Here is a 226,223-nt window from a genome sequence, read left to right as displayed (position 1 = left end):
CGCGGCGCGTTCTTGTACGTCATCACCAACGCGACGCCGGGCGCCGCCTCTGCGATGCTCGTGTCGATCGTCGCAATCCGGCCGCGTGCGATGCGGGAATGGACGATGGCGGCATGCAGCACCCCCTCCATTTCCACTTCCGCGGCAAAGCGCGCCTGCCCCTGAACCTTGAGGGTGCCGTCGAGCCGCGAGACCGGCGCACCGACATGGCCGTGCTGCGCGCGCAGCGGAGCGGGCGTGGTGCCGGGCAGCAGGGCATCCGGCACATAGCGCAGCGCGACCTTCATGATGTCCATCATCGTCATGCTGCGTCTCCCGCCAGGCCGGCCAGCACGGCCGCGATCGTTCGCTTCGCCAGATCGATCTTGAAAGCGTTGTGGGCGAGCGGCACCGCCTGCCCGAGCTCCGCATCCGCTGCCGCCTCGAACAGGGCGGGCGAGGCCTTCTCGCCGCGCAGACGCGCTTCCGCCGCAGTCGCGCGCCAGGGTTTGTGCGCGACGCCGCCCAGCGCCAGGCGCGCGTCGCGGATCCTGCCGTCGGCATCGAGATCGAGCGCGGCGGCAACCGAGACCAGCGCGAAGGCGTAGCTCGCGCGATCGCGCACCTTGCGATAGGCGGAACGCGTCGCGAAGGGCAGCGGCGGCACTTCGATCGCGGTGATCAGTTCGCCGGGCCGCAACACGGTTTCCTGATCCGGCGTGTTCCCGGGCAAGCGATGAAAATCACCGAAAGCCAGGCTGCGCACGCCGTCCGTCCCATCGAGATGCACCGTGGCATCGAGCGCGGCCAGCGCCACGCACATGTCCGAAGGATGCGTCGCCACGCAAGCCGACGATGCACCAAGGATTGCGTTCATTCGATTGAAGCCCTCGATCGCATCACACCCCGCGCCGGCCGCGCGTTTGTTGCAGGCCGCGGCCTCGTCATAGAAATAGAGGCAGCGGGTGCGCTGGAGAATGTTGCCGCCCACCGTCGCCATATTGCGTATCTGGGCCGAGGCGCCGGCGAGGATCGCGCGGGCGATCAAGGGATAGCGCGTGCGCACGCGACGATCGCCGACGACCGCGCTGTTCTTCGCTGCTGCGCCGATCAGCAGCCCGCCATCGGGCGTATCAGCGATATCAGCGGAGAGGCCGGAAACGTCGATGAGCCGGTCCGGTGTCTCGATACCCTCGCGCATCAGGTCGACGAGATTGGTGCCGCCGCCGAGATATTTGGAACCGGCAAGCGCACCCTTGCGGATCGCGGCGGCAGGATCGGCGGCACGGTCATAGACAAACGGGGTCATGCCACCGGCTCCGCATGCGGCCGGGCGTAGGTTTCGGCGATGGCGGCGACGATGCCGTTATAGGCGCCGCAACGGCAGAGATTGCCGCTCATCCGCTCGCGCAGCTCGTCATGGTCGAGCGGGATCGTCTCAGCGGAAAGATCCGGCGTGACATTGCTCGGCAGGCCACGCGCCACTTCCCCGGCCATCGCGACCGCAGAGCAGAGCTGGCCGGGGGTGCAATACCCGCACTGGAAACCGTCATGGCCGATGAAGGCACGCTGCAGCGGATGCAGTCCCTCGCGGTCGGCAAGACCCTCGACCGAGACGATGCTCCGCCCCTGATACTGGATCGCGAGCGCGAGGCAGCCATTGATGCGTTCGCCATCCACCAGCAATGTGCACGCCCCGCACGCTCCCTGATTGCATCCCTTCTTGGCCCCGGTCAGCCCGAGATGGTCGCGCAACAGGTCGAGCAGCGAGGTCCGGGGATCGACCTCGATGTCGACCGCCTCGCCATTGATGGTGAACTGCATGGAATCTGCCTCCGCCATGAGGGACGCCGGCTGATGGCGCCGGAGGGAGAAACACCGATCATGGGAATTGGCTCCGCAGATCCGGTTGAGTCGTCGACACGTTGTCGAGCAGATTTGCGCAAGCATCTGCGACCAAAGTCGCGTTCAGTGCGAATTCCTTGAACTCGCCGGACAGATTATCTAGCCTTTCGTTAGCGCTACCGCCGTCCGGGTGGTCAAGATCAAGCATGCAATGAGCGGCATCGACCAGCACGTATCCAACAGGAGAGGAAGACAGATGGATTTCGATCGACGCGACATCCTGTTGTCGGCCGCGGCGGCGCTGGTCGCCGGATCCGCCGGCGCGGCGCAGGCAGCGACCGGGCGGCCATTGGGCTATGCGATCGTCGGCCTCGGCCAATACGGCCTCAAGACGATCATCCCGCAATTCGTGAATTGCGCGCACAGCCGGCTGGCCGCGGTGGTCAGCGGCGATCCCGCGAAGGCGGCGCGGGTCGTGGCGGAACATGGCCTGCCCAAGACCGCGATCTATTCGTACGAGAATTTCGACAGCATCCGCAACAATCCGGACGTCGACATCGTCTATGTCTGCCTGCCCAATTCGATGCATGCGGAGTATACGATCCGCGCGGCGCGCGCCGGCAAGCATGTGATGTGCGAAAAGCCGATGGCGACTTCGGTCGCCGAGTGCGAAGCGATGATCGCGGCCTGCAAGGCGGCGAAGCGAAAGCTCATGATCGGCTATCGGTGCCATTTCGAGGCCACCAACCTGGAAGCGATCCGGCTCGCTTCGAGCGGTGCGCTCGGCAAGCTGCGCTACGTCCGCTCCGAACATGGCTTCGTGATGCGCGATCCGTCGGTCTGGCGGTTGAAGCGGGCGCTTTCCGGCGGCGGATCGCTGATGGATATCGGCATCTACGCGCTGCAGGCCTCGCGCTACATGACCGGCGAGGAGCCGATCGCAGTGTATGCGCGGGAATCGACGGATCGCAGCGATCCGCGCTTCACCGAGGTGGAGGACATGATCGAATTCACCTTGGAATTTCCGTCCGGTGTGATGGCCGGCTGCTATTCGATGTACAGCGCCAACCAGAACCGCATCCTGGTGATGGGTGACAAGGGCCGCGCCGAACTGGAGCCGGCGACGCGCTATGCCGGCAATCGGATGTGGACCGGGCGCGACGGACGTGAGCAGGAGGTGACGCCGCCCGCCACTCCGCACAAAACCCAGTTCGCCGGGCAGCTCGATCATCTCGTACAATGCGTGCGGACCGGCAACGAACCGATCGTGTCGGGAGAGGAAGGGCTGCGCGACATGCGGATCATCGAGGCGATCTATCGATCGGCGCGCGAAGGCCGGCGCATCCCGCTGGGCGCCAAGGCATGATCGCGCGCCTTGCCGCGGCGGCCGCGCTCACGCTCGCCTTTCCAGCCGCCGCCCAGGCGCCGATCGACTTCGCCGCCTCCGCGGAGGTGCGGGCAAAGGTGGCGAAGATGGCAAAGGCGATGAAGCCCGATCAGGGGTTCATGGCATCGCCGGTGGTCAGCGACGGCAAGGCCGTCGCTGCGCTCGAATATTGGCGCAAGCCGGGCCGCCCCGCGGTTCATCCCGACGAAGCGGAATATGCGATCGTCGTCGAGGGGGCGGGCACGCTAATCATGGGCGGCACGCTCGCCGATCCGGAAGTGCGCCGGCCGGGCCTTACCGAGGGCAGCCGGATCGAGGGCGGCACCACGCACAAGCTGGCCCCAGGTGACGTCATGCTGATCCCGGCGGGCGCGCCGCACTGGTTCGGGATCGACGGCACCCACCTCGTGCTGCTGGGCATCAAGCTGCCGAAGGCGCCCTGATGCCCGGCGCCGCATCACGGGTTCAGGGCATACGCCATGCGTAAAGCCCGTGATGCGCCAGCATGTAGAGTGTCTTGCGGTCGGCGCCGCCGAACAGGATCTGCAACGGCCGTTCGGGCACGTCGATGCGGCCGATCTCCTTGCCGTCCGCCGTGTAGACAAACACTTGACCGTTGGCGACATAGACGCGCCCCTGGCCATCGCTGGTCACGCCCTCGCCCCCGCGATCGGCGAAGGGCTTGAGCCCGGTCACCGCGCCGCCCGCACCGATCACGCCGCTATAGGTGCGGTTCTCCGAGCCGTTGGTGAGATAGACGCGCTCGCCCGGCTTTCCCTGGATGAAGCCGTAGGTGTCCAGCGAGTCGGAGAAGCGCAGGCCGCGATGGTCGGACGGCCCCTGCGCGAACACACGCCACGCGGGAAGCACCAGCGAACCGTCAGGCGAGACATATTCCTGCGCCTTGGGGACCGCCATATCGCGCGCGAACATCTCGGCGAGCGTGGTGAATTCATAGGTTCTTAGATCGAGCTGATCCTTGAACTCGCCATTGTTCCACCAGTTGACCGGCAGCACCGTCGCGGCGCCCATGCGCGGGGCCGCCGGGGTCGGCGCGATCACCGTCACCTGCGTATCCGGCGCATCGGGGGTGATGCTGTAGACGGTCCCGTTGCGCCCGAAGGAGGAGAGCACGAGCAGATTGCCCGCCTTGTCGATCGTCAGGTTAACCGGGTCGAGCGTAGCGTCACGCACGATCTCCAGCCTGCGATCCTCGGACCAGCGCCAGATGCGCTGGAAGTGGCGATCGATGAAGTAGAGCCGCCCCTGCGCATCCACCGCGCCGCCGCCGATCGAATGAAAGCCATCCGCCAGCCGCTCGACCTTGCCGCCGAGATAGGAGACGGGCGCGACCTGTTCGGGTTTTGCCGGCACGTCGAGCACCGCGAATTCGCGCTCGCGCACGTCGAGCCCGCTGGTCACGTCGCGGATCGCATTCTCGAACGGGAATTTCGTCAGCCGCAGGAAGGTGGCGCAGCCATTCTCGTCGCAGGTGCCGAGCCCGCTTTCGGCGTTCACATGAACATTGCGGAAGCGGATGTCCTGCGAGTTATAGAGCGTCACCGCCGCCGGCGCTGCCTTGCGGGTGCGGGTGACGCGATAGCCGTGGAGATTGGCAACGAGGATGTTGCGCGAATTGCGGATCTCCAGCGCCACCGCATCGCCGCTTTCGCCCGCCTCACCCTCGGTCTGCGGCGCCAGCAACTCCCAATTGGCGACGCGATTGAGGCCGATCTCGGTGCGGACATGATGCTCGACCGAGGCCTGGATGATCCGCCCCGGCGTCTCGGTATCCGAAATCAGGATGCCGGGATGGCCGAAGGTGCTGGGGCTCCAGACATTGGCAAAGGTGCCGCCGCCGCCATCGGTGACCCACAGGCTGGCATATTGCCCCTCCCAGCGCTTCGCCGCATCGGGATCAGCGGTGCCATTGTTGTTGTAGGGCATGGTCCGCGTGCCGTCGAACAGGTTGGTGCCATGCCCGCCCTGGAACTTGACGTCATTGACCATCGACGTGGCGCCGGCCTTCCACAGCAAGGCGGTCGCGCGCGGATTGATGCCATTGGTGTTGAGGCCGACACCGGCAATGATCGCATCGCCACCTTTCGCGCTCTCGATCAACGCCTTCGGTGCGCCAACGCCCTGGAAGCCGGGCGTACCATCGGGCAACGAGATCTGCGTCAGACTCGGATGAAGCCCCACCAGCACCGTGTCGGGGCGCAGCCGCAGCGTATCGCTGACCTTGTAGAAGCCCGCGGGCAGATAGACGACGGGATTGCCGTCGATCGCCTTCTGGATCGCGGCGGTATCGTCGGTCTTGTCGTCCCCCTTCGCGCCGAGGCTCCGCGCGCTCACCCAATCCGACACCGGCGGCAGCGCGCGGATTGCGGGGGCGAAAGGCGCGGGCAGCGCGGCAATGCGTTCCGCCCTCATCTCTGTCCGGTAGTCGCCGATGCGGCCAAGGCCGGGTAGGGTCAGGCCGTGCGTGAAGGACGCGACCTTGTAGGTCGGCCCCGCGCCCGCGACGGTCTTTCCGCTGTCGCGGAAGCGGGCGAACACTGGGGTGTTGGCAGCGACGACATTCTGGAAGCCGACCTGCGTATAGACATTCTTCTCGTTGGAGATGATCACGCCCGCCTTCGAGACATTCTCGAAGCGCACATCCTGCCCCCACAGCCAGTCGCCATAGCCGCGGTCGATCTCGATGCCGACCGGAGTATTGCGGATCCCGACATTGACGAGCGTCAGCCCCGCCTCATGCTCGCGGATTGCTGCATCGCGCTGCCCCTCGAACGTTGCGTCGACCAAGGCGAACGGCCAGGCGGGAGATGGCTTCTCGGCGAGGATGCCATAGCGGCCGCCGCGAAAATGGAGGTCCTCCGCCTCGTTGGCGACATGGTAGAGCCCGGCAAGTCCCGACCCGATGTCGAAATCGACATGGCTGACGAAGCTGTGCTGCGCGGAATGGAAACGGATCGCGGTGGCAGCGGCGTTGCCCTCCAAAATACGGAAGTCAATATTGCCCAGCGCAGAATAGAAGGTGCCGGGATTGGCGTCCGGAACATCCTTGTTGAACGGCACGCTGCCCGGGGGCGGAAAGGCCACTTCCCGCTTGTCCTTGGGGTCGCGCTCGCGCCGGCCGCCGGCGAAGATCAGCATATGCGCCACGCCGCGCTGGAAGCCGGGCGTGTTGCGGCCGAGCAGGATCACTGGCCGCTGTTCGCCGATGCCGAAGATGCGTACGCCGGGCCACAGAAAGAGGGTGCGGGTGATGCGGTAGGTGCCGGCCGGCAGGAAGACGATGCCGCCACCGCCCTTCTCCGCCGCCTTGTCGATCGCCGCCTGGATCGCGGCGCTGTCATCCGCGCGCCCGTCCCCTACGCCCGCCACCCTCACCGCCGCCGGTTCGTCGGGCGCGGTGCGGTAGACGGAGGGGGAGGCATGGGCCGTTCCCGCCGCCGCCAGGAACAGCAGCACCGAAGCACAGGCTCCACTCAATCCGCGATACATGCAGCTTCTCCGGCGGGACCAAAGAAATGTCCCGGCCTGTGAGGGCCGGGACAAGTTTGGGGAGGGGACTGGGAAAATCTAGAAGTTGAAGCGGAGCCCGGCGCGGTAGGTACGGCCCAGCGTGTCGTAGAGCGCTGGGTTGACGTCGAGGCCGGTGTTGGTCTGCGGGCTCGCCTCCGGGTCGCGATCGAACAGATTGTCGACCTTGAAGTAGAAGCGAACCTGCTCGTTGATGTTGTAGGAGCCGCCGATGTCGACGTAGAACGCGCCCTTCATGTGGTTATAGTCGATCGTCGGGTTGTTGGCGGTCGATGCCGGGCAGCTTCCGGCCTGGCATTCGATATACTGGTTGCCGAAATTGCCGCTGGAGAACCAGCGTTCCTGCACGGTGAAGCTGAACTGGTCGTTCTCGTAGGTCTGGATCGCCAGCCATTTCCAGTCGGGCGTGGCACCCGTATTGACGCCCGCGGTGTCGACCGGGATCGTGCCCGGAATGCCGGGATCGGTCACGAACTTGCGGATGTGGGTCGCCAACGCGCGCACCGTCAGCGAACCGTCCAGCCCCAGCGGCTTGCGCCACTGATAGCTCGCCTCGATGTCGAAACCGTCGGTCTTGATCGAGGCGAGGTTGAACGACTGGACGTTGACGAACTTGAACGCGCTGTCGAGATCGAACGAGCCGCAGGTCGAGGTGATGTTCTCGAGGAAGCAGAGGTTGACGATCTGCTGCGCCGAAAGGCTGGAGATCACCCCCTCAAGCTTGATCTTGTAATAGTCGAACGAGAGGCTGAACCCCGGCAGCCAGGGCGGATTGGAAAGCACCGCGCCTACTTCGGTGTTGCGCGCGATTTCGGGCCGCAGGTTGGGATTGCCAACCGTGTTCTGGATGATCAGCACCTGCTGGCCGCCATTGCGTGGGTCGGTAAAGTTGGGAACGGTGGTCGTCACCGGCGCCGCGAAGAGTTCGGAGAGGTTCGGCGCGCGCACGTCGCGCGAGGTCACCGCGCGCAGGCGGAACCCGTCGAGCGGCGTATCCCAGGTGCCGCCGACCTTCCATGACCAGACCGTGCCCGATGTGCTGTAATCGGTCACGCGTGCGGCGCCGTTGATATTGGCGCGGCCGGCGCCTTCGGAGTCGATCAGCGGCAGATCGACCTCGACGAAGCCCTCGACCACCTCATAGCGGCCGCGGCCATTCTTGTAGTTGCCGGCATACCAGTTGCTGCCATCCACCGCGTTGAGAATGGGGTCCGCCGGATATTCGGGACTGTTGGGGCTCACGTCCATCACGCCCGCACCATAGGGGTCGGCGTTAACCCGGTAATATTCGCGGCGATATTCGCCGCCGAACGCCACCGAAACCGGCCCCGCCCACAGTTCGAACGGCGAGCCCGAGATATTGAGGCTGGCGACGTCCTGCGTCTGCTTGGTGTGCTGGAACGGGCCGTTTTCAGGGGTGATGTAGGCGAGCGCCGCCGTCGACGGGATGTTGTTGCCGAAGATGTTGATCGGCACGCAGCCGCTGGCACGCGCCACTGGATCGCGGCAGACGATCTGACCGTTCAGCCGGATCGCGTCCGCCGCCTGGTTGTAACGGCGATTGAGCATGATGTTCTCGACATCGATGTCGGTGATGTTGATGCCATGCTCATAATAGGCATCGTAATTCCAGTTGCTTGCGATCTTGCCCTTGGCACCTGCCACGAAGCGATATTGCTTGCGGTTCGTGTAGACTTGGATGTTGGGCAGGATCGCGTTGCTGAGGCCATAGCGAAAGTTGGTGATGCCCGCGGTCGCGCAGGCCGTCGCGATCGATTCCGGCAGATAGGGATTGCTGCACTGGATGGTGAGATCGGTGCGTGCGGCACCGGGGTTGGGCTGGTTGTTGGTCTTCACCCGCGCGATGTTGACGGTGGCGTAGATCTCATTGTCCGGCGCGAACTCATAGGCGACGCGAGTGTAGCCGTTGATGCGTTCCAGCGCGGACTGCAGCGAGGTGCCCGAACCGACATGGCCGGACATGTCGCCGCCCACGCAGAAGCCGACGAAGCAGCCATTGACGGTGCCCCCGGCGTTGCGCGCCGGCGTGCCGTTGGAACCATATTGGAAATTATAGGGATTGCCCGCGGCATCGAACGCGATGCCCTGCAGCGGCCCGTTGTTGATCAGGCCATATTTGGCATATTGATAGGGCTGCCCGAAATCGCGGTAGAGGTATTGCGGGTTGTTGCTGTTGAGCACGCCGGTGTTGACCAATGTCGTCGCGCGATACCAGTTGCGATCGCCGGCGAGGTCGGTGCCGAAATTGCCCGGCCCCACACCTTCCTCATGATCATATTCGCCGCTGACGATCACGTGCAGTCGGCCGAAGGACTTGCCCCAGGCGCCCTGGATCAGAACCTGCTGATTGTCCTTGTAGTCGGTGATGCCGCCCTGGATGTTGCCCTTGAAACCTTCGAACTTGGTGTTGGTGATGAAGTTCACGACACCGCCCACCGCATCCGAACCGTAGGAGGCGGAGGCGCCGCCGGTCACCACGTCCACGCGCTGGACCAGCAGCTGCGGAAACAGGCTGATGTCGGGCACGCCCGTCACATTGGCGCCGACCACGCGTTGGCCATCGAGCAGGGTCAAAGTGCGGATCGTGCCGAGACCGCGCAGCGAGAAGGAGCTCAGCCCCTGCTGGCCGCTCGACGTGCTGAACGTGCCGGTGGCGGCACCGGTCGAGCCCTGCAGTGAAGGAAGCTGCGCGATCGTGTTGAAGATGTTGGGCTGCGCGTTGTTGGCGATCTGCTCCGCCCCGATCACCGTGGTCGGCGTCGGCGCGTTGAAGCCGCTGGTGGTGATGCGCGATCCGGTGACGATGATGTCGGCGTTCTGACGCTCCTGCGCCGCCGCTTCGGGCGCCTCGTCCGCCACGGTCACAGTATCCGCCAGCGCCGCCTCCTGCGGTTCCGGCGCGGGCGCTTCCTGCGCAAGCGCGGCACCACCGAATGTGACCGCTACCAGAGCCGCAAAACTGACGCCCGCAAGGTGCCGGCAGTGTCCGATCGTCGCCTTCATCATCCATCCCCTCATTTTTGTCTTAAGGCCGCATGTCGCCGCCGTGCCCCACATCGGGCGCTTCGTTTTCAAGATTATCCTGCCGGCAGGTGCGCCGCACGCAAGACAATGGTCGTAGTCGTGCGCGATCGTGTCGGTTGGGCTCAGGGCCGGGCCGAATAGAGCGCGTGGTGCGTCAAGATGAACAAGGTGCGGCCGTCGGCACCGCCGAACAGAATCTGCAGCGGCCGTTCGGGAACATCGATCCGGCCGACTTGCCTGCCGTTCGGATCATAGACGAACACCTGCCCGTTCGCGACATAGACCCGGCCGTCCGCCGCAACCGCGACGCTTTCGCCGCCGCGATTGGCGAACGGCTTGAGCTCGGTCAGAGTGCCGCCAGCGCCAACCTTGCCGCTGTAGGTGATATTCTCGGACCCGTTGGTCACGAACAGCCGCTCGCCAGGCTTCGCACCGACCAGGCCATTGGCGTTGAGCCCGTCCGACCAGCGCCAGCCGACATGATCGATCGGCCCTTGCTGCCACACCCGGAAAGCGGGCAGTGATAGGCTGCCGTCGGGAGAGACATATTCCTGGGCCTTGCGGCTGCCGACGTCGCGCGCGAACATCTCGGCCAGTGTCGTGAACTCATAGGTCTTGTGGTCGAGCTGGTCGCGGAATTCGCCATTGTTCCACCAATTGACCGGCAGCAGCGTCTTCGCCGCGCCGGCGGCACGAGCCGGTGTCGGCTGGATCAATGTGATCTTGTCCTGCGGCGCGGTCGGATCGAAGGAATAGACCCCACCCTTGGCACCGAGCGACGACAGCACCAGCAGATGGCCGGATGCGTCGACGGCGAGGTTGACCGGGTCCAGCGCATGATCGCGCACAGTCTCCAGCCCCTTGCTCTCGCTCCAGCGATGGATGCGCTGGAACCGGCGATCGATGAAATAGAGCGCGCCCTTGGCGTCGACTGCCGCGCCGGAGATCGACCAAAAGCCGTCCTCCAGCTTGCTCACCTTCGCGCTGCTGGCTGAAGGCTGTGCGATGCGGCGGTCGGCAGCGCCGATGTCGAGGCTGGCGAACTCGCGCTCGCGCACAAACAGCTTGCGGCTCACATCCTCAATCGCATTGTCGAACGGATATTTGCTCGCGCGCAGGAAGGTGCCGCAGCCTTCGTCGTCACAGGTCGCGTAGCCGCTCTCGGCGTTCACATGGACGTTGCGGAAGCGGATGTCGCTGGAATTCACCAGCTTCACCGCGCTTTCCGCGGGCGCATAGCTACGCGTCACGCGATAGGCGTGATAGTTGGCGAACAACAGGTTGCGCGAATTGCGGATTTCCAGCGAGATCGCATTGGGCCCATCGCCCACTTCCTGCTCGGTCTGCGGCGCCAGGAATTCCCAGTTCTGCACATTGTCGAGCACGAACTCGTTGCGCGCGTGATGCTCGACCGACATCTCATAGACATGGCCGGGCGTGCTGGTGTCGGTGACATAGAAGCCGGCCTGTGCGAAGGTGTTCGGGCTCCACACGTCGGCGAAGGTGCCGCCGCCGCCATCGGTCACCCAGATGCTGGGATATTGTGCGTCCCACCGCCCATCCGACACCGGGTCGCCGCTGCGCGCGGAGAGCGAGCCGAGCGATTTGCCGTCCGCGGTCGGCGTGCCGCCACCGCCCATGATCTTCACATCCTCGACGAGGCTGGTCTCGCCTGATCGCCACAGCAGCGCGGCAGCGCGCGGGTTGATGCGGCCGGTGAACAGGCCGAGACCCGACAGGATATTGTCGCCGCCGCGCGGGGTTTCGAGGATGGGCAGCACCGCGCCCAGCCCGGCATGGTTGGGGTTGCCATCGGGAATATAGAGCTGTGTCAGTGCCGGGTGCAGGCCGATCAGCACCGTATCCGGCCGCAAGGTCAGCCGGTCGGTCACCTTGTAGAAGCCGGCGGGAAAATAGAGGATGCGCTGACCGTCGATCGCCTTCTGGATTGCGGCGGTATCGTCGGTCTTCCCGTCGCCGGCCACGCCCAGCGACTTCACATTCACCCATTGCGCCATCGCCGGCAGATCGCGGATCGCGGGCGTACGCGGCGCGGGCATGGCGGGCAGCGCCTCGATCTTCGCCTCGGTGGCATAGCTGCCGGTGTGGCCAAGATCGGGGATGGCAAGGCCGTAGGAGAAGGACGAGACCTTGTAGGCACGGCCTTTGCCCGCCACCGTCTTGCCGCTGTCGCGGAAGCGCGCGAACACCGGGCTGTTGCTCGCCAGCGCGTTCTCGAAACCGACCTGGGTAAAGACATTGTTCTCGTTGGAGATGATGACGGCCGCCTTCGAGACATTCTCGAACCGGACATCCTTGCCCCACAGCGAGTCGCCATAGCCGCGGTCGATCTCGATCCCCACCGGCGTATCGCGGATGCTGACGTTGACCAATGTCAGGTCCACTTCATGCTCGCGAATCGCGGCGTCGCGCTGCCCGTCGAAGCTGGAATCGAGCAAGGTGAACTGCCAGGCGGGGGAGGTCTTCTCGGTGACGATGCCATAGCGGCCACCATGAAAATGGACATTCTCGATGACGTTGCCGGACTGGTATACACCGGCGAAAGCGGAGCCCAAGCGGAAGTCCATGTGGCTGAGAAACGCATGCTGCGCCATGCGGAAGCGCACGCCGGCGGCGGCGGGATTGCCCGCGCCGATCTCGATGTCGACATTGCTCATCGAGGAATAGAAGGTGCCTGAATTGGCGTCCCGCACCACCTTGTCGCGCGGCACCACTGTCGGCACGGGCACCGGCACCTGGCCGACATTATATTGATCGCCGCCAGCGAAGACGATCATCGTCGACACGCCCTGCTGGAAACCCGGCGTGTTGGGCGCGAGCAGGATTACCGGTCGCTTGGCGCCGACGCCATAGACGCGGACGCCGGCCGGCACGGTCAAGGTGCGGGTGATGCGATAGGTGCCGGCGGGCAGGAAGACGATGCCGTGGCCGGTTTCATCGCGCGCCTTGTCGAACGCCTGCTGCAGCGCCGCGCTGTCGTCGCTACGGCCGTCGCCCTTTGCCTTGACGGTCACGGCACGCGGTTCATCGGGCGCCACGGGAAACACCGATTGCCCCGCCGCCCACGCCGGACCGGCACCGCCGAGCGCGGTTGCCGCCAGCAGCGCCGCCATCATGCCGCGTGCCATCATCGCGTTCTCTCCCATGTTGTCGCACCGTTGACGCTGGCTAGATCGCCGCACCCAATTTGGCACGCGCGACGATGGTCGTAATTCACGGAACCGTGGGCATGCCTATGATGGCGAAACGAATTCATCGCGATGCTTGGCTCAGGACATCGCTCGTCTGCGAGGACGCACTCTTGTCATCACCCGCCGGTCAGATCGATGCACATCCATTTGCCGTCATCGTCATGGGCGTCAGCGGTTGCGGGAAATCGACGCTCGGCGCGTTGCTCGCCGAAGCGCTGAACTGCCCGTTCCTCGAAGGCGACAGCTTCCATTCCGACGACGCCGTCGAAAAGATGCGCGGCGGCCGCGCGCTGACCGACGAGGATCGCTGGCCCTGGCTCGACCGGCTGGGCACCGCCGCGGCCGATGCGGTGGCGACGCATGGCGTCGTCGTCACCGCCTGCTCCGCACTTCGCAAGGCGTATCGGGACAGGTTGCGCGAAGCGGTCGGCGATCCAGTGCGCTTCATCCTGCTCGACAACAGCCGCGACCAGATCCTCACCCGCCTCGCCAACCGGCCGGGGCATTATATGCCGCCCAGCCTGCTCGACAGCCAACTGGCCACGCTCGAGCGACCGCTGGCGGAGGAAAAGGTGCTGATCCTGGAAACGAGCGCGGAGCCGGATGCGCTGCGAGACGCGGCACTGGAATGGCTGCGGGGGTAGCCTACGGCATCAATCGCCGACGGCCTTCCCACAAATGCCAGCGCATCGCGAGCGCGGCACCTTCGGGGTCCTGCGCGCGAATGGCGTCGACGATCACCTCATGCTCCCCCAGCATCGTCGCGATCACCTCGGGCGGGCGGGAACGGGAGATATCGACGCCGGCGCGCATGATCTTCTCGATGTCCATTTGCAGCGCATCGAACACCAGCAGGAAGGCCGGGTTGCCGGTGGCCTTGGCGATGCGGCGGTGCAACTCCATGTCCTCGGCATGCGCTGGCGCGCTGGAGAGCAGGGCGGCGCGCAACAGCGCAAGCCCCTCCTCGACATCGGCCATTTCGGCGGGCGTGCGGCGGGTGGCGGCGAGGCGTGCCGCCTCCGCCTCCAGCACGAAGCGCACCTCATAGCTGCCCAGGCTGGCGGGTAGCTCGGCGAGCGACATGAAGGCCGCGAGCCTGTCTGACGGCCGGCTCTTCACGAAGGATCCGGCGCCGCGCCGCGCCTCGGTGATGCCGTCCGCGGCGAGGCGGACCAGCGCCTCGCGGACGATCGCACGCGAGACGCCGAACATCTCCGCCAACCCCGCTTCGGACGGCAGCCGCGCGCCAACCTCCAACGCCTCGGCCTTGATGATCTCGACGATGCCCGCATAGACTTGATCGGAAAGCCGCGCCTGGCTCATCGCGCTTCCTCTCCCATCGCCGGCCTCATCGCCTTCCCATGTTAGAAGATGCTGCTCGCCACAAGCACCAACAGCAGACCGACCACCGCGACGACGGTTTCCATGACCGACCAGGTCTTGAAGGTGCCGGGCATGTCGGTACCGAGATAGGATTTCACCAGCCAGAAGCCGGGATCGTTGACGTGGGAGAAGAACAAGGATCCAGCGCCGATCGCCAGCACCATCCATTCGGGCGCGACGCCGGAGGTGGCGACCAGCCCCTGCATCACGCCCGCAGTGGTGATCGTCGCCACCGTCGCGGATCCCGTCGCCAGCCGGATGCACACCGATACGCCCCAGGCAAGCAGCAAAGGTGAGATCGCACCGCCCGCCGCCACCCGAACCAACATGTCCGAAAGGCCGGCGGACACCAGCACCTGCTTGAGCGCGCCGCCAGCGCCGATCGCGAGCAATATGCCGCCCGCAGGCACCATCGCCTCCGTCCAGATCGCGTTCTGGATCTCGCGATCGGCGATCCGGCGGCCGAACAGCAGCGGCAGCGCCGCGAGCACCGCGATCAACAACGCGATGACGGGATCGCTGACCCAGCGCAGCCATTGGAAATAGAGGGCCACGTCAGCCGGTAGCATCGCCACGGCCTGACCAGCGGCGATCAGCACCACCGGCAGTAACACCGCGGTGAGCGCGCGGCCGACCGAGGGCGTCGCGACCTCCACCTTCGCCGGCTCCAGCAAGGGCGGGCTTAGCTTGACGCCTGGGGCAGTAAAGCGCGCGAGCAGCGGCCCGGCGATGATCGCGGTCGGGATGCCGACGATGAGGCCGTAGAACAAGGTCAGCCCCAGGCTCGCACCAAGCGCATCGACCGCAAGCAGCGGCCCCGGATGCGGCGGCACCAGCGCGTGGACCACCGAGAGGCCGGCGAGCGCCGGCAGCATCAGCCGCAGCTTGGCGGCATCGTCATTCTGGCCGCTGGGCAGCGCCGCCGCGGCGGACGCGACGATCGGCAGCAGCAGCACCAGCCCGGTTTCGAAGAACAGCGGCAGGCCGATCAGCAGGGCGGTGAACAGACTGGCCCAGGGCGCGCCGCGGACGCCGGAGAGGCGCAGCGCCGAGCGGGCGAGGCCGCCTGCGCCATCCGAAAGCTGCAGCATCGCGCCGAGGCCGAGGCCCAGCGCCACGACCAGCCCGGTGCCACCCAGAATCGCGCCCGCGCCTTTCTCCACCGCATCGGCGGTCTCCGTCATCGGGACGCCGGCGAGCACGCCGACGGTGAAGGCGCCGCACAGCAGCCCCACGAACGGATGGAGGCGCACCCGGATGATGAGGAAGATCGAAAGCGCGATACCCGCGATGGCCGCCAGGACCAGCCGATAGTCCTCCGCCGTCATTGCGCGATTGATCCGCCGGCGGATCCGCAGGGGATCGTGGCGTCATAATGTGCCGGACGGCGCAGCGCAGCCTTCATCCTCATCCTCTCCATGGGGGATGCCGCACCGGTTCGAGCGCGCTCCATCCCCCGATCTGTTGGACATGTTATCGCTGGCGCACCCGCATGCACGCTCAAAATGGTCTATCTTGCGCGACGGCCCATCAATCTGTCAGACTAATTCACCCTGAATCCAGCAGGCGCGATTCAGCCGCGGTAGCGCAGCGCATCCACCAGCAGTGCGAAGGCGGCGGAGGGCTGGCGCCGGCTGGGATAATAGAGGTGATAGCCGGCGAACGGCGGGCACCAGTCCTCAAGTACGCATTCCAGTCGCCCATCCGCCACCTGCGCTGCGACATGATCCTCCATGACGAAGCCAAGCCCCGCCCCCGCTTCCGCGGCGCGCGCGATCATGTCCACATCGTTGAACGCCAATTGCCCATCCACCCGGACGCGCAATTCGCGTCCTCCCTTCTCCAATTCCCACACATAAAAGCCGCCGGCAGTGTTGAGGCGCAGGTTGATGCAGTTGTGCCGGCCGAGATCCTGCGGAACCAGCGGCTTGGGATGCGTCGCGAAATAGGAAGGCGCCCCCACGATCACCATGCGGAGGTCCGGCCCCACTCGCACTGCGATCATGTCCTTGGCCAGCGCTTCGCCCAGCCGCACGCCGGCATCGAACCTGTCACTGACGATGTCGGCGAGGCTGGAATCGATGCTCAGTTCGATATGGATATCGGGATAGTCGGGCAGCAACCGCTCAATCACCGGCCACAGCACGGTGTTGGCGGCGTGTCGCGACGTCGTGATCCGGATCGTTCCGGACGGCTTGTCCCGGAAATCGCTGAGTGTGTTGAGCTGCGCATCGATGCTCTTGATCGCCGGCACCAGCGTGGTCAGCAGCCTCTCGCCCGCCTCGGTCGGCGCGACGCTGCGCGTCGTGCGGGTCAGCAGGCGGACACCCAGCCGCGCCGCCAACCGCCGCATCATATGGCTTAGCGTCGATTGCGACGTGCCGAGCTTCGCGGCCGCGCGTGTGAAGCTCCTTTCCTCGGCCACCGCCATGAAGGCAGCAAGATCGGTAAGGTCTTCGCGTCGCATTGATGAATCATAGGCATCACCGCATGAAGCAGCCAGCGGCTAATCGCGCGCTCCACCAACGGCTAAGGAAGCCCGCCCCTCGACAGGATCCGACCGACCATGAAGCCCTATGTCATTTGCCACATGCTCGGCTCGATCGACGGCCGCCTGCACCCCAGCCGCTTCACCGCCAGCTTCGATGGCGACAAGCGGAACTGGTCTGCCGCCTATGAAGCCTTGCATGACGCGCTGGCCGGCGACGCATGGATGGTCGGCCGCATCACCATGGCGGAAATGAGCAAGGCCGAAGCACATCCGCCCGCCGAAGTCGGCGCGGTTACCCGCCCGGTGCATGTCGCGCGGCAGGCGCGCAGCCATGCGGTCGCGCTCGATCCGTCAGGCAAGCTGCACTTCGCGGGCGACGCGGTCGGCGGCGACCATGTCATCGTCCTGCTGGGGCATGACGTGACCGACAGCCATCTCGCCGAACTGGCGGCCGACGGCGTTTCCTACATCGTCGCCGACAACGAGACGATGGATCTCGCCGCAATGCTCGCCACCCTGGGCGCGCGTTTCGGCATCCGCCGGCTGATGCTGGAGGGTGGCGGCACGATCAACGGCAGCCTGATTGCCGCAGGTCTGGTCGACGAACTGAGCGTGCTCATTGCCCCGGCTCTCGACGGCGACCGGCATGGCGACGGCATCGTGATGCACGATGGCAGCCTTACCGGCACTGTGCGGATCGGGCTGCTGGGCGCCAGCACATTGGCCGATGGCCTCGTCCATTTGCGCTACCGGGTAGAGCCGGCAACGCCGTCTGCGGTCAATTGATGAGTTTCATTCATGACGGCATGCAACCACGAACATGTATTCGCGTTGCCGTCCTGCGTTTAGGATAAAAGCGCCACAGCCTGGCCGGCGAGATCGCGAAACGCGGCCGCCGGCCCAAGCCAAAAGACAAAGGACTTTCCATGCCAGGTCCAGCCGGTTTCGAAATCTCGCGCCGCGGCGTTCTCGCCGCGGGCACAGCCTCGGTCGCACTCAGCGCGACGCCAGCCGAAAGCCAGGCGCCGGCCGCGCACGCCGCTGCCGCTGCACCGCCCAAGATGCAGGTCGCCATGACCGTGAACGGTCAGCGCCGCGAATTGACGCTCGACACGCGCACGACCCTGCTCGACGCGCTGCGCGAGCATCTCAAGCTCACCGGCACCAAGAAGGGCTGCGATCACGGCCAGTGCGGCGCCTGCACGGTGATCGTCAACGGCGCGCGGATCAATTCTTGCCTCAGCCTCGCGCTCCAGCACCAGGGAGACGAGGTGATGACGATCGAGGGTCTCGGCACGCCCGAGAAGCTCCATCCGATGCAGGCGGCCTTCATCAAGCATGACGGCTACCAGTGCGGCTATTGCACGCCTGGCCAGATCTGCTCTGCGGTCGCGGTGCTCGACGAGATCCGCGCGGGCGTGCCCAGCCATGTGCAGGACGATCTGATGACGAAGCCGGGCTTCACCAACATCGAGATGCGCGAGCGGATGAGCGGCAATATCTGCCGCTGCGGCGCCTATTCCAACATTGCCGAGGCGATGGCCGAGGTTGCGGGAGAGCCGGCATGAAATCCTTCACCTACGAACGGGCCACCTCACCCGCGCAGGCCGCGGCGGCGGTTGCCGGCAAGCCCGGCGCAAAATTCCTCGCCGGCGGCACCAACCTGCTCGACCTGATGAAGCTGGAGATCGAGACGCCGACGCATCTCGTCGATGTGCAGGATCTGAAGCTCGACCGGATCGAAAAGACCAAGGAAGGCGGGCTGCGCATCGGCGCGCTGGTCACCAACACTGCGCTTGCCAGCGACGATCGCGTGCGGCGCGACTATGGCGTGCTGACCCGCGCGATCGTGGCCGGCGCCTCCGGCCAGTTGCGCAACAAGGCGACGACCGCGGGCAACCTGCTCCAGCGCACCCGCTGCCCCTATTTCTACGACACCAATCAGGCCTGCAACAAGCGCAAACCCGGTTCGGGATGCGCCGCGATCGGCGGCTTTTCCCGCCAGCTGGGGGTGATCGGCACGTCCGACGCGTGCATCGCCACCTATCCCGGCGACATGGCGGTCGGACTGCGCGTGCTTGATGCGACTGTCGAGACCGTGAAGCCCGATGGCGAGACCCGCGCGATCCCCATCGCAGACTTCCATCGCCTGCCGGGCGAGGCGCCGCAGCGCGACACGGTGCTGGAAAATGGCGAGCTGATCACCGCGGTCACCCTGCCCAAGCCGATCGGCGGCACCCATTTCTACCACAAGGTGCGCGACCGCGCGTCCTATGCCTTCGCGCTCGTTTCGGTCGCGTCGGTGATTCAGAAGGACGGCAAGGGCCGCATCGCCGTCGGCGGCGTCGCGCCGCGCCCTTGGCGGGTCGAAGCCGCCGAGGCGGAACTGTCGAAGGGAGCCGCCGCCGTGAACGCGCGCCTGTTCGCGGGCGCCCGCCCCACCGAGGAAAACCGGTTCAAGATCAAACTGGCGGAGCGAACGCTCGCCTCGCTGATCGCCGAGGCGAGGAGCTGATCGCCATGGAATTCAACGCACCCGCAGGCACCAACCTGTTCGACCAGTCGAAGATCGTCGGCAAATCCACGCCGCGCATCGATGGCCCGCTCAAGACCACCGGCACCGCGCCTTATGCCTATGAGCGGTACGACGTGGTACCCAACCAGGCCTATGGCTATGTCGTCGGCGCGGCGATCGCCAAAGGCCGCATCGTCTCGATGGATACGTCGGCAGCGCGCGCGGCCCCCGGCGTGATTGCGATCGTCACGGCGCCGGAGACCAAACCGGTCGGCAAGGGCATGGGGAACAACGCGCCCTTGTTCGGCGGCAGCGAGGTCGCCCATTATCATCAGGCGGTCGCCTGCGTCGTCGCCGAGACGTTCGAGCAGGCCCGCACCGCCGCCGGCCTGATCCGCACGCAATATCAGCGTGCGGAGGGCAGCTTCGACCTTGCCGGTGCCGCGCCCAGCGCGCCGCTTGCCAAAGGTCAGAACGGCAAGCCGGATCAATCCAAGGTCGGTGATTTCGACAAGGCGTTCGAAGCGGCCCCGGTCAAGATCGACGCGCGCTACACCACGCCCGACGAGAGCCATGCGATGATGGAGCCGCACGCGACCATCGCCGCGTGGGAAGGCGAGAAGCTGACCCTTTGGACATCCAACCAGATGATCGCTTGGGGCAAGCAGAGCATGGGTAAGATCCTGGGGATCGACCCCGCCAATGTCCGGCTCGATTCACCCTATGTGGGCGGCGGCTTCGGCGGAAAACTGTTCATCCGCGCCGATGCGGTGCTGGCGGCGCTGGCCGCGAAGGCGGCCGGGCGGCCGGTCAAGATCGCGTTGCAGCGGCCGCTGATGGCCAACAACACCTCGCATCGCCACGCCACCATCCAGCGGGTTCGGATCGGTGCCGGGCGCGACGGCCGGATCACGGCGATCGCGCATGAGAACTGGTCGGGCAACCTCAATGGCGAGGATGGCGAGAACGGCACCGCGCAAACGCCGTCGCTTTATGCCGGCGCCAACCGGATGACCGCCAATTACATCGCCACGCTCGACCTGCCCGAGGGCAATGCAATGCGCGCGCCCGGCGAGGCCCCGGGGCATCTGGCGCTCGAGGTCGCGATCGACGAGCTCGCGGAAGCGGTCGGCATGGATCCGATCGAGCTGCGCATCCTCAACGAGCCCAAGCCCGAAACCGTTCCCGGCGCGCCGGACCAGCGCTTTTCGGACCGCAACCTCGTACGCTGCCTGCGCGAGGGCGCTGAGCGGTTCGGCTGGTCGAAGCGCAACGCCAAGCCCGGACAAATGCGCGAAGGGCGCTGGCTGATCGGCATGGGTGTCGCCGCCGGCTATCGCGGTGCCCCCACCGGCACGTCGGGCGCACGCATCAAACTGGAAGCCGATGGACGGATCATCGTCGAAACCGACATGACCGATATCGGCACCGGCACCTACACGATCGTCGCGCAGACCGCGGCGGAAACGATGGGCGTGCCGCTCGAGAAGGTCAGCGTCGTGCTGGGCGATTCGGACTTCCCCGTCTCCGCCGGCTCGGGCGGTCAATGGGGTGCCGCGAGTTCGACGGCGGGCACTTATGCCGCCTGCGTGGCACTGCGCCGCGCGATCGGCCAGAAGCTTGGGTTCGACGGCGACGCCGCGACCTTCGCCGACGGCCAGATCACCGCTGGCGGCCGCACCCGCCCGCTGACAGACGCCGGTGCGCTTTCCGCGGAAGACTCGATCAAGTTCGGCAACTTCAAGCGCGGCTATGATATCGGCACCTATGCCGGCCATTTCTGCGAGGTCGCAGTCGACGCCTATACCGGCGAGACCCGGATCCGCCGGATGCTGGCGGTGTGCGATGCCGGGCGGGTGCTCAATCCGTTGTCGGCACGCAGCCAGGTGGTGGGCGCGATGGTGATGTCCGCCGGCGCGGCGCTGATGGAGGAGTTGGCGGTCGACAAGCGTTTCGGCTTCTTCGTCAACCATGACCTCGCTGGCTACGAGGTGCCGGTACACGCCGATATTCCACATCAGGAGTGCGTGTTCCTCGACACGCTTGATCCGGTAATCTCGCCGATGAAGGCGAAGGGCGTGGGCGAACTGGGCATCTGCGGCCCGGGCGCCGCGGTCGCCAATGCGATCTACAACGCCACCGGCATCCGCGTGAGGGACTATCCGCTGACCCTCGACAAATATCTCGACAAGCTGCCCAAGATCGCCTGATCGGGAGAACCCGCATGGATCCCAAGACCACAGCGCTGGTGCTGATCGAATATCAGAATGATTTCGTGACGCCGGGCGGCGCCCAGCATGACGCCGTGAAGGATGTCATGCAGTCCAACGACATGCTCGCCAACAGCGTCGCTCTGCTGGAGGGCGCGCGCGAGGCAGGCATCACCGTCCTCCACGTGCCGATCGCCTTTGCCGAAGGCTATCCCGAGATCGCGCCGGAGCCCTATGGCATATTAGCCGGCGTCGTCGGAGCGAAGGCGTTCCGCAAGGGAAGCTGGGGCGCGGAGATCGCCGCGCCGATGGCTCCACTGAAGGACGAGATCATCGTAGAGGGCAAGCGCGGGCTCGATTGCTTCGCCAGCACCAACATCGACTTCATCCTGCGCCAGCATGGCATCGCCAATGTTGCGATCGCCGGCTTCCTCACCAATTGCTGCGTCGAATCGACGATGCGCTCGGCCTATGAGCGCGGCTTCCGGGTGGTGACGCTGACCGATTGCTGCGCGACGATCGGCGAGGAAGAACAGAAGGTAGCGATCACCAAGGACTTCCCGATGTTCTCGCTGCCGATGACGCAGGAGGAGTTTCTCGGGGGTGTGGCGGGGTAGGCCGGAGCCCCGAATAGAATATGGGGCGGACCGGCACCACACCTCCGATCGCTCGGCCTCCTGCGCAGCAGCCGCGCCGGGCACGATCGTCTCGACGATTTCCAGGCGCTCGGCCGCCGGCGCGGTCGAGGCGCAGAAGATTAGGGCGAGGGCCGAAAGGCTCGTTTGCAACAGGGTCATCAAGCTGGCTCCTGGCTTATTCGACTTCGATCAGGCTGACCGACTTGGACGGCACCTGCACCTCGACGCGCCCCTGCGAGAGCCGCGCCGGCAGCGCCGCCGGCACGAACGGATCGGTGCCGTCGAAGGTGATGCGCGTGTCGATGCGATCGGCGGTCAGCACCTTGGCCGTAGCGCGCTTCCACGTGCCGCCGTCGAGCTTGATGCCGACCTTGCTCGCCCGCGCCGGATCGAGGTTGACGATGGTCAAATGCAGCTTGCCGGCCTTGTCCTTCGAAGCGGAGACGCTGAGGCCGGGCAGGCGCACGGCGCCTTCCACATAATCCTCGCTGCGCACCGTCGCAGGCAGCAAGGTGGCGCCTTGATGGACCTTATACAGGTCGAAGACGTGGTAGGTCGGCGTCACCACCATCTTCTCACCCTTGGTCAGGATCAGCGATTGGATGACGTTCACCATCTGCGCGACATTGGCCATGCGCACGCGATCGGCGTGGCGATTGAAGATGTTGAGGCTGTGCCCGGCGATCACAGCGTCGCGTAGCGTGCTTTCGAGATAGAGCTGCGAGGGCGCATCCTTCTCGCTGGCGAACCACGCGCCCCATTCGTCGACGGCGAGCGCGATCTCCTTCTTCGGATCGTAGCGGTCCATGATCGCGGAATGGCGGGTGATGAGGTCGTCGGTCAGCGTCGCGCGCTGCAGCGCGCTGGCCCATTCGGCGCGACCGAAGCCGACGTTGCGGCCCTTATTATGCCAGTCATTGCCGGCGAAGGTGTAAAAGTGGAGCGAAAGGCCCCACATCAAGGGCCGATCGACGATCAGGCTGAGCGGCGTGGGGTTGGGCCGCCACTTCACCGCTCGCGCCATCATCGTCTCGGTCCAGGCATAATCGTCGGTATCGGCACCGACCGCGATCAGCTTCGCGCGCTCGCCGGAATAATTGCGCAGGAAGGCGGCATAATGCCGGAACGAGGCCGCATAGGTTTCCGCGGTCATGTTGCCGCCGCAGCCCCAGGTCTCGTTGCCGACGCCGACGAAGGGCACGTTCCAGGGTTCGGCATGGCCGTTCGCGGCGCGCTCCTTGCCCGGCGCGCTGTCTGCCGGCGCAGTCATGTAGCGCATCCAGTCATCCGCCTCGCGCACGCTGCCGCTGCCGACGTTGACCGAGACGAACGGGGTGCCGCCGACCTGCCCCATGAAGTCCATGAATTCGTGCGTGCCGAAGGCGTTGGTCTCCGGCGTCTTGTTCCATGCCGCGTTGATGCCTTGCGGGCGCTGGGCGGCAGGGCCGATGCCGTCACGCCAGTGATAGCCGTCGGCGAAGCAGCCGCCCGGCCAGCGGATCGCCGGCACCTGGATCTTGCGCAGCGCCTCGACCACGTCGGTGCGGATGCCGCGAACGTTGGGGATCGGCGAATTCGGCCCCACCCAGATGCCTTCATAGACGCCGCGGCCGAGATGCTCGACGAACTGGCCATAGATGTTGGGATCGATCGTCGCCCCGACCTTCTGGGTCTCGACCTCGATCTCGGCATTGGCGACGGTCTGCGCGACCGCGGTGAAGGGCAGTGCCGCAAGCATCAAGCCGGCAAGTGCCAGCACCTTGCGGCCCACACTTGTTCCAGAAGTCACAACCCCTCCTTGATATGTCAGACTATATCCTTGCCGCCGGCATCCAGCGTCCGTCAAAGCGGCAGACCAATGGCAATTAAATGCCATCGACAGACCGTAAACATACCGCTTCGATGACGATCTGAGCAAGGCGTGCCAAAACAATTAGTCTGACAATAAACTTGCCCCTATTGCCTCTCCGCGTCACGGCACTCCTACAGACCAAGACTGATCCGGAGAGCCTGATGCGCCTCAAAGCCGCCGCCCTGTTTCTCGCCTGCACCTTGCCGGCCGCGTCTAGCGCCGAGGCGCGTTGGGATACGCCGGGCGCGCTCAACCCGATCCTGCCGGGCTATTTCGCCGACCCCTCAATCGTGCACGACGGCAGGCGCTGGTACATCTTCGCGACGATCGATCCGTGGGGCGGCGAGAAGCTCAGCCTCTGGCAGTCCGAAGACGGGCGCAACTGGCGCTTCTCCACGCCGGACTGGCCGACGAAGACGGCCGCCGCCAGCCCGACCTCGTCCAAGGCGATGGTCTGGGCGCCGTCGGTGGTGAAGGCGCATGGCGCGTGGTGGATGTTCGTGTCGGTCGGCAGCGAGGTGTGGGTGGGCACCGCGCCCAGCCCAGGCGGTCCGTGGCGCGAGGCCAATGGCGGCAAGCCGTTGATCCCGGCGGCGATGTTTCCCGACTATCACATGATCGATGCCGAGGCGTTCGTAGACGATGATGGCCAAGCCTATCTCGCCTGGGGATCGGGCATCAACTGGAAGAACGGCCATTGCTTCGTGGTTAAGCTGAAGCCGGACATGGTGAGCTTCGACGGCGAACCGCGGGACGTGACCCCGACCAATTATTTCGAGGCGCCCTTCCTGTTCAAGGCGAACAGGCGCTATTTCCTGACCTATAGTGACGGCAACACCACCACCGACACCTACAAGGTGCGCTATGCGGTGGGCAGCAGCCCGATGGGGCCGTTCACCGAGGCGCCCAACAGCCCTATCCTGACCACCAATGCGGACCGCACCGTAATCAGCCCCGGCCATCATGCGATCTTCCGGTCGCAGGGCCGCCCCTACATCCTCTACCATCGCCAGGCCCTTCCCTTCCCGCGTCCGGGCAAGGATGTGCTACGCCAGACCGTCGTCGACCAACTGGTGGTGAAGGGGGACCGCATCGAGCGCGTCACGCCGACGCATGGCGGCCCTGTCGCCGGTTTCGCCCGGCAGCGGACGCAAGGATTGAAGCTGCGGATTGCGGGCGCGGGCGCTGCCGCAGCGGACGACAATTATGCCACCCTGTGGCGCCCCGCCGCGGGTGACTCCCCGACCCTCGTCGCCGATCTCGGCAAGGTCCGCCGCGTGACGCGCAGCCGCCTGCGCCCGGAATTTGCCGACCGCGACTACAGCTTTACGGTCGAAGCCTCCGACGACGGGCGGACATGGCGGCCGATCACGCAGCAGACCACGGCACACGGATCGCCGCTGATCGTCGATCACCCAGCGTCCGCGCGCTATGTGCGGCTCAGCTTCACCGGCCCCGCCGCGCTATGGGAATGGGCGATCGACTGACCGCTCAGGCGAAGACCTGCTTGGCGAGCAGCACATCCACCTTCTGGACATGCGCCGGGCGGACGAGCAGGTCGTTCATCCGCTCGACATCGCGAAAGATATCCCCGCCGCCGCCCGCGACATGCGCATCGCGACCGGCGATGTCCGGGAAAGCCTCGAAGATGGCGAACAGCGTCTCGGAGTGGCGGACGGCGTACCACGGGCCGGTGGCGGGCTCGCCCTCGACGCAGGCGCGGATATCGCCGAGCATCTGCGCGACCGCGTCGCCGCGGCCGGGGCGGGCTTCGATGAGGATATAGAAGGCTTTGGGGCCGTCGGCGCCATCCTCGCCGGTCATGATGACGCCGGGATGTGGGGTGGTCATGGGGTCTCTCCCTTTTTAGCCCCTCCCCTTCTGGGGAGGGGCGTTCTGGGTCACGCCAGTTTCGCCAGCACGACATCAGCCAGCGGAGCGCTGGAGGCCGGGTTCTGGCCGCTCAGCAGATTCCCGTCCTCGACCACATGGGCGTCCCAGTTCGGCCCCTTCTCATAGCGTGCGCCCGATGAGCGCAGCGTCTCCGCCAGCAGCCAGGGCGCGTTGTCGGCGGTGCCGAGGTCAACCTCCTCCTCATCGCTGAACGCAGTCATCCGGCGGCCGGCGAACAGCCACTGGCCATTCTCGTCCTTCGCTGCGAGCAGCGCGGCTTGGCCATGGCATACCGGCGCAATGATCTGGCCGGCGCGGTCAGCCGCGATCAGGATGCGGCCCATGTCGGCGTCCTTGTAGAGATCCTCCACCGGACCATGGCCGCCCGGGATCACGATCGCGTCATAGTCGGCGGGGTCGACCGCGGCGAGCACCAGCGGGTGCGCCAGACGATCGGCAATGGCATCAAGATAGGCGCTGAAGTGGGTGACCTCGGCCTGGCCGACGACCGCGGGGTTCATGCTGTGCGGGTCGATCTTCGGCTGGATGCCGCCCGGCGTCGCGATGTCGACCATGTGGCCGGCGGCAACGAACTTCTCGTCCATCACCACGAATTCCTCGGCCCACGCGCCGCTCTCATATTTGGAGCCGTCGGCGCGCGTCCAAAATTCAGCGGCCGAGAGGACGATCAGGATCTTGCTCATGTCACGTCTCTTTGCAGGTTGGGATCGGTAGCCGCCCTTCCCGGCGGCCCCACCGATATCGCCTGCGAGCGGCGCGCCGTGTTGCCCGAGGCTCGGCGATCATTGCCTGATCCTCCGGAAGCGGTTTACGTGCAGCACCGGCACGCCTTATCTTCCGAGACATGACAGACGCACTGCTCACCGCGATTCGTCGCTATACCGAGGCCAATGCCGATGCCGCCGGCATCGCGCGCGCGCCGATCCCAGGCATGACCCTGGTGCGCGCCGCCCGTGTGGGCGAGCTGCAATATGCGATCCAGCGGCCTTTGATCTGCCTTGTCGTGCAGGGCACCAAGCAGGTGACGATGGGCAGTTCCAGCCTGGCCTTCCATGGTGGCGATTCGATGCTGATCACCGCGGACGTGCCGACGATCAGCCAGATCAGCCGGGCCACGCCGATGGCACCCTATCTGTCGTTCGCGCTCTATCTCGATCCGGTGCTGATCGCCGACCTCTCCGCCGAGATGAAGGCGGTCCCGATCGAGGCGGGCGCGGCGTTGCGCCTGCAGCCGACCGACGCCGAGGTGGCCGATACCGCGCTCAGGTTGGTGCGCTTGCTCGATCGTCCCGCCTCGATCCCGATGCTTCAGGCGCAACTCGTGCGCGAGATGCATTATTGGTTGCTCGCCGGACGCCACGGCGCCGCGATCCGCCATCTCGGCTTTCCCGACAGCCATGCCCAGCGCATCGCGCGCGCCGTGGACGTGATCCGCAGCGACTATGCCTCGACTCTGCCGGTCGAGCGGCTCGCTGCGGTTGCGGGGATGAGCCCGTCGACCTTCCACCTCCACTTCCGCAACGTCACCTCGCTGTCGCCGCTGCAGTTCCAGAAGCAGTTGCGGCTGATCGAGGCGCGCCGACTGATGCTGGCGGAGGGCGCGACACCGGGGAATGCCGCCTACGCGGTCGGCTATGAAAGCGTGCCGCAGTTCACCCGCGAATATCGCCGGCTGTTCGGACTGCCGCCGGTGCGTGAGACGGAAGAGGCAAAGCGGCGCACCCTGGCGGCCGCCTGATCGTCACGCCATGCGTGCGTGGAAAAGCTGGCCGCGCTCGACGACCAGCACGACCGCCAGCGCGCCCAATCCGATCGCGAGATAGCCGAAAGCGAAGGGATAGGTCGTGCCGTCGAACGCCTGCCCGATCACCGACGCGACCAGCACCGCGACGAGGCTGGTGATGAAGCCCTGCACCGAGGATGCGGTACCGGCGATGTGCCCCACCGGTTCCATCGCCATCGCGCCGAAATTGGGGCCGCACAGGCCAACGCAGGTCATGCTCAGCGCCTGGATCGCGAGATAGGTCCACAACGTCTCCAGCCCCGCCAGGTTGATCGCGACATGGATCAGCGAGAGCAGGATCAGCAGCAGCAGGCCGGTCTGCGAAATCATCCGCGTGCCGAGTTTTTCCACCAGCCGGCTGTTGGCGAACGCCGCCCAGCCCATCGCGAAGGCGCAGACGCCGAACAGGATGGCGAAATGGCTGCCCTGCTGGAACACGTCCGTGAAGATCTGCTGCGAGGCGGAGACATAGGCGATGATCGCGCCGAAGGTCAGCCCGCCGGCCAGCGAATAGCCCAGCGAATAGCGGTTGGTGAGCGTCTGGCGATAGGCGTCGGTCAGCGAGGCCACCGAGATCGGCCGACGATGTTCAGCATGCAGCGTCTCGGGCAGGCGCGTCAGCACCCAGGCGAAGACGAGCGCGGCGAAGGTACCCAGCGCATAGAAGATGAACCGCCACGGCCCGAATTCCATCAGCACCTGGCCGATGCTGGGCGCGAGGATCGGTACGAGGAAGAAGATCATCTGCGCCAGCGACGAAGTGCGCGCCATCTTGCGGCCCGAATAGCTGTCCCGAATGATCGCGACCGACAGCACGCGCGACGAGGCCGACATCAGCCCCTGCAACAACCGCGCGGCGAGCATCGTGCCGAAGGTGGGTGCCGCCGCGGACAAGATGCAGGCGCCGACGAACCCGGCGAGCGTCACCAGCAGCACCGGCTTGCGCCCGAGCCGATCCGAGAGCGGTCCATAGACAAGCTGGCCCAGGCCGAAGCCCAGCACATAGATGGTGACGATCCACTGCCGGTGGTTCGCGCTGGCGATGCCGAGCTCATGCCCGATTTCCGGCAGCGCCGGCAGCATCAGATCCACGCCCAGCGCATTGACCGCCATGATCGCGGCGACGAGTGCCACGAATTCGCGGGCAGGCATGCCGGGATGAGGGGTGACGGGGGTACTCATGCGAGGTCGCCTATCGCCTATGCGCCATAACTGCCAGCATCTTGCCACCCAAAATGGCGGGAACATCGCTTCCGGCGGAACACGCCCCGCCTATCATCGCTGGCACGAAGCGGGGAGATGTGAATGGTTTTTCGCTCGCTGAGCACCGCACTCGCGCATGGGCGTGGCACTGATGGCGATGCGCATACCCGGATGGTCACCACATTTATTGCTAACGCCTCGCAATTCCTCTGCTGGCCGGTCACAGGCGGCGCGAGGGGATTGAGCATGCGCGGCGCGGCGGTTGCCGGCGATGATATCGGGCAGATCTATGCGGCGCACGCCCCTGGCTGCGGCGCTGGCCGCAGCGGCGCACCCACTTCGGCAGTCGCGCGGCGGATGCTGATCGCGGCGGCGGCCGAATGGTCGGTAACGCTCCACACCAACAAGGGACTCGCCGGCGGCACGCCCGAAGCCATCGCCGCAGCCCGCGCCACCGCGATAAACCCCGCCGCGGCGGACGCCATCGCGCTGCTGATCTGCGCCGCCGACACCAAGCCCGCCTGGCACGGCATCCCCGACCACGAGCCGGACGTCACGACCGGTCGCCGCGAAGCGGAACGCGTCACCCGGGCGATGGCGCCGATCCGGCGGCTGGTGCCCGACGCCGGATCCTATGTGTCCGAATCCGACTATTTCGAGCGTGACTGGCAGCGATCTCATTGGGGATCCAATTATGCGCGGCTGCTTGCGGAGAAGCGGCGTTACGATCCGAAAGACTATTTGGGGCGCATAATACGGTGGGCAGCGGCTGAGCGACCGCCTGCCCGTTCGGGAAACGGGATGAAACGTGGTGCCGCCATGGGCTGACAAGGCTTTGGTCTCTCTGGCATAAAGATAGCGCGGGGCGTCGTCCGGATCGGGCGCGGCTGGCGGGGGTAACAGGGGAGGCAGTTGAGCAATCCCGCGCGCTCCCTGTGGCAGCGCGCGAGTCGAGGCGGAGTGGCGGATGACCGATGTTGCGATCGCACTGAACCGGTTCGGACTGGGTGCACGCCCTTCCGATGCCCCGCCTGCCGATGCCCGCGCCTTCCTGCTCGACCAGTTCGATCGTTATCGCCCGCGCGCGCCGGCCATCGCCGCAGTGCCGCCGCGCTCCGAGGTGGCGGGCCGGCTGGCGGATTTCCTCGCCGAACGGCGCGAAATGAACGAGGCGGCGCGCAAGGCGCAGCGTGCCGCAGCGGGCGACGCCGCCAAAGCCGGGGTCGCGCTACCTGTGAAACGCGCGATGCCCCCCGCCGGCGCCAAGGCGGCGGTTCGCGATGCACGGCTCGACATGCGTGCCGATCATCTCGCGATGGTCGCGGCGCGCACCGACCAGGCGCTGGCTGCCGAAGCGCCATTCGTCGAGCGGCTCGTCCATTTCTGGGCGAACCATTTCGCGATCTCGGTCGACAAATTCGCGGTGATCGGCCTCGGCGGGCTGATGGAGTTCGAAGCGATCCGCCCGCACGTGCTGGGGCGCTTCGGCGACATGCTGACCGCGGTGGAGAGCCATCCGGCGATGCTGCTCTATCTCGATCAGGCGCAGTCGATCGGGCCGGACAGTGTGGTGGGGGCCCGTATCGGCGCGCGCGGCAAGCGCAACGCCGGCCTTAACGAGAATCTTGCACGCGAAATCCTGGAATTGCACACGCTGGGGGTGCGCACCGGCTATGATCAGGCCGACGTCACCGAATTCGCCCGCGCGCTGACCGGGCGCACGGTGCCCCGGCTTGCCCGCGTGCCGGGCACCGACCGGCTGGGGCTGGAGAGCCGCCCTGCCGGGGAAACCCTGTTCGTGCCGGAGATCCATGAACCCGGTCCACGGCGCATCATGGGCAAGGCCTATGCGCAGGACGGTGCCGCACAGGCCGATGCGGTGCTCGCCGACCTCGCCGTGCATCCCGCGACCGCGCGCCACATCGCCACCAAGCTCGCCCGCCATTTTGCCGGAGATGACCCGCCGCCGCCGCTGGTCGGTCGCCTCGAGCGCGCCTTCCTGACCAGCGGCGGCGACTTGCCCACCGTCTATCGCACGCTGGTCGAGGCGCCGGAGGCATGGGCGCCGGCCCCCGTCCGCTTCAAGACGCCGTGGGACTGGTATGTTTCCGCGTTGCGCGCGGCGGGCACGCGCGAGGCGGCGGGGCAGGCGACGGTGGGGCTGCTCACCCAGCTTGGCCAGCCGGTGTGGCGGCCGGGATCGCCGGCAGGCTATGACGACATCGACGCAAGCTGGCTCGGGCCCGACGCGCTGTCGCGCCGCGTCGCGGTGGCGGAACGGCTGGCGGGACGCACCCCGCCGGCGTTCGACGCACGGACATTGGCGCCGAAATTGATGCCCGGGCCGATCCGCGCCGCCACCCGCGACGCGATCGCCCGCGCAGAAGGGCCCGCACAGGCTTTCGCTCTGATGCTGGTCTCGCCCGAATTCCTGAGGAGATGAGATGAGCATGATCACCCGGCGCACGCTGATCGCCGCGGGAGCCACGGGCGGGCTCGGCTATGCGCTGCTGCCCGGCTTCAGCGTCGCCGCGGCGGCGACCGACCAACGCTTCCTCTTCATCATCATGCGCGGCGCGGCCGACGGCCTTTCGATCGTCGCTCCCACTGGCGATCCCGATTTCGCGGCGGCGCGCGGGGGCGGTAACACCGATCCGACGGGCGGCGCGCGCCTCGATTCGATGTTCACCTTGCACCCCTCGCTGGTCGAGACGGGCAAGCTCTACCAGGCGAACGAGGCGCTGTTCGTTCATGCCGTCGCCTCGCCCTATCGTGACCGTTCGCATTTTGACGGCCAGAACGTGCTCGAGACCGGCGGCGAATCCCCCTATTTGCTGAAGGATGGCTGGCTCAACCGCATGCTCGCGCTGCTGCCCGCCGACGATTCGCGCGCGTTGGCGATCGCACCGGCGGTGCCGATGGCGCTGCGTGGGGCGCGGCCGGTGGAAACCTATGCGGCGGGGCCGCAGCCGCGGGTGACAGATGATCTCCTGGCGCGGGTCGGCCGGATGTATCAGGGCGATGCCGAGCTGGACGAGGTGTGGGCGCGCGCGCAATCGACGCGCGCGCTCGCCGGTGACCTCGGCACCGATGCCGGGCGCAACGCGGTGGCGCTGGGCGCGCTCGCCGGCAAGCTGCTCGGCGCCGAAACAGGGCCGCGAATCGCAATGATCGAAACCGGCGGCTGGGACACGCATGTCTCGCAGCGCTCGCGACTCGAAGGGCAGCTCAAGGGTCTCGACGGCATGATCGCCGCGCTGCGCACCGGACTCGGCCCGGCGTGGCGGCGGACGACGGTTGTGGTGGCCACCGAGTTCGGCCGCACTGTCGCGATCAACGGCACCGGTGGCACCGATCATGGCACCGCATCGGTCGCGATGCTGCTGGGTGGCGCGGTGAAGGGCGGCCGGGTGATCGCCGACTGGCCGGGCCTCAAGCCCGCCGCGCTCCATGAGGGTCGCGACCTGAAGCCGACAGAATCGCTGCACGGCGTGATCGCCGGCGCGGTGGCGGGCCATTTTGGGCTGGAACCCAAGCGGGTCGTCGCCGGGCTGTTCCCGGGATCGCCCGCGCGCGCGACGGAGGGGCTGGCGCGGGCGTGATACGCGAACGGCCCGCCAGCCTGTGCCGAAGCACGTGCTGGCGGGCCGTACGATAGACCCCGCCGTCAGGCAGCGGCGTGCGCGCGGCTTAGCGCGAAGCGACTTCCTCGGTGGTCGCGTCGGCGACGCGGAAGGAAACCGGCATGCCGCCCGAAACACCCGAGACGCGGCCGTTGTTGACGGTCAGCGAGAAGCGCTTTCCGTCCGGATAGCGGCGGCCATTGATCATGGTGCGCTCGCCCTTGGTCGAGACGGTGTAGACATAGGTCATGCCGTCGCGCTCAAACGACTTGGACGGAGCGGCGGGCTCGGCCGAAGCAACGGTAGCGAGCAGAGCTGCGGCAGCGGCGGAAACGATGACGTACGACATTCTCATGGATCAAACTCCCTATGGAATGCCGATCAGGACTCTCGAATAATTTTCTGGTCTGTGTTGAGGCGCTTTTGCTGCGGCGCAGCTTCGCTCTCAAGCGCAAATTGCAACCGGTTGAGTGCATGAAATGCAATCGGTCGCCATCGATCGCTGCAACGCGCCGTTTCGGCTGACGCAAATGCAAAAAGCCCCCAGCGAAACGCCGAGGGCTTTTGATCGATCCGGCTTTCTGCCGGCGGCAAATCGCCGCCGAAGCCGTTCGGATCAGCTATTCTGTGCGGAAACCGGCTCGCTGCGCTTCGCAGGCGCGGCTTCGGGCTTGCTGGGAACGGTGGCGGCAAGAACGACGGCGGCCGCACCGGCAGCGACGACATAAGACATGCGCATGGACGTTTCCTCCAACCAGAGACCCACGTTCAGGCCCTCTCCGGCTTCTTATCGCGGTGAGGCATGCTGCGATGCAGCGGAGTTTGCAAGCGCAAAACGGCTAAGCCGGCATGCAGAATGTTAAATCGTTCGCGTTTCGCGATGGGCGGTGCAGCACGACACCCTCTCCGATCCGGAGGAAAATCCCCGCCGAAGCGGAACGAATCGCGCTTGCCGGTGGCCATCGTCGGGCGCATCCTCGCTGCATAATCCATATCGGGAAAGCCCCCATGCCCCTGTCGCGTCGCCTGTCCCTGCCGCGTCTGCTGCTCTCGCTCGCCCTGATGCTGCCCGCCCCCGCCGTGCTCGCGCAGGAGCCGCCGCCGCAGGAGGAGGAGCAGGATTTCGACGATATCGTCGTCACCAGCATGCGCGTGCGACAGGGCGGCGCGCAGGATGTCCGCCACTTCCGCAAGGTCGCGCTCGAAGCGGGCATTCCGCAGCCCGATTCGCTGACCGTCGAAGGGTTGATGGGCGAGCATGATTTGACGATCGCCACCGCCACGCCCTGCAAGCAGCTTTTCTGCCTGGCGACCGAGGCGATGCCCGCCGCACTGCCCGGGCGACCGGACGACCGGCTGTTTGTGGGGCTTGGCTTCGGATCCAATATCGACGCGGACAAGTGGCGGCGGGAACCGCTCAACCTTGTTGCCGTGGTGGACAAGTCCGGATCGATGGACGGCCAGCCGCTCGATCTCGTTCGCAAGAGCCTCCGCCAGATCGCCGGCCAGATGCGCGCAGGCGATCGCATCGCGATCGTTCTTTATGGCGATGAGAGCCATGTCTGGCTCAAGCCCACCGACGTCGGCCGGGACCGCGCGGCCGTATTCTCGGCGATCGACGGGATCAAGAGCGAAGGCTCCACCAACATGGAGGAAGGGCTGCAGGTCGGTTACGAGACGGCGTTCGCCGATGCCGCCCACTTCAAGGGCAATACGCGCGTGATGCTGTTCACCGATGAGCAGCCCAATGTCGGCAGCACCGATGCGGGCAGCTTCATGGGCATGGCGCTCGATGCCTCGCGGCGCGGCATCGGCCTGACGACGATCGGCGTCGGCCTGCAGTTCGATGCCGATCTGGCCACCACCATTTCAAGCGTGCGCGGCGGCAACCTGTTCTTCATCGGCAATGCTGACGAGGTGAAGGACGTGTTCGCCCGCCAGCTCGATACGATGGTGAGCGAACTGGCGCACGATGTGGTGCTGACGATGGTGCCGACCGCTGGCTACAGCATCACCGGCGTGTTCGGCGTGCCTGACGGCCTCATGCGGGAGGGCAAGGACGGCGCGATCGCGATCACCGTGCCGACCGCCTTCCTCAGCACCAATGGTGGCGGCATCTTCGTCTCGCTGGGCAAGGAAAGCGCACGCGCGCACCTTCCTGCCGCAGCGCTTGACGCCGGCGCGCCCCTGATGCGGGTGGACCTCAGCTACGTCGGTGCGGCGGACGGCAAGGCGGGGCGCGATTCGGTGACGGTCGCGGCGCCCGCCGGCACGCCGAGCGCTGCACTGCGATCCGCACAGATGCTCGTCGACGAATATCTGTCGATGCAGGGGGCGACCGAAGCCTATCATTCAAACAATGATCCCAAAACCGCCTATGCCCTTCTGGCGGGGCTCGACAAAAGGCTGGCCGCGAGCGGCCTGACCGGGCTGGAGGGCGAACGCACGCTGGTCGGCAAGCTGCTCGAACAGACCGCCTTCTATGCGGGCTATAGCAGCGAGCGCCCCAAATCCCTGAGTCACCTCGGCGTGATCGGCGATTGGCGGATCATCAGCGCCGAAGGCTTCGAGGATCTTCGCCGTGGCGACCAAGTCAGCTTCTCCGACGACGAGGAATTCACCGTCGTCCGCGCCAAGCCGCGGCGGGGCGAGGAGGAAGAGGATTATGAGAGCTATGAGATCAACGAGCGGCAAATCCATCTGCCGGAATCGAAGCTCGTTATGACCTATCGCACCGACCGCGACCGCCTCTACCTGAACGGCGACGATGCGCAGGGCCGGCTGCGGCTGGTGATGGCGCGGTTGGAAACGGAATGATCGGCAGCGTTGCCGTGGATCATGATCGTGATCGGGGGCACGCGACGTCCTGTGCTGCGGTGTACGGCGTGGCGGCGTCGGTAGCCGCCACCCTGTGTTGCCGCCGGTCGCGCGGTTAGCGCACGACGCTACGAAAGGTGACGCTGCCCGCCTCGCCCGCGGGCAGCGCGCGGCGCCAGCGCAGATGCGTCACATCCTCGGACCGGGCCGTGCGAAGGTGGCCTGAACGGTCGCGCAGCCTGAGTGTTGCGAGCGCGCCCCAGCTGCGGCCGCCATCGACCGAAACGATCGCCGCCGGATCGCTGCTGGCTTCGAAGCGCAGCGGGCGCGGCAGCGGGTTGGTGATCGTGAAGGTGGATCGCGCTCGGTCACCCGTGATGTGATAGTTGAACACGAACACCAACCGATCACCGCGCGACACCGTCTCCGGCGTTTCCAGCACGATCCGTGTCGCGCCATTGGCATCGGCGACGGTGCGCTCAACGAACATGGCGCTGCTCAACGCCACTGCGCCATCCGCCGCGGCGTGAGGCGCGGCACCGATCAGCGTCAGCGGCAACAGCGCCGCGATGACCTTCTTCATTGCCCCTCCGTCCTGCAACCACCCCGTCCGGCCCGCGCCCGATCGGGATCGGGTTTCACCGGGCGGCAACAAGCCGGAACGCGTCGCCACCGGTGTTAAGCGGCCGCCGGCTCCCCCCGAAGCCAGCGGCCGCTCCCCCAGAAGTTCGCGACCGACCCCATCCCCACACAGCGGGGCCGGTCGCCGCCCGTTCGATCTGCATCTGCCGCGCGCACACGAAATGGTGCATAGCGCCTGACAGGCATCGAACCGGCGGGATCATCGTGCACGGAAGAAGCGAACAGACAGTTAATGTCGCCACGCCATTTTATCGTTCCGATCGAAAGGGAAGCGCCGCGTGCTGAGCGACGAGGACCATCATGGCGAAGATAATCATGACGGCATGCTCGGCCCGCTGGAGCGGGCAGGGTTGCGCCGTGCGGCACTGCGCCGTGACCGGCTGCTCGCCGCGCTGACGCTGATTGCCGGCGTCGGCCTGATCGTCGGCCTGCCCTTCGCACTGAAGGCGGGCGCCGAATTCTTCCTGCCGGTCACCGCCGCGCTGGTCGTCGCGATCGCTTTCGTCCCCGCGCTCGAATGGTTCGAGCGCCGCCGCGTGCCCTCGGGCCTCGCCGCGATGCTGTGCGTGCTCGCCTTCCTGTTCATCGCCAACATCGCGCTGGCGGCGATCGTGGTGCCGGCGACCGAATGGTTCCAGCTCTTCCCCGACCGGATCGGCCGCATCCAGGCGAATGTCGCGCCGTTGATTGAGCTCTATTCGAACCTGCAGGAGTATCTCGACCGCGCGCTACGCTCGCTTGAAAACGGCCGCGTCGGCTCGGCGCGCACCACCGCGGTGGAACCACCCAGTTCAATCCTGGAACTCGCCGCCACCTCCGCACCGACCGCGATCATCCAGATGTTCTTCGGACTGCTGGTGATCTTCTTCTTCCTCTCGGGCTGGACGCGCCTGCGCGCACGCACGATCACCAGCCGCGGCAGCTTCGGCGGCGCGATGGCGACGGCGCGGGTGATCCAGAACGTCGTCGACGCGACCTCGGCCTATCTCGGCACGATCACGACGATCAATTTCAGCCTTGGCCTGCTCGTCGCCGCCGGGCTGTGGCTGATCGGCATGCCATCCCCGCTGATGTGGGGCGGTATCGTGATGATCCTCAACTATATCCCCTATCTGGGCCCGATCCTTGCCGCCTTCCTGCTTGCGGTGGGCGGATTGATGACCTTTTCGGATATCTGGTGGGCGCTGATGCCTGCGGTCATCTTCGTCGGCCTTCACATGGTGGAGGCAAATGCGATCACGCCGCTGATCGTCGGGCGCCGGCTGACGATCAATCCGCTGTCGATTCTCGTCTCGATCAGCTTCTGGGGCTGGGTGTGGGGCGCCCCGGGCGCGCTGCTCGCGGTGCCGCTGCTGATCATCATACAGACCGTCGCTTCGGCCGCCGGCAAACCGGACATCGCCGGATTCCTGTTCGAAAGCGGCACCTTGACCGGCCGGCGGGACGATGAGGCCGGTGCCGAAGACCTTGTTTGAAAAACTCTCTTCAAGACACGCTTGACAGCCCGGCGAGCCTCCCCTAGTGGCCACGCCTCCAACGCACCAAGCGGGTGTAGCTCAGTTGGTTAGAGCGCCGGCCTGTCACGCCGGAGGTCGCGGGTTCGAGCCCCGTCACTCGCGCCACTTCTCAACTTTTCGCAGTTGAGGGTGGCGCCTTCCGCTTCCTGATCGTGCCAACGAAACAGCCGAATTTAGTCCCGGCAGATGGCGCCCCCTTGCGGCTGACCTCGTACGCATGACGGGTTGCAGAGACACCCGGCCAACCAAATTCGCCGGCATCGCATTTCCGATTGAACCGCAGCGCACATGCTGCCAAGAGCGCGCGACGCGGCGGCGAATCCCGCCGCATGGCCCCAAGCGGGTGTAGCTCAGTTGGTTAGAGCGCCGGCCTGTCACGCCGGAGGTCGCGGGTTCGAGCCCCGTCACTCGCGCCACCTTTCAACGTCGCAATGTTGAAGGTGGCGCTTTCCCCGGATGTTCGGCGGCATTGAGCCACAGGCCTTGCCGCTGCCGCACCCGTCGCCTGGCCGGCTGTTCATAAGCCTGGCCGGCAGGCTGCATCATCGCAAAATCGAACATGGCCTTGGTATGGACGAAGAGTTCCATCCGTGTCGACAGGTGAACGCGCAAACATACTCATGACAAATGAAGTGCAGACCAGTCGCGTCAACGACCGGTCTGCACTTCTTACGATCGAATGATGGCCCGTTGCGAACCCGTCTACATCTTATACGTCGTCACTTACCGCAGCCGGAAGAAGCGTGAAGGATCCGAATCGCAGGGATATTGCACCGCCGTCTGGTTGGTGTTCGTGGCACCGCCCGCAATGGTGAGGCACAGCCCGCTGGCTAGGTTCACGAGGCGGAAGCGGCCACCGTCGGCAGGCGCATAGAGCCAGCGGCGCGACGGGTCGGTATCGCAGCTATATTGGACCGATGGCGTATTGCGCTCGCTGTTGCCGCCTGCAACCGTAAGGCACAGACCGCTGCCGATATTGCGGATCTTCACGATATTGCCCTCGACGGGCTGGATCACCCAGGCGCGCGACGGGTCGCGATCGCAATAATATTGCACCGTCTGCTGATTGGGATTGGTCGCGCCGCCGGCGGGGCTGAGGCAGAGGCCGCTATTGACGTTCATCAGTTGGACGCGGCCACGTGGCGGCGCTGCCGAAGCAGGGGTGAGAGCGACGGTCGCCAAAGCCAGCACGGCCGAAGCGCCGAAAATGTGACTGATACGCATGGTACATCTCCTGTCGCGAACATCTTGCTCGCAGGGATTTACTAGCGCACATGACGTCGATTCGATGTGACCATCGTCACCTGTTCGAAATTTTGAAGTAAAACATCCTCTTTCGAGCAGATAAACGCGCCACACCTAGGATTTCAGTTCGATAAACTGAAGATGACCAAGCAATTTATCGCTCGTTCATGCCACGAACAGTTCAGTGAGCCGCCAGCTCGCGGGCCTGCACCAAGTGCTGGTTAACTTCGGGAATGCGATCCCGCGCAAGTTCCTGCAGCCGGGCGATGTCACCCGAGACGGCATAGCTCTGCAGCGTCACCATCGAACTTTCATGCGCCGAAACCTGCGCGCGCAGATAAGCGCCCACAAACGCGTCATCGTCTGTGTCGCGCAGTGCATCGAGACGTGCGCGCATGTCGATCGGCAGCGCGCCGTCGGGGGTGAGCGGCGGTGCCAGCCGCCCGGTCGCCGCGCGCAGTCCGGCAAGCGCCCGCTGATGCTCGTCGATCATCGATCGCGCGAAGGCGCGCACCGGCGCCGCAACGGGGCGGCGCGCGGCGAGCTCCGACGTCGCGATGATGAAGGTATCGATCGCCGCGGCTCGATCGATGAATTCCTGCGCATCCACCACGGTGGGCGCGCGCTCGGGGGTCGGGGTCGGTTCGGGTTCGGCGGCCTGGTCCTCGGCCAGCAGGTTGCGCGTCGCCTCGCGGCGCTGCGGGTCGCCGCAGGACGCAAGCAGCGCAAGGGCCGCGCCCAGCCCTGCCATCGTTCCCACCGCGGCCAACCGCCGCGCGATCTGCAACCCCGCCATGCCGTTGCTCCCCATATGTTTCGTCCGGATGCGTTGTTCCCATGCGGCCACAATGGCGCGCTGCCAACCCCTGCCGGCATGTCGGGCTCCTTTCGTCAACGCGCCAGACGCGCGAATGGCACAGCCTGTTCGCACACTCCGTCAGCTGGGATGTTTCGCTTCGCCGCCATCCGCGTGCGGCACGGCGCACGCGGCGCATGTCAGCGCCAGCGACCGGTTTCCATCCACCGCAGCAACGGCTTGAGCGGCGCGATCCAGACGATCCCGGCGACCACATAGACCAACAGCTGCACGAGCACCGGCAACCGTCCGATTGAAGCCGAGAAGGATCCGACGATCACTGCCACCAGCAGGATTAGCGCGAGGATCAGGAACATGCCGAACGGCTTGCGCCAGCTCGGCATCATGCCTCCGCCCCTTCGGCACGGGGCCCGGCGAGCCATTCGCGCTCGGTCAGCACCGCATCCAGCGGCATGTCCCAGGGCTCGAGCGGCAGCGATTCCACCTCCTGCACGGACCAGGCGACGCCGATGCGCAGGGCCTGAGGATTGGCGGCGAAGGCGCGATCATAATGGCCCGCTCCCTGCCCCAGCCGGTTGCGCCGGCGATCAAAGCCGACCAGCGGCGTCAGGATCAGGTCGGGCGCGACCTCGCGCCCCGCGGCATCGGGCTGGCGCAGCCCCATGGGGCCGACGACCAGCAGCGATCCCGGCCGCCAGGCGATGAATCGCATCGGATCGGCACGCGAGACGATGTGGGGCAGCGCGGTCTCGCAGCCCATTGCCGCCGCCTGCGTGAGCAGCCGCAGCGGATCCGCCTCCGCGCCCAACGGCGCATAGGCGGCAACGCAGCGTGCACGCCGCATCAGCGCAGCGAGCGGGCCGGGTGCGATGCCGAAGGTGAGCGCGCGGATCGCCCCCGGCAGCGCCGCGACATGCGCCTCGCGCCGCTCACGCAGCGCCGCCCGCAGCCCGCGCTTGTCGACGAGGGTGTCGTCGTTCGCGGTCATTGCGCGATCGCCGGGTGTGATGTGGCGGGACCGCCATGGCCGTTTGCCGGGATATCCACTGACGCCGAGAACGTCAGGTGGGGACCATGTAAGTCAGACCAGGATCTGCTCAGGGACAGCCCCCATGGATGATGAATAGCCTCAGGGATTATCGAAGGCTCGCACCGGGCAGTACCCGCCGCCACCTATCTAGGGTGTCGGCGCGGCCCCCTCAAGCCCCGCGCGCAGAGTTTCGAGCCGGCCGGCGAGGCGTTCCAGCGTTTCCGCAAGCGCAGCGTCCGATCCGGCCCCTGATTCCGCGGCTGCCGCGGTATCGCGTAGATCGGCCAGTTCGTCCGCGAGCAGCAATGCGGCGAACAGCAATTGCCGGGTTTCGTTGACGGCGCCGAGGCCGCGGCCGGCCTCCCGCGCCTTGCCGTCGACGATCAAGGCCATCCGGCGCAGATGTGCTTCCTCACCGTCGCGGCACATCACCTTGTGGGTCCGGCCGGCGATCTCGATCGCCACCTCAGCCATGATCGTCGTCCACGGCCGGAGCGGCGGCGGGCGGGGAGAGCAGCGCCTCGATCGCGCCCAGCGCACTTTCAGCCTCGCTGCGCAGCGCCGCGTGCCGTCGTTCGAGTTCGGCATGCACCGCCGGATCGACGCCCGCCGGGGCGGCGGGGCGCGGCGCGGCCGACCAGCGCTCGATCCCCTCGACTGCCCTTTCGATCCTTGCGATCGCGACGCTGATCCGGTCGTCCGCCATTCCTGCCGCACCTAGCACAGCCACGCAGCGGAGCAAGCAGCCCCCACGGTTGACGCTTCGCCTTCGTCACGACAAAGGAGCGCTGCCGAAAGACACGACTCGCGGCGGTCCGGGCCCTCCGGCCCGCGCTGCACAAGGGAGCATCATGACCGCGACGACCGACTGCGTAACGCGCCTACAAATGGCGAATGCGATCCGTGCGCTGGCCATGGACGGTGTCGAGGCCGCCAATAGCGGCCACCCCGGCATGCCGATGGGCATGGCCGACGTCGCGACCACCTTGTTCTGCGATTATCTGAAATTCGATCCCGCCGATCCGCGCTGGGCCGATCGCGACCGCTTCGTGCTGTCCGCCGGCCACGGTTCAATGCTGATCTATGCGCTGCTGCACCTGACCGGTTATGCGCGCCCGACGATCGAGGACATCAGCCGCTTCCGCAAGCTGCACAGCCCCTGCGCCGGCCACCCGGAGAATTTCGAGCTCGCCGGCATCGAGGCGACCACCGGGCCGCTGGGCTCCGGACTCGCCACCGCGGTCGGCATGGCGATCGCCGAGCGCCACCTCAACGCCGATTATGGCGACGACCTCGTCGATCACCGCACCTGGGTGATCGCGGGCGACGGCTGCCTGATGGAAGGCGTCAACCATGAGGCGGTCGGCCTTGCCGGGCATCTGAAGCTCGGCCGGCTGATCGTGCTGTGGGACGATAACCGCATCACCATCGATGGCGCTGTCGACCTGTCGTCGAGCGAGGATGTCGTTGCCCGCTACGACGCGTCGGGCTGGCACACCGTGCGCTGCGACGGCCATGACGAGGCCAGCATCAAGGCCGCGCTCGACGAAGCGATCGCCGACGACCGGCCCTCGCTGGTCGCCTGCCGCACGATCATCGGCAAGGGTGCGCCCAACAAGCAGGGCACCTCGGCCACGCACGGCGCCGCGCTGGGCGCCGCCGAAGTCGCCGCCGCCCGCGAGACGCTGGGCTGGACGTCCGAGCCGTTCGTGATCCCCGCCGACATCGCTGCCGCGTGGGATCAGGCCGGCCGTCGGGGCGCCGGGACCAATGCCGACTGGCAAGCGCGCGCGGGTGCGGCCGCCAAGGGCGCCGAGTTCGTCGCGCGCATGGCCGGCGAATTCGACGCGACCGGCTGGCTCAAGCCCTATGTCGACGCGCTGATCGCCGAGCCCAAGACGGTGGCGACGCGCAAGGCATCCGAAATGGCGCTGGAGGCGATCACCGCCGCGATCCCGGCGACCCTGGGCGGTTCGGCCGACCTTACCGGATCGAACAACACCCGCACCAAGTCGACCCCGCCGCTGACCGCCGCCAATTATGGCGGCCGCTACCTGCACTACGGCATTCGCGAGTTCGGCATGGGCCTCGCCATGAACGGCATGGCGCTGCACGGCGGCGTCATCCCCTATGGCGGCACCTTCCTGGTCTTCGCCGACTATTGCCGCGCCGCGATCCGCCTGTCGGCGCTGCAGAATGCGCAGGTCGTCTATGTGCTGACCCACGATTCGATCGGCCTCGGCGAGGATGGCCCGACGCACCAGCCGATCGAGCATATGATGAGCCTTCGGGTCATCCCCAATCTCGACGTCTATCGGCCCGCCGACGTGATCGAGACCGCGGAATGCTGGGCGCTCGCGCTGGAACGGCGCGACGGCCCCGCGGTGATCGCGCTGACCCGCCAGAACCTGCGCCAGCTCCGCCTCGAAGCGTCGGAAAATCTGTCAGCCAAGGGCGCCTATCGTCTCAAGGCAGCCGAGGGTGAGCGCAAGGTGGTGCTGGTCGCCACCGGCTCCGAGGTCGAAATCGCGGCCGACGTCGCAAAGGCGCTTGAAGAAGCCGGTGTCGGCGCCGATGTGGTTTCTATGCCGAACTGGCGCCATTTCGATGCTCAATCGGCCGACTACAAGCGTGATCTCCTTCCCGCTGATGCGCTCAAGGTCTCGATCGAGGCTGGCACGACGATGGGCTGGGAACGCTATGTCGGCCTCGATGGCCTGCGTTTCGGTATCGACCGGTTCGGCGCCTCCGCGCCGGCGAAGGATCTGTACGAATATTTCGGTCTCACGGCCGCAACAATCGCGCCGCAAATCCTCTCGGCGCTGGGCAAGTAGGAGCTACGCAACATGGCAGTGAAAGTCGCGATCAACGGTTTCGGACGCATCGGCCGCCTCGTCGCCCGCGCGATCCTCGCGCGCCCGGAAAGCGGCCTCGAACTGGTCGCGATCAACGACCTGGCGGATGCCAAGGCGAACGCGCTGCTGTTCAAGCGTGACAGCGTTCACGGCACCTATCCCGGCACCGTCGAGGTCGACGGCAACGACCTGATCATCGACGGCAAGCGCGTGAAGGTTTCGGCCGAGCGCGATCCGGCCAACCTGCCGCACGCCGAGAACGGCGTCGACATCGCGCTGGAATGCACCGGCTTCTTCACCGACCGCGCGTCGGCCGAGAAGCACATCGCCGCGGGCGCCAAGAAGGTTTTGATCTCGGCGCCGGGCAAGAATGTCGACCTGACCGTCGTCTTCGGCGTCAACAACGACAAGCTGACCGCCGAGCACAACATCGTCTCCAACGCGAGCTGCACCACCAACTGCCTCGCGCCCGTCGCCAAGGTGCTGAACGATGCGCTCGGCATCGAGCGTGGCCTGATGACGACGATCCACGCCTACACCAACGACCAGAAGATCCTCGACCAGATCCACAGCGATCCGCGCCGCGCCCGCGCCGCCGCCATGTCGATCATCCCGACCACGACGGGCGCCGCCCGCGCGGTGGGTGAGGTTCTGCCCGAGCTGAAGGGCAAGCTGGACGGTTCCGCGGTGCGCGTGCCGACCCCGAACGTGAGCCTGGTCGACCTGACCTTCACCCCGAAGCGCGACACCACCAAGGATGAGGTCAATTCGATCCTCAAGGCGGCGTCGGAATCGGGTCCGCTGGTCGGCATCCTCGCCTACACCGATGAGCCGCTCGTCTCGATCGACTTCAACCACCAGCCGGTCTCCTCGACGATCGACAGCCTCGAGACCACCGTGCTCGAAGGCAAGCTCGTCCGCGTCGTTTCCTGGTACGACAATGAGTGGGGCTTCTCGAACCGCATGGTCGACACCGCCGGCGCGATGGCCGCGCTGTTGTAATCTTCCCTCCTCCCGCTTGCGGGAGGGGTCGGGGAGGGCCTGCAGGAGGGCTCCGTCCAATCGGACACGCCCTCCCTTAACCCCTTCCGCGAGCGGAAGGGGAACTATATGACGTCCGCGCGCCTCATCGGCATCGCCCGGCATGATCGGCCCCACGGGCCGATGCAGACCATCGACCATGTCGGCGTGACCTGCGCCGAGGGCGTGCATGGCGATTTTCGCGGCGCGCTCAAGCCCGGCCGCAACAAGCGCCAGGTGACGGTGATGCGCGCCGAGGATTGGCTGGCCGCAGTCGAACAGGTCGGCCTGCCGGTCGAATGGCAGGAACGACGCGTCAATCTGCTCGTTCGAGGGCTGATCGAATGGCCGCCTCGGCCGGGCGAGATCATGCGCATCGGCGCCACGCTCGAACTCCGCATCAACGGCGAATGCGACCCGTGCGCCCGCATGGACGCGCTTGTCGACGGCCTGCAACTTGCGCTGCGTCCCGACTGGCGCGGCGGGATCATCACGACGGTGATCGCTGATGGCGACATCGCACTGGGAGATGACGTGAGCGTTCACGTCGAAGCAATGACAGGGAGCAAGGCGTGAAGGCGTTCCGCACACTCGACGACATGGGCGACATCCGCGGCAAGCGTGTGCTGGTCCGTGAAGATCTCAACGTGCCGATGAAGGACGGCGTCGTGACCGACGACACTCGCTTGCGCGCGACCGTCGCGACTGTGGGCGAACTCGCCGACAAGGGCGCGATCGTACTGGTGCTCGCGCATTTCGGCCGCCCCAAGGGCGCGCCCAACCCGGAAATGTCGCTGGCGCCGCTGACCGCACCCTATAGCGCGGTGCTTGGTCGCGAGGTGATGTTTGTCGGCGATTGCGTCGGGGAGACCGCCGCGGCCGCAGTTGCCGCTCTCAATCCGGGCGACATCGCGGTGCTGGAAAACACCCGCTTTCATACCGGCGAGGAGAAGAATGATCCCGCGCTGGTCGAAGAGATGGCGAAGCTCGGCGATCTCTACGTCAACGACGCCTTCTCCGCGGCGCATCGCGCCCACGCCTCCACCGAAGGCCTCGCGGGCAAGCTGCCCGCCTTCGCCGGCCGCGCGATGGAAGCCGAACTCGACGCGCTAGAAAAGGCTCTGGGCAAGCCCGAGCATCCGGTGGCCGCGGTCGTCGGCGGCGCCAAGGTCTCGACCAAGCTCGACGTGCTCAAGCATCTCGTCACCAAGGTCGATCATCTGATCATTGGCGGCGGCATGGCCAACACCTTCCTCGCGGCACGCGGCGTCAATGTCGGCAAGTCGCTGTGCGAGCATGACCTGACCGGCACCGCCGACGAGATCATGGATGCCGCCGACGCGGCCGGCTGCACTGTCCACCTGCCCTATGACGTGATCGTCGCAACGGAGTTCAAGCCCAACCCGTCGACGCGCACGGTGAACGTCCATGAGGTTCGCGAGGACGAGATGATTCTCGACGTCGGCCCGGCCGCGGTCGAGGCGTTGGGCGACGTCCTCAAGAACTGCCGGACCTTGGTGTGGAACGGCCCGCTCGGCGCGTTCGAGACGCCGCCGTTCGACGCCGCCACCGTCAACCTCGCGCGCACCGCAGCAGCACTCACCACCGAGGGTTCGCTGGTTTCGGTCGCCGGCGGCGGTGACACGGTGGCCGCGCTCAACCAGGCAGACGTCGCCGACAAGTTCAGCTTCGTCTCGACCGCCGGCGGCGCCTTCCTGGAATGGATGGAAGGCAAGGAACTGCCCGGCGTGAAGGCGCTGACGCGCGCCTGATCGTTGCCATCGTCCCCCGCCGCGCTGCCCGCCATCGTTGGCGGCAGCGCGGCTGCGGGATCAGTCTGCGTCTCTCCAGGCCCAATAAAGCTGGGCAGGCGGAATGTTCACCGGCTCGAACGCATGGTCGATGCGCGAGAAGAAGGGCGCGATGAAATCGCGGACCTTCGGCGAGAATTGATAGACAAGGAAGGCGCCGCCGACCCGCAGCGCGGCCTGCGTGGCGCGCGCGATGTCCGGCCCTACTCCCGGCGGCAAGGTGGAGAAGGGCAGGCCTGACAGCACATAATCGGCATGATCAAAGCCGAGATCGCTCAGGATCCGCTGCACGTCGGCCGCGGACCCATGGACCGCCTTGAAGCGCGAATCGGGAATCTCGGCGCGCAGATAGGAAATGAACTCCGGGTTGGTATCGATCGCCACCAGCACCGCATCGGGCGCCAGACGTTCGAGGATGGGGCGGCAGAAAGTGCCGACGCCCGGGCCATATTCGACGAACACCCGGGTGTTCGCCCAATCGACCTTCGACAGCATGTGCCTGATCAACCGCCTGGACGACGGGATGACCGAGCCGACCATGACCGGGTGCTTCACGAAACCCTTGAAGAACATGGTCAGCGGCCCGGGCCGTCCCCCCGCGCGTCGCGCCAACCTGATGCGCTTTCGCGCCGTCTTCGCCGATGAGCTCATGAGCGTCCTTGATTGTCACAGTAACGAAGGGTTCACGTCGCAAAAACGTCATAACAATTCAAGCGAGCCGATGTTGCCTTGCGACGGGGGGAGTGGCGCGGTCGCCCAGGCAAGCTTAAAGGCGGCGTCATGCACCTGACGCCGCCCGCCGGCACGATCGCCGTCATTTTCACCTCGCGCCGCACCACCGCGGACGATGCAGGCTATGCCGCCGCCGCCGACGCGATGGATGCGCTTGCCCGGGCACAGCCCGGCTATGCCGGCATCGTCTCCGCACGTGGCGCGGACGGCCTCGGCATCACAATCAGCTATTGGGACAGCGAGGTTGCAGCGATCGCGTGGCGGGACAACCCGGAGCATGAAGCGATCCGGGAACGTGGCCGTGCCCTCTGGTACGAGGACTATGGCGTGGTCGTAGCAGGCGTCAGCCGCGCCTATGCCTGGACAAGGGACTGAAAGCGTTCAGCCCCTCCCCCGAGCGGGAGAGGGGCTGAACGCGCAATCACTCCTTCCCGCCGCTACGCGGCGTGAGCATGCCCGGCGAGACGAAGCCGATCGGCTGAAGGGACAGCGCGTCCTGCTTCAGCTTCGCCTGGATCTGCTCATACTCGCGCTCCATCTCGGCGGTCACCGAGGCGCGGGTGTCTTCCAGCGCCTTTTCGAAGTGCCGGGCGGTGACCCTTTCCACCGAAAGCGATTCGCGCAGAGCGAATAGGCCGGCGCGGCGGACGAGATCCTCGAGATCGGCGCCGGTGAAGCGCTCGGTGCGCTCCGCCAGATCGTCGAGATCGACATCATCCGCCAACGGCATCTTGCCGGTGTGAATCGAGAGGATGCGGCGGCGGCCGCCCGAATCGGGCACGCTGACATAGACCAGCTCGTCGAACCGCCCCGGTCGCAGCAGCGCCGGATCGATCAGGTTGGGCCGGTTGGTCGCACCGATCACGATGACAGACTGCAGTTCCTCCAGCCCGTCCATCTCGGCCAGAATGGTGTTGACCACGCGCTCGGTAACCTGCGGCTCGCCCAGGCCGCCCCCACGCGCCGGCACCAGCGAGTCGAGCTCGTCGATGAAGATGACGCAAGGGGAAACCTGGCGGGCGCGGGCAAACAGCCGGGCGATCTGCTGCTCGCTCTCACCATACCATTTGGAGAGCAGGTCGCTCGACTTGGTGGCGATGAAGTTCGCCTCCGCCTCACGCGCGACCGCCTTGGCGAGCAGGGTCTTGCCGGTGCCCGGCGGGCCATAGAGCAGGAAGCCCTTGGCCGGCCGGATGCCGAGACGGCGGAACGCGTCCGGATCCTTGAGCGGCAGTTCCACGCCTTCGCGCAGCCGCTCGCGGGCATCGTCGAGGCCGCCGATATCGTCCCAGCCGACATTCGGTGCCTGCACCATTACCTCGCGCATCGCCGAAGGCTGCACGCGCTTGATCGCCGCCTGGAAATCCTCGCGCGTCACCGCCAGAGAATCGAGCACCTCGGTGGGGATCGAGCGATCCTCGAGGTTGAGCTTCGGCATGATCCGCCGCACCGCCTCGATCGCAGCCTCGCGAGTCAGCGCCGCGAGATCGGCTCCGACGAAACCGTAGGTCTGGCGTGACAGTTCGGCGAGATCGACCTTGTCGCCCAGCGGCATGCCGCGGGTGTGGATGCCCAGGATCTCGCGGCGGCCGCGCTCGTCGGGCACACCGACCACGATCTCGCGGTCGAACCGGCCGGGGCGGCGAAGCGCCTCGTCGATCGCTTCGGGGCGATTGGTGGCAGCGATCACCACCAGATTGGCGCGTGCCTCAAGCCCATCCATCAGGGTCAGGAGCTGTGCAACGAGGCGCTTCTCAGCCTCGCCCTGCACCTGGCCGCGCTTGGGCGCGATCGAATCGATCTCGTCGATGAACACGATCGAGGGCGCGGCCTTGGTCGCCTGCTCGAACACGTCGCGAAGCCGCTTCTCCGACTCGCCATAGGCGGAGCCCATGATCTCGGGGCCATTGATCAGGAAGAAATCGGCGTCGCTCTCGTTCGCCACCGCGCGCGCGAGACGCGTCTTGCCAGTGCCGGGCGGGCCATGAAGCAGCACCCCCTTGGGCGGATCGACACCCAGACGCTGGAACAGTTCGGGATAGCGCAACGGCAGCTCGACCATTTCGCGGAGCTGGTCGATCGTGTCGCCCATGCCGCCGATATCGTCATAGGTGACGTCGGCGCGCTGACGATCGTGCGGCTCCTCATATTCGGCGCGCAGTTCGATCTCGGTCTCGGCGTCGATATGGACGATGCCCTTGGGGGTCACCGAGATCACCGACAGCCGGATTTCCTGCAGCGCATAGGCCGGTGCGGCGAGCATCTGCCGCAGGTTGGGCGGCATGTCGCCGCGGTCAACCTGCTGCTGGCCCGCGGTTGCGACGACATCGCCCGCCGCCAGCGGCCGGCCGGCGAAGCTGCGTTTCAGCGCGTTGGTCGAGCCCTGCAGGCGCAGATTCTGCTGCGCGGGGGCGAACACCACCCGCTGCGCCGGCTTCGATTCCGCCTTGCGCACCGTGACATATTCGCCTGAGCCGGCGCCCGCGTTGATACGAAGCAGGCCGTCGACACGGATGATCTCGAGCCCCTCATCCTCGGGATAGGGCACCACCGCGCGCGCGGGCGTTGCGCGCTTGCCGGCGATCTCGATCACATCGCCTTCGGTGATGCCGAGTGTTGCCATGAGGGCACGCGGGATGCGGGCAAGGCCACGGCCGCTATCTTCGGGCCGGGCATTCGCAACCTGCAGCTTGGGTAAGATCTTCTCCCCGTCCGCCATCTGATCGTTCCTGTTGTTGCCGAAGCGGGAACATAGGGATGGGCGCGCGGCGATACGAGCCCCCGCACCCGTAAAGGTTCAAGGAACCGAGCAACCTCGGCACACACGGATGCGGAGCACAAAAAAAAAAGGCCGATCGAGAACGACCGGCCTATGAAAGTTTTAGGAGAGGATGCCTGAAAGGCAGTTTTTATATGCAACGCAGCATGGTTTTTCGCAATTGCGAACTCCTCGTAAACGAATGCACTTCTTGCACACACTGAGTGATAATCCGCTACGCCGATCGCCCCCGCGATGCGGTGCCGCAAAGCACGAAAAAATGGCCGGCGCGAAACCGCACCGGCCTGAAAAGTTTTAGGAGAGGATGCCTGAAAGGCTCAGCATATGTGCGACGCAGCGTCCTCCTTCGCAAGTGCGAACGAAATGGCGACGACTGCAAGGGTTGCAATCGTGTAACTGACATGTTTTCCTGTGTTCCGCCGTACGTTAGGTAGGGTGCGTAGTTGGTGCGCCGCACCATTCAGGGGTTCGCCATGCGTCGTTTACCGCCGCTCACCGCGATTGAGGCATTCGTGCAGGTTGCCCGGCTGGGGTCGGTCAAGGCCGCAGCCGAGGAACTCGCGCTATCGTCGCCCGCGCTGACGCGACGGGTGCAGACGCTGGAGCGCTTCCTGGGCCGCGCGCTGTTCGAGCGCCGCCATCAGTCCATCAAACTGAACGCAGAGGGGGAACGCCTGCTGCAGCAGATCGCCCCGTCGATCGATGCGTTGTCCGATGCCATCGAATCGATGACGAGCGGGCCTGATATCCTGCGCTTGCGGCTGGGCGTGCTGCCGCTGTTCGCCTCGCAGCGACTGTTCCCGCATCTCGCCGAACTGCGCACCCGCTTTCCCAACCTGCACATCGACGTCGATACCGCCGCGCACAGCATCTCGCGGCTGGGCGACGGGCTGGACGCGGCGATCACGTTGGCGCGCGAACTCGATCCGGCGCTCTACGCCAAGCGGCTCGACCGCAACATGGTCTATGCGATCACCTCGCACCGGCTGACCACCGGCCCCAAGGCGATCACCCGCCCCGAGCAGCTCGAAGAGCATACGGTGATGCTCCACCGCGACATGCCCGACACGTTCGATAGCTGGCGCGCGGCGATCGGCATGCGCCGGCTGGAGCCGGCCGCGGTCGATTATTATGATTCGGGGCAGCTCATGCTCGAAGCCGCGGCGCAGGGCCTCGGCGTCGCCTTCATGCATGAGAGCCATTACAACGACGCACATGACGAGCGGCTGGTGCGGCTGTTCGATTTCTCGGTCGAGAGCCCTTACAGCTATTGGTTCGCATGCCGCCCGCGCGCGCTGGCGACGCGGCCGGTTCAGATCTTCCACGACTGGCTGGTGGATCTGTTCGCCTGAGGCGGCTGCCTCTTCCTCCCCGAGCTTGCTCGGGGAGGAAAATCACCATTTCAATCCCCTAACCACGCCCTGAACAGCGTATGCGCGATCGCATAGCCCGGCGGCGGCAGGAACGGCGCATCGGCCTCCCCCGCCATCGACGCCGCCACGCCCGCGCGCGGCACCCACATCGCGTCTTCCAGTTCGGTGTAGTCGATGGTCAGCGCATCATCCTCGGCGGTGGCGACGCAGGCGATCATCAGCGATGACGGAAAGGGCCAGGGCTGGCTTGCGATGTACCGCACGTCGCGCACCCGGATGCCCGCTTCCTCCCACAATTCGCGGGCGACCGCTTCCTCCAGCGCCTCGCCGGGTTCCACGAAGCCAGCCAGCGCCGAATAGCGGCGCGGCGGGAAGCGCGGCTGGCGGCCGACGAGCACGCGGTCCTCATGCTCGGCGAGCATGATCACCACCGGGTCGACGCGCGGGAAATGCTCGGCCGTGCAGGCCGGGCAGCGCCGCCCCCAGCCGGCGCGTTGCATCAGCGTCGGCTGACCGCAGCGGGCGCAGAAGCCGTGTCGGTCGTGCCAATCGATCAGGCTGCGCGCGCCGCCATAGAGCGCGGCGTCGCCCGGCGCCATCAGCTCGATCGCCTTGAAGATCCAGGCGGAGCGCGTGGCGGCATCGAGCGCGCCGGGCACATGCTGCACGAAATGCGCGCGGCCATCCGCCAGACCGAGCAGGATCAGGTCCGCGCCCTCGGCCACCTCGTCCATACCGCCCCACACGAGCCGGCCGGTTTCGTCGAGCACCGGATCGATGCCGTCCAGCCGCAGCAGCCGCGCCGCGGGATCGGCGGCCAACGCCGCGATCGCCGCCGGATCGGCACGCAGATTGTCACCGCGATCGAGCGTCGCGCCGGTGAAGCCGGGTGCAGGTCTCATGCGGCGGCGTAGACGCTGCGTGCGAATTCGGTGGTGAACGCCAGGGTCGTATCCGGCATGAACTGCGCATAGCCGCCGGCGCGCAGCCCGGCGCCGGGATCGATGAAGGCGATCGTCGCCGCCGCGCCGCCCCAGCCGAAGCTGCCGGCACCCCGGCCATTTTCCGCGCGCAATGTCACGCGCCCGCCTGCACCGAAGCCATTGCCGTCGATCATCGAACCGGCGGTGCTCGCGCCCGGCGGCAGCAGGTTGGATATGGCGAGCTTCACCGTTTCCGGCTTCATCAGCCGCGCATTGCCGAGCGTGCCCTGCCCCAGCAGCATCGCCAGGAACCGATCATAGTCGCGCGCAGAACTGACCAGTCCGGCACCGCCGAAGGGAAAAGCCGGCTTGTCCGCGAAGATCGTGGTCGCGCCCGGATCGACCGGGATCGGCATGCGCTGAAGATAGAAGTAATTGGTCGTCATCCGCCCCAGTTCGGATGGTGGCACGGTGAACCAGGTGCTCTTCATGTCGAGCGGATCGAAGATGCGTTCCTGCATGAACTGGTCGAAGGGCATGCCTCCGGCCACCTCGATCACGCGCCCGAGGAGGTCGAGCCCGACTGAATAGCTCCACTTCGTGCCCGGATCGGCGATCAGCGGCAAGGTCGCAAGCCGGTCGGCGAACACCTCCAGGCTCGGCGCCGTCGGCACGTCGGGCACGCCGGGCAGCTTGAACCGGCCGAGCGCCGCCGGGGTCAGCCCCAACCGCAGATATTCCTGCAGCAGCGGCCCCTGGGTGATGATCGTATAACCAAGGCCTGCAGTGTGGGTCAGTAGGTTACGGACGGTGATCGGCCCCTTCGCCGGCCGGCTCGTTAGATCCCTCGTCGGATCGACCAGCACGCGCGGATTGGCGAAGCCCGGGATGAAATCGGCGATGTTCTGGTCAAGCCCAAGCTTGCCATCCTCGATCAGCATCATCGCCGCCATGCCGGTGACCGGCTTGGTCATTGAATAGATCCGCCACAGCGTATCGCCACCCACCGGGGTCCGGCTGTCCCGCGCGATCGTGCCGGCCCCATGCAGCGACGGCGCCTCGCCGCCGCGGCCGATCGCAAAGGCGACCCCCGGCAGCTTGCCGTCACGCACGAAGCCATCGAGCAGGGCGCGCGACGCCGCCCAGTCGGTCCCGGTGGTCCGCGCCAGCGCGGGCAGCGCGGCGAAGGCGCCCGCCGCGGCGATGGCGCCCAGGAAACCACGCCGGTCGAGCCTAAGGTCGGTTGGGGTCATAATCCTCTCGCGCGGCGCGCGCCGCCTTCATGAACACAGTGGGCAGGCCGGCCTCTTCCAGCCGGTCTCGCGGCCACCATTCTCCGTCCGCGGGAATCGCGCAATCCCTTTCCAGCGCCGCCGCGGCGATGCTGAGATCGAGCGCGAAATGGGTGAAGACATGACTGACCCGCGGCACCAGCAGCCGCCAGTCCAGCGCCGCCGGCGCCCCGTCGAGCCCCGGCGCGCGATCCGCCCAAGGCCCCGTCGGCAGCGCACGCATGCCGCCGAGCAGCCCCTTGTCCGGCCGCCGCACCAGCAGCACGTCGCCCGCACGCTCGATCCAGAAGATGGTGCCATGGCGCTGCGGCTTGGCCTTCTTCGCCACCTTGACCGGGAACCGCGCCGGATCGCCGGTGGCGCGTGCGGCGCATCCCGCGGAGATCGGGCAAACGAGGCAGGAAGGGCTGCGCGGCGTGCAGATCGTCGCGCCCAGATCCATCATGGCCTGCGCGAAGTCGCCGGCTCGCCGCGCCGGCGTGAGCGTTGCCGCCAGCCGGCGCAGCTCGGGCTTGGCGGCAGGCATCGGCTCGTCGACGGCGAACAGCCGTGCCACGACGCGCTCCACATTGCCGTCGACAACCGTTGCCGGCCGGTCAAACGCGATCGCGGCCACCGCGGCGGCGGTGTAGGCGCCGACGCCGGGCAATTCGAGCAACCCCGCCTCATCCTGGGGGAAGCCGCCCCGCGCCGCCACCGCCCGCGCGCAGGCGAGCAGGTTGCGGGCGCGGGCATAATAGCCGAGCCCCGCCCAGGCGCCCATCAGCTCGGCATCCTCGGCAGCGGCGAGCGCGTCCACGGTCGGCCAGCGCGCGGTGAAGCGCTCGAAATAGGGAATCACTGCGGCAACCGTGGTCTGCTGGAGCATGATCTCCGACAGCCAGACACGATAGGGTTCGGGAGCCGGCGTGCCGGGCGGGCTGCGCCATGGCAGCCGGCGGGCATTGGCATCATACCAGGCGAGCAGCAGCGGGGCGACCGCATCCTTCATATCGACGGACATGGGTCGGCTATGGCATGACCGCGCCGATGACGGAACGACGCAGCAAGACCGGTAGCAAGACGACACCCCCCGCGTTCGAGCGGGAGCGCGGCGGACGCGCGCGCTCGGTGTCCGAAATGCTGCCCGATGTCGGCCGCGCGGCGTTCCGCCAGTTCGGCTTCATTCAGTCGTCGATCGTCAGCCGCTGGGCCGAGATCGTCGGCCCGCGTTATGCTGAGGCCTCCGCGCCAGAGGCGATTCGCTTTCCGCCGGGCCGACGCTCCGAGGGCGTGCTCCACCTCGTCGTCACCAGTGCGCACGCTCCGATGATGCAGCATGTCGCGCCCGCTATCATCGAGCGGGTCAACCGCTTCTTCGGCTATCCGGCAGTGGCGCGGCTCGCGATCCGGCAGGGCCTGATCGAAAGGCGCGCGGCGCGCCCCGCGCCGGCCGCCGAAACCGCGCCGATCCCCCGCGACCTGGGCGAGAGCCTGCGCGAGATCGGCGACCCCGAATTGAAGGCGGTGCTCGAAGCGCTGGCCCGCGGTGTCGCGGCCAGCAACGGCCCGCCCCGCATCCAAGGAGATTCCAAGTGAAGCGCGGTGTTCCGATCGCGGCGGCCATGTCCGCGCTGATTCTTGCGGCCGGGCTGGCCGATGCTGCCCCCGCCCCTCGCCGCACGGCGGCAAGCGTGCCCGCCGCGACCGACTGGACGCGCCGCACCAGCATGACCGAAAGGGGTGCCTATGTGCTGGGTAATCCCGCCGCCAAGGTTCGGCTGGTTGAGTATCTCAGCTACACATGCAGTCATTGCGCGCATTTCGTCAAAGAGGCCGAAACCGCGCTGAAGCGCGACTATGTCAGCCGCGGCACCGCCGCTGTTGAGTTGCGACATGCGGTGCGCGATCCGTTCGACTATGCCGCCGCGTTGCTCGCGCGCTGCGGCGGTGCCGAGCGTTTCTTCGGCAATACCGAGGCGATCCTCGCCGCGCAGCCGCAGTGGCTGGCCAAGGCGGAAGCCTATAACGGGCCACGCGCTGCCACGGTCGACGACGGGCTGCGCGCCGTCGCCAAGGCGAGCGGGCTTGATCGGCTGATGATCGGGCGCGGACTGACCGCCCAGCAGATCGACGCCTGCCTGACCGACGATGCACAACAAGCAGCGCTCGGCACGATGACAGAAGCCTCGTTCAAGCGCATCCAGGGCACGCCGAGCTTCGAGATCAATGGCACGGTGCTGGCCGACGTCCATAGCTGGGACACGCTCGAGCCCCAGATCAAGGCGGCGCTCGCGCGCTGAATTCGTTTCCACGGAGAAGACCGACCCCATGCGTATCACCACCGTTCTCGCCCTGTCGCTTTCGATCGCGCTTGCTGCCTGCGGCGGCAGCGACGGCGGCAATAGCAGCACCGGTGCCGCCGGCCCCAAGATCGCGGCAACGCCGGCGCCGGCCGGGCAGGATTGGACGACCACCGTCGTCAAGACGCCCGAGGGCGGCTTCCGCATGGGCAACCCCAACGCGCCGATCAAGCTGGTCGAATTCGGATCAATGACCTGTTCGCACTGCGCCGATTTCGCCACGAAGGGCTTCCCGGCCTTGAAGCGCGATTACATTTCGACCGGCAAGGTCAGCCTGGAATATCGCAACTTCGTGCGCGATGGCTTCGATCTCACCGCTTCGCTGATCGCGCGTTGCGGCGGCGAGGGCCCCTTCTTCGCGCTGACCGAGCAGATGTTCGCGACGCAGGCCGAATGGTTTGCCCGCATCAATTCTCCGGAAGCGCAGCAGATGCTGAAAGGCGCAAGCGGCCCCTCATCCTTTCCGCTGATGGCCAGGGCGAGCGGGCTTGACCAGTTCGCGCGGCAGCGCGGTGTGAGCGCCGACAAGATCGCGGCCTGCCTCAAGGATGAGGGCGAAGCCGAGCGGCTCGCCAAGGGTGTCGAGGCGGCCAGCGAGAAGTACAACATCACCGGCACGCCGAGCTTCCTGATCAACGACCAGCTCGTGCCCAACGCCGCTGCCTGGGAACAGCTCGAGCCGGCGTTGAAGGCCGCGGGCGCCTGATCGGCTGAGATGCGCAGGCGGGGGGCCTTCAGGGACATGCCGGGTTGAGGATCAAGCGGCTCAAGCTCGCTGGGTTCAAGAGCTTCGTCGATCCCGCCGAACTGCGCATCGAACCAGGGCTGACGGGGATCGTCGGCCCCAATGGCTGCGGCAAATCCAACCTGCTGGAAGCGATCCGGTGGGTGATGGGCGAATCGAGCGCACGCTCGATGCGCGGCGCCGGCATGGAAGATGTGATCTTCGCCGGCACTGCGACACGGCCGGCGCGCGACTTCGCCGAGGTGACAATCCTGACCGAGCGCGGCGCCACCGAAGGCGCCGGGCCGATCGCGGCGGCGGGTGACGGCGACGTCGAGATCGTCCGCCGGATCGAGCGCGGCGCCGGATCCGCCTATCGCGTCAACGGACGCGACGTGCGCGCCAAGGATGTGGCGCTGATCTTCGCCGACGCCGCGACCGGCGCGCACAGCCCTGCGCTCGTCAGCCAGAACCGGATCGGCGCGATCATCTCGGCAAGGCCTACCGAGCGGCGCGCGATGCTGGAAGAAGCGGCGGGCATCGCCGGGCTGCATGTGCGCCGGAAGGATGCCGAGCAGAAGCTGCGCGCCGCCGAGGCCAACCTCACCCGCGTCGACGAACTGCTGGTCGACATGGACAATCGCGCGGCGGCGCTGCGCCGGCAGGCGCGGCAGGCGGAGAAATATCGTCAGCTCACCGACCAGATCCGCACCGCCGAGGCGCGGCTGATCTATGCGCGGTGGCGCGATGCCGCCGCCGCTGCCGGCGCTGCGCGCGCCGAAGCACAGCGCGCCGAGACATTGGTCGCCACCACCTCCGACGCGCAACGCGCGGCCGCCGCCGCGCAACTCGATGCGGCGCAAACATTGGCGACAGCACGCGCCGGCGCGCAGCGCACCCGCGATGCCGCCACCGAGGCGGGGCATATCCTCACCGCGTCGCGCACCGAGCGTGGCGCGCTCGACCGGCGCATCGCCGAGCTGGCCGCTGCCGCCGAACGGCTGGACGCCGATCGCGCGCGCGAGGGCGATCTCGCGCGCGACGCGGCGGAGGCGCTGCAGCGGCTGGGCGACGAGACGAAGGCGATCGACGCGCGCGTCGCCGCCGCCGAGAAGGATCGGCCCGGATTGGCCGAGCGCCTCGCCGCGGCCGAGGTGGCGACGCGCGATGCTGAGGTCGCGCTGGCGCAGGCGCTGGCTGCGCAGGCGAGCGAACAAGCCGAGCGCCGCGTCGCCGACGCCGCCATCGCCGCCGCCGCCGCGCGCGTTTCCCGAGCCGCGCGCGACCGCGACATGGTGGTGCGCGATCGCGCCGGGCTTGGCGACGAGGCACCGCTGATCGCCGAGCGGGACCGTGCACGAGCCACCCACGAGCAGGCGGAGCGCGCCGCCGAAGCCGCCGCCGCCGCGATCGAACAGGCCGAGACCGATCGGCGCGAGGCCGCCGCGGCACGCGATACGGCGGAGGCCGAGCGTTCGTCGGCACGCGCGCAGCTTGCCGCGCTCGAAAGCGAGGCGCGCGCGCTCGCCAAGACGATCGACCGCGGTACCGCCGGCGCCGGTCGCGCGATCGATCGGGTCCGCGCGCGCCCCGGATACGAACGCGCATTGGCAGCGGCACTCGGCGATGAGCTGGATGCGGCCGTGGGCGCCACCGGCAAAAGGCGCTGGCAGGGCGCCACCGTGGCGGAAGGCGATCCGGCGCTCGCGGGCGGTGATCGACTGGCGGACCATGTCGAGGCGCCTGCGGAACTGGCGCGGCGGCTGGCACAGATCCTCGTCGTCGAGAGCGATGGCGGGGAACCGCTCGCGGTCGGCCAGCGGCTGGTGACGCGCGATGGTCGGCTGCGGCGCTGGGACGGCTATGTCGCCGAGGATGTCGGCGCCGCGGCGGCCGAACGGTTGATCCGGGTCAACCGGCTGGCCGAGATCGAGGCGCAATTGCCCGCCGCGCAGGCGCTGGTCGAGCGGGCCGGCGCGGCGCAGGCAGAGGCAGCAACGCGTGCCGAGGCGGCACGGCGCGGCATCGATCAGGCGCGCGCCGCGCTGGCCCAAGCCGAGGCCAGCGTGCGCGGCGCGACGCGCAGCGAGGACCAGGCGGTCATCGCGATCGAGCGGTTGGAAACGCGCCGGGCCGAACTCGACCAGCGCATAGCCCGCGCCGAGGCAGAAACCGCCGAGGCGGAGGGAGACCACCAGCGTGCGCAGGCCACCCGCGCGGCGCTGCCCAATGGCGTCGAGACCGCCAAGCAGGTCCAGTTGCTCCAGCGTGCCAGCGAGGCAGCCCGTGCCGGTGCCGCGCAACTGCGCGCCGAGGCGACGACCCTGGAGCGCGGCATCGCCGCCGACCGCCAGCGCCGCGAGGCTGCGACCGGCGAGGCGAAGGGCTGGCGGTCCCGCGCGGGCGAGGCAGCGAAGCGCATCGAGGAAATGGCGAAGCGCGAGAAGACGATCGTCGCCGAGCAGGCCACGTTGGCGGATGCTCCGGCGAAACTTGCCATACGGATCGCAGCCGAGGAGGACGCCGCCACCCGCCTCGCCGCCGAAGCCGCCGCCGCCGCGACTGCCGAGCGCGAGGCCGAAGCGCGCGTGCGCGAGACCGAGGCGGTGCAGGCCCGCACCGCCGAGGCGCTGGCTGCCGCGCGCGAGGCACGGGCCGGGGCGGTAGCGCGCGCGGACAGCCAGGAACAACGCCGCACCGAAATGAGCCGACTCGCCGGCGAGCGCTTCGATTGCCCGGCGGTGGTGCTGCCCGAAAAGCTCGACTTCCCCAGCGCCGAGGTCGGCAACGCCGACACCGAGGCGGGGCGCCATGACAAGCTGGTCGCCGAGCGCGAGCGGATCGGCCCGGTCAACCTCATCGCCGAACAGGAATTGCGCGAGGTCGAGGAAGAACGCGCCCGGTCGGCCGCGGAGCGCGAGGAACTGGGCCAGGCGATCAACCGCCTGCGCGGCTCGATCGGCAGCCTCAACCGCGAGGGTCGCGCGCGGCTGCTCGCCGCGTTTGAGGCGGTTGACGGCCATTTCCGCCGATTGTTCACGACCTTGTTCGCCGGCGGCGAGGCGCATCTCGCGCTGGTCGATTCGGATGATCCGCTGGAGGCGGGGCTGGAGATCATGGCGCAGCCGCCGGGCAAGAAACTCGCGGCGCTGACCTTGCTGTCGGGCGGTGAACAGGCACTGACCGCGGTCGCGCTGATCTTCGGCCTGTTCCTCACCAACCCCGCGCCGATCTGCGTGCTCGACGAGGTCGATGCGCCGCTCGACGACGCCAATATCGAGCGCTTCTGTGACCTGCTGGAAGTGATGACGCGGGAAACCGATACCCGCTACCTCATCGTCACCCACAATGCGGTGACGATGAGCCGCATGCACCGGCTGTTTGGCGTGACGATGATCGAGAAGGGCGTCAGCCGACTGGTATCGGTGGATCTCGGCGCGGCGGAACGGCTGCTGGCTGCGGAATAGCCGGTGGACGGAACGGGACGGCAAGCCAAACCCCCTCCCGCTGGCGCGGAAGGGGGCCCGGGGGAGCGGCTCTTTTGCTTACGCCGCGAACTGGTTCATGGTGTTGTGCACGCCGCCCGCCTTCAGCGCAGCCTCACCGGCGAAATACTCCTTGTGATCGTCGCCGATGTCGCTGCCCGACATGTTCTGGTGCTTCACGCAGGCGATGCCTTGGCGGATCTCCTGACGCTGGACATTGAGGACATAGCCCAGCATCCCCGCCTCGCCGAAATACTCCTTTGCGAGATTGTCGGTGGAAAGCGCCGCGGTGTGGTAGGTCGGCAGCGTGATCAGGTGGTGGAAGATGCCGGCCCGCGCAGCCGCATCCTTCTGGAAGGTACGGATGCGTTCGTCGGCCTCGGCCGCCAGGTCGGTGCCGTCATAGTCCACGCTCATCAGCTTCGCGCGATCATAGGCCGAGACATCCTTCCCGTCCGCAGCCCAGGCGTCGAACACCTGCTGGCGGAAGTTCAAGGTCCAGTTGAAGGACGGTGAGTTGTTGTAGACCAGCTTGGCATTGGGGACGACCTCACGGATGCGGTCGACCATAGAGGCGATCTGCTCGATGTGCGGCTTCTCGGTCTCGATCCACAGCAGGTCGGCGCCGTTCTGCAGCGAGGCGATGCAATCCAGCACGCAGCGATCCGCCCCGGTCCCCTCGCGGAACTGGAACAGGTTCGAGGGCAGGCGCTTGGGGCGCATCAGCTTGCCGCCGCGGTTGATGATGACGTCGCCGTTGACCGTCGAAAGATCGGTGACCTCCTCGCAATCGAGGAAGGCGTTATACTGGTCACCGAGGTCGCCCGGCTCCTTGCTGAACGCGATCTGCTTGGTGAGGCCGGCGCCCAGCGAATCGGTGCGCGTGACGATGATGCCATCCTCGACGCCGAGTTCGAGGAAGGCGTAGCGGCAGGCGCGGACCTTCGCGAGGAAGTCCTCATGCGGCACGGTGACTTTGCCGTCCTGGTGGCCGCACTGCTTCTCGTCGGAGACCTGATTCTCGATCTGCAGCGCGCAGGCGCCCGCCTCGATCATCTTCTTCGCCAGCAGATAGGTCGCCTCGGCATTGCCGAAGCCCGCATCGATATCGGCGATGATCGGCACGACGTGCGTTTCATAATTGTCGATCGCCTGCAGCAGGCGCTGCTCTTCGATCTGGTTGCCGGCGGTGCGCGCGGCATCCAATTCGCGGAACATCATCCCCAGTTCGCGGGCATCGGCCTGGCGGAGGAAGGTGTAGAGTTCCTCGATCAGCGCGGGGACCGAGGTCTTCTCGTGCATCGACTGGTCGGGCAGCGGCCCGAAGTCGGAGCGGAGGGCGGCGATCATCCAGCCGGAAAGATAGAGATAACGGCGCTTGGTGGTGCCGAAATGCTTCTTGATCGAGATCATCTTCTGCTGGCCGATGAAGCCGTGCCAGCAACCCAGCGACTGGGTGTAGGCGGCCGGATCGGCATCATAGGCGGCCATATCGCGCCGCATGATCGCAGCGGTGTAGCGCGCGATGTCCAACCCGGTCTGGAACCGGTTCTGCAGCCGCATCCGCGCCACCGCCTCGGCGCTGATCCCGTCCCACGTGCCCTGATGGCTCTGGATAAGCTGGCCGGTCTCGGCGATATGCGTCTGGTAGGTCATACGTCACCTTGTGTGGAAAACTTGCAAAGCGAATTACGACGCCAACGGCTATTTTCCTCGAAGATTCGCGAGATCATCGCGTCGCGCTGTCATTGCTCGATGTGCAGTGACGGTGAGTTTGTAAATTATTTACAGGATCAGGTGATGCGACAGACGGCGATTGAACTCGAGGTGCGCACGGAACGGCAGGGCCTGGTCGAGGTGACGCGGCCGATCACCCGTTGGGTTGCCGAGCAGGCCATGGCCACGGGGCTGCTTACGGTCTTCTGCCGCCACACCTCCGCCTCGCTGCTGATCCAGGAAAATGCCGCGCCGGAGGTTCGCGACGATATCGAAGCCTATTTCGCGCGAGTCGCGCCCGAAGATCCCTATGCCTATGCGCATGACGACGAGGGCCCGGACGACATGCCCGCACACCTGCGCACCGCGCTGACCCACACGAGCCTCTCCGTGCCCTTGATCGGCGGCCGCCTGGCGCTGGGAACTTGGCAGGGCATCTACCTGTTCGAACATCGCCGCCGGCCGCATCGCCGGTCACTGGCTTTGCATCTGGCAGGCGACTAAGGCTGCTGGAAGAAGGAGCAGTCTCGATGTGGACCGACGCCTGGAAGATGGGCATGACGATGTGGCAGACCGGCGTGGCGCTGCAGGAAACGATGATGGCGGCCCCCGTCGTCATCGCGCGGCGCAGCGACAAGATCGATGCCGCCATGCGCAACCCGCTCGATGGCGACTATGTCGAACTCGCGCAGATGGTCCCCGAGAAGGTCGAGGCATTCGGCCGCGCCGGCGCTTCGCTGATGGAAGACTGGATCGGCGTGCAGACTGCGATGATGGGCCAGTGGCGAGACATCGCCAGTTTGGGCACGATCGCGATGACGCGCGGCACGGTCGGGCGGATCCAGGCGCGCAACCGCCGCATTGGCAAGTTGCTGGGCGGCGCCGGCGGCAAGGCGCTGAAGCCGGTCCACAGCCGAGTGACGGCGAATCGCAAGCGGCTCGAAAAGGCGGCCCAGCGCCCCGGCTAAGTCCGGCCGGTGAGCGATGCGACCAACATCGGCGGCCTGCGTTAATCCCTCTGGGCCAACGACAGGGGAAAGCCGATGGCGACCTTGGGAACGATCGAAGACGGCCGCGGCCGCCACGCGGAAACGCCACTCAAGATGCCGCGTCGAGCCTGGCGTGACATATTGTGGCGGGTATGGGCGGAAAGCGGCAATGACAATATCGGGCTGATCGCCGCGGGCGTCGCCTTCTACGCCTTTCTCGCCTTCGTGCCGCTGCTCGCATCGGTGGTGCTGACCTATGGCTTGCTGGCGGATCCGCAGACGGTTGCCGACCACCTCAAGGTTCTGTTCGACCTCCTGCCGACCGACGCCGCAAGCCTGATCGGCGACCAATTGGTCGCCGTCACCGCCACCGCCGCTAAAAAGACCGGCTTCGGCCTCGTCGTCGCGCTAGGGCTGGCCGTCTATGGTGCGATGAACGGCGCCAACTCGATCATTACCGCGCTCAACATCGCCTATGATGAGAACGAGACGCGCAATTTCTTCAAGGTCACCTTCATTGCGCTGGCGATCACCGTAGGCCTGCTGTTGGTTGCGGTGTTCACCATATTGGCGATCGGCGCGCTGGCGCTGCTCGAGGGACTGATCCCCTGGGCGCCGAAGTTCGTGATCACATTGATCCGCATCGCCTTCTGGCTCGCCGCCGCGGTCGCCGCGAGCACGGTGATCGCCACCATCTATCGCTATGCGCCGAATCGCCGCAAGGCGCGGTGGCGCTGGCTGACCGCCGGCTCCGCCTTCGCGACGGTCGGCTGGCTGGGGATGACATTGGGATTCGGTTTCTACGTCGCGAATTTCGCGAACTACAACGCCACCTATGGCGCGCTGAGCGCGGTGGTGGTGATGCTGATGTGGCTGTTCCTTTCCGCCTACATCCTGATCCTCGGCGCCGAGCTCAATTCGGAGATCGAGCATCAGACTGCGCTGGACACCACGGTGGGCCGTGCGCGGCCGATGGGCCAGCGTCGTGCCTATGTAGCGGATACGCTGGGCGAGGTGCCTTAGGATCGCACAGGCTCCCCGGCCTCGTGCCGGGGAGCCTGTGGACTCACGCGAAGATTTCCTTGTCCTCGCCCTGAAGCGCGGGCGGTACGGACAGATGCAGGTCGGCAGGCCCCGTCGATCGCTCGATCTCACGGGTCGTGCCGCAACAGGCATCCCACCAGGCAGTGAGCATCGCCTGATGCATTTCGAAGGGCAGCGCCCAGAGCGTGAACAGGGGATTGTGAAGCCCGCGCGCGGGCTCCATTGGGATATAGCTCATGACCTAGACTCCGATGTGGGCAAATCGCCGTTGCACCGCCCGCTCAACGTCCGGACAGGCGAGGGTTTCCGGCCACTCGTCGTGCAAAGGCCGCATGCTGCGGCGCGGAACCATCCGCCTTTCCACGGGTTTGCGAGAGATGCACCGGAGAATCCCGGGCATCACGAAGCTGTCGCCGGGGCGGTGCATCAGGGGGAACAATGAAGCAATCGACACTCCTGCCCCTGCCCCACCGGGCCGGCTGATGACCATGCTGCGGGGGACAAAGCACATCGTTCATTCTCGGAACCAGGCCGCACTGATCGGACTATGCGTCGCGATGCTTGCAAGTCCTGTGGCGGCCCGTCCGCAGGAAGCCGCCACCCAGCCCCAAGGCCGGCAAAGTGATGATGCGATCCTGACCGATCCGGATTTCGACGCGAGTCTGCCGCCGCTCGAAGAAACCACCGCGCCCGACGCTCCTGCGTCCGCAACACCGCCTGCGTCCGCAACGCCGGATGTCACCAGCGCGACGCCCCCCGAACCGATTGTGCCCGAGACCGAGTTGGTGGCCCCGCTCGAACCGCTCTCCACGTTCGATGCCGATCCGCCGGCCGAGACCAAGATGGCTGCGGACGAGAAGCCGCCCGAGATTCCCTATACCGTCGTGGTGAAGGGGCTGAAGGAGGTTGGCCTCGAAAGCCTGTTCCGCGATCTTTCCGCGCTGCTCGATGGAAAGCGGGAGGCTGCCAATGCCGCACAGGTGGGCGCGCGCGCCGACGAGGATGTGAAGCTGATGGAGCGGCTGATGCGCTCCGAAGGCTATTATGACGGCGTCGCGACGATGACCGTGAACACATTGCCCAACCCCGACAACCGGTTGACGGTGACGCTGAACGCCACTCCCGGCGCCCGCTACATGCTTGGCGACATCGTGGTCACCGGCCCGCCCCCGGAACCGAAGGCGATGGCGCTGGAGGCGCTCGACCTAACGACCGGCGCACCGATCGTCGCCGCGGTCATTGAGACCGCCGAGGCCAATGTCGCGTTGCGCCTGCCCGAGCAGGGCTATCCCTTCGTCAAGGTCGGCGACCGCGACGTGCTGCTCGACGAGCGCGACCACACCGGCGATTATACGCTGCCGCTCGATGCCGGCCCCAAGTCCCGCTATGGCGGCATCAGGGTCGAAGGCGATCCGGTGTTCGACGTCGAGCATGTCACCTTGCTCACCCGTTTTGATCCGGGCGATGTCTATGACAGCCGAAAGACCGACGATCTCCGCCAGGCGCTGATCGGCACCAGCCTGCTCTCGACCGTATCGGTGGAGCCGGTCCGCACCGGCCAGGTGGGCGAGGACGGCACGGAAACCGTCGACCTGCTCGTCCGTCAGACCGAGGGGCCAGCGCGGCAACTCGCCGGCAGCGTCGGCTATGGTACCGGGGAAGGCATCAAGCTGACCGGCAGCTGGACGCATCGCAACATGTTCCCGCCCGAAGGCGCGCTATCGGTGGCGGCGGTCGCGGGTACGCAGGAACAGAGCCTGTCGACCGGCTTCCGCCGCTCCAATGCCGGCCAGCGCGACCGCACCTTCGCGCTCGGCGCCTCGGTCGCCCGCCAGGATTTCGCCGCGTTCAACGCGCAGACGATCACGTTGAACGGCAGCCTTGCGCGCGCCAGCACGCCGATCTGGCAGAAGCGATGGACGTGGAGTGTCGGCGGCGAGTTGATCGCCACCCGCGAAACCCGCTTTCAGACCGAGTTGCTCGATCGCACCCGCAGCACCTATCTGATCGCCGCGATCCCGCTGCAACTCGGTTACGATCGTTCGAACAGTCTGCTTGATCCAACCCGCGGCTTCCGCCTCAACGCACGCGTCAGCCCGGAAGCGCAGAAGCGCACCGGCAGCGGCGGGTTCGACGGCTATGGCCGCCTGCTGTTCGAAGGCAGCGCCTATTATCCGGTCAGCGATGCGTTGGTGATCGCCGGCCGCGCGCGTGTCGGCTCCATCCTCGGTGCCGCACGCGACGATATCGCGCCGTCACGACGGCTCTATTCGGGCGGCGGCGGTTCGGTGCGCGGTTTCGGCTTCCAGGAACTCGGCCCCAAGGACGTGAACAATGACCCGATCGGCGGCCGCTCGGTGACCGAATTCGCGATCGAGGCGCGCTATCGCTTCGGCAATTTCGGCGTGGTGCCGTTCATCGACGCGGGTCGAGTCGGCGAAAGCTCCTCCCCCTCGCTGTCGGGGATGCGCTACGGCGCAGGTATCGGCGGGCGTTACTACACCAATTTCGGGCCGATGCGCGTCGACGTCGCCACACCGCTCGGCCGCAAGCCGGGCGAATCGCGCATCGCGCTCTACATCTCGATCGGGCAGGCCTTCTGATGGCGAGCGAAGCCCCCACCACCGTCATCGTCAAGCGCCGCTCTACCGGCTGGCGCATCGCGACGTGGCTGTTCGGCATCCTCGCGGTGCTGCTCCTGCTGATTGTCGCGCTCGTGTTCAGCATCAACACAGGGCCCGGCCGCGCCTTCCTCGTGCGCCAATTCTCCGGCTTCGAGACGGCGTCCGGCATGGGCGTTCAGCTCGAACGGATAGATGGCTCGCTTTACGGCAAGCTCCAGCTTGTCGGGCTCAAGATCACCGATCCCAAGGGCGTGTTCCTCGAATCGCCGCGCATCGACCTGGACTGGCGGCCGTTCGCCTATCTCCACAACAAGGTCGACGTGCGCTCGCTGGCTTCGCCACAGATCCGCCTGTTGCGCACGCCCGAGTTCAAGCCGGTCCCTTCCGATCCCAACGCGCCGCTGCTGCCCGATCTCGACATCAATGTCGGCCGCCTCGCAATCGACCGGTTCGAGGTCGAGGCGCCGGTCACCGGCCAGCGTCATATCGTCCGTCTCGTCGGCACCGCCGACATTGCCGATGGCCGCGCCCGTGTGGATGCCGATGCGCGCGCGCTGCGCGCTGCCGGCGTCGCCGGCGGCGACGTGGCGATCGTCAAGATCGATGCCGTGCCCGAGGCCAACAAGCTGCAGATCGACGCGCGGGTGACCGCGCCGGCAGGCGGGCTTGTCGACAGCTATGCAGGCACCGGCCGGCCGATGCTGCTGACGATCGGCGGCAATGGCGACTGGAAGGCGTGGAATGGCCGCGTTCAGGGTACGCTCGGCGGCCAACCGCTCGCCAATCTGGCGCTGACCGCGCGCAATGGCACCTTCGCGCTCAAGGGCGATGCGATGCCCGCAGTCTATGTCCAGGCAGCCGACGCGACACTGGAAGAAGCGCGGCAGACCCCCCTCGCCAGGTTGACCGCGCCGGCGCTGGCGATCGACGCCACCGCCGCGCTCGCCGACCGCAGCGCAAATGTGAATTTCTCTGCCAAGTCCGACGCGATGGTGGTCACCGGGAAAGGGCTTGTCGATCTCGGCCAGAGCCGTTTCGGCAACTTCATCATCGCCGGTGCGCTGCTCAAGCCCGGCTCGATCGCAGACAGCCTCAGCGGGCGCGACGTGAAGCTGGCCGCTGTCCTGGATGGCCCGTTCGCAACGCCGACCGTCGCCTATCGCCTCAACGCCGCGCAGATCGCGTTCGGCACGATGGGTGTCAGCGGGCTTGCCGCTGAAGGCAGCGCGAAGGTGGATGCCGATCGCATCCTCGTGCCGGTCAACGCCACGGCGCAGCGTGTGACGGGGCTCAACGCCGCCGCCGGCGGCCTGCTCGAAAAGCTCTCGATCAACGGCGATCTCGCCTACACCGACGGGCGGCTGCTGTCGGACAATCTCAAGCTTAAATCCTCGCAGATCGATGCGACCGCGATCGTCCTCGCCGACATTGCCAACGGGAAATATACCGGCGCGATCAAGGGCCGGGTGAACGATTACCGCATCGCCGGGCTCGGCCGGCTCAGCCTCGTCACCGATGCCGAACTGGTGCAGGGCGCGACCGGCGGCTTCGGCATTCGCGGCAGCTTCCGCGCGACCACGCGGCGCCTTGAAAATGAAGCGCTGGCCAACGTGCTGGGCGGCGATGCCGTCACCATCGCGCGCTTCGGCTTCGACGAGAATGGCACCGCCTCGCTGGTCGGCCTGCGGATGACCGCACCTGGATTCCGCATCACCGATGCCAAGGGCAGTTACAATCTCGACAGCGGCCGGATCGCGTTCGATGCGCGCGCGGTCTCACGCGAATATGGCCCGCTTTCGGTCAACGCCTCCGGCACGCTCGAACGCCCGCTGGTCAATCTGCGCGCCGCGCGGCCGGGGCTCGGCGTCGGCCTGCGCGATATCCAGGCGACGTTGCGCGGCGTGCCCGCCGGTTATGCCGTCGTCGGCCGCGGCAATTCCGATTATGGCCCGTTCAACGCCGATGTGACGATCCGCACCGGCACACTGCTTGCGGTCGACATCAAGCGCGCAACCTTTGCCGGCGTCGACTTCAACGGCACCATCCAGCAGACCCGCGCGGGGCCGTTCGCCGGCCGGCTGACGCTGGCGGGCTCCGGCCTCAACGGCGGCATCGTGCTCGCCGCCGCGGGCGCGAACCAGCGTGCCGATATCGATGTGACCGCGAACGCCGCGAGCATCCCCGGCGTCGCGCCGATCACGATCGGCAGCGGCCGCGTCCGCGCGACCGCGATCGTACTGCCCAACGGTCCCTCGGTGAATGGCGCGTTCCAGCTCGCCGACGTGCGTCAGGGCGAGATGATCGTCGAACGTGCGCAAGGCCGGATCGATTATCGCGATGGCAACGGCAAGCTGGCGCTGGTCGCCAACGGCAATGCCGGGGTACCCTTCAACGTGGCCGGCCAGGCGGCGATGACGCCGAGCCGGATCGTCGCCAACCTGAAGGGCAGCGCCAACACCATCGCGTTCAGCCTGACGAAGCCGGCGATCATCACGAAGGAGGGCGCTGACTGGGTGCTGGCGCCGACGACCCTGGTGATCCCGCAGGGCAAGGTCGACCTCAACGGCCGCTTCGGCGCGCGTACGGAGGCGCATGCCCGCCTCGCCAACATGGACGTCGCGATCGCGCAGGCATTCGTGCCCGGGCTCGGCCTCGGTGGGCGCGCGAGCGGCACGCTCGACTATGTCGCGGCGGGCGCGGTGCCGACGGTCAAGGCGCGGCTCGATATCGCCCGCTTCACGCGGACGGCGGCCTATGTCGTTTCCGATCCGGTCGATATCGCCTTCCTCGGCACGCTCGACGACAATGGCGGTGACCTGCGCGCGCTGATCCGGCGCGGCGGCAACAATGTCGGCCGAATGCAGGCGCGGCTCGCCCCCCTCGGCGAGGGCGCGGGTCTTTCGGACCGGCTGTTCGGCGCGCCGCTCTCCGGCGGGATCCGCTATTCGGGTCCGGCGGACGTGCTGTGGACCTTGACCGGCATTTCCGGCCAGACGCTCTCCGGCCCGATCGCCATCGCCGCCGACTTCGGAGGCCGGCTGTCGCAGCCGACGATCACCGGCCTGATGCGCGCCAAGACGTTGCGCTATGAGAATGAGACGTTCGGCACGGTGATCTCCAACATCGCGCTCGATGGTCGCTTCACCCAATCGCGGCTGGAACTGGTCTCGCTCACCGGCCGCGCCGGCACGGGCAGCGTTAGCGCAAGCGGCAATGTCGGCCTTGATGCCGCAAGCAGCTTCCCCATCGACCTGACCGCAACGCTCGACCGCGCCCAGCTTGCCCGGAGCGATGCACTTGGGGCGACTGCCAGCGGAAAAATCCGGGTGCTCAACGGCCCTGATGGCGGCTCAATCAGCGGTCAGATCAACATCCCCAATGCGCGCTACCAGATCGTGTTGCAGGGCGCCGCCGAGGTCGCCGAGCTGGAGGGCGTGCGCCGCCGCACCGACAAGCCCGGTCCGGCCAAGGTGCAGCAGGACAGCGCGTTCTCGACCAACTTCAAGCTCGACCTGCGCATGCGAGCCGACAACGAGATCTTTGTCAGCGGCATGGGGCTCGAAGCCGAATGGGCCGCCGACATGCGGGTGACCGGCACCGCCAATGCGCCGCGCATCGTCGGCAAGCTCGAGGTGGTGCGTGGCACCTACAGCTTCGCGGGTCGCCGCTTCGACCTCGACGAAAACGGCGAGGTGCGGTTCAATGGCCCGCTGACCGACCCCGAGCTCGATCTCGCGGCGAGCACGACGGTGGAGGGCGTCTCGGCGATCATCAACATCGGTGGTCGCGCGCAGAGCCCGCAGATCACCTTCACCTCGACGCCGACCTTGCCGCAGGATGAGGTCCTCTCCCGTCTGCTGTTCGGCAGCTCAGTCACCTCGCTTTCGCCGACGCAGGCGATCCAGCTGGCGGCAGCGCTCAACTCGCTGCGCGGCGGCGGCGGTGGCGGGCTCAACCCGCTTGGCAAGCTGCGCTCGGCGACGGGCATCGACCGGTTGCGCGTGCTGGGGGCGGACAAGACCGCGGGCCGCGGCACCGCGCTTGCGGCGGGCCAGTATATCTCCAATGACATTTATGTGGAGATCATCACCGACGCCCGCGGCTTTACCGCCACGCAGCTCGAAATTTCGCTGTCGAAGACCTTGAGCCTGCTCAGCCAGGCCGCCTCGTTCGGCGGCTCCAACGTCAACCTGCGCTACTCGAAGGACTATTGAGGACGGCGGCCGGTCGTCCGGCCGCCGCCTTCATATACCCAGTCCCACGCCATCAAATCTGCGCCTTCCAGACTACGGCGTTTGCCGCTCAATAGTGGAGCTGCGCGATTAACTCCTTGCGCAGGTAGAAAGACAAGGCGGGGCGACGCCGCGAGCCAAGCGAGCATTTTGCGGCATCGACACATCCGCTGGTACTCTGATCGAAGACCAACAAGATGCCCTGCTTCGCCCTGCGCCTCATCAGCGCAGGCGGCCCATCTGCCCTCCGGCAATCAGTTCCGAGAAAGCCGCTCCGCCAGTACCGGCCGCAGCCGCGCCGCGACAACGTCGCTGCCCAGCCGGGAGAGATGGACATCGTCCATATAGAGGAGCTGGCCATTGAGGCGCGCCCGGCAGGTCGTGCCCGAACAGAGCGCGTCGCGCATGTCGAGGATGCTGGTATTGCCGCCGACCTTGGCGACGCGGTCGAGGATGGTCTGCGAGATGCGATCCTGCACGTCGTGCGAATGCCGTGCCTCGAACGTGTCGCAGCGCGCGGGGTCAAGGCCGTTATACACCGCGGCGCGCACGCAGACGAAGGGGTTCACCTCCGGCAGCGGGATCTGGTCGACGACGATCACGCGGATACCGCGGGCGTTGAGCAGCCGTGCGGTGGTCTCCAGGCTCTCCGATGCGAGACGCTGCGATTGCTCTACGGTTTCGGCGCCGCCGAGGCTGGTCGCACGGATATGGCCGGCTGCCAGCATGTCCCACCGGCCTGCCATCACCACGACACGAATCGCCGGATCGGTGAGGATCCGTTCGAGCGCGGCGCGGCCGAACGCCGGGCAGTCGCGCCGCAGCTCGCTGTAGGGCGTGTAGGATGCGGCCTGGATCGGCGCGCAGCCCGCCTTGGTAACCTGCTGCACGGTAAAGCCGCGCTGGCGCGCGAGTGCATCGAGCGAAGGCGCGAGCTGCGCGGCATGCGAATCGCCCCACAGCACCACGCTGGGCGTGCCAGGCGCGCCGAGCAGGCATTCGCCGGGCGCGGGTACACGGCCATCGGTGCGCAGGCAGGGCGCGGCGTGGAAGCGGGCAAGATCGTCGGCGACGCTGCGGGTGAAGCGTGCCGCTTCCGGATTGCGGAATTCCATGCCTTGCGTCAGCACCACCGCCCCGCCCAGCAGCACCAGCATGCTCGATCCCGCCGCCGCCGCCAGGAACACCTGCCGCCGGGTGAAGCGGTTCTTGCGACGGAACGGCGCCTCGACGAAGTGCAGCGAGATCGCCGCCATCACGAACGACCCGGCGATCACCCCGAAGGTCGCGATCGGGCCAAGATGCTGCAGCTCATAGAAGCGCGTGAAGACGATGATCGGCCAGTGCCAAAGGTAGAGCGAGTAGGAGATGCGGCCGATGTAGACGATCGGCTTGAGGCTCAGCATCCGCCCGACGACGGTATCCTGCGCGCTGTGGATCAGCAGCGTCGCCCCCAGCGTCGGCGCCAACGCCGAGAGGCCTGGGAAGGGCGTGTCCGACGAATAGAGCCATACCGGCACGACGATGAGGACGAGGCCGAGCAGCGCCAGCGCGTTGCGCGCGGCGGCGCTGCGCAACTCTGGCACCGCGCCGATGGCCAGCGCCGATCCCAGCAGCAATTCCCAGGCGCGCGTGATCGGCAGGTAGAAGTTGAAGGTGGGCGCGTTGCTCGTCGCCCAGACGCTGATCGCCAGCGAGACCGCGCCGATCACCGCGATCGCGGCGCCCCGCCACCGGTTCATGAACCGGGTTATGAAGGCGAGGATCAGGGGGAAGAAGATGTAGAACTGCTCCTCAACCGCCAGCGACCAGGTGTGGAGCAGCGGCTTGAGCTCGGCCGAGCCGTCAAAATAGTTGGCTTCGGTGAAGAACAGGATGTTCGACGCGAAGAACACCGTCGCGACGAGGCTTTTGGCGTAGAGATAGAAGTCGATCGGTGGGAACAGCAGCCACGCCGCCGCAAAGGTCGAAAACAGCGTGAAGAACAGCGCCGGGTAGAGCCGCAGGATCCGCCGCTCATAAAAGGCCGGGATCGAAAGCCCGCCATGCCCGATATCTTCGAGCAGGCTGCGTGTGATCAGATAGCCCGAGATGACGAAGAAGATGTCGACGCCGACGAAGCCGCCGGAAAAGCCGCTGAGCCCCGCGTGGAACAGCACCACCGGCACGACCGCGAACGTACGCAGGCCATCGATATCTGCGCGATACTTCAATCGGGCCTCCGCTCGGCGTTATGAGAATCTTTGGGGTCGGCCGGTCTCGCCGCGAATGCCTGCCCACCAGCCGGCGACCGCGATTTGCCAATTCCGCCAGGCGCGGGCCTTTAGATACTGCGCCGTGAGCATCAAGGTGGTTGCCGCGACGACCGGGTAGAGCGAGGGCCGGAAGCGCCGCGTGAACAGCAGCTTGTTGCGCTCGTCGAGATAGACGGCGAGCGGCGAGCGGTGCTTGCGCGACACGCTGGAGCCGATCGTTGAGCCATGCGCATGCAGCACGATCGACTCATGCGCATAGCCCAGCGCGTGGCTGCCGCGCCGGAAGCACCAGTCGGTTTCCTCGTAATAGAGGAAATAGCGCTCATCAAAGGGGCCGACCTCTTCCACATAGGCCCGCGGCGCATACATGCTGGCGCCCGCCACATAGTCCAGGTCACGCTCGATCGCCGCCACGTCGGGCTGATGATCCGCCGCCTGGCCCAGGCCGATATTGAAGCCGCGCGCGATCAGTGCGCGCCAGCGTGCGCCGTAAAGCTGGATGGTGCCGGCGGGCGTGCGCACCAGGCGGCTGCCAACGATGCCATAGCCCCCGGCTTGCTGGTGACGGCGCAGCGCGTCCATAGCGTCGGTATGCGGCTCGGTATCCGGGTTGAGGATCCACACCGCATCATAGCGTCCCTCGGCGGCGACCGCCGCAAAGCACACATTGATACCGCCCGCATAGCCGAGGTTCGCGCCGGCATCGTACAGTTCCACCGGCTGGCCACCGGGCAGGCGTCCGCTGCGATGGTCGACCATCCGTTCGCCGTTGGGCGTCCGCGCAAGTTCGCCCGTTACCTCCGCGACCGCCTCGACCAGCGGCGGGAAGGCCGCCGAACCGCCGTTCTCGCAGACATGTACCGAAAAATCGGTGTGGGTGGACTGGCCGAGCTGGGCGATACAATCGCGCACCTCGCCGGCGTTCCGATATCCGACGATCACCACCGCGACATGCGTCATGCCGGCTTGCGCCTCTTCATCAGCCGGCGCAGCGTGCCGAGATAGCTCTTCGCGTTCTGCGCAGCGCCCAGCGTACGAGCATTTCTGGGCAAGGAGAGCCCACGGAAGCGTGGCGGCCGGTGGCCGACCGAGCCCAGCGCCGCGAGCCGCGAGAGGACCAGCCCCTTACGCTTCGCCTGGAACGGCTGCATGTGGTGGATCGAGCGCACCGGCACCGGCTCGCTGGCGACACGGCCGGCGGCTTCGGCCTCGTCGAACAGCGCGGCGCCGCGGCGAGTGCGCGTGATCACCAGACTACGGCCGTCGGTCTCCTCGAACAACGGATAGCCCTTCTCGTCGCAATGCCAGCCATCGGCGAAGGTGATGTCGGCAAACTCGCCGGTGCCATCCGGGCACACCTTGCAGCGGAACTGGAGGAAGCGGTTGAGGATGGTGCCCCAGCTGGTGTTGTAATCCATCTGGTAGCGGCTGCCGTCCGCCAGCACCGCGGTGGCATAGCCCGGCCAGCCATCGCCGCGGAAGCGGAAGGATGTGACCTCGGCCCCCTGCGGCACGCCCATCGCCTTCAGCACCGCATCGGTGCCCTTGTAGCTCGGCACGCCGGCGCACATGAACGCCAGCATATAGGGCACCTTCTCGTTCACGCGCGGATCGACGCGCGCGAGGTTGCGGAGGCCGGCGACGTCGCACGGCTTTCCGACGAAGGCGAACCGCCCAGGCGCGTCGAGGCGCGCGGCGATGTCGGCCAGCGGCGAGGACGGCGCATAGCGCGATCCCGCGCTCTGGAAGATGTCGTCGCGGCCGGTGCTGATCTTCAGCGCGTTGCGGACCGGCGACTCCTCCGACATCGCGGTCTGCACCACATAATCGATCTGCCCGGTCTCGATCAGGTGCACCAGCACGCCCGAAAGGCCGCCCCCCGACGAGGCATTGCGGCGCAATTCATTGTCGGTCGACCAGCCGAGCTTGGTCTCGATGATCGGGCCCCAGACCGGATGATAATCCGCGTCGCGCACGGCATTGCCGCGGTCGATGTTGAGGCCGGGGCAGACGGTGTCGACAAGTTCAGCTACCGCCGCCGGCAGCGGCGCGACGGCGCGCGGCCGCTGATAGCCGTCCGCCGTCTCGCCCATCTCGATCAGCCCGCCGCTTACGCCCGCGCACAGGCCGCAGCCCGAACACAGCCCGGCGTCGCGGATCTGGTCGACGCGCCGTGCCATCATGCGAAGACCTTCGCGAACAGTTCGTCCAGATAGTTGCGGTAGGAATCAAGGATCGTCTGGGCGCGGGCATTCGCCGCGGTCGCCGCGGCGGTGGCGCCGGGAACATCGGCGAGCACGGCCTCAAGCTTCGCCATCACCACATCCTCGCCCTCGCTGGTCATGTCGCCCAGGTGCGGATAGCCGAGCGTGCCGAACAGGCCGGTAAACTTGCGGCTATAGCCCAACGGGAAGGTGGCGGTGTCGGATGAGATCGCCGCGATCGTCGCGTGCATGCGCGCGCCGATCAGCAGGTCGAGATTTGCGATATAGCTCTTCGCCACGCATGGCCCGGTAAAACGCGGCGCGAGCTTGAGGTGCGGATATTTCTCCCGCACCGCGATCGAGACCGCGTGGTCGTCCTCGTTCGGCAGTTCGGGCGAGAGCACGTGCGGCACCAGATAGACGTCGAACCGCGGATCCTCGGCCAGCCGGGTGATGATGCGGTCGGTAAGATTCTGATAATCGAGCTTGAGCGCGATCTTGTCGCCCACCTGCAGGTCGCGGCGATAGAGCAGCGCCGAAACGTTGAGGCCGACCTTGATCGGCCCCTGCGTCAGATCACGGCTCTTCTTGTCGGCCGCCTTCTGGAAGGGCAGCGCGAAGGCGACGTCGGTGGTGAGTCGCGAACGATCCTCGAACCCCAGCCCCTTCAGCACCTCGAAAGAGGGCACGTCGCGCGCGAACACGGTCTCGGCACGGCGCAGCGAGGCCCGCGCCGCCATCCGGCCCTTCTTGGTTAGGAACGGCCCGATCGTCTGGGGACTGAAGATCAAGGGCTTGCCCGTGCGCGCGGCGGCGAACTTAGATCCGATGATCAGCGCGAAACGCTTCAATCGATAGATGTCGGAGAAACTGTCGCCGCCGCCGATGTCGAAGAAGATGTCGCACTTCTGGATCGTGCGGTGAAGGTCCGAGCCCGGGGTCAGCAGCGATTTGTAGCCGACGTTGGTGAAATCGGATTCGAACGGGCTTTCATCGGCATAATCGATGCGGCCGAGGCCGCCGATGATGTGCAGCACCGGCTTGCGTCCATGCTTCGCCAGCGCGTTCGCGATGAGGTTGGTGTTGCCGATGGTGAGCGCGCCCATACCGAGATTCTCGGAATCGAGCGAATGCCACAACAAGCCGAGGTGATACGGCTTGAGTTCGGTCGTCATGCACTTCTCCCGATCTTGATCGCGCAACGTTGCAACACCTCGGCGCCCTTCCATCCGATCCGGGAGGACGTGGCACGCCTCCTCGAATCAAACGACGCTGTGGGTACAGGATTAGGTTTTATTTCGCACTTGCGAAACAAACTTTTTGAAAGATCGTTTGCCCTCGATTTCGCGCCAGGGATCGGCTGCTTAAGCCGCCGCAGGCGTCGGCGCCCGCCCACGCGGCGGGTGTCGACGACGGGCCGGCTGCTGTCCCTGCAGCTCTTTCTTCCGCTCTGCAGCAAAGCGCTGATACATCGGCACGGCCGCAGCGCCCATGCCAACCAGGAAATAATAGAAGGGCTGAAACTTGCCGTAGAAGGTGCCGCAGAACCCGCACAGCGCGAACGACAGCATGATGAAGGTCCAGGCGAGGCGGAAATTCTGATGGCGTGTGCTGAGCAACTGCTTGGGGACGGCAAGGAACAGCCACATCGTCACGATCAGCGTGAGCGCGGTCAGCGCCCAGCCGACATAGCCCGACAGCAGCCCGTTATAAATCCAGAAATTGTCGATCGACACCTTCATCCACGGTGCGCGCACCCAATATTCCGGCACCATGCCGAAGATCGGATGCGCCGAGATGTTGATGAGGCCATAGTCCCAGATCAGGATGCGGTTGTAACTCGATGCGCGATTGAACGCGAGATAGTTGATCACCAGGCCGATGATGCCGGATTTGGTGAAGGTGTTCACCGCCAGTGCGAAGATCGACAGGATCACCACGGTATTGATGAGGCGCTTTTTGATGCGCCGCGTCGCCGTTTCGATTCCGATCATCACGAACTGGGTCATCATCGAGATGATCGGCGTCGTCGACATCGACAGCAGCACCGCGCCGATCACCACCAGCAGCTTGCCGATACGCGCCGCCGGTCGCTTCTCCATATACCACAGAAGCGAAACCAGCGTCGCCGAGAACAGGCCGAAAAGGATCGTATTCTCGAAGAAGGCCTGCGCACGGCGCAGACCCATGCGGATGTCGGTGCCGTCCGAATAGAAGCCGGGGGCGATGCCCGTGAGCTGGCTGGTATATTCGATCAACGGCTTCTCATGGCTGATCGCCTCAGGAATCGCGATGACGAAAGCGATGAATACGATCAGGAACAGCGGGTTCAGGATCGAATAGATGTCGTCGAGTGACTTGAAGCAGGCCCGTCCCAGGAAATAGGCGCAGGTCACCTCGAGCAGAAGCTGCCCGGCGCGCTCGATAGCGCCTCCGAAAGGATAGTTCAGGAAGATGCACAGGCACGCCCAGCCTGAAAAGCCGAGCAGCAGCCAATCCGACTTGTGGAACTTCATGTCCGGCGCGATCACCTTGGTGATCAGAACCGGCAGGATGAGGATCATGAACAGGCGGTAGGAGGTGATCAGCACCGGCCCCGCATAGAATGCGAAGGTGTGGGGGATGATCATCAGGAAAAGGAAGCCGGCGACCAGGGCCGGAACCCGCGCGCGCGTTCTCAACGGCACCCGCCGACGGTTATCGACCGTTGCGCTCTGCATCACTCTGTCACTGGCCTCCCGCATGCCGGCCGGCGCCGCTGCACCGGCCTGCGCCCGCATCCGTCGAAACACTCAACGCAGGATGCGGGGCGATGTCAATCTCGGGTTAGGCCTTCTTGCCAAACGCGCGACGAAGCGCGGGCGGCGTCCAGTCCGCCATGAAGTGGCGCATCGCGACCTTCATGTCGCGCTTCTCCGTCGTGCCCGGCCGCTTGCGGAATACCGTCGTGCGGTTGGGCAGGTTGGCGATGCCCTCCTCGGTCGCGGTGTAATAATAGGTCGCGATCGAGCGCCGCGACCGCTCCGGCGGGCAAGTCAGCGGATCGGGATGGCCATGGAAGCTGTCAAGATCGGTGTTGAACACCACCGCGCGCGCCATCAGCGGCGACACCTTGACCTCGCACTTGGTCATCGCGCGATCCCACAGCTCCAGCTCGCCGCCATATTCGGGCGACCAGTCGTCATTGAGGTAGATCAGCAGGTTGAGCCGGCGGACCAGCTTCATGCGATTGTGGATGTTGAAGTCAGCATGAACGCCGAGATGGCCACCACGCTTGGTTTCGTGCAGCCCGCCGCCCAGATAATAAGGATCGGGGATCAACCCGCCGATGCCCGTCATCTCCTCGAGGAAGGTGAGGAAGGCTTCGCTGTTGAGCTCAGCGAGGAGGTTCTTGACCAGCGCGCCCTGGACCGAACCGGGATGATACTGGAACTTCAGCCGCTCTTGCTCGCGATCGAAATAATCGCGGCCGTCGCTGCCCGGGAATTCGGCAAGCAAGCGACGCAGGACGGCAGCGTCCACGAAATCGTCGATTGCGATGTGCGGGAACGGCGATGCTTCACGGTAGCGCGTCGCCAGCGACTGGCCCGCTTCCTTGCACTGATCTTCGTCGAAGGAAACGTAGCCGCCAGATTCTTGCAACGTCAGGACGCTCATGCTCGTCGACCTACCCCTTCATTTGCGTGATCTTCGTCAGGATCTTACGGCCGCGCCGCGCGCCGAATCATTGACGATGATCAAGGCATCTATATGCGCCATGAAAAATTTTTGCACGTGCGAAATGATCTAGCAGGCCGCCTGCCTACGCTCAACATCCTCTCGGCGCGGCGAATTTCAGCGCGATCGAAAGCGGCCCAAGCCGCGGATAACCGCGGTTGCGCTACGCCGCACCCAGCGACTCCCCCGCACAATTGCTGCGCCGGTCTGCAACATAGGCGGCCAGCCCGCCTGCCGCTGACGCCTCAGCTGGCCGCCACATTTTGCGGCGCGGCAACGCGCGAACGTCGCAGCAAATTGCGCGCTGCGGCCATCAGCGGCTTTTCCACCCAGCGATGGATCACCACGCCGCCGATCAGCGCGGCGACACAGAAGATCAGGAACGCCACCGACCCGGGAATGACGCTCGCCAGCTTCAGCTTGATCGCAATCTTGGTCATCGCCGTCAGCGTGAGCATGTGGGTAAGGTAGATTGAATAGGATGCTTGGCCGATCATTACCGCCATGCGCCCGGCACGGATTCCCTTGGATCGCTCCATCTCGACGAAGCCCAGCAGCGCCACCGCGCTGGCCACACCATAGGCGGGGATCTGCACCATACGCGGAACGACATGCCAGAAGGAATCATCCAGTCCGATCAGCAGGAAGCCCAGCGAACCGACGACGGCCATCGCGACCGAGGCAGGCACGCGATGTCGCTGAAGGACCAGCGCGCAACCGATACCGAAGATGAAGAGGACGTTCATCGGCGAGACGACATAGCCATAGCGCCCGACGAAGCTGAGCAGATAGCTGCCGAGCGACCAGGCGACGATCGCCACCACGCCAACCCTCCGGTTCCAGATGAACAGGCAGAAGACGGCGTAGAACAGCACTTCATGGAAAAGCGTCCACGCGACAAACACCACCGATCGGAAGGGATCGATACCGACGAGGAAGATCGAGCCCACCACGGCATCCATCGAGATGCGGGAGAGCACGCCGGGCACCACCAGCATCGAAACGATGACGATCGCCAGGCACACCCAGTAGAAGGGATAGATCCTCACGAAGCGCTTCTCGAGGAAGGGCAGAATCTTGCTCGGCTGGCTGCCGTCACCGGCGTGGATCAGCGCGATGATGAAGCCCGAGAGAACGAAGAAGAACTCCACGCCGGCATGGCCGAACGAGAACAGCCCCTCGAACAGCTTCTCCGCCCACAGCCGCGGCGTGTCGTAATAATATTTGTCGACATGGTAGAGGACTACCAGCGTCGCGGCGACACCGCGCAACGCCTCCACATTCAGCAGTTTCTGCTTCGCCATCGTCGCACCTTACCAACGGCGGCAATGAACGCGCCACCAACGCCAACCCGCTGCTCCCCGCACGCAGATCGGAGCTTTCCTCGCCCCATCAAAGCGCCTAGTTTGCCGCAATGCAGCAACTTTGACCTATGAGGCGTTGTGGATCAACTCTTGTCGGTGATCATCCCGCACTACAACGACGTCGACAACCTCGTTCGCTGCATCGCCATGCTGCAGCGGCAGAGCATCGGAACAGACAGCTTCGAGATTGTCGTCGCGGACAATAATTCACCGATCGGCATCGAGGCGGTCCGCGCCGCCGTGGGCGACACCGCGCGCGTGATCGAGGCGCCCGAACAGGGCGCGGGACCCGCGCGCAACGCGGCGGTAGCGGCATCGAGAGGCGAGATCCTCGCCTTCATCGATTCCGATTGTCGGCCGCAGCCCGACTGGCTTGAGCGCGGCGTCGCGGCGCTCGCCAATGCCGATGTCGTCGGCGGCCGCGTCGATATTGTCGCCGTTGACCCCGCGCGTCCCAATCCTATCGAGGCGTTCGAGAAGGCAACCGCCTTCCCGATCCGCGACTATGTGGAGCGCAAATCCTTCGCGGTAACTGCCAACCTGTTCGTCACCCGCGCGGTGTTCGACAAGGTCGGCACCTTCCGCTCGACCGTGGCCGAGGACATGGACTGGTGCCGCCGTGCGGTCGCGCTCGGCTATCGGCTGGTCTATGCGGACGATGTCGCGATGGCGCATCCGGCGCGCGCGACCTGGGCCGAACTTTCGCGCAAATGGCGGCGGACAACCTCGGAAACCTTCGCGCTGACGATGGAGCGGCCCGGAGGTCGCGGCCGCTGGATCGCCCAATGCGTGATGGTGCTCGCCTCGGTCCCGCCGCACGGCGCGAAGATGCTGGTCACACCCAAGCTCAAGGGGGCCGGTGCCCGCGCCGGCGCGGTCGCAACCTTGGCCCGCATACGCTGGTTCCGCTTCACCCAGGGCCTGGCGCTGCTCGCCCGCCGGCACTGAACCGGAACATCCCCGGCGAAGGCCGGGGAACAACGGCCTCAGCCGCGACAGCCCTTCAGCACGCCGCTCTCCACGATCCGCTTCACCGTCGCGCGCGCCAGCAGATCGGCGCCAAGCGGGGTCAGGTGGCGTGCGCCATTCTTGAAGAAGAGTTGCGCCGCCGGATCGCGCGCCGCCGCGCGGAACTGCGGGATCGCGTTCACCGCCGGCAGGTCTCGCTTCACGTCGGCGGGCATGAGATCGTAGGAAGAACTGAACACGCGATCGGGCGTGCGGTTGGGAATATCGACGACGATCGTCGCCGCACCATCCTTCGCCGCCTCCGCACGCGCTTCGCGCAGCAATGCTGCGGCGAGATCGACCTGCGCCTGGTTGATCACATAGGTGTTCTGCTCAACCTCATTCTCGGCCGGCCCGGCCTCGCGCTTGGCGAAGAAGGCGGTGAGCTGCTTCACCCGCCAGCCGATCTGCTCGCGCGCGAAATTGTAGAGATGGCTGTGATCCGCGAGCATGCGGTAAAGCGCGAACTTCATCAGCTTGTCCTGCGCGGCGACCGCGGGGAGGTAGGTGTCCGCCCCCTTCACCAGCCTGTCGCCCTCCAGCTTGAAGAGCCCGGCGCGGCTGTTGTCGTCGTAGTCGGTGACCTGCCACTGCATCAGCACCAGATCGGGATCGAAGCCACGCACCTTGGCCTGATAGGTGCGCAGATGCTCCGCGGTGCCGAAGCCGGACACCGCGAAGTTGAGAACCTCGGTACGATAGCCCGCCGCCTTCAGCCCGGCCTCGATCCGCGCCTGCAAGGTCTGCGGCAGATCGAGTTCGTAGCCGACGAAATAGGAATCGCCCATCATCGCGACGCGGCAGGTGCCGGCCGGCTTGCCGGTGGGAAAATTGCGGTCGTCGCGCATCCCCTCCGCATTGATGCGATATTCGACATACACGTCCGGCGTCGAATGCGCATAGACCGCACCCGGCACATTGCCGCGCACGCCATAAGGCGTGCCGGTGATGTACCGAGGCATGATCGCCTGCGGCGCAAAAATCCTGAGGAAGATCTCGCCGACGATCAGCGTCCACACGCCAAGCCCCGCAACCGTCGCGGCAAAACGGAAGAGCGTGGCGGGCTTCATGCGGGGCGCGGCCATCCGGTTCCTAGAAGTCGAAATAGATGAACTCCTGGCCCGCCGGCGCGGTCAGGACGATCACGGAGAAGACCAGCGCGACGACGCCGGTGTAGCGGACGATGAATGGCGACCGCGCATAGGCCTCACGCGGGGTCGCGAAGCGCAGCCCGCATTCGATCAGCATCAGCGGCACCGCATAGAAGGCCCAGCGCGACCACGCGCCGTCGGAGAGATTGTCGAAGCGGAAGATGCCGGCGACAATCGCATTGCCTTCAGCCATCGATTCGGCTCGAAAATAGATCCAGGTGATCACCATCATCGGAATCCATGCCGCCCACGCCACCAGGTTGGTGACAAGCGCACGCACGCCCCCCGCCTCGTTCGCCGCCTTGACGATGTCGTCAAGCCGCAGCGCGCGATACACCACCTGCACCGCGCCATGGAGGAAACCCCAGAACACGAAGGTCCAGGCCGCCCCGTGCCACAAGCCGCCGAGCAGCATCGTGACCATCATGTTGCGATAGGTCTTGAGGTTGCCGGCACGATTGCCGCCCAGGCTGATGTAGAGATAGTCGCGCAGCCACTGCGAAAGGCTGATGTGCCAGCGCGTCCAGAACTCGCTGGGCGTCCGTGAGAAATAGGGCAGGTTGAAGTTCAGCCACAGCTCGAACCCCATCAGCCGCGCAATGCCGCGCGCCATGTCGGTATAGCCCGAAAAATCGCCGTAGATCTGGAAGGTGAAGGCCAGCGCCGCTACCACCAGCGCGCCGGAACTATGCGCCGAGGGATCATCGAAGATCGGGTTGGCGATGATCGCCATATTGTCCGCGATGACGATCTTCTTGAACAGGCCCCACAGGAACAGCATCGCTCCCGATCGCAGCATGTCACCCGAGATCGGCAGCACGCTGCGGAACTGCGGCAGCATGTGGTTCGCACGCTCGATCGGGCCGGCGAGGATCTGCGGGAAATAGGAGAGGAAGGCAGCGAACTCGATCAGGCTCGTCGAAGGCTCCAGCTTGCCGCGCCAGGTGTCGACGGTGCGGCCGATCGACTGGAAAGTGTGGAACGAGATGCCCAGCGGCAGGATGATGTTGAGCGCGACGAAACCAAGCTCGATGCCGAGCGGCGCCAGCGCCTCCTGCAGGCTTTCCCCGAAGAAGTTCACATATTTGAAGAAGGCGAGGACAGCGAGGTTGACGATTACCGACAGCAGCAGCCAGGCCCAGCGCCGCTTCGCCTCGTCCGCCACGCGGTTGAGCAATGCCACCGATGCGGCGAACAGCAGAAGCGCCGTGAGCGGCGGCAACAGGAGCAATGCTGCATCTGCGAAGGCAGTCGCCGCAAACCCCTTGCCGCCGGCGGCACCGATGATGCAGTGCGCAACGAAACCTGCCAGCGACACGCCCGCGAGGAAGCCCGAACTTTTGACCAGCTGCGCGCGGGTCACGCGGTGTCCGGCAGCCCCCAGCGCGGTCAGATAATCGAGCGAGGTGGTGAAGGCGAGCAGCGCCAGGAAGCGCACGTCCCACCAGCCGTAAAAGATATAAGCAGCGAGGATGAGCAGCAGATTGCGCGCAACCACGTGGCGGCGCACCGTCAGGAACGCGGGATAGAAGATCGCGAAAAACGCGGCGAAGGTCCATGTGAAGAACAGCATGTCAGCGGGCGACCGCCTTCCTGCCGGAGCGGGCCACCGCCCGATCGTCGCGCTTGGCCGCAGCCATCTTCAACCCCGCCCGTCGTTTGCTGCAGCACCTCTTGCCCATCCCAATCCATCTTGCAATGCAAAATAATGATTGGGTATCCCGCCGCAGACCGGTTTAGCGTCGGGCCGATCGCCTGCCCCCTCATGGGGCTTTTGAGGGGGTGAAAATTGACCAAGGCTTGCGTACGCAAATGGCTCGGCTGGCTGGCGCTGCTTTCGGGCATCGCCGCACTCGTTGCATGGATCCTCGTTTTCAAGATCATCACCTTGCCGTGGGGCACGCCGGTGACGATCGGCTTCGAGCCCGGGGAGAAAAGCGCCAAGGGTGAATTGCAGCTGGTGTTCGGCGATGCCGACTATGCGCTGCAGGGTTGCTGCGTGGGATCGACCTTCGTCGTCAAGGATCCGCGCCGCGGCGGCCAGGTGCGCGGCTTCCGCACCCGCCCCACCGACGCGCATGTTAAAGGCAATTTTCGCTCGGAACTGCGACTGCGCCCCAACGCCGTCGGCGAAACCGTGTGGTACAAGTCGCACCTGCTCGTACCAGCGGACTGGAAGGCCAGCAAGGTACCGGTGATCGCGATGCAGTGGCATGGCTCGAAGGATTTCTTCCTGCTCGAGCCCGGCAAATATCCGCCGCTCGACATCAGCATCCGCGAGAATCACTGGCAGGTCAGCAAGAGCTGGGATCACCGCATCGTGACGATGAAGGACAAGGCGCTGCCCGGCAATGTCGAGGGCATCGTCGAGATCGGTACGGCGCCGCTCGTCCGCAACACCTGGATGACATGGATAATCCGCGTCCACTGGTCCTCCACCAGCGCCGGCCGCATCGAGATCTGGCTGGACGGCCAGAAGATCACCGACGATCGCGGACCCAATGCGCATCGCGACCTGATCGGGCCCTATATGAAGGCGGGTACCTATGTGCCTAACTGGGGCTACACCGGCGTCGAGAAGGACATCAAGGAACGGACCTTGCTGTTCGACGATCTCGCGGTTGGCTATGGCGACGATCCGTTCAAGATCGGCTATCGGCCGGAACGCTGAGCGAACGCCCCCCCCCCGGCAAGGCCGCCCAGCCGCGATCTGTCGCGGTCGCTCTGACGGCTACCGCGGCCTGCGCGGTCGCCGGTCGATGCCGATAGGAGACCTGCGCTACGCGTCCCGCCCCATCGCTGGCAAAATCGATATTCGGCCGAAAGCCGTCGCGCACAACCGCAGCAACTGCCACCGATTGCCGGCAGAAGGACCGGCACGAGCCGGTATGATCATGCGATTTTCGAGAAATTGGTCGGGGCGACAGGATTCGAACCTGCGACCCCCACACCCCCAGTGTGATGCGCTACCAGGCTGCGCTACGCCCCGACCGGAGCCGCGCGCTTTAAGGCGGTGTGCGGGCCATGGCAAGCATCTAAGCGCGCCAGCAACTCAACCGCGGGCTCGATCAAGCGAAATATTCGATCAGACTGGGCGAAGCTATGCGTTTCTCCTGTGCAAGGCCGTGTGGCAGAACTGCGGATGTCGCGAACCGAAGAGGAGGGACCAGCCATGGCAGACGATAAACCGCAGATGACGACGACCGCCGGCAATCCGATCGCCGACAATCAGAACTCGCTCTCCGCCGGGCCACGTGGCCCGCTGCTGCTGGAAGACTATCAGCTCATCGAAAAGCTGGCTCACCAGAACCGTGAACGGATTCCCGAGCGTGCCGTCCATGCCAAGGGCTGGGGCGCCTATGGTACGCTCAGGATCACCGGCGATATCAGCGCCTACACCAAGGCCAAGGCGCTGCAGCTTGGCGCCGAAACGCCGATGATCGCGCGCTTCTCCACTGTCGCGGGCGAACTCGGCGCCGCCGATGCCGAACGCGACGTCCGCGGATTCGCGCTGAAATTCTACACGCCCGAGGGCAATTGGGATCTGGTGGGCAACAACACCCCGGTCTTCTTCGTGCGCGATCCGCTGAAATTCCCGGATTTCATTCACACGCAGAAGCGCCATCCGCGCACCAACCTGCGCTCACCGACAGCGATGTGGGATTTCTGGTCGCTCAGCCCCGAGTCGCTGCACCAGGTGACCATCTTGATGTCAGACCGTGGGCTGCCCACCAGCGTGCGCCACATCAACGGTTATGGCAGCCACACCTTCAGCCTGATCAACGAGGCCGGCGAGCGGTTCTGGGTGAAGTTCCACTTCAAGACCCAGCAGGGCCATGAGCATTGGACCAATGACGAGGCCGCCGAGGTCGTCGGACGTACCCGCGAATCGACGCAGGAGGATCTGTTCGAAGCGATCGAGACCGGCAATTTCCCGCGCTGGACGATGCAGGTGCAGATCATGCCCGAGCTCGACGCCGAGAAGACGCCCTACAACCCGTTCGACCTCACCAAGGTCTGGCCGCATGCGGATTATCCGCCGATCGACATCGGCGTGCTGGAGCTCAACCGCAATCCGGACAATTATTTCGCCGAGATCGAGCAGCTCGCGTTCAGCCCGTCCAACATCGTGCCGGGCATCGGCTTCTCGCCGGACAAGATGCTGCAAGCGCGCATCTTCAGCTATGCCGATGCCCATCGTCACCGCATCGGCACGCATTATGAAGCGCTGCCGGTCAACGCACCGAAATGCCCCGTCCATCATTACCACAAGGACGGTGCGATGCGCTTCTTCCCCAACAATCCGCAGCCCGATGCCTATTATGAGCCCAACAGCTTCAACGGCCCGGTGGAGGACAAGCGCTTCCTCGAGCCGCCGCTGAGGATCTCAGGCGACGCCGCGCGCTACAACCATCGCGACGGCAATGACGATTATGGCCAACCGCGTGCGCTGTTCGAGCTGTTCGACGAAGGCCAGCGTCACCGGCTGTTCCACAACATCGCCGCCGCCTTCGGCGACACACCCGACTTCATCGTCGAGCGCCAGCTTGGCCACTTCACCAGGGTCCATCCCGATTACGGCGCAGGGGTGCGTGCCGCTTGGGAGAAGGCGAAGCGCACCCATCCCAACCCGTCGATCAGTGCTCCCGAGGATGAGCGGACGCCCGCAGTGGCGAAATAGCCCCCACCGCTCATCCCACCGGATGCCGCCGGCCGACAGCCCCCTCCCCCTGGCCGGCGGCATCCAACTGGGAAGAGTTAGGGGCTCAGCCTAGCCCGTAATGCCGGAGGCGGTCGCCAATCCCAGAAATGCCAGGAAGCCCATCGAATCGGTCGTCATCGTCACGAACACGGAGGATGAGACGGCCGGATCGATATCCCTGCGATCGAGCGCCAGCGGCACCAGCACGCCGGCGAGACCGGCGATGATGATGTTGGTCATCATCGCGGCCGCGATCACCATCCCCAGCGCCGGATTGCTGAACACCGCCGCCACGCCGACGCCGATCACCACCGCCACCGTCGATCCGTTGAGCAGCGCGATGCGGATTTCGCGTAATATGGTGCGCCATGTGTTGGACTGGGTAAGCTGGTTGGTGGCGAGCGCGCGCACTGTGACCGCCATCGTCTGGGTACCAGCGTTGCCGCCCACGCCCGCCACGATCGGCATCAAGGTGGCCAGCGCGACCATCTGCGCGATCGTGCCTTCGAAGATCGCGATGATCGAGGAGGCGACCAGCGCGGTGCCGAGATTGGCGATCAGCCAGCGCACGCGCGCCTTGTAGCTTTCGAGCACCGGCTCGTTGATGTCGCCATCGCCCGCGCCGGAGAGCTTGAGGATATCCTCGCCTGCCTCTTCCTGGATGATGTGGACAACGTCATCGACAGTGATCATGCCGACGAGCCGCCCCTGCGGGTCGGTCACCGCCGCGGAGATCAGCGCATATTTCTGGAAGCGCAGCGCCACCTCTTCCTGATCCATGTCGACCGGGATCAGGGTCTGCTCGCGCGCCATCGCGTCGGCGACCGCGATCTCCGCGGGCGTGCGCAGGATCCAGCTAAGCTTGCACGTGCCGATCGGCTTGTGCTGCGCGTCGACGACGAAGATCTCCCAGAAGTCGGTGGTCAGATCCTCGTTTGAACGCAGATAATCGAGGACGTTGCCGATCGTCCAATGCTCCGGCACCGCGATCAGGTCGCGCTGCATCAGGCGGCCGGCGGATTCCTCGGGGAAGGAGAGCGCTTCCTCGATCGCCGCGCGATCGTCGGGATCGAGCGCGCGCAGCACCGCGCGCTGATCCTCTTCCTCCATATCCTCGATGATCGCGACCGCGTCATCGGTATCGAGTTCAGCCGCGATCTCGGCGACCTGAGCAGGTTCCAGCGCGTCGATCAGCCCTTCGCGGACATGCTCGTTCATTTCCGCGAACACGTCGGCGTCGAGCAGGTCCGAGATTGCGGCCGCCAGCGCGCGGCGCCGCTCGACCGGCGTCAGCTCGAACAGGTCGGCGATGTCGGCGGGGTGAAGCGGCTCGACGAGCGCGCGCGCCGACTCCGTATCGCCGTCGTCGACATGGCCCAGCACCGCGCTGACGAATTCCGGCTTCATCCGGTCGTCCTCGTCAAGGCTGGGTTCGGGAAGCTCGGCGGACGAAAGACGGGTCTCGCTCATCCTGATCCTCCCTGGCTGGCCGAAGGGCCTCTTTGGCGTGCTGCGAGTGCGAAGGCAATGCCACGTACGGGGCCCCGCCGCGAACGAGGCTTCCCACCAACGCGCAAGCGCCTATATCGGCCGCTTCCAAGCACGCAGGAGAGCCAAGTGGCCGAGACTCTGACCTTCACCCTCGATAATGGCAACGAGAAGGATAATGGCGATGTCGTGATCCGCCTCCGTCCGGATCTCGCCCCGGGCCATGTCGCCCGCATCGTCGAGCTGGCCAATGAAGGCTTTTACGACGGCGTGATCTTCCATCGCGTCATCGCCGGCTTCATGGCGCAGGGCGGCGACCCGACCGGCACCGGCATGGGCGGCTCCGAGAAGCCCGACCTCAAGGCCGAATTCAACGCCGAGCCCCACGTCCGCGGTGTCTGCTCGATGGCCCGCTCGTCCAACCCGAACAGCGCCAACAGCCAGTTCTTCATCTGCCTGGCCGACGCGACCTTCCTCGATCGCCAGTACACGGTGTGGGGCGTGGTCGAGAGCGGCATGGAGTTCGTCGACGGCATCCCCAAGGGCGAACCGCCGCGCGCGCCGGGCAAGATCGTCAAGGCGACTGTCGCCTGAACCTCTCCTCCCCTCCTCCTCTCGAGGAGGGGATCAAGCGGTGGAGCACCATATGGGCGGGCTCGATGGCCGCTCATGCGCTTCATCCCAACCCTCAGCACGCCCGCCCCCAGCCATGCCCGCATGGCCGGGGCGGGCCCGCGTCGACCGGCGCCCTCACGCCCCACGGATGCGCGCCATTCGCGTCCGCCACCGTCACCGCCCGGCGCTGACCGAGATAGATCGCCACTCCGCCCGTCCGCGCTAGCAGGTTGCGATCGAGCTTCAGCCATCGCGGCGTGCACCGGCGCGGCAGCCAGCGTTCGCTGACAACGATATCCGCCGCCGCACAGGCCGCCACCATCTCCTCTACCGGCACCGCATAGGTGCTGCGCGTCGCCAGAAGCCGCCACGCGCCGCCGCCTCGCACGATGTCCACCGTACAGAGATCGGCGTTGCAGCGCGCGCCGGGCAATTCCTCCAGCGCGGTCGGTTCGCCATCATAGCCCGCGGTTTCCGACAAGGTCTGGCGCACATAATCCCCTGCCCGCGCGCGCAGCAGCGCAGGGCGGCCGTCCAAATCGATCAGCGCGAGATGGCGACCATCGCCCGTCACGAGCAGATCGGGTGTGGGAGCGAACGCCATCCAGAGCATGCCGACAGCGGCGGGCACCGCCCCCCACCATCTCCACCGACTTTTCCACAGCCCCATCCACAGCCCGCCGACAACCGCCAGCGCCAGCGCGGCCCTGGGCGCCACCGGCAGCGCGGTCACCGAACCGGGCGCATTGGCCACGGCATGCGCCAGCCACAGCAGCAGGCTTAGCGACTGTCCGGTCAGCCACCAGGCGGGCGTGCCCATCCCCTCAATTCCGATAAGCGCGCCGATGCCGTCGAGAATCAGCGCCGCCGCCTCCAGCGGCATCGTGACGAAGGTCGTCCACGGGATTGCGACGATGTTGGCGAGCGCGCCATAGAGACCCGAGCGGTGGAAATGGAACAGCGCGATCGGCGACAGCGCGATCTCCACCACCAGTCCGGTCAGCAGCAGCGATGCCAGCCCGCGCAGCAGGCGCATGCCTCGGCCCTCCTCGCGTCGCTCGAACCAGCTGCGCACGCGCGGATGCTCGTGCAGCGCCACGATCGCGGTGATCGCAGCAAAGCTGAGCTGGAAGCTGGGGCCGGCGATCGCCTCCGGCCAGAGCAGCAGCACGATCAGCGCCCCGGCAGCGACCAGCCGCAAGGTCACCGCCTCGCGTCCCAGCGCGATCGCGAGTGCGATCAGCAGCGCCGCGACCAGCGAGCGGATCGTCGGGATCTCGGCGCCCGACAGCCAAGTATAGCCGCACGCGGCCAACGCGCCTGCCGCGGTCGCGACCAGCAGCAGCGGCGCGCGAAGCGCTAACCACGGGCTCAGCGCGAGCAGCCGCAGCACGAGCAGCGAGACGCCCGCGAACATCGCGGTGATGTGCAGACCGCTGATCGACAGCAGATGCGCAAGGCCGGATCGGCGCATCGCCTCCGCATCCTCGTCCGGAATCGCACCCTGGTCGCCGGTGGCGAGCGCCGCGGCGATGCCACCCTCTGCTGCAGGCAGTTGCGCGCGGATATGCGCTGAGAGCCGATCGCGCGTGGGCAGTGTGCCGGCGCCCGGCGGCGACAATCGTGTGATATCGCCCAACACGCTACCGGTGCCCCCGATGCCGTCGAACCAGGCGACGCGCGCATAGTCATAGGCGCCCGGCACCGCGGCGGAGGGCGGCGGCACCAACCGGGCCCGTGCTGTCACCCGCTCTCCGACGCGGAACATCGGCACCGCCTGATCCTCGGGGACTGAGATGCGCACGCGTGGCGGCAAACCATCGGTTCCGCCGGTAGCCAGCGTCAGCCGCACCGCATCACGCGCGGGCAGCGGCTGCGCGCGCTCGATCGTGCCGGTGACGGTGGTGACGGTCGGCCGGCCCAGCACAGGCGCGGTGCGCCATTCGGCCCGTGCCCACACCAGCGCGCAGCCGATCGCCGCGAGCAGCCCGGCGACGAGCATCGCCCGGCCGATCCGGCCGCCGGCTCCGGCCGCGAACCCGGCGGCACCGAGTCCCCCCGCCGCCGCGATCCACGCAACCCAGGCGGGGGCACCGGGCAGCGCGAACCAGGCGGCAATGCCGCCGCCCAAGGCCACGGGCAGCCACAAAGCGAGCTGGTCCCGCTCCAGAAAAAGCTTTTGTTCCAGGGAATTGATTACGCCCCTGAACGCCGCCGCAAGGTTCACCGGAGCACGGTTTGTCGCGGCGCATATGCCATGCTAGGGGCGTCGCCGAACGATCATGTCCATATCGCCAGTTTCTGGGAGCAAGCGCGGTTGAGCGCAAGTCACGAAGCCACCGGTAGCGCCGTCATCACGCGGTTCGCGCCTTCCCCCACGGGGTTCCTGCACATCGGCGGCGCGCGCACCGCGCTGTTCAACTGGCTGTTCGCCCGCCATCACGGCGGCAAGTTCCTGCTAAGGATCGAGGACACCGATCGTGTCCGCTCCACGCAGGATGCGATCGACAAAATCCTCGATTCGATGCGCTGGCTGGAGCTGGACTGGGACGGTGAGACCGTGTTCCAGTTCGCCCGCGCCGATCGCCATGCGGAAGTTGCAAACCAGCTTCTCGCTGAAGGCAAGGCTTATAAATGCTTCGCCACCGCCGAGGAACTGGAGGCGATGCGCGCCGAGCAACGCGCTAACAAGCAGCCGATGCGCTATGATGGCCGCTGGCGTGACCGCGATCCGTCCGAAGCGCCCGAGGGCGCGCCCTATGTCGTGCGCATCAAGGCGACGGTCGAGGGCGAGACGGTGATCGAGGACCGCGTGCAGGGCAGGGTGACCGTGCGCAACGCAGAGCTCGACGATTTCGTTCTGCTCCGGTCGGATGGCACGCCCACCTACATGCTCGCGGTGGTGGTCGACGATCATGACATGGGTGTCACCCACGTCATCCGCGGCGACGACCATCTCAACAACGCCTTCCGCCAGCTCGCGGTGATCCGCGCGATGGGTTGGCCCGAGCCGGTCTACGCCCATGTGCCGCTGATCCACGGGCATGACGGCGCCAAGATGTCCAAGCGCCACGGCGCCACCGGCGTTGAATCCTACCGCGACGAGCTGGGCGTGCTGCCCGAGGCGCTGTCCAACTATCTGCTGCGGCTCGGCTGGGGCCATGGAGATGCCGAGATCATCAGCCGCGCGCAGGCGACCGAATGGTTCGACCTTGCGGGCGTCGGCCGCTCGCCCTCGCGCTTCGACCTCAAGAAGCTGGAAAACCTCAACGGCCATTACATCCGGGAGGCTGACGATGCGCGCCTGGTGCAGGCGACATTGCCGCATGTCGAGGCGCAGATCGGCCGCACGCCCGACGCTGCCGAACAGGCGCTTCTCGCCGCCGCGATGCCCGGGCTCAAACCGCGTGCCAAATCCCTGGTCGAGCTTGCGCAAGGTGCCGCTTTCCTGTTCGACAAGCGCCCGCTTTCGCTCGACGAGAAGGCATCGGCGCTGTTAATGGGTGACGCGCTAACGCTCCTGGGCAAGACCCGCGAGGCGATCGGTGCGGTTCCTGAATGGACCGTGCCGGCTCTCGAAGAGGCGGTGCGCGGGGTCGCAGAGGATGCCGGTATCGGTCTCGGCAAGGTGGCGCAGCCGCTTCGAGCGGCGCTCACCGGGCGTTCGACCTCGCCGGGGATTTTTGACGTGCTGGTGCTGCTCGGGCGCGATGAGTCGCTCGGTCGGTTGGACGACAGCCTGACCGCTGCCGACCAGCGCGCCTGACGCAACCACATAGATGGAGCAGAATATGGGTGACCAGAAAGCGCAACTGACGATTGGCGGGGCGAACAAGGACTATCCGGTCCTGTCCGGCAGCGTTGGTCCGGATGTCATCGACATCCGCAAGCTGTACGCGGAGACGGGCGCTTTCACCTACGATCCGGGCTTCACCTCGACGGCGTCGTGCGAATCGGCGCTGACCTACATCGATGGCGATGCGGGCATCCTGCTCCACCGCGGCTATCCGATTGACCAGCTCGCCGAGAAGTCGAGCTTCATGGAAGTCGCCTATCTGCTGATCAACGGTGAACTGCCGACCGGCGATGAGCTCGACAAGTTCAGCAACACCATCACCCGCCACACCATGCTGCACGAGCAGCTCGCCACCTTCTACCGTGGCTTCCGTCGCGATGCGCACCCGATGGCGATCATGTGCGGCGTGGTCGGCGCGCTTTCGGCCTTCTATCACGACTCGACCGACATCGCCGATCCGCAGCAGCGGATGATCGCGATCCACCGGCTGATCGCGAAGATGCCGACGATCGCAGCGATGGCTTACAAATATTCCGTCGGCCAGCCGTTCGTCTATCCGAACAACGATCTCAGCTACACCGCCAACTTCCTGCGGATGACCTTCAGCGTCCCCGCCGAGGAATATGTCGTCGATCCGATCATCGTCGATGCGATGGACAAGATCTTCATCCTCCACGCCGACCATGAGCAGAACGCGTCGACCTCGACCGTTCGTCTCGCCGGCTCGTCGGGCGCCAATCCGTTCGCGTGCATCGCGGCCGGCATCGCCTGCCTGTGGGGCCCGGCGCATGGCGGCGCCAACGAAGCGGCGCTCAACATGCTTCGCGAGATCGGCACCGTGGAAAAGATCCCGGAATATATCGCCCGCGCCAAGAACAAGGACGATCCGTTCCGCCTGATGGGCTTCGGCCACCGCGTGTACAAGAATTTCGACCCGCGCGCGAAGGTGATGCAGAAGACCGCGACCGACGTGCTCAACAAGCTGGGCGTGACCGATCCGATCTTCGACGTGGCCCGCGAGCTTGAACAGATCGCGCTCAAGGATGACTATTTCATCGAGAAGAAGCTCTACCCGAATGTCGATTTCTACTCGGGCGTGATCCTGTCGGCGATCGGCTTCCCGACCTCGATGTTTACCGTGCTCTTCGCGCTCGCCCGCACCGTCGGCTGGGTCGCGCAGTGGAACGAGATGATCTCGGATCCGGCGCAGAAGATCGGCCGTCCGCGCCAGCTCTATGTCGGCCCGACGCAGCGCGACTATCTGTCGGTCGGCGATCGTTGATCGCGCCTGGGCCGCGCTCCGGCGCGGCTCGACAGGCTGGGCGCGGATGCGCCACACTGGCACGGCCCGGTCGGCAAGACCGGGCCGTTGCCGCATGAAAAAGGATGATGCCGATGCGCGCGATACGGACCCTGACGTTGATTGCGGGCATCGTCGCGCTCGTCGTCGGGCTGCTGTGGGTCGGTCAGGGAACCGGGCTGGTGCGCTGGCCGGCGAGCAGCTTCATGATCGATCAGTCGCGCTGGACCTACAATGGCGCGGTGCTTCTCGTCGTCGGGCTGGTCGCGATCCTCTTTTCGCGAAGGCGCTGATCGTTCGCCGCACCGGCGCCCCCAGGCTTGATCCTTGTCAAGCTTATGATTCGGGGTGGCGGTTGCGCCGACCACGCGCTATCCTTTAAAAAATTCGAAAAACCGGGTCGTTGCAGCCGCAGACTTCATTGGCGTTCCCTCGTAGCTGTGACGAGTGGCACTGAATGGGTCGGGCGTTCATGGGAAGGGCGTCCGCGCCTGTCCCTTCGACCGGGGGTTTTCGATGCGCATGACTTCGCTGATAAATGGCCTGATGGGCGGCGTTATCGTCGCCTGCACCGCGGCCATATTGTTCGTCGAGCGGCCGGTAGTCGCCGCGGACCATAATGAACCAGGTTCGCGTGTCGGTCGCCCGACGAGCGTGCCGATCCTCGATCGCGGCGCCGATATCGCCGACATCTACGTCTGGCAGACCGACACCAAGTTCGTGATGTGCTTCACCTTCGGCGGCCCCTATGTGCCCGAAGCGCCCGGCCTGTTCGACCGCGATGTGGTCTACCAGATTCGCATCTCGAACGATGCCAACATCTCCACCATCGAGAAAATCATCGAGTTCCGCTTCGCGCCCAACGCGGCGGGCCAGTGGGGCGTGCAGGCCAAGGGCCTGCCCGGGCTCGAGAGCGAGACGGTGGTGGTGCCGCTGCAGAAGGAATTCAGCAAGAACGGCACGCGCTTCATGGCCGGCCTGTTCGAGGACCCCTTCTTCTTCGATGTGCTCGGGCTCGACAACACCCGCACCAACGGCGACCTGCGCTTCGTCAACACGCGCGATTTCTTCGCGAACGGAAATGTCTCCGGCTTCGCGATCGAGACGGACAAGCCCAATGTGCTGAACGGCAGCAATGTCCTCGGCGTCTCCGTCGCTACCAACCGCATCCGGCCGGGGCTGTGATCATGAAGAAATCCATCCTTCTCGTCTGTGCCGCGGCGTGCGCCTTCGCGGTGAGCGCCTGCAGTTCCGCCGACAGCGGCGGCGGTGGCGGTGGCGGTGGTGGCGGCACGCCGACTCCCACGCCCACGCCGACCCCCACGCCCACTCCGGGCACGCCGACGCCGACCGCGCTCAACATCGAGCCCTGCTTCCAGCAACTCATCGCGCCGGATCTGTTGCCCGGCAAGACGGTAGAGCAGTTCATCAAGGAAGACGTCGTCCACTTCGACCCGTCGAAGCCCAACGGTTATCCCAATGGCCGCCGCTTCCAGGATCCCACGCCCGACCTCGCGCTCGGCTATTTCTTCATCGATCTGACGCGCCATCCGCGCGACGTCGTCGCCAAGCTCGCGCTCAATCCGCCGGCGAACGACAAGCCGTTCCGGCCGGACTTCCCCTATCTCGGCACCGCATTCGGCCCGGTCCGGCCCGAGGGATCCGGCAGCGGCTTCAACTTCCGGACCAATCCGCTCAGCGACTATGCTTCGGTCGATTCGATGGGCAATCCGGTGACGTCGACAGTGCTGATGTCGGGCAATCGTCAGCCACTCTATAACGACAGCAAGCCGGTGGACTATGCGACTGGGATGTTCATCCCTGAGATGAAGGTCAACCTGACCGGCCTCGCCACCCTGCTCGACGACGACTTCCGCCGCGCTGGCCTGGTTCCCTGCGCCAGGCCCGCCTGATCGGGTCATGGCCAATGCTCAACCGGCAGTCAGCCCGGCTCGTCCGTCGCTGCTGCTGATGGCGGGTGCGGCGGCCTCGGTCGCCACACTCTTCGTCGTGCGCCCTTGGGAGCCGGCGGCACCGCCGGCGCAAACCATGATCAACGGCCATCGCTTCGGCGAGGCGCCTCCGTGGAAGCGCCCCGTCCAAATCGGCGTGCCCGAGACCTACGCCGCCGCACTGGCGGAGATCGACGGCAAGCGCCGCGCCCTTGGTGACGAGGGCCGGTTACCGGCCAAGACCGATCATCTCGACCGTATCCTTCGCCTGAGGATCGAGCGCGCAATGATGACCGGCCGGCTCGACGATCTCGTCGCTGCCGAACAGGCGCTTACAGCCGCGTTCGCGCGTGCCGAGAATGAGCGGCTGGGCCCGCACTGGGAACGGATTGCGTTCAACTTTCATGTCCACCGCTTGTCGGCGGTCGAGCCCGATCTGAAATCCGTCGACTCGATCGCGGTCGGCCCCAACAAGCTGGAGCGCGCCGCCATCGATGCCGACCGTGCCGACCTGGATTTCTACCGCGGCCGTTACGATGCGGCCCTTGTCACCTATCGGCGGATCGAGCGTGAGCAGGGCGGCTATGACAATCTGCTGCGTCTATCGACCTGGTTCTGGCGCACCGGCGATCATGACAAGGCGATCGCCTATCTGAACGAGGCGGAGTGGCTGGTCACCGGCCCCGCCTTCGAACAGCGCGGCTGGTTCGAGCTCCAGCGCGGGTTGATCGATTTCGATCGCGGCCGGTGGGACGATGCGGCGAAGCATTTTGCCGAAGCGAATCGGCGTTTTCCGGGCGACTGGCGGATCGAATCCCGCATCGCCAAGATGCAGGCGCTGAAGGGCGACCTGCCCGGTGCGCTCAAGCGCTTCACCGCGCTCGCCCAGCGCAGCGACCATCCAGACATGATGGACGCCGTCGCCGGCGTCTATCGCGCGATGGGGGATCGTGCCGACAGCGAGGCATGGGCAGCGCGCGCAGGCGCCGAATGGGAACGACGCCTGGCAGCGTTGCCGCAGGCGGCGTGGGGCCACGCGATCGACCATTATCTGTCGTTCGGCGATCCGGCGCGGGCACTGGAGTTGGCGAAGCTTAACGCCGCCGAGCGGCCGTTCGGCGAAGCGCTGACGCAGCTGGCCGCAGCGCAACTCGCCAATGCCCAGCCTGACGCGGCGCTGGCGACTCTGAAACCGGTGCTCGAATCAAAATGGCGCTCGTCGCTGACCTGGCTGGTCGCGGCCGACGCGCAGACGATGCTGGGCCGCAAGGAAGAAGCGGAAGCCGCGCGTCAGGAAGCGGTGAAGCTCAATCCGCGGGCCTTGGAGCGCAATGCCGCGCTGGCGCTGATCCACTGATCGTTCGGGAATGAGGGAGCATCCGGCGGGCAACACCCGCCGGATCTCTAATGCCTGCAATCCGTCAGGCCGCGGCAGCTTCCTCGACCGGCGTCAGCCGGATCATGTAATCGAATGCCGAAAGTGCTGCCTTCGAACCTTCGCCCATCGCGATCACGATCTGCTTGTAGGGCACCGTGGTCGCGTCACCGGCCGCGAAGACGCCCGGCTTGGAGGTCTCGCCGCGATGATCGATCTCGATCTCGCCGCGCGGCGAGAGCGCAATCGAGTCCCGCAGCCATTCCGTGTTCGGCACCAGACCGATCTGGACGAAGATGCCCTCCAGCTCGATCTGGTGGACGCTGTCATGGTTGCGATCCTTGTAGGTCAGGCCCACCACCTTCTCGCCATCGCCAAGCACCTCCGTCGTCAGCGCCGAGGTGATGATCTTGACGTTGGGCAGGCTGGCCAGCTTGCGCTGGAGCACCGCGTCGGCGCGCAGATCACTGTCGAACTCGATCAGCGTGACGTGTGCGACGATGCCGGCGAGGTCGATCGCCGCCTCGACGCCGCTATTGCCACCGCCGATCACCGCCACGCGCTTGCCCTTGAACAGCGGGCCGTCGCAGTGCGGGCAATAGGCCACGCCCTTGTTGCGATACTGGTCCTCGCCCGGCACGCCCATCTGGCGCCAGCGGGCACCGGTCGAGAGGATCACGGTGCGAGCCTTCAGCGATGCGCCATTCTCCAGCCGCACCTCGTGCAGGCCGCCCGGCGTGCGCGCGGTGATCAGCTTTTCGGCACGCTGCAGGTTCATGATGTCGACATCATATTCCTTCACATGCTGTTCGAGCTGCGCGGCGAGCTTGGGCCCTTCGGTGTGCTGCACCGAGATGAAGTTCTCGATGCCCATCGTATCCAGCACCTGCCCGCCGAACCGCTCGGCGGCAACGCCCGTGCGTATACCCTTGCGCGCGGCATAGATCGCCGCCGCGGCACCGGCAGGGCCGCCGCCGATTACGAGCACGTCGAACGGATCCTTCGCCTTGATCTTCTCGGCCGCGCGCGCGCTGGCGCCGCTGTCGATCTTGGCGACGATCTGCTCGAGTTCCATCCGCCCCTGGGCGAAGGGTTCGCCGTTGAGGAAGACGGTGGGCACCGCCATCACCTTGCGCTCGGTGACCTCGTCCTGGAACAGCGCGCCGTCGATCGCGACATGGCTGATCCGGGGGTTCAGCACCGCCATTAGGTTCAGCGCCTGCACGACATCCGGACAGTTCTGGCAGGACAGCGAGAAATAGGTTTCGAAGGCATAATCGCCATCGAGATCCTTCACCTGCTGGATCAGCTCCTGCGCGGCCTTGGACGGATGGCCGCCGACCTGCAGCAGGGCGAGCACGAGCGAGGTGAATTCGTGGCCCATCGGCAGACCGGCGAAACGCACGCCGATATCCGTGCCGACACGCCGGATCATGAAGCTGGGGGTGCGCTTGTCATCGTCCTGGCGGACGACCGCGACCTTTTCGGACAGGCCGGCGATGTCCTCCAGCAGGGCGAGCATTTCGCGTGATTTGTCGCCATCGTCCAGCGACGCCACCAGCTCGATCGGCTGGGTGATGTTGCCGAGATAGGCTTTCAACTGCTGCTTGAGATTCGCGTCGAGCATGTCCTGTTCCGTTTCTTGAGTTGATGCCCCTCAATTTACGCCCGGGGCCGGACGGTGATCCGGCCCCGGTGCGCGGTGCGACCCGATGAGGGCTATTGGTTTGACTTAGATCTTGCCGACAAGGTCGAGCGACGGCGCCAGGGTCTCGTTGCCTTCCTGCCACTTGGCGGGGCAGACCTCACCCGGGTGCGAAGCGACGTACTGCGCGGCCTTCACCTTGCGCAGCAGCTCCGTCGCGTCGCGGCCGATGCCGCCTGCGGTGATCTCGACGATCTGGATGTTACCTTCCGGATCGACGACGAAGGTGCCGCGGTCGGCCAGGCCGGCTTCCTCAATCATCACGTCGAAGTTGCGCGTGATCGTGCCGGTCGGATCGCCGAGCATCGTGTACTTGATCTTGCCGATCGCCGGCGAGGTGTCGTGCCACGCCTTGTGCGAGAAGTGCGTGTCGGTCGAGACGCTGTAAATTTCGACGCCAAGCGCCTGGAACGCGTCATAATTGTCGGCCAGGTCCTCCAACTCGGTCGGGCACACGAAGGTGAAGTCCGCCGGGTAGAAGAAGAACACCGACCAGCCGCCCTTCACGTCGCCGTCGGTGACGGTCGAGAACTTGCCGTCCTTGAAGGCTTCGGTCTTGAAGGGTTTGATCTGGCTTCCGATGAGGGACATGAGCATCTCCGCTTGGGTGTTGATGACGGTCCCTATATGGGCCTGCGGCGACCAAAGAAAACCGATAAGTTCGGTTCCAGACATCGATTTTTCCGATCAATCGTGGGGAACGTAAAGCCGCCTTCGCAAGCCGTGAACCGGCTTCGTTTTCGGCTGCGCAAAGCACCGGCGATGAAGGGCGACCAGCCAGCCGATCGCGCCGTTCCGCCGCATCGGGAAGGCCGCGGGTGGGCCGGGGAAAGCGTGCAGGCTGGTCGCGGCCGGCGCGCAGACGGTAGGCAGGAGCACGCTGAATCCACCCAGCCTTGGCGTGCCCTCTCGCGAGTTTTGGCCAGGTCCGGCGCCTTCCCGAGCGTCGGAATGGGCGAGCGTAGGTCGGAATGGGCTAGCGTAGGAAGGCTCTGCGCCCGCTACAAAGCCGAATCGCCTCTGCTTTGGCGATTATCGTCAAAATGGAGGCGTGAGCGGCCGGCGCGGCGGACGGGCGGCGCTTCGCCGGCGTTGCGCAGGATCTGCAGCACGCGCTGGTGCGTGATTGCATATGCCGCCGCGATTCGGCGCAGGCTCATCCCTCCGCGGCGCGCAGCGACGACCAGTTCGTCGCGCGTGACATGGTCTTCGGTGCGCCCGCGATGCGGCTGGCACAATGCGCAGCAGCCGCGACGCCCGGCGATGCAGGCGGTGGGACGCAGGCAATAGGCGCGGCGCGCGGGCGAAGCGGCGCCCGCCGCAACCGGCAGGTCGCTGCTTGCTCGGCTCACGGTCTGATCCTAAATGTTCCTTGTTTGTTCTTATTGCCCGACCGCGCTGGACAACGCAAGCCTGCGGTGGCGCGCGACGGTTGACTTGAGCGCCCGCGCTCGGCACGGCTTGGCTTCTGGGGCAAGGAGGCAGCGCTGAAGATCGCGATCGTCGACGAAAGCCCGGCGCGGGCCGCGGTGATCGAGGAAGGGCTGCGCGAGGCCGGGCTGGCCGACATCACCATATTGATCGAACGAATCGGTCTGGCCGCGCGACTCGCCGCGCTCGCGCCCGACGTGGTGCTGATCAACCTTGAGAATCCGGGGCGGGACGTGCTTGAGGAAAGCTTCGCGCTGTCGCGTGCGCTGGCGCGGCCGATCGCGATGTTCGTCGACCAGTCCGACGAGCGCTCGATCGCCGAGGCGGTGGATGCCGGCATCTCCGCCTATGTCGTCGACGGGCTGCGCAAGGAGCGGATCAAGCCGGTGCTCGAGCTCGCGGTGCGCCGCTTCAACGCCTTCGCCCATCTGCAGGCCGAGCTGGCCGAGGCGCGATCGGCGCTGGCCGACCGGCGCGCGATCGACAAGGCCAAGGCGCTGCTGATGAAACGGCGCGGCATCGACGAGCCCGCCGCCTATGCGCTGCTGCGCAAGCAGGCGATGGATAGCGGCAAGCGCATCGCCGACATCGCCGAGGCGCTGGTAACGGCGGATGCGCTGCTGGGGGGACAGGGATGAGCGGCTTTCGGATCGGCTTCCTGCCCCTGGTCGACGCGGCGCTGCCGATCGTCGCGCACGAGATGGGCCTTGCCGCGGCCGAGGGCGTGGCGATCGAACTGGTCAAGGATCCGAGCTGGGCGACGGTGCGCGACCGGCTGATCTACGGCCAGACGGATGCGGCGCACCTGCTCGCCCCGCTCGCCATCGCCACAGCACTGGGGCTGGACCGGCCGGCGGTGCCGCTCGGCGCGCCCTTCATGCTGGGGCTCAACGGCAACGCAGTGACGCTCTCGACGCGAATCGCTGCGCTGGTCGGCATCGACGCCGCGGGCGATGCAGGCGCCGCCGGCCGCGCGCTGGCCGAGGTCGCGCGGACAGAGGCGGCGCGCGGGCATCGGCTGCGGCTGGCGGTGGTCCATCGCTATTCCAGCCACAACTATATGCTGCGCTACTGGCTGGCCGCCTGCGGCTGCGACCCCGACCGCGACGTCGAGATCGTGGTGGTGCCGCCGCCCTTCGTCGCCGAGGCGCTCGAATCGGGAGAGATCGACGGTTCCTGCGTCGGCGAGCCCTGGAACAGCGTGGCGGTGGAGCGCGGCCTGGGGGTGATGGTCGCGGCGACCGCGCGGATCTGGAGCCGCGGCGTCGAGAAGCTGCTCGCCTTCCGCAAGACGACGCTCGACGCGCGCGGCGACGAGGTGGCGGCGCTGATCCGCGCGCTCCACGCCGCGGGCCGGCTCTGCGGAGACCCCGCGCGCCGCGGCGAGATCGCGGCCTTGCTGGCTCGGCCTGCATATATCGACCAACCCGCCACCCTCATCGAACGGGCGCTCGCCGACCGCCTGGTGCTCAGCGCCGGCGCCGAGCCGGTGGCGATCCGCGACTTCCTGGTGCTCCACCGGGAGGCCGCCAACTTCCCGTGGCGCAGCCAGGCGATGTGGCTGTGGTCGCAGATGCGCCGCTGGGGCCATGCCAGCGCGCTGCCCGACGGCTTCGAGGCGGCGGCGGGCGTGTTCCGCCCGGACATCTACCGCCGCGCGCTCGCCGGCACCGGCGCGGTGCTGCCGGGCGCCAGCGCGAAGGTGGAGGGCGCGATCGCCGCGCCGATCGGCGCGGGGTCAACGCATGGCCGGCTGATCCTGGGGCCGGACCGCTTCTTCGATGGGCGGCTGTTCGACCCCGACCGCGCCGAGCAATATATTGCACAGGACGCGGGGTAGAGCGTCAGGGCACCGTCACCGTCGCCGTCGGCACATTGGCCAGCTCGGGCTGGGCCTTCAGCTGGGGCACCACCGTCTTGAGATCGCCGACGATGACGAGGGTGAGCTTGCCGAGCGGGTAGGAGGCCTTGGCCGAGACCATCATCTGCGGCGGCGACACCGCCAGCACCGCGGGGACATAGCGATCGGTCCAGTCCGCGGGCAGGCCAAGCAGGTCGCGCGTCGCCAGCGTGTTGACCACCGCGGGCGAGGTCGCGTTCTGGATCGCGAACAGCCCGGCCATGTAGGTGCGGATGCCCCTGGCTTCCTCCGCCGGCACCGCCTCGGTCTGCATGCGGCGGATCTCCTTGAACACCTCACGCAGCGAATCGCCGCTATGTTCGGTGGTCACGTCCGCCTCGAAGGTCCACAGCGCGTCGCCGGGCTGGAAGGCGATCGCGGAATAGGGCGAATAGGTATAGCCCTTGTCCTCGCGGATGTTGGTGGTGATGCGCGAGCTGAACGCGCCGCCGAGCAGCGCGTTGGTGACGCGTTGCGGAATGTCGGCAGCGCTGCCGGCGAGCGCCGCGTCGAAGGTCAGCCGCAAGGTGGTCTGCGGCGCACCCGGGCGATCAACCAGCAGCAATTGCGGGCCGGCGGTGTGCGGGCTTTCGATCTTCAGCGGCTCCGGGCCCGGCGTCCAGCCGCCGAACGCCTTCGCCACCGCCGCCTTCACCGCCGCCGCATCGAAGCGCCCGGCGACATAGAGGTGGGACCGCCGCGCACCGAACTGGCCGGCGCGAAAGGTCTTGACCTGATCGATCGTGTAGGCGGCGAGCTGCGCCTGGGTGGGAATGATCCGGCCATAGGGATGGTCGGGGCCGTAGATCCGCCGCGCCAGCGCCACATCGGCGAGCGTGCCCGGCTGCGACAGCGCCACCGAAAGCTGGCGGCCGAGATTGGCCTTCACCCGCGCGAGCTCGCCCGCCGGCAGGGTGGGCTTGATCGCGACATCTCTCACCAGCGCGATCGCATCGGGCGCATATTCGGAGAGGATGTTGGTGGTGACCTGCGTGCCCTGCTGATTGACGATGACATCGAGCTGACCGCCCATGCCGGCCGCCGCCGCCGCGACCTGAGCCGCCGTCCGCCCGCCGGCACCTTCCTTCATCATCGCGCCGGTGAGATCCGCGAGCCAGGTATCCGCCCCCTCGGTGGCGTTGCCGGCGCGGACGCGCAGCGACACCACCGCCTTGGGCGCGATGCCATAGGGGATCAGCGTGACCTGCAGCCCATTGGGCAGCGCGAAGGTTTCGGTCGCCGGCAAGGTGAAAGGCTTGGGATCGGCGATCGGCGGCGCGGGCGGAAACGCGTCCTGCGCTGTGGCCGGGACGGCGGCGAGCAATGCCGCGACGGTGAGGAGCGCGTAGCGCATCACTGGCCTCCGTTGGGGGAATCGGCCTTGGCAACGGCATCGGCCTTGGCGGCCCCGGGTTCGACGACATAGATCGAGCGATTGGTCTTGCGCAGATAGTCCTGCGCGGTCTTCTGGATCAGTTCGGGCGTCACCTTCGCGAAGCCCTCCTCGATCCGGTTGATCGCGGCCGGATCATTGTCGAACAGCGCATAGACCGCGAGTAGATCGACGAGGCCGACGCGATAGGCGCCGTCGATCGTGCCGTAGAGGTCCGACCGCATCTTGATCCGCGCGCGCTGAAGCTCCGCCGCGCTGATCGGCTTGCTGCGCAGATCCTCGACGACCTCGTCGATCGCCCTGGTGATCTGCGCGGTCGTGTGGGTGGGATCATGGGTGAAGCTGAAGCTCCACAGCATCGGCCCGCGATAGTTGAACATGTTGCCGAGATCGGCATTGATCCCGCCGCCGACCTCGCCGGCGATGCCGGTTTCCTGGACGAGCTTGCGATAGAGGCGACTATCGTCGCCCTGGACCATGATCTGGTCGATCAGCCCCATCGCATACCATTCGGGGGTGCCGCGATCGGGCGCGTGATAGCCTGCGGCATAGCCGGGCTTGGGCGCGAGCGCATCGACGCGGCTCTTGAACTTCTCCGCGGTCTGGCGCGGTTCGGAAATGTCGGGGAGCGCGACCGGTGCCGCCGCGGGGATGGGCGTGAAATATTTCTCCACCGTCGCGCGCGCGGCGGCATAGTCGATGTCCCCGGCGATCACGAGCACGGCGTTGTTGGGCCGGTAGAATTGCTTCGAGAAGCTCTGCGCGTCCGGCACGGTCGCGGCTTCCACCTCGGTCAGCTCACCGTAGAAGTTATGGCTGTTGTACCAGTTGCTGTTGGCCAGCATCGGCAGGTCGATCCACGGCCAGGTGCTGTAGGGCTGGTTGAGGACATTGACCTTGATCTCGTTGCCGACCACGCCCTGCTGGTTCTTGAGCACGGCCTCGTCGATCACCGGGCTGGCCATGCGGTCGGCCTCCAGCCAGAGCATGCGATCGAGCGCGCCCGAGGGGACGATCTCGTAATAATTGGTGAAATCGAAGCGGGTCGAGCCGTTGTTGATGCCGCCGGCATTGGTGATGGTGGTATCGAACACGCCCTTGGGCGCATGTTTCGAGCCCTGGAACATCAGATGCTCGAACAGATGCGCGAAGCCGGTGCGATCGCGCGGCTCCACGCGGAAACCGATGCCGTAATAGACCGCGACGGTGACCGTGGGCGCGATCGTGTCGCGGGTCATCACCACCTTGAGGCCGTTGGGCAGCGTGAAATAGCGCGTATCGACGTGGAGCTTGCCGGCATTCGCGGGCGCCTGGGCCTGCGCGGCGCCGGGAAGTGCGGGCACCGCCAGGGCGAGCGCCAGCGCGAGGCTCAAAACCTTCATCATGTTCGACCCCAAGGGCGTTGAGACGCGAGCCTAGCACGGCGAAGGGAGGCATTTGCAAGACGGAAGCGACGAGCGTCTTTGCGAACGGCAGCCGGCCGGCCGCGCGCCCGAAAGAGCGGCCGAAAGTGACAAAGGTGACAGTGAATTCGGCCCGCACGCGCTCAGAACCGGTTGCGCCGCCGGACGCCGGCGATCCGGTTCAACGCATCGATCAAGATCGTCGTCGGCGTCCGCCGGTCATAGCCGCCCTTATAGTTTTTCTCGATGAAATTGGCGGGACCGGCCCCGCCCTGCGCGACGAGATCGACGAAGGTATCGAACGATTCCGCGACGATCTCCCCGGCATCGCGCTCCTTCATCCCATCCCGTTCGAGGCGATCCAGCCGGGCGAGCACCGCCATCGCGAGGCGATCGTCATGGCGGTGGCGCTGGATGATCTCATCCCCGCGGCGGATCGTCTCGACGCTGCCATAGACGGCGCGGCGATAGACATCGTCGGCAAGCCGGTTGCGCGCGCAACGGCACGCCACGCCCCAGGCGAGACGGAAGGCCCGCCCGCGTTCGCTGTTGCGCAGCCGATAGGCGCTCTGGCGGCTGATCCCGACCGCGGCCGCCGCATCCTCGACCACGCCGGTTTCGGCCAAGGTGTGGAGGAAGCTGCGGATCTTCTCGGGCGTCCACCCATCCTCGCGCTCCGCATGGTGAAAGCAGGCCCGCACCTCTGCCGCCTCGACCGCGGCGGCAGCGGCGGTTTCGAACTGGGTTATGGCGGCGGCCGGCGGCTCGGCGACGGGATCGGTGGCGAAAGGCTTGGTTGCGGTGGCTTCATCCATGGATCGCGTTCTCCTTGGCGACATGCGCGCGGGCGCATGTCGCATGGAGTTGGCCCATATAGCCTTACGGATCGGGCTGAATCGCGGCAGCCGCAGCAGCTCGCGGTGCAAGGCGGATTGTGCGTCGGCAGCACGCTTGCCGAGACGGTGAATGGTCTCGCGGTGGTGCTGATCCAGCGATGTGCGGGTCAACAGCAGCATCCGCTTTCGGGCACCGCGCAAACTGCTCTCGCTGGCCGGGATTGGCGCGAAGCGGACATCCGGTGGGGCAAGTTTGTCGCCCTTTTCGCGGCGTCTGCCGTTCAGTCATCGTGGAAGTGGTCGTTCAAAGCACAGTTAGAACGGCGGCAATCTCGCGAACAGGTTTCGGGAGGATGCCTGCCGCGGATCGCAACCGCGTTTGCCGCACGCAAGCCGTCCCATTGCAGGGTCCTTGGCGGCAGGGGCGCCACTCAGGGTCGGCGGGTCAGAGGCTCAGGACGAACCAAGTGACGAACCCCGCCACGCCGACCAGGGCCAAGGCAAGCAGGGCGCGCACGAGCGGCGAATCCTTGTGCGTCACCTCCGGCGGCCAAGGCAGCGTCAATGCCCGCAACGGCGCGACGAAGGCCGCGGTGGCGCCCACGACACGAACCCAGTCCAGCGCGACCCAGCGCCGCGCCATCTCGATCGACTGCGCGTCAGTGATGATGTCCTTCGGCGAGCCGATGCCATGGTAGTAGAGTGCGGCGTTCATCGGCCAGAAGGCGACCACTGTCAGGATCAGCAGCAGCAGGATTCCGACCGATGGCAGGCAGAGCAGCCAGCGATAGTGCCATGGCGTACGCCATCCCGCGATCAGTGCGCCGAACCCCGCGACGAGCATCGCAGCAGACAGCGGGATGAAGAAAACGCCGGTATCGACCGGCCACGCCTTTCCATAGGGCATCATTGCGAGTGATCCGGGGGGGTGCGCGCTCCACGCACCGGCTAGTACGATGAGATCGAAGAGCTTGGCACCCAGCAGGGGGCCGCCGGCAAGCACGGCCAGCCAGAGGAAAGCCCGCGTGATGCTCTGTCTGCCCACAATGCTGCCCCCCCCACACTGATCGGCAACATCATCCGGCAGCGCGGATGCGATGGCAATGCATGAACTGGTGAGTCAGCAGCCTTCCCAATTTGGGAGTCGCTTCGGCAAAAGTGAACGTTGCTGGTTGCCCCGCGGGCAAAGTCCGGTTTCGGGCGGTGCATCGGGCGGCCCAGACGGCGAGGTTTGGCGCTAAGCGGACGTGAGGCGCGGGAAATATGCCACGGCAGCTCGCGCCCAATTGCGGCCTTTTGTGATTGATGCTGATACGCTGGCTATGTTGCACCGGAGCAAACTCACATGCGCCTCGTTAATGCCGCGAACACGATGGCTCCCGCCTATCTGACGATCTTGTCGAGGGGATATTCGGTGCGGTCAGAAGGCGGCATAATGTTCGCGGAGCGCGCGGGAAACTCTTTCGTAGCCGATGACCCTGTAGCTCTTCTCGGCTTGATAGTGATAGCGGAAGTTAGAGGTGAGGCATGGCAGGCTTCTGATGAAGAAATCGACAATTTTGTTCAGCTTTTCGGCTAGTTCACGAGCGTCTGCTTTCCACCACATTCCGCCGTTCCGCGTGCCGGCTACCGACTGTGCGGACGACCGAAACGGGGGCGAACCGGTTCGCCAGCTCACAGAGCCCGCCCGGGGGAGAAGTGGGCGCAGCTGGTAGCCGCCAGGCACTGTCCGGTTTCGAGCCACGGCCTTGGCGACCGCGACGACGAGATTTGGCGCAAAGCAGATGGGGTGGATGGCTCCCGCTCCCGGCATCTGAGTGCCAAAGTGTGGTTGCTGTCGAAGCGTCCACTCACGAGAGGAGCCATCCGCAATGGAGATTAGCACGATCGGCCTCGATCTGGCCAAAAGCATCTTTCAGGTTCACGCGATCAACACCGCTGGCGAGACAGTCGTCCGCAAAGCGCTCCGGCGTTCGCAAATGGTGCCGTTTTTCACGAAGCTGCCGCCGTGCCGGGTCGGGATCGAGGCATGCGGCACGTCGCATCATTGGGCGCGCGAGTTGACCAGGCTCGGTCATGACGTGCGCCTGATGCCACCGGCATATGTGAAGCCGTATGTGAAGCGCGGTAAGACTGACGCCAACGATGCGGAGGCGATCTGCGAGGCAGTGACGCGGCCGACAATGCGGTTTGTGCCGGTAAAGTCGCCTGATCAGCAGGCGGCGCTGGCGCTGCACCGGACCCGCGATCTGCTGGTCAAGCAGCGCACGCAGCTCGTCAACATGATCCGAGGTCTGCTCGCCGAATTTGGTGTCGAGATCGCGCGGGGGCTGCGCCATGCGCTCGAGCTGGCGAAGCGGCTGGTCAACGGCCGCGCGCCCGATGTGCCGGCGCTCGCCCAGCGGGTGGTCAGCAGCCTGGCGCAGCAGATCGGCAGCCTGCAGCTGCAGCTCGCGGCGCTTGAGAAGGAGCTGCTCGCCTGGCATCGATCGAATGAGGTGTCTCAGCGGCTGGCAACAATCCCCGGCGTCGGCATCATCTCGGCGACTGCGCTCGCCGCCTCCGTGACGGAGCCCGAGCGCTTCCGATCTGGCCGTCAGTTTGCAGCGTCGCTCGGGTTGACGCCGCTGCAGAATTCGAGTGGCGGCAAGGAGCGGATGGGGCGGATCTCGCGCATGGGTGATCGCTACCTGCGCCGGCTGCTGGTCGTCGGCATGACATCGCTGATCAGACGCGCGAGGACGGCTCCTGCATCAGTCGATCCTCGCATCCCTGCCATGCTGCAGCGCCGGCCGGCACGAGTGGTCACTGTCGCCGCCGCCAACCGGACCGCACGCGTGGCATGGGCGATCATGACGCGTGGCGGCACGTATCAGAAGTCAGCAGTAGCTGCTGCATGAACCGCTAGCGAGGAGACCAGTTCAACGAGGTTGTGAGGACGAAGAGATGTGATGGCGCACCGGTCAGACCGGGAGCCGGGACACGCCGCCTGATGTCCGAGGCATCATAGCCTGCAAAGCAGAGTGGCACCCAGCTCGCGGATACCATCAGGGCCAGCGGTCAAGGAGACGGCCGCACCAAAAGGCCGGACACAAGACTGCACCCGACCAGCCGCTAAACCTCGAATCGCCACTTGCAACGCGGGAGCCATCCACACAGGACATAGCGCACGGAGAATGGGACGTAGCCATCACCTGGTTGAAATCACTCACCGGACCGTGCCACCATGGCAAGATGAACAGTGCCTTGGTTTTCGAATATGAGTTCAGCCGTGACGGAGATGATTTGGGTGGCTGATGGCGAGGGTGCAGACTCCGGATTTCAGTGGACGGAGCGGCATGTGGGTTCAATGGCAGGATGTGCAGGATTTCTCGACCTCTCTTTCCGCTTATCCAATTAAAGCAGATAGCCCAGTGACCGGCGAGTGGGGCTTTGGCGAGCACGAACAATACCGGCAAATCATCAAGATCGCTATTGGTCCCAAAGGCGCGACCGGCGACCTTCTAGTAGATGCATCGCTCGCGAATTACTATGATCCCGCGCTTCGATGCAGTGCTCGCTTTCAAACAGACTATCCATCTGTGAGCAATTTTCGCAACGGAATAGAGAGTATGATGCATAATCGCTCGGGAAGAGCCGTCCTTGAGGGATCGGAGGACGTTCGCTGACTGTCATATTCTGCTCGTCGCGTTGGAGCAAAAGAAGGGCGTTTGAGGGATGCCGCAATAAGGGGAAGCCGCCGCTTTCGGGAACCAGCGTCGTTCCCCTCATCAGCTGTATGTGGCGGTTAGCTGCCGCTGCCATAAAACGCCTTCGATGCAAACATAGAGCGATCGTGAGAAGCTGCTCGTCACATTCACTGGCGAGCCGCTTTGAGGGGAGAGCAGGGTGGAAGTTGCGGGCGTTTTAACTGCCGGGGAAAGCTCTGCCGCGATGGCCTATATCAAGGCAGGCGAGGCTTGTTGCCAAGGCAGACCAAGATAATCCTTCTGATCTTTATGGTGGCCGTAGGCGTCCCGATAGGGGCATGGGCGTCGGGTTCATGGCTGAATGCCACGTTGTCAGTCGAGTTCGCCATGGTCGGTCTGATCATAGGGGCGCTGGTGGTCCAACGCATTTCGGGACCTTGATCCGCAAGGCGCTCACCGAGCGGGGTCAGGCCTACGAACAGCAACTTACCTTCCGTCTCACGCCTGAAGGCATAGTTTATGATTTGACAGACCTTACCATGGTCGCCCGCTGGTCCTGCGTCACAGATCTCTATCAGACCCGGAAATATTGGGTGTTTCTAGTCCAGAGCAGCGCGATTGTGTTGCCGCGTCGCTTATTCACTGCCCGCGAGGACGAACTGAATTTCATCGCCCGAGCCGTGTCGCAAATGCCCGCAGCCGCGCAAGAGCGGAGTCCAGACGCAACGAAATTTCTGAGGACTTAGTAAAGCCGGTCTATGTCCTCCTTGGGGCGCTAGCCGACCGGCCTTACCTTCGGAAAACACATGCTTTCCGTCAGATTCGCTCCAACCTTGCGGCGCGCTGACAACGGGATCGCAGAATGTAGGGCAAACCCTATCGCTTTGATCGGCCATAGAGAAATCTGAATCCGGCGGTTCGCCGACATCCGCCCGCATCAGCGTATATCCGGGTCGGTCCCGTGTATTGCCCCCGGGATGCACATGTCGTCAGGGGCGGCGGATGGGCCTTGCGTTGAGTGATGTCCGGGCGCCGCACTCGGCTGGCGCGTCTGGCCCGGAGGGCCGCGTTACCCCCAGACTCCCCCCGAACACCCCCTCGAGTCCCTCTAACACCCCCTTAACGCACCCCTTACGTACCCCTTACGGGGCCAAACCGCGGCGCAGGATGTCGTTTGCAACGGCTGCAACCTCGCCCGGGGCCAGATCTTCCTGCCAGACGCCGTAGCGCAGCCCGAGGAAGACGTTCATGCCCATGATCGCCCAGGCGTGGACCTCGCCGGCGTCGGCGCGGATTTCGCCGCGGGCGGCGCCGGCCGCCAAGCGGGTGCGGATGCGGTCGACGGCGCCGGCATAATGATCGCGATAGCTGGCCTGGTCGACGAATTCCGCCTCATCGATGATGCGGTAGATTTCCTTGTGGCGGCGGACGAATTCCAGGAAGGCTTGGAGGCCGATGCGTTCCGCATCGATGCCGTCCGCCGCATCGCGGACGCGCGGGGCGACATGATCGCGGACCTGACCGCTCATGTCGCGGACGAGCGCGCGGAACACCTCATCCTTGGAATCGAAATAGGTGTAGAAACTGCCCAGCGCGACGCCGGCGCGGCTGGTGATGCCGCTGATCGAGCCCTCGTGGAACCCCTTCTCGCCGAACTCCGCAGCCGCCGCATCGAGGATCGCGCGCAAGGTTCGCCGGCCGCGCTCGGTGCGCGGCGTCTTCGCCTCGCTCGTCGGCGAGGGCGGCCCTTCCGCTGTGGCATCCGCGCCACTGTTCTTCGCCATCGCTCTCCCTTTCGCATACACCGAAGTTGAAACCCGGTTCAGGTTTCAGTATAGCGTCTCTCGAACCGGCGCAACCCGACGCAATACGGGCGCCACCATGGGAGGATCCTGATGACGCGTTTCACCGTCTCGACACGTGCGCTCTGCTTCGCCGGCGCCGCGATTGCCGCCTTCGCCCAGCCCGTGCTGGCGCAGGAGGCCGCCGCACCGGAGGCCGCCGATGCCAACGCCTATGACGATGGCGAGATCGTCGTGACGGCGCGGCGCCGCGAGGAGAGCCTGATCGACGTGCCGGTGGCGATCTCCGCCTTTACGGGCGCGCAGCTGGAGGCGAAGGGCGCGATCGACATCACCGATCTTTCGAACTTCACCCCCAACACCACGCTGGAAAATTCGCGCGGCACCAATTCGACGCTGACCGCCTTCATCCGCGGCGTCGGCCAGCAGGATCCGGTGCCCGGGTTCGAGGCGGGCGTGGGCATCTATCTGGACGATGTCTATCTCAACCGCCCGCAGGCGGCGGTGCTCGACATCTATGATGTGGAGCGGATCGAGGTGCTGCGCGGGCCGCAGGGCACGCTCTATGGCCGCAACACCATCGGCGGCGCGGTGAAATATGTGACCAAGCGGCTGCCCGACCGGTTCGAGCTGAAGGTACGCGGCACCTATGGCAGCTATGACCAGGCGGACGGCGTCGTCACGGTTTCGGTGCCGGTTACCGACATGCTGCGGATCGGCGGATCGGTCGCGCGGCTCTCCCGCGGGGGGTTCGGCGACAATCTCACGCTCGACGGCGTCGAGAATTACAACAAGGACGTGTGGGCCGGGCGCGGCACGGTGGAGCTGGGATCGCCCGACGACCGCTTCCTGATCCGTATCTCCGGCGATTACACCCGCGACAAATCGGACCCGCGCAACGGCCACCGGCTGATCCCCGGGCTGCTTTCGGGCGCGCCGGTGCTGGACGATGTGTTCGACACGCGCGCGGGCCTCAACAATCCCAAGCAGGATGTGAAGGCCTATGGTCTCGCGATGAACATCAGCGCCGGGCTGACCGACACGCTGACCTTCCGTTCGATCAGCGCGTGGCGCAAGGACACCAGCTATACGCCGATCGATTTCGACGCGCTGCCCGCGGTGGATGTGGACGTGCCCGCGGTCTATCGCAACGAGCAGATCAGCCAGGAATTCCAGCTGCTCTACGAGGGCAGCAAGCTGAAGGGGCTGCTGGGCTTCTATTATCTCGACGCGCGTGCCTCGACCGCGTTCGACGTGCTGCTTTCAACCACCGTTCCCGGCTTCAATGCCTTCACCGCGGGCGACGTGAAGACCGACACCTGGTCCGTCTTCGGCGATTTCACCTATGACCTGACCGATCAGCTCGCGATCTCGGTGGGCGGGCGCTTCACCAACGACAAACGCGATTCGACGATCCTGCGCCAGAACAAGCTGGGCACCTCCGCCGAGTTCGGCGGCACCCCGATCGTCCTTGCCACCACCTCCAACTTCAACGGCAAGGCGACGTTCGAGGAATTTACGCCGCGCGCTTCGATCAGCTTCAAGCCGACGCCGGACCACACGCTCTATGCATCCTATTCGAAGGGCTTCAAGGGCGGCGGCTTCGACCCGCGCGGGCTTTCCAGCGCGGCGCCGGACACCAACCGCGACGGCGTGCGCAGCTATGAGGAGATCTACGATTTCCTCTCCTTCGATCCCGAGACGGTGAACAGCTATGAGCTCGGCTGGAAGGCTTCAATGTTCAACCGCCGCGTGCGCGTGGCGCTGACCGGCTTCTATGCCGATTACAAGGACGTGCAGATCCCGGGCTCCGCGGGCTTCGACTCGAACGGCGACGGCACGTTCGACAGCTTCATCGGCATTACCACCAACGCCGGCAAGGCGCGGATGAAGGGCGTGGAGTTCGAGCTGTATGCCGGGCTCGCGCGCGACTGGGCGGGTGCCGGATCCTCGCTGAACTTCAACGGCACGCTGGGCTACATCGACGCCGAGTATCGCCAGTTCATCAACAATCTAGGCGTGGACGTTGCCGATTATCGCGAGATCCAGAACACGCCGCAATGGACGCTCTCAGGCTCGATCGACGCCGGGGTGCCGGCCGCATCGGGGCTGGTCAACGCCTCGGTCGGCGTTTCCTATCGCAGCCGCACCAGCCAGTTCGAAACGCCCAGCCCTTTCCTCGACCAGCCGGGCTATGCGCTGCTCGACGCCAGCATCGTCTGGACATCGGACAATGGCCGCTATTCGTTCGGCGTCCACGGCAAGAACCTGGCGGACAAGCAATATATCACCTCGGGCTACCAGTTCGCGGCGATCAACTCGACAACCGGGCTGCCGATCCTCAACGCGGCGGGGAACATCACCCCGACCTTGGGCCGCGAAGGCGTGGTGACGGCGTTCTATGGCAATCCGCGGCAGGTGTTCGCGACGTTCGGGCTGAAATTCTGAGGGGACAGGCCAGGGCACGCACGCTACCCGCACCGTTCGTCCTGAGTAGCCATTGAGCCAAGTCGAAATGGCGTATCGAAGGGCTCTGGCTCCGCGCCAGTCCTTCGATACGCGTCTTCGACTGCGCTCAGCCGCTACTCAGGACGAACGGATCATGTGAGCAATCAAGGATCGGTCCCGATATGCCCCCCTCCCCGATCGTCGCGGACAACGCCCCCGCCCCCTCCCGATCGTATCGCGCGGTCGTGCTGGCGATGCTGTTGCTGGTCTATACCTTCAACTTCATCGACCGGCAGATCCTCGGCATCCTCGCCGGGCCGATCAAGGCGGAGCTGGCGCTGAGCGATACGCAACTGGGCCTGCTCGGCGGGCTGGCGTTCGCGATCCTCTATTCGACGATGGCGATTCCGCTGGCGATGCTGGCGGACAAGACCAGCCGTACCTGGGTGATCACCGGATCGCTCGCGGTGTGGAGCGGCTTCACCGCGCTGTGCGGCGCGGCCACGGGCTTCGGTTCGATGTTCCTCGCGCGGCTGGGTGTCGGCGTGGGCGAAGCGGGCGGCGTCGCCCCTTCCTATGCGCTGATCGCGGACTATTTCCCGCCGGCCGAGCGATCGCGGGCGCTGGCGGTCTATTCGCTGGGGATTCCGCTGGGGGCGGCGCTGGGCGTGCTGTTCGGCGCGCAGATCGCGGCGCGGATCGACTGGCGCACCGCCTTCATCGTCATCGGCCTTGCCGGGGTGGTGATCGCGCCGCTGTTCCGGCTGGTGGTGCGGGAGCCCAAGCGCGGCGCGACGGGCGCGCAGGCGCCGCTTTCCTCCGCCTTCGCGCTGCTCGCGGGCAAGCGCAGCTTCTGGCTGATGGCGTTCGGCGCGGCATCCTGCTCGACATTGGGTTACGGCTTCGCCTTCTGGTTTCCGCAGCTTCTCCAGCGCAGCTTCGGGCTCGATCTGGTCGGCACATCCTATTTCTATGGCGGCGTGCTGCTGCTGGGCGGCATTGCCGGGGTGCTGGGCGGCGGCGTGCTGGGCGATCGGCTGGGCAAGGGCGATCGCGGCAAATATGCGCTGATCCCGGCGGTGGCGTTCGTGATCGCGGTGCCGCTATTCGCGGCCGGCATCCTTTCCGGATCGGTCGGGCTCGCCTTCCTGCTGTTCCTGCTGCCGCAGGCGCTGGCCTATATGTGGCTGGCACCGATCATCACCGCCGTGCAGCATCTGGTGCCCGCCCCGATGCGCGCGACCGCCTCCGCGAGCTTCCTGCTGATCAACAATCTCGTGGGGCTGGGCGCCGGCACCTATGTGCTGGGCGCGCTTTCGGATGCGCTGACCGGGCGCTTCGGCACCCAGGCGCTGGCGATGTCGATGCTTGCGGGGCTGGTCTTCTATCTGCTGGCGGCGGTGCTGCTGGCATTTGCCGCGAAGCCGCTCAGGCAGGAATGGGTGGATTGAGGGCCGCCGGGCATCCGCCCGGCAGCCCCTTCCCGTCAGCGCGCGACGATCGCGGCGTTGATTTCCGCGCCGCGCGCGGCCTTGAGCTGGCCGCAGGCGCGGACGCGTTCGACCGCGCGGTCGAGGGTGAGCTGGCCGCGGCCAACGGCCTTCACCTTCGGCTGAAGCAGGGTGCGCACCGTATCCGCATCCTCGACCGAGCAGAGCCGGCCCGGGATCGACATGACCTGGCCGATGGTGGTCAGGTTGCTGTCCTTCACCAGCCGGTCGAGGTTGGTCTTCAGCCAGTCCAGCGCGATCGGCTGGGTGGTGGCGGGGCCGGCCATGGCGCCGACGATGGCGACGCGCTCGGTGGAGCGTAGCGCCGCATCATCGACCTTGCCGAGCACCCAGCGCGCGGTTTCGACATTGCCCGAGGCGGCGACCGCACTCAGCGCGGCGCTGCGGAACACCGCATCCTGCGAGCCGGTGGCCTTGGCGTAGAGCGCCTGCGCGGCGGCGAGGCCGCCTTCCTCGACATGGACGCGCAGCGCGGTGCGCAGGAAGCTCGCGTCGAGCGCCTGATCGTCACCCGCCATGAACGCCTTCGCCGCCTTTTCCAGCGCCGCTCGCGTCGCCGGATCGCGGGCATCGTCGGCGACAAGCGCGACCAGCGCGTTGCGATAGGCCTGGCGATCGGGATCGTCATTGGCCTGCGAGCCGCGGCGCGGATCGAAGCCGATCTGCTTGAGGCGCGGCCCATAGATCGAGGCCATCAGCGCCGGATAGGCCTTGAGCGCATCGCCGCTGATGAGGCCACGCGCGCGCAGGTCCGACAGGCGCTCGCCACCGTCGATCGCGACGTTGGAGTCGCTGTGCGCAGCCAGCGTCTTCGCTGCCTGCACGAGCTGGGCGGGGCTGGCGCCGCCGGCGCGGAAGCTCGCCCACAGGCTGTCGGTCGCGGCCAGCGCTTCACCGGCGGGAAGCTGCGGGCCGCGCGCGATCAGCGCGGTCCATTCCGCTGCCGGCAGATCGAAGCGGTAGTAGCCGCGGCCGCCGGCATTGGGCATCACCGGGCCGCTGCCCTTGGCCTCCGCCGACATCGCCGGCTTGTCGACCAGCGTACAGCTCTTGGTTTCGCCGCGCGTCACGCAGAACGGGATCGTCCATTGGGTGGCGCGCACGCCCTCGGCGCCGATCGCCGCATAGCGCTTCTGCGAGACCGCAGCGCTTTCGCCCGACGGCTTGACGGCCACCACGGGCACGCCCTGCTGCTCGACGAAGCCGCGCATCGCCTGCACCAGCCGGGGGTCGCCTGCGCCCTCGGACAGCGAGCGGAAGAAATCCTCGCCCGTCGCGTTGCCGCGCGCATAACGATTCATGTGGATGTGGACGCCCTTCCGGAACGCATCCTCACCCATATAGCTGGCGATCATGTCGACGACCTGGCCGCCCTTGCCATAGGTGATCGCGTCGAACGCCGAATCGATCTCGCCCGAATCGGTGATCGGCTGACGGATCGGCCGGCCGACGGCGAGCGCATCGGTGTTCATCGCCGACAGCGCTTCCTCGATCGCGCCGACCTGGATGTTGAGTTCGGGCCGCCATTTGTCGGCGATGAAATAGCCCATCCAGTTGGCGAAGCTCTCGTTCAGCCAGATATCGTCCCACCAGGCGGGGGTGACGAGATCGCCGAACCACTGGTGCGCGAGTTCGTGCGCGACGACCATGCCGAAGCCCTGCTTGCGGCGGACGGGCGCGTCCTCACCCAGCACAAGCAGCGAATCATCGTAGATCACCGCACCGGCATTCTCCATCGCGCCGCCCATCACCGGCGAGGCGATCTGATCGAGCTTGGAGAAGGGGAAGGGCGAATCGAAATATTGTTCGAGCAGCTCGACGATGCGCGGGGTTTCCTTCAGCGCATAGGCCAGCTTGGGCCCCTGCCCCTTGGTGGCGAGGATGCGCAGCGGCAGCGGCTTGGCGCGCTGCGGCGTCGGCGGCACCTGGCCGGAAACGACATCGAACTGGCCGACCGCGAAGGCGACCAGATAGGTCGGCAGCTTCTCGGTGGTGGCGTAGCGGTGCTTCACGAGCTTGCCCTGGCGGGTGGAGCCGGTTTCCTCGCCATTGCTGACCGCGACGAGGTTCGCCGGCGTGGTCAGGCTGACGGTGAAGGGCGTCTTGAAGCCGGGTTCGTCGAAGCCGGGGAAGGCCGCGCGCGCGTCGATCGACTGGAACTGCGTCCACGCATAATGGATGTCGCCGACCTTGACGCGGTAAAGCCCGGCAGGGCCCTCACCGAACGGCGCGTCATAATCGAACGCCAGCACCGCCTTGCCCGCGGGCAGCGCGCTGGCGAAGTCCAGCCGGACGACGCCGAGCGTGGTGTTCACTTCCTTGTAGGTGGCGGCGATGGTGCGGTTGCCGACGCGCGCGAAGGCGCGGGCGACCTTGAGGCCGCGGCCGTGGAGGAACAGGCCCGACGTCTCCTTGTCGAGCGTGACGTCGATCTCGGCATGGCCGGTGAACCGTTCCTGCTCGGGATCGACGTTGAGGTCGAGGCGGTAGGCGGTCGGGGTGGTGCCCGCCGGCAATTTACCGATCGGCACATCCTGCGCCGCGGCAGGCACCGCGATCAGCAAGGAGAAAAAGGCAGCGACGAATAGACGCATGGACGACTCCGGAAACATTTTGTTGCCGCTGTAACTGCTGAGGCGGAGGCGGCAAGCCGCGTACCTCCTGCGATTCGACGAACGACTTGAGGGATCAACGGCCTGCGGGGGCGGGCTTTTCGACCGCAGGCTGAGTCGGCGTTGCCGCCACCGGGCTCTGGGTGACGCCGCCGTCGAGTTGGGTCAGCGCCTGTTCCGACGCCTTGGCGGCCGGGCTGCCGGGCTGGGCGGCGATTGCGCCCTTCCAGGCGGCGCGGGCAGCACCCTCGGCCCCGGACTTGAGCGCGATCACGCCGGCCTCATAGGCGACCGAGGCATCGTCGGGCGCGCGCTTCACCGCCTCGTCGATATCCTTCTGCGCGCGCGGCAGATCGTTCATCCGCCGCGCAAGCGTGGCGGAGAGCAGCCAGGCGAGCGGATCGGCAGGCGCGAATTCCAGCGCGCGATCGATATCGTTGCGCGCGCCGGCATTGTTGCCGAGCGCCACCATCGCGCGGGCGCGATCGAGATGCGCCTCGCCGCGGTTGAGCCCCTGCAGCGCGCCGGTGCCGAGCGCGGCGCTGAACGCGGCCTGCGCCTTGTCGGCATTGCCGGCGGCCAACTGGGCATTGCCCGACTGCAGCCAGAGATTGGCCGCGGCCGCATCCCGCGCGATTTCCGCCTCATGCGCCGCCTGCTCGAACGCGGTCGCGGCCGGCACCCATCGCTCGAGCTGCGCGTAGGCGAGGCCGAGGCACTGGCGCGCGGCGAAGCTGCCGCCGGACATGCGCCATGTGCTGGCTTCGTCGATGGCGCGCTGGGGATCGTCGATCGCGAGGTCAGCGCAGCGTTCGAACCGCTCGGCATTCTCCCGCTCCGAAAGCGAGGGCAAGGGCGCATCGTCGGCGGGTGCTGCGGCCTGCGCCAACAGCAGAAGGGGAAGAAGGATCACTGACTCTCCGAAAGACGGCAGACCTCGGCCACCGCCGCGATCAGCCGTTCGATATCGGCATCGCGCGACAGCCGGTGATCGCCGTCCTTGACCAGCAGAGTCTGGACATTGGCTGAACGAAGGCGCCGCGCGAGGTGGATCGCATATTCCCAAGGCACGTCCGGATCGCGCTGGCCGTGGAGCAGCCGCACCGGGCAGTCGATCGCGATCTCGGCATGGAGGACGCGATTCGCCTCCCCCGACTGCCAGAAGGCGCGGGTGGTGACGGTGGGCTTGTCAGAATATTGAGAGACTTCCTCGAGCCGCCCGCGCGAGAGCAGTTCGAGCTTCATTTCCTGGGTGAAGCCCCAATCGGTGAAGTCGGGCGCGGCGGCGATGCCGACCATGCCGCCCACCCGCTCCGCCCGCGCCAGCGCGACGAGCAGCATCAGCCAGCCGCCCATCGACGAGCCGACCAGCACCACCGGACCGGTGACGATCCGGTCGAGCAGCAGCAGCACATCGTCACGCCAGCCGGCCAAGGTGGCGGTTTCGAAATCGCCCGCGCTGGCGCCGCAGCCCGAATAGTCGAAGCGCAGCACCGCGCGGCCTTCCGCCGCCGCCCAGGCATCGAGCGCGACCGCCTTGGATCCTTCCATGTCGGACATGTAGCCCGGCAGGAAGACGATCACCGGCCCGCGGCCGGAGCGGAAACGATAGGCGAGGCGGACGCCGTCGGCGCGGTCGAGATAGGCCGGATCGCTCATGCGCTGTCCCCTAGAACATCGCGTGGAGAAGTGGGAATGCAAATCGCCCGCAAAATGGCGCGATCAGCGTGGCTGGCGGCTGGGATCAGATCACATAGTCGACGGTGCGCATCTCCACCGCGGCGGCACGGCGGCGCGCGCGGGTTGCGACCATGCGGCGATGGAGGGTGGCGATGGTGTCGCTGCCGCGCGTCGCGAACCAGGCGGGCACGATCGCATGGATGAGGCAGGCGGTGCCGCCGCCGATCATCGCCAGGCCGAAGCGCCCCGCCGTCCGCAGATGTTCGCCATAGCTTTCGCCGACATCGGCGGGATGGGCGAGGAACAGCTTGCGGAACATGACACCTCCGGAACGAACTCTCTGCCCATCCTGCCATGTTTCGCGACGGGAATCACCCCGTACGGCGGCCGAGCGCGTCGACGATGCCCGCGGCGAACGCCGGCAGGCTGTCATCCCGCGCGCCCATTACGACGATGCGGTCGCCCGGCCGCGCGATATCGACCAGAGTCGCGGCGCAGGCATCGCGATCGGCGATATGACGCGCGTCGCGCCCCGCCGCGACGATACCGTCGACGATGTCGCCGCTGCCGACCTCGCGGTTGACGGTGCCGCCCTTGTAGACGGGATCGGGCATCAGCAGCAGGTCGTCCGCCGCCATACCTTCCGCGAAACAGTCGATCAGCGCCTCGCGCATCACCTTGAGCGGACCATAGCCATGCGGCTGGAACAGCAGCAGCAGCCGGCCGGGAAAGGCATGCAAGGTGGCGAGGGTCGCCGTGATCTTGTCAGGGTTGTGGCCGAAATCGTCGATCACCGCGACGCCGCCGGCCTCGCCGACGAGGTCGAAGCGACGGCGCAGCCCGATGAAGCCGCCCAGGGCCTGCGCGGCGTCCTCCGCGCTCAGCCCGAGCGCGGTCGCGGCGCCGATCGCGGCGAGCGCGTTGGCGACGTTGTGGCGGCCGGGCACCTGCAGGCTGACCGGGATCGCACTGCCGTTCGCGGTCAGCGTGAATTCGACCGAGAAGGGATGCTCGACGATCGCAGAGGCGGAGAGCGCCGCCGCGGGCTTGTCGATGCCATAGGTGATCACCGAGGCATGGCCATCCGCCAGCCCGGCGCTGTCGGCATTGTCGAGATTGACCACCGCGGTCTTGGCATGATGCAGGAAGTCACCGAACAGCTGGCGCAATTCCTCCAGCGGCTTGTGATCGAGCGAGACATTGCCGACCACCGCGACCTCCGGGCGATACAGCGCAATCGAGCCGTCGCTCTCGTCCACTTCGCTGACGAATACGTCGCCCTCCCCCACCAGCGCGCTGGCGAAGGGCGCATCGTTGGTGACGAAATTCTTCATCACCGCGCCGTTCATCACCGTCGGATCACGGCCGGTGGCGTGGAGTATCCAGGCGATCATGCCGGTAACGGTCGACTTGCCGCTGGTGCCGGCGACGCCGACGCCATTGGGCGAATCGTTGAACAGGCTAGCGAGCAGTTCGGCGCGGATCAGGCGCAGCGCGCCGACGTCGCGCGCGGCAACCATATCCGGCACACCATGCTCGATCGCGGCGGACGCGACGACGATCTGGTCGGCGGAGACCACCCCGCTGCCATCCTGCGGGAACAGCGCGATGCCCTGCGCGCGCAGATAATCGAACTTGGCGCCCGCCCCTTCCTGGTCGAGGCTGCGGTCCGACCCCGCGACCGTGTCTCCCCGCGCACGCAGGATGGAGGCGAGGGGCAGCATGCCGCTGCCGCCGATGCCGATGAAGAAGAAGGATTTGCCGCCGATCATCGCTGGCGGCTATCAACGCTTTTCGAAGCGCCGACAAGCGGGGGATAGAGCATGCGGATCGGAGTGGTCGCGCCCGCGCGGCGGCTCGACCCTGAAACGGCGGCGCGGGTGACCGCATTGGCGAACACCTATCTGGGCGACGACGCGCCCGAACTGCTGTTCCACCCGCAATGTTTCCTCGCCTGCGGCCATTTCGCCGGCACCGATGCCGAGCGTGCCGACGCAATCGTCGAGATGGCGAACGATCCAGCGATCGACGCGATCTGGTTCGCGCGCGGCGGCTATGGTTCGGCGCGGATCGTCGGCCGGGTGATGCCGCGGCTGGGCACCGCGGCGCGTGGCAAGACCTGGCTGGGCTATAGCGACACCGGCACCTTGCTCGGCGCGCTCTATGGCGCGGGGATAGGCGGGGTGGCGCATGGCCCGATGCCCAACGACATCCATCTGGAGGGCGGCGAGGCGGGGGTGATCCGCGCGCTCGACTGGCTGGTGGCGCGCGATCCATCCACCCTCGAAGCCTCGATCGCACCCGGCACCCTTGCGGCGGCATTCAACCTTACCATCCTGTCGCATCTGGTCGGCACGCCGTGGCTGCCCGACCTCGACGGCCATGTGCTGATGGTGGAGGAGGTCAGCGAACTGCTCTACGCGATCGACCGGGCGATGGCGCACATCGCCGCCAGCCCGGAGGTGCGCCGCGCCGCCGGGCTGCGGCTCGGCCGCTGCAGCCGGATCGAGGATAATGACATTCCGTTCGGCGAGGACGAACTGGAGATTGCCGAGCGCTGGTGCGCGGAAGCGGGCATCCCCTTCCTCGGCCGCGCCGATATCGGCCATGACGCCGGCAACAAGGTGGTGCCGTTCGGGCGCCGTTAAGCGCGAAGCACTGCGGGGCTGGCATGTGCACCCGGTATTGCGCTAGAATACACACATGGTTTCGCGAGTCGCCTTTTCCACGACGACTACCACCTCCGATGCTTCGGGGGTGTTTTCGGCTGCGCGCAGTTAACTGAGCAGCCGGAACGGCCACCCGGGATGGGTGGGCCGGCGTCTTCCTTCTCATCTCGTCGCTTACGGACGCAGAAGGGTTGGATCATGGATTGCCGTTCAAACACCGGACCTCGCACCGCTGGCCATCGCGCCGGCCATGACGCTGAAACGCTCAGCCTCGTGCCGGCCGACGATCTGTCGCCCCGCGCAGACAGCTGACCATGCCCTCAGCAACTGACTTGCTTATAAGCGCCGCGGGAACGCATAAGCCGCCCCGCGTCCATTCGCCCACTCTTGAAGGTAAGATCATTCCCATGTCGCAGATGTTCCGGATCACGCTTCCCGACGGTTCCGTCCGAGAAGTCGCTCCGGGCACTACCCCCGGGGACATCGCTGCCGCCATCGGACCCGGCCTCGCCAAGGCGGCGATCGCCGCCAAGGTCGATGGCGAGCTGCGCGACATCAACCGCCCGCTGGAGGGCGATGCCAGCCTGGCGCTAGTCACCGGCCGCGACGAGGCCGACGCGCTCGAACTCGCGCGCCACGATTTCGCGCATGTGCTGGCGGAGGCGGTGCAATCGCTGTTTCCCGGCACGCAGATCACCTTCGGTCCCTCGACCGAGGATGGCTTCTATTATGATTTCGCGCCGAAGGATCGTCCGTTCACCGACGAGGATCTGCCCGCTATCGAGGAGCGGATGCGCGAGATCATCCGCGCCAACAAGCCCTTGAAGCGCGAGGTCTGGTCGCGCGAGGATCTGATCGCGCGCTGGCAGGCCGAGGGTGAGACCTTCAAGGCCGAATGGGCCGCCGAACTGCCCGAGGGCGAGGAGCTGACGATCTATCGGTCGGGCGACGACTGGCTCGACATGTGCCGCGGCCCGCACCTCGCCTCCACCGGCAAGCTCGACCCGCAGGCCTTCAAGCTGATGCGCGTTTCCGGCGCCTATTGGCGCGGCGACCAGAAGAATGCGATGCTGAGCCGCATTTACGGCACCGGCTGGCTCAACAAGAAGCAGCTCGACCAGCATCTGTTCCGGCTGGAGGAGGCCGCCAAGCGCGACCATCGCAAGATCGGCGCGGAGATGGACCTGTTCCACCTCCAGCCAGAGGCGCAGGGCTCGGTGTTCTGGCACCCCAAGGGCTATATATTGTGGCGCCAGCTGGAGGCCTATATGCGCCGCCGGCTGGACGGCAACGGCTATGCCGAGGTGAAGACCCCGCAGCTGATGGACGCGCGCCAGTGGGAGCAGTCAGGCCACTGGGGCAAGTATCGCGAGAACATGTTCATCGTACCGGACGAGATTCCCTCGACCGACGACGATGCGCCGATCCTGTCGGGCAAGGCGGAGCTGATGGCGCTCAAGCCGATGAACTGCCCGGCGCATGTGCTGGTCTTCCGCCAGGGCATCAAGAGCTATCGCGACCTGCCGATCCGCATGGCCGAATTCGGCTGCTGCCACCGCAACGAGCCGCATGGCGCGTTGCACGGCATCATGCGCGTGCGCCAGTTCACCCAGGACGATGCCCACATCTTCTGCCGCGAAGACCAGTTGATCGACGAGATCCGCGATTTCTGCGACCTGCTCGACAGCGTCTACAAGCATCTCGGCTTCGACAGCTATGCGATCAAGCTGGCGCTGCGCCCGGAGAAGCGCTTCGGTAGCGACGAGATGTGGGACCGCGCCGAGCAGATCCTGCGCGACGCGGTGGAAGCGAGCGGCCGCGCGACCGAAGCCTATGGCTGGGAGGAACTGCCCGGCGAAGGCGCCTTCTATGCGCCCAAGCTCGAGTTCCACCTGACCGACGCGATCGGCCGCACCTGGCAGGTCGGCACGATCCAGGCGGATACGGTGCTGCCCGAACGACTCGATGCCAGCTATGTCGGCGAGGATGGCGCCAAGCATCGCCCGGTGATGCTGCACCGCGCGATCCTCGGCACGTTCGAACGCTTCATCGGCATCCTGATCGAGCATCATGCCGGCCGCTTCCCGCTGTGGCTGTCGCCGGTGCAGGCGGTGGTCGCGACGATCGTGTCCGACGCGAACGACTATGCCGAGCAGGCGGCGAAGACGCTGGCGGCGGCCGGGCTGCGCGCGGAGACCGACCTGCGCAACGAGAAGATCAACTACAAGGTGCGCGAACACAGCCTCGCCAAGGTTCCGCACCTGCTGGTGGTCGGCAAGCGCGAGGCCGAGGAAGGCACCGTCGCGGTGCGGACGCTGGGCGTGGAAGGCCAGAAGATCCTGAAGCTGGAAGACGCCGTCGCCTGGCTGAAGGGCGAGGCGGTTCCGCCCGACCTGCGGTAACTCTATTCGCTCCCCTCCCCCCTCGGGGAAGGGAGCGAAAGACGGCGCGCAGTTGCAGCGTGCGTGCCACAGACGGTTACAAATTGGCGTCCAATTCCGCGCAAACCCTTGGCGAATGGCGTCGCGACACTTATATCGCGCCGATTGAAGTCCACGATAGGAGAAAGTGTTATACGTCCGCCCATGATGAGGCGTCCAATGGGGGCGCCGCCGGTCCCGCTGAACGGTCCGCGCTACAATGAGTTCATCCAGTCGCCCCGCGTTCGGGTGATCGACGGCGATGGCGAGAATCTGGGCGTCATGTATACGCGTGAGGCAATCGAGCAGGCTCAGGAAGTCGGCCTCGACCTCGTCGAAGTTTCCCCGAACGCCGACCCGCCGGTCGCGAAGTTCCTGGACGTCGGCAAATTCAAGTATGAAGCCCAGAAGAAGGCCAACCAGGCCCGGAAGACCCAGAAGACGCAGGAGATCAAAGAGATCAAGATGCGTCCGAACATCGACGATCATGATTATGACGTGAAGATGCGGTCGATCCACAAGTTCATCGAAGAAGGTGACAAGGTGAAGGTCACGCTGCGATTCCGCGGCCGTGAGCTGAGCCATGGCCAGCTGGGCATGATCCTGCTGCAGCGCGTGCAGGCGGATACGGCGGAAACCGCGAAGGTCGAAGCCCATCCGCGCATGGAAGGCCGCCAGATGCTGATGGTGCTTTCGCCCAAGTAAGGCGTTTTTTCGGTCGCGCCGCCCTGTGGCGCGACCGAATCGCATCTCGTGCGTTGTGCCGGGGTGAAGAGCGGAACAGGGTTGCGACATCGCCGACACATGGATCGTGGCGTAGCCGTCACGGTTGGCTTCGGCATGTCTATTTTGCGCGCTAAGCGCTTGCCGATCCAGCCCGATTGCCTCAATGAGGCGACGGGATGAGTTCTGCAGCCGACTTCGTCACCGTCCATGAGGGCGATCACTGCGTGCTGCGACCGAGCGGCTCGCTTTCGCTCGCCCGGCTGGGCGACGTGCCCGACCGCCTGGAAAAGACCACGACGCCGTTCGACCGCGTCGACCTTTCGCAGGTCGAGCATATCGACACGGTCGGTGCTTGGATCATGTACCGGATCGCGCGCGACCATGGCGCGGAGATCGTGGGGGCCGATGCCGATGCGCAGCGGCTGATCGACCAGGTCGCGCAGGCCGACAAGCCCGTGCGCATGCGGCCGGACCGCACCCATCCCTTCATCCGTGTGCTGAGCGAGATCGGCGCGGCGGTGATCAGTTCGGGCCGCACGCTTGCCGGCCTGCTCGGTTTCCTCGGCGCGACGGTGATGGCCGCGTGCGCCGTCATCCGCCATCCGCGCCGCTTCCGCCTCAACGCGGTGGTTCAGCGTTTCGAGGTGGTGGGCGTCTCCGCGCTCGGCATCATCGGGCTGATGAGCTTCCTGATCGGCATCGTCATCGCGCAGCAGGGTGCGGTGCAGCTGCGCCAGTTCGGCGCGGAAGTGTTCACGATCAACCTGATCGGCCGCATCACCTTGCGCGAATTGGGCGTGCTGATGACCGCGATCATGGTCGCCGGCCGTTCCGGCAGCGCCTTCGCCGCGCAGCTCGGCACGATGAAGCTGACCGAAGAGATCGATGCGATGCGCACGATCGGCGTCAGCCCGATGGAAGCGCTGGTGCTGCCGCGCGTCATCGCCACCGTGGTGCTGATGCCGCTGCTCGGCTTCTACGCCTCACTGGTCGCGATCATCGGCGGCGGGCTGCTGTGCTGGATCTCGCTGGAGATCCCGCCGATCACCTTCATCCAGCGGGTTCGCGAAGTCGTGCCGCTGACCGACCTCTATGTCGGCCTCGTCAAGGCGCCGGTGTTCGGCGCCATCATCGCGATGACCGGCTGCTTCCAGGGCATGCAGGTGGAAGGCAATGCCGAGGAAGTTGGCCTGCGCACGACCGCCGCGGTGGTGCAGGCGATCTTCCTCGTAATCGTGCTCGACGCCTTCTTCGCGGTCTTCTTCACCTGGGTCGGCTGGATATGAGCGACGAACCCTTCGACGAGGATGAGGATCCCGCAGAGCGCATCGCCGAGGGCGAGACCGCGATCTGCGTGTCCAACCTGAAGAACGCGTTCGGCAAGCAGGTCGTCCATGAGGGGCTCGACCTGACCGTGCGCAAGGGCGAGATTTTGGGCGTCGTCGGTGGATCGGGTACCGGCAAGTCGGTGCTGATGCGCTCGATCATCGGGCTGCAGAGCCCGGTCGAGGGCCAGGTCGAGGTGTTCGGTGAGCCGATGCTCAACCGCGACGACGAGGAAACGGTCGCGATCCGCAAGCGCTGGGGCGTGCTGTTCCAGGGCGGCGCTCTGTTCTCGACCTTGACCGTTGCCGAGAATGTGCAGGTTCCGCTGCGCGAATTCTATCCGAAGCTCAGCCAGTCGATGCTCGATGAGATCGCCGCCTACAAGGTGGTGATGACCGGGCTGCCGGCGGATGCGGGCCCCAAATATCCTTCGGAACTGTCGGGCGGCATGCGCAAGCGCGCCGGGCTGGCGCGCGCGCTGGCGCTCGATCCCGAGCTGCTGTTCCTCGACGAACCCACCGCGGGCCTCGACCCGATCGGTGCCGCGGCGTTCGACACGCTCACCCGCGAGCTCAAGGAGACGCTGGGACTGACCGTGTTCCTGATCACGCACGACCTGGACACGCTCTATGCGATCTGCGACCGCGTAGCGGTGCTGGCGGACCGCAAGGTGATCGCGGTCGGAACGATCCCGGAATTGCTGGCGTTGGACCATCCGTGGATCCAGGAATATTTCAATGGGCCGCGCGGACGCGCCGCGACCGACGCGATCGATCGCGCCGCAGCCGGTGCGACCGCCAAGACCGGCAAGGGGGCATGAGGCGCTAGATGGAAACCCGCTCCAATCAGGTGCTCGTCGGCAGCGTTGTGCTGATCCTGCTCGCCGCCACCGCGATCTTCACCGTCTGGCTCGCCCGCCTGGGTGGCGGCGTGGAGAAGAATTACGACATCTTCTTCAAGCAATCGGTCGACGGGCTGGCCAAAGGTTCGGCGGTGTCCTTTTCGGGCGTGCCTTCCGGCCAGGTGACCGAAATCAAATTGTGGCAACCCGATCCGCAGTTCGTGCGCGTGCGCATCGCGGTGAAGGAGGAAGTGCCGATCCTCGACGGCACGACGGCGACGATCCAGGGCGTCGGCTTCACCGGCGTCTCGCAGATCCAGCTCGACGGCGCGATGAAGGGCGCCAAGCCGATCACCGAGATCGGGCCCGGCGGCGTGCCGGTAATCCCGACCAAACCGGGTGCACTGGGCGAACTGCTGAACAGCGCGCCGAAGCTGCTCGAGCGACTCTCGACATTGACCGAGCGGCTGACCGAAGTGCTTTCGGACGAGAACCAGAAGTCGATCGCGGGCATCCTCAAAAATGCCGATCGCCTGTCGGGCTCGCTCGCCGATCGCGGGCCGGAGATCGCCGCGACCCTCGCCGAGACGCGCATCGCGATCCGCCAGGCCGGCACCGCCGCCGAACAGATCGGCAAGCTGGCGGGCACCACCAACGACCTGCTGGACAAGGAAGGCCGTCCGCTGGTCGGCGATCTGCGCGAGGCGGTGGCGGCGGCCAAAAAGAGCATGGAGAATCTCGACGGCGCGATCACCGCGGCGCGGCCCGGCATCGACAATTTCTCGCGGCGCACCTTGCCGGAGGTCGGCCAGCTCGTGCGTGACCTGCGCGAAATGTCGGAAGCATTGACCGCGGTTGCCGGCCGCCTCGATCGCGGCGGCGCCGGATCGCTGATCGGATCGCAGAAACTGCCGGATTACGAGCCAGGAAAGGGCGACCGGAAATGACCAGATCGTTGCTCGCCCTCGCCGCCGCGCTGGCGGTTGGCGGATGCATCAGCTTCGGGGAGGATCCGCCGCCCTCGCTGCTGACGCTTTCGGCCACCTCCAGCGTCGAGCCCGGCAAGATCCTGACCGCCAAGCCCGATTCGGCGATCGCGGTGCTGGTGCCGCGGGTGCCGGCGGCGCTCGCCACCACCCGCGTGCCCGTGCAGTCGGGCGCGACGCAGGTCGCCTATCTGAAGGAAGCGGTGTGGGTGGAAGTCCCTGCCCGCCTGTTCGAACGGCTGCTGGAAGAGACGATCGGTGCGCGCACCGGCCGCGTCGTCGTCGGCCCGCGCGACTATGCCGGCGCGCCGGGGATGCGGCTGTCGGGCGAACTGCAGAATTTCGGGCTCGACGCGACCCGGATGGAAGCTGTCGTCACCTATGACGCGGTGCTTCAGCGCGAGGGCAGCGACGAGGTGGTGACGCGCCGCTTCGAGGCGCGGGTGCCGGCGGGCGAGGCCAAGCCGGTGCCGGTGGGCCGTGCGATCAACGAGGCGGCGAACAAGGTGGCGGATGATGTGACCGCGTGGCTGGCTGCCAGCGGTTCGTGATCGGCTGAAGCATTTCTTGTCCTCCTCGAGCTTTGCTCGGGGAGGACAGGTTGGTTCGGCGCTCCTCTGCCCCCCTCACAGCAGCCCATGCGCTGACGCCACGATGTCATCGAGGAAGTCGATGACGGCGCGGACGCGGGGCAGGCGTTGCTGGTCGGCGGGCATCGCCACCCAATAGCTGCGGCGGATCTCGATCGCTTGCGGCAGGATGCGGACCAGTTCGCGGTCGGCATCCGCCGCGAACAGGTGGAGTACGCCGAGCCCCAGTCCGCCCGCGACCGCGGCGTGCTGCGCGGCGATCGAGGTGGAGCCGAAGACCGGGGTCGCCTCTGCCGAGACTTCGCTGAGGAAGCGCAGTTCGGGGGCGTCGATCCGGGCGTCTATATACCAGGCGAAGGGCAGCCGGGCGAGCTGATCGAGCGTGACCGGGCCGTGCGCATCGAGCCACGCGCGCGAGGCGTAGAGGCCGAGGCGATAGTCGATGAGGTGGCGCGCTACGATCGCGCCCGCCTGCGGCCGGTTGAGCAGCACGGCGACATCGGCCTCGCGGTTGGGCAGGCTGACGAGTTGCGGTTCGGGCGCGAGTTCGAGGCGCAGTTCGGGATGCGCGGCGTGGAGCCGGCGTGCGTTGGGCGCGACCAGATAGATGCCGAACGCTTCCGGCGTGGCGAGGCGGACCGTGCCCGAGATGCGCGCATCGCCGCCTCCCAATGCCGCGGTGGCGCCGGCGATCTCCGCCTCGATCCGCTCGGCATGGTCGAGCAGGCGGCGCCCGGCCTCGGTCGGCTGCACGCCGCGGGGGCCGCGATCGAACAGCCGGCTGCCCACCGCGGTTTCGAGCGCGGTCAGCCGCCGCGCGACGGTGCTGTGATCCAGCCCCATCCGCCGGCCTGCGCCGATCAGCCGTCCCGCGCGGGCGATGCCGAGGAACAGCCGCAGGTCATCCCAGTTCAGCTGCTGCATTTTCGCACACCCATACGGCCAATCATGCTGGTTCCTGTGGCGATTTGCATGAACTAATGCCGGAGGCACGACAAGCAGCAGCAGGAGAGCAGCGATGCGCATGATCAGCCACTTCATCGACGGCGCGATCGTTTCCGAGCCGGGACGTCTGGGTGACGTCTATGCGCCGACGATCGGGCAGGTGCAGGCACAGGTCGAACTGGGCGAGGTCGCGATGCTCGAGCGCGCGGTCGCCAGCGCGAAGGTGGCGCAGGTCGAGTGGGCCGCGACCAACCCGCAGCGCCGCGCGCGCGTCATGTTCGCGTACAAGGCGCTGATCGAGGACAATATGGACGCGCTGGCGGAACTGCTCGCGTCCGAACATGGCAAGGTGGTGTCCGACGCGAAGGGCGATATCCAGCGCGGGCTTGAGGTCGTCGAGTTCGCCTGCGGCGTGCCGCATCTGATGAAAGGCGAATATACCGAGGGCGCAGGCCCTGGCATCGACGTCTATTCGATGCGCCAGCCGCTTGGCGTCGTCGCCGGCATCACCCCGTTCAACTTCCCGGCGATGATCCCGCTGTGGATGTCGTCCGTCGCGATCGCGTGCGGCAACGCCTTCATCCTGAAACCCTCCGAGCGCGATCCTTCGGTGCCGGTGCGGCTGGCCGAACTGGCGATCGAGGCGGGGCTGCCCAAGGGCGTGCTCAACGTCGTCCATGGCGACAAGCTGATTGTCGATGCGATCTGCGACCATGCGGACATCAAGGCGGTGAGCTTCGTCGGCTCCTCCGACATCGCCAACTATGTCTATCAGCGCGCCGCCGCGGCGGGGAAGCGCGCGCAGTGCATGGGCGGCGCCAAGAATCACGGCATCGTGCTGCCCGATGCCGATCTCGACCAGACCGTCGCCGACATCCTCGGCGCCGCCTATGGCTCCGCGGGCGAGCGCTGCATGGCACTGCCGGTGGTCGTGCCGGTGGGTGCCCAGACCGCCGAGGCGCTCCGCGGCAAGCTGATCGACGGCATCGAGACGCTGAAGGTCGGCATCTCGACCGATGCCGACGCGCATTATGGCCCGGTCGTTTCCGGACAGCACAAGGCGCGGATCGAGAATTATATCCAGATGGCGGTCGACGAGGGATCCGAACTGGTGATCGACGGCCGCGGCTTCGCACTGCAGGGCTATGAGGAAGGCTTCTTCCTCGCGCCGACCCTGCTCGATCATGTGACTCCCGAGATGCAGAGCTATCAGGACGAGATTTTCGGCCCGGTGCTGCAGATCGTGCGCGCCGAGACTTTCGAGGACGCGGTCGATCTTGCGACCAAGCATCAATATGGCAATGGCGTGGCGCTGTTCACCCGCAACGGCGATGCCGCGCGGCGCTTCGCCAGCACGGTCGAGGTCGGCATGGTCGGCATCAACGTGCCGATCCCGGTGCCGGTCGCCTATCACAGCTTCGGAGGCTGGAAGCGTTCGGGCTTCGGCGACATGGATCAATATGGGATGGACGGCATCCGCTTCTACACGCGGCTGAAGAAGGTGACGCAGCGCTGGCCGAGCGGCGGATCGGTGATCGACCAGAGCTTCATCATTCCGACGATGAAGTGAGGCGGACGCCGGTCAAGGCGTGAAGCTGATCGGCGCGGTGCCTGGATCGGTCGTGTCCGCCTGCCAGCGCACCGAGCCGAACGGTCGTTCCAGCCGGTGACGGATGTGCATGCCGTCGTCCGGCGCGCAAAGCGCTTTCACTTCGCCATGGAGCGCCAGGTCGGCCTCGGTGAAGCGTTATCGGTTCCTGAGATAGTCCTGCCAGGTGGGGAATTCGAAGCGCTCGGTCCACAAGGCGCGGTCCGCCAGGTCGCGCAGCACCGCCCAGCCGAAGCCGCCGTTACGTTTGCGTACGCGCCGCATCCGCAGCATCGCATCATAGACGGCGGCGGGCGCGGTGCTGGGCGCGGACGAGGCGCTGGATTTTGACGCGGCGCTCGACCTGTTCCTTGCCGACCCGCAGGCGCTGGGCTGCATCCGGCGCGTAGAAACGGGCGCGCCGGCGACCTCGTGCTGCTGGCGCAGGACCGGGAGGCGCTGGCCGGTGATCCTGCCGCCGCCGATGTCCGCGCGACGATCGTCAACGGCATCCTCATCCATGATGGCGTCGACCAGCCCCCCGTCGCGCGCGCGGTGCGCATCGATCCGCCGGCCGGAAAGCATCAGCAGCGCGGCGCGCTTGCGGCCGATGCGGCGCGGCACTGATACGGTGCCGCCGGCGCCGGGGAGGATGCCCATCGCCAGTTCGGGGAGTTGGAACCAGGCATCGATCGGGCGCGGCGCTGAGCCGGCCCGCGAACGCCGCGAGTTCGAGCCCGGCACCGACGCAGCCGCCCTGCACATGGACGTCGAGCATCGCGGCGGACGGCAGCAGCGCGCGCGGGCAAGCTGCGCATGCGGATGGCGTGCGCGGTGGCGGCATCGGGCACCATTCCGAATTCGGCGAGGTCGGCACCGATCGAGAAGCAGCGGCCAGCGGCGCGCAGGCGGATGCGATCGATGCTCTCGTCGAGCGCGGCAAGCTGGAACGCCTCGAACAGCGCATCGCGCATAGCCCGATCGATCGCGTTGCGGGCTGCGGGGCGGTCGATCAGCAGATCGAGCCCCCTGCACTCGCGGCGCCGATTCCGATCAGCGGCACCGGCGGGCGCGGGTCGACCGGCTTGTCCGGCGGCCATGCGGCAAGGTCGACCAGCAGGCACGGCCGGTCGCCGGCGCGCCAGTCGGCGCGCAGCATCCAGGGTTCAAGCAGCAGACCATCCACGCGCAAGAGCCTGCGGGGCGCGGCGCGAGGACGCAAGCCGGCGATCAGCGCGCGGCGCGGCCCCGCGCATAGGCCTGGGTGCCGCGCGTGATGACGCGGTCCTCGGGCAGGATGGTGTCGATCTCGATATCGGGCAGCGATTCCAGCGCGTCATAGACGGGCGCGAAATCGGTGCCGGCGGTGCGCGCCAACAGATCTTCGAAGCTGTTGATCACGAAATAATTCTGCTGATAATCGTCGATGCGATATTTGGTGCGCATCACCCGCTGCAGATCGAACGCGATCCGGTGCGGCGAGGGATCGTCGAGCGCGAATACCGATTCGCCATAAGAGGAGACGATGCCGGCACCGTAGAGCTTGAGCGCGTCGCCGTCGCGGATCAGCCCGAATTCGACGGTGTACCAGTAGAGCCGCGACAATTGCGGCAGCATGCCGCGCGCCAGCGCCATTTGCCCGCCGCGGCCATAGGCCTGCATATAATCGGCGAACACCGGGTTCGCGAGCAGCGGGACATGGCCGAACACGTCATGAAACACGTCCGGTTCCTGCAGATAGTCGATCTGCTCGGGCGTGCGGATGAAGCGGCCGGCGACGAAGCGGCGGTTGGCGAGATGATCGAAGAAGACGTCGTCGGGCACCAGCCCGGGCACCGCGACCACCTGCCAGCCGGTGGCGCGCATCAGCCGGTCCGACAGCTCGGCGAAATCGGGGATGCCGGGGCGCGACATGCGCAGCACATCGAGCCCATCGAGAAAGGCAGGCGCGACGCGGCCGGGCAGCATTGCCTGCTGGCGGGCGAACAGCCGGTCCCACATCGCATGCTCATCGGGCGTGTAACGCGCCCAATCCTGCGGAATGGTCCAGTCGGTCGCGGCCTCGGGCGGCCGGGAGGAAGTGGCAGCGTCCATGCGGAACAATATAAGGGATGGCGCGCGAAAATTCATTTCAGATTTCGCGACTCTGCCGCATGAATGACGCCAACCCTTCAGAAATCACGATAATGGTGAAACAAATGGTTCAGTTCGATCAGGTCGACCGCCGCATCCTCACCGAACTCCAGCGCGACGGCGCGCTCAGCCATGCCGAGCTCGCCACGCGCGTGGGCGCCTCCCCCGCATCCTGCTGGCGGCGGATCAAGGCGCTGGAGGCGGCGGGCGTGCTGCGCGGCGCGGTGCGGCTGGTCGACCCGGAAAAGGTCGGCCGCGGCGTCAACGTGTTCTGCAACATCCGCATGCGTACCCACTCGCGCGACGATGTTTCGCTGTTCGAGGCGTTCGTGCAGGATCGCGCCGAGGTGCTCGAATGCTATTCGATGTCGGGTGACTGGGATTATCTGCTGCGCATCGTGGCGGCAGATGTGGCGGACCTCGAACGCTTCCTGATGCGGACCTTGCGCGAGCATCCGTCGGTGGGCGGCACCTCTTCCCACTTCGCACTGGCGCAGACCAAGTACAGCACAGCCTATCCGGTGTGATCGCGCCGGGCCGCGGCCTGTGCAGCGCGCCGACATGCTTCTAGAAGCCGGCGCCTGTTCTTCGAGGGAGATTGATCGATGTCCATCATCGGATGCCGCGGCCTGGCGACTGCCGCTCTCGTCACACTGGCCGCAGCACCCGCGGTGCAGGCGCAGGCCCAGCCGGCCGCGCCCTCGCTGGGCGGCCCGGTGATTCCGGGACTGTGCCTGCTGTCGATCGACACGATGATCGCGACCTCCAAGGTGGGCGTCGCCACCGAGGCGCGGCTGAAGGAGCTGGCGACCCAGGCGCAGACCGAGGTCGACACCCAGCGCCGGCCGGTCGAAGCCGAGATCAAGGCGTTCCAGGCAGCGGCCGCCGGGCTGAAGCCGGAGGATCGCGCCGCGCGCCAGCGGGCGCTGGCCACCAAGCTGCAGCCGATCGAGGCGGTCGCGCAGCAGCGCACGCGCGAATTGCAGGCGACGCGCGCCAAGGCGCTGCAGCGGATCAGCACAGACGCGCAGCCGGTGATCGCGCAGGTCTACAAGCAGAAGAATTGCGGGCTGCTGATCAACCGCGGCACCGTACTGGGCGGCAACACCACCAACGACCTGACCGCCGCGGTGGTGCAGGGGCTGGACGCCAAGGTGAGCACGGTGAGCTTCAACCGCGAGGTGCTGCCGGCGGCTGCAGCGGCGCCGCAGCGATAGGGCTGCCCCCTACCCCCTTGGGCGCACCAGCACCGGCCGGACCGCTCGATGCGCGGAGCCTTACTGCCAGCCGCCGCCTAGCGCCGTAAAGAGTGCCATCTGGTCGGCGACGAGGCGCGACCGGGCAGCGGCGTTCTGCGCCTCCGCCGCGGCGAGGCTGCGCTGCGCATCAAGCAGCGACAGGAAATCGCCGCGGCCGAAGCGGAACAGCCGGTCCGCCTGCGTGGCCGAGAGCGCGGCGCTGTCACGCGCCTCGGCCAGCCGCGCGGCGATCTGGCGATCCTGCCGATAGGTTTCGAGCGCGCTTTCGGTTTCGCGCAGCGCCTGCAGCACGGTACCGTCGAACGCGGCGATATCGGCGTCGACCTGCGCGCCGGCCTGCGCGATCCGCGCGCGGACGACCGGCCGGTTGGGAAAGGACCAGTTGATCAGCGGCCCGAGGCTGAACCCGAACGACGCGGCGGAGCCAGTGCCCGAGACCGGCCCGGCGAGCCCGATCGAGCCGCCGAGGCTGACCTGCGGATAGAGATCGGCGGTGGCGACGCCAATGCGCGCGGTGTCCGCGGCGATCATGCGCTCGGCGGCGCGGATATCCGGCCGGCGGCGGATCAGCGCCGCGCCATCACCCACCGGGATCGGGCGGGCGACATCGGGAAGGCGCGCGCAATCGGCGACCGCGGCAGGATAATCCGCGGGCGGCCGGCCGAGCAAGGTCGCGAGGCGATAGAGCGCGGTCTGGCGGCGAGTGGCGAAGGCGGGCAAGGTCGCCTCGCTGCCGTCGAGCGCGGCGGCGGCACGCGATACGTCGAACGCGGTGCCGCGGCCGCCCTTCTGCAGCCGCTGCGTCGCGGCCAGCGTATCGCGCTGGAGGGCGACGACGCGCTGGTTGACCGCGAGCTCGAAATTGGCGGCGCAGACATCGGCATAGGCGGTCGCGGTGGCCGCGACCACCGCGACGCGGGCGGCATCGCGCGCCGCCTCCACCGCTTCGCGATCGGCCGTGCCCGCCTCGATCGCGCGCCGGATCTTGCCGGCAAGATCGAGCGGGTAGGACAATGAGAGCGAGGCATCGTCACCCAATGTGCCGGGCAGCCCCTGACCGGTGCCGGAGGGCCGCGCCAAGGTGGTGCCGCCATTGACGGTGGTGGCGAGGCGGCGGCCGGCCTCGGTCTCGCGCAGGATCGCGTCGGCGCGGCGGAGGTTGGCGTCGGCGACGCGCAGGTCAGTATTGGCAGCGAGCGCTTCGGCGATCAGCGCGTCGAGCGCGGGATCGTCATAGAGGCGCCACCAGCGATCAGGCAGCGGCGCCTGGGCGAAGGCGGGATCGTCGGCCGAGTGGAAGGCGCCGGTCGCGGCGGGCTGCTGCGAGACGGCGTTGACCGGCGGGCGATAGTCCGGCCCCGCGGTGCAGGCGGCAAGCGTGGCGGCGAGCAGCAATGCGGGCAATGCGCGGCGCATGGATCAGCCCCTCGCGGTGCCGGCCGGCCTGGCAGGCTGGGCTGGCTGGGCCTTGGCGGCCGCGGGTGGCTGGATCGTCACCGTCGCGGTGCGGCCGGCGATCAGCCGCACGGCATCCGGCGCCTTGTCCAGCCGGACGCGCACCGGGATGCGCTGCGCCAGCCGCACCCAGGAAAAGGTCGGCTCGACGGTGGGCAGCAGATTGTCGGAATCGCTGCGGCTGGCATCGTTGATGCCATAGGCGATGCTTTCGACATGACCGGAAAGCAGCGCCTGTTCGCCCATCAGCTTCACCGTCACCGGCGCGCCGACGCGGATATTGGCGAGCTTGGTCTCCTCGAAATAGCCCTCGACGCGCAGACTGTCGCCGTCGATCAGCGCCATGGCCTGCTTGCCGGCGCCGACATAGTCGCCCGGATGAAGATCGAGGTTGGTGACCGAGCCGTTGACCGAGGCGGTGACGCGGGTGCGGCGCAGATCGAGACGGGCGCCGTCGAGCGCGGTGATGGCCTCCGCCAGTGCGGCGCGCGCGGTGGCGACGCGGGCGACATTCTGTTCATGGCTTTCGGTGGCGACGAGATCGCCCAGCGCCATATCGCGCTGTGCCTCGCGCTGCGCCTGCCCCAAGGTGGCGCGGGCGCTGGCGACGCGCGCCTCGGCCTGCGCGACGGCCAGCGCATAACGCGGGCGATCGATCACGAACAGCAGGTCGCCTGCGTGGACCATCTGATTGTCCTTCACCGCCACCTCGGTCACCAGCCCGCCGATATCGGGGGTGACGCGCACCACATCGGCGCGGACACGGCCGTCGCGCGTCCATGGGCTGCGCTCATAATGGTTCCACATCCAGATCGCGGCGGCGAGCGCTGCGGCGACGATGAGGATCGTGGCCGCGCTGCGGCCGATGGGGGCGAGATACTGCTTCATAGGGTTATGCCGGTAAGAGGGATGAGGACGGACAAGGCGCCGAGGATGAGGACGAACAGGCAGAGATCGACCAGCGCGCGATAGGCGACGAAGCGATAGAGCCCGAATGCCCCGACGAGGCGGGTGGCGAGCGCGGTGAGGATCAGCGCCGCGCCGCTGAGCAGCACGAGCGTGGGCAGGAAGACGCCGCCAAGCGCGATCTCACCGGTCATGCCGGAATGCCTTTCGAATATACGGAGATGTCCGGAAACAGCGCGCGGCGCAGGCTGACGAGGCCCAATGTCGCGCGGCGGCGGATGCCGGCATCGGCATCCTCGGTGAGCGTGGCGATGGCGGCGTCGATATCGGCCAGCAGCCGTGCGGGCGCGGGTTGCGGCGCATCGGGATCGAGCGTGCGGTAATAGGCCGAGACATCCTGCAGCACCGGCGTCAGCGCGTCAGGGCCGGCGCGCGGCCGATCGAAGCGGAGCTGTCGCAATTCGCTGACGGCGATGCCGGTGCGCAGATCGCGCAGCGCCGCGTAGAGCAGCGCCCCGCCCGCCTCGCCCCGCGCCGCGAGGCGGGGTGCGAGCAGCCCCATGCGATCGAGCATGCGGTTGATCCACGCGCGCGTGTCCGGCGCGGTGGTAGCAAGGCAACGATTGGCAAGATCGATCCATCCCGCACGGAGCGTGCGCCGCACCGCCGCCTCGGCACCGGCCGACTGGAGCAGTCGCGCCATCACGATCGCGAACCAGATGCCGACGAGCTGTGCGAGCGCGCCGTTGGCGAATTCGGTGAAATCGCTGACATAGCGTTCGCCCAGCAACGCCGGGCTGCCCAGCCCGAGCAGCATCGACAGAGCGACGATGCCATAGCGCGGGGAGGCGAGCAGCGCGCCGCCCGCCAGCAAGGTGGGTGCCAGAACCGCGATCAGCAGCGGGAAGCCGTCGACGCGCGGCAGGATGGCGAAGCCGTAGATCGCGCCGATGATCGTCGCCAGGGCAGTGCCGATCAGGAAGCCGCGCAGCGGCACCGACGCATCGTCACTGGCGGAAAACAGCGCGAGGAAGACGCCCGCCAGCATCACCGCGGTGCCACCATCGTGCCAGCCGCTGCCGATCCACAGGCAGCAGCCGATCAGGATGGTGAGGAAGGCAGACATCGCCCCGCGCGCCGCGCCACCCACATCGCGGTGCAGTTCGCGTGCGCGGCGGCCATCGAGCAACGCAGCGACCCGCGCACTGACAGGTTCCCGGCTGTGGGTGCGGAGCTGATCGTCAAGGTCGCGGCAGTCGCGGTGAGCGGCGATCAGGTCAGACAGGCGCGCGAGCAGGCTCAGCCGCAACATGCCCGCCCAATCGAGGTCGAGGCTGGCGGCGGGCTCCAGCGCGGCGCAGCGCGCGCGCAGCGCCTCGGCACCGGCGTGGCGCAGCGCGCGATCGCTGTCGGGCGCGGCGAGCCAGGCGCGGCTGTCATCGAGCAGCGTGGCGAGCTCGGGCGACAAGCTGCCGGATTGCTGCAGCTGCGCGACGCGATCTTCCACCGCCGCGCCCAGCGGCATCAGCAGTGAGAGCTGATCCTGCAGCGCGCGCACGGTGCGGACGCGCGGCGAGAGGCGCGCGGTTTCGAACGGAAGATGGCCCGAAAGCTGGTGCAGTTCGGCGATGTCGCGCGCGAGGCGGCGGCGCTCCGCATCGAGGGCAGGGACGGGCTCGGTCGCGATCGCGTCGCGCGACCATCGCTCGGCATCCTGCAGGATCGCCGCGACCCGCGCCAGCAGCAGGTTGGCGACCGAGCCGGGGAAGACCAGCCCGTGGACCAGCGATCCGCAGAGGATGCCGATCAATATTTCCTGCACGCGCAGGCTGGCGACGGTGAAGATCTGGTCGGGGATGCCGACGCTGGGGAAGGCGATCAGGCAGCAGGTATAGCCCGACAGCACAAACATATAAGCGCGCGGCGTGCGATCGAGCAGCGAGACGAACACGCACAACCCGACCCAGCCGGCGAGCGCGATCGAGAGCAGCTCGGGCGCGTTGACCAAGGGCGGCACCATCAGCACCGTCACGGTCGCGCCGATCAGGGTGCCGAGGATACGGAACAGCGCCTTGGACAGCACTGCGCCCGCCAGCGGCTGCGCGACGATGAAGGTGGTGAGGAACGCCCAATAGGGCCGTTCCAGCCCGATGCTGAACGCCACGAACAGCGCGAGCGCCGCCGCCGCGAGGCACTTCAGGGAGAAGAGCGCCGCCGCACCACCGAAGCGTTCGATCATGGCTGGAGGCGCCTTGCGGCGATTTCCCGGCTGAGCACCTCGCAGACCCGCAAGGTCGCCTCGATATCCTCGGTCGGCAGATCGGCAAGTAATTCGATGCGCAGCACCTGCAGCCGTTGTTCGATCTTGGCGGCGAGCGTCGCACCGGTTTCGGTCAGGCTGACATGGTTGATGCGCCGATCCTCGGCATCGTTGCGCCGCGCAACCAGCCCCTGCGCCTCGAGCTGCTGCAAGGTGCGCACCAGCGACGGCTGGGTGACGCCGATCTGGCGCGCGAGATCGCCCTGCTTCACCGCGGGGCCGAGGCGATCGAGATAGATCAGGCACCAGCCTGACGAGTTGGACACGCGCAGTTCCGCCAGCACCTCGTCCGCAAGCTGTTGCCAGGCGCGGGAGACGGGGCTGAGGCGGGTGGCGAGATCACGTTCGAGCTTGCGACGCATGGATATTAGTTAGCCAACTAACAGTCTTCTTTCAAGAGGCGATGGTGCGGTGCAGCGAGAAAGAGTCTGGAAGCGCCGGGAGGGAGGGCCTGCCCCTCCTCCTCAGGGCATCGGATCGTCCGGTCCCCCCGGACTGGACTTGGACTGCCCGGGGGCAGTCCAACCCGATGCCGGGTTGGGGTGGAGGCGAGCGCAGCGAGCTTCCGGCGGAGCCGGAAAAGATCGCCAACGGGGGCATTGAGCCCCGCCGTCGCTTCTCCACCACCGTCCCCTCCTCTGAAGAAGAGGGGTGATACGGCCCACCGCCCCTCCCCCCGAAGGCCCGTCAGCCGAACAGATCCCGATGCCGTGCCTCGATCGACGGCCACATCGCCGCGACCTCCGGCACATCCAATCCGAACCGCTCGCCGAGTACCTCAACGATCTCCTGCCCGCTCATGAGCAGGCGTTTCTCGCGCGCCCACGGGGTCGATTCGGTGAGGACGCGGCCACGCAGCGCCAGGTGCACCGAGCCAATGCGGCGCTGCGCGACGAGGTTCTGGACGAAGACCGAGGCGGGATCGGTCTGCAGTGCGATGAGATGCGCGGCGAGGCGGCTGTCGTCGGCGGGTTCGGGGCGGAAATCCCAGCTGAACGGCATGCCGCCGATCCATTCCTCGAAGCGCCACCAGCCCTCGCCGATCGGCTTGAGCGCGATGTCGAACGGCGCATGCTCATGCCGCCCTTCCGCGAAGGGGATGGGCTCGGCGAGGCTGCCGCCGAAACCGACGTCAACCAGCCAGGGCCGGTCAAGCATGACGATCAGAGCAAGATGATTGCCGAGCGCGGCGTCGCCGCGCTCCACGCGCATCACGCCGCCGCCAATCCGCATCACTGGAAAGCCGAGCGCGGTCAGCGCCCAGCCGAGCAGGCCGTTCTGTTCGAAGCACCAGCCGCCGCGCCGCCGCACGACCAGCTTGTCATAGATTGCCGGCAAGGCGCTCGACACGCGGCGCTGGAGCAGCACGTCGACATTCTCGAACGGGATCGCGGCGATATGCGCGCGGACGATGCCCGCCAATGTCGTATGATCGACCGCGCAGGGGCCCGCATAGCCGATCCGCCGCAGATAGGCGTCGAGCGCGGTGAAGGCCGACACCTCGGCCCGCGGGGGAGGAAGGCGTGAAATCATCGGTAGCTCACCACCTCATATTCGATTCCGTCGGGATCGAGGAAGTAAAAGCGGCGGCCGGGCGCATAGTCGCCATGGTTGAACGGGCCGAGCCCGGCGGCGATCACGCGCCGTTCGGCATCGTCGAGATCGTCGACCTCGATGCCGATATGGTTGAGCGGCCGCCCCTTGGGGCTGGCATCGCGCGCGGTGCGCGCTTCGGAAAGCGCGACATAGGATCCGGCCCCGCCGACATGGACGGTGCGGCCGCCGCTGATGTTGGTGCCCTGCCAGCGGACCTGCCAGTCGAACAGCGCCTGCATCATGCCGGCTGTCCGGCCGGGATCGGCGACGGTGATGTTGATATGTTCGATTCGCGGATGTGCCATTGCGGTCTCCTGATGGTTCCTGCGCGGCGCCCGGGCACCGCCGATTTGCCCCTCGTGCAACCTCAAGCTAAGTTGAGGTCAAGCTTGAAATGACGGACGGGATGATGGCGCAATCGAGCCTGCTGACGATCGGCGAACTGGCGCGGCGCACCGGCCTCAGCGTCTCGGCGATCCGTTTCTACGAGGCGCGCGGGCTGGTGAGCGCGATCCGCACAAGCGGCAACCAGCGCCGCTTCCTGCGCGCCGACATCCGCCGGCTTTCCTTCGCGCTGATCGCGCAGCAGCTTGGATTGTCATTGGGAGAGATCGAGGCGGAACTGGCGACGCTGCCGCATGGCCGCGCGCCGACGCAGGCTGACTGGGCGGCGATCAGCGCGCGCATCCGCGGCGCGATCGACAGGCGCATCGCGATGCTGCAGCGGACACGCGACCGGCTGGACGGCTGCATCGGCTGCGGCTGCCTGTCACTCAGCAATTGCGCGCTCTACAACCCGGAGGATCGCGCCGCGCGCTCCGGCGCGGGGCCTCGCTTCGTGTTGCAGGAGGGCGATCCGCCCGCGGGACGATGACGGTCGCGCCGGAGCGTGCGGCCTAACCGCACTTCCGGTAGCCGAAGCTCGTGCCGCCGCGGTTGAAGCTCAACCGCCGCCCGTCTGCGGAAAGATCGATCGACTGTTCCGCGCGCTCGGTCGTGCCCTCGGCATGGTGGACGATGTCGACCAGCAGCCGGCTGCCGGTGCGCGTCGCCGACTTCACCTCGGACCGGCCCTCATAATAGCCGATCTCGGCGGGGGTCACGACGATGCGCGTCAGCCCCGGCTGCGCGCTGCAATCGCCCGGCTCGATCGCCCAGGTGCCGCGATAGGCCGCCGGAATCGGCCCGGGCGCGGCATCCGCCGGTGTCGGCGCCTTCTCAGGCGCGCCGATCTCGTCGGGCTCGGGCGTGCGGGAGGGCAGCACCTCCGGCGCGGACGGCCGCATCGCCGCGGCATTGTCCTCTCCGGCGACATTGTCGGCGCCCTCCTGCCCCTCCGGCGCGGGCTGGCAGGCGGTCAGCAGGATCAATCCGGCGCTTGAGGGCAGGATCAGGCTTCGCATGGTCAAGGAACGCGTGCCCCGGCGGAAGGCTCCGCCTTGCAGATCGACGCCCTGGTCACCTTCACTCGGGCGCGGCTCTCCTTGCACGCCGGCCGGCTTCTTCTTGATCATCCCTATCCTCTCCTTTTCCGGAGGACATAGCATGGCAGGGAATGTTTGCGCGCCGACGATGAACATTGTCGCATCATTTCGGCAGTGATAATCGTAGCTGCGGCAGGCGATGGTGGGAGAGGGGCTCCATGATGCGTGCAATCACGATGGTCCGTTCGGCTTTGGCGCTGGGTCTTGCGGCGCTTGCCGGCATGGGTGGCAGCGCGCTCGTCGCTCAGAACCGTGATCTGCCCGCCTGCCCATCCAAAATGAGTTCAGGCACTGCGCTCACCTGTACCTGCGCGGCGCGCGATTCCGCTTATGGCCCGGTGTGGGGCACGGACATCTACACCGATGATTCGTCGGTCTGCCACGCAGCCGTCCATGCCGGAATCATCGGCTTCGACGGCGGCGTGGTGACGGTGGTCGCGCAGCCCGGCCGCCAATCCTACGTCGCCAGCGAGCGCAACGGCGTGGTCAGCGATCGGTGGGGGGCCTGGGGCCGCAGCATCGCCTTTCGCGCCGCCAACATCGCAGGCGGTTCGGGCAGCGGTACGCTGCCGCCGCGGCAAAGCGCCGCTGCCTCCTGCCCCGCCGATGCGCGCGGGGTCGGCGGCGCCGGCCTCACCTGCCGCTGCGGCGCCGGCTCTCGCGGTGCCGGGCCGGTCTGGGGCAGCGGGCCCTACACCGCCGATTCCTCGATCTGCAACGCGGCCGTCCATGCCGGCCTGATTTCCGACGATGGCGGCGTCGTGACGCTGCGCAGCGCCCCGGGGCGCGCGAGCTATGCGGGCATGCAGCGCAACGGCGTGAGCACCAGCAATTGGGGCAGCTACGAAAAGAGCTTCCTGTTCGTGCGCTGAGCCGCGCTCAATCGGGAAGTATCAGCGCGCGCGGGGCGCCATATTCCTCGTCCCACGCCGCCCACGCGACGTCGGTCGGCGCGAGGACGAAGTCCTTCACCACCCACCGCCCCTGCTCCCTGGCGAGCAGCGCGTGGATCATGTCGCCGTCCAGCAAACCATCGCGCTGCTGCTGCGCATAGTGGGTTTGCCGGAAGTCGATCGGCTTGCCCGACGGCGTCTGCGGCGTGACCTGTGCGAAGGCATGGCGATCGGTCGCGCGCAAGGTGGTGACGACGAACTTCACCGGCTGGCCGAGATCCTTCGCGATCACCGGGCGCAGCGCGTCGAGCAGGGTCTTGCGCAGGGGATCTGCGGCCGCGACCTCATGGACCTGCGGGGTCGGCGGAGCGGCGATGGCGGGCGTGGCGAGGGCGAGCGCGAGCAGCGCGAGGGATCGGATGAGCATGAAGCGGTGATATCGCGATATGGTCTTGAGGGTCAGCACTTTACGCCCTCGCGCGTGCCCAAGCCGGGAATCTTCACCCAAAGCTTGTCCCGCGCCGCCCCGCACCCCAAGTGGGTCGGAATGCAAGCCCGGCACTTGCCCATTGCGAACAAATCTGGAACAAACTGGCCCCCATGCTGACCCACATTTCGGTGCGCGGTGCGCGCGAGCACAATCTCAAAGGCGTCGACGTGGAGATTCCGCGCGATACGCTGACCGTGATCACCGGGCTTTCGGGCAGCGGCAAGTCCAGCCTCGCCTTCGACACCATCTATGCCGAGGGCCAGCGGCGCTACGTCGAGTCGCTCTCCGCCTATGCCCGCCAGTTCCTCGAACTGATGCAGAAGCCGGATGTCGAGCATATCGACGGGCTCAGCCCCGCCATTTCGATCGAGCAGAAGACGACGAGCCGCAACCCGCGCTCGACCGTCGCCACCGTGACCGAGATCTACGATTATATGCGCCTGTTGTGGGCGCGCGTCGGCATTCCCTATTCGCCTGCCACGGGCCTGCCGATCGCCGCGCAGACCGTCAGCCAGATGGTCGACCGGGTGATGGCGCTGCCGGAAGGCACGCGCTTCTATCTGCTCGCCCCGGTCGTGCGTGGTCGCAAGGGCGAGTATCGCAAGGAACTGGCGGAGTGGCAGAAGGCGGGCTTCACCCGCGTCCGCATCGATGGCGAGTTCCACGACATCGAAGCCGCCCCGGCGCTCGACAAGAAGTTCAAGCATGACATCGAGGTGGTCGTCGACCGCATCGTCGTGCGCGAGGGCATCGAGACGCGGCTGGCGGACAGCTTCGAAACCGCACTGAAGCTGGCCGAGGGGCTGGCCTATGCGGATATGGCGGATGGCACGGTGCCGTCCGGCGATGGCGCCACGGCCACCGGCACGACCAGCGCCGCGCCGAAGAAGATGAAGGGCGCCGGGGTTCCCGACAACCGCATCGTGTTTTCGGAAAAATTCGCTTGCCCGGTTTCCGGCTTCACCATTCCGGAGATCGAGCCACGGCTGTTCAGCTTCAACGCGCCGCAGGGCGCCTGCCCGGCGTGCGACGGCCTGGGCGAGAAATTGCTGTTCGACGAGGATCTCGTCGTCCCCAACCACGCGCTTTCGCTGAAAAAGGGCGCGATCGTGCCTTGGGCGAAGTCCAATCCGCCCAGCCCCTATTATATGCAGGTGCTCGCCAGCCTCGCGCGTGAGTTCGGCTTCAGCCTGGATACGCCGTGGAGCGACCTGCCGGGCGAGGTGCGGCTGATCATCCTGCACGGCACCGGCGGCAAGCCGGTAACCCTGACCTTCGTGGACGGCAAGAAGAGCTACGACGTCCGCAAGCCGTTCGAAGGCGTGATCGGCAACCTCAACCGCCGCATGATCCAGACCGAATCGGCGTGGATGCGCGAGGAGCTGAGCAAGTACCAGGCCTCGCACCCGTGCGAGACCTGCCATGGCGCGCGCCTCAAGCCCGAGGCGCTGGCGGTGAAGGTGGCGATGTCGACGATCGCCGACGTCGTCCGCCTCTCGGTGGTCGATGCGCTCGATTTCTTCTCGACCTTGCTGCCCAAGCTGGGCGAGCAGGCGCAGCAGATCGCCGAGCGCATCCTCAAGGAAATCGTCGAGCGGCTCGGCTTCCTCAACAATGTCGGCCTCGACTATCTCAACCTCGATCGCACCTCGGGCACCTTGTCCGGCGGCGAAAGCCAGCGCATCCGGCTGGCCTCGCAGATCGGCTCCGGCCTGTCGGGCGTGCTCTATGTGCTCGACGAGCCGTCGATCGGCCTGCACCAGCGCGATAACGACATGCTGCTGGCGACGCTGCGCCGGCTGCGCGACCTCGGCAACACCGTGCTCGTCGTCGAGCATGACGAGGATGCGATCCGCACCGCCGATCATGTCATCGACATGGGGCCGGGCGCCGGCGTGCATGGCGGCCAGATCGTGGCGCAGGGCAAGCTGGAGGATATCCTCGCGACCGAGGGCAGCCTCACCGGCGACTATCTTTCCGGTCGCCGCGCGATCGACGTGCCGGAAAAGCGCCGCAAGGGCACCGGCAAGAAGCTGACGGTGCATAACGCCACCGCCAACAACCTCACCGGCGTCACCGCCTCGATCCCGCTCGGCACCTTCACCTGCATCACCGGCGTGTCGGGATCGGGCAAGTCGAGCTTCACCATCGACACGCTCTACGCCGCCTCGGCGCGCGCGCTGAACGGGGCGCGCATCCTCGCCGGCAAGCATGACAAGATCACCGGGCTCGAACATCTCGACAAGGTGATCGACATCGACCAGTCGCCGATCGGCCGCACCCCGCGATCGAACCCGGCGACCTATACCGGCGCCTTCACCAACATCCGCGACTGGTTCGCGGGGCTGCCCGAGGCGCAGGCGCGCGGCTATAAGCCGGGCCGCTTCAGCTTCAACGTCAAGGGCGGCCGCTGCGAGGCGTGCCAGGGCGATGGCGTGCTCAAGATCGAGATGCACTTCCTGCCGGACGTCTATGTGACGTGCGACGTCTGCCACGGCGCGCGCTACAACCGCGAAACTCTGGAAGTGAAGTTCAAGGGGATGAGCATCGCCGACGTGCTCGACATGACCGTCGAGGATGCGGTGGAGTTCTTCAAGGCCGTGCCGCCGATCCGCGAGCGCATGGCGATGCTGGCGGAAGTCGGCCTCGGCTACGTCAAGGTCGGCCAGCAGGCGACGACATTGTCGGGCGGCGAGGCGCAGCGCGTGAAGCTCTCCAAGGAACTGAGCCGAAGGGCCACCGGCAACACCCTCTACATCCTCGACGAGCCGACCACCGGCCTTCACTTCGAGGACGTCCGCAAGCTGCTCGAAGTGCTCCACGCACTGGTCGAGCAGGGCAACACCGTGGTGGTGATCGAGCATAATCTCGACGTCATCAAGACCGCCGACTGGATCCTCGACCTCGGCCCCGAAGGCGGCGTGAAGGGCGGCGAGATCGTCGCCGAAGGCACGCCCGAGGATGTGGTGAAGGTGCCGGCGAGCTTCACCGGGCGCTATCTGGCGCCGCTGCTGGAAAAGCGTGCGGCGGCTCCGGTTGCCACTGCGCCGAAGAAGGGGCGGAAGAAGAAGGCGGTGCAACTGGCGCTGGAGGATGAAGCGGCGGAGTGACATTGCACATGAAATAGACGAACCTCCTGCCGAGCCGGGAGAGACGTCATGCTGTTGATGCATATTCTACGAGTGAGATGCGAGAAGAACCCCCAAGGCACCTTCTTTGAAGAGAGTCGAGATCCGGCAGAAATTATAGTTGATGCCATAAAGGCAATGCCAATGACTAATGTGGGCAGAGGATCGCAATGGCATATCGCTAAGCCGGAAGATGTATCCGGGTCTGTTGGCTTTAAGATCGGCCGAACCGGCGCTATAACAATGCCAAAATTTGACACAGAATCTCGCGACTTTGTTGATCATGAGGTTGAGAAAGCGCCATATACATTTGGCTTATTTGATCCAGAACTTCAAGCTTGCGGGATTATAAAGAAGGACGGCGTATCGATCCGGGTGAATGAACTTGCTGGAAAGTTAGAGAGACTGCTGAACTCCACCCCATATCCGAATGCAGCAGGCGTTCGCATCGTCGTAGATCCTATTCACGATCCTAGCGACTTTATCTCTTTATTAAGATCCTCTCATCAAATTATTAAGTTTAGCTTCACCGCATCATTTCCAAACCCTTTTGATGTAGAGAGCCTCATACAAGGGCCTGCTGAAAAGTTTACGGAAGCCGCTGGTGGAAAGAGCACCAAAATCGAGGTCGAGGGAGAGGATCTAAACGTCGAGTTACTAGAGGAGGTGACTCGGGGAGTAGCATCGACAGGCGACGAGGCGTCCGCAACGGTCAAGCCAAAAGCGGGCGAGCCAAGCAAGCGTATTCACTTGGACGGGAACCCGCTTCTGGAGCGGCTCCCGAATGAGGCGATGAGCAATTTATACGACACAATGCGGGAACGCGTCCAAGACGCGTACCTAAAAATCAGACGATTTGTTCCATGATTACACCATTTTGGACATGGTTCCGAAAAGGACATGGGCAAAGCCGAGCCGGCTTTCGCAACTTGCTAAACAAAAAACTCGCGATCCACGCGATGATCGCGATACTAATGTTGAATTTGATAAAGATTACCCCATTTGAAGCTGCTGGCAAAGTTCTTTTCCCTGCAGCCTCTATTCTTGTATCCATGGCCGTTGCGTGGACATCCAGAGCCGCAACAATTTTGCAAGACAAATCATTTAGAGACACAGTAATCGGCAACGAAAATCCTCTCGAAGCGTATGTATATAGCTATCAGCTATCTCTATTGATAATCATAACCATGGTCAGCGTTGTTTTCATAATGGCAGTAGGAGGGTTTGATTTCTATATATATTCTCGAGAATGGTCAGTCCGTTCTTCAGGTTTTACTCTATATTTTCTGTTAAGTCTTTCGGTCTCGGAGTGCTGGGCAGTTATTGACTTCTCAAATCTCCTCACGCTGTTGAATGACAAGGCCTCGAAATCAAGAAATAATTCGAACAACTTATAATAAAAATTTTCCGCAAATGATGTTCTTATCTGATCCGAAATCACGGAAACAAGATATCAAACAAAGATATCGCTTTATAATAACTAAGCCGAGACTTTAACTTTCATCGACGTAAGATAGGATCGCAGCGCCACCTTCAGTCCACCCGTCTAACCAGAACGAGCTACCTCACCCCCGCCGCTCTCCGCATCCCCACCCCGCTCCGGCACCAGCCGCTCCAGCAGCCACGCCGCGCTCCGCACGAACGGCAGCGCCACCAGCGCCCCCGCCACATTGAACAGCACATGCGCATTGGCGATCTGCTGCCCCACATCTCCCGCGGTCGCCGTCGCGAAGCGGGCGAGCAGGCCGATCAGCGCGACGCCGATCGCCACCGTCACGATGTTGAACAGCAGATGGAAGATCCCTGCCTTCACCGCCGCGCGCGAGCGGCCGATGGTGGCCACCAGGGTGTCGGCACAGGTGCCGATTTCGGCGCCCAGCATGATCGCCAGTCCCGCGGGCAGGCTGATGATGCCGCCGCCCGCCAAGGTGATGACGATGCCCATCATCGCCGAGGAGGACTGGATCGCCACCGTGACCAGCGCGCCCGCCAGCACGCCGAGCAGCGGGTTCTCAAACTCGCGCAACAGGGCGAGCACCTCCTCATGCTTTTCCAGCGGCTCGGCGGCGTCGCCAATCACGTGCAGGCCGAACAGCACGAGGCCCAGCCCCATCAGGATCGAGGCGCCCTGCCGCGCCTTGTCCGATCGGGCGAAGGCGCGCCACAGCAGGGCGGCGAGCAGCAGCAGCGGTGAGAACTGGTCGACGTTCCACGCGAACACCTGGCTGGAAACGGTCGTGCCGATATTGGCGCCGAGGATCGCCGGCAGCGCGTTGGTGAAGGAGATCAGCCCGGCGTCGACGATCGCGATCATCATGATGATCACCACCGACGAGGAATCGAGCACCACCGTCGCCGCGGTGCCGCCGGCAAGCGCGCCGAAGCGGTTCAACGAGACCCGTTCGAGCAGCGTCTGGAAACGCCCGCCCTGCGTCGTCTTCAGCCCGCGCGCAAGCAGGTCTACGCCATAGAGAAACAGCGCGAGCCCGCCGAGCATGCCGAGGCCGAGTTCGAGCCAGTCGACCTCGGCCGGCGTGTCGGGCGCCTGCGCGAATGCCGGCACGGCAATCCAGGCGAGTAGGGCATAACAGGCGAATCGCAGGGCAAGCGGCATGAGCGCGTTCCTCGACCGCCCCGCCCGAAGCCCCTCAGATCATGCCGGGATGACGCCTTGATGTCAGCGCGCGGCCGCGTGCCCGGCGGCGGCGATCCGGCTCCGCTCGCCCTGCGCCTCGCCCGCCCCCGCCACCGCCTGCCCGATCAGCAGCAGCGCCGGCGCCTCGTCCGCGATCGTCTCCACCGCGAAGGGCAGCAGGTCCAGTCGGGTGCGCAGCATCAGTTCGTCGGGGAGGCTGGCGTTGATCACCACCAGCGCTGGCGTGTCCGCCGCCATGCCGTGGGCGATCAGGGCGCGGGCGATTTCGGGGGCGGCGGCGCGGCCCATATAGACGGCGAGGGTCGCGCCGGGGTCGGCGAGGGCGTGCCAGTCCAGATCCAGCGCTTCGCCGGCGCGGGCGTGGGCGGTGACGAACTGCAGGCGGCGGGCGAAGCCGCGCAAGGTGAGCGACACGCCGGCGGCGGCCGCGGCGGCGCTCGCCGCGGTGATGCCGGGGCAGATGCGCACGCGCACGCCATGGTCGGTCAGCGCAGCCATTTCCTCCATCGAGCGGCCGAAGATCGAGGGGTCGCCGCCCTTCAGCCGCACCACCCGCTCGCCCGCTAGCGCGGCTGCGACGAGCAGATCGTTGATGCTGGTCTGATCCTTCGAGTGGCGGCCGGAGCGCTTGCCGACCGGCACCAGCCGGACATGGCCGGGCACCAGATCGAGCACGCCGGAACCGACCAGCGCATCATAGAACACCACGCTCGCCGCGCGGATCAGCTTCTCGGCCTTGCGGGTGAGCAGGTCGGGGTCACCGGGGCCGGCACCGACCAGCCAGACCTCACCGGGGGCAATCAGGGGATCAACCATTCACGGCCTCCTGGGCATCACCGATCAGCTTGCTGATCGCGGGGCGGCATGAGCCGCAATTGGTGCCGGCGGAGAGCGCGGCGCCGACCGCCTCGACGCTCGCCAGCCTTTGTTCGGTGATTGCCGCGATCAGGGTCTTGAGCCCGACATCGAAGCAGACGCAGACGATCGGGCCGCGATCGGCCTGCGGCGTCGCCGGGCGGCCGGCGAGCAGCGCGATCGGCGAGTCCGGCTCGGCGGCGGCAAGCTGCGCGACCAGCCAGTCGCGGGTCGGCAGGCGGGTGCCGGCGGGGGCGACCATGATCGCCGCCTTCAGCCGATCCCCCTCCAGCACCGCGACGCGATAGCGGCCGCGCTTGGCGTCGCTCGCCTCGATCCGGCTGCCGGCGGGCAGCATCGCGGCGAGGAAGGCCTGCGGATCGCCCTCCCCCGCGAACTCGACCAGCCAGCCGGCGCCGGCGCGGATGCGCGTTGCATAAAGTGCGTCGGCACGCGCCGGTTCCTCGGCGGATACCATGAAGCCGTGCCACGCCGGCGCCACCGCCTCGACCCGCGCGGGCGTCGCCTTGAAGCCGGGCTGGCCGGAATGCGGATCGACCAGCGGGCGCGGCAGCAGCCCGGTGCGGCCGCCGGTGGATTGCCGATCAGTCCAGTGGATCGGCGCGAACGCCTCGCCGCGGCGCTGGCCGGGCTCGATATGGACGCGGTAGACGCTGGCACCCTGCGGCGTCGCGACGCGGGCGAGCGCGCCTTCGCCCAGCCCCAGCGCCAGCGCATCCTCCGGGTGCAGCTCGACCAAAGGCTCCTGCCGGTGGACGCTGAGTCGCGCCGACAGGCCGGTGCGCGTCATCGTGTGCCACTGGTCGCGATAGCGGCCGGTGTTGAGGGTCATCGGCCAGTCGGCGAGCACCGGCTGGAGCGGCGCCTGCGCCACCGGCAGCAGCCGCGCGCGACCGTCCGGCGTGGAATAGCGGCCATCGGCGAAGGGCCGGCCGCCCCAGCGGAACGGCGCCATCGCATCATAATCGGCGTTGGAGAGCGCAACCTGCGCGCGCAGGTCGAACAGCCGCGTGCCACCATTCTGATAGGTGGAAAGGCGGGCATGTTCGCGCCACACATCGGCGGGCCGCTCGAACGCGAAGGCGTTGCGCCAGCCCATCGCACGGGCGACCTGGGTGATGATCCACCAGTCCGCGCGCGCCTCGCCGGGCGCGGCGAAGATCGGGCGCTGGCGGCTGATCACGCGTTCGGAATTGGTGACGGTGCCGTCCTTCTCGCCCCAGCCGGCGGCGGGCAGCTTCACATGGGCGAAAGCGGTGGTGTCGGTGTCGGCGATGCAGTCGGACACGACGACGAAGGGGCAGGCTGCCAGCGCCTCGCGGACGCGGCCGGCGTCGGGCATCGACACCGCCGGGTTGGTCGCCATCACCCACAGCGCCTTTACCTTGCCCTCGCCGATGCGGCGGAACAGGTCGACCGCCTTCAGCCCCGGCTTTTCCGCCATCCGCGGCGCCGACCAGAAGCGCTGGACGCGCGCGACATTCTCGGGCGCGAAATCCATGTGCGCGGCAAGCGTGGAGGCGAGCCCCCCGACCTCACGCCCGCCCATCGCATTGGGCTGGCCGGTGATCGAGAAGGGCGCCGCGCCCGGCTTGCCGATGCGGCCGGTGGCGAGGTGGACATTGATGATCGCGTTGACCTGATCGGTGCCGCGCAGCGACTGGTTGATGCCCTGGCTGAACAAGGTGACGGTGCGCGGCGTGCGCGCGAACAATTCGTAGAAGCGGCGCAGGTCAGCCGGCGGCACATCGCAGGTGCGCGCGGTGGACCAGAGATCGCAGGCGTCGATGCCGTCCCAGAAGCCGTCGGGCACGTTCAGGTGCTGTGCAATATACTGCTCATCGCAAATGCCCTCGGCGCGGCAATGGGCGAGCAGCCCGTTCATCAGCGCGACGTCGGTGCCGGGGCGCAGCGGCAGATGGAGATCGGCGCCCTCGCAGGTCTCGGTGCGGCGCGGGTCGATCACCACCAGCTTGCTGCCGCGCGCGGCGCGGGCGGCCTGGATGCGCTGGTGGACGATCGGGTGGCACCAGGCGCTGTTGGAGCCGATGAGGATGATCAGGTCGGCGTCGTCGAGATCGTTATAGCTGGCCGGCACGACATCCTCGCCGAACGCGCGCAGATGGCCGGCGACCGCGCTCGACATGCACAGCCGCGAATTGGTGTCGATGTTCGCCGATCCGATGAAGCCCTTCATCAGCTTGTTGGCGACATAATAATCCTCGGTCAGCAACTGGCCGGAAACGTAGAAGGCGACGCTGTCGGGCCCGTGCTTCGCGATCGCGTCCGCGAAGCGGCGCGCGACATGGGTGATGGCGCGATCCCAGCTTGTGCGGCGGCCGGCGATCTCGGGGTGGAGCAGCCGGCCCTCGAGGCTGACGGTGTCGCCGAGATGGGTGCCCTTGGAGCAGAGTTTGCCGGTGTTGGCGGGGTGGTCGGGGTCTCCCGCGATGGTGACGCTGCGATCGCCGGTGGGGGTGGCGAGGATGCCGCAGCCGACGCCGCAATAGGCGCAGGTGGTTTTGATCACTTGCCCTCTCCCCTATGGGGAGAGGGGTATCGGATAGGCTCCAATGGCCGAGATGGACGCCTTACTGCCCTCTCCCGCACTTGGCGGGAGAGGGTTGGGTGAGGGGCCGAGCGCAGCGAGGCTTCTTCTTGTTCTTCGGGCACCGAGCGTGGGGATAGATCGGCGCCGAAGAACGCTCGCTTCGCTCGCGACCTCACCCAACCCTCTCCCGCGAAGTGCGGGAGAGGGCTTTTTGTGCGGCTCCCGTGCCTGCTCACGCCGCCAGTCCCAGCGTGGATTGCCGGCAGATCAGCACCCGGCCGCTCGCCACCCTCAGCGGGATGGTCGGGGTGCAGCCCTTGTCTTCGCCCTGCGCCTCGCCGGTCGCGAGGCTGATCACCCAGTTGTGCAGCGGGCAGGTCACGCTGTCGCCATGGACGATGCCCTGGCTGAGCGGCCCGCCCTTGTGCGGGCATTTGTTGACCAGCGCGTAGATCGCGCCCGCGCCGGTGCGGAACAAGGCGATCTCCTCGCCGCCGGCGACCTTCACGGTGCGGGCGCCGCGCAGCGGAATATCGGTTTCGGCACCGACGTCGAGCCATTCGGGCATCATCGGATCAGGCTCCTTCGAAAGCGGGAAGCGGGCGGACTTCGGCCAGCGGCCGGTGCAGGTTGCGGTCGACGCCGGCGGCGCGCTGCTCCCACGGATCGTCCTGCGAGAATTGCTGGCTGTACCAGAAGCGCGAGGCGAGGCTGTCGCGCCCCTCCTCATCCTCCACCACCCGCGCCTTGATGTAGGCGAGGCCGATGCGCTCGATCCACGGCGCGGTGCGTTCCAGATAGCGCGCCTCTTCGCGGTAGAGCTGCACGAAGGCGGCGGCATAATGCATCGCCTCCTCCTCGCTGCCGACCTTGACCAGCAGGTCGGTGGCGCGGACGTGGATGCCGCCATTGCCGCCGACATGGAGTTCATAGCCGCTGTCGACGCAGACCACGCCGAAATCCTTGATCGTCGCCTCGGCGCAGTTCCGGGGGCAGCCGCTGACCGCCATCTTGAACTTGTGCGGCATCCAGCTTCCCCAGAAGCCGCGTTCCAGCTTCACGCCGAGGCCAGTCGAATCCTGCGTGCCGAAGCGGCACCATTCGGAACCGACGCAGGTCTTCACCGTGCGCAGCGCCTTGCCATAGGCGTGGCCGGAAACCATGCCGGCGGCGTTGAGATCGGCCCACACCGCGGGCAGATCCTCCTTCTTGATGCCGAAGATATCGAGGCGCTGGCCGCCCGTCACCTTCACCATCGGCGCATCATACTTCTCGACGACATCGGCGATGGCGCGCAGTTCCTGCGGGGTGGTGAGCCCGCCCCACATCCGCGGCACGACCGAATAGGTGCCGTCCTTCTGGATGTTGGCGTGCATCCGCTCGTTGACGAAGCGGCTCTGCTGGTCGTCGACATAGTCGGCGGGGTTGGCGCAGAGCAGGTAGTAGTTGAGCGCGGGGCGGCACGAGGCGCAGCCGTCGGGCGTCGACCAGTGCAGCTTCTGCATCACCTCGGGGATCGAGACCATGTTCTGCAGCACAATCTCGCGGCGGACATCGTCGTGGCCGAAGCTGGTGCATTTGCACATCGTCTTGACCGCGCGCTCGCCGGCATAATCGCCACCCAAGGTCAGCGCGAGCAGGCTTTCGACGAGGCCGGTGCAGGATCCGCAGGAGGCGGAGGCCTTGCAGCTGCCGCGCACCGCATCGAGCGTGCAGGCGCCGCCCTGGATGGTCGCGACGACCTTGCCCTTGGTCACGCCGTTGCAGCCGCAGATCTCGGCATCGTCCGAGAGCGCCGCAACGGCCGCCTTAGGGTCCGCCGCGCCGCCTCCGGCGGCGAAGGCCTGTCCGAAGATCAGCGCGTCGCGGACGTCGGAGATATCCTCGCCCTTCTTGAGCAGGTCGAAATACCAGCTGCCGTCCGCGGTATCGCCATAGAGCACCGCGCCGACGACGCGGTCATCCTTCACCACGACGCGCTTGTAGACCCCGCGCGCGGCGTCACGCAGGACGATGTCCTCTGCGCCGTCGCCCCCGGAGAAGTCACCGGCGGAGAAGACGTCGATGCCGGAGACCTTGAGCTTGGTGGAGGTGACCGAGCCCTCATAGCCGGTGCAGCCGGTGGTGCAGCCGTCCGCCAGCGCGCGGCACATCTCCCACAGCGGCGCGACGAGGCCATAGACCTGGCCGCGATGCTCGACGCATTCGCCGACCGCGAGGATCGCGGGATCGGAGGTGACCATATCGTCATCGACCTGGATGCCGCGGCCGACCGCAAGGCCGGCGTCGCGGGCGAGCGCGGTGTTGGGGCGGATGCCCACCGCCATCACCACCAGGCTCGCAGGGATCTCGCGCCCGTCCTTCAGCCGTACGCCTTCCACCTTGCCGTCACCGACAATCTCGGCGGTATCGGCGCCGGTGATGATCGTCTGGCCGCGGCCTTCGAGCGCGGTCTTGAGCAGCCAGCCTGCCGCCTCGTCGAGCTGCCGTTCCATCAAGGTCGGCATCAGGTGCAGCACGGTGACCTTCATGCCGCGCAGCGAGAGGCCATGCGCCGCCTCCAGCCCGAGCAGGCCACCACCGATCACAACCGCATCGCCGCCCGCCGCCGCCGCGGCGAGCATCGCATCGACATCGGCCATGTCGCGGAAGCTGATGACGCCCGGCAGATCCTTGCCGGGCACCGGGATGATGAAGGGGTCGGAACCGGTGGCGATCAACAGGCGATCGTAGGACAGCGTCCGGCCCGCCTTCGACGTCACCGTCTTCGCGGCGCGGTCGATCGCGGTCACCGGGTCGCCGGCGATCAGCTCGATGCCATGATCGATGTACCAGCTGCGGTCGTTGATCACGATCTCTTCGAAGCTCTTCTCGCCTGCGAGCACCGGCGAAAGCATGATGCGATTGTAGTTCACATGCGGTTCGGCGCCGAAGATCGTCACCTTGTAGCGGTGCGGATCGCGCGCGAGGATTTCCTCGACCGCGCGGCAGCCGGCCATGCCGTTGCCGATCACGACGAGATGTTCGCGTTGCTGAATGTGGGTCATGGCTGGATCCTCACAGGACATAATCGAGTTCGAGCCACAGCTTCGTCGTATCGGTCGCGAAGCGGTCGGCGTCATAGGCGGCGAATTTGGCGAGGAGGCTGATCCGCTTGGTCGGCTTCACGCCGATCTGCGCGTTCCACTCCGTGCCGTAATCGATCGAGAGGCGGTCGCTGTCGAAGCGGTGCCAGGCGACGAGCAGGCTGACGGGGCCTGCGGGCGTCTTCGGCAGCGCGTAACCGGCGCTGGCGTAGAGATCGCGGATGCCGTTGGCGGGGGTCGTCAGGAACTTGTCCGCCCAACCCTGGAATTTGTGGGCGGTGGCGAGCGGCGTCTGGAAGGCGGTGCCGGCGCTCCCCTTGCCGGCGCCCAGCACCTCATAGCCGCCGGTCACGGTGACGCCGGCGGCGGTCAGCGCCGCCTCCCCCAGCCAGTAATCGGCGCGATAATCGTTGGGGTTGCTCTGCCAGTCGGACTGGCGGGCGAAGCTGGCGATCAGGCCGAGCTTGACCTTGTCGCCGAGCGGGAAGGCGCCGACCGCGCGTGCGCCATAGGTCTGGCTGGAGAATATCCGCTTCCCCGGCTCGTCCTGATCGATGAGGAAGGTGAGGCCCTTCACCGTCACCGGCCCCAGCTTCACGCCCGCGGTGGCGAGCAGATTATCGCCGGAGATCGCTTGGATTGCGCTGTCGACGCCGAAGATGGTGCGATCGGACCAGGCATAGGTGACGTCGAGCATCACCGGGCCAAGCGCCTGGCTTTCGAGGCGGACGGCATCGAAGGTCTGCTCGTTCTGCCGCCACGCCACCGAGCCGACGAAGCGCTGATCGTCGAGGTTGATGCGCTGACGGCCGACCGTCAGCACCGTCTTGGGCAGCCCGCGATACTGGAGCTGGAGGCGGTTGAGCTCGACCGTCTCGGGGTCGGCGACGGTCGGAAACAGCGTCTTGCCGTTGGTGGTGCTGTTGTAGCGGCCGGAGATCGCCAAGGTCGCCTCGGCCTCGGCGAGCACCGCGAAGGCGCCGCGCTTGTATTCGAAGCCGCTGCGCACCCGCGCGGTGACGGCATCGGCATCGCGCGGCAGGCCATCCTGGTCGACGCCCTCATAGCGCAGGCGGGCATCGACAATTGGGGTGAAGCCCTCGGCCACGCTCTGGGCAGTGGCCGCGGCTGGGGCGAGCGCCGCCCCGGCCACAAGGAGGGCATACAGCCCGCGCATCAGATCCGCGCGCCGGCGAGCGCCGCACCCCAGGTCCGCTGCCAGCGGCGGCGCACCAATGTGAGGCTGCCGAGCGCGACCACCGCCAGCGCGGCGAACACGAGGAAGCCGAGCTGCGGGCTGCCGGTGATCTGCTTGGCGAGGCCGAGCGAGGAGGCGAGGTAGAAGCCGCCGAGTCCGCCGGCGAAGCCGACCAGCCCGGTCATCACGCCGATTTCCTTGCCGAAGCGCTGCGGCACGAGCTGGAACACCGCGCCATTGCCGGCACCCAGCGCCAGCATCGCGACCACGAACAGGCCGAGCGCGATCGGCAGGTTGGCGGGGCCGGTGCTGATCGCGGCGAGTGTGACCGCCGCCAATGTGTAGACCAGCATCAATGTGCGGGTGCCGCCGATCCGGTCCGCCAGCGCGCCACCCATCGGCCGCACCATCGATCCGGCGAACACGCAGGCGGCGGTGCAATAGCCCGCGACGATCGTGGTCAGCCCGAACTGATCGGTGAAATAGATGCTGAGCGAGGCGGAAAGGCCGACGAAGCCGCCGAAGGTGACGCCGTAGAACAGCATGAACCACCAGGCATCCGCAGCCTTCAGCGGCTCGAGATAGGCGGTGAAGGGCTTGGGCGCGGGCTGGTTGGGCGCATCCTTGGCGAGCGCCAGATAGATGACCAAGACGATCGCGAGCGGGATCGCGGCGAGGCCGAGCACCGCGTTCCAGCCGAACGCCTTGGCGAGCGCGGGCGCGAACAGGGCGGCGAGCACGGTGCCCGAATTGCCCATGCCGGCGATGCCGAGCGCGGTGCCCTGATGCTCGGCCGGATACCAGCGGCTGGCGAGCGGCAGCGCGACCGCGAAGCTAGCGCCGGCAAAGCCCAGGATCACGCCGACCGCGATCGTGCCGATGAAGCTGTGGACGCCGAGCGCCCAGGCGGTGACGAGCCCGACGATGACGATCACCTGATTGATCGCGCCGGTGCGCTTGGGGCCGATCTTGTCGACCAGCAGCCCGTTGACGATGCGCAGGATCGCGCCGGCGAGCGTCGGCACCGCGACCATGAAGCCCTTTTCGGCGGGGCTCAGCCCGAGATCTTTGGCGATGTCCGGCCCGAGCGGGCCGAGCAGCACCCACACCATGAAGGCGAGGTCGAAATAGAGGAAAGCAGCGAACAATGTCGGGCGATGGCCCGCATTCCAGAATCCCTTGTTCATCGAACGGCTCCGCGCTGCTCTTCGGACCCCGGATGGCGACCCCCACGCCAAATCCGATCCGTTGAGGGCATGAAAAAAACCGCCTCGAATCACGGCCATTGGGGGACCGGTTCGGGCGGCGTCTTTGCCTTGCGCGCTCCCCTGGGAGCGGCGCGCCGGCCATGCCCCTCGTTGGACGTGGCCGGTTATGAATCTTCCGAACGTCTGTGTCCGGACGTTATGAAGCTGTCATGGATATACATATCGCGCAAGCCTATTCTTTTGCGATGCAGCAATTGCACGCAAAATAGGCAAACACCCGGCTAGCGGTCGGTGTGGCGAGGTCAGCCCCGCTTGCGCGCCTGCGGATAGGTGCCGAGCACACGCACCCATTTGGTGTGGAACTTCAGTTCCTCCAGAGCGCGGCTGAGCGTGGGATCGTCGGGATGCCCCTCGATATCGCAATAGAATTCGGTCGCCGCGAAGCTGGCGCCGCGCTGGTAGCTTTCCAGCTTGGTCATGTTCAAGCCGTTGGTCGCGAAGCCGCCCAGCGCCTTGTAGAGCGCGGCGGGGACATTCTTCACCTCGAAGATGAAGGTCGTCATGAACGGCCCCGGTCCGGTCACGGTGCCCGATCCACGCGCAAGGACGACGAAGCGCGTCATGTTGTGCGCGGCATCTTCCAGTCCGGTGGCGAGGATCGGCAGACCATAGGTCTTGGCCGCGAGCGGCGGCACGATCGCGCCGATCTTCGGATTGCCCATCTCCGCAACGAGCGCCGCCGCGCCCGCGGTGTCGGGATAGGGCACCGGCTGGATGCCGTGCTTGCGCAGCCAATGGCGGCATTGGCCCAGCGCCTGCGGATGGCTCATCGCCTCGGTCACCTGCGCGTCGGGCGTCAGGCCGACGAGGCAGTAATGAATGCCGAGAAAATGTTCGCCGGTGATCACCAGCCCCGATTCGGGCAGCAGGAAATGCATGTCCGCCACGCGGCCGTGCAGCGAATTTTCGATCGGGATGATCGCGCAGTCGGCGCGCCCCTCGCGCACCGCATCGATCGCATCCTCGAAGCTGAAGCAGGGCAGCGGCAAGGCGTTGGGAAAAGCCTGCGCCACCGCGATATGCGAATTGGCGCCCGGGGCGCCCTGGAAGGCGACGGCGCGGTGCGGCTCGCGCGCGGCGGCCTCGATCATGCCGGCAACGATCGGCCGGGCGGGGGCGGGAAAGCTTTCCATTGTGGCGTGCGCGCTTAGCCAGCCCCACGCGCGTCCGCAAGCGCGCGCATGCGCGATCTGCACGCCGTCTGGCGCTTGCGCGCCCGCACGCCCGATTCTATGGGAAGGTCATAGGCCTGCAGGGATGGGCTGGTATCGAGAGAGGTTCGGGGGCGCATGGACAATCGCTTCAACACGATCGCTGGCTGGGTTCTCGCTGGTGGTATCGCAGCGCTGGGCCTCTCGATCCTGACGGGCGAATATTTCCACCCCGAGCGGCCCGAGAAGATGGGCTATCCAATCGAGGGCGTCGAACTGGAAGGCGAAGGCGGCGGCGCGGATGCCGGCCCGCCGATCGAGACGCTGCTTGCCAGCGCCGACGCCGGCAAGGGTGCCGAGGTGTTCAAGAAATGCGCGGCCTGCCACACAGTGAACCAGGGCGGCGCCAACGGCATCGGCCCCAATCTGTTCGGCACGATGGGTGAGCCGATCGGCCAGGGCAAGGGCGGCTTCGCCTTCTCCGATCCGCTGAAGGCGGTGGGCGGCAATTGGGACTTCGCGAAGATGAACGCGTGGCTGACCTCGCCGCGCAAGTTCGCACCGGGCACGAAGATGACCTTCGCCGGCCTTTCCAAGCCCGAGGATCGCGCCAATCTGATGATCTACCTCAACCAGCAGGGCTCGAACCTGCCGTTGCCGGCAGCACCCGCGGCGGCAGCAGCGGCGCCCGATGGCGATGCGGCCGCTGCCGAGGCCAATGGCGGCGGCAACAATGAGGCGGCGGCAGCTCCCGAGGGCAATGCGGCAGACGCGGTAAGCAACGCGCTGGCCCCGGCTGCCAAGTAAGATCTGCCCGCTTGCAGGTGAAGCTGTTGCTATGACGATCTTCTCACTGCGTTTGCGCTGATCACCGGCCGCCGGCCCTTCATCCGGGCCGCCCCAGTGCATCGCCCCGCCGGTACCACCGGGTCGGGGGCAAGCGACATGAGATATAGACGTCATGCCTTTCGAAAGCGACGCGGGGCGCGCCTTGCGCCCGAACGCCATCGAGCAGTTCATCACATGCGGCTTCGTCCGCATCGATCAGGCCTTTCCGGCCGACATCGCCAGCACGGCGCGCGACATTCTGTGGCGTGACCTGCCTGGCACGCCCCGACGACCCGGCGAGCTGGCACCAGCCCGTCGTCCGCCTGGGCCATTATGCCCAGCCGCCGTTTCGCGCGGCGGCACAGAGCCCGCTGCTGGAGGGCGCCTTCGACCAGCTTGTCGGCCCCGGCCGCTGGCAACGGCTGGGTGCGATCGGCACTTTCCCGGTGCGCTTCCCCAGCCCGGCGGATCCCGGCGACACCGGCTGGCATATCGATGTCAGCTTCGGCACCGAGGCGCCCGACTTTCTCGACTGGCGCGCCAACATCTTCAGCCGCGGCCGCGCGCTGTTGCTGCTATTCCTGTTCTCCGACGTCGGCATCGACGACGCGCCGACGCGCATCCGCGTCGGATCGCATGTCGACGTCGCCCGCGCGCTGGCGCCGGCGGGGAACGCGGGGCTGACGCTCAGGGAGTTGGCGGCGGGCGGGTTCGGCGGGTCGGACACACGGCCGGAGGTTCCGGCGGTGGGCCGGGCGGGCAGCGTCTACCTGTGCCACCCGTTCCTCGTCCATTCCGCGCGGCCGCACCGCGGCAGCGCGCCGCGCTTCCTGGCGCAGCCGCCGCTGCTGCCCGCAGACCCGGCGGCGCGGGTGCTGCGCGCGGACGGCGACACGCCGATCGAACGCGCGATTCGCTGACACAGAAAAAGGCGCCAGCGGGAGATCCCACCGGCGCCTTCTTTCCTCATGGGGTCGGCGCGGACGACCGCGCCGGCCTCAGCCTTCAGGCAGCGACGCGCGCGCCTTCGGGAAGAGCGGCCTTCGCCTGCGCAATGATCGCGCTGAACGCCTCACCCTCATGCATCGCGATATCGGCCAGGACCTTGCGGTCGAGGTCGATGCCAGCGAGCTTGAGGCCGTGCATGAACACGCCGTAGGTCAGGCCCTCGGCGCGCACGGCGGCGTTGATGCGCTGGATCCACAGCGCGCGGAAGTTCCGCTTCTTAACCTTGCGGTCGCGATAGGCGTACTGACCGGCCTTCTCCACCGCCTGGCGGGCGATGCGGATGGTGTTCTTGCGACGGCCATAATAGCCCTTCGCCTGGTCGAGGATGCGGTTATGCTTCGCCCGCGTCGTCGTACCGCGCTTTACACGTGCCATTCGTCAGTGCTCCTCTTAGCGCAGGCCGTAGGGGGCCCAGGCCTTGACCGTCGCCGTATCGGCTTCGGACAGGACGGAGGTGCCGCGGTTCTGGCGGATATACTTGCCGTTGTGGCTGATCAGGCGGTGGCGCTTGCCGGCCACGCCGTGCTTGATCTTGCCGGTCGCGGTGATCTTGAAGCGCTTCTTCACACCGCTCTTGGTCTTGAGCTTGGGCATTTTCGTCTCCTCATGATCGACGATCGCGGACGGCCTCGGCAGCCCATTACAGCCGGACAGTCCCTTGAATCGCGGAAAGTGGGCCCCTTAAGGGAAGCCGGCCGCCAATGCAACGGTGCGAATCGGAAGGCCGCCCGAGCGTTCGGCGCGATATGGTGGATAGTCTGGACATCGCCGGAGGGCGCCGCCAGAAAACCCCGGTCGCCCAATCGCTTCCCGAAGGCCCGCATCCATGCCCGACGCGCTCCCGACCTCGACGACCGACAGCGCGGGGGACCTGACCCGGCATGGCGACAACTGGCTGCAGCGCATCTCGGTGCGCTGGAAGCTGATCGCGGCATTCGGCCTGTTGCTGCTGATGATCGTCGCGACCCGCGGCATCAACATCGTCGTCCAGAGCAACCTGGCCGAGGCCAGCGACTGGGCCACCCACACCCAGGGCGTGCTGCGCGCGTTCGACCGACTGCGCCTCGCGGCAGCCGACAGCGAGGCCGGGCTCGAGGATGCGATGGTGCTTCGGGGCGCCGCCGCCCGGCGACAGATGGGTGCCGGACAGAACGAGTTCGACACCGTGTTGGAGGAACTCGACCGGCTGACCACGGACAATCCCGCGCAGCAGGTGCGGCTGCAGCGGATCGGCACATTAGTCGACGAATGGCGCGCCAACGCGGTGATCCCGATGCAAGCGGCCATCCGGCGTGGCGATTCGGCAGAGACGATCGAACAATTGCTGCTGCGCGGCCGAGATATCCGTGACCGCCTGCTCAGCGAGATCACCCGCGGGCAGCGCGAAGAACAAAAATTGCTCGAGGTGCGCAACGCACGGATGAACCGGTTGCTGTCGCTGGTCCAGACCGTCGGCTGGATCACGCTTGGAATCGGCATCGCCATCGTGCTGCTGTCACTGCGATTTACCCAGCGGCAGGTGGTGGCGCCGCTGACGCGCGCCGCCGAACTGATGACAAGGCTCGTCCGCGGCGACCGCGATTTTACGGTCGACGGCGTCCATCGCGGGGACGAACTGGGCGAACTCGCACGCGGGCTCACGCGCTTCCAGTTCCATCTTGAGGAACTGGATCGGGTCGCGACCGTCAAAGCCAGTGTCGCGGCGACGATGGCGGCCGTGCAATCCACCGACGGCATCGAGGATTTCGCGCAGCGGCTGCTGCAGGCGCTGGCCGGCTGCGTCGATGCGCAGATCGCGATCTTCTACATCCCGGACAGCGATGGCGAGACGCTGCGGCTTGCCGGGGCGATTGGCCTCGACGGTGCTGATAGCGCCGCGCTTCGCTTTCGCCCGGGCGAGGGGCTGATCGGCCAGGCCGCGGTCAGCCGCCAGCCGCTGCGGCTTTCCGACCTGCCGCCGGACTATTTCCGCGTCCGGTCGGGCAGCGGCGATATCGCCCCTTCTGCGCTCTGGATCGTGCCGATCATCGTGCGGGATCGGCTGATGGCGATGCTCGAACTCGCCGCGATCGCGCCCTTCGATGCCGATGACGATATTTTCATGGCCGAACTGCTGCCGGTGCTCGGTCTTTCGATCGAAAACCTCATGCGCGCGCGGCGCACGCAGGAGCTGCTGTCCGAAACCCAGGCGCAGGCGATCGAGCTCAAGGCATCCGAGGAAAGCCTGCGCACGCAGGAAGAGGAATTGCGCGCAACCAACGAGACGTTGCAGACCAACGCCCAGCGGCTGCGCGCGTCCGAAGAGGAGCTGCGCGCGCAAACGGAGGAATTGCAGGCCTCCAACGAGGAGCTGCGCCAGCGCACCGACCAGCTCGCCGAGGAAAAGCGCCGCGTGGAGCTTGCCCAGGCCGAGATCGAGGACAAGGCGCGCGCGGTGGAGAAGGCCAGCCGCTACAAGTCCGAATTCCTCGCCAACATGAGCCATGAGCTGCGGACGCCGCTCAACAGCCTGCTGATCCTCTCACGCGAGCTGGCGCAGAACCGCAGCGGCAATCTGGGTCCGGACGATGTCGAATCGGCGCAATATGTTCATGAGGCGGGCGCCAGCCTGCTGCGGCTGATCAACGACATCCTCGATCTTTCGAAGATCGAATCGGGTCGGATGGAGCTGGCCGCGCACGACCTGCGGCTGGGCGACCTCGCCGGCGAACTGCTGCGTCATTTCCGCCATGTCGCCGCCGAGAAGGCGGTGACGTTCGACGTGACGGTGGAGGATGGCGCGCCGGAGGCGATCCGCACAGATACCGCCAAGCTCAGCCAGATCACCAACAACCTGCTGAGCAACGCTTTCAAGTTCACCAGCGCCGGCGGGGTGGCGGTGACGATCGGCCGCGGTGCCGCCGAAGGGATGATCCGGATCGCGGTACAGGACAGCGGCATCGGCATTCCGGAAGACAAGCTCGGCAAGGTGTTCGAGGCGTTCGAGCAGGTCGATGCCAGCACCAGCCGGAAATATGGCGGCACCGGGCTGGGCCTCGCGATCGCCCGCAATTTGGCGCGCGCGCTGGGTGGCGACCTGACATTGGAGAGCAAGCTGGGCGAAGGCAGCCGCTTCACGCTCACCTTGCCGGAGCGGATCGAGGCGACGTCGCAAGTGGCGCTGCCGGTGCCGGCGCTGCCCCCCTCCGCCCCCGTTCCGGTACAGCCCGCCGAACGCGCCGACCCGCCCGCGATCGTGTCTCCGGGCAGCGAGGTGATCCCCACCGACGTCGTCGGCGACGACCGCCGGCTGATCCAGCCGGGCGCGGCCTCGATCCTGATCGTCGAGGACGATCTGCGCTTCGCCAAGATCATGCTCGATGTCGTGCGCTCCAAAAATTATGCCGGGCTGGTCGCGGGCGACGGCGAAAGCGGCATCGCGCTTGCCCGTCGCTACAAGCCGCGCGGCATCCTGCTCGACGTTATGCTGCCCGGCATGGACGGCTGGACGGTGATCGAGCGGCTGAAGGAGGATGACGGGACGCGTCACATCCCGGTGCATTTCATCTCCGCGACCGACGAGGCGCCGCGTGCCCGCGCGCTGGGAGCGATCGGATTCCTCACCAAGCCGGTGACGCGCGAGGACATTTCGGACGTGTTCGGCCGCTTCGAACATTATGCCGGCGAACGCATGCGCCGCGTGCTGGTGGTGGAGGACGATGACGGCGTGCGCCTGTCCGTCCGCAAGCTGATCGCGGCGCCAGGGCTCGAGATCGTTGAGGCGGAGACCGGTGCTGCCGGCCTTGCGCAGCTGGCGGAATCGGGGTTCGACTGCATCGTGCTCGACCTGGGCCTGCCGGACATGGACGGCTTCACATTCCTCGCCGAGGCGCGCGGCCATGGCGAGATTCCGCCGGTGGTGGTCTATTCGGGTCGCGACCTGACGCCGGAAGAGAATCTGCGGCTCCACGAATATACCGACAGCGTCGTCATCAAGGGCGCGCGCTCTTTCGACCGGCTGGTCGACGAGGTCAGCCTGTTCCTCCACTCGATGCGCGCGCCCTCCCCCGACCAGGGGCAGACCGGATCGCTGGAGGGGCGCAACGTGCTGATCGTCGACGACGATGTGCGCAACCTCTATGCTCTGGCCAAGGCGTTGCGCGCGCAGGGGCTCGTCGTGAAAGTGGTGCAGGGCGGCCAGCAGGCGCTGGACCTGCTCGACGGCGAGAACGACATCGAACTCGTGCTGATGGATATCATGATGCCGGGAATGGACGGGTATGAGGCGATGCGGCAGCTGCGCCAGCGGCCGCGCTACCGCGACATCCCGATCATCGCGCTGACGGCCAAGGCGATGATGGACGATCGCCAGAAATGCCTCGACGCCGGTGCCAGCGACTATCTGCCCAAGCCGATCGACCTCGACCGGCTGCTATCGCAGATGCAGGTCTGGCTTGGCGGCCGCTGACGCGATGATCGCCGCCGACGATCTGGACGAGGAGGCGATCGAGGTCGAGCTGTTCCTGCTCGCCCTCCAGCGACGCCACGGCTACGATCTGCATCATTACGCCCAGGCATCACTGCGCCGGCGGGTCAAGCAGGCCGCCGAGACGCTGTCAGGCGGCAGCATCCTCGATCTTACCACACGGATGATGCGCGAACCGGCGCTGCTGACCGAAATCATCGCCAGCATTTCCGTGCCGGTATCCGAGATGTTCCGCGACCCGTTCGTGTTCCGGACGTTGCGGGAAGAGGTGCTGCCGGTGCTCGCATCCTGGCCGCGAATCGTGATCTGGCAGGCGGGGTGCGCGCATGGCGAGGAGACCTATTCGCTCGCCATCCTGCTGGAGGAAGCCGGGCTCTACGACCGGACGACGATCCACGCGACCGACTTCAATACAGTGGCGATCGAGCGCGCGAAGGAAGGCATCTACCCGCTGCGCTATGCGCGCGATTATGCGCGATCCTATCTGGAGGCGGGCGGCACCCGCACCTTCACCGATTATTGTCACGCCGGCTACGAGCACATCAAGATGGACGACCGGCTGCGCCGGAACATCCATTTCCACAATCACAACCTGACGGTGGATGGCCCGTTCTGCGAGGCGCAGCTTATCCTCTGCCGCAACGTACTGATCTATTTTGACAATGTTCTTCAGGACCAGGTGGTGGGCCTGTTCGCCCGCAGCCTGGCGCGCGGCGGTTTCCTGTGCCTCGGCACCAAGGAAAGCCTGCAGTTCACGACGACCGCGCCGCAACTGGCGCCCGTCGACAAGCGCGCGCGGATCTTCCGCAACACCGGGGTCCGGCGTGACTGACCCGTCGGCGGGGGCGATCGTGATCGGCTGCTCCAGCGGCGGCATCCGCGCACTCTCGACAGTGTTCGCGCAATTCTCGCCGCTGATCACGCGGCCGGTGCTGGTGGTGTGCCATTTCCGGTCGGACGACGTCTCCGGGCTGTGCGACCTGCTGGGGCATCATTCGACACTGCCCGTGACCGAGGCGTGCGAACGCCAGTATCCGGAAGCCGGCACGATCTATGTGACGCCCGGAAACTATCATCTCCACATCGAATCCGACGGCCGCTTCGCGCTCTCGGTCGATGCCCGGGAGTGCTACAGCCGCCCCTCGATCAACATACTTTTCGAGTCTGCATCATGGACTTATCGGGAAAAATTGATCGGAATCATATTGACGGGGGCCAACGATGATGGTGCACGGGGGCTGAGCTCGGTACGCCAGAGACGGGGAATCTCCATCGTGCAATTGCCTGAGGAAGCGGAAGCTCCGGAAATGCCTTCGGCTGCGCTTGCGGTCGCGGGGGCCGATTTCCTGTTGCCGCTGGCCGAGATCGGCGGCGTGGTCAGCGACATCTGCCTCAACGCATGACTTCCCCGCAAGACCGACCCAAGATCCTCATGGTGGATGATCAGCCGGCGAACCTGCACGCGCTGCGCAAGCTGCTCGCGCATTCGGGGGCGGACCTCATCGAGGCGCATAATGGCGAGGAGGCGCTGCTTGCCTGCCTGGAGCATGAGTTCGCGCTGATCCTGCTCGACGTCCACATGCCCGGCATCGACGGATATGAGGTCGCGACCTCGATCCTCGACGGGGACGAGCAGCACAACACCCCGATCATCTTCCTGACCGCCGCCTATGATACCGACCTCCACCGCATGCGCGGCTATCAGGCGGGCGCGGTCGATTATATCGCCAAGCCGATCGACGATTATATCCTGACCGCGAAGGTGCGGATCTTCCTCGACCTGTGGATCGCGCGGCGCCGCGAGCAGGAACTGGCCAACCAGCTCGCCGAGCGCAACGTGCAGCTCCACCGCGAGATCGCCGAGCGCGAGAAGGCGGAGGCCGCGGCGCGCCACCAGGCGATCCACGATCCGCTGACCGGGCTGCCCAACCGCCTGTTCTTCGTCGACAAGTTCGAGAAGGCGCTGGAGGCCGGCAGCGCGCGCAACGTGCTGATCGCAGTGTTCTATATCGACATCGACGGGTTCAAGCCGGTCAACGACACGCATGGCCATGCCGCGGGCGACGAACTGCTCAAGCAGATCGCCGATCGCCTGCGGACGACGGTGCGCCGGGCCGATGCGGTGGCACGGCTGGGCGGCGACGAATTCGCGATGATCGTCGAGGGGCTGACCGACGTCGAGCCGATCGCGCGGATCGGCAACGCGGTGTGCGAGGCGCTGAGCGAGCCGTTCCTGCTGCCCAACGTCGCCACGGTGAAGATCGGCGCGAGCGTGGGCGTGGCGATCTATCCGATGCATGGCGCCTCGCGCGACCTGCTGCTGCGCGCCGCCGACGATGCGATGTATCGCGCCAAGCGCGCCGGCCGGAACCGGGTGGAGTTCGCGCCGGTGCCGCTGGCGGTACCGTCACCGCAGATGCCGCACTAGGCAAAGGCGCCGCGCCGGCCAGAGAATCCGGGCCGCGGAACCTGGGCGCCTCCCCATTGGTTTCAGGCGGATGGCCGAGGCCGATCCCCAGTTGCGCGTTTCCGACGACGCTCTGGACGCTGCCGCAAGAAAAGCGGGCGCGAAGGGCCACCGTATGCCGGCCGCCATTCGACGCATGCCGCCGGCGCCCGTGGCCGCCATCCTCTCGATCTTGGCCACGATCATTGGGCTGATCGTGCTGGCCTGGGCGATCCTCTACATCACCAAGGGCCGCTTCCTGAAGCATCCCTTCGAACGGGTGGCGACCAGCCTTTCCGAGCGGCAGGTGCGCGTCGCCGGCGATTTCCAGCTCTATTTCAACCCGATCAACATCAAATTCTATGCCGAGGGACTGACCGTATCCAACCCGCAATGGGCGAGACGGCGCAACTTCTTCGCCGCCGACCGGATCGACACCAACATCTCCACCTTCACATTGATCTTCGGCACCAAGCGGGTGAACTGGCTGGACCTGACCAATGGTGACGTCGCGCTCGAATGGGATGCCGCCGGCCGCCGCAACAGCTGGACGTTCGGTGATCCCAACGCAAAGGGCGCGCCGCTGGAGATTCCGCTGATCCGACGTGCTACGATCGCGGGCACGCAGATCCATTATCGCGACCCGAAGATGCAGGTGCAGGCCGACATCAAGGTCGACACCGTCAAGGCGACCAACACCCGCTTCGACAATGATATCCGCTTCACCGGCGGCGGCGTGGCGCGCGGCAAGTCCTTCAACCTTTCTGGCAGCCTGATGTCCCCCAACGAAACGCTGGCGGGCGGCCGCAACCAGTTCGCGCTGGCGGCGAATACCGGCCCGACGCGGATGACCGTTTCGGGCACCTTGCCCGGCGCGACCGAGATCCAGGGGGCGGACCTCAAGGTCGGCGTACGCGGCCCCAACCTCAGCCTGCTGTTCGACCTGATCGGCATCGCCGTGCCCGATACGCGCGCCTATCGCTTCGGTTCGCACCTGACCAAGGATGGCGGCGCGTGGAAGTTCACGCGCATCAACGGCCTGTTCGGTGCGAGCGACCTGGCGGGCCGCATGACGATCACCATGCCCAACGACCGGCTGAACCTGGACGCCGACTTGTCGACGCGGACGATCGACATCGTCGATATCGGCCCGTTCATCGGCTACGAGCCCAGCGCCGCGGCGAAGGGAGAGGCCGGCATCGTCGAGACGGTGGGCGGCACGCCGCGGCTGCTGCCCGACGCCCCCTTGCGCATCGAGGCGATCCGCGGCTTCGACGCGCACGTGGTGTACAAGGTGCGCCGGGTCCGCGCCCCAAGCTTCCCGGTCTCCGACATCGCGCTGACGCTCGACCTCGATCGCAGCCTGCTTACCCTGTCACCGCTGACCTTCACGATGGCGCGCGGTCGGGTTGCGTCGGACATCGTGATCAATGCCCGGCGCAATCCGGTGTTCACCGATTATGACATCCGCCTCTCCCCCACCCCGATGGGCGTGCTGCTGGCGGGCTTCGGGGTCGAGCAATCGGGCACGACGGGCACGCTCAGCGCGCGGGTGAAGATGTCCGGCACCGGAAACAGCGTGCGCGATTCGCTGGCCAGCTCGAACGGCCGTATCGCGGTGATCCTCCCGCGCGGCACCTTCTGGACGCGCAACATCCAGCTCAGCGAGCTCGATATCGGCACCTTCGTGTGGAAGATGTTCCAGGACAAGCTGAAGAAGCCGGTGCAGATCAATTGTGGTCTGGTCGCCTTCACCGTGCGCGACGGCATTGCGGCGGCCGATCCGATCCTGATCGACACCGACAAGAATGTGATGCTCGGCCGCGGCGGCTTCAGCTTCAAGAACGAGTCGCTGGACCTCGCCTTCCGCGCCGATTCGAAGAAGTTCAGCCTGTTTGCCGGCCAATCGCCGGTGGGCATCAACGGTTATTTCGCACGACCCGGGTTCAGCCCCCTCAGCCCCGAACTGATGGGCCGCGCGGGCGCCGGTCTTGGCCTAGCCGCAGTGGTGACGCCGCCGGCGGCGGTGCTCGCCTTCATCGATGTCGGCGATGCCAAGTCCGCGGCGTGTGGCCCGGTGCTGGCGGGCGCGACCGCCGCCGCGCAACGCACGACCAAGGGCGAGAAGCGCGACGATGTCGGCCGCGGCACGACGGCGAAGAGCGAGGACGGCAAGCACAAGGGCGGCGAGCGCAAGTCGCAGGAAAAGAAGTTTCTGGGGATTTTCTGATGGGTGACCTCGGCGTGATTGCCGTGTCGTAGGTCGCGCCGCGTTTCACCCCGCCCTGTGGCCCCGGCCTTGAGCCGGGGTCCCGCTGCCTTCTTCCTCTTTCGCCTACTCCATTGGAAAGAAAGAAGAAGCGGGATCCCGGCTTAAGGTCGGGATGACGGAGGTTGCGGTGTTTGGTCTGATGATCGGTGGAACGGAGCCTCCCCTCAGATCGTCGCCGCGTCCGGTTCCGCCGCCGCGCCGCCTTCGCGCGGCATGTCGATGCCGACAAGTTTCCAGCCGAGCCCGTCGCGGCGGAAGATCAGTTCGCCCTTGCGGTTGCGCGGGGAGACGCGGAATTCGGAGAGGGAGCGGCGGTCGATCAGCGGGCTTTTCCCCAGCTTCATCCGCAGCGGTTCCGGTTCGGAGCCATCGTCGACGATCATCTCGCTGGCGAACACGCGGCGCAGCGCGTCGGGCGTGATCAGCGCATCGACGGCGCGATCGACCAGCGGGCCGCCAAAGGCAGCCGCCAGCGCGCCCAGCCCGCTGTCGCGGCCGCCGGCACGGTCGGCCAGGTCGTCGGTCAACTCGGCAGCGATTGCCGAACGGAAGGCGGGGAAATCGACATAGGCGGAAAGCGCGGCGGCGTTGCGATCATCGGCGGCGCGCTGCATCTGGCGGAGCGTCCAGATCGGTGAGCCATAATACCAGCCGACGGCGCCAAGCAGCAGCAACGCGGCAACGCCGATGAGGATGAGCCGAGTCCGTTTCATCACTGTCCTTTTTCCGGCACCGCGGCCGCCTCTTGCCCCGCGAACTCTTAGCAGAAGCTGACCGGCCGGCGTCCACTGTCATCGTCATGTCATCGCCGCTATGCAGGGGGCGACATGGCTTTTCCCGACCTTGAGCAGGCGAGCGCGGCGATCGTCGCCGTCGGCCGCGCGTTCGACGCGCGCAACTGGGCGCCCGCGACCAGCGGCAATTATTCGATCCGGCTGGGTAACGGCCGCGTCGCGATCACCGTATCCGGCCGCCACAAGGGTCGGCTGACCACCGACGACGTGATGACCGTCGACCTCGACGGCCGCTCGCTCGACGGTAGGAAGCCATCCGCCGAAACCGCGCTCCACACCATGCTCTACCGCCGCTTTCCCGACGTCGGCGCGGTGCTGCACAGCCACAGCCCGGCAAGCGTGGGGATGACGCGTGCGCTGGCCGGCGCGACCGGCTGGACGGTTGCCGGGCACGAACTGATGAAGGCCTGGCCGGGCGTCGCCACGCACGAGCACCAGGTGACGCTGCCGATCGTCGACAACAGCCAGGACATGGCGGTGATCGAGGCGGCGATCGACCCGCTGCTGGTTGCCGCGGGTGATCCGCCTGCCTATTTCATCCGCGGCCACGGCCTTTATGGCTGGGGGCGTGACATCGCCGAGGCCGAGCGCGTCGTCGAGGCGACCGAATGGCTGATCGAGGCGGAGCGCGCCGAGCGCGCTTTCAGGAGCATGGCATGAGCCGTCTGGAAATCTTTGCCGAGGGCAATCCGAACACGCCGATCGCGGTGCATGAGGACGGCGCTGCGATCGCCGCGGCGCTGGCCGGGATCGGCGTGCATTTCGAGCGCTGGCGCGCCAATGCGGCGCTGGCCGAGGATGCCGACGATGCGGCGGTGATGGCCGCCTATGCCGGCGCAATCGAGCGGCTGAAGGCGGAGGGCGGCTATCAGGCGGTCGACGTCGTCCGGATGAAGCCAGACCATCCTGATCGCGCGATGCTGCGCCGCAAGTTCCTGTCCGAACATGTTCATGGCGAGGATGAGGTGCGCTTCTTCGTCGAGGGCGAGGGGCTGTTCACGCTGCGCGCCGACGGCCACGTGTTCAACATGCTGTGCGTGCGCGACGACCTGATCTCGGTGCCTGCCGGCACCCGCCACTGGTTCGACATGGGCCCGGCGCCGCGCTTCACCGCGATCCGGCTGTTCACCAACCCCGAAGGCTGGGTGGCGAGCTTCACCGGGGACGACATCGCCGACCGCTTCCCCCGCCACGAACCGGTGGCCGCCTGAATGACGACGCCTGCGCGTGCCGTACTGACCGATATCGAGGGGACGACGAGCAGCATCGCCTTCGTCACCGAGACCCTCTTCCCTTATGCGCGCGAGCGCATGGCTGGCTATGTCGCGGCGAACGAAGCGGCGGTGGCGCCGATCCTCGTCGAGGTGCCGGGCGAGAACATCCCCGCCAAGCTGGCGACGCTCGCCGCCTGGATGGATATCGACGCCAAGGAGACGCCGCTGAAGGCGCTGCAGGGCATGATCTGGGCGGATGGCTATGCCGATGGCGCGCTCAAGGGCCATGTCTATGCCGATGCGGCGGAAGGGCTGCGGCGCTGGAAGGCGGCGGGGATCGACCTCTATGTCTACAGCTCCGGCTCGATCACGGCGCAAAAGCTGATCTTCGGCCACAGCGTCGAGGGTGACCTTAGGCCCCTGTTCTCAGGCTATTTCGACACGACCACGGGGCCCAAGCGGGAGGCGAAATCCTATGCGCTGATCGCCGAAGCGATCGGGCTGCCCACAGCCGACATCCTGTTCCTGTCCGACATGCCCGCCGAGATCGACGCGGCGCGCGCCGCTGGCATGGCCGCGATCCAGGTCGATCGCGCGGGTGGCGGCAACGGCGTTTCATCCTTCGCGGAGATCGAACCATGAAGCTCGATGGCGCCGAGATCCGCTCGATCGTCCGCACCGCCGATGGGTGCGGCGTCCGCATTCTCGACCAGCGCAAACTGCCCTGGGAAGTGTTGTGGGTCGAACTGCGCAGCGCAGGCGACGCCGCCCGCGCGATCCGCGAGATGTGGACGCGCGGCGCGCCGCTGATCGGCGTCACCGGCGCCTATGGGCTGGCAATGGCGCTAAACCAGGATCCGTCAGACGACGGGCTGGCGGCGGCGCATGCGATGCTCGTCGAGACGCGGCCCACCGCGGTCAACCTGCGTTGGGCGCTCGACGAGGTGCTGGCCGCGGTCCAGCCGCTGGCGCCGGCGGCGCGTGCCGGGGCCGCCTTCGCGCGCGCCGAGGCGATCGCAGACGAAGATGTCGCGCTCAACCATGCGATCGGCCTGCATGGCCTCGATCTGCTGCGCAAGCTCAGCGCCTCCAATCCCGGCCGGCCGCTCAACATCCTCACCCACTGCAACCCCGGCTGGCTCGCGACGGTCGCCTATGGCACCGCCACCGCGCCGATCTACCTCGCGCATGACGAGGGAATCGACCTGCATGTGTGGGTGGATGAGACCCGGCCGCGCAACCAGGGCGCGCTGCTCACCGCGTTCGAGCTTGCCAATCATGGCGTGCCGCACACGGTGATCGCCGACAATACCGGCGGGCTGCTGATGGCACGGGGCCAGGTGGATGCGGTGATCGTCGGCACCGATCGCGTCACCGCCAATGGCGATGTCTGCAACAAGATCGGCACTTATCTGAAGGCGCTGGCGGCGCAGGATTGCGGCGTGCCCTTCTATGTCGCGATGTCCTACACCACGATCGACCGCGCGACGCCGAGCGGCGATGTCGTGCCGATCGAGGATCGCGATGGCGATGAACTGGCGCTGCTCGCCGGCCCGGCGGGCGATGGCGCGATCGGCACGGTGCGTGTTACCGCTTCCCCCGCCTATAACCCTGCGTTCGACGTGACGCCGGCACGGCTCGTCACGGGCTACCTTACCGAACAGGGGCTTCTGACGGAGATTTGACGCCACCTGCCTGCCTTCGGAACCGCATGATCCCCAAACGACTGCCGATCCTTGCCGCCGTGGTGTCGGCGCTGTTGCTTGCCGGCTGTGGCGGTGGCGGCGGGCGCGATCGCCGTGAGCCCAGCCGCCAGAGTGCTCCGGCGCGCGCCGCGCAATCTGCGCTGCCCGGCATCGAATCTTCCGAGATCAGGCAGTGCATGGCGCGGATGAGCGCGGCCGGTTTCCAGTTCACGCCGTTGCCGGACAGGCAGTTTGGTGGCGCCTGCGAAGCCCGCGGATCGATCCAGCTCCAGAACGTCGGCGTACCGATCAGCAATCTGGGCGCGATGCGCTGTCCGTTGGCGGAAACCTTCGCCGCCTGGTCCCGCTTCGCGGTGCTGCCGGCGGCGCGTGCCTATCTCGGCACCGAGGTGGTCAAGATCGAGAGCTTCGGCACCTATAGCTGCCGCAACGTCAACGGCGCGTCGAGCGGGCGGCTGTCGCAGCACGCCTATGCCAATGCCGTCGATGTATCCGGCTTCGTGCTCGCCGATGGCCGGCGGATCACCGTGCTTGAAGGGTGGAACGGCAGGGACGAATCGGTCCGCCGCTTCCTGCGCCGCATCCATGAATCGGGCTGCAAGCGCTTCAAGACGACGTTGGGCCCCGAATATAATGCCCTCCACGCCAATCACTTCCACTTCGACATGGGGCGCGGGCCGTTCTGCAAGTGACGAAGGCTTTCGGGGCGAGCCGCTTTCAACTAACGGGACGGGCATGACCGAGAGAAAGATTCCGAACCGCACCTTTCCCCGCGCCGCGCAGGACGCGGAGGCGGCGAAGCATGTCGTCAGCACGCCGCAGACGGAGCATCCCGCCTATCGCCTCGCCTTCCAGGACATGGATTTCCTGCTGCGCGAGGATCTGCGGCCGGTGCGCTTCCAGCTTGAGCTGCTGAAGCCCGAACTGATGCTCGACGAGGCGAACATCGCCTCGATGTTCGTGTTCTACGGTTCGGCGCGCATCCCCGAACCGGCGAAGGCGCAGGCGCTGCTCGATCTCGCCACCGACGAGGCCGGCCGCAAGGTGGCCGAACGGCTGATCGAGAAGTCCAAATATTATGACGTCGCGCGCGAACTGGCGCAGCTGGCAAGCCAGACGCCGCCCGACGAGAGCGGCAAGCGCCACTTCGTCGTCTGCTCCGGCGGCGGCCCCTCGATCATGGAAGCCGCCAATCGCGGTGCGGTCGACATGGGGCAGGAGACCGTCGGCCTCAACATCACGCTCGAGCATGAGCAGGCGCCGAACCCCTACGTGACGCCGTCGCTGTCCGTGCAGTTCCACTATTTCGCGCTGCGCAAGATGCACTTCCTGCTGCGCGCCCGCGCGCTGGCGGTGTTCCCGGGCGGCTTCGGCACGTTCGACGAACTGTTCGAGGCGCTGACGCTGGTACAGACCGGCAAGGTCCGCCCGATCCCGATCCTGCTGTTCGGCAAGGAATTCTGGGATCGCGTCGTCAATTTCGAGGCGCTGGCCGAGGAAGGCGTGATCTCCGCGCGCGACCTCCACCTGTTCCGCTTCGTCGAGACGGCAGAAGAAGCCTGGGCGATCGTGCAGGATTTCTACGCCTGAGACGATGACCCTCCCCCTCCCCTTCAGGAGGGGCCTACACCTCAAAAGAAGCGGTAGCATGAGCGACCTCGACACTTTGAAATCCGATCTGCTCGCCGAGATCGACGCCGCGGCCACGCCCGACGCAATCGAAGCGATCCGCGTGAAGGCGCTGGGCAAGGCCAGCCCGATCGCCGCGCTGATGAAGACGCTGGGCGGCATGTCCCCCGAGGAACGCCAGCAGCAGGCGCCGCGCATCCAGGGCGTGCGCGCCGCGGTGAGCGACGCGATCGCCGCCCGCAAGGACGCGCTGGAGAGCGCCGCGCTCGATGCGCGCCTTGCCGCCGAGAAGATCGACCTGACCTTGCCGGCGCCCGAGGCGGCGCAGGGCTCGGTTCACCCGGTCAGCCAGGTGATGGACGAACTGGCGGAGATCTTCGCCGATCTAGGCTTCGCTGTCGCCACCGGCCCCGAGATCGAGGATGACTGGCACAATTTCACCGCGCTCAACATTCCGGAAAGCCATCCGGCGCGCGCGATGCACGACACCTTCTATTTCCCGGAGACCGAGGAAGGCGCGCGCAAGATGCTGCTGCGCACCCACACCTCGCCGGTGCAGATCCGCACGATGACGAAGACGCCGCCGCCGATCCGGATCATCGCGCCGGGGCGCACCTATCGTTCGGATTCGGATGCGACGCACACGCCGATGTTCCACCAGGTCGAAGGGCTGGTGATCGATCGCGGCATCCATATGGGCCATTTGAAATGGACATTGGAAACCTTCGTCCGCGCCTATTTCGAGCGTGACGATATCGTGTTGCGGATGCGGCCGAGCTATTTTCCCTTCACCGAGCCTTCGGCGGAAGTCGATGTCGGCTACACGCTGGAGAAAGGCCGCCGCGTGATCGGCGGCGCCAAGCCCGATGGCTGGATGGAGATCCTGGGATCCGGCATGGTCCACCCCAAGGTAATCGCCGCCTGCGGCCTCGATCCCGACGAATGGCAGGGTTTTGCCTTCGGCTGCGGCATCGACCGGCTGGCGATGCTCAAATATGGCATGGACGATCTGCGCGCCTTCTTCGACGGCGACCTGCGCTGGCTGAAGCATTATGGCTTCGCCGCGCTCGACGTGCCCACGCTGTCCGGAGGAGTCGGCGCATGAAGTTCACGCTGAGCTGGTTGAAGGACCATCTGGATACGGACGCCGGCGCCGAAGCCGTCGCCGAGGCGCTGACCCGCGTCGGCCTCGAGGTCGAAAGCGTCGAGAACCCGGCGAAGGTGCTCGCCCCCTTCCGCATCGCCCGCGTGCTTACCGCCGAGCGCCATCCGCAGGCGGACAAGCTGCAGGTGCTCTCGGTCGACGCCGGTGACGGCCCGTTGCAGGTCGTCTGCGGCGCGCCCAACGCACGCGCCGGCCTGGTCGGCGTGTTCGGCGCGCCGGGCGCCTATGTCCCGGGCAGCGGCATCACATTGAAAGTGGCGGCGATCCGCGGCGTCGAATCGAACGGCATGATGTGTTCGGTGCGCGAACTGGAACTCGGTGACGAGCATGACGGGATCATCGAACTGCCGGCGGATGCGCCGGTGGGCACCGCCTATGCCGAATGGGCCGGGCTCGACGATCCCGTGTTCGACGTGGCGATCACCCCCAACCGGCAGGATTGCATGGGCGTGCGCGGCATCGCCCGCGATCTGGCGGCGGCGGGCTTCGGCACGCTGAAGCCGCTGACCGTGCCGACGGTCGCGGGCGAAGGCCCCGGGCCCGAGATCCGCATCGAGGATGCGGAGGGCGTGCCCACTTATTTCGGCCAGACCGTCTCCGGCGTCACCAACGGTGCCGCGCCGGACTGGATGGCGAAGCGGCTGAAGGCGATCGGCCAGCGGCCGATCAGCGCGCTCGTGGACATCACCAATTATGTGATGTTCGATCTCGGCCGGCCGCTGCACGTCTACGACCGTGCCAAGCTGACGGGCGCGCTCGTCGCCCGCCGCGCGGTCGACGGCGAGAGCGCGCTGGCGCTCAATGGCAAGACCTATGCGCTCGATCCGTCGATCGTGGTCATCGCCGACGACGCGCATGTCCACGACATTGGCGGCATCATGGGCGGCGAGGATTCAGGCGTTTCCGAAACCACCACCGACGTGGTGATCGAATGCGCCTTCTTCGATCCCGAGCGGATCGCCCGCGCCGGCCAGAAGCTGGCGCTGACCAGCGATGCGCGCACCCGCTTCGAGCGCGGCGTCGACCCCGCCTTCCTGGAGGATGGCATCGCGATCGCGGCGCAGCTCGTGCTCGACATTTGCGGCGGCAAAGCGAGCACCGTCACCCGCGCCGGCACCCCGCCGGTCGAGACGAAGACTGTTGCCTATGATCCGGGCCATGCCGCGCGGCTCGGCGGCGTCGATGTCGATCCGTCCGAGCAGAAGGCGATCCTCGAGCGGCTGGGCTTCGGCGTGGTCGAGGGTTCGCCGTGGCAGATCAGCGTTCCGAGCTGGCGCCGCGACGTCGATGGCGCCGCCGACATCGTCGAGGAAGTCGTCCGCATCACCGGGCTCGACGCCGTGCCCTCGACGCCGCTGCCGCGCACGCCCGGCGTCGCGCGGCCGACCGCGACCCCCGACCAACTCATCGAGCGCCGCGTGCGTCGCTCGGCGGCGGCGCGCGGGCTGAACGAGGCCGTGACGTGGAGCTTCCTGTCGGAAACCGAGGCTGCCGCTTTCGGTGGCGGCGCATGGACGCTCGCCAACCCGATCAGCGAGGATCTGAAGGTGATGCGGCCGTCGCTGCTGCCGGGGCTGCTCGCCGCAGCCGCGCGCAACGCCAATCGCGGCCAGACCGGCATCCGCCTGTTCGAGGTCGGCCGCCGCTATCTGGCGGATGCTGAGCGGCCGACGGTGGCACTGCTGCTCGCCGGCGAACGAAGCCCGCGTGGCTGGCAGGCCGGCAAGGCGCAGCGCTTCGATGCATTCGATGCCAAGGCGGAGGCGCTGGCCTTGCTCGCGGCCGCCGGCGCGCCGGTCGAGAACCTGCAGGTGATGGGCGAGGCCGGCGGGGTCTATCATCCCGGCCAGTCGGGCACCTTGCGGCTCGGGCCGAAGACGGTGCTCGCCGCGTTCGGCACCCTGCATCCGAAGACCTTGAAGGCATTCGACCTCGATGGGCCGGTCGCGGCAGCGGAGATCTATCTCGACGCTATTCCCGCCAAGCGCGGCGGCTCGGCAAGGATGCGCCCGGCCTATGCGCCGCCGGCACTGCAGCCGGTGACGCGCGATTTCGCTTTCCTGCTGCCGCGCGAGACGCCCGCGGAAACGCTGGTCCGCGCGGTGCGTGGTGCGGACAAGGCGGTGATCGTCTCCGCCCGACTGTTCGACCTGTTCGAAGGGCAGGGCGTGCCGGAAGGCGATAAGTCGATCGCGGTCGAGGTCGTGCTGCAACCCGGTGAGAAGAGCTTCACCGACGAGCAGTTGAAGGCGGTGTCCGACAAGATCGTCGCAGCGGCGACCAAGGCGGGCGCGAAGCTGCGGGCATGATCGGCGACGAGGTCCGCATCGCCTCCGCGGCGCTATCGGCGACGATCGCGCCGCTGGGAGCGGAATTGCAGACCCTGGGGGACGCCGACGGGCGTGACCTGCTGTGGAACGGTGATCCCGCCTATTGGACGGGAAGGGCGCCCTTGCTCTTCCCGTTCATCGGACGGCTGAACGGCGACGCCTATCGGCTGGACGGGGAGAGCCACCCGCTCGGCCAGCACGGCTTCGCGCGGCGGCGCAATTTCGCGCTGGTCGAACAGGCGCCGGCGCGTGCGCTGTTCCGGCTGACCGACGACGAGGAAACCCGCCTCCTCTATCCGTTCGCGTTCGAACTCGACGCCGATTACCGCATCGACGGCGCGACGCTGACGATGACGATCACCGCGCGCAACACCGGTGACCGGCCGCTGCCCGCGAGCTTCGGCTTTCATCCGGCGTTCCGCTGGCCGCTGCCCTATGGCGCCGCGCGCGACCATCATCGCATCCTGTTCGAGAAGGACGAGCCGGCGCCGTTGCGCGTGCTTGCCGGCGGCCTCGTATCGCCCGAGCTGGTGCCGACCCCGGTCGAGGGCCGCAGCCTGAAGCTGAACGACGCGCTGTTCGCGCGCGACGCAATGATCTGGGACCGGCTGGAGAGCCGCCAGCTTCTGTACGGCGCCGAGGATGGTCCGCAGCTCGACATCCGCTTTCCCGACACGCCCTGGCTGGGGATCTGGACCAAGCCGGGCGCGGGCTATGTCTGCATCGAGCCTTGGGCGGGCATGGCCGACCCGGAAGGCTTCGAGGGCGAGATCTGGGAGAAGCCCGGTATTATTGCGATCGAACCGGGCGGCGCGCGCAGCTTCCGGATGATTGTGACGCTGACGGGACTCTGATCCTTCAGAACGCGCGTCGCAGCGTGATCAGCACGCGGTTGCTGACGATGCCCGGCGCGATCACATGCCCCTGCAGCTCCGCGCCGAGGGTGGTGTTCTCGTCGAACCCGAAGGTGGCGCGGGGAAGTTGCGGTTCGGGCAGCGCCCGCAGCGGCCGGTAGCGGTGGCGCGCCTGCCGGTCGCGCGCGCCGCACACGACGATCTCGTCCCCCTCCCCCCGATCGCACTGCACCGTGACGCGCGTGCTGACCGGCTCCTCCGCCTCGGCCATGTCGCGAAGGTCGAAATCGATCGGTTCGGGTGGTGGCGGAGGCGGCACTTCGGTGGCCTGAAGCAGGAAGGCGGCAAGCAACGGCATCGGCGACTCCCCGTGATCGGGCAGGGGCACCATCGTTACCGATGAAGGCGGCATTGTGGCCACGCGCCCCCTCGAAAACGTCATGGCCGCCAGCTACATTGCGGCCATGAAATATCTCCACACGATGATCCGCGTCACCGATCCCGACGCCACCGTTCGCTTCTTCGAGCTGCTGGGCCTCAAGGAGGTGCGCCGCTTCGACAATGAGAAGGGCCGATTCACGCTGATCTTCCTCGCCGCGCCGGGCAATGAGGATGCGCAGGTGGAACTGACCCACAATTGGGATCCGGAAGCCTATGGTGGCGGCCGCAATTTCGGCCACCTCGCCTATCAGGTCGACAATATCTACGAGACCTGCCAGCGGCTGATGGATGCTGGCGTGACGATCAACCGCCCGCCGCGCGACGGCCACATGGCGTTCGTGCGCACTCCCGACAATATCTCGATCGAATTGCTGCAGGACGGGCATCTGGAACCCGCCGAACCGTGGTCGTCGATGCCGAACACGGGCGTCTGGTAAGCATGGCCGCCGGCCACGCCTTCGCGGCGGTCGGCGCCGAAGCGCCCGTCATCCAGGCACCGATGGCGGGGGCCGGCGGCGTCGAACTGGCGGTCGCCGCGATCCGGGGCGGCGCGGTGGGGTCATTGCCCTGCGCGCTGCTCGGCGCGGAGGCGGTGATCGAGCAGGTCGCCGCGGTGCGGGCGGCGGCGGCGGGGCCGATCAACCTCAACTTCTTCTGCCACACGCTTGTCGAAACCGTGGACGACAGCGCGTGGCGGCAGCGGCTGGCGCCCTATTATGCCGAATATGGCGTCGGCCCGCCTGAGACGGCACCGGCGCTGCGCCGGCCGTTCGATGCGGCGATGGCCGAGGTCGTCGAGACCGTCCGGCCCGAGATCGTCAGCTTCCATTTCGGGCTGCCCGAGCCGGCGCTGCTCGATCGGGTGAAGGCGAGCGGCGCGCTGGTCCTTTCCTCGGCGACGAGCGTGGCCGAGGCGCGCTGGCTGGCGGCGCGCGGCGTCGACATGGTGATCGCGCAAGGCTTCGAGGCGGGCGGGCACAGCGCGCGCTTCCTGCCCGCGCCGCCGGGCACCGAGGTCGGCCTGTTCGCGCTGCTGCCGCAGATCGTCGACGCGGTGGACGTGCCGGTGATCGCCGCGGGTGGCATCGCCGATGCGCGCGGCATCGCCGCCGCCTTCGCGCTGGGCGCGAGCGCCGTGCAGATGGGCACCGCCTATCTCCATACCCCCGAAGCGACGATCGGCGCGGCGCATCGCGCGCTGCTGCAGGGCGAGGCGGCGGCGGTCACGCGCTTCACCAACCTGATCACCGGTCGCCTCGCGCGTGGCTTGCCCAACCGGCTGATCGAGGAGGTCGGTCCGGTCAGTGCCGACGCACCGCCCTTCCCCCATGCCTCGACCGCGCTCGCCGAACTGAAGAAGGCGGCGGAGGCGCAGGGCCGCACCGATTTCTCGACGATGTGGAGCGGCCAGGCCGCCCGCCTCGGCACCCCCGAACCCGCCGAAGCGCTGACGCGCCGGCTCGTCGCCGAAACGCTTGCCGTTCTCGCGCGCCTGAAGGATTGACCCGCCATGATCGAGATCGCCCGCATCCCAGTGCTCTCCGACAACTATGTGTGGCTGGTGCATGAGCCCGAAAGCGGCGAAACGACCGTGATCGATCCGTCGGTGGCCGAACCGGTGCTGGCCGAAGCGGCGCGGCGCGGCTGGCGGATCAGCCAGATCTGGAACACGCACTGGCACCCCGATCACACCGGCGGCAATGCCGAGATCAAGGCCGCGACCGGTTGCACGATCACCGGCCCCGCGGGTGAAACCGCCAAGATCCCGACGCTCGACGTCACTGTTGCCGAGGGCGATCGCGCGCTGCTGGGCGCGATCGAGGCGCAGGTGATCGACGTGCCCGCGCACACCGCCGGCCACATCGCCTATTACCTGCCCAGCGAAGGCGCGGTGTTCGTCGGCGACACCTTGTTCGCGATGGGCTGCGGCCGGCTGTTCGAGGGCACGCCCGAGCAGATGTTCGCCAATATGCGCAAGCTGGGCGCGCTGCCCGGCGACACCAACGTCTATTGCGCGCACGAATATACCCAGTCCAACGGCCGCTATGCGCTGGTCGCCGAGCCCGACAATGCCGACATCGCCAGCCGGATGCGTGCCGTGGATGCGGCGCGCGCCGCGGGCGAGGCCACCGTGCCGACAACGATCGCGCTCGAACGCGCGACCAACCCGTTCATGCGCGCGCGTGATGCCGCCGAACTCGCCGAGCGCCGCGCCGCGAAGGACAATTTCCGCGGCTGACCATTGCCTGCCGATCCGCTATCTTGCGCGGCGGGGGTAGAAGGAGAATCCTATGCGCCGCCCGTTCCTGATCCTGTTGCCGGCCTTGGCCGTCATCGCCGCCGCCCCCGCGGAACCGCCGCGCACCGAGCGCGCTGCGAAGGAACTGGCCAGTGCGCTCAAGGATCGCGTGCCCGGCAAGCCACAGCGCTGCATACAGACGCTGCAGACCCGCGCGACGATCATCGATGGCCGCACGCTCATCTATTATGAGGGCCCCAACCGCGTGTGGCGCAACGAACTGCCCGAGGCCTGCCCCTCGCTGCGCTGGAGCAGCACCCTGGTGAGCGAGGTCTATGGCGGGCAGATCTGCGACGGCGATCGGGTGCGGGCGATCGATCCCGGGATGAGCATTCCAGGGCCGTTCTGCCGGCTGGGCTCGTTCGTTCCTTATGAGAAGGTGAAGAAATAGGGCTGGGATCGGACGCGATTTTCGGGGCCACCCATCCCTCGACTTCACTCGGGGTGAACGGAGGGGGAGGTCGACTGCGGCCGCTCGCGTGAGCGGCCAGCCCACTACCCCCGATACAGCGCGTCCAGCCGCGCGCCATAGACCTGCTTCACGATATGCCGCCGGATCTTGAGCGACGGGGTGAGCTGCTCATTCTCGATCGCGAACGCGGCATCGGCGATCGCAATCCTCCGCACCTTCTCGATCACCGACAGATCCTGGTTCACCCGGTCCACCGCCGCCATCAGCGCGGCGCGGAACGGGGGGTGTTCGCGCAGCAGCGCCGGGTCCGCGGGCAGGCCGTTGGCCTGTGCGAATTCCTTCGACCATTCGGGATCGGGCACCAGCAGCGCCACGACATAGGGCTTGCGATCGCCATAGATCATCGCCTGGAAGATTTCGGGCTGGAGGGTCAACATGCCCTCCACCTTCTGCGGGGCGACGTTGTCGCCCTTGTCGTTGACGATCAGATCCTTCTTGCGATCGGTGATGACGATACGGCCCTTCGCGTCGAGATGGCCGATGTCGCCGGTCAGCAGCCAGCCATTCTGCAGCACGCGCTGCGTTTCCGCCTCGTTGCGCCAATAGCCGTGCATCACCAGTTCGCCGCGCACCATGATCTCGCCATCGTCGGCGATCTTCACTTCGACCTTGTCGAGCGGCGGGCCCACCGTGTCCATCTTGATGCCCGCCTTGGGGCGGTTGCACGAGATCACCGGCGCCGCCTCGGTCTGGCCATAGCCTTGCAGCAAGGTGAGCCCCAGGCTGTGGAAGAAGGTGCCGATATCGGGGTTGAGCGGCGCGCCACCGGCGACCAGCGCCTTCATCCGCCCGCCGAACCGCGCGCGGATCTTGGGGCGCAAGGTGCGCTCGATCAGCAGGTCCATCGGCTTGTCCCAAAAGGGGATCTTGCCCGTGGCCAGTTCCTTGGCGCCGAGGCTGAGTGCGCGCTTGAGCAGGCGCGGAGCGAGCCCGCCCTGCTTCTCGATCGCCTTGACCACGCGCTGGCGGAGCACCTCGAACAGCCGCGGCACCACCACCATGATCGTCGGGCCGACCTCCTCGATATTGGCCGCGAGCTTTTCCAGCCCTTCGGAATAATAGATCTGGGCGCCCAGGCCGATCGGCAGGTGCTGGCCGCCGCTATGCTCATAAGCGTGGCTGAGTGGCAGGAAGGAGAGGAACACCTCGTCATCCCAGCCGAAATCCTCCTCGATGATGACGACGCAGCCGGCGACATTGTGGAGGATCGCGCCATGATGCTGGCGCACGCCGCGCGGCGCGCCGCCGGTGCCGCTGGTGTAGATGATGCAGGCGAGATCCTCGCGCTGGAAATTCGCCGCCGCCGCCACTGCGTCGACATCGCCCTCGCCGGATACCAGCCGGTCGAACCGATGGAAGGCGACCGAACTCGACTGGCCGACGCGCAGATCCTCGAAGCCGATCACGATCGACGCCTGCGAGCGCAGCACCGCTGGCATCAAGGTGCGCGCGAGCTTGTCGGTGGAAACGATCACCGCGCGCGCCTCGCTGTTGTCGAGGATGTGCTGGTGATCGCGCGCGGTGTTGGTGGTGTAGGTTGGCACCGTCACGCAGCCCGCGGCCATGATCGCCAGATCGGCGATGCACCATTCGGGCCTGTTCTCGGAGACGAGCACCACGCGGTCGCCCGGATTCAGTCCCATCGCTTTAAGCGCAGTGGCCAGCGACGCGACCTTCTGCGCCGCCTCGGCCCAGCTGATCGACGTCCATGCGCCGTCGCGCTTCGCCCACAGGAAGGGTGCATCGCCCTTTTCCCGCGCGCGGGTGAAGAACATCGTCACCAGATTCGGGAAATGCTCCAGCGTGCGCATCATCTCTCCTGCCGGCGGGTCCGACCGCCCTTTTCTATTCTTTGAGGGCAACGCCCTCGCTGCGCGGATCCGCCGCGCCGGTCCAGCCGCTGCCGGTCCACTGCACGGCATTGACCTTCGAGCCGAGATCGACCGGCTCCACCTTTCCACCAAGCTTCGCCATCGCCGGCGCCATCGCGGCGAGCGGCGTGCCTTCTTCCACCAGCACCGCATCGCGGCTGAAATAGATGTTGGGCAGCGCGATCGCGTCCTCGGCGCTCAGCCCGAAATCGAGCACGCCGACCAAGGTCTTGGCGACATGCATGATAATCCGCCGCCCGCCCGCCGAACCCAGCGCGAGGATCGGACGATCCTTTTCATCATAGACGATCGTCGGCGACATCGAGGAGAGCGGCCGCTTGCCCGCCTCCACCCGGTTGGCGACGGGGGCACCATTCTTCTCGGGTGCAAAGGTGAAATCGGTCAGCTCGTTGTTGAGCACCATGCCATTGGCGATGAGCTGGCTGCCGAACGGCCCCTCCACCGTCGAGGTCATGGTGACGACGTCGCCGTCGCCATCGACCGCGACGAAATTGGTCGTCGACGGCACCTCGCTGGAAACCGCCGCGGTGCGCGGTGCCGAACCCGGCGGCGTGCCTGGCTCATAGCTGGCGAGCGAGCGCGTGGTGGAGATCAGCTTCGACCGCCGCGCAACATAGGCCGGGTCGATCAGCCCGGCGATCGGCACCGCCACGAAGTCGGTATCGCCGAGATAGGTATCGCGATCGGCATAGGCGAGCTGCATCGATTCGGCGATCAGGTGCCAGGCGACGGGCGAATCCTTGCCGAGCTTCGCCATGTCGAACCGTTCGAGCTGTCCCAATATCTGGATCACCGTCGTCGCCCCCGACGAAGGCGGCCCCATGCCGCAAATTTTGTAGCGGCGATAACGTCCACACACCGGCGGGCGTTCCTTGGCGCGATAGGCGGCGAGGTCCGCTGCGGTGAGCTGGGTGGGGTTGCGCGAGGCGCCCGCGACGGCATCGACGATCGCCTGCGCTGCCTCCCCCTTGTAGAATGCGTCGGGGCCCTCGGCGGCGATGCGCTTGAGCAAGGCGGCAAGCGCCGGATTTTTGAGCATCGCGCCCTGCGGCAGCGGCTTGCCATCCGCCTGATAGATCGCCCGCGCCTCGGGAAAGTCGTTCCACAGCGGCGCGAGGCGAACGAGCGTCGCGGCGAGCGTGCGGCTGACCGGCGCGCCCTCCTCCGCCAGCCGGATTGCCGGCTGGAAAAGGTCCGCCCAGGGCAGCTTGCCCCATTTCTGATGGGTCAGCGCCATCAGCCGGATATTGCCTGGCACGCCGACCGACTTGCCGCCGGGGAAGGCCTGACCGTAAGGCATCGGCTTGCCGTCCGCGCCGAGAAACAGCGCCGGCGAGGCGGAGGCGGGCGCCGTCTCGCGCCCATCGATCGTCTCGATCATCCCCGACTTGCCGTCATGATGGACGAGGAAACCGCCGCCACCAATGCCCGAGGATTGCGGCTCGACCACGGTCAGCGCGAGCATCATCGCCATCGCGGCATCGGCGGCGCTGCCCCCCTTGCGCAGGATTTCCTGCCCCGCCGCCGCGGCCCGCGGATCGGCGGCGGACGCCACGCCACCCTCGGCGAAGGCGGATTGCGGAAGGAGGAGAAGGGCGAGAAGGATCAGGGCACGACGGATCATGCGGAGACAGTAGGCGGCATGGTGGGAAACCGGAACCGGGATTTTGTCGGTGCCGCCTCTCCCTCTGAAGGGTAGGGCCTAGGCGTCGGTCCCCACCGCAGCGGCCAGCGTTGCATAGCCCGCCGCGCGCAGCCGTTCCGCCAGCCCCGTCGCGATCCGTTGCGCCAGCCCGGGGCCGTCGTAGACCAGCGCGCTATACACCTGGACTAGGCTCGCGCCGGCACGAATGCGGGCCCAGGCGGCGTCCGCGGAATCGATGCCGCCGGCCGCGATCAGCGGCACCGCGCCGTTCGTCGCCGTACGAAAATCGCGCAGGCGCTGGAGCGCGAGGTCGCGCAGCGGCGCGCCCGAGAGGCCGCCGGTCTCGCCGGCGTGGCGCGATTTGAGTGCCGGGCGGCCGATCGTTGTATTGGCGACGATGATCGCGTCGATGCCGCGTTCCACCACCACCGCGGCGATATCCTCGATGTCGGCGGGCTCCAGATCCGGCGCCACCTTGAGGAAGATCGGGGTCGTCCCGGTCCGCGCCTCGATCACCCGTGCGAGCAGGTCGTCGAGCGATTCACGCGATTGCAGCGCGCGCAGCCCCGGAGTGTTGGGGGAGGAGATGTTGACAGTCAGATAATCCGCCACGGGCTCCATCGCGCGAACGCCGGCGACATAGTCGGCGATGCGATCCTCGCTGTCCTTGTTGGCGCCGATATTGACGCCGACGATCCCGCCGCGCCCCCGCCGTGCCGACAGTCGTTCGAGCGCCGCGACTTGCCCGCCATTGTTGAAGCCCATGCGGTTGATCACCGCGCGATCCTCGACCAGCCGGAACAGCCGCGGCTGCGGATTGCCCGCCTGCGGCCGTGGCGTCAGCGTGCCGACCTCGGCAAAGCCGAAACCGAGCCCGAGAATGCCGTCCGGGCAGGCCGCATCCTTATCGAACCCGGCCGCGAGGCCGACCGGGCTGGGAAAATCGAGCCCGGCGACGCGGCTGGCGAGGATCGGATCCTGCTGCGGTGCGGGCTTGCCGTTGCGCAACGCGAGCGCGCGCACGGTCAGGCGATGCGCGCGTTCGGCATCGAGGCGGAAGATCAGCGGACGGAGCAGCGAGTAGGCGGACATGGGCCCTCCTATGCCGCCAATGATGCGGCGTCGAGGCCGTGCCGCACCAGAATCAGTCTACTCTTGCAACCTTTTGCCTGCCTTCATTTTTATCCTTTCGAGAGTGCCCGATGTCGAATTTATACAATACGGAATCACTCGATTTGCATTACAGCCGCCCTGCGACCCGAAGGGCTCCTTGGTTTCGAGGGGTTCTTTTACTCGGCCCGGCCGGCTTAGCCGGCTGGGCCGCTTTTCTTTTGCTGGCCTGCGGAGTAAAACGCGCCACAGAACCACATACGGGCGCAACGGTGGGAAACATTTCGCTGGACTATGCGGCTCCCGCCGAGGAGTTGCGGGACTATCTGTCCGTCTTCTACGAATTTCGTGCGGATGTGCCCGAGTTCGAGGATCTCGAACGCGCCGATTTGGCGCAAATCCGCTTCATGCTGTCCGGCGACGGCGAGATGACCTTCGCCGACGGCAATGTGCAGCAGCCCTATGCCGTCACCATAGTCGGCCCCACCACAGGCATGACCAAGGTCACCGCGCAGGGGCCGGTGCGCATCTTCGGCGTCGGGCTGTTGCCCGCGGGCTGGGGCGTGCTGATGGGGATCGAGGCATCCTCGATGGTCAACCGGCTGGTGGACGCCACCGAGATCTTCGGCAAGGGGCTGCTCGACGTTGCCGATCGGATGCGCGGCGCCAATTCCCTCGATTCGCTCGTGGAGATCGGCAACGCGCTGATCCGCGAACTCGCGTGCCACGCGAAGGACAAGCCGTTCCAGTTTACCCGCATCGTCGACAATTGGCTGGCGAGCGACTTCTCCCCCGATGTGGAGGATCTGGTGATCGCGACCGGCCTTTCGCGCCGGCAGGTGGAACGCAACTGCAAGCGCCTGTACGGCGCGCCGCCCAAAGTGCTGGCGCGCAAATATCGCGCGTTGAAGGCCGCGATCCACCTCGCCAAGGGCGAGGCGGACCTGCACGACCTTGTCGTCGAAGGCTTTTACGATCAGTCGCACTTCATCCGCGAGATCAAGCATTTCACCGGCGTGACCCCCAAGCGCATCCGCGATGACCTGCCGACCCTTGCGAAGCTGACCTTGAAGCGGAGCGAACTGGCTGGCGAGGTGGCGCCGATCATCTACGAGACGTGATGCATTTAGCCCGCTCCCCTTGGGAGAGAGGGTTAACCGTCCCCCAGCCACACCCCTGCAATCAAGCCTTGACCCAAGGCCCCTTCACGCCCACATGGCCAATCGGAACGATTCACTCCGATTTGGGAACCTGATGCGCCTTTCGAGCCTCGCCGACTATGCGGTCGTCATGCTCTCCGCCGCGGCCCGCCACCCCGGCGAGGCTCGGCTGAGCGCGACACTGCTGGCCGACGAAACCGGCGTGCCGTTGCCCACGGCGCAGAAGCTGATGGGGCGGCTCGCCGCCTCGGGCCTGCTGCGTTCGGCGCGCGGCACCGGCGGCGGCTTCTCATTGGCGCGCAACCCCGACGAGATCACGCTCGCCGACATCATCGAAGCCGTGGAAGGGCCGATCGCATTGACTAGCTGTGTGGACGAAGCCCGCCACGATTGCGGTTTGGAAACGGCCTGCAAGGTGCGGCCCCACTGGAATGCCGTGAACGGCGCGATCCGCGCCTCGCTGTCGGGCGTGAGCTTGGCCGCGCTCGCGGCGGAGACGAACTGATATGGCCACCAAGAACGCCGAGGCGCTTGCCGCCGCCGAGAAGCTCGCCACCTATGAGTGGGGCTTCACCTCCGACATCGAACAGGATTTCGCGCCCAAGGGGCTGAGCGAAGACACGGTTCGCTTCATATCGGCCAAGAAGAACGAGCCGGAATGGATGCTCGAATGGCGCCTGAAGGCGTATCGCCACTGGCTCACGATGACGCCGCCGGACTGGGCGAAGCTCAACGTGCCGCCGATCGACTATCAGGACGCCTATTATTACGCCGCCCCCAAGGCGAAGGAAAAGCTCGGCAGCCTCGATGAGGTCGATCCCGAGATCCTGCGCGTCTACGAAAAGCTCGGCATCCCGATCGAGGAGCAGAAGGTGCTCGCCGGCGTCGAGGGCAGCCGCAAGGTTGCGGTCGACGCGGTGTTCGACAGCGTCTCCGTCGCCACCACCTTCCGCAAGGAGCTTGAGCAGGCGGGCGTCATCTTCCGCTCGATCAGCGAGGCGATCCGCGAATATCCGGATCTGGTGAAGAAGTGGCTCGGCAAGGTCGTGCCGATGCACGACAATTATTTCGCCACCTTGAACTGCGCGGTCTTCTCTGACGGCACCTTCGTCTATGTGCCCAAGGGCGTGCGCTGCCCGATGGAGCTGAGCACCTATTTCCGCATTAATGCGGAAAATACCGGCCAGTTCGAGCGGACGTTGATCGTGGCGGACGAGGGCAGCTACGTCTCCTACCTCGAAGGCTGCACCGCGCCGATGCGCGACGAGAACCAGCTTCACGCCGCGGTGGTGGAACTGGTCGCGCTCGACGATGCCGAGATCAAATACTCGACCGTCCAGAACTGGTACCCGGGCGACGCCCAGGGCAAGGGTGGCATCTACAACTTCGTCACCAAGCGCGCGCTGTGCCAGGGCCGGAACAGCAAGGTGAGCTGGACGCAGGTGGAAACCGGCTCAGCGATCACCTGGAAATATCCGAGCTGCGTGCTGGCGGGCGAGAACAGCGTGGGCGAGTTCTATTCGGTCGCGGTCACCAACAATTTCCAGCAGGCCGATACCGGCACCAAGATGATCCATCTCGGCAAGGGATCGCGCTCGACGATCGTGTCGAAGGGCATTTCGGCGGGGAAGAGCAACAACACCTATCGCGGCCTCGTCCGCGTCGGCCCCACCGCCGAGGGCGTGCGCAACTTCACCCAGTGCGACAGCCTGCTGCTGGGCGACCAGTGCGGCGCGCATACCGTGCCCTATATCGAGGTGCGCAATCCCAGCGCGCAGATCGAGCATGAGGCGACGACCAGCAAGATCAGCGACGACCAGCTCTTCTACGCGATGAGCCGCGGGCTCGACCAGGAAGCCGCGGTGGCGCTGATCGTCAACGGCTTCGCGCGAGAGGTGCTGCAGCAGCTCCCGATGGAGTTCGCGGTCGAGGCGCAGAAGCTGCTGGGGATCTCGCTGGAAGGAAGCGTGGGGTAACGGACGGCGGACCCCGCCTCCTTCCCTGCCAGGACAAGTCGAAAGTTCGAGAAGAATGCTGAAGATCGAAAACCTCCACGCCGAAGTCGACGGCAAGCCGATCCTCAAGGGGCTGACGCTCAGCCTCAATGCGGGCGAGATCCATGCGATCATGGGCCCCAATGGCGCGGGCAAGTCGACGCTCGCCTACACGCTCGGCGGCCGCCCCGGCTATGAGGTGACCGGCGGTTCGGTCGACTTCAATGGTGCCGACCTGCTGGAGATGGAGCCACATGAGCGCGCCGCCGCCGGCCTGTTCCTCGGCTTTCAATATCCGGTCGAGATTCCCGGCGTTTCCAACGTCCAGTTCCTGCGCGAGGCGCTCAACGCGCAGCGCAAGGGCCGCGGCGAACCCGCGCTGTCGGGCGCCGAATTCCTCCGGCTCGCGCGCACCCAGGCCGATGCGCTCGGGCTGGCGCAGGACATGCTCAAGCGGCCGGTGAATGTCGGCTTCTCGGGCGGCGAGAAGAAGCGCGCCGAGATGGTGCAGATGGGGATCATCGACCCGAAGCTGGCGATCCTCGACGAGACCGACTCCGGCCTCGACATCGACGCGCTGCGCGTGGTGGGCGACGGCATCAACCGGATCATGCGCAAGCCCGACAAGGCGGTGCTGCTGATTACCCATTATCAGCGCCTGCTCGATTATGTGAAGCCGGACTTCGTCCATGTGCTGAGCGCCGGCCGCATCGTCCGTTCGGGCGGCGCCGAGCTCGCGCTGGAGCTGGAGCGTGGGGGCTATCGGGACATCGCGGCGTGATCGACACCGCCCTTCCCACCCGCAAGGCCGAGGCGTGGCGCTACAGCGACGTCGAGGCGCTCGCCGGGATCTGGCCGACACCGGGTGCCGAGATCATCTCGGTGCCGGCGGGCGAATCCGTGTCGCGCCTGATCATCCAGGATGCGCCGGCCGATGCCGCGATCGTGCAGGATTATGAGGTCGTCCTCGGCGCCGGTGCGCGCGCGACCTTCCACATCCTCAACGCCGGCGGGCGGCTGGGCCGCATCGCCATCGACGTGACCCTGCACGAAGGCGCGCATTTCGAGCTGGCCGGCGCGATGCTGGGCAGCGGCCAGCAGACCGTGGAGATCGTCACCACCCTCACCCATGCCGAGCCCAATGCGACCAGCAACCAGGTGGTCCGCTCGATCCTCGGCGGGCAGGCGACGGGCAATTATCTCGGCAAGGTCGCGGTCGCGCGCGATGCGCAGAAGACCGATGCCAGCCAGTCGGTGAAGGCGATGCTGCTCGATCGCACCGCCACCGCCAACGCGAAGCCGGAGCTGGAAATCTTCGCCGACGACGTGAAGTGCGCGCACGGCGCGACGGTCGGCGAACTGGACGCGCAAGCCTTGTTCTACCTCGCCAGCCGCGGCCTGCCGCCGGCCGAGGCCAAGCGGCTGCTGCTGGAGGCGTTCGTCGCCGCGGTGTTCGAAGATATCGAAGACGAGACCGACAAGGCGCGCGTCGATGCGGCACTCGCCCAAGCGCTGGAGGGGCTTCTTGCTCCCAGCCCGCTTGCGGGAGGGGTTGGGGGAGGGCCTGTCGAATGACGAGCACTCTTTCAGAACAGGCCCTCGCCCGTCCCCTCCCGCACGCGGGAGCGGGGAAGGCTGCGGCGCTGGACTATTTGAGCGACTTCCCCGCCATTCCGGCTGATTGGGCCTATCTCGACACCGCCGCCACCGCGCAGAAGCCGCGTCCGGTGATCGCCGCAATCGACGCGGCCTATGCGCAGACCTATGCGACGGTCCATCGCGGCGTTTACGCGCGCTCGGCGGACATGACGCTTGCCTATGAGGCTGCGCGCCGCCGCGTCGCCGGCTTCATCGGCGCGGCGTCCGAAAACGAGATCGTCTTCGTTCGCGGCGCGACCGAAGGCATCAATCTCGTCGTGCAGAGCTGGGGGCTTTCGCACCTCAAGCCCGGTGACCGCGTGCTGCTGTCGATGCTCGAGCATCACAGCAACATCGTGCCGTGGCAGCTCATCCAGGATCGCACCGGCATCGTCATCGATGTCTGCCCGCTGACCGAGGATGGCCGCATCGATCTCGACGCGGCGGAAGCGATGCTGACGCCGGCGCACAAGCTGGTCGCGCTCGCGCATGTCTCCAACGTGCTCGGCTCGATCCTCGACGTGAAGCGCGCCGCGAAGCTGGCGCACGCCGTCGGCGCGAAGCTGCTGCTCGACGGCTGCCAGGCGGTGCCGCGGCTGCCGGTGAATGTCGGCGAGATCGGCTGCGACTTCTACGTCTTCTCCGGCCACAAGCTCTACGGTCCGACCGGCATCGGCGTGCTGTGGGCGCGGGGCGAGATCCTCGATGCGATGCCGCCCTGGCAGGGCGGTGGCGCGATGATCGACCGGGTGAGCTTCAGCGGCACGACCTATGCGCCGCCGCCGGCGCGGTTCGAGGCGGGCACGCCGCATATCGTCGGCACGCTCGGGCTTCACGCGGCGATCGACTATGTCGAGGCGATCGGCCTGCCGGCGATCCATGCGCATGAGACCGCACTGGTGACGGCGGCGCGCGAGATGCTGGGTGCGCAGAACAGCGTTCGCCTGTTCGGACCCGACGATTCCGCCGGGATCGTCAGCTTTGCGATCGAAGGGGTGCATCCGCACGACATCGGCACCATATTGGACGAGAACCAGGTGGCGATCCGCGCCGGGCATCATTGCGCCCAGCCGCTGATGGAGCATCTGGGCGTGCCGGCGACCGCGCGAGCGAGCTTCGGCGTGTACAACAATCTCAAGGATGTCGAGCGGCTTGCCGCCGGCATCGAGCGGGTGGCGAGAATATTCGGATGAGCGAAGGCAACGGCATCAGGATCGACGAGGTCGAGCATGTGGCCCCCCCGCCCAAGGCGCGGGTGGACGAGGAGGGCGCGCGCAAGCGCGACTATCTCGACGGCTTCCTCTCCACCAAGCCCGAGGAGATCGGCGCGGGCGAGCCCGGCGGCGACATCTATGACGGCGTGATCGACGCGCTGAAGGAGATTTTCGACCCCGAGATCCCGGTCAACATATATGATCTCGGCCTGATCTACGGTGTCGACGTCAGCGGCGGCCATGTCGTGGTGACGATGACCCTCACCACCCCGCACTGCCCGGTGGCGGAATCGATGCCGGGCGAGGTCGAACTGCGCGTCGGCGCGGTGCCGGGCGTCGGCAGCGCCGAGGTCAATCTCGTCTGGGATCCGCCCTGGGATCCACAGAAGATGTCCGACGAGGCCAAGCTGGAGCTCGGAATGCTATGAGCGACGTGAAGACCCGCACCCGCCCGGCCGCGATCCTGCTGACCCCGTCCGCCGAGGCGCGCATCGCCGATCTGATGGCGAGCGCCCCGGAAGGCGCGATCGGCGTCAAGCTCTCGACGCCGCGCCGTGGCTGCTCCGGCCTCGCTTACTCGGTCGATTATGTGACCGAAGCCAATGGCTTCGACGAGCGGATCGAGACGCCCGGCGGCACCTTCTTCGTCGATGGTGCGTCGATCCTCTACCTGATCGGCAGCACGATGGACTGGGTGGAGGATGATTTCACCGCCGGCTTCGTGTTTAACAACCCGAACGCCAAGGGAAGCTGCGGCTGCGGCGAGAGCTTCACGGTCTGACCGCTCCCGGCGAGGATAAGAGCGGACGATAAAAAGCGGAAATCGCCCCCTCTCCGTTCGCCCGAGCGAAGTCGAGGGGATTTGCGAGCGAAGCCGAGAACGGAGACCCGCTCGGAGCGAAGGGGGAGTTCACGCCCCATATTCCCGGAACGCCGCCACGAGATGGTCGAACAATGCCGCCACGCGCGGCAGCGCGCGCAGATTCTCGTGGGTGACGATCCAGGTATCGAGCGTCGCCACGACGAGGTCGGGCAGCACCGCGCGGAGTGACGGATCGGCGAGCGCAACGGGCCGTTGCGCCACGCCGATTCCCAGCCCGGCGCGGATCGCGGCGAACTGGGCGGGGTGGCTGTCGGTTCGGATCGCAAAGCGGCTGCGGTCGAGATCGGGAAAGACCTGCGCGACGATCGCGAGGTCGGCTGGCACGCAATCCGGCCCGATCATGTCGTGCACGCCGAGATCGGCCAGGCTCTCCGGCACGCCGCGACGCGCGAGATAGTCGCGATGCGCGAACAGACCGAGCGGAATAGACGGTACCTTCGCCGCGACCAGCGCTTCCTGCCGGGGGGGGTGCATGCGCACTGCGACGTCGACCTCCTGCTCAAGCAGGTCGGCGGCGCTGTTGCTCAGCACCAGTTCAATGCGCAGGTCGGGATGGCTGCGCCGCAAGTGCGCGAGCATCGCCGGAAGCACCGCAACCCCGACGAACTCGGACACGCCGAGTCGCACAACCCCCGCCGGCACGTCCGCCGCCGCGGAGGCGAGGCGCGCGAAAGCGTCCGATGCATGCGCCATCGCCCGGGCCGCCGCGCCCAGCGTGCGGGCCTGCGCGGTGGGGGTCAGCCCGCGTACCGACCGGGTGAAAAGCGTGGTGCCGAGCGCCCGTTCCAGCGCCTCGATCCGCGCGCGGACGGTGGGCTGCGCGACGCCGAGCTGCCGCGCCGCCGCCGACAGGCTGCCGCCATCGAGCACCGCCAGGAAGGCGCGCTGATCCTCCCAGTCGATCCGTTGATTCATCGATTATCTACCAGCCACTGAAGTCATTTCGACAATATCCTTCGAACCGGTCCGCCGCCATCCTTCGCGTGAAGGAGACGAACGATGAATGCGAAACCGACGGCATTGGTGCTGGGCGTGACGGGTGGCATCGGCAGCGCGACCGCCTGCGCGCTGCTGCGCCATGGCTGGAATGTGGTGGCGATGGCGCGCGATGCAGGCAAGAGGGCGCTGCTGCCGCCCGACGATCCCCGCGCGGGCATGAGCTGGGTGAAGGGAGACGCGGCCGACCCGGACGCGGTGCGCCGCGCGGCGGAGGGCGCGCAGGCGATCATCCATGCGGTCAACCCTCCCGGCTATCGCGACTGGGACAGGCTGGTGCTGCCGATGATCGACAGCAGCATCACCGCCGCCCGCACCACCGGCGCGCGCATCGTGCTGCCCGGCACCATCTACAATTACGGTCCCGATGCCTTCCCCGATCTGGTCGAGGATGCCCCACAGAACCCGCTGACCGCGAAGGGCAGGATCCGCGTCGAACTCGAACGCCGGCTGGAGGCGGCAGGCGTACCGGTGCTGATCGTGCGTTTTGGGGACTTCTTCGGGGGAAAAGAGGGCAACAACTGGTTCCGGCAGGGGCTGGTGACGCCTGGCACGCGCCTGGCTGCGATCACCGATCCGGGCCGCAAGGGCGTCGGCCATGCGTGGGCCTATCTGCCCGATGCAGCCGAGACGATCGGGCAACTGCTTGGCCGGGCCGACACGCTCGATCGCTTCGCGCGCTTCCACTTCGCCGGGCATTGGGACGCAGACGGCGGCACGATGATCCGCGCGATCGCCGCAGCGCTTGGCCGGCCGGACATGCCGGTGAAGCGTCTGCCCTGGCCGCTGCTCGGCCTCGCCGGGCTGGTCCAGCAGATGCCGCGCGAGCTCCATCGCATGCGCTATATCTGGCGCACGCCGATCCGGCTCGACAACCGGCGGCTGGTGTCCGTCCTCGGCAGCGAGCCGCACACGCCGCTGGCTGAGGCGGTGAAGACCACGCTCGACGCGCTGGAGGTGCGCTGACCTCAGGCCTTGGCGGAGAGAGCGCTCAGTTCTTCCAGGTCCAGGTCGCGCTCCAGATCGTGCAGTACGTCGTCGTCGATCTCACGCGCGCGGTGGAGGCGGATCAGCTCGGCACGGCCCGCCGCGATCGCCACCAGCACGAGATCAAAATGGGCATGCAGCCCATCGTGATAATGATCCTCGCGGCCGACATAGTTGGCAGAGATGCGCGCGCGCGCCTGATAGCGGTCGAGCAGTTGCGGGTGGATCAGCTTGCCGTCCTCATCATAGGCATTCTGCTCGACGGCACGGAGCTGTGCCGCCGCCATTGCCGCCTCCGCCTCGGCCACCGTCTTGCGCGGCGCCTCCTCATCGGCGTCGCCGAGGCGCATCAGGCGAATCAATGTGCCCAAGGTCGTGCCCTGCACCAGCACCGTCACGAGGATGACCGCGAAGGCCGCAACCAGCATGAAATCGCGGCCCGGCATGTTCTGCGGCAGGGTCAGCGCGATGGCGAGCGTCATCACCCCGCGCATCCCCGCCCAGCTGAGCACGGTGCCGGCCTTCACGCCGAGCGGCCGCCGCCGGGTGAGGCCGAGCCGCCTGAGCAGCGCCAGCGCCGCATCTGAGAGAAACACCCAGCCGAAGCGCGCCACCGTCATCGCTGCGACGATCGCCAGCACCGGCAGCGCCATCTGCTCGATCACCACCTCGAACCCGCCGACGCGATCGATCACGCCGCGCAACGACGATCCGATCAGCAAGAACACCGACGCTTCGAGCAGGAAGATCATCACCTGCCAGAACGACGTGCCGCGAAGTCTGACGTTCGCTGAAAACAGCACATGCTGGTACCAGCCGCAGATCAGCCCGGTCACGACGGTGGCGATGATGCCGGAGACATGAAGGGTTTCCGCCGCGATATACGCCGTCCAGCAGGTCAGCGCGGATCCGGCGATCATCAGATAATCATTACCCAGCCGCGGGATGATCAGAACCCAGAGCGCACCGATCGCCATGCCCACCACTGCGCCGCCGATCGCGAGCAGCGTGAAACTACCCAGCGCATCCGCCATGCTGAACGTGCCCGAGACCGCGGCGGCGACCGCGAAGCGGAACAGCACAAGACCGGTGGCGTCGTTGAACAGGCTTTCCCCCTCCAGCAGGGTAGAAACACGGCTGGGCAGTTTTACCCGCTGCAGCACCGCGCGCGCCGACACCGCGTCCGGCGGCGAGACGATCGCGCCAATCACCGTGCAGGCGGCCCAGGGCAATTCCGGCAGGATCAGATGGGCGACGAGCGCGACTGCCGCCGTTGTGAACACCACCGCGCCCACCGCGAGCGAGAAGATGCCGGCGATATGCTGCCGAAGATGTGCAAGCGACAGGAACCAGGCGCCATCCATCAGCAGAGGCGGCAGAAACAGCACCAGCACCAGTTCGGGATCGAGCGCGATCGCCGGCAGCCCGGGCAGGAAGGCGAGCGCGCTGCCGCCGGTCAGCAGCGCAACCGCGGGCGGCAGCCGGAGCCGTTGTGCAATATATTGCAACCCGATGATCGCGAGCAGCATCGCGATGACGAGTTCAAAAATCTCCAGCGGATGCATTCCTACTTCCCCGTCGTCGCACGACCCTATCGAATCGGATCGCGCGGTATAACCATCCGATCGGATGGGTGGCGAGGCACCAACCGCGATGTCATCATCATGACACCGGACGGCGCGCAGATAGCGTTTGCCGGCCTGCCCGCAACGCAGCGGCATCACACCAAGGAGACTGTCTCATGAAGATCGTACGCAAGGCTTCGGCGCATTGGGAAGGCGGGCTCAAGGATGGCCGTGGCGCGATTTCGACCGCCAGCGGGGCGCTCGATGCCTATCCTTATGGCTTTGCCAGCCGGTTCGAGGGTGTCGCCGGTTCCAACCCCGAGGAATTGCTGGGCGCGGCGCACGCCGCCTGCTTCACGATGGCGCTGACGCTCGTCCTCAGCGAATCCGGCCTTACTGCAACCACGCTCGACACCACCGCGCAGGTGACGCTGGAGCAGGCCGATGGCGGCTTCCACATCCCGTCGGTTGCGCTGACCCTGCGCGCCTCGATCCCCGGCGCCGATGACGAGACCTTCCAGGCAGCGGCCGCGAAGGCGAAGGCGAACTGCCCGCTTTCGAAGGTGATCAACGCCGAGATCAGCCTCGACGCCGCGCTGGTGTGATCCCGACGAGGGCGGTGCTTGCGCGCCGCCCTCGCTCACTCGACCACGTCGATGATCACCCGCTTGTAGCGCGTCAGCCTTGGTGAGCCGTGGTCGGTCACCGCCAGGATGATGTGCATCGTGCCCGTGCCGGGCGGGGCGACGCGGTTGGTCTTTACCGTCAGCCACGCCTTGGGCTGATCGGCATTGTTGATGTCGAGCCGCACGCCGCTGACCGAATTCATCATGCCGCGCGTGCCGGCTTCCTCATAGGCGAACCATTGATAGGACAGCGCGTCGCCGTCCGGATCGGTCGAGGCGGTGGCGCCGAGGTCGATGCGCGCGCCCGGTTTGGCGGTGATGAAGGCGGGATGATCGAGTTTCGGCACCGGTGGGTGGTTCGCCTCGTCATAGGGCTTTACCGTCCAGTCCATCCGCGCCGCGAAATCGTTCTGGAACGCGGGCCGCCAACGCCACACCGTCGCGTGGTTGGACGTGTGCCATTCGCCGTCGCGGCCCAACACCTCATCCTGCACATTGGTCCAGATCGGCCGCGTCTCGGGCGCGAGAAACCATTTCTCCTTCTTGGGCGTGTAAAGCTCGTAGCGGCCGCCCCAGCCGCCCCATTCGGGATGCGCGGGATCACTCAGGCCATTGTCGATCAGGTTGAGGAAGGAGGGGGTGTCCCCCTCCATCTGATAGATCCAGTTAGGATATTCCGCGCCCAGCACGCCCTTGTTGCGGATGTTCTGGTTGATCCACTCATTGCTCACCAGCGCGAAATCGGCGCCGTCGAAGCGGCCGTGGAATTTGTCGCCGCTGATGCCGATCCACGTCGAATCATGGAAGCTCACGCCGGGGCTGACGATGTAGAACAGGCCCGGGAATTCGCGGCGGATCCACGGCCCGCTATCGTCCTGATCCGAGATCGCATAGACGCGCAGCTTCGCGACGAACGCCGCCAGCGCCGCCTTCGAGCGCGTCTTACGGACCTTCCACAGCGCCTGGCCGAGCACACCGGGTCCACCCCACACGCTCACCCACAGCGGCCGCGCATCGGCGCGGTCGACGGCGCGGATGAGCGCCTCCGACCCCAGCGAATCCTTGCCCTCGCCAATCCCCGCCATGCCGTCGATCACCGGCCCACGCGAGATACCGGTGCGCAACGTATCGGCGGCGGGAAAGCCGGGTTCGTGCCGCTCCAGATTGTCGCGCACCTGGCCATACGCCGCGACCACCTTCTCGATCAGTTCGGGATGGACTCCGTCGCGGTGCCGCGTCGCGACCAGCCCCTCGATGTCGATCTGGTTGGCATAGGTCATCAGCCGGACCATCGACTGCTTGTCGTCGGGGTCACCGCCAATGTCGGAGAGGACGAAGAGGCGCGGCTTGGCGCGGGGCTGCGTCTGGGATTGGCCGGTGGCCGCGACGGGAGCGATCGCCAGCGATGCGAGCGCGACCACCGCTGCCGTGCGGAGCCATTGGGTGTGCGGGCGCATGGAAGATATCCCCTCTTCACCGCATCGGCGCGGCTCGGTTTCGTTTACCTTCGCTTATGCTTCGAATGGCTGGGATATCAAGGGGTATAGCCCCTCCTCTGAGGAGGAGGGGCTCAAGGCACTACCGCAACTTCCCTGTCAGCGAGACGCCGATGACGCGCGGTTCGTTGAGCACCGCGGCCATGTAGTTTTCGATCACGCCCTTGAGGTTCTTCTCGTTGGTGATGTTGCGCGCGAACAAGGCGACCTCATATGCGCCGTCGCCGCCGACATAGCCGAGCTTCAATCCGCCTTCGAAATTGCCCTTCGAGGTGAATTCCGGCGTCTCGTAGAGGACGAAGTTGGTGTAACCCTGTACGTTCCAGTCGGTCGCGATGAAGACCTTGCCGTCATCGGTGATCGGCAGGTCGTAACGCGCGGTGAAGCTGAGATTATATTTCGGCGCGTTGGGCAACGGGTTGCCGTCGATCTGGGCGAAGGTGTTGGCGCCGACACGGATCGTGGGATCCTCGACGGTGCAGACGATCACGCCGTTCAGCGCGCAGACCTGCGCATAGACCTGGTCGTCCTTGATCTCGGTGTGCAGCAAACTGAGGCCTGCGGTCAGCGAGAGGTTGGGGACGGGGCGCCATTCGGCATCGGCCTCGAAGCCATAGGCGTCCGCCTTGTCGGCGTTGAACAGCACGCCATTGCCGTTCGAATCATTGCCGTTGAGCTGGATATCGTTGACGCGCCAGGTGAAGGCGGTGGCGTTGAGGCGCAACGTGTTGTCGAACAGGCTGGTCTTGATGCCGGCTTCCCACGACAGGATGGTTTCCGAATCCGCGGTAGTGAAGTCGGCGTTGAACACTGCCGAGCGGCCCTGGATGGTGGGGCCGCGGAAGCCGCGCGCGACGCGGGCGTACAGGCTGACGTCCGGGCTTGCCTCATAGAGCGCGCTGATGTCCCAGCTCAGCTTGGTGTCGGACAGGCGGACGTCGGTGCGGCCGCGATAGGTGACGACGCCCGCCACCGTGTCGGCGGTCTTCAGCAGCCGCGTCTTCTTGGTATCCTCGGTCTCGCGCGCGCCGGCGGTGATGGTGAAGTTCGGCGCGACGCGATAGCTCGCCTGCCCGAACAGCGCCCAGGAGGTGTTGACGTTGCGCAGCCGCACCCAGTTGTTGGGGTTGCGCGCGGCGGTCGTCAGGAAGAAGGCGCGCTGATAGAAATCGGTGGTGTCGCGGCTGTCGAAATACATGCCGCCGACCTGCCATTTGAAGTCGCTGTCCCCGGTGCTGGCGAGGCGCACTTCCTGGGTGATCTGGTCGAGATCGCGGATCTGGCCCTGCGACTGGCCGAAGCCGATGCCACCGAAATCGGCCGCGGCACCGCCATCGGTGTCGCCGCGGCTGTAACCCGAAGTGGTCTCATAAGCGGTGATCGAGGTCAGCGCGACCGAACCGAATTCATAGGTCGCGTTGATCGAGCCGCCGTAGGTGTCATAGCCCTGCGGATTGTTGTCTGCCTCGTCATAGGACACGCGCTTGCGCGAAACCTCGGAAACGTCGTTCGAGCCCTTCCTGATCGCGTCGCGCAGGAAGAGCGTCGAGGTGCCGTCATACCAACGGGCGTGCACCGATCCCAGGATCGAGAAGCTCTCGGTGGGGGTGAACAGCAGTTGCGCGCGGATGTTGCGATCGTCGAAGCCGCCCATCGCATTCTTCTTCGGTGCGACGGTGCCATCGGCGCTTGTCCCCGCGAAGACATTGTCGACATAATCGTCGCGGTGCTGGATCAGGGTCGAGACGCGGAAGGCCACCTTGTCGGGGATGATCGCGCCGCCGATGCCGGCATCGACCGTGGCCGTGTTGAAGCTGCCATAGCTTGCCGAGGCGCGGCCCTGCAGATCCTGGGTCGGGCGGATCGTATCGAACTTGATGATGCCGGCGGTGGTGTTGCGGCCGAACAGCGATCCCTGCGGGCCCCGCAGCACTTCGACCTGGGCGACGTCGTAGACCGGGTTGGACTTGAGCACGACATGCTCGAGCACGACATCGTCCTGGATGATCGACACCGGCTGCGATGCGCCGAGGTAGAAGTCGATATTGCCCAGACCACGGATGTAGAAGCGGGGGAAGATGCGGCCCGTGGTGGTTTCCGCATACAGGCTGGGAATGCGGCCCGACAGCGCGAGCAACGTGTCGTCACCACCCGACTGGAAAGTGCGCAGATCGTCGCCGCCGGCCACGCCGACCGACACAGGCACCTTCTGCAGATTTTCCGAGCGGCGTTCGGCGGTGACGACGATGTCGGTCAACCCACCGGCGTCCTCGGGCGCGGGCGCTTCCTGCGCTAGCAGCGCCGTGGCGGGAAAGGCGGCGCCGGCAAGGATGGCGCATTTAAGCAAGGCGAGTCTGGACACGGAATACCCCCGAAACAATATGTTACAAACATGAGACAGGCAGGCGCGGACGACCGGCGGCGCGATCGCAAAAAAGATCGCCGCTGCCGGACGTTATGCGCCCGTCTCATGTGACTGCGCGGGCGGTTAGGCGCGGCCAAAGTCAGTTTGATGACAGCGACAAACGGTTCGCCGCATCGCAACATGCGGATTGCGAAGCGGGGCGATCCCCTGCTAGCGACCGCGACAGTCGCCGGCCTGTTGGGGGGCCATCGGTTCAGACCTGTGTGCCGGATGTGCAATGACCATCATCGAAACGATCCTGGCCGCGGTGGCGGCGTTCATCATCGCGATCATCCGGTTCAGCGGCTATTGGGGCATCATGCTGCTGATGGCGATCGAATCGGCATGCATCCCGCTGCCGTCCGAGATCATCATGCCGTTTGGCGGCTATATGGTTTCGACCGGCGAATTGAACCTGTTCCTGGTGGCGACCGCCGGTGCGATCGGCTGCAACCTGGGTTCGATCCCCGCCTATGAGATCGGCAAGCGTGGTGGCCGCGTCGCGATCGAGCGCTGGGGCCGCTTTCTGCTGCTCGATGTCAAGGATCTGGACTGGGCCGAGCGCTTCTTCGCGAAAATGGGCGGCCCGGCGGTGCTGATCGCGCGCATGCTGCCGATCGTGCGATCGTTCATCGCCTTCCCCGCAGGCATCGCCCGCATGCCGTTGGTACCGTTCCATATCTACACGTTCGTCGGATCCTGGCCGTGGTGCTTCGGACTTGCCTGGGTGGGCATGGTGCTGGGCGACAAGTGGAACACCGATCCGCGCATGCACCAGTTCTTCCATGACTTTCACCTGGCGTTCGCTGCGGTGTTCGTGGCGGCCGGCGCCTGGTACATCTGGCACCGCCTGAAGACGCGCGTCGGCCGGTGACGGTGCGTTCGGGCGGCTGGCGCACGGGCGCGGCCGCCGCCTATGTGATGCTCGGCATCGTGATGCTGCTGTGGGCGGGCAACTCGATCATCGGTCGCGCGGTGCGCAATGACATTCCGCCCTTCACATTGACCTTCGTGCGCTGGACCGGGGCGGTGCTGGTGCTGCTGCCCTTCGCCGCCCGCCACCTGATCGCCGAGCGGCGCGCGATCCTTGCCGCATGGCGGCCGATCCTGCTGCTGGCGGCAACCGGCGTTATCGCGTTCAACGCGCTGCTCTACACCGCGCTCCACCACACCACCGCCACCAACGGCCTGCTCATCCAGGCGGCGATTCCCGCCTTCGTGTTGCTGTTCGACCGGATCGCGTTCGGCACGCGCCCGGCAGCCGCCGCAGTGGCCGGGGTGGCAATCTCGATGGTCGGTGTCGCCACCATCGTCTTCCGGGGTGACCTGCACGCGATCGGCAGCTTCCGCTTCGCAACCGGCGACCTGCTGGTGCTCGCCGCGGTGGTCGCCTGGGCGGTCTACACCATCGCTCTGCGGCTGCGGCCGGCGATCCATCCGCTGAGCCTGCTCGCCACCACCTTCATGATCGGCGCGGTGGCGATGCTGCCGCTGGCGCTGACCGAATGGCAGCGCATCATCGCGATCGAGGCGCGGCCAGGCGTCATTGCCGCCTTCGCCTATGTCGCCGTGCTCCCCTCTGTGGTTGCCTTCTTCCTCTACAACGCCGCGGTCGATGCGCTGGGGCCGGCACGACCGGGGCAGGCGATCACGTTGATGCCCCTGTTCGGAGCGCTGCTCGCCGCCCCCCTGCTGGGTGAGGACCTGCATGGCTATCACCTCGCGGGCATGGCCCTTATCCTTTCCGGCATCCTCGTTACCGCGATACTCGGCCAGCGACCCGGGTCTGGCTGACCGCCGACCGCTGGGATAGAAAGGCCGCTCGCGAGGGACCGCCCATGGCCGATGACGACCTGCCTGAGGACAGCAAGCTTACTCGCTCCAAGCGGCGCTGGGCGGAGGACGGCAAGTTCCTGACCGGCCACCACGCTCACCCGGCAACCGACCGTCTGCCGCCGGGCCAGCATCTCGTGCGCGACTGGCCGGTGCTCGATCTCGGGGCCCAGCCGGACGTATCCACGGATCGCTGGCGGCTGAAGGTGGGCGGGCTGGTGGCCCGGCCGGTGACGCTAGACTGGGCGGCGCTGATGGCGCTGCCACAGACCGCGCTGCGATCCGACATCCACTGCGTGACGACCTGGTCGCGCTACGACAATGACTGGACGGGGGTGCTGACCCGCGACCTGCTCGATCTGGTCGAGCCGCGCGACGAGGCAGCCTTCGTCATGCTGCACGGCTATGACGGCTATACCACCAATGTGCCGCTCGCCGACTTCGCCACGCCTCAGGCGATGCTGGCGCACAGCTGGCAGGGCAAGCCGCTGGAGCGCGCGCATGGCGGGCCGGTGCGGCTGGTGATCCCGCATCTCTATTTCTGGAAGAGCGCCAAATGGTTGCGCGGGATCGACGTCCTCGGCGCCGACAAGCCGGGATTCTGGGAGCAGAACGGTTATCATATGCGCGGCGACCCGTGGGGCGAGGAGCGCTACGGCTGATCCGGCGCGCGGCGGGACGCGGACACAACCGCGCCCGCGCACGTTGACGGTCAGCAAGGAGGAGGCCGATGCTTGAACATGTGCCGGGGTGGCTCGGCGGATTGCTGCGCAACATTCGCGCAGGCCACGCGAAGCTGGTGATCGTCGATCCGGACCTGCAACTGGGCAACGCCGTGATCGACCTTTCCAGCCCCGCCTTCGCCAACCAGGCGCGGTTGCCGGTGCGCTTCACCGCCGATGGCGAAGGCGTGTCGCCGCCCCTGGTCTGGGGTCCGCTGCCTGAAGGCACGATGAGCCTTGCGCTGATCGTCGAGGATCCCGACGCGCCCGCCCCCAGCCCGCTCGTCCACGGCATCGTCTGGGGCCTGCCCGCCGACGAGCACCGGCTGGCCGAAGGCGCGATCGCCCCCGATGGCGACGGTGAGCAGGATGGCCGCGACGTCGGCCGAAATTCCTATTTCGGCGAAGGCTGGCTGCCGCCCGATCCTCCGACCGGCCATGGCAATCACGACTATGTGTTCCAGCTCTTCGCGCTGGCGACAGCCCCGGACATCGGCAGCAATCCCGGTCGCAGCGGGCTGGTGAAGGCGATGCGCGGCAACATATTGGCCGCCGGCATGCTGGTGGGCACTTATTCCCGCGGCGAGGATGCGGAACTGAGGCGGAGCGAGACGGCCGGCGCGCGCATCGCGCCGGCCTGAGACGCGCGATGATCCATCACGTCTCACTCGGCACCAACGATATCGTTGCAGCGCGGGCATTTTACGACCCGATCATGGCGCTGCTCGGCTTTCGCATGTTGAAGCATGACGCAGGCGCCGCGCATTACGGGATCGGCGAAATCCAGTTCAGCATCGCCAGGCCGGATGACGGTGCAGCAGCCGGTTCCAGCAACGGGGTGCATATCGCATTTCAGGCGGTGGATCGCCCGATGGTGCAGGCGTTCCACAAACTGGCACTCGCGCATGGCGGCAGCAATGCTGGCGCGCCGGCCGTGCGTGAACGCTATGATCCGCATTATTATGCGGCTTTCGTGACCGACCCCGATGGCAACAAGATCGAGGCGCTGACCTTCTCGTCGAACTGATCCCGCCGCCAACGAACCGGTCGCGAGAACCGCGCCCAACGGCTAGAATGGCGGCATGATCGCGCAACCAGCAAAGGACGATGCCCTGCCGGGCACCTTGGCGATGGGCCCGGCGCTTCGCCGCTGGCGGGCGTTGCATCGGGTGAAGCAGGCGCATGCGGCGGAACTGTTCGGCGTCGCGCAATCGACGATCTCGCGCTGGGAAGCAGGTGCGCAGGCGATGGAGCCGGCGGAGCATGCCAAGGTTGCGGCGGTGGTCGCGGCGCGGCTCGATGCCGCGGCGGATCGCGTGCTGGCACAGCTCGTCAGCGAAAGCCCGCGGCCGGTGCACCTGGTCTGCGACCTCACCCACAAGCTTCTCGCGCTGTCGCCATCGCGCGCCGCGGGGTTCGGCTGTCCGCCCGAAACGCTGATCGGGCGATCGCTGTGGCCTTTCGCCACAGATGCGCTGCGCGCGATGGAGGCGCGGCTGGCCGATCTCGGCTGGCATGACGGCCCCGGCCCCGCACCCGTTGAGTTCCAGACCGGCGCCAACCGATCGACGCTGGTGCCGGTGCGGCACAGCCTGTGCCGCTGGACGCGCATCCTGCTGTCCGACGGCACCGCCGCGCGGATCGTCGAGACGCTCGCCTGATCAGGCCGGCATCCGGACCCCGGTTTCGGATCAACGCGAAGCGGGCGCAGCGTTACCGAGGATCGCCAAATGGGTCACCGTCACGCCGCCTTCGGCCAGATCCGGCAGCTTCGCGAACCAGGCCTGCACATGCGGCGTGGCGTTGTGCGCCTTGAAATCGGCCTCGCTCACGAAAACCTCGTAGAAGAGGAAATGGCCAGGGGCGGCGCGGTCCTCGTGCAGGAAATAGAGCAGGTTGTTGGGCTCGGCGCGGACCGCAGAGACCAGCGGCAGGGTTGCCGCGCGCAACGCCGCCTCCTTCCCCGGCTTCGCGCGCACCTCCGCGACGACGGCATAGGCGCCGGCCGGGATATCCGCGTAACGCACGCCGTCATGCTCACGCGCGACGGCGGGGGCCATACCGGCAGCGGCGAGCGACACCGCCATCGCCAGGCGGATGACGTGCCGGCGGATCATCGCGGCAGCGCCGCGAGCATGCGGCGCCGCGCCTCCAGCGCGGCCGCGAAAGTGCGCTTGACCGGGCCGAGCGCCTGCACGAATTCGAGCTGCTCTCCCTCGCAGCCCTTGCAGTAGATCAGCCGCCATCCTTCCGACTTGCCCTCGGTGATCGGGTTCGAGTTCGCTTCCAGCGGCGCCGCGCGCCGTTCCGCTTCGGTGCGGACGGTCAGCACGCGGTTGGCGCGAACCTGCGGCATGCCACGCCGGGCCGATTCCGTTTCGAGATCGCGGATGAAGGCGTTGAAATCGACATCGTCGCGAATGTGGAAGCAGATGTGCATCATCCGCGGAAAGGCAGGACTCATATGGTCGAGCGGCTCGGCGAAGCTGTTCGGGCCGCCCAGCGGCTGATCCGCATCGCGATATTGCAGCAGTTCGATCACGACATTGTCGAACTGGACGAAGCGGACATCGAGCCGCTGCGCGCCACCGCGCAGATCGGGCACGCCGATCGTGCGCGGATTGACGTGACGCTCGCCGGCCAGGATCTCCTGATCGGTCAGCAGCGTGTTGTGGATGCGCTCGCCCTGGAAATCGCCGTCGCGCATCACCTCGTTGCCGCCGAGCACCTCGGTATAGAATTCGAAGGCGCGTTCCATGTTCTGCACGGTGAGCCCGAAATGCTGGACGCCCTGCAGCCGCGCACCGACCGAGCCGCGCACCAGCCCGCCGGAGCCTGTGGCCGGTGCCCCTTGCGCCGCGGCGGGCGCGGCCGTCGCCGCTGCCATGCCGGTCAGCACCGCCGATCCAGCGGCGGCGCGCAGCAGATCGCGCCGCTCCAGATCGACGGCATCGGGTGTCCTGGGCTCGCTCATCCTCGCTCTCCATACTGCTGGGGGGTGCCCCGACCCGCGGGGAAGGGGGCGGACGCGGGCCGGGGCTGTCGGCGACCGATAGGCGGGTCGGTGCGCGACATCGGGACTGGCAAGGATTCGGCACGCCGGGTGACGGCGTGCAGTCTGCTTTCACGTCGCATCGCTTCCGCCTCCCTGCCCGTATCACCTTCCCGCCGAATCCGGTTCCCGCCTTCCGATCGCCTTTCGCGCGCAGATTCGCTCCGCCCCTGTCTCCGCCATGCTCCCTCGCAGGCAGGCCGCCAGCCAGTTAGAAGTGGTAAAAGATGGGGAACCGGCGGCGCATAGCTTATGCGTTGCGCGGGCCCGCCGCGCGGCTAAGCAACGCCATGGCCATCGCCTTGCCCCGTCATGCCGGCAGCGTACTGCTGATCGTTTCGGCGACCGTGCTCGGTCTCGCCGGAACCGACCTCGTGCTGCCCGCCGTGCCTGCTCTGCCGACGATGCTGGGCGGCGATGCGGCAAGCGCCCAGCTCGTGCTGGCCAGCTACACCACAGGAACCGCGGGCGGGCTGATGCTGTTCGGGGAGCTTGGCGCGCGGTTCGACCAGCGCCGGCTGCTCGCCGGATCGTTGCTGGCGTTCGCGCTGGTTTCGCTGCTGTGCCGGTGGGTCGAGGCGATCGAGGCGCTGATCGCGCTGCGCGTATTGCAAGGCGCGACGGGCGCCGCGGCGGCGGTGTTCGCGCCGGGGCTGCTGCGGCGGCTGTTCGACGATGGCGGCGCGGTGCGCGCGCTCGGCCTGCTGGGCAGCGTGGAAGCGATGGCGCCCGCGCTGGCGCCGGTGGCTGGGCTGTGGCTGCTGCGGCTCGGCGGCTGGCAGGCCTCGTTCGACCTGCTCGCGCTGCTCGGCCTGCTGCTCGCCGCCATCGTGTGGCAACTGCGCCGGCGGCTGCCGCTGCCGCCACCGGTCGCGCGCGGCACCGGCGGCTATCACCGGCTGATCGTCGATCGGGTGTTCCTGCGCTATGCGCTGAGCCATGCCTGCACATTGGGCGGGCTGCTGATTTTCGTGTTCGGCGCGCCGACGGTGTTCGTCACCACGCTCGGCGGCAGCATCACCGACTTCATCATCATGCAGATCGGCGGCGTCGCCGGATTCGCGATCATCTCCAACCTCGCCGGCCATATCGCGCAGCGCTTCGGCGCCGAGCGGACGATCATGGCGGGAACGGCGCTGTCGGCAGCGGGAACCGCAGCGATGCTCACCTATGCGCTGGCGGGCGGCGCGACGCCGCTGGCGGTCGCAGCGATCTTCCTCTCGGTCAATGTCGGGCTCGGCCTGCGCGGACCGCCGGGGTTCCACCGCGCGATCGTGGCGGCGCACGGCGACGATGCCCGTGGCGCGGCGCTGGCGGTGGTGGCGATCCTGCTGACCACATCGCTCGGCACCGCCGCAGTCGCGCCGTTCATCACCGGCGGGCTGGTGCCGCTGGCGCTCGGCGCCTTCCTCGTCGCGGGATCGGGCGTACTGCTGCTCGCCTTGTTGCCGCCATTGGTGGACCGGCCGGACTGATCAGCCGCGGCGCTGCTCCACCTCCCGCGCGCGGGTCGCCAGCGCCAGCCAGCTCTGCGCGGCCTGCCGATACTTGTCCTTGAGATGCGGCAGCCGCGTGGCCGCGGCCAATACTTCCTGCTCACGCGCACGCGCTTCGTAGATCCCGCTGGGCTCGAGCGACAAGGGCGGTCGACGCTTCGGCACGAACTGTCCCCTCTGCGATGCTGCATCCATAAATTTATGGATGTCAGGGGCGGATGGGCAGCGGGTCTTTGGTCCAAAATGGGCGTTTCCCAGCATCCGCCCTGCGGATCGCCCGCCTGTGATGCGGTTGTGCTGCGGGTCACAGATCGTTGCGTATCCGTCCCTATGCTGATCGCGCCGTGTCCTGCTCGATATGGCAGACCCGGCGGGTGCGTATCATCCCGCCGGGTCCTTCCGGCGCCACCGCGCGCCTGAAATCCGGCAGCAACAGAGCAGCCGCACACCCGCCGCATCCCAAGTCCGCATCGAAAGGAACCGGATGATGCAGCGCGATCGCAGACCGAAATGCCATCTGGGCGGGCACCGCCCCGCCCCTGAGCGCAACCTTGCCGACGACGTGCTGCGATCGACCTGCGCGGATTGCGGGTGCGACATCTTCCGCACGTACAAGGATCGCCGCTGGGTGTTCTCCGGCATGCTGGGCGCCACGCCGCCCGCCGCGCGCGGGACATCTGCGGGCAATATCGCCCGTGCATGAAACGGCCTGCAGCGGATGACGGCAAACAATGCCCACCCGCCGCGGGATGAAGCCAAAAGGGGAACGAAATGATGAAGAAGATCGTGGCGGCTTGCCTTGCGCTGACCGCCAGCATCGGTGTCGCGCAACCGCCGCAATCGCCACCGTCGCCGGGTGGCCCGCCGCAGCGCGATGCCGCACACGACGCGACGATGAAGGCGCGCGCCGCCGACGATATCGCGCTGCTGCTCGACCTGAAACCGGCACAGCGCCCGGCGCTGAACACCTATCTGGCCACCGGCCCGGGCTTCGGCCCGCCGATGCCCGCGAAACCACCCGTCGACCGGCTGGTGCGTCCCGGTGAGCCAGGGTTCATCGAACGGCTCGACGCGATGGAAAAGCAGATCGCGGCCGAGGACAGCCGCCGCCGCGCCGGCATCGTCGCGGCGCGCAGCTTCTACGGCCAGCTCGACGCGCGGCAGAAGCAGTTGTTCGAGGCTCTGGAGCGCGTGCGCCACGCGCCACCGCCGCGCCCGCAGATGATCATGCGCCTGCATCATGGCGGCCCCGGCGGTCCGGATATGCCGCCTCCCCCACCGCCGATGCCGGACGGCGCCAGCGAATAAGCCCGGAACGGGTCGCGGGAGCGGGGGTGCGCATTTCAGTGCGTGCCCCCCTTTCCTTTGCGATGTGCCCCCGGACCGACCGGTTCAGCGCGGCAAGGCCAGCCGCGCGACCAGACCGCCGCCGCCGCGGTTGGAAAGGATGACATCGCCGCCATGCGCGCGCGCCACCGCACGTGCGCTGGCGAGGCCGAGGCCGGCCCCGCCGGTCGCGCGGTTGCGGGATTGCTCCATGCGAAAGAAAGGCTGGAAGACGCGCTCGAGCATGTCGGGCGGCAAGCCGGGACCGCGATCACTGACCAGCACCCACGCCTCCGCCGGATCCGCCCCCAGTTCGACCTCGGCGCCACCCGCATAGGCCACGGCGTTGCCGACGAGGTTGCCGACCACCGATTTCAGGCCTGGCCGATCGCCATCGATCACCAGTGCGTCGCCGGGCATCAGCGTCACCGCATCGCCCCGGTCCGCGAAACCATCGGTGACGCTTTCGACCAGCGAGCGCAGGTCGAGCCGCTGGCGGCTGATCGGCGCGGAGAGATCGCGCATGAAGCCGAGAACCGCCGCGATCATCGCCTCCATGTCGCGAATGTCGTTCTCGGTGGCGGCGCGCAGCGGTTCGGGCGCGGCTTCGAGGCGCAGCGAAAGGCGCATCAGCGGCGTGCGCAGATCATGCGCGATCGCCGCGGTCAGCATCGAGCGATCGTCGACATAGCGCTGCAGCCGCGCCTGCATCTCGTTGAAGGCGGCCGCAGCACCGGCGATCTCGGGCGGACCTTCCACCTCCAGCGGCGGCGCACGCGGATCGCGCCCCAGCCGGTCGGCGGCGCGCGCGAATAGCGCGATCGGCCGCGCCAGCCGGCGCGAGAGGATCCAGGCGATCGGCGCCATCGCGAGGGTAGCGGCGACGAGCCACATCAGGGCGCGCCAGCGCCAGAAATCGACGCTGCCGGATCGCGCCGGGCGCGCCGAGCGCCAATTGCCATCCGGCAAGCGCAGCGAAGCGGTGAAATCGCCGAACAGCAGCTCGGCACGTGCATCATGCGGGCCGATGCGCGCGTGCAGCACATCGCCGCCGAGGCCGCCGCCCGGCGGACCTTCGAACACCATCGGCATCGGGCCGGGCGGGCCATTCTGGATCAGCCGAATGCGCGGCCGATCGCGGCGCAGCACGATGCGCTCCTCCGACACACCCAGCCGGCGCGCGAGATGCGCCTGCATATCGGCAAGGCGCGGCGTCAGCCCTTCGGGCGGCACCGGTTCCGGCGCCTTGATCGACACGACCATCGCGCCGCTTGCATCGCGGCCGCTGCGCAGCACCGCCGCCACCTGATCGAGCGTGAAGATGCGCGGTTCGGGCGGCGGCAGCAGGAAGACGAGGAGGATGCTGAGCAACTGAACGGCGGCGACGCCGCCCAGCATCCAGGCGAAGATGCGCAGGAACAGCGGGGCGTCGCGGCGCCACGGCCGCAAGGTCATGCCGAGCGCACCTGCGGGCAGAACAGATATCCCTCGTTACGGACGGTGCGGATGATCTCGTCGCTCTGCGCCTTGAGCTTGCGGCGCAGCCGGCTGACCTGGACGTCGATCGCGCGATCGAATGCGTCGCTGTCAGGCCCGCGCGCGGCTTCGAGCAGCGCCTCGCGGGTCAGCACGCGGCGCGGCCGTTCGACGAAGGCGCGGAGCACCGCGAACTCGCCGTCGGTCAGGTCGACGAGGACGCCGTCGGGGTCGGTCAGTTCATGGCTGGCGAGATCGATGCGCCAGCCGGCGAAGCCCAGCACGCGATGCTGTTCCTGCGTGACCGCGCTGCGTCGCTGGCGGAGCGCCGCGCGGACATGCGCCAGAATCTCGCGCGGGCTGCACGGCTTGCTGAGATAATGGCCGGCGCCCAGTTCGAGGCCGAGGATCCGGTCCGGCTCATCCCCCAGCGCGCTCAGCATGATCACCGCCGGCCCCTGCTCCTGCGTCAACCGACGGCAGATCGAGAGCCCGTCCTCACCGGGCATCATGACGTCGAGCAGCACGAGATCGATGCCCGCCTGCGCGAGGATGCGATCCATTTCGCGCGCGCCAGCGGCGGTGTGGACGCGATAGCCCTGATTGTTGAGGCTGTTCGCCAGCAGCACGCGGATTTCGGGATCGTCATCGACGATCAGGATATCCGCCACCGCGTCGTTCACTGCCTCGCTCATCCTGGGGCCTCTCATCCGCGCGTCACCCTGTAGCATGGCGGACGGCCATGGTATCCACCGCGGTTTCGACATGCTGGAGGATGCGATCGAGCCGGTCGGCGGCGCGGTGATCGCCGACGCGAACGGCCGCGACCATCGCTTCGTGGACGATCGCGATCGCATCCACGCCATGCGCCGCAAGCAGCGCGTCTGCCTCTCGCAGGGCGGCGAAGGGGCGCAAGGAAGTCAGCATCATGGGCGCTCCAAGGGGAAGACATCCCCCTCTTGCCGCCGCTGATGCCGGTGATTCGTTTCTGGGGGATGTCCGGCGCCGCGGCTCACCCGCAGAAGCGACTGCCGCCCCTGCCGAGCGCTACCTGCCGGACAACAGCATGCGCGCGGCAGCGGACGATTAGAACCAGGCCCTGATGCCCGCCACGAAGGCGAAACCGCCGGTCCCTTCCCCGGCGGCGCGGGCGAGGCGGGCGGTGTCGCCCAGCTTGCGTTCCCACGACACACCGATATAGGGCGCGAACTCGCGGACGATCTCATAGCGCAGGCGCAGGCCGAGCTCGGCATCGGTCACGCCTGAACCCAGCCCATTCTCCGGTACGTCCTGCGCCGAGACATTCACCTCGGCGCGCGGCTGAACGATCAGGCGCTGGGTGACGCGCTGGTCATAATAGCCCTCAAGCCGGGCGAGCAGATCGCCCTTGTTCGAGAGGAACAGCGCGCCTTCCAGTTCGAACCAGTAAGGCGCCAGCCCCTCGAACCCAAAAGTCGCATAGGTGCGCGCGGGGGTGGGGCGGATATCCTGGCGGACGCCGGCCTGCAGGTTGAAATAGGGGCCGATCGCGCGGCTGTAGAGGACCTGGACCTCGGCGGCGCCCACACCCTCACCGAAGCCGCCCTCGCCTTCGGTCTTCACCGTCAGCCGGTTGATGTCGCCACCGAACCAGGCCTCACCCTCCCACCGATAGCCATCCCGCCCGTTGCGCACCTGCAGTTCGGCAAGATCGAGCATGACCATCGAGAAACTGCCGCCGCCATGTTCGCGCATCAGCAGATCGCGCGACGGCGTCATCGCCGCCTGCCCCCAGATGCGATCGGCATAGTTCACCACGGGCGCCTCGGGCGCCGGCGCATTGCCCGCGGGCAGCGCGGTGCCGGTGCCCGCATCGGGCGCGGCCGGCTTCGGCGTGCAATGCCCCATCGCGGCGTGTTCCGGCGGACAGGCGGGGTCCGTCTCCGCCGGCTTCAGCGGCGGTGCGGCGGCGGGCTTCGGGGTGCAATGCCCCATCTCGGCATGTTCGGGCGGGCAGGACGGATCGATCGCCGCCGGTGGCGGTGGCGGTGGCGGTGGCGGTGGCGCCGGTTCGGCGGACTTGGGCGTGCAATGGCCCATCGCGGCATGTTCCGGCGGGCAGGACGGATCGGTCGCCGGTGCAGGTGCGGAAGGCGTCTGGGCATGCGCCGGGGCAGCGAAGGCGATCATCGCGCCGGCGGCGAGCAGGAGGCGCTTCATGCCGCGTCTCCCTCGCGCGGCCGGACGGTCACGACCTGCATCATCCCGGCATGCATGTGGTAGAGCAGGTGGCAGTGGAACGCCCAATCGCCCACCGCATCGGTGGTCACGTCGAAGGTCACCGTGCCGCCGGGCTGGACCTGCACGGTGTGCTTGCGCGGCGCATGATCGCCATGGCCGGTGACCAGTTCGAAGAAATGCCCGTGGAGATGGATGGGGTGGCCCATCATCGTGTCGTTGACCAGCGTCACGCGCACCCGTTCATCCTTGAGGAACGGGATCGGCTTCTTCACCTCGGACAGTTTCTGCCCGTCGAACGCCCACATATAGCGTTCCATGTTGCCGGTAAGGTGGATGCGCATCTCGCGATCGGGCGCGCGCGGATCAGGGTTGCGATCGACCGCGACCAGATCGCTGTAGACCAGCACCTTGTGGCCGACACCGTCGAGCCCCTGCCCCGGTTCGCCGGTGCGATCGACCGGCATCGGCGATACGGTCTGGACCGTCGGCGTCTTCTTCACCTCCGGCGCATTGGAGAAATCGCGCATCGAATGCGACATCGCGCCGCCGCCGGGCGTGCAATGCCCCATCGCGGCATGTTCGGGTGCGCAGGCGCCATCGCCGCCGTGGCCGCCGCCGTGGCCCATCGCCCCCATGCCCATATCCTTCATGTCGGCGATCGGGCGGCGACGCAGCGGCGGAACCGCTGCCGCCATCCCGGCGCGCGGCGCCAAGGTGGCGCGCGCCATGCCGGAGCGGTCGACGGTTTCGGCGACCAGCGTATAGGCACGGTCGTCCGCAGGCTCGACGATGATGTCATAGGTCTCGGCAACCGCGATTTGCAGCTCGTCGACCGTCACCGGCCGCACGGCCAGCCCGTCCGACTGAACGATGGTGAGCTTCAGACCGGGGATGCGCAGGTTGAAGGTCGTCATCGCCGACGCATTGATCATCCGCAGCCGCACGCGTTCGCCGGGCGTGAACAGGGCCGTCCAATTGTCCTGCGGGCCGTGGCCGTTGACGAGGTAGGTGTAGGTGCTGCCGGTCACGTCCGACACGTCGGTGGGGTCCATGCGCATCGCGCCCCACTCCATCCGCTCCTTCTGCGACTGGTCCCTGCCCGCCAGCAGGCCGGACAGCGTCTGCTTCTGATAGTTGAAATAGCCGCCCATCTGCTTGAGCTTGCGGAAGATGGTGTGCGGGTGGAGCGGGCTGTGATCGGACAGCACGATCACATGTTCGCGATCCGACCGGATCGGATCCTCACCCGCGGGGTCGATCACGATCGGGCCGTAATGACCCATCTGCTCCTGCAGCCCCGAATGGCTGTGATACCAGTAGGTGCCGGACTGGACGATCGGGAATTCGTAGGTGAAGCTGGAGCGCGGCTTGATGCCGGGGAAGCTGAGGCCGGGCACGCCATCCATGTGGAACGGCAGCAGCAGGCCGTGCCAGTGGATCGAGCTGTCCTCGTCGAGCGCGTTTTCCACATGCAGCCGCACCGTCTGCCCTTCGCGCAGGCGGATCAGCGGCGCGGGGATCGTGCCGTTTACGGCAATGCCATGGCTCTCGCGCCCGTCGATCCGACGCATCATGTGCGCGATGCGCAATGTGATCTCCGTGCCGGACACGACCGGCAGCGGGCGGACGATGCCCGCAGACACGGGCTGCGCCCAGGCGGGAAACCAGGGCGCGAGCGCGGCGGTGCCGCCGAGCGCAACGGTGCCGCGCAACAGCGCGCGGCGATCGATCGGATTGGTCATCATGTCCCTGGGAAAGAGAGGGGTCGATCGTGATACGCGGCGGTGGGGATCATCCCTTGGCCCCGCGTGCCGGAAAATCGACGCGGTCGAGATCCGCCTTCAGCCGCTGGCGCGCGCGATAGAGCCGCGTCTCGACGGTCTTCTCGCTGACGCCGAGTGCCTCTGCCGCTTCGGCCTGCGAGAGCCCTTCGATCGCGCGCAGCACGAGGGTTTCGCGCAGATTGCCGGGCAGGCGGCCGATCGCGGTGTTGACCCGCGCCAGTTCCGCGCGATCGCCAACCGCATTGTCGATCGCGGGCACATCGTCCGGAATCTCGATCGCGTCATCGGGCAGCACCGCCGAAATCAGGCGGCGCACGATCCGCCGCCGCCGCCAGTCGCGCGCCTTGTTCACTGCGATGCGGGCGAGCCAGGCGCGCATCGGCCGCGCCGGATCGAAGCGCGGCAGAGCAGCGTGGGCGGCGATGAAGGCTTCCTGGACGATATCCACCGCTTCATCCTCATCGTCGATCAGGCGGGCGACCAGCCGGTGCAGCGCCTGCTTATGGCGCATCACCAAAGCGCCGAACGCGGCCTTCTGCCCGCCACAGGCGAGCACGGCCAGTTCCCCGTCCGACCGATCGGCGAGGCCGCAGTTCACCGCGCGTCTTCGGTAAGCGCCTTGGTGACCTCGGCGTCGAAACGCGCGGTCTGGTCGGGGTGGAGAAGCCGGCGCATCGCGAAGACGTGCGCGAGGGTTTCCTTCTGGAGATCGCCCATCGTGCGGTGCGAGGCATCGACCGCTGCGGAGACCTGTGGGCCGATGCGATGTTCCGCGGCGATCGCCTGCGCGAGACGCACATTCTCCGCGCGCATCGCCGCTTCCAACGCCCGGCGCCGATCGGCGAAACCCGCTTCCAGCGCGTGGATCTTGCGATCCTGTTCGGGGTCGAGCGCGAGCTGCTCATGCAGCACGTCGTGCAGCTCATAGGTCTTGGCGGGCGTAGCCGGGATGAAATGCCGGCCGATCAGCACGCCGGCAAACGCCGCCACGAACACGATCAGCGCGGTGAGCGCCAACTGACGCGCGTTCATTGGGATCCGAGCAGCAGGCTGGACGGTGCGAGCGGGCTCGGCGCGCCGAATGGCGCCAAGGTCGCCGCGCGCGCTTCCCCGGTCGGCACCGTATTGCTCATCACCCCAAGCGCCAGCGCGAACATCGCCGCGCCCAATGTGGTGCCCAGCGCCAGCGCCGGCTTCGGCCGCGCGCCGATCCGCGCCAGCACGCGATCCTCCAGCCCGTTCAGGTCCGGATGCGTATCCTGCGCGCCGATGCGCGCCAGCGCCTGGTCGATATCCGTGTCCATCGTCCGTCTTTCCGTCCATCCCATCTCATACGCGGGCACGGGCGCCACCCCTCAGCGAATATCGGCGAGGGGCGCCACCATTCGATGCGTATAGCCGATACAGCTTTCGCAGGAGACCCCAATGACGTTACGCGCCCCGATCACTGCCGCCCTGCTCGCGGCCGCTACGCTGGCGCCCGCCGCCGCCATCGCCCAGCCCCGGCTGGTCGCGGCGACGCCCGCGGCGAACGCGGCGGTGGCGCGCACCGCATCGGTAACGCTCAATTTCAGCGAGCGCCTGACCCCGGGCCAGTCGACCGCGACGCTGGTGATGACGGGCATGCCCGGCATGGCCAATCATCCCGACATGAAGATGCCGGGCGTCACCGCCAGCGTTTCCAAGGACGGCAAGGCGCTGTTGCTGACCAGCGCGAAGCCGATCCCCGTCGGCACCTATCGGGTGGATTATATCGTGGTCGGCGCAGACAAGCAGCGCATCGCGGGCAAGCATATTTTCTCGATCAAATAAGGTCTTAGCGGGCTGCCGGCGGGTGCTGGCAGTCCGCACCCGATTGTCTATACAGCCGGGCATGGCCGATGCTGAACCCGCCCCGCCCCGCTATCTGGAAATCAAGCGCTCGATTGTCGACGGGCTGAAGTCCGGCCGGCTGAAGGCGGGTGATCGCGTGGCTTCGGAATCCGAGATCGTGGCGCAGTTCGGCGTCTCCCGGATGACCGCGAACCGGGCGCTGCGCGAGCTGCGCGATGCCGGCATCCTCGTACGCCGCGCCGGATCCGGATCCTATGTCGCCGATCCCAAGCCGATCGGCCATATGATCGAGATCCGCAACATCGCCGACGAGGTCCGTTCGCGCGGCCGCACCTATCGGCCACGCGTGTTGAGCAACATGCCGCTGCGCGCCGACGCCACCAGTGCCGCATTGTTGGGCACGCGGGCCGGCACACCGATCTTCCGCAGCGTCATCGTCCATCACGAGGCCGAATTTCCGTTGCAGCTGGAAGAACGGCTGGTGCTGGCCGCCGCCGCGCCAGACTATGTCGATGCCGATTTCACCGTGACGACACCCAACGAATATCTCAGCCGCATCGCCCCGCTGGAACGGGTGGAGCACCGCGTTGCCGCGCGCATGCCAGCGGAAGAGGTCCGCACCTTGCTGGGCATGACCCTGGGCGATCCGGTGCTGGTGATGACGCGGCGGACATGGAGCGGGGGCCGGGTGGTCTCCTACGCGGTGCTGACGCATCCGGCGGACCGATATGAACTGAGCGCGACGTTCGAGGTGGGGGTGTGAAACACCCCATGTCCTCCCCAAGCGAAGCTCGGGGAGGACATCGCCGCCTGTTCAGACCCTCTTCTTCCGTCCCAGCACCCAGCGGAAGTCGGCCTTCCGGAAGCTCTTGAACAGCAGGTAGAAGCCGGTTCCCGACAACCACAGCACGCCGAACGCCACGAAGATGATCAGCGGGTGGTTGAAGCTGCTGCGGCTTACATAATCCATGTTGTGCAGCATCCAGAAGAAGTCCCAGGTCCGCCACGTGTCGCCGCGCGTCACCAGGTGCCGGCCGGTGGTGGCGGAGACATAGGCGCTGGAATGGGCGGCATCGCCGAAGTCAACGCGCCACATCGGCCCGTCATGGTCGCGCGCTTCCAGATTGGCGCGGTCGAGCAAGGTGGCGCCGACCACCGGATCCGAGACGCCGTGCGCGGCGACCGCTTCCGCCAGCGCGCGGTCTATGCGCACCGGTTGGCCAGTGGTCGCATCCACCAGCCGCGTGCCGGCGGCGTCGCTGATCTCGTAGGTCGGCTGACCGGCAAGGTCGCGCAGCGCCAGTGCCTGTACCGGGTGGCCGCCGGTAAGCTTCGCAGGATCGACGAGGCCATCCGTGGCGATGGGCATCACGTGCATCGCGCCGCCGCCATGGCCGCCCACCGCATCGGCGTCGAGCAAGGCCATCATCGATCCGCTGAGCGTCCACAGCACGAACTGCAGCCCAAGCACCAGCCCCACCCATTTGTGGATGCGGCGAAACAGCAGGGGCGAGAACCGGATCGCCATCAGCGCACCACCTTCTTTTTCTTGCGGCGCGGGAAGGACCAGATGAGCAGCCATGCGCCGCTCAGCGCCATTGCGAACGCGCTCCATGTCGCGACGCGCAGCAGCGGGTTGTTGACGTCGGTCCGCGCCTCATAATCCATGATGTGCAGCATCCAGGCGAAGTCGAACACGCGCCACCCCAGGTGCCGCTTGGCGAGCAGATCACCGGTGACCGGCGAGATATAGAGCGTCGGACGGGTCCATCCTTCGAACTCCACCTGCCAGTAGGGCGGCTTGCGCCTGCCCATTTCCTGCACCGGTTCGGTGAGGCGCGTGGCAGCGACGATCGGCGCATCACCCGCATAGAGCCGACGCGCGATCCGCTTCACCTCGGGCTCGGTCAGTTCGGGCAGCCGTCCGCCGGTCACCGCGTCGAACGCGACGACGCCGGAGGGCGCGTGCACATGCCAGATCGTCCGATCGAGGCGCTGCTGCAGCCACACCTCGGTCGCCCCTTCCACATTCGCCGCCACCGTCGCCGGCGGGGTGAGCCCTGCGGTCGCCATGGTAGCGGGGGGCGCCGCCTTCACCAGATGGTCGCCGTGGATCGTGTCGATATGGATGACCACCATGTAGAAACCGGTGATCGTCCACAGCACGACCTGCACGCCGACGAACAGCGCCAGCCACTTGTGGATGCGTCGCACCACCAGCGGCCAGCGGATCGCCGCCCGTGCCACCTCAGAACGCCGTGCGGAAGCCGACATAGAAGCGCCGGCGCAGGAGATCATAGGTCATGGTGTCGGTGTTGCCGTCGGTGAAGCTTGGGATGTAGGGCGCCTTCCTATCGAACAGATTATCGACGCCAAGCTGGAAGCGCGTCTGTTCGGTCACCTCGAACGCCACCTGGGCGTTGTGATAGAAGATATTCGGCGTGCGATAGCCGATCGCGGTGGGCGCGGCGTTGAAATCCTGCGCCTTGCCGATCCACTGGGTGGACCAGGTGACGGCGACGCCATCCTGGCTCGCGGTCATCACGCCATAGCCGCGCCATTTGGGATAGCCACCATTGCCGCCGCCGATGCGCCCGTCGAAGATGATCGGCGCGCCGCCCGGGAAGGGATCGACGACATACTCGTTCAGATAGGTGGCGTTGAGATCGACCTGAAGCTGCAGGCGGCCCAGGCTGTGGGCGTAGACCAGCCCGAGATCGAGGCCGTTCATCCGTTCCCGGCCGGTGTTGATCGGCTGGGCGGAGAGATAGGTGACCTCCCCGGTCAGCGGGCTGCGGGTGAAATCGCCGCAGAACGGGTGCGAGAGATTGGCGCTGGCATAGCAGACCGACAGCTTGGTCGAGCCCGGAATGGCTCGGATCGCGCCCGAGATGTCGATGTCGAACCAGTCGGCGGTCAGCGACAGGCCCGGCACGATCCGGCTCGGCTGGATGACGGTGCCGATCGTCCAGCTCTTCGAGGTTTCAGGCCGCAGGTTCTGGTTGCCGCCCACCGTCGTCAGGATGGTGGTGCCGAGCTGGGTGTAGTTGGCGGGCACGCCCGAGGCGCGGCAATTAGCGACCAATGTCGGGTTGGTGCTGGTGCCGTAGCGGCTGCACGGATCGGTGGTGGTGAGGTTGCCTTCCGATACGCCGCCGAACAGCTCGGGCACGTTGGGCACGCGGAAGCCGGTGCCATAGGTACCGCGCATGCGCAGCCCCTCCACGACCATCCAGTCCGCGCTGAACTTGTAGTTCCAGTCGCTGCCGAACAGGTTGTAGTCCGAATAGCGCACCGCGCCGTCGACGGTGAGCGCGCGGATCAGCGGCAGATCCTTCAGCACCGGCACCGAGATTTCGAGATAGGCTTCCTTGGTCTTCACCTTGCCCGAGATCGGCGACTGCTGGTTGGTGTTGGCGATGCCCGCCACGGTCAGCGGATCGGGATTCCGCCAGCCCTTTTCCTCGCGATAGGTGATGCCGCCGGCGAAGGAGACCGCGCCGGCGGGCAGCCGGAACAGATCGCCGTTGAGGTCCGCGGTCAGCGACAGCAGCGAATTGCCGCCGGTATCGCGCGAGGTGAACAGGATATAGTCCAGCGCCTGCGGCGTCAGATCCCCGAAGCCGAGATAATCGGCGCACGGAATGGCGCTGGTGCCGCATTTGGACAAGTCCAGCGAATTGGCGACATTCTGGAGGTTGGCGACATTGGTCGAGCCGTCGACGCCTGTGTTGCGGCCATAGGCGCCGGCCACTTCCCACGCCCAGTCGTTGGCGAGCTTGCCGCGCAGCCCGGCGGTGCCCTGCCAAGTATCGGTGCGCTGGTAGAATTCGCGCGGACCCGGCTCGGCCAGACGACGCTGGACGAGCACGATGTTCTGCCCGGTCGGGTTGGTCGGGTTCGCCGCCGAGATCGCGAGGTTGCGCAGCGTGCCGGGCGTCGCGATCTGATTGGTCTTGCGGTGGGTGTAGAGGAACTCTCCGAACGCCTGGATGCCGTCGGTCAGTTCATAGTCGGCGAACGCCGCGGTGGTGATCCGCTCGATCGGGCTGACCGCATAGAGATAGGGGTTGGAATTGAAGTTATGCCTGGCGGCGCTGTAGGGCTCGAAGAAATCGCCGTCGCCACCGGGCACCTGGTTGAAATTGATCTGCTGGCCGTTGGGCAACACAGCACGGCCGCCGATCGTCGAGGCGCTGTTGACGCAGCTCAGCGCGCCCGGCGTGGTTTCCGCCAGCGAACAGGGTGCGCGCGAGGCCATGTTGACGCCATCGGTCTTCTGCCAAGTCGCCGCGACGAGAATGCCGCCGCGGCTGCCACGCTTGCCGAGCAGCAGATCCACGACATAGTCCGCGCCATCGCCGCGCTCGGTGACGCCGGTGCGGCCGCTGATGCCGATGCCGTCGAAATCGGTGCGGGTGATCAGGTTGACCACGCCCGCCATCGCATCGGCGCCATAGACCGCCGAGGCGCCATCCTTCAGCACATCGGTCCGCGCCAGCGCGACCACCGGGATCATGTTGAGATCGGGCGAGGAGTTCGCCCCCGTGCCGCCTGCGACCAGCCGGCGGTTGTTGAGCAGCACCAATGTGCGCTTGATGCCGAGGCCGCGCAGATTGACCTGCGCAGTGCCATAGCCGTTCCCCGTCCAATAGGCGGAGGTCTGGTTGCCGGCGAAACCGGCGTTGGCCGGCAGGCGCTGCAGCAGCGTCTCGATATTGACGATGCCGGTGCTCTCGATCTGCTCGGCCGAAACGACCGTCGCGGGGCCGACGCCGGCAATGTCCTGCCGGCGGATGCGGCTGCCGGTCACCAGAATGTCGCTGCCGGCCTCGGCGGCGCCGCCGGCTGCATCCTGCGCGGGCTCGGGCGCGGGCGCGCTGGTCTGGGCATAGGCTGGCGCAGCGCCGGCAAACGCGGTGGCGGTGAGCAGAAGGCGTGCGAGCTTCATCATTTTCCCCCGAAACCCTGGTCTGAATGACGCGAAAAAGCATCAAATGTATATACAGGTCAATTCATTATTTTGTTTTAAATCAACGATTTAATCGCAGACTTGCGTGTGCATCCCCGCATCAAATACGCGGCTGGCGCGATCACCCCTCAGAAAATCGCGTGACGCACGCACAGATGCGCCGCCCGCGCGATTGCGGGCGAGGGCCATGGCTTTCCCGCCGAAAATCAGGCCGTCAGCGGCAGCCCTTGCCGATCAGCCCGCGCATCGCCTGCGCGAGCCGGGCCCCCACGACGCGCTGCGCCGCGGTGGTCAGATGGAGATCGTCGGGCAGGAGCGGCTGGCCGCTGGCCTCGATCGTGGCGAGGCATTTGACCGTGCCCGGCAGCGCCGCCTGCGCTTGCTGGACGACGCTCCAGCCGGGGAACTTGTCCTTGCCGTCTTCGATCCGCGGCTTGTCCGCAAGCTGCACCGCGACCACCGGCAGGCGCGGCTGCGCCAGATCGGCGCGCAGCCGCGCGACGACCGCTGTGAAGCTGGGCGACCAGCGCTGCGCGGTATCGACCGCGTGCGCATCCGTTTCGCCCTGATACCAGAGCACGCCGCGCAATTTGCCGCCGACTTCGCGGATGCGCGCGAGGCAGGAGCCGTAGAGCGTGTCCCGCCCGCCGCCGGGGATCCATTGCTTGATCGAGGAGCCGCCCTTGGCGCAGGGGATCAGCAGGATGGGGCGGCCATTGGCCTGCCGCATCGTGCGGGCGAAGAACAGGCCGGGGCCGATCCCCGCCGCACGGTCGGCGGAGATCGGATCGACCTGGCCGGTGGCGTCGTCGACGGGATCGGCCGCAACGCGATGCCGGCCATCATTGCCGTAGAGCCGGATCGCGGGATCGGGGCGGCGCTCGGTCTCGGTCAGTTCCGCCATCGATCCGCGGCCGGACATGTTGGACTGGCCGGCGAGCAGATAGATATCGGGCCCATCCGTCGCCGCCACGCCGAACAGGGCTGCGCCGATCAGCAGCGGCAGGCGGATCCGGATCATGCGCTGTTCCTTACTGTTGCGGCGCGGGTCCGTGGAAATCGGCCTCGACGATGCCCAGCCGCCAGCCGGGCGGGATCTCGTCGGCACCGGTATCGCCCGCCGCCTTGGCATTGTTGAGCTCTACGACCTTGCCGAACCCGTCGCGATCGGCGGTCGGCGCGGTCTGCTGGATGCGCAGCACCCGGCCCTGCGCCGGCGCGAACGCCTGCTCGACATAGCCCAGGCTGCGCGCCGTTTCGCCTTCCCACACCGTCCTCCCGTCGAGCGTGATCCGCAACGGATAGGCGCGCGACCGCCAGCCGACCAGCTTCAATTCGACGCCGCTGAGCGTGACCGGTTCGGCGAAGCGATATTCGACCCAGGCGGTGTCCGGCTTGCCGTCGCTCGTCCAGCGCGACAGTTCATTGTCGTCGATCGAGGCGCCGGCTTCGGCCGGGTT

At 66.7% G+C, this 226,223-nt stretch carries 205 protein-coding genes, 3 tRNA genes and 1 other RNA gene (2 of these 209 cut by a window edge); 104 read left to right on the top strand and 105 right to left on the bottom strand.

Translation table 11 applies throughout. The features are described from left to right. The 3 genes in view from FHS96_RS11210 to FHS96_RS11200 are tightly spaced (each overlapping or abutting the next) and all read right to left on the bottom strand, a layout consistent with a single transcriptional unit that may run on beyond the window. Positions 1-305, bottom strand: the beginning of a protein-coding gene (locus tag FHS96_RS11210; protein ID WP_429590877.1) for a xanthine dehydrogenase family protein molybdopterin-binding subunit. Its footprint begins 1,987 nt before the window's first position; the window shows 305 of its 2,292 coding nt (coding positions 1-305); its start codon is at positions 303-305; its stop codon lies beyond the left edge, outside the window. Beyond that, the gene (locus FHS96_RS11205; RefSeq protein ID WP_429590874.1) at positions 302-1,288 is read right to left on the bottom strand and encodes an FAD binding domain-containing protein; all 987 of its coding nucleotides are present in this window, start codon (positions 1,286-1,288) and stop codon (positions 302-304) included. Before FHS96_RS11205 ends, FHS96_RS11210 begins: the two co-directional genes overlap by 4 nt. Continuing rightward, positions 1,285-1,803, bottom strand: a complete 519-nt coding sequence (locus FHS96_RS11200) for a 2Fe-2S iron-sulfur cluster-binding protein (protein WP_429590871.1) — start codon at positions 1,801-1,803, stop codon at positions 1,285-1,287. Before FHS96_RS11200 ends, FHS96_RS11205 begins: the two co-directional genes overlap by 4 nt. A gap of 277 nt (positions 1,804-2,080) precedes the next feature. On the opposite strand from FHS96_RS11200, the gene FHS96_RS11195 reads away from it, so the two are divergent. Further along, positions 2,081-3,190 (top strand): Gfo/Idh/MocA family protein, encoded by a 1,110-nt coding sequence (locus tag FHS96_RS11195; protein WP_429590868.1) that lies wholly within the window; start codon positions 2,081-2,083, stop codon positions 3,188-3,190. Beyond that, on the top strand, positions 3,187-3,654 hold the full coding sequence (locus tag FHS96_RS11190) for a cupin domain-containing protein (RefSeq protein ID WP_429590866.1): 468 nt from the start codon (positions 3,187-3,189) through the stop codon (positions 3,652-3,654). Before FHS96_RS11195 ends, FHS96_RS11190 begins: the two co-directional genes overlap by 4 nt. A gap of 22 nt (positions 3,655-3,676) precedes the next feature. Here the strand turns inward: FHS96_RS11190 and FHS96_RS11185 are convergent, their stop codons facing one another. From FHS96_RS11185 to FHS96_RS11175, 3 genes are all read right to left on the bottom strand, one after another. Next, complete coding sequence (locus FHS96_RS11185; RefSeq protein WP_429590864.1) at positions 3,677-6,721, bottom strand: glycosyl hydrolase family 28-related protein; 3,045 nt, start codon at positions 6,719-6,721, stop codon at positions 3,677-3,679. 78 nt (positions 6,722-6,799) lie between these two features. Continuing rightward, positions 6,800-9,784, bottom strand: coding sequence for a TonB-dependent receptor plug domain-containing protein (locus FHS96_RS11180; protein WP_429591771.1), 2,985 nt, complete (start codon positions 9,782-9,784; stop codon positions 6,800-6,802). A gap of 143 nt (positions 9,785-9,927) precedes the next feature. Beyond that, positions 9,928-12,957, bottom strand: a complete 3,030-nt coding sequence (locus tag FHS96_RS11175) for a glycosyl hydrolase family 28-related protein (protein ID WP_429590861.1) — start codon at positions 12,955-12,957, stop codon at positions 9,928-9,930. Positions 12,958-13,127: 170 nt separating this feature from the next. On the opposite strand from FHS96_RS11175, the gene FHS96_RS11170 reads away from it, so the two are divergent. Next, complete coding sequence (locus FHS96_RS11170) at positions 13,128-13,661, top strand: gluconokinase (RefSeq protein ID WP_429590859.1); 534 nt, start codon at positions 13,128-13,130, stop codon at positions 13,659-13,661. A 1-nt stretch (position 13,662) separates the two neighbouring features. Here FHS96_RS11170 and FHS96_RS11165 read toward each other — a convergent pair whose 3' ends face one another. The 3 genes from FHS96_RS11165 to FHS96_RS11155 form a co-directional block, all read right to left on the bottom strand. Further along, entirely contained in the window at positions 13,663-14,340 is a 678-nt protein-coding gene (locus FHS96_RS11165) for a FadR/GntR family transcriptional regulator (RefSeq protein WP_429590856.1), read from the bottom strand. A 41-nt stretch (positions 14,341-14,381) separates the two neighbouring features. Then, complete coding sequence (locus tag FHS96_RS11160; RefSeq protein ID WP_429590853.1) at positions 14,382-15,728, bottom strand: GntP family permease; 1,347 nt, start codon at positions 15,726-15,728, stop codon at positions 14,382-14,384. A gap of 245 nt (positions 15,729-15,973) precedes the next feature. Next, positions 15,974-16,867, bottom strand: a complete 894-nt coding sequence (locus FHS96_RS11155) for a LysR family transcriptional regulator (protein WP_429590851.1) — start codon at positions 16,865-16,867, stop codon at positions 15,974-15,976. Between the two features lie 99 nt (positions 16,868-16,966). Between FHS96_RS11155 and FHS96_RS11150 the strand changes: the two genes are divergently transcribed. The 5 genes from FHS96_RS11150 (at position 16,967) to FHS96_RS11130 (ending at position 22,233) form a co-directional block, all read left to right on the top strand. Beyond that, positions 16,967-17,677, top strand: coding sequence for a dihydrofolate reductase family protein (locus tag FHS96_RS11150; RefSeq protein ID WP_429590848.1), 711 nt, complete (start codon positions 16,967-16,969; stop codon positions 17,675-17,677). A 140-nt stretch (positions 17,678-17,817) separates the two neighbouring features. Further along, positions 17,818-18,459, top strand: coding sequence for an aldehyde dehydrogenase iron-sulfur subunit PaoA (gene paoA / locus FHS96_RS11145; RefSeq protein WP_429590846.1), 642 nt, complete (start codon positions 17,818-17,820; stop codon positions 18,457-18,459). Then, positions 18,456-19,406, top strand: a complete 951-nt coding sequence (locus tag FHS96_RS11140) for an FAD binding domain-containing protein (protein ID WP_429590844.1) — start codon at positions 18,456-18,458, stop codon at positions 19,404-19,406. The genes paoA and FHS96_RS11140 overlap by 4 nt, the downstream gene beginning before the upstream one ends. Positions 19,407-19,411: 5 nt before the next feature. Beyond that, positions 19,412-21,616, top strand: a complete 2,205-nt coding sequence (gene paoC / locus FHS96_RS11135; protein ID WP_429590841.1) for an aldehyde oxidoreductase molybdenum-binding subunit PaoC — start codon at positions 19,412-19,414, stop codon at positions 21,614-21,616. Positions 21,617-21,630: 14 nt separating this feature from the next. Then, positions 21,631-22,233: a cysteine hydrolase family protein gene (locus FHS96_RS11130; protein WP_429590838.1), complete on the top strand. Its 603-nt coding sequence runs from the start codon at positions 21,631-21,633 to the stop codon at positions 22,231-22,233. A gap of 196 nt (positions 22,234-22,429) precedes the next feature. Here FHS96_RS11130 and FHS96_RS11125 read toward each other — a convergent pair whose 3' ends face one another. Further along, on the bottom strand, positions 22,430-24,043 hold the full coding sequence (locus FHS96_RS11125) for an alpha-N-arabinofuranosidase (protein WP_429590835.1): 1,614 nt from the start codon (positions 24,041-24,043) through the stop codon (positions 22,430-22,432). Between the two features lie 224 nt (positions 24,044-24,267). On the opposite strand from FHS96_RS11125, the gene FHS96_RS11120 reads away from it, so the two are divergent. Further along, on the top strand, positions 24,268-25,593 hold the full coding sequence (locus FHS96_RS11120; protein WP_429590832.1) for a family 43 glycosylhydrolase: 1,326 nt from the start codon (positions 24,268-24,270) through the stop codon (positions 25,591-25,593). A gap of 4 nt (positions 25,594-25,597) precedes the next feature. Here the strand turns inward: FHS96_RS11120 and FHS96_RS11115 are convergent, their stop codons facing one another. Both FHS96_RS11115 and FHS96_RS11110 read right to left on the bottom strand, forming a co-directional pair. Then, positions 25,598-25,957, bottom strand: a complete 360-nt coding sequence (locus FHS96_RS11115) for a putative quinol monooxygenase (protein ID WP_429590830.1) — start codon at positions 25,955-25,957, stop codon at positions 25,598-25,600. 50 nt (positions 25,958-26,007) lie between these two features. Beyond that, complete coding sequence (locus FHS96_RS11110; protein WP_429590827.1) at positions 26,008-26,703, bottom strand: type 1 glutamine amidotransferase domain-containing protein; 696 nt, start codon at positions 26,701-26,703, stop codon at positions 26,008-26,010. 161 nt (positions 26,704-26,864) lie between these two features. Here FHS96_RS11110 and FHS96_RS11105 point away from each other — a divergent pair, with 161 nt between their 5' ends. Further along, a complete protein-coding gene (locus FHS96_RS11105; RefSeq protein ID WP_429590824.1) occupies positions 26,865-27,758 on the top strand; it encodes an AraC family transcriptional regulator in 894 nt (297 codons plus the stop codon). Positions 27,759-27,761: 3 nt separating this feature from the next. Here the strand turns inward: FHS96_RS11105 and FHS96_RS11100 are convergent, their stop codons facing one another. Further along, entirely contained in the window at positions 27,762-28,985 is a 1,224-nt protein-coding gene (locus FHS96_RS11100; RefSeq protein WP_429590822.1) for a multidrug effflux MFS transporter, read from the bottom strand. 267 nt (positions 28,986-29,252) lie between these two features. Here FHS96_RS11100 and FHS96_RS11095 point away from each other — a divergent pair, with 267 nt between their 5' ends. The 3 genes from FHS96_RS11095 (at position 29,253) to FHS96_RS11085 (ending at position 32,608) form a co-directional block, all read left to right on the top strand. After that, positions 29,253-29,834: a BBE domain-containing protein gene (locus FHS96_RS11095; protein WP_429590819.1), complete on the top strand. Its 582-nt coding sequence runs from the start codon at positions 29,253-29,255 to the stop codon at positions 29,832-29,834. 139 nt (positions 29,835-29,973) lie between these two features. After that, a complete protein-coding gene (locus FHS96_RS11090; RefSeq protein WP_429590816.1) occupies positions 29,974-31,449 on the top strand; it encodes a DUF1800 domain-containing protein in 1,476 nt (491 codons plus the stop codon). A 7-nt stretch (positions 31,450-31,456) separates the two neighbouring features. Further along, positions 31,457-32,608, top strand: a complete 1,152-nt coding sequence (locus tag FHS96_RS11085) for a DUF1501 domain-containing protein (protein WP_429591768.1) — start codon at positions 31,457-31,459, stop codon at positions 32,606-32,608. Between the two features lie 88 nt (positions 32,609-32,696). On the opposite strand, the gene FHS96_RS11080 is transcribed toward FHS96_RS11085, so the two are convergent. Further along, on the bottom strand, positions 32,697-32,984 hold the full coding sequence (locus FHS96_RS11080; protein ID WP_429590813.1) for a hypothetical protein: 288 nt from the start codon (positions 32,982-32,984) through the stop codon (positions 32,697-32,699). A gap of 261 nt (positions 32,985-33,245) precedes the next feature. Beyond that, positions 33,246-33,368: a hypothetical protein gene (locus FHS96_RS11075; RefSeq protein WP_429590810.1), complete on the bottom strand. Its 123-nt coding sequence runs from the start codon at positions 33,366-33,368 to the stop codon at positions 33,246-33,248. 269 nt (positions 33,369-33,637) lie between these two features. Here FHS96_RS11075 and FHS96_RS11070 point away from each other — a divergent pair, with 269 nt between their 5' ends. Beyond that, positions 33,638-35,446, top strand: a complete 1,809-nt coding sequence (locus FHS96_RS11070; protein WP_429590808.1) for a vWA domain-containing protein — start codon at positions 33,638-33,640, stop codon at positions 35,444-35,446. Between the two features lie 115 nt (positions 35,447-35,561). On the opposite strand, the gene FHS96_RS11065 is transcribed toward FHS96_RS11070, so the two are convergent. After that, positions 35,562-36,029 (bottom strand): hypothetical protein, encoded by a 468-nt coding sequence (locus FHS96_RS11065; protein ID WP_429590806.1) that lies wholly within the window; start codon positions 36,027-36,029, stop codon positions 35,562-35,564. Positions 36,030-36,411: 382 nt separating this feature from the next. Here FHS96_RS11065 and FHS96_RS11060 point away from each other — a divergent pair, with 382 nt between their 5' ends. The 3 genes from FHS96_RS11060 to FHS96_RS11050 all read left to right on the top strand — a co-directional run bounded on the left by FHS96_RS11060 (position 36,412) and on the right by FHS96_RS11050 (position 38,021). Continuing rightward, positions 36,412-37,563, top strand: coding sequence for an AI-2E family transporter (locus tag FHS96_RS11060; protein ID WP_429591765.1), 1,152 nt, complete (start codon positions 36,412-36,414; stop codon positions 37,561-37,563). Between the two features lie 70 nt (positions 37,564-37,633). Beyond that, a tRNA-Asp gene (locus FHS96_RS11055) sits at positions 37,634-37,710 on the top strand. Between the two features lie 234 nt (positions 37,711-37,944). Beyond that, a tRNA-Asp gene (locus FHS96_RS11050) sits at positions 37,945-38,021 on the top strand. A gap of 4 nt (positions 38,022-38,025) precedes the next feature. Here the strand turns inward: FHS96_RS11050 and FHS96_RS11045 are convergent. The 8 genes from FHS96_RS11045 to FHS96_RS11010 form a co-directional block, all read right to left on the bottom strand. After that, positions 38,026-38,193, bottom strand: a complete 168-nt coding sequence (locus FHS96_RS11045; RefSeq protein ID WP_429590803.1) for a hypothetical protein — start codon at positions 38,191-38,193, stop codon at positions 38,026-38,028. Positions 38,194-38,328: 135 nt separating this feature from the next. Next, a complete protein-coding gene (locus FHS96_RS11040; RefSeq protein ID WP_429590800.1) occupies positions 38,329-38,829 on the bottom strand; it encodes an RICIN domain-containing protein in 501 nt (166 codons plus the stop codon). A gap of 202 nt (positions 38,830-39,031) precedes the next feature. Further along, entirely contained in the window at positions 39,032-39,646 is a 615-nt protein-coding gene (locus FHS96_RS11035; protein WP_429590797.1) for a DUF4142 domain-containing protein, read from the bottom strand. Positions 39,647-39,846: 200 nt separating this feature from the next. After that, entirely contained in the window at positions 39,847-40,053 is a 207-nt protein-coding gene (locus tag FHS96_RS11030; RefSeq protein ID WP_429590794.1) for a DUF2842 domain-containing protein, read from the bottom strand. Further along, a complete protein-coding gene (locus tag FHS96_RS11025; RefSeq protein WP_429590791.1) occupies positions 40,050-40,655 on the bottom strand; it encodes a 5-formyltetrahydrofolate cyclo-ligase in 606 nt (201 codons plus the stop codon). Before FHS96_RS11025 ends, FHS96_RS11030 begins: the two co-directional genes overlap by 4 nt. A gap of 23 nt (positions 40,656-40,678) precedes the next feature. Next, a non-coding RNA gene (ssrS, locus tag FHS96_RS11020) (6S RNA) lies at positions 40,679-40,833 on the bottom strand. An 11-nt stretch (positions 40,834-40,844) separates the two neighbouring features. Then, positions 40,845-41,171: a cell division protein ZapA gene (locus FHS96_RS11015; RefSeq protein WP_429590788.1), complete on the bottom strand. Its 327-nt coding sequence runs from the start codon at positions 41,169-41,171 to the stop codon at positions 40,845-40,847. Continuing rightward, positions 41,164-41,403: a hypothetical protein gene (locus FHS96_RS11010; RefSeq protein ID WP_429590785.1), complete on the bottom strand. Its 240-nt coding sequence runs from the start codon at positions 41,401-41,403 to the stop codon at positions 41,164-41,166. Before FHS96_RS11010 ends, FHS96_RS11015 begins: the two co-directional genes overlap by 8 nt. A gap of 145 nt (positions 41,404-41,548) precedes the next feature. Here FHS96_RS11010 and tkt point away from each other — a divergent pair, with 145 nt between their 5' ends. The 4 genes from tkt (at position 41,549) to FHS96_RS10990 (ending at position 46,344) form a co-directional block, all read left to right on the top strand. Then, the gene (tkt, locus tag FHS96_RS11005) at positions 41,549-43,531 is read left to right on the top strand and encodes a transketolase (protein ID WP_429590782.1); all 1,983 of its coding nucleotides are present in this window, start codon (positions 41,549-41,551) and stop codon (positions 43,529-43,531) included. A 12-nt stretch (positions 43,532-43,543) separates the two neighbouring features. Beyond that, positions 43,544-44,554: a type I glyceraldehyde-3-phosphate dehydrogenase gene (gene gap, locus FHS96_RS11000; protein ID WP_429590779.1), complete on the top strand. Its 1,011-nt coding sequence runs from the start codon at positions 43,544-43,546 to the stop codon at positions 44,552-44,554. A 108-nt stretch (positions 44,555-44,662) separates the two neighbouring features. After that, the gene (locus FHS96_RS10995) at positions 44,663-45,148 is read left to right on the top strand and encodes an MOSC domain-containing protein (protein WP_429590776.1); all 486 of its coding nucleotides are present in this window, start codon (positions 44,663-44,665) and stop codon (positions 45,146-45,148) included. A gap of 23 nt (positions 45,149-45,171) precedes the next feature. Continuing rightward, positions 45,172-46,344 (top strand): phosphoglycerate kinase, encoded by a 1,173-nt coding sequence (locus FHS96_RS10990; RefSeq protein ID WP_429591763.1) that lies wholly within the window; start codon positions 45,172-45,174, stop codon positions 46,342-46,344. A 60-nt stretch (positions 46,345-46,404) separates the two neighbouring features. On the opposite strand, the gene FHS96_RS10985 is transcribed toward FHS96_RS10990, so the two are convergent. Beyond that, positions 46,405-46,995, bottom strand: coding sequence for a class I SAM-dependent methyltransferase (locus tag FHS96_RS10985; protein ID WP_429590773.1), 591 nt, complete (start codon positions 46,993-46,995; stop codon positions 46,405-46,407). Between FHS96_RS10985 and FHS96_RS10980 the strand changes: the two genes are divergently transcribed. After that, the gene (locus FHS96_RS10980; RefSeq protein ID WP_429591807.1) at positions 46,907-47,173 is read left to right on the top strand and encodes a hypothetical protein; all 267 of its coding nucleotides are present in this window, start codon (positions 46,907-46,909) and stop codon (positions 47,171-47,173) included. The genes FHS96_RS10985 and FHS96_RS10980 overlap by 89 nt on opposite strands. After that, positions 47,164-47,490 (top strand): antibiotic biosynthesis monooxygenase family protein, encoded by a 327-nt coding sequence (locus FHS96_RS10975; RefSeq protein WP_429590770.1) that lies wholly within the window; start codon positions 47,164-47,166, stop codon positions 47,488-47,490. The genes FHS96_RS10980 and FHS96_RS10975 overlap by 10 nt, the downstream gene beginning before the upstream one ends. A 46-nt stretch (positions 47,491-47,536) precedes the next feature. On the opposite strand, the gene FHS96_RS10970 is transcribed toward FHS96_RS10975, so the two are convergent. Further along, on the bottom strand, positions 47,537-49,834 hold the full coding sequence (locus FHS96_RS10970; protein WP_429590767.1) for a CDC48 family AAA ATPase: 2,298 nt from the start codon (positions 49,832-49,834) through the stop codon (positions 47,537-47,539). A 533-nt stretch (positions 49,835-50,367) separates the two neighbouring features. Between FHS96_RS10970 and FHS96_RS10965 the strand changes: the two genes are divergently transcribed. Further along, the gene (locus FHS96_RS10965; protein ID WP_025294538.1) at positions 50,368-51,246 is read left to right on the top strand and encodes a LysR substrate-binding domain-containing protein; all 879 of its coding nucleotides are present in this window, start codon (positions 50,368-50,370) and stop codon (positions 51,244-51,246) included. 50 nt (positions 51,247-51,296) lie between these two features. Here the strand turns inward: FHS96_RS10965 and nudC are convergent, their stop codons facing one another. Genes nudC through mutY form a run of 3 tightly spaced genes read right to left on the bottom strand, consistent with a single transcriptional unit; the run spans position 51,297 to position 54,485 of the window. Beyond that, positions 51,297-52,169, bottom strand: coding sequence for an NAD(+) diphosphatase (gene nudC, locus FHS96_RS10960; protein WP_429590764.1), 873 nt, complete (start codon positions 52,167-52,169; stop codon positions 51,297-51,299). Beyond that, positions 52,166-53,443 (bottom strand): serine hydrolase domain-containing protein, encoded by a 1,278-nt coding sequence (locus FHS96_RS10955; protein WP_429590761.1) that lies wholly within the window; start codon positions 53,441-53,443, stop codon positions 52,166-52,168. Before FHS96_RS10955 ends, nudC begins: the two co-directional genes overlap by 4 nt. Continuing rightward, the gene (mutY, locus tag FHS96_RS10950) at positions 53,424-54,485 is read right to left on the bottom strand and encodes an A/G-specific adenine glycosylase (RefSeq protein ID WP_429590758.1); all 1,062 of its coding nucleotides are present in this window, start codon (positions 54,483-54,485) and stop codon (positions 53,424-53,426) included. The genes FHS96_RS10955 and mutY overlap by 20 nt, the downstream gene beginning before the upstream one ends. A gap of 14 nt (positions 54,486-54,499) precedes the next feature. Between mutY and FHS96_RS10945 the strand changes: the two genes are divergently transcribed. The 4 genes from FHS96_RS10945 to smc are packed head-to-tail and all read left to right on the top strand — an operon-like array spanning position 54,500 to position 60,015. Continuing rightward, on the top strand, positions 54,500-55,060 hold the full coding sequence (locus FHS96_RS10945; RefSeq protein WP_429590754.1) for a DUF721 domain-containing protein: 561 nt from the start codon (positions 54,500-54,502) through the stop codon (positions 55,058-55,060). Then, positions 55,057-55,764, top strand: a complete 708-nt coding sequence (locus FHS96_RS10940) for a DsbA family protein (protein ID WP_429590751.1) — start codon at positions 55,057-55,059, stop codon at positions 55,762-55,764. Before FHS96_RS10945 ends, FHS96_RS10940 begins: the two co-directional genes overlap by 4 nt. Before the next feature lie 28 nt (positions 55,765-55,792). Beyond that, a complete protein-coding gene (locus FHS96_RS10935) occupies positions 55,793-56,530 on the top strand; it encodes a DsbA family protein (protein ID WP_429590748.1) in 738 nt (245 codons plus the stop codon). A 44-nt stretch (positions 56,531-56,574) separates the two neighbouring features. Beyond that, on the top strand, positions 56,575-60,015 hold the full coding sequence (gene smc, locus FHS96_RS10930) for a chromosome segregation protein SMC (RefSeq protein WP_429590745.1): 3,441 nt from the start codon (positions 56,575-56,577) through the stop codon (positions 60,013-60,015). 78 nt (positions 60,016-60,093) lie between these two features. Here smc and FHS96_RS10925 read toward each other — a convergent pair whose 3' ends face one another. Beyond that, the gene (locus FHS96_RS10925) at positions 60,094-61,689 is read right to left on the bottom strand and encodes an isocitrate lyase (RefSeq protein WP_429590742.1); all 1,596 of its coding nucleotides are present in this window, start codon (positions 61,687-61,689) and stop codon (positions 60,094-60,096) included. A gap of 144 nt (positions 61,690-61,833) precedes the next feature. Between FHS96_RS10925 and FHS96_RS10920 the strand changes: the two genes are divergently transcribed. The 3 genes from FHS96_RS10920 to FHS96_RS10910 all read left to right on the top strand — a co-directional run bounded on the left by FHS96_RS10920 (position 61,834) and on the right by FHS96_RS10910 (position 63,761). Further along, a complete protein-coding gene (locus FHS96_RS10920) occupies positions 61,834-62,253 on the top strand; it encodes a secondary thiamine-phosphate synthase enzyme YjbQ (RefSeq protein ID WP_429591760.1) in 420 nt (139 codons plus the stop codon). Between the two features lie 26 nt (positions 62,254-62,279). Next, positions 62,280-62,717, top strand: coding sequence for a hypothetical protein (locus FHS96_RS10915; protein WP_429590739.1), 438 nt, complete (start codon positions 62,280-62,282; stop codon positions 62,715-62,717). A 75-nt stretch (positions 62,718-62,792) separates the two neighbouring features. Continuing rightward, entirely contained in the window at positions 62,793-63,761 is a 969-nt protein-coding gene (locus FHS96_RS10910; RefSeq protein ID WP_429590736.1) for a YihY/virulence factor BrkB family protein, read from the top strand. 43 nt (positions 63,762-63,804) lie between these two features. On the opposite strand, the gene FHS96_RS10905 is transcribed toward FHS96_RS10910, so the two are convergent. Next, complete coding sequence (locus FHS96_RS10905) at positions 63,805-64,020, bottom strand: hypothetical protein (protein WP_429590733.1); 216 nt, start codon at positions 64,018-64,020, stop codon at positions 63,805-63,807. Positions 64,021-64,339: 319 nt separating this feature from the next. On the opposite strand from FHS96_RS10905, the gene FHS96_RS10900 reads away from it, so the two are divergent. Together FHS96_RS10900 and FHS96_RS10895 are read left to right on the top strand one after the other, a co-directional pair. Continuing rightward, on the top strand, positions 64,340-66,385 hold the full coding sequence (locus FHS96_RS10900; RefSeq protein ID WP_429590731.1) for an autotransporter assembly complex protein TamA: 2,046 nt from the start codon (positions 64,340-64,342) through the stop codon (positions 66,383-66,385). After that, entirely contained in the window at positions 66,385-70,620 is a 4,236-nt protein-coding gene (locus FHS96_RS10895) for a translocation/assembly module TamB domain-containing protein (protein WP_429590728.1), read from the top strand. Before FHS96_RS10900 ends, FHS96_RS10895 begins: the two co-directional genes overlap by 1 nt. 272 nt (positions 70,621-70,892) lie before the next feature. Here the strand turns inward: FHS96_RS10895 and FHS96_RS10890 are convergent, their stop codons facing one another. The 7 genes from FHS96_RS10890 to FHS96_RS10860 all read right to left on the bottom strand — a co-directional run bounded on the left by FHS96_RS10890 (position 70,893) and on the right by FHS96_RS10860 (position 80,118). After that, positions 70,893-72,851, bottom strand: coding sequence for an acyltransferase family protein (locus FHS96_RS10890; RefSeq protein WP_429590725.1), 1,959 nt, complete (start codon positions 72,849-72,851; stop codon positions 70,893-70,895). Between the two features lie 18 nt (positions 72,852-72,869). Then, positions 72,870-73,853, bottom strand: a complete 984-nt coding sequence (locus FHS96_RS10885; protein WP_429590722.1) for a glycosyltransferase family 2 protein — start codon at positions 73,851-73,853, stop codon at positions 72,870-72,872. Then, the gene (locus tag FHS96_RS10880; protein WP_429590719.1) at positions 73,850-75,076 is read right to left on the bottom strand and encodes a Coenzyme F420 hydrogenase/dehydrogenase, beta subunit C-terminal domain; all 1,227 of its coding nucleotides are present in this window, start codon (positions 75,074-75,076) and stop codon (positions 73,850-73,852) included. Before FHS96_RS10880 ends, FHS96_RS10885 begins: the two co-directional genes overlap by 4 nt. After that, positions 75,073-76,272 carry a polysaccharide pyruvyl transferase family protein gene (locus tag FHS96_RS10875; RefSeq protein ID WP_429590716.1) on the bottom strand — a complete coding sequence of 400 codons (1,200 nt, stop codon included), beginning with the start codon at positions 76,270-76,272 and terminating at the stop codon, positions 75,073-75,075. The genes FHS96_RS10880 and FHS96_RS10875 overlap by 4 nt, the downstream gene beginning before the upstream one ends. A gap of 189 nt (positions 76,273-76,461) precedes the next feature. Next, a complete protein-coding gene (locus tag FHS96_RS10870) occupies positions 76,462-77,817 on the bottom strand; it encodes an O-antigen ligase family protein (protein WP_429590714.1) in 1,356 nt (451 codons plus the stop codon). A 106-nt stretch (positions 77,818-77,923) separates the two neighbouring features. After that, complete coding sequence (locus tag FHS96_RS10865) at positions 77,924-78,754, bottom strand: 2OG-Fe(II) oxygenase (protein ID WP_429590710.1); 831 nt, start codon at positions 78,752-78,754, stop codon at positions 77,924-77,926. A gap of 305 nt (positions 78,755-79,059) precedes the next feature. Further along, positions 79,060-80,118, bottom strand: coding sequence for an acyltransferase family protein (locus FHS96_RS10860; RefSeq protein ID WP_429590707.1), 1,059 nt, complete (start codon positions 80,116-80,118; stop codon positions 79,060-79,062). 138 nt (positions 80,119-80,256) lie between these two features. Between FHS96_RS10860 and FHS96_RS10855 the strand changes: the two genes are divergently transcribed. After that, positions 80,257-81,126: a glycosyltransferase family 2 protein gene (locus FHS96_RS10855; RefSeq protein ID WP_429590704.1), complete on the top strand. Its 870-nt coding sequence runs from the start codon at positions 80,257-80,259 to the stop codon at positions 81,124-81,126. Positions 81,127-81,164: 38 nt separating this feature from the next. Here FHS96_RS10855 and FHS96_RS10850 read toward each other — a convergent pair whose 3' ends face one another. Beyond that, positions 81,165-82,271, bottom strand: a complete 1,107-nt coding sequence (locus FHS96_RS10850) for an SGNH/GDSL hydrolase family protein (RefSeq protein WP_429590701.1) — start codon at positions 82,269-82,271, stop codon at positions 81,165-81,167. Positions 82,272-82,278: 7 nt separating this feature from the next. Beyond that, positions 82,279-83,910 (bottom strand): MBOAT family O-acyltransferase, encoded by a 1,632-nt coding sequence (locus FHS96_RS10845; RefSeq protein WP_429590699.1) that lies wholly within the window; start codon positions 83,908-83,910, stop codon positions 82,279-82,281. Between the two features lie 216 nt (positions 83,911-84,126). Here FHS96_RS10845 and FHS96_RS10840 point away from each other — a divergent pair, with 216 nt between their 5' ends. Continuing rightward, the gene (locus FHS96_RS10840) at positions 84,127-85,008 is read left to right on the top strand and encodes a polysaccharide lyase family 20 protein (protein WP_429590696.1); all 882 of its coding nucleotides are present in this window, start codon (positions 84,127-84,129) and stop codon (positions 85,006-85,008) included. A gap of 241 nt (positions 85,009-85,249) precedes the next feature. On the opposite strand, the gene FHS96_RS10835 is transcribed toward FHS96_RS10840, so the two are convergent. Then, a tRNA-Pro gene (locus FHS96_RS10835) sits at positions 85,250-85,326 on the bottom strand. A 183-nt stretch (positions 85,327-85,509) separates the two neighbouring features. On the opposite strand from FHS96_RS10835, the gene FHS96_RS10830 reads away from it, so the two are divergent. Next, the gene (locus tag FHS96_RS10830; RefSeq protein WP_429590693.1) at positions 85,510-87,018 is read left to right on the top strand and encodes a catalase; all 1,509 of its coding nucleotides are present in this window, start codon (positions 85,510-85,512) and stop codon (positions 87,016-87,018) included. A 90-nt stretch (positions 87,019-87,108) separates the two neighbouring features. On the opposite strand, the gene mgtE is transcribed toward FHS96_RS10830, so the two are convergent. After that, positions 87,109-88,509, bottom strand: a complete 1,401-nt coding sequence (gene mgtE, locus FHS96_RS10825; RefSeq protein ID WP_429590691.1) for a magnesium transporter — start codon at positions 88,507-88,509, stop codon at positions 87,109-87,111. A gap of 147 nt (positions 88,510-88,656) precedes the next feature. Here mgtE and FHS96_RS10820 point away from each other — a divergent pair, with 147 nt between their 5' ends. Beyond that, positions 88,657-89,121 carry a peptidylprolyl isomerase gene (locus FHS96_RS10820; RefSeq protein ID WP_429590688.1) on the top strand — a complete coding sequence of 155 codons (465 nt, stop codon included), beginning with the start codon at positions 88,657-88,659 and terminating at the stop codon, positions 89,119-89,121. Between the two features lie 94 nt (positions 89,122-89,215). Here the strand turns inward: FHS96_RS10820 and FHS96_RS10815 are convergent, their stop codons facing one another. Continuing rightward, positions 89,216-91,291, bottom strand: a complete 2,076-nt coding sequence (locus tag FHS96_RS10815; RefSeq protein ID WP_429590685.1) for a ComEC/Rec2 family competence protein — start codon at positions 91,289-91,291, stop codon at positions 89,216-89,218. 108 nt (positions 91,292-91,399) lie between these two features. Between FHS96_RS10815 and gltX the strand changes: the two genes are divergently transcribed. The 6 genes from gltX (at position 91,400) to FHS96_RS10785 (ending at position 97,547) form a co-directional block, all read left to right on the top strand. Next, a complete protein-coding gene (gene gltX / locus FHS96_RS10810; protein WP_429590682.1) occupies positions 91,400-92,908 on the top strand; it encodes a glutamate--tRNA ligase in 1,509 nt (502 codons plus the stop codon). Positions 92,909-92,933: 25 nt separating this feature from the next. Continuing rightward, complete coding sequence (locus FHS96_RS10805; protein WP_429590679.1) at positions 92,934-94,220, top strand: citrate synthase; 1,287 nt, start codon at positions 92,934-92,936, stop codon at positions 94,218-94,220. Positions 94,221-94,333: 113 nt separating this feature from the next. Further along, the gene (locus FHS96_RS10800) at positions 94,334-94,531 is read left to right on the top strand and encodes a hypothetical protein (protein ID WP_429590676.1); all 198 of its coding nucleotides are present in this window, start codon (positions 94,334-94,336) and stop codon (positions 94,529-94,531) included. 223 nt (positions 94,532-94,754) lie between these two features. Further along, on the top strand, positions 94,755-95,423 hold the full coding sequence (locus FHS96_RS10795; RefSeq protein WP_429590673.1) for a hypothetical protein: 669 nt from the start codon (positions 94,755-94,757) through the stop codon (positions 95,421-95,423). A gap of 2 nt (positions 95,424-95,425) precedes the next feature. Next, positions 95,426-96,151 (top strand): DUF4331 family protein, encoded by a 726-nt coding sequence (locus tag FHS96_RS10790; RefSeq protein ID WP_429590670.1) that lies wholly within the window; start codon positions 95,426-95,428, stop codon positions 96,149-96,151. A 7-nt stretch (positions 96,152-96,158) separates the two neighbouring features. Next, on the top strand, positions 96,159-97,547 hold the full coding sequence (locus FHS96_RS10785) for a tetratricopeptide repeat protein (protein ID WP_429590667.1): 1,389 nt from the start codon (positions 96,159-96,161) through the stop codon (positions 97,545-97,547). A gap of 64 nt (positions 97,548-97,611) precedes the next feature. Here the strand turns inward: FHS96_RS10785 and ahpF are convergent, their stop codons facing one another. From ahpF to FHS96_RS10770, 3 genes are all read right to left on the bottom strand, one after another. Then, positions 97,612-99,192, bottom strand: a complete 1,581-nt coding sequence (ahpF, locus tag FHS96_RS10780) for an alkyl hydroperoxide reductase subunit F (RefSeq protein ID WP_429590664.1) — start codon at positions 99,190-99,192, stop codon at positions 97,612-97,614. Positions 99,193-99,297: 105 nt separating this feature from the next. Continuing rightward, the gene (gene ahpC, locus FHS96_RS10775) at positions 99,298-99,861 is read right to left on the bottom strand and encodes an alkyl hydroperoxide reductase subunit C (RefSeq protein WP_429590661.1); all 564 of its coding nucleotides are present in this window, start codon (positions 99,859-99,861) and stop codon (positions 99,298-99,300) included. Positions 99,862-100,271: 410 nt separating this feature from the next. After that, the gene (locus FHS96_RS10770; protein WP_429590658.1) at positions 100,272-100,622 is read right to left on the bottom strand and encodes a hypothetical protein; all 351 of its coding nucleotides are present in this window, start codon (positions 100,620-100,622) and stop codon (positions 100,272-100,274) included. 135 nt (positions 100,623-100,757) lie between these two features. Between FHS96_RS10770 and FHS96_RS10765 the strand changes: the two genes are divergently transcribed. Both FHS96_RS10765 and FHS96_RS10760 read left to right on the top strand, forming a co-directional pair. Further along, on the top strand, positions 100,758-101,339 hold the full coding sequence (locus tag FHS96_RS10765) for an ANTAR domain-containing response regulator (RefSeq protein WP_429591757.1): 582 nt from the start codon (positions 100,758-100,760) through the stop codon (positions 101,337-101,339). Continuing rightward, complete coding sequence (locus FHS96_RS10760) at positions 101,336-102,541, top strand: ABC transporter substrate-binding protein (protein ID WP_429590655.1); 1,206 nt, start codon at positions 101,336-101,338, stop codon at positions 102,539-102,541. The genes FHS96_RS10765 and FHS96_RS10760 overlap by 4 nt, the downstream gene beginning before the upstream one ends. 4 nt (positions 102,542-102,545) lie before the next feature. Here the strand turns inward: FHS96_RS10760 and FHS96_RS10755 are convergent, their stop codons facing one another. The 5 genes from FHS96_RS10755 to FHS96_RS10735 all read right to left on the bottom strand — a co-directional run bounded on the left by FHS96_RS10755 (position 102,546) and on the right by FHS96_RS10735 (position 107,839). Then, complete coding sequence (locus FHS96_RS10755; protein WP_429590653.1) at positions 102,546-103,955, bottom strand: M16 family metallopeptidase; 1,410 nt, start codon at positions 103,953-103,955, stop codon at positions 102,546-102,548. Then, complete coding sequence (locus FHS96_RS10750) at positions 103,955-105,379, bottom strand: M16 family metallopeptidase (RefSeq protein WP_429590650.1); 1,425 nt, start codon at positions 105,377-105,379, stop codon at positions 103,955-103,957. The genes FHS96_RS10755 and FHS96_RS10750 overlap by 1 nt, the downstream gene beginning before the upstream one ends. Positions 105,380-105,540: 161 nt before the next feature. Then, on the bottom strand, positions 105,541-106,212 hold the full coding sequence (locus tag FHS96_RS10745) for a hypothetical protein (protein ID WP_429590648.1): 672 nt from the start codon (positions 106,210-106,212) through the stop codon (positions 105,541-105,543). Between the two features lie 466 nt (positions 106,213-106,678). Beyond that, a complete protein-coding gene (locus FHS96_RS10740; protein WP_429590645.1) occupies positions 106,679-107,278 on the bottom strand; it encodes an anthrone oxygenase family protein in 600 nt (199 codons plus the stop codon). 375 nt (positions 107,279-107,653) lie between these two features. After that, positions 107,654-107,839 carry a hypothetical protein gene (locus tag FHS96_RS10735; protein WP_429590642.1) on the bottom strand — a complete coding sequence of 62 codons (186 nt, stop codon included), beginning with the start codon at positions 107,837-107,839 and terminating at the stop codon, positions 107,654-107,656. Positions 107,840-108,104: 265 nt separating this feature from the next. Here FHS96_RS10735 and FHS96_RS10730 point away from each other — a divergent pair, with 265 nt between their 5' ends. Further along, the gene (locus tag FHS96_RS10730) at positions 108,105-109,133 is read left to right on the top strand and encodes an IS110 family RNA-guided transposase (protein ID WP_429590639.1); all 1,029 of its coding nucleotides are present in this window, start codon (positions 108,105-108,107) and stop codon (positions 109,131-109,133) included. A gap of 396 nt (positions 109,134-109,529) precedes the next feature. Further along, positions 109,530-109,901 carry a hypothetical protein gene (locus FHS96_RS10725; RefSeq protein ID WP_429590636.1) on the top strand — a complete coding sequence of 124 codons (372 nt, stop codon included), beginning with the start codon at positions 109,530-109,532 and terminating at the stop codon, positions 109,899-109,901. A 1,163-nt stretch (positions 109,902-111,064) separates the two neighbouring features. Here the strand turns inward: FHS96_RS10725 and FHS96_RS10720 are convergent. Continuing rightward, positions 111,065-111,706, bottom strand: coding sequence for a TetR/AcrR family transcriptional regulator (locus FHS96_RS10720; protein ID WP_429590633.1), 642 nt, complete (start codon positions 111,704-111,706; stop codon positions 111,065-111,067). Positions 111,707-111,817: 111 nt separating this feature from the next. Between FHS96_RS10720 and FHS96_RS10715 the strand changes: the two genes are divergently transcribed. Both FHS96_RS10715 and FHS96_RS10710 read left to right on the top strand, forming a co-directional pair. Next, complete coding sequence (locus tag FHS96_RS10715; protein WP_429590630.1) at positions 111,818-114,172, top strand: TonB-dependent receptor; 2,355 nt, start codon at positions 111,818-111,820, stop codon at positions 114,170-114,172. 182 nt (positions 114,173-114,354) lie between these two features. Further along, entirely contained in the window at positions 114,355-115,623 is a 1,269-nt protein-coding gene (locus tag FHS96_RS10710; protein WP_429590627.1) for a spinster family MFS transporter, read from the top strand. 35 nt (positions 115,624-115,658) lie between these two features. Here the strand turns inward: FHS96_RS10710 and FHS96_RS10705 are convergent, their stop codons facing one another. The 5 genes from FHS96_RS10705 to FHS96_RS10685 form a co-directional block, all read right to left on the bottom strand. Beyond that, the gene (locus FHS96_RS10705; RefSeq protein ID WP_429590624.1) at positions 115,659-118,277 is read right to left on the bottom strand and encodes a M1 family metallopeptidase; all 2,619 of its coding nucleotides are present in this window, start codon (positions 118,275-118,277) and stop codon (positions 115,659-115,661) included. 94 nt (positions 118,278-118,371) lie between these two features. Next, positions 118,372-119,208: a tetratricopeptide repeat protein gene (locus FHS96_RS10700; protein WP_429590621.1), complete on the bottom strand. Its 837-nt coding sequence runs from the start codon at positions 119,206-119,208 to the stop codon at positions 118,372-118,374. Next, on the bottom strand, positions 119,205-119,954 hold the full coding sequence (locus FHS96_RS10695) for an alpha/beta fold hydrolase (protein WP_429590618.1): 750 nt from the start codon (positions 119,952-119,954) through the stop codon (positions 119,205-119,207). The genes FHS96_RS10700 and FHS96_RS10695 overlap by 4 nt, the downstream gene beginning before the upstream one ends. A gap of 85 nt (positions 119,955-120,039) precedes the next feature. Next, a complete protein-coding gene (locus FHS96_RS10690; RefSeq protein WP_429590615.1) occupies positions 120,040-120,294 on the bottom strand; it encodes a DUF6356 family protein in 255 nt (84 codons plus the stop codon). A 52-nt stretch (positions 120,295-120,346) separates the two neighbouring features. Then, a complete protein-coding gene (locus tag FHS96_RS10685) occupies positions 120,347-121,747 on the bottom strand; it encodes a Mur ligase family protein (RefSeq protein ID WP_429590612.1) in 1,401 nt (466 codons plus the stop codon). Positions 121,748-121,798: 51 nt separating this feature from the next. Here FHS96_RS10685 and FHS96_RS10680 point away from each other — a divergent pair, with 51 nt between their 5' ends. From FHS96_RS10680 to FHS96_RS10650, 7 genes are all read left to right on the top strand, one after another. Next, the gene (locus FHS96_RS10680; protein WP_429590609.1) at positions 121,799-122,623 is read left to right on the top strand and encodes an LD-carboxypeptidase; all 825 of its coding nucleotides are present in this window, start codon (positions 121,799-121,801) and stop codon (positions 122,621-122,623) included. Positions 122,624-123,051: 428 nt separating this feature from the next. Beyond that, the gene (thrS, locus tag FHS96_RS10675) at positions 123,052-125,046 is read left to right on the top strand and encodes a threonine--tRNA ligase (protein ID WP_429590606.1); all 1,995 of its coding nucleotides are present in this window, start codon (positions 123,052-123,054) and stop codon (positions 125,044-125,046) included. 183 nt (positions 125,047-125,229) lie between these two features. Beyond that, positions 125,230-125,769: a translation initiation factor IF-3 gene (gene infC, locus FHS96_RS10670; RefSeq protein ID WP_429591755.1), complete on the top strand. Its 540-nt coding sequence runs from the start codon at positions 125,230-125,232 to the stop codon at positions 125,767-125,769. A gap of 197 nt (positions 125,770-125,966) precedes the next feature. Next, complete coding sequence (locus tag FHS96_RS10665) at positions 125,967-127,076, top strand: MlaE family ABC transporter permease (RefSeq protein ID WP_429590603.1); 1,110 nt, start codon at positions 125,967-125,969, stop codon at positions 127,074-127,076. Beyond that, positions 127,073-127,936, top strand: coding sequence for an ABC transporter ATP-binding protein (locus FHS96_RS10660; RefSeq protein WP_429590600.1), 864 nt, complete (start codon positions 127,073-127,075; stop codon positions 127,934-127,936). Before FHS96_RS10665 ends, FHS96_RS10660 begins: the two co-directional genes overlap by 4 nt. A gap of 8 nt (positions 127,937-127,944) precedes the next feature. Then, complete coding sequence (locus FHS96_RS10655) at positions 127,945-128,904, top strand: MlaD family protein (protein WP_429590597.1); 960 nt, start codon at positions 127,945-127,947, stop codon at positions 128,902-128,904. After that, on the top strand, positions 128,901-129,494 hold the full coding sequence (locus FHS96_RS10650; RefSeq protein ID WP_429590594.1) for an ABC-type transport auxiliary lipoprotein family protein: 594 nt from the start codon (positions 128,901-128,903) through the stop codon (positions 129,492-129,494). The genes FHS96_RS10655 and FHS96_RS10650 overlap by 4 nt, the downstream gene beginning before the upstream one ends. A 75-nt stretch (positions 129,495-129,569) precedes the next feature. On the opposite strand, the gene FHS96_RS10645 is transcribed toward FHS96_RS10650, so the two are convergent. Continuing rightward, positions 129,570-130,457: a LysR family transcriptional regulator gene (locus FHS96_RS10645; protein WP_429590591.1), complete on the bottom strand. Its 888-nt coding sequence runs from the start codon at positions 130,455-130,457 to the stop codon at positions 129,570-129,572. A gap of 94 nt (positions 130,458-130,551) precedes the next feature. Here FHS96_RS10645 and FHS96_RS10640 point away from each other — a divergent pair, with 94 nt between their 5' ends. After that, positions 130,552-132,048 (top strand): CoA-acylating methylmalonate-semialdehyde dehydrogenase, encoded by a 1,497-nt coding sequence (locus FHS96_RS10640; RefSeq protein WP_429590588.1) that lies wholly within the window; start codon positions 130,552-130,554, stop codon positions 132,046-132,048. Between the two features lie 177 nt (positions 132,049-132,225). Here FHS96_RS10640 and FHS96_RS10635 read toward each other — a convergent pair whose 3' ends face one another. The 3 genes from FHS96_RS10635 to phhA all read right to left on the bottom strand — a co-directional run bounded on the left by FHS96_RS10635 (position 132,226) and on the right by phhA (position 134,160). Beyond that, the gene (locus FHS96_RS10635) at positions 132,226-132,810 is read right to left on the bottom strand and encodes an enoyl-CoA hydratase/isomerase family protein (RefSeq protein ID WP_429590585.1); all 585 of its coding nucleotides are present in this window, start codon (positions 132,808-132,810) and stop codon (positions 132,226-132,228) included. 268 nt (positions 132,811-133,078) lie between these two features. After that, on the bottom strand, positions 133,079-133,252 hold the full coding sequence (locus FHS96_RS10630) for a hypothetical protein (RefSeq protein WP_429590582.1): 174 nt from the start codon (positions 133,250-133,252) through the stop codon (positions 133,079-133,081). 44 nt (positions 133,253-133,296) lie between these two features. Continuing rightward, on the bottom strand, positions 133,297-134,160 hold the full coding sequence (gene phhA, locus FHS96_RS10625; protein WP_429590579.1) for a phenylalanine 4-monooxygenase: 864 nt from the start codon (positions 134,158-134,160) through the stop codon (positions 133,297-133,299). 104 nt (positions 134,161-134,264) lie between these two features. Here phhA and FHS96_RS10620 point away from each other — a divergent pair, with 104 nt between their 5' ends. Together FHS96_RS10620 and FHS96_RS10615 are read left to right on the top strand one after the other, a co-directional pair. Then, a complete protein-coding gene (locus FHS96_RS10620) occupies positions 134,265-134,726 on the top strand; it encodes an Lrp/AsnC family transcriptional regulator (RefSeq protein ID WP_429590576.1) in 462 nt (153 codons plus the stop codon). Between the two features lie 78 nt (positions 134,727-134,804). Next, positions 134,805-135,416, top strand: a complete 612-nt coding sequence (locus FHS96_RS10615; protein WP_429590573.1) for an OmpH/Skp family outer membrane protein — start codon at positions 134,805-134,807, stop codon at positions 135,414-135,416. Between the two features lie 60 nt (positions 135,417-135,476). On the opposite strand, the gene FHS96_RS10610 is transcribed toward FHS96_RS10615, so the two are convergent. The 7 genes from FHS96_RS10610 to FHS96_RS10580 all read right to left on the bottom strand — a co-directional run bounded on the left by FHS96_RS10610 (position 135,477) and on the right by FHS96_RS10580 (position 142,040). Further along, the gene (locus FHS96_RS10610; RefSeq protein ID WP_429590571.1) at positions 135,477-136,874 is read right to left on the bottom strand and encodes an efflux transporter outer membrane subunit; all 1,398 of its coding nucleotides are present in this window, start codon (positions 136,872-136,874) and stop codon (positions 135,477-135,479) included. Positions 136,875-136,877: 3 nt separating this feature from the next. Then, complete coding sequence (locus FHS96_RS10605) at positions 136,878-137,801, bottom strand: efflux RND transporter periplasmic adaptor subunit (protein ID WP_429590567.1); 924 nt, start codon at positions 137,799-137,801, stop codon at positions 136,878-136,880. After that, the gene (locus tag FHS96_RS10600; RefSeq protein ID WP_429590563.1) at positions 137,798-138,013 is read right to left on the bottom strand and encodes a DUF1656 domain-containing protein; all 216 of its coding nucleotides are present in this window, start codon (positions 138,011-138,013) and stop codon (positions 137,798-137,800) included. Before FHS96_RS10600 ends, FHS96_RS10605 begins: the two co-directional genes overlap by 4 nt. Further along, positions 138,010-140,058 carry an FUSC family protein gene (locus tag FHS96_RS10595; RefSeq protein ID WP_429590560.1) on the bottom strand — a complete coding sequence of 683 codons (2,049 nt, stop codon included), beginning with the start codon at positions 140,056-140,058 and terminating at the stop codon, positions 138,010-138,012. The genes FHS96_RS10600 and FHS96_RS10595 overlap by 4 nt, the downstream gene beginning before the upstream one ends. Then, entirely contained in the window at positions 140,055-140,501 is a 447-nt protein-coding gene (locus tag FHS96_RS10590) for a MarR family transcriptional regulator (RefSeq protein ID WP_429590557.1), read from the bottom strand. The genes FHS96_RS10595 and FHS96_RS10590 overlap by 4 nt, the downstream gene beginning before the upstream one ends. Positions 140,502-140,826: 325 nt before the next feature. Next, positions 140,827-141,672: an arylamine N-acetyltransferase family protein gene (locus tag FHS96_RS10585; protein ID WP_429590554.1), complete on the bottom strand. Its 846-nt coding sequence runs from the start codon at positions 141,670-141,672 to the stop codon at positions 140,827-140,829. Continuing rightward, positions 141,669-142,040, bottom strand: a complete 372-nt coding sequence (locus tag FHS96_RS10580) for a VOC family protein (protein WP_429590552.1) — start codon at positions 142,038-142,040, stop codon at positions 141,669-141,671. The genes FHS96_RS10585 and FHS96_RS10580 overlap by 4 nt, the downstream gene beginning before the upstream one ends. A gap of 104 nt (positions 142,041-142,144) precedes the next feature. On the opposite strand from FHS96_RS10580, the gene soxR reads away from it, so the two are divergent. Then, a complete protein-coding gene (gene soxR, locus FHS96_RS10575; protein ID WP_429590549.1) occupies positions 142,145-142,609 on the top strand; it encodes a redox-sensitive transcriptional activator SoxR in 465 nt (154 codons plus the stop codon). A gap of 22 nt (positions 142,610-142,631) precedes the next feature. On the opposite strand, the gene FHS96_RS10570 is transcribed toward soxR, so the two are convergent. Further along, positions 142,632-143,249 carry a hypothetical protein gene (locus FHS96_RS10570; protein WP_429590546.1) on the bottom strand — a complete coding sequence of 206 codons (618 nt, stop codon included), beginning with the start codon at positions 143,247-143,249 and terminating at the stop codon, positions 142,632-142,634. Positions 143,250-143,377: 128 nt separating this feature from the next. On the opposite strand from FHS96_RS10570, the gene FHS96_RS10565 reads away from it, so the two are divergent. After that, a complete protein-coding gene (locus FHS96_RS10565) occupies positions 143,378-144,091 on the top strand; it encodes an LCCL domain-containing protein (RefSeq protein WP_429590543.1) in 714 nt (237 codons plus the stop codon). A 7-nt stretch (positions 144,092-144,098) separates the two neighbouring features. Here the strand turns inward: FHS96_RS10565 and FHS96_RS10560 are convergent, their stop codons facing one another. Further along, positions 144,099-144,539: a hypothetical protein gene (locus FHS96_RS10560; protein ID WP_429590540.1), complete on the bottom strand. Its 441-nt coding sequence runs from the start codon at positions 144,537-144,539 to the stop codon at positions 144,099-144,101. 173 nt (positions 144,540-144,712) lie between these two features. Between FHS96_RS10560 and uvrA the strand changes: the two genes are divergently transcribed. Beyond that, a complete protein-coding gene (uvrA, locus tag FHS96_RS10555) occupies positions 144,713-147,712 on the top strand; it encodes an excinuclease ABC subunit UvrA (RefSeq protein WP_429590537.1) in 3,000 nt (999 codons plus the stop codon). Between the two features lie 48 nt (positions 147,713-147,760). Further along, positions 147,761-148,597 carry a hypothetical protein gene (locus FHS96_RS10550; protein WP_429590534.1) on the top strand — a complete coding sequence of 279 codons (837 nt, stop codon included), beginning with the start codon at positions 147,761-147,763 and terminating at the stop codon, positions 148,595-148,597. 679 nt (positions 148,598-149,276) lie between these two features. Here FHS96_RS10550 and FHS96_RS10545 read toward each other — a convergent pair. The 8 genes from FHS96_RS10545 to FHS96_RS10510 all read right to left on the bottom strand — a co-directional run bounded on the left by FHS96_RS10545 (position 149,277) and on the right by FHS96_RS10510 (position 160,498). Then, complete coding sequence (locus tag FHS96_RS10545; RefSeq protein ID WP_429590531.1) at positions 149,277-150,344, bottom strand: Na/Pi cotransporter family protein; 1,068 nt, start codon at positions 150,342-150,344, stop codon at positions 149,277-149,279. 63 nt (positions 150,345-150,407) lie between these two features. Then, positions 150,408-151,202, bottom strand: coding sequence for a uroporphyrinogen-III C-methyltransferase (cobA, locus tag FHS96_RS10540; protein ID WP_429590529.1), 795 nt, complete (start codon positions 151,200-151,202; stop codon positions 150,408-150,410). Continuing rightward, entirely contained in the window at positions 151,195-153,792 is a 2,598-nt protein-coding gene (locus FHS96_RS10535; protein WP_429590527.1) for a molybdopterin-dependent oxidoreductase, read from the bottom strand. The genes cobA and FHS96_RS10535 overlap by 8 nt, the downstream gene beginning before the upstream one ends. Before the next feature lie 253 nt (positions 153,793-154,045). Then, positions 154,046-154,384 (bottom strand): nitrite reductase small subunit NirD, encoded by a 339-nt coding sequence (gene nirD, locus FHS96_RS10530; RefSeq protein WP_429590524.1) that lies wholly within the window; start codon positions 154,382-154,384, stop codon positions 154,046-154,048. A gap of 4 nt (positions 154,385-154,388) precedes the next feature. Then, on the bottom strand, positions 154,389-156,860 hold the full coding sequence (gene nirB, locus FHS96_RS10525; RefSeq protein ID WP_429590521.1) for a nitrite reductase large subunit NirB: 2,472 nt from the start codon (positions 156,858-156,860) through the stop codon (positions 154,389-154,391). A 10-nt stretch (positions 156,861-156,870) separates the two neighbouring features. Further along, positions 156,871-158,076 (bottom strand): alginate export family protein, encoded by a 1,206-nt coding sequence (locus FHS96_RS10520; protein ID WP_429590519.1) that lies wholly within the window; start codon positions 158,074-158,076, stop codon positions 156,871-156,873. Next, the gene (locus FHS96_RS10515; RefSeq protein ID WP_429590516.1) at positions 158,076-159,284 is read right to left on the bottom strand and encodes a nitrate/nitrite transporter; all 1,209 of its coding nucleotides are present in this window, start codon (positions 159,282-159,284) and stop codon (positions 158,076-158,078) included. The genes FHS96_RS10520 and FHS96_RS10515 overlap by 1 nt, the downstream gene beginning before the upstream one ends. A 323-nt stretch (positions 159,285-159,607) precedes the next feature. Continuing rightward, positions 159,608-160,498 (bottom strand): prephenate dehydratase, encoded by an 891-nt coding sequence (locus tag FHS96_RS10510; RefSeq protein WP_429590513.1) that lies wholly within the window; start codon positions 160,496-160,498, stop codon positions 159,608-159,610. Between the two features lie 156 nt (positions 160,499-160,654). Between FHS96_RS10510 and FHS96_RS10505 the strand changes: the two genes are divergently transcribed. Together FHS96_RS10505 and FHS96_RS10500 are read left to right on the top strand one after the other, a co-directional pair. Further along, on the top strand, positions 160,655-161,323 hold the full coding sequence (locus FHS96_RS10505; protein WP_429590510.1) for a c-type cytochrome: 669 nt from the start codon (positions 160,655-160,657) through the stop codon (positions 161,321-161,323). A 287-nt stretch (positions 161,324-161,610) separates the two neighbouring features. Further along, positions 161,611-162,264: a phytanoyl-CoA dioxygenase family protein gene (locus FHS96_RS10500; RefSeq protein ID WP_429590507.1), complete on the top strand. Its 654-nt coding sequence runs from the start codon at positions 161,611-161,613 to the stop codon at positions 162,262-162,264. Positions 162,265-162,349: 85 nt separating this feature from the next. Here the strand turns inward: FHS96_RS10500 and rplT are convergent, their stop codons facing one another. Further along, the gene (rplT, locus tag FHS96_RS10495) at positions 162,350-162,727 is read right to left on the bottom strand and encodes a 50S ribosomal protein L20 (RefSeq protein WP_025294634.1); all 378 of its coding nucleotides are present in this window, start codon (positions 162,725-162,727) and stop codon (positions 162,350-162,352) included. A gap of 15 nt (positions 162,728-162,742) precedes the next feature. Next, positions 162,743-162,946 carry a 50S ribosomal protein L35 gene (gene rpmI, locus FHS96_RS10490; protein WP_025294633.1) on the bottom strand — a complete coding sequence of 68 codons (204 nt, stop codon included), beginning with the start codon at positions 162,944-162,946 and terminating at the stop codon, positions 162,743-162,745. Positions 162,947-163,178: 232 nt separating this feature from the next. Here rpmI and FHS96_RS10485 point away from each other — a divergent pair, with 232 nt between their 5' ends. The 5 genes from FHS96_RS10485 to FHS96_RS10465 all read left to right on the top strand — a co-directional run bounded on the left by FHS96_RS10485 (position 163,179) and on the right by FHS96_RS10465 (position 171,493). Then, positions 163,179-166,799: a hybrid sensor histidine kinase/response regulator gene (locus FHS96_RS10485; RefSeq protein ID WP_429590504.1), complete on the top strand. Its 3,621-nt coding sequence runs from the start codon at positions 163,179-163,181 to the stop codon at positions 166,797-166,799. Further along, on the top strand, positions 166,786-167,649 hold the full coding sequence (locus tag FHS96_RS10480) for a CheR family methyltransferase (protein ID WP_429590501.1): 864 nt from the start codon (positions 166,786-166,788) through the stop codon (positions 167,647-167,649). Before FHS96_RS10485 ends, FHS96_RS10480 begins: the two co-directional genes overlap by 14 nt. Next, positions 167,642-168,220 (top strand): chemotaxis protein CheB, encoded by a 579-nt coding sequence (locus tag FHS96_RS10475; protein WP_429590498.1) that lies wholly within the window; start codon positions 167,642-167,644, stop codon positions 168,218-168,220. Before FHS96_RS10480 ends, FHS96_RS10475 begins: the two co-directional genes overlap by 8 nt. 32 nt (positions 168,221-168,252) lie before the next feature. After that, positions 168,253-169,245 carry a diguanylate cyclase gene (locus tag FHS96_RS10470; RefSeq protein WP_429590495.1) on the top strand — a complete coding sequence of 331 codons (993 nt, stop codon included), beginning with the start codon at positions 168,253-168,255 and terminating at the stop codon, positions 169,243-169,245. A gap of 70 nt (positions 169,246-169,315) precedes the next feature. Next, entirely contained in the window at positions 169,316-171,493 is a 2,178-nt protein-coding gene (locus FHS96_RS10465; RefSeq protein ID WP_429590492.1) for an AsmA family protein, read from the top strand. 206 nt (positions 171,494-171,699) lie between these two features. Here the strand turns inward: FHS96_RS10465 and FHS96_RS10460 are convergent, their stop codons facing one another. After that, a complete protein-coding gene (locus FHS96_RS10460) occupies positions 171,700-172,248 on the bottom strand; it encodes a DUF2939 domain-containing protein (RefSeq protein ID WP_429590489.1) in 549 nt (182 codons plus the stop codon). A 114-nt stretch (positions 172,249-172,362) separates the two neighbouring features. Here FHS96_RS10460 and FHS96_RS10455 point away from each other — a divergent pair, with 114 nt between their 5' ends. The 9 genes from FHS96_RS10455 to FHS96_RS10415 are packed head-to-tail and all read left to right on the top strand — an operon-like array spanning position 172,363 to position 181,227. After that, positions 172,363-172,989 (top strand): methylthioribulose 1-phosphate dehydratase, encoded by a 627-nt coding sequence (locus tag FHS96_RS10455; protein WP_429590486.1) that lies wholly within the window; start codon positions 172,363-172,365, stop codon positions 172,987-172,989. Continuing rightward, positions 172,986-173,540 carry a 1,2-dihydroxy-3-keto-5-methylthiopentene dioxygenase gene (locus tag FHS96_RS10450; protein WP_429590483.1) on the top strand — a complete coding sequence of 185 codons (555 nt, stop codon included), beginning with the start codon at positions 172,986-172,988 and terminating at the stop codon, positions 173,538-173,540. Before FHS96_RS10455 ends, FHS96_RS10450 begins: the two co-directional genes overlap by 4 nt. Further along, on the top strand, positions 173,541-174,185 hold the full coding sequence (gene mtnC, locus FHS96_RS10445) for an acireductone synthase (protein WP_429590480.1): 645 nt from the start codon (positions 173,541-173,543) through the stop codon (positions 174,183-174,185). Beyond that, positions 174,182-175,228 carry an S-methyl-5-thioribose-1-phosphate isomerase gene (mtnA, locus tag FHS96_RS10440; RefSeq protein ID WP_429590477.1) on the top strand — a complete coding sequence of 349 codons (1,047 nt, stop codon included), beginning with the start codon at positions 174,182-174,184 and terminating at the stop codon, positions 175,226-175,228. Before mtnC ends, mtnA begins: the two co-directional genes overlap by 4 nt. A gap of 26 nt (positions 175,229-175,254) precedes the next feature. Continuing rightward, positions 175,255-175,941 (top strand): extensin family protein, encoded by a 687-nt coding sequence (locus FHS96_RS10435; RefSeq protein ID WP_429590474.1) that lies wholly within the window; start codon positions 175,255-175,257, stop codon positions 175,939-175,941. 43 nt (positions 175,942-175,984) lie between these two features. After that, positions 175,985-176,839 (top strand): LOG family protein, encoded by an 855-nt coding sequence (locus tag FHS96_RS10430; protein WP_429590471.1) that lies wholly within the window; start codon positions 175,985-175,987, stop codon positions 176,837-176,839. 58 nt (positions 176,840-176,897) lie between these two features. Further along, positions 176,898-177,983, top strand: a complete 1,086-nt coding sequence (gene pheS / locus FHS96_RS10425; protein ID WP_429590468.1) for a phenylalanine--tRNA ligase subunit alpha — start codon at positions 176,898-176,900, stop codon at positions 177,981-177,983. Beyond that, entirely contained in the window at positions 177,980-180,352 is a 2,373-nt protein-coding gene (pheT, locus tag FHS96_RS10420; RefSeq protein WP_429590465.1) for a phenylalanine--tRNA ligase subunit beta, read from the top strand. The genes pheS and pheT overlap by 4 nt, the downstream gene beginning before the upstream one ends. Continuing rightward, entirely contained in the window at positions 180,349-181,227 is an 879-nt protein-coding gene (locus FHS96_RS10415) for an aldose 1-epimerase family protein (RefSeq protein WP_429590462.1), read from the top strand. Before pheT ends, FHS96_RS10415 begins: the two co-directional genes overlap by 4 nt. Before the next feature lie 4 nt (positions 181,228-181,231). Here FHS96_RS10415 and FHS96_RS10410 read toward each other — a convergent pair whose 3' ends face one another. Beyond that, positions 181,232-181,585: a hypothetical protein gene (locus tag FHS96_RS10410; protein ID WP_429590459.1), complete on the bottom strand. Its 354-nt coding sequence runs from the start codon at positions 181,583-181,585 to the stop codon at positions 181,232-181,234. Between the two features lie 106 nt (positions 181,586-181,691). On the opposite strand from FHS96_RS10410, the gene FHS96_RS10405 reads away from it, so the two are divergent. Genes FHS96_RS10405 through FHS96_RS10390 form a run of 4 tightly spaced genes read left to right on the top strand, consistent with a single transcriptional unit; the run spans position 181,692 to position 184,358 of the window. Continuing rightward, a complete protein-coding gene (locus FHS96_RS10405; protein WP_429591752.1) occupies positions 181,692-182,105 on the top strand; it encodes a VOC family protein in 414 nt (137 codons plus the stop codon). Between the two features lie 2 nt (positions 182,106-182,107). After that, on the top strand, positions 182,108-183,172 hold the full coding sequence (locus FHS96_RS10400) for an NAD(P)H-dependent flavin oxidoreductase (protein WP_429590457.1): 1,065 nt from the start codon (positions 182,108-182,110) through the stop codon (positions 183,170-183,172). A 6-nt stretch (positions 183,173-183,178) separates the two neighbouring features. After that, positions 183,179-183,907: a hydroxyacylglutathione hydrolase gene (gene gloB, locus FHS96_RS10395; RefSeq protein WP_429590454.1), complete on the top strand. Its 729-nt coding sequence runs from the start codon at positions 183,179-183,181 to the stop codon at positions 183,905-183,907. Positions 183,908-183,959: 52 nt separating this feature from the next. Continuing rightward, on the top strand, positions 183,960-184,358 hold the full coding sequence (locus tag FHS96_RS10390) for a DUF6491 family protein (RefSeq protein WP_429590451.1): 399 nt from the start codon (positions 183,960-183,962) through the stop codon (positions 184,356-184,358). 104 nt (positions 184,359-184,462) lie between these two features. Here FHS96_RS10390 and FHS96_RS10385 read toward each other — a convergent pair whose 3' ends face one another. From FHS96_RS10385 to FHS96_RS10375, 3 genes are all read right to left on the bottom strand, one after another. After that, positions 184,463-186,250 (bottom strand): AMP-dependent synthetase/ligase, encoded by a 1,788-nt coding sequence (locus tag FHS96_RS10385; RefSeq protein WP_429590448.1) that lies wholly within the window; start codon positions 186,248-186,250, stop codon positions 184,463-184,465. A gap of 34 nt (positions 186,251-186,284) precedes the next feature. Continuing rightward, a complete protein-coding gene (ggt, locus tag FHS96_RS10380) occupies positions 186,285-187,955 on the bottom strand; it encodes a gamma-glutamyltransferase (RefSeq protein WP_429590445.1) in 1,671 nt (556 codons plus the stop codon). Between the two features lie 78 nt (positions 187,956-188,033). Then, a complete protein-coding gene (locus tag FHS96_RS10375; RefSeq protein WP_429590443.1) occupies positions 188,034-189,068 on the bottom strand; it encodes a quinone-dependent dihydroorotate dehydrogenase in 1,035 nt (344 codons plus the stop codon). Positions 189,069-189,358: 290 nt separating this feature from the next. On the opposite strand from FHS96_RS10375, the gene FHS96_RS10370 reads away from it, so the two are divergent. The 8 genes from FHS96_RS10370 to FHS96_RS10335 all read left to right on the top strand — a co-directional run bounded on the left by FHS96_RS10370 (position 189,359) and on the right by FHS96_RS10335 (position 195,873). Next, positions 189,359-190,207: a helix-turn-helix domain-containing protein gene (locus tag FHS96_RS10370; RefSeq protein WP_429590440.1), complete on the top strand. Its 849-nt coding sequence runs from the start codon at positions 189,359-189,361 to the stop codon at positions 190,205-190,207. 133 nt (positions 190,208-190,340) lie between these two features. Continuing rightward, the gene (locus tag FHS96_RS10365) at positions 190,341-190,751 is read left to right on the top strand and encodes an SUF system Fe-S cluster assembly regulator (protein ID WP_429590437.1); all 411 of its coding nucleotides are present in this window, start codon (positions 190,341-190,343) and stop codon (positions 190,749-190,751) included. A 1-nt stretch (position 190,752) separates the two neighbouring features. Further along, positions 190,753-192,222, top strand: a complete 1,470-nt coding sequence (gene sufB, locus FHS96_RS10360; protein WP_429590434.1) for a Fe-S cluster assembly protein SufB — start codon at positions 190,753-190,755, stop codon at positions 192,220-192,222. Positions 192,223-192,277: 55 nt separating this feature from the next. Continuing rightward, positions 192,278-193,021: a Fe-S cluster assembly ATPase SufC gene (gene sufC, locus FHS96_RS10355; protein ID WP_429590431.1), complete on the top strand. Its 744-nt coding sequence runs from the start codon at positions 192,278-192,280 to the stop codon at positions 193,019-193,021. Beyond that, complete coding sequence (locus FHS96_RS10350; RefSeq protein WP_429590428.1) at positions 193,018-193,815, top strand: SufD family Fe-S cluster assembly protein; 798 nt, start codon at positions 193,018-193,020, stop codon at positions 193,813-193,815. Before sufC ends, FHS96_RS10350 begins: the two co-directional genes overlap by 4 nt. Beyond that, entirely contained in the window at positions 193,812-195,071 is a 1,260-nt protein-coding gene (locus FHS96_RS10345) for a cysteine desulfurase (protein WP_429590425.1), read from the top strand. The genes FHS96_RS10350 and FHS96_RS10345 overlap by 4 nt, the downstream gene beginning before the upstream one ends. Further along, entirely contained in the window at positions 195,068-195,520 is a 453-nt protein-coding gene (locus FHS96_RS10340) for an SUF system Fe-S cluster assembly protein (RefSeq protein ID WP_429590422.1), read from the top strand. Before FHS96_RS10345 ends, FHS96_RS10340 begins: the two co-directional genes overlap by 4 nt. Further along, entirely contained in the window at positions 195,517-195,873 is a 357-nt protein-coding gene (locus FHS96_RS10335; RefSeq protein WP_429590420.1) for a HesB/IscA family protein, read from the top strand. The genes FHS96_RS10340 and FHS96_RS10335 overlap by 4 nt, the downstream gene beginning before the upstream one ends. 129 nt (positions 195,874-196,002) lie before the next feature. Here FHS96_RS10335 and FHS96_RS10330 read toward each other — a convergent pair whose 3' ends face one another. Continuing rightward, entirely contained in the window at positions 196,003-196,890 is an 888-nt protein-coding gene (locus FHS96_RS10330; protein WP_429590417.1) for a LysR family transcriptional regulator, read from the bottom strand. 84 nt (positions 196,891-196,974) lie between these two features. On the opposite strand from FHS96_RS10330, the gene FHS96_RS10325 reads away from it, so the two are divergent. Next, entirely contained in the window at positions 196,975-197,937 is a 963-nt protein-coding gene (locus FHS96_RS10325) for an NAD(P)H-binding protein (protein WP_429590414.1), read from the top strand. Positions 197,938-197,939: 2 nt separating this feature from the next. Here FHS96_RS10325 and FHS96_RS10320 read toward each other — a convergent pair whose 3' ends face one another. Beyond that, positions 197,940-199,523, bottom strand: coding sequence for a Na+/H+ antiporter (locus FHS96_RS10320; protein WP_429590411.1), 1,584 nt, complete (start codon positions 199,521-199,523; stop codon positions 197,940-197,942). 176 nt (positions 199,524-199,699) lie between these two features. On the opposite strand from FHS96_RS10320, the gene FHS96_RS10315 reads away from it, so the two are divergent. Next, complete coding sequence (locus FHS96_RS10315; protein ID WP_429590408.1) at positions 199,700-200,128, top strand: OsmC family protein; 429 nt, start codon at positions 199,700-199,702, stop codon at positions 200,126-200,128. A 35-nt stretch (positions 200,129-200,163) separates the two neighbouring features. Here FHS96_RS10315 and FHS96_RS10310 read toward each other — a convergent pair whose 3' ends face one another. Both FHS96_RS10310 and FHS96_RS10305 read right to left on the bottom strand, forming a co-directional pair. Next, positions 200,164-201,606, bottom strand: a complete 1,443-nt coding sequence (locus FHS96_RS10310) for a nucleoside hydrolase-like domain-containing protein (RefSeq protein ID WP_429590405.1) — start codon at positions 201,604-201,606, stop codon at positions 200,164-200,166. A 121-nt stretch (positions 201,607-201,727) separates the two neighbouring features. Further along, positions 201,728-204,007, bottom strand: coding sequence for a TonB-dependent receptor (locus FHS96_RS10305; protein ID WP_429590402.1), 2,280 nt, complete (start codon positions 204,005-204,007; stop codon positions 201,728-201,730). A gap of 286 nt (positions 204,008-204,293) precedes the next feature. Between FHS96_RS10305 and FHS96_RS10300 the strand changes: the two genes are divergently transcribed. The 6 genes from FHS96_RS10300 (at position 204,294) to FHS96_RS10275 (ending at position 208,265) form a co-directional block, all read left to right on the top strand. After that, positions 204,294-204,923, top strand: a complete 630-nt coding sequence (locus FHS96_RS10300) for a DedA family protein (RefSeq protein ID WP_429591749.1) — start codon at positions 204,294-204,296, stop codon at positions 204,921-204,923. Beyond that, on the top strand, positions 204,920-205,843 hold the full coding sequence (locus tag FHS96_RS10295) for a DMT family transporter (RefSeq protein WP_429590399.1): 924 nt from the start codon (positions 204,920-204,922) through the stop codon (positions 205,841-205,843). The genes FHS96_RS10300 and FHS96_RS10295 overlap by 4 nt, the downstream gene beginning before the upstream one ends. A gap of 44 nt (positions 205,844-205,887) precedes the next feature. Further along, the gene (locus FHS96_RS10290; protein ID WP_429590396.1) at positions 205,888-206,544 is read left to right on the top strand and encodes a sulfite oxidase-like oxidoreductase; all 657 of its coding nucleotides are present in this window, start codon (positions 205,888-205,890) and stop codon (positions 206,542-206,544) included. 68 nt (positions 206,545-206,612) lie between these two features. Then, the gene (locus FHS96_RS10285; RefSeq protein WP_429590393.1) at positions 206,613-207,245 is read left to right on the top strand and encodes a YbhB/YbcL family Raf kinase inhibitor-like protein; all 633 of its coding nucleotides are present in this window, start codon (positions 206,613-206,615) and stop codon (positions 207,243-207,245) included. A gap of 8 nt (positions 207,246-207,253) precedes the next feature. Next, on the top strand, positions 207,254-207,631 hold the full coding sequence (locus FHS96_RS10280) for a VOC family protein (protein ID WP_429590390.1): 378 nt from the start codon (positions 207,254-207,256) through the stop codon (positions 207,629-207,631). 55 nt (positions 207,632-207,686) lie between these two features. Further along, on the top strand, positions 207,687-208,265 hold the full coding sequence (locus tag FHS96_RS10275; protein WP_429590387.1) for a helix-turn-helix transcriptional regulator: 579 nt from the start codon (positions 207,687-207,689) through the stop codon (positions 208,263-208,265). A 30-nt stretch (positions 208,266-208,295) separates the two neighbouring features. On the opposite strand, the gene FHS96_RS10270 is transcribed toward FHS96_RS10275, so the two are convergent. After that, positions 208,296-208,721 carry a putative quinol monooxygenase gene (locus FHS96_RS10270; RefSeq protein ID WP_429590384.1) on the bottom strand — a complete coding sequence of 142 codons (426 nt, stop codon included), beginning with the start codon at positions 208,719-208,721 and terminating at the stop codon, positions 208,296-208,298. Then, positions 208,718-209,578, bottom strand: a complete 861-nt coding sequence (locus tag FHS96_RS10265) for a VOC family protein (protein ID WP_429590381.1) — start codon at positions 209,576-209,578, stop codon at positions 208,718-208,720. The genes FHS96_RS10270 and FHS96_RS10265 overlap by 4 nt, the downstream gene beginning before the upstream one ends. A 368-nt stretch (positions 209,579-209,946) precedes the next feature. Here FHS96_RS10265 and FHS96_RS10260 point away from each other — a divergent pair, with 368 nt between their 5' ends. Then, positions 209,947-211,131 carry an MFS transporter gene (locus FHS96_RS10260; RefSeq protein ID WP_429590378.1) on the top strand — a complete coding sequence of 395 codons (1,185 nt, stop codon included), beginning with the start codon at positions 209,947-209,949 and terminating at the stop codon, positions 211,129-211,131. Here the strand turns inward: FHS96_RS10260 and FHS96_RS10255 are convergent, their stop codons facing one another. Further along, entirely contained in the window at positions 211,132-211,317 is a 186-nt protein-coding gene (locus FHS96_RS10255; RefSeq protein WP_429590375.1) for a hypothetical protein, read from the bottom strand. A gap of 322 nt (positions 211,318-211,639) precedes the next feature. Between FHS96_RS10255 and FHS96_RS10250 the strand changes: the two genes are divergently transcribed. Continuing rightward, positions 211,640-211,855, top strand: a complete 216-nt coding sequence (locus FHS96_RS10250; RefSeq protein WP_429590372.1) for a hypothetical protein — start codon at positions 211,640-211,642, stop codon at positions 211,853-211,855. A gap of 68 nt (positions 211,856-211,923) precedes the next feature. Beyond that, positions 211,924-212,460 (top strand): Spy/CpxP family protein refolding chaperone, encoded by a 537-nt coding sequence (locus tag FHS96_RS10245; protein WP_429590369.1) that lies wholly within the window; start codon positions 211,924-211,926, stop codon positions 212,458-212,460. Positions 212,461-212,544: 84 nt separating this feature from the next. Here FHS96_RS10245 and FHS96_RS10240 read toward each other — a convergent pair whose 3' ends face one another. The 8 genes from FHS96_RS10240 to FHS96_RS10205 form a co-directional block, all read right to left on the bottom strand. Next, positions 212,545-213,933, bottom strand: coding sequence for a sensor histidine kinase (locus FHS96_RS10240; protein WP_429590366.1), 1,389 nt, complete (start codon positions 213,931-213,933; stop codon positions 212,545-212,547). Then, positions 213,930-214,649, bottom strand: a complete 720-nt coding sequence (locus FHS96_RS10235; protein WP_429590363.1) for a response regulator — start codon at positions 214,647-214,649, stop codon at positions 213,930-213,932. Before FHS96_RS10235 ends, FHS96_RS10240 begins: the two co-directional genes overlap by 4 nt. Positions 214,650-214,671: 22 nt before the next feature. Next, positions 214,672-214,881: a hypothetical protein gene (locus FHS96_RS10230; protein WP_429590360.1), complete on the bottom strand. Its 210-nt coding sequence runs from the start codon at positions 214,879-214,881 to the stop codon at positions 214,672-214,674. A 159-nt stretch (positions 214,882-215,040) separates the two neighbouring features. Continuing rightward, entirely contained in the window at positions 215,041-216,153 is a 1,113-nt protein-coding gene (locus FHS96_RS10225) for a copper resistance protein B (RefSeq protein WP_429590357.1), read from the bottom strand. Then, positions 216,150-217,916 carry a copper resistance system multicopper oxidase gene (locus tag FHS96_RS10220; protein ID WP_429590354.1) on the bottom strand — a complete coding sequence of 589 codons (1,767 nt, stop codon included), beginning with the start codon at positions 217,914-217,916 and terminating at the stop codon, positions 216,150-216,152. Before FHS96_RS10220 ends, FHS96_RS10225 begins: the two co-directional genes overlap by 4 nt. Positions 217,917-217,965: 49 nt before the next feature. Further along, a complete protein-coding gene (locus FHS96_RS10215; RefSeq protein WP_429590351.1) occupies positions 217,966-218,556 on the bottom strand; it encodes an RNA polymerase sigma factor in 591 nt (196 codons plus the stop codon). Next, on the bottom strand, positions 218,553-218,990 hold the full coding sequence (locus FHS96_RS10210; RefSeq protein WP_429590348.1) for a periplasmic heavy metal sensor: 438 nt from the start codon (positions 218,988-218,990) through the stop codon (positions 218,553-218,555). The genes FHS96_RS10215 and FHS96_RS10210 overlap by 4 nt, the downstream gene beginning before the upstream one ends. Further along, the gene (locus tag FHS96_RS10205; protein ID WP_429590346.1) at positions 218,987-219,262 is read right to left on the bottom strand and encodes a hypothetical protein; all 276 of its coding nucleotides are present in this window, start codon (positions 219,260-219,262) and stop codon (positions 218,987-218,989) included. Before FHS96_RS10205 ends, FHS96_RS10210 begins: the two co-directional genes overlap by 4 nt. Positions 219,263-219,383: 121 nt before the next feature. On the opposite strand from FHS96_RS10205, the gene FHS96_RS10200 reads away from it, so the two are divergent. After that, positions 219,384-219,770, top strand: coding sequence for a copper resistance protein CopC (locus FHS96_RS10200; protein ID WP_429590343.1), 387 nt, complete (start codon positions 219,384-219,386; stop codon positions 219,768-219,770). A gap of 61 nt (positions 219,771-219,831) precedes the next feature. Continuing rightward, positions 219,832-220,554 (top strand): histidine utilization transcriptional repressor HutC, encoded by a 723-nt coding sequence (hutC, locus tag FHS96_RS10195; protein WP_429590340.1) that lies wholly within the window; start codon positions 219,832-219,834, stop codon positions 220,552-220,554. A 51-nt stretch (positions 220,555-220,605) separates the two neighbouring features. Here the strand turns inward: hutC and FHS96_RS10190 are convergent, their stop codons facing one another. The 5 genes from FHS96_RS10190 to FHS96_RS10170 form a co-directional block, all read right to left on the bottom strand. Then, positions 220,606-221,319, bottom strand: coding sequence for a PepSY domain-containing protein (locus FHS96_RS10190; protein ID WP_429590338.1), 714 nt, complete (start codon positions 221,317-221,319; stop codon positions 220,606-220,608). Next, positions 221,319-222,038, bottom strand: coding sequence for a PepSY domain-containing protein (locus tag FHS96_RS10185; protein ID WP_429590335.1), 720 nt, complete (start codon positions 222,036-222,038; stop codon positions 221,319-221,321). The genes FHS96_RS10190 and FHS96_RS10185 overlap by 1 nt, the downstream gene beginning before the upstream one ends. Position 222,039: 1 nt before the next feature. Then, positions 222,040-224,742, bottom strand: coding sequence for a TonB-dependent receptor domain-containing protein (locus tag FHS96_RS10180; RefSeq protein WP_429590332.1), 2,703 nt, complete (start codon positions 224,740-224,742; stop codon positions 222,040-222,042). A 235-nt stretch (positions 224,743-224,977) separates the two neighbouring features. Continuing rightward, positions 224,978-225,784: a sialate O-acetylesterase gene (locus FHS96_RS10175; protein ID WP_429590329.1), complete on the bottom strand. Its 807-nt coding sequence runs from the start codon at positions 225,782-225,784 to the stop codon at positions 224,978-224,980. A 10-nt stretch (positions 225,785-225,794) separates the two neighbouring features. Then, a protein-coding gene (locus FHS96_RS10170) for a DUF4982 domain-containing protein (protein WP_429590326.1) crosses the window boundary here: on the bottom strand, positions 225,795-226,223 show its final stretch. 2,481 nt of this gene lie beyond the right edge of the window; 429 of the gene's 2,910 nt are visible here — the last part of the coding sequence; the start codon falls outside the window, past its right edge; it ends in the stop codon at positions 225,795-225,797.

The sequence above is a fragment of the Sphingomonas zeicaulis genome (assembly GCF_050433225.1).
Lineage (GTDB): Bacteria > Pseudomonadota > Alphaproteobacteria > Sphingomonadales > Sphingomonadaceae > Sphingomonas_D > Sphingomonas_D zeicaulis.
This window is presented reverse-complemented; position numbering and strand designations above follow the sequence as displayed.

What these genes read in the sequence shown, in the direction of transcription:
- FHS96_RS11025 (WP_429590791.1), bottom strand. Translation starts at nt 40,655, where the DNA reads ATGACCGCGAACGACGACACCCTCGTCGACAAGCGCGGGCTGCGGGCG.
- FHS96_RS10805 (WP_429590679.1), top strand. Translation starts at nt 92,934, where the DNA reads ATGGGTGACCAGAAAGCGCAACTGACGATTGGCGGGGCGAACAAGGAC.
- FHS96_RS11010 (WP_429590785.1), bottom strand. Translation starts at nt 41,403, where the DNA reads ATGGCGGACGACCGGATCAGCGTCGCGATCGCAAGGATCGAAAGGGCA.
- FHS96_RS11130 (WP_429590838.1), top strand. Translation starts at nt 21,631, where the DNA reads ATGGATCCCAAGACCACAGCGCTGGTGCTGATCGAATATCAGAATGAT.
- uvrA (WP_429590537.1), top strand. Translation starts at nt 144,713, where the DNA reads ATGCTGACCCACATTTCGGTGCGCGGTGCGCGCGAGCACAATCTCAAA.
- FHS96_RS10565 (WP_429590543.1), top strand. Translation starts at nt 143,378, where the DNA reads ATGATGCGTGCAATCACGATGGTCCGTTCGGCTTTGGCGCTGGGTCTT.
- FHS96_RS10900 (WP_429590731.1), top strand. Translation starts at nt 64,340, where the DNA reads ATGCTTGCAAGTCCTGTGGCGGCCCGTCCGCAGGAAGCCGCCACCCAG.
- hutC (WP_429590340.1), top strand. Translation starts at nt 219,832, where the DNA reads ATGGCCGATGCTGAACCCGCCCCGCCCCGCTATCTGGAAATCAAGCGC.
- FHS96_RS11190 (WP_429590866.1), top strand. Translation starts at nt 3,187, where the DNA reads ATGATCGCGCGCCTTGCCGCGGCGGCCGCGCTCACGCTCGCCTTTCCA.
- FHS96_RS11195 (WP_429590868.1), top strand. Translation starts at nt 2,081, where the DNA reads ATGGATTTCGATCGACGCGACATCCTGTTGTCGGCCGCGGCGGCGCTG.
- FHS96_RS10270 (WP_429590384.1), bottom strand. Translation starts at nt 208,721, where the DNA reads ATGATCCGCCGGCACGTCATCCGCCTGGCGATGGCGGTGTCGCTCGCC.
- FHS96_RS10970 (WP_429590767.1), bottom strand. Translation starts at nt 49,834, where the DNA reads ATGGCGGACGGGGAGAAGATCTTACCCAAGCTGCAGGTTGCGAATGCC.
- FHS96_RS10655 (WP_429590597.1), top strand. Translation starts at nt 127,945, where the DNA reads ATGGAAACCCGCTCCAATCAGGTGCTCGTCGGCAGCGTTGTGCTGATC.
- paoA (WP_429590846.1), top strand. Translation starts at nt 17,818, where the DNA reads ATGCCAGGTCCAGCCGGTTTCGAAATCTCGCGCCGCGGCGTTCTCGCC.
- FHS96_RS10610 (WP_429590571.1), bottom strand. Translation starts at nt 136,874, where the DNA reads ATGCGCCGCGCATTGCCCGCATTGCTGCTCGCCGCCACGCTTGCCGCC.
- FHS96_RS10570 (WP_429590546.1), bottom strand. Translation starts at nt 143,249, where the DNA reads ATGATCAAGAAGAAGCCGGCCGGCGTGCAAGGAGAGCCGCGCCCGAGT.
- nirB (WP_429590521.1), bottom strand. Translation starts at nt 156,860, where the DNA reads ATGACCCACATTCAGCAACGCGAACATCTCGTCGTGATCGGCAACGGC.
- FHS96_RS10285 (WP_429590393.1), top strand. Translation starts at nt 206,613, where the DNA reads ATGCTTGAACATGTGCCGGGGTGGCTCGGCGGATTGCTGCGCAACATT.
- FHS96_RS10615 (WP_429590573.1), top strand. Translation starts at nt 134,805, where the DNA reads ATGTCCATCATCGGATGCCGCGGCCTGGCGACTGCCGCTCTCGTCACA.
- FHS96_RS10505 (WP_429590510.1), top strand. Translation starts at nt 160,655, where the DNA reads ATGGACAATCGCTTCAACACGATCGCTGGCTGGGTTCTCGCTGGTGGT.
- FHS96_RS11115 (WP_429590830.1), bottom strand. Translation starts at nt 25,957, where the DNA reads ATGACCACCCCACATCCCGGCGTCATCATGACCGGCGAGGATGGCGCC.
- FHS96_RS10560 (WP_429590540.1), bottom strand. Translation starts at nt 144,539, where the DNA reads ATGCTCATCCGATCCCTCGCGCTGCTCGCGCTCGCCCTCGCCACGCCC.
- FHS96_RS11040 (WP_429590800.1), bottom strand. Translation starts at nt 38,829, where the DNA reads ATGCGTATCAGTCACATTTTCGGCGCTTCGGCCGTGCTGGCTTTGGCG.
- FHS96_RS11090 (WP_429590816.1), top strand. Translation starts at nt 29,974, where the DNA reads ATGACCGATGTTGCGATCGCACTGAACCGGTTCGGACTGGGTGCACGC.
- FHS96_RS10680 (WP_429590609.1), top strand. Translation starts at nt 121,799, where the DNA reads ATGCGGATCGGAGTGGTCGCGCCCGCGCGGCGGCTCGACCCTGAAACG.
- FHS96_RS10730 (WP_429590639.1), top strand. Translation starts at nt 108,105, where the DNA reads ATGGAGATTAGCACGATCGGCCTCGATCTGGCCAAAAGCATCTTTCAG.
- FHS96_RS11015 (WP_429590788.1), bottom strand. Translation starts at nt 41,171, where the DNA reads ATGGCTGAGGTGGCGATCGAGATCGCCGGCCGGACCCACAAGGTGATG.
- FHS96_RS10715 (WP_429590630.1), top strand. Translation starts at nt 111,818, where the DNA reads ATGACGCGTTTCACCGTCTCGACACGTGCGCTCTGCTTCGCCGGCGCC.
- FHS96_RS10695 (WP_429590618.1), bottom strand. Translation starts at nt 119,954, where the DNA reads ATGAGCGATCCGGCCTATCTCGACCGCGCCGACGGCGTCCGCCTCGCC.
- FHS96_RS10290 (WP_429590396.1), top strand. Translation starts at nt 205,888, where the DNA reads ATGGCCGATGACGACCTGCCTGAGGACAGCAAGCTTACTCGCTCCAAG.
- phhA (WP_429590579.1), bottom strand. Translation starts at nt 134,160, where the DNA reads ATGGACGCTGCCACTTCCTCCCGGCCGCCCGAGGCCGCGACCGACTGG.
- FHS96_RS10650 (WP_429590594.1), top strand. Translation starts at nt 128,901, where the DNA reads ATGACCAGATCGTTGCTCGCCCTCGCCGCCGCGCTGGCGGTTGGCGGA.
- nudC (WP_429590764.1), bottom strand. Translation starts at nt 52,169, where the DNA reads ATGAGACCTGCACCCGGCTTCACCGGCGCGACGCTCGATCGCGGTGAC.
- FHS96_RS10660 (WP_429590600.1), top strand. Translation starts at nt 127,073, where the DNA reads ATGAGCGACGAACCCTTCGACGAGGATGAGGATCCCGCAGAGCGCATC.
- FHS96_RS10845 (WP_429590699.1), bottom strand. Translation starts at nt 83,910, where the DNA reads ATGCTGTTCTTCACATGGACCTTCGCCGCGTTTTTCGCGATCTTCTAT.
- FHS96_RS10920 (WP_429591760.1), top strand. Translation starts at nt 61,834, where the DNA reads ATGCGACAGACGGCGATTGAACTCGAGGTGCGCACGGAACGGCAGGGC.
- FHS96_RS10230 (WP_429590360.1), bottom strand. Translation starts at nt 214,881, where the DNA reads ATGCTGACTTCCTTGCGCCCCTTCGCCGCCCTGCGAGAGGCAGACGCG.
- FHS96_RS10450 (WP_429590483.1), top strand. Translation starts at nt 172,986, where the DNA reads ATGAGCCGTCTGGAAATCTTTGCCGAGGGCAATCCGAACACGCCGATC.
- FHS96_RS10975 (WP_429590770.1), top strand. Translation starts at nt 47,164, where the DNA reads ATGCACCTGACGCCGCCCGCCGGCACGATCGCCGTCATTTTCACCTCG.
- FHS96_RS10690 (WP_429590615.1), bottom strand. Translation starts at nt 120,294, where the DNA reads ATGTTCCGCAAGCTGTTCCTCGCCCATCCCGCCGATGTCGGCGAAAGC.
- FHS96_RS10245 (WP_429590369.1), top strand. Translation starts at nt 211,924, where the DNA reads ATGATGAAGAAGATCGTGGCGGCTTGCCTTGCGCTGACCGCCAGCATC.
- paoC (WP_429590841.1), top strand. Translation starts at nt 19,412, where the DNA reads ATGGAATTCAACGCACCCGCAGGCACCAACCTGTTCGACCAGTCGAAG.
- FHS96_RS11100 (WP_429590822.1), bottom strand. Translation starts at nt 28,985, where the DNA reads ATGAGTACCCCCGTCACCCCTCATCCCGGCATGCCTGCCCGCGAATTC.
- FHS96_RS10340 (WP_429590422.1), top strand. Translation starts at nt 195,068, where the DNA reads ATGAGCGAAGGCAACGGCATCAGGATCGACGAGGTCGAGCATGTGGCC.
- FHS96_RS10980 (WP_429591807.1), top strand. Translation starts at nt 46,907, where the DNA reads ATGACCGAGCCGACCATGACCGGGTGCTTCACGAAACCCTTGAAGAAC.
- FHS96_RS11140 (WP_429590844.1), top strand. Translation starts at nt 18,456, where the DNA reads ATGAAATCCTTCACCTACGAACGGGCCACCTCACCCGCGCAGGCCGCG.
- FHS96_RS10220 (WP_429590354.1), bottom strand. Translation starts at nt 217,916, where the DNA reads ATGACCAATCCGATCGATCGCCGCGCGCTGTTGCGCGGCACCGTTGCG.
- FHS96_RS10315 (WP_429590408.1), top strand. Translation starts at nt 199,700, where the DNA reads ATGAAGATCGTACGCAAGGCTTCGGCGCATTGGGAAGGCGGGCTCAAG.
- sufC (WP_429590431.1), top strand. Translation starts at nt 192,278, where the DNA reads ATGCTGAAGATCGAAAACCTCCACGCCGAAGTCGACGGCAAGCCGATC.
- FHS96_RS11180 (WP_429591771.1), bottom strand. Translation starts at nt 9,784, where the DNA reads ATGAAGGCGACGATCGGACACTGCCGGCACCTTGCGGGCGTCAGTTTT.
- FHS96_RS10830 (WP_429590693.1), top strand. Translation starts at nt 85,510, where the DNA reads ATGGCAGACGATAAACCGCAGATGACGACGACCGCCGGCAATCCGATC.
- FHS96_RS10320 (WP_429590411.1), bottom strand. Translation starts at nt 199,523, where the DNA reads ATGCATCCGCTGGAGATTTTTGAACTCGTCATCGCGATGCTGCTCGCG.
- FHS96_RS11080 (WP_429590813.1), bottom strand. Translation starts at nt 32,984, where the DNA reads ATGAGAATGTCGTACGTCATCGTTTCCGCCGCTGCCGCAGCTCTGCTC.
- FHS96_RS10645 (WP_429590591.1), bottom strand. Translation starts at nt 130,457, where the DNA reads ATGCAGCAGCTGAACTGGGATGACCTGCGGCTGTTCCTCGGCATCGCC.
- FHS96_RS10760 (WP_429590655.1), top strand. Translation starts at nt 101,336, where the DNA reads ATGAGCGGCTTTCGGATCGGCTTCCTGCCCCTGGTCGACGCGGCGCTG.
- FHS96_RS10250 (WP_429590372.1), top strand. Translation starts at nt 211,640, where the DNA reads ATGCAGCGCGATCGCAGACCGAAATGCCATCTGGGCGGGCACCGCCCC.
- FHS96_RS11060 (WP_429591765.1), top strand. Translation starts at nt 36,412, where the DNA reads ATGCTCGGCCCGCTGGAGCGGGCAGGGTTGCGCCGTGCGGCACTGCGC.
- FHS96_RS10325 (WP_429590414.1), top strand. Translation starts at nt 196,975, where the DNA reads ATGAATGCGAAACCGACGGCATTGGTGCTGGGCGTGACGGGTGGCATC.
- FHS96_RS10265 (WP_429590381.1), bottom strand. Translation starts at nt 209,578, where the DNA reads ATGAGCGAGCCCAGGACACCCGATGCCGTCGATCTGGAGCGGCGCGAT.
- FHS96_RS10225 (WP_429590357.1), bottom strand. Translation starts at nt 216,153, where the DNA reads ATGAAGCGCCTCCTGCTCGCCGCCGGCGCGATGATCGCCTTCGCTGCC.
- FHS96_RS10915 (WP_429590739.1), top strand. Translation starts at nt 62,280, where the DNA reads ATGTGGACCGACGCCTGGAAGATGGGCATGACGATGTGGCAGACCGGC.
- FHS96_RS10885 (WP_429590722.1), bottom strand. Translation starts at nt 73,853, where the DNA reads ATGACGCATGTCGCGGTGGTGATCGTCGGATATCGGAACGCCGGCGAG.
- FHS96_RS10865 (WP_429590710.1), bottom strand. Translation starts at nt 78,754, where the DNA reads ATGAGCGTCCTGACGTTGCAAGAATCTGGCGGCTACGTTTCCTTCGAC.
- sufB (WP_429590434.1), top strand. Translation starts at nt 190,753, where the DNA reads ATGGCCACCAAGAACGCCGAGGCGCTTGCCGCCGCCGAGAAGCTCGCC.
- FHS96_RS10310 (WP_429590405.1), bottom strand. Translation starts at nt 201,606, where the DNA reads ATGCGCCCGCACACCCAATGGCTCCGCACGGCAGCGGTGGTCGCGCTC.
- FHS96_RS10335 (WP_429590420.1), top strand. Translation starts at nt 195,517, where the DNA reads ATGAGCGACGTGAAGACCCGCACCCGCCCGGCCGCGATCCTGCTGACC.
- FHS96_RS10935 (WP_429590748.1), top strand. Translation starts at nt 55,793, where the DNA reads ATGCGTATCACCACCGTTCTCGCCCTGTCGCTTTCGATCGCGCTTGCT.
- FHS96_RS10485 (WP_429590504.1), top strand. Translation starts at nt 163,179, where the DNA reads ATGCCCGACGCGCTCCCGACCTCGACGACCGACAGCGCGGGGGACCTG.
- FHS96_RS10455 (WP_429590486.1), top strand. Translation starts at nt 172,363, where the DNA reads ATGGCTTTTCCCGACCTTGAGCAGGCGAGCGCGGCGATCGTCGCCGTC.
- FHS96_RS10800 (WP_429590676.1), top strand. Translation starts at nt 94,334, where the DNA reads ATGCGCGCGATACGGACCCTGACGTTGATTGCGGGCATCGTCGCGCTC.
- FHS96_RS10995 (WP_429590776.1), top strand. Translation starts at nt 44,663, where the DNA reads ATGACGTCCGCGCGCCTCATCGGCATCGCCCGGCATGATCGGCCCCAC.
- FHS96_RS10585 (WP_429590554.1), bottom strand. Translation starts at nt 141,672, where the DNA reads ATGATTTCACGCCTTCCTCCCCCGCGGGCCGAGGTGTCGGCCTTCACC.
- FHS96_RS10405 (WP_429591752.1), top strand. Translation starts at nt 181,692, where the DNA reads ATGAAATATCTCCACACGATGATCCGCGTCACCGATCCCGACGCCACC.
- FHS96_RS10205 (WP_429590346.1), bottom strand. Translation starts at nt 219,262, where the DNA reads ATGGACACGGATATCGACCAGGCGCTGGCGCGCATCGGCGCGCAGGAT.
- FHS96_RS10435 (WP_429590474.1), top strand. Translation starts at nt 175,255, where the DNA reads ATGATCCCCAAACGACTGCCGATCCTTGCCGCCGTGGTGTCGGCGCTG.
- FHS96_RS10875 (WP_429590716.1), bottom strand. Translation starts at nt 76,272, where the DNA reads ATGACGACCGAACTCAAGCCGTATCACCTCGGCTTGTTGTGGCATTCG.
- FHS96_RS11045 (WP_429590803.1), bottom strand. Translation starts at nt 38,193, where the DNA reads ATGGAACTCTTCGTCCATACCAAGGCCATGTTCGATTTTGCGATGATG.
- tkt (WP_429590782.1), top strand. Translation starts at nt 41,549, where the DNA reads ATGACCGCGACGACCGACTGCGTAACGCGCCTACAAATGGCGAATGCG.
- FHS96_RS10755 (WP_429590653.1), bottom strand. Translation starts at nt 103,955, where the DNA reads ATGCGCTACGCGCTCCTCACCGTCGCGGCATTGCTCGCCGCCGTCCCG.
- FHS96_RS10965 (WP_025294538.1), top strand. Translation starts at nt 50,368, where the DNA reads ATGCGTCGTTTACCGCCGCTCACCGCGATTGAGGCATTCGTGCAGGTT.
- FHS96_RS10745 (WP_429590648.1), bottom strand. Translation starts at nt 106,212, where the DNA reads ATGGATGAAGCCACCGCAACCAAGCCTTTCGCCACCGATCCCGTCGCC.
- FHS96_RS10275 (WP_429590387.1), top strand. Translation starts at nt 207,687, where the DNA reads ATGATCGCGCAACCAGCAAAGGACGATGCCCTGCCGGGCACCTTGGCG.
- FHS96_RS11035 (WP_429590797.1), bottom strand. Translation starts at nt 39,646, where the DNA reads ATGGCGGGGTTGCAGATCGCGCGGCGGTTGGCCGCGGTGGGAACGATG.
- FHS96_RS10790 (WP_429590670.1), top strand. Translation starts at nt 95,426, where the DNA reads ATGAAGAAATCCATCCTTCTCGTCTGTGCCGCGGCGTGCGCCTTCGCG.
- FHS96_RS11070 (WP_429590808.1), top strand. Translation starts at nt 33,638, where the DNA reads ATGCCCCTGTCGCGTCGCCTGTCCCTGCCGCGTCTGCTGCTCTCGCTC.
- FHS96_RS10235 (WP_429590363.1), bottom strand. Translation starts at nt 214,649, where the DNA reads ATGAGCGAGGCAGTGAACGACGCGGTGGCGGATATCCTGATCGTCGAT.
- FHS96_RS10990 (WP_429591763.1), top strand. Translation starts at nt 45,172, where the DNA reads ATGGGCGACATCCGCGGCAAGCGTGTGCTGGTCCGTGAAGATCTCAAC.
- FHS96_RS11160 (WP_429590853.1), bottom strand. Translation starts at nt 15,728, where the DNA reads ATGACGGCGGAGGACTATCGGCTGGTCCTGGCGGCCATCGCGGGTATC.
- FHS96_RS10735 (WP_429590642.1), bottom strand. Translation starts at nt 107,839, where the DNA reads ATGTGGTGGAAAGCAGACGCTCGTGAACTAGCCGAAAAGCTGAACAAA.
- FHS96_RS10850 (WP_429590701.1), bottom strand. Translation starts at nt 82,271, where the DNA reads ATGGCCGCGCCCCGCATGAAGCCCGCCACGCTCTTCCGTTTTGCCGCG.
- FHS96_RS10180 (WP_429590332.1), bottom strand. Translation starts at nt 224,742, where the DNA reads ATGAAGCTCGCACGCCTTCTGCTCACCGCCACCGCGTTTGCCGGCGCT.
- FHS96_RS10720 (WP_429590633.1), bottom strand. Translation starts at nt 111,706, where the DNA reads ATGGCGAAGAACAGTGGCGCGGATGCCACAGCGGAAGGGCCGCCCTCG.
- thrS (WP_429590606.1), top strand. Translation starts at nt 123,052, where the DNA reads ATGTCGCAGATGTTCCGGATCACGCTTCCCGACGGTTCCGTCCGAGAA.
- FHS96_RS11185 (WP_429590864.1), bottom strand. Translation starts at nt 6,721, where the DNA reads ATGTATCGCGGATTGAGTGGAGCCTGTGCTTCGGTGCTGCTGTTCCTG.
- FHS96_RS10640 (WP_429590588.1), top strand. Translation starts at nt 130,552, where the DNA reads ATGCGCATGATCAGCCACTTCATCGACGGCGCGATCGTTTCCGAGCCG.
- FHS96_RS10545 (WP_429590531.1), bottom strand. Translation starts at nt 150,344, where the DNA reads ATGCCGCTTGCCCTGCGATTCGCCTGTTATGCCCTACTCGCCTGGATT.
- FHS96_RS10330 (WP_429590417.1), bottom strand. Translation starts at nt 196,890, where the DNA reads ATGAATCAACGGATCGACTGGGAGGATCAGCGCGCCTTCCTGGCGGTG.
- FHS96_RS10510 (WP_429590513.1), bottom strand. Translation starts at nt 160,498, where the DNA reads ATGGAAAGCTTTCCCGCCCCCGCCCGGCCGATCGTTGCCGGCATGATC.
- FHS96_RS10385 (WP_429590448.1), bottom strand. Translation starts at nt 186,250, where the DNA reads ATGCGCACGCTGGAGCATTTCCCGAATCTGGTGACGATGTTCTTCACC.
- FHS96_RS10910 (WP_429590736.1), top strand. Translation starts at nt 62,793, where the DNA reads ATGGCGACCTTGGGAACGATCGAAGACGGCCGCGGCCGCCACGCGGAA.
- ahpF (WP_429590664.1), bottom strand. Translation starts at nt 99,192, where the DNA reads ATGCTCGACGCGAATCTCAAGCAGCAGTTGAAAGCCTATCTCGGCAAC.
- FHS96_RS10880 (WP_429590719.1), bottom strand. Translation starts at nt 75,076, where the DNA reads ATGATGGCACGGCGCGTCGACCAGATCCGCGACGCCGGGCTGTGTTCG.
- FHS96_RS10895 (WP_429590728.1), top strand. Translation starts at nt 66,385, where the DNA reads ATGGCGAGCGAAGCCCCCACCACCGTCATCGTCAAGCGCCGCTCTACC.
- FHS96_RS11205 (WP_429590874.1), bottom strand. Translation starts at nt 1,288, where the DNA reads ATGACCCCGTTTGTCTATGACCGTGCCGCCGATCCTGCCGCCGCGATC.
- FHS96_RS10685 (WP_429590612.1), bottom strand. Translation starts at nt 121,747, where the DNA reads ATGATCGGCGGCAAATCCTTCTTCTTCATCGGCATCGGCGGCAGCGGC.
- rpmI (WP_025294633.1), bottom strand. Translation starts at nt 162,946, where the DNA reads ATGCCCAAGCTCAAGACCAAGAGCGGTGTGAAGAAGCGCTTCAAGATC.
- FHS96_RS10580 (WP_429590552.1), bottom strand. Translation starts at nt 142,040, where the DNA reads ATGGCACATCCGCGAATCGAACATATCAACATCACCGTCGCCGATCCC.
- mgtE (WP_429590691.1), bottom strand. Translation starts at nt 88,509, where the DNA reads ATGAGCGAGACCCGTCTTTCGTCCGCCGAGCTTCCCGAACCCAGCCTT.
- FHS96_RS10375 (WP_429590443.1), bottom strand. Translation starts at nt 189,068, where the DNA reads ATGTCCGCCTACTCGCTGCTCCGTCCGCTGATCTTCCGCCTCGATGCC.
- FHS96_RS11075 (WP_429590810.1), bottom strand. Translation starts at nt 33,368, where the DNA reads ATGCGCATGTCTTATGTCGTCGCTGCCGGTGCGGCCGCCGTCGTTCTT.
- FHS96_RS10210 (WP_429590348.1), bottom strand. Translation starts at nt 218,990, where the DNA reads ATGAACGCGCGTCAGTTGGCGCTCACCGCGCTGATCGTGTTCGTGGCG.
- FHS96_RS10605 (WP_429590567.1), bottom strand. Translation starts at nt 137,801, where the DNA reads ATGAAGCAGTATCTCGCCCCCATCGGCCGCAGCGCGGCCACGATCCTC.
- rplT (WP_025294634.1), bottom strand. Translation starts at nt 162,727, where the DNA reads ATGGCACGTGTAAAGCGCGGTACGACGACGCGGGCGAAGCATAACCGC.
- FHS96_RS10785 (WP_429590667.1), top strand. Translation starts at nt 96,159, where the DNA reads ATGGCCAATGCTCAACCGGCAGTCAGCCCGGCTCGTCCGTCGCTGCTG.
- FHS96_RS10410 (WP_429590459.1), bottom strand. Translation starts at nt 181,585, where the DNA reads ATGCCGTTGCTTGCCGCCTTCCTGCTTCAGGCCACCGAAGTGCCGCCT.
- cobA (WP_429590529.1), bottom strand. Translation starts at nt 151,202, where the DNA reads ATGGTTGATCCCCTGATTGCCCCCGGTGAGGTCTGGCTGGTCGGTGCC.
- FHS96_RS10795 (WP_429590673.1), top strand. Translation starts at nt 94,755, where the DNA reads ATGCGCATGACTTCGCTGATAAATGGCCTGATGGGCGGCGTTATCGTC.
- FHS96_RS10955 (WP_429590761.1), bottom strand. Translation starts at nt 53,443, where the DNA reads ATGACCCCAACCGACCTTAGGCTCGACCGGCGTGGTTTCCTGGGCGCC.
- FHS96_RS10550 (WP_429590534.1), top strand. Translation starts at nt 147,761, where the DNA reads ATGCTGTTGATGCATATTCTACGAGTGAGATGCGAGAAGAACCCCCAA.
- pheS (WP_429590468.1), top strand. Translation starts at nt 176,898, where the DNA reads ATGAGCGACCTCGACACTTTGAAATCCGATCTGCTCGCCGAGATCGAC.
- FHS96_RS11200 (WP_429590871.1), bottom strand. Translation starts at nt 1,803, where the DNA reads ATGCAGTTCACCATCAATGGCGAGGCGGTCGACATCGAGGTCGATCCC.
- mutY (WP_429590758.1), bottom strand. Translation starts at nt 54,485, where the DNA reads ATGTCCGTCGATATGAAGGATGCGGTCGCCCCGCTGCTGCTCGCCTGG.
- FHS96_RS11085 (WP_429591768.1), top strand. Translation starts at nt 31,457, where the DNA reads ATGATCACCCGGCGCACGCTGATCGCCGCGGGAGCCACGGGCGGGCTC.
- FHS96_RS10515 (WP_429590516.1), bottom strand. Translation starts at nt 159,284, where the DNA reads ATGAACAAGGGATTCTGGAATGCGGGCCATCGCCCGACATTGTTCGCT.
- FHS96_RS10945 (WP_429590754.1), top strand. Translation starts at nt 54,500, where the DNA reads ATGACCGCGCCGATGACGGAACGACGCAGCAAGACCGGTAGCAAGACG.
- FHS96_RS10520 (WP_429590519.1), bottom strand. Translation starts at nt 158,076, where the DNA reads ATGCGCGGGCTGTATGCCCTCCTTGTGGCCGGGGCGGCGCTCGCCCCA.
- mtnC (WP_429590480.1), top strand. Translation starts at nt 173,541, where the DNA reads ATGACGACGCCTGCGCGTGCCGTACTGACCGATATCGAGGGGACGACG.
- FHS96_RS10860 (WP_429590707.1), bottom strand. Translation starts at nt 80,118, where the DNA reads ATGGCGAAGCAGAAACTGCTGAATGTGGAGGCGTTGCGCGGTGTCGCC.
- soxR (WP_429590549.1), top strand. Translation starts at nt 142,145, where the DNA reads ATGGCGCAATCGAGCCTGCTGACGATCGGCGAACTGGCGCGGCGCACC.
- FHS96_RS10620 (WP_429590576.1), top strand. Translation starts at nt 134,265, where the DNA reads ATGGTTCAGTTCGATCAGGTCGACCGCCGCATCCTCACCGAACTCCAG.
- FHS96_RS10430 (WP_429590471.1), top strand. Translation starts at nt 175,985, where the DNA reads ATGACCGAGAGAAAGATTCCGAACCGCACCTTTCCCCGCGCCGCGCAG.
- FHS96_RS11165 (WP_429590856.1), bottom strand. Translation starts at nt 14,340, where the DNA reads ATGAGCCAGGCGCGGCTTTCCGATCAAGTCTATGCGGGCATCGTCGAG.
- FHS96_RS11095 (WP_429590819.1), top strand. Translation starts at nt 29,253, where the DNA reads ATGCGCGGCGCGGCGGTTGCCGGCGATGATATCGGGCAGATCTATGCG.
- FHS96_RS10390 (WP_429590451.1), top strand. Translation starts at nt 183,960, where the DNA reads ATGCGCCGCCCGTTCCTGATCCTGTTGCCGGCCTTGGCCGTCATCGCC.
- FHS96_RS10175 (WP_429590329.1), bottom strand. Translation starts at nt 225,784, where the DNA reads ATGATCCGGATCCGCCTGCCGCTGCTGATCGGCGCAGCCCTGTTCGGC.
- FHS96_RS10365 (WP_429590437.1), top strand. Translation starts at nt 190,341, where the DNA reads ATGCGCCTTTCGAGCCTCGCCGACTATGCGGTCGTCATGCTCTCCGCC.
- pheT (WP_429590465.1), top strand. Translation starts at nt 177,980, where the DNA reads ATGAAGTTCACGCTGAGCTGGTTGAAGGACCATCTGGATACGGACGCC.
- ahpC (WP_429590661.1), bottom strand. Translation starts at nt 99,861, where the DNA reads ATGTCCCTCATCGGAAGCCAGATCAAACCCTTCAAGACCGAAGCCTTC.
- FHS96_RS10460 (WP_429590489.1), bottom strand. Translation starts at nt 172,248, where the DNA reads ATGAAACGGACTCGGCTCATCCTCATCGGCGTTGCCGCGTTGCTGCTG.
- FHS96_RS11110 (WP_429590827.1), bottom strand. Translation starts at nt 26,703, where the DNA reads ATGAGCAAGATCCTGATCGTCCTCTCGGCCGCTGAATTTTGGACGCGC.
- FHS96_RS11120 (WP_429590832.1), top strand. Translation starts at nt 24,268, where the DNA reads ATGCGCCTCAAAGCCGCCGCCCTGTTTCTCGCCTGCACCTTGCCGGCC.
- FHS96_RS10725 (WP_429590636.1), top strand. Translation starts at nt 109,530, where the DNA reads ATGGCGAGGGTGCAGACTCCGGATTTCAGTGGACGGAGCGGCATGTGG.
- nirD (WP_429590524.1), bottom strand. Translation starts at nt 154,384, where the DNA reads ATGATGCCCGAATGGCTCGACGTCGGTGCCGAAACCGATATTCCGCTG.
- FHS96_RS11065 (WP_429590806.1), bottom strand. Translation starts at nt 36,029, where the DNA reads ATGAAGAAGGTCATCGCGGCGCTGTTGCCGCTGACGCTGATCGGTGCC.
- ggt (WP_429590445.1), bottom strand. Translation starts at nt 187,955, where the DNA reads ATGATCCGTCGTGCCCTGATCCTTCTCGCCCTTCTCCTCCTTCCGCAA.
- FHS96_RS11175 (WP_429590861.1), bottom strand. Translation starts at nt 12,957, where the DNA reads ATGATGGCACGCGGCATGATGGCGGCGCTGCTGGCGGCAACCGCGCTC.
- FHS96_RS10710 (WP_429590627.1), top strand. Translation starts at nt 114,355, where the DNA reads ATGCCCCCCTCCCCGATCGTCGCGGACAACGCCCCCGCCCCCTCCCGA.
- FHS96_RS10240 (WP_429590366.1), bottom strand. Translation starts at nt 213,933, where the DNA reads ATGACCTTGCGGCCGTGGCGCCGCGACGCCCCGCTGTTCCTGCGCATC.
- FHS96_RS10465 (WP_429590492.1), top strand. Translation starts at nt 169,316, where the DNA reads ATGGCCGAGGCCGATCCCCAGTTGCGCGTTTCCGACGACGCTCTGGAC.
- FHS96_RS11155 (WP_429590851.1), bottom strand. Translation starts at nt 16,867, where the DNA reads ATGCGACGCGAAGACCTTACCGATCTTGCTGCCTTCATGGCGGTGGCC.
- FHS96_RS10280 (WP_429590390.1), top strand. Translation starts at nt 207,254, where the DNA reads ATGATCCATCACGTCTCACTCGGCACCAACGATATCGTTGCAGCGCGG.
- FHS96_RS10705 (WP_429590624.1), bottom strand. Translation starts at nt 118,277, where the DNA reads ATGCGTCTATTCGTCGCTGCCTTTTTCTCCTTGCTGATCGCGGTGCCT.
- FHS96_RS10190 (WP_429590338.1), bottom strand. Translation starts at nt 221,319, where the DNA reads ATGGCGATCCGGTTCTCGCCCCTGCTGTTTCGCCGCATCCACAAATGG.
- FHS96_RS10260 (WP_429590378.1), top strand. Translation starts at nt 209,947, where the DNA reads ATGGCCATCGCCTTGCCCCGTCATGCCGGCAGCGTACTGCTGATCGTT.
- mtnA (WP_429590477.1), top strand. Translation starts at nt 174,182, where the DNA reads ATGAAGCTCGATGGCGCCGAGATCCGCTCGATCGTCCGCACCGCCGAT.
- FHS96_RS10665 (WP_429590603.1), top strand. Translation starts at nt 125,967, where the DNA reads ATGAGTTCTGCAGCCGACTTCGTCACCGTCCATGAGGGCGATCACTGC.
- FHS96_RS11150 (WP_429590848.1), top strand. Translation starts at nt 16,967, where the DNA reads ATGAAGCCCTATGTCATTTGCCACATGCTCGGCTCGATCGACGGCCGC.
- FHS96_RS11105 (WP_429590824.1), top strand. Translation starts at nt 26,865, where the DNA reads ATGACAGACGCACTGCTCACCGCGATTCGTCGCTATACCGAGGCCAAT.
- FHS96_RS10400 (WP_429590457.1), top strand. Translation starts at nt 182,108, where the DNA reads ATGGCCGCCGGCCACGCCTTCGCGGCGGTCGGCGCCGAAGCGCCCGTC.
- infC (WP_429591755.1), top strand. Translation starts at nt 125,230, where the DNA reads ATGATGAGGCGTCCAATGGGGGCGCCGCCGGTCCCGCTGAACGGTCCG.
- FHS96_RS10200 (WP_429590343.1), top strand. Translation starts at nt 219,384, where the DNA reads ATGACGTTACGCGCCCCGATCACTGCCGCCCTGCTCGCGGCCGCTACG.
- FHS96_RS10870 (WP_429590714.1), bottom strand. Translation starts at nt 77,817, where the DNA reads ATGCAGAGCGCAACGGTCGATAACCGTCGGCGGGTGCCGTTGAGAACG.
- FHS96_RS11030 (WP_429590794.1), bottom strand. Translation starts at nt 40,053, where the DNA reads ATGATGCCGAGCTGGCGCAAGCCGTTCGGCATGTTCCTGATCCTCGCG.
- gloB (WP_429590454.1), top strand. Translation starts at nt 183,179, where the DNA reads ATGATCGAGATCGCCCGCATCCCAGTGCTCTCCGACAACTATGTGTGG.
- FHS96_RS10590 (WP_429590557.1), bottom strand. Translation starts at nt 140,501, where the DNA reads ATGCGTCGCAAGCTCGAACGTGATCTCGCCACCCGCCTCAGCCCCGTC.
- FHS96_RS10600 (WP_429590563.1), bottom strand. Translation starts at nt 138,013, where the DNA reads ATGACCGGTGAGATCGCGCTTGGCGGCGTCTTCCTGCCCACGCTCGTG.
- FHS96_RS10905 (WP_429590733.1), bottom strand. Translation starts at nt 64,020, where the DNA reads ATGAGCTATATCCCAATGGAGCCCGCGCGCGGGCTTCACAATCCCCTG.
- FHS96_RS10345 (WP_429590425.1), top strand. Translation starts at nt 193,812, where the DNA reads ATGACGAGCACTCTTTCAGAACAGGCCCTCGCCCGTCCCCTCCCGCAC.
- gap (WP_429590779.1), top strand. Translation starts at nt 43,544, where the DNA reads ATGGCAGTGAAAGTCGCGATCAACGGTTTCGGACGCATCGGCCGCCTC.
- FHS96_RS10595 (WP_429590560.1), bottom strand. Translation starts at nt 140,058, where the DNA reads ATGATCGAACGCTTCGGTGGTGCGGCGGCGCTCTTCTCCCTGAAGTGC.
- gltX (WP_429590682.1), top strand. Translation starts at nt 91,400, where the DNA reads ATGCTAGGGGCGTCGCCGAACGATCATGTCCATATCGCCAGTTTCTGG.
- FHS96_RS10750 (WP_429590650.1), bottom strand. Translation starts at nt 105,379, where the DNA reads ATGATGAAGGTTTTGAGCCTCGCGCTGGCGCTCGCCCTGGCGGTGCCC.
- FHS96_RS10925 (WP_429590742.1), bottom strand. Translation starts at nt 61,689, where the DNA reads ATGACCTACCAGACGCATATCGCCGAGACCGGCCAGCTTATCCAGAGC.
- FHS96_RS10415 (WP_429590462.1), top strand. Translation starts at nt 180,349, where the DNA reads ATGATCGGCGACGAGGTCCGCATCGCCTCCGCGGCGCTATCGGCGACG.